Source organism: Pseudomonas sp. CCI1.1, from assembly GCF_034348165.1.
GTDB lineage: Bacteria > Pseudomonadota > Gammaproteobacteria > Pseudomonadales > Pseudomonadaceae > Aquipseudomonas > Aquipseudomonas paracarnis.
This window is the reverse complement of sequence record NZ_CP133780.1, coordinates 3,045,288-3,272,026: the sequence shown is the minus strand read 5'-3', so window position 1 is coordinate 3,272,026 and position 226,739 is coordinate 3,045,288. Positions and strand designations below refer to the sequence as shown.

The window sequence follows — 226,739 nt, the reverse complement described above, 5'->3', positions numbered from 1 at the left end:
CGATTTCGAAGAGCGTGAGCGCGTGCTGTTTGCGGTGGTGCTGGTGGGGTTCGTACTCAGCCTGGCGCTGGCGGCGTTCCTCGGCTGGGTGCTGGCCCGCAAGGTGATGGCGCCGGTGGTACGCCTGGCCCGCCAGGTCCGTCATCGTGACCAACTGTTGGGCCTGGCACCGCCCCTGGCGCCGGATTACGCCGCCGATGAAGTGGGCGAACTGGCGGTGGCGTTCGACGCCACCTTGGGGCGTTTACGCCAGGCGCTGTCACGTGAGCAATTGTTTACCAGCGATGTGAGCCATGAGTTGCGCACGCCCTTGATGGTCCTGGCCAGCTCCTGCGAACTGTTGCGCGAAAACCCGGCCATCGATCAACGTGGTCGCAACCAGGTAGAGCGCATAGCCCGTGCCTGTGAAGAAATGCGCGAGCTGGTGCAAACCTTCCTGATGCTGGCCCGCGCCAAACACGACGACGCTGCCAGTTCACCCCAAGGCAACCTCACCCAGGTGGCCGAAGACCTGCTCGGTATCTGGCGCGAGCCCATCGAGAAAAAAGGCCTGGCGTTGATCTACCTGCCGGGTAACCCCCTGGACACCCGCTACAACACCACCTTCTTGCATGCGGTGATGGGCAACCTGCTGCGCAACGCACTGCATTACACCGAGCACGGGTTTATCCGCCTGACCCTGGAGCCCAGTGGTTTCACGGTGGAGGACTCCGGTGTCGGCATCCCCGAAGAGAAGCGCGAAGCGATGTTCGAGCCGTTCGTGCGCGGTAGCGAGAAGCGTGGCGAGGGCCTTGGCCTCGGCTTGTCACTGGTGCAGCGGATCTGCGAAAGCCAGGGTTGGAGCGTGAGCCTGAGCACCATGGAGCCTAATGGCTGCCGTTTTCATGTGGAGCTCAGCCCAGTCAAAACCTGACCCTTCAGTCTGTCGTTTTGCTGATGCAGACTGCCCGCTTTTCGGCGAAGATGGCCCGGTGCTACTGAATGTTTCTGTAAAGTCTTGAAATGTATGCAATTGGACAGGACAAGATTTTCACAACGAGTTGACCTGTTGATCACAGTTCGCTGCTTAAGGTCGTAGGCATCAGTTACTGGAGACGTAAGATGCCTTCCCCGATCAAGCTGGAATTTTCTGATAAGTACGACGATCAACACGCCCAGAAATATTTGCTCAAGCATCAGGACAATCTGGCTCGCCGGTTGTCCCACAAGCGCGACGAGCAGTTGGCGCGCGGTGCGCTGGCCATGGCCGGCGAGCCGGGGCTGGTGTTGGACCTGCCTTGTGGCGCTGGACGCTTCTGGCCGTTACTGGCCGAAAAACCCAACCGTGTGATTATCGGAGCTGACAATTCGGCGTCGATGTTGAAGATCGCCACCGCTGCCCAACCGGCAGATGTGGTGAAACGGGTACGCCCTTTGCAGACGTCTGCCTTTGATATCGATTTGCCAGATAACTCCGTCGACAGTATTTTCTGCATGCGCTTGATGCACCACATCGGTGATCCAGAGCACAGATTGACAATATTGCGCGAGTTTCAACGTGTTACCCGCGACAGCGTGATTATTTCGCTGTGGGTAGACGGTAATTTCAAGGCCTGGAAGCGCAAGCGCAGCGAAGTGCGTCGTCGCAAAAAAGGTGAGCAGGAAGGTTACCAAAACCGGTTTGTGTTACCGGCTGCTACTGTCGAGGCAGAATTCGAGCAGGCCGGTTTCCGTGTTCAGGAATCCCTGGACTTCATACCGCTCTACGCCATGTGGCGAGTGTATGTATTGCGCAAGAGGTAACAGGATGGCAGTTGAGTGCGTAGTAGGCAGTCATGTAGCTCCCGAAGAACGATTTGATTTTTTCTGGCGTCAACAGGGTGAATGGGTGGAAGAACCCAACCGCCGACGTGGTGGTGAAAGTGGCGTGCAACGGGTCATAAGCCCTAATGGCCGTTTGCTCTATTGCAAGCGCCAGACCGGCCACATTTACCGCAGCTGGCTGCACCCCTTTGGGCGTCCGACCGTGCTGCGTGAGCGTGATGCCCTCAAAGGCCTGCGTTTGCTGGATGTGCGTGTGCCGGAACTGGTGTTTTGCGAAGCACGTCGCGACCCAGAGCACCAGTGGAAAGCCCTGTTGGTCACCGCGTCTCTGGACGGTTTCGACGAGATTGAAAACTGGTACGCCGCCGGTGGCCGCGAACAGTATGGCGAGGCGGTCCACGAGCGCCTGCTGCAAGAGTTGGCCGGCACCTTGGCCCGTATGCACAAAGGCCGCTGGCAACACGGTTGCCTGTATATCAAGCACATTTTCGTGCGGGTGACCGGTGAGCCTGATGCGGCGACGGTGGAAGTGGCGCTGCTGGACTTTGAGAAATGCCGCCAGCGTCTGACCGCTTATCGGGCCGCGTCCCACGACATGCTGCAATTGCGTCGCCATTCGTCGTGGAATGATACCGACTGGAAAAAACTCAGCTACTTTTACGAGACGGCGTTTGGCAGCGCTATCAAGGGTTTAACCAGATGAAGCTAGAAATCGCACGAGGTTTGTTTCTGGTCGGGGCATTGGGTGTTGCAGCCCTGGCCCTGGCGGTATGGGAACAACCTCGTACACAAGTGTTGAGTGCGGTAGACGGTGGCGGGCAATGCTTGCTGCCACGCATTGCCAAGACGAGTGTGGCGGCCAAGCCCGACCATGAATTGCTGTTATTCATGTTCGGCATGTCTCAAGCGATGAGGCCGCAAAGTTGAAACGATTGACCCCGAAAAGGGCCTTGCCATGCGAGGCCCTTTTTTTATGGTGCGCCAGGCATGATCATTCCCACGCTCTGCGTGGGAATGCCTCTTGAGACGCTCTGCGTCTCGTCCGTTAGCGCCAGTGACGCAGAGCGTCACGGGTTGCATTCCCACGCAGAGCGTGGGAACGATCAAGCCCGCTCCCACATTTTGATGTCGTCGGTCTTTAGACCAAGTGCAGGTGGTTATCCCAGAACCCCGCCGGTAACTCCAGTGGTGTTGCCAGTAACTTTTCCTGGCGGCAGTCATAGAAGCGGCAACGCCCCTGTCCTGATGTCACGACAAACCCATCCGCCACCGCACCCACCCCCGCACAGTCCGGCAAGGGCCCATCCAGGCGCAGTTCGGCGGTGTCCATGTCCCAGATAAAAAAGCGATTGCCACGAGGTGCTGTCAACGCCACCAGGCGCAGTTCGCTATGCACCGCCACGCTGGCGGTGTAATGCCCCATCGCCTGCAACTGTTCATCCGCCACTGGGAACGCCACGAACGGCTGCCCCGGGCGCTTGATCGCCAGCAACTCGGAACGCTCCTGGGACGGGCCCATGAACTGTTGCCCCGTGAGGATGGTGCCATCGCTGGCGATGCCCATGTGCCGCACGCTGTTCATCTGCTGGGCCAGGGTTTCCTTGCTGATCAGGCTGCCGTCGCGCCGCATCAGCACCAGGCTCGGCTCCATGGCATTGAGGTTCATCTCTACCCGGCTTTCGGCTTCGGTGCGAATGCCACCGTTGGCCACGATCAGCGTCTCGCCGTCGGGCATCCACGAGACCTGATGCGGGCCGATGCCGTGAGTGGATATCTCGCCGCTGTGCACCAGCCGCTCACCTTCGAACTTATATACACCCAACAGGCCGCGGCCAGGGTCGGAAGTGTCGTTCTCGGTGGCGTACAGCCAGTCGCCGCTCTTGTGGATCACCGCATGGCCATAGAAATGGCGGTTGGCGTTGGAGGTGAGGGTTTGCAGCAGCCTGCCATCGCGCAGGTCGATCAGGTAACTCTCGGTGCCCGGTCGACGGGCCACGAACAGCGCAATCGGCAACGTTGGGTGGTTGATGATGTCATGGCAGCGCTGGCCGACCTGGGTGGCAAATACCGGCTTGCCGTCCAGGCGATAGCCGACAGCGTAGTGCTTGCCATCGGCATCATCGCGCGCCGACAGCAGCAGCGGGCCTTTGTCTTTGTGCTTGAACAGCGTCCAGCCACCCAAGGTGATAGCGCTGAGCAGCACGCTGCCCACCGCCAAAGCCTGTCGCCTGAGCATCATCAGTCACCGTCGTTGGCGTTAAAGCCCAGTTGTACGCCCAGCGCCTTGGCCAGTTCACCTTCATGCAGGCGATGGACTACGTTGAGGCTGTCGTAGATGTCGTTGAGTTGCTGGCGCCCGGCGTCGTCGTTCAACAGTTCGTTGAGGGTGCGCTGGTTGCTGGCGAACAGTTTCAGCGACGCTGCGTAGGCGGCGTCGATTTTCTCGGCCAGGGGCTTCTGGTCCGCCGGCAGCAGGCCACGCAGGCCTTTGTTATCGACGCCCACCCACACGGTCTGCGCTGCGGCGAGGCTGGCTTCCAGGCTCTGCAGGGACGACTGGCTGCGCCAGGCATCGGCCTGGAACGGTTGCGGGATGCCCTTGGTCTGGCGGCCCATTGGGGTGCCGAGTTTTTTCTTCAGGGTGTCCAGGGCGGTCACTTGCACGCGCAGCAGGTCGGCGATGGCTTCGTGGGAATCAGCGTAGCGCTGGTTCGGAAACTTGGTCATCTGCGCGAGCATGCCGTCGGTGCTGTTCCAGCTGGCCAGGATCTCTTCGGCCAGGACTTTCTGGCGCTCGCCGATGGCCATCAGTAACGGGCAATAGCGGGCTTTCTGGGCTTCGTCGGCGATGTCGGGCTTGGCGTCGTAGAGGATGTATTCGTAGGCCGACAGGCCCTGCACTACCACGCTGGATTTCGCCAGGGCCGCGGCGTCGATCTGCGGCTGGGCACTGACCAGTTGCTCGACCTGGCGGCCGACCAGGTTCTTCTTGTCTGGCCAGAACTGCACCTGCCACGCCCGGTTGCCTTCGGCCAGCGGGCCGATCAGCAGCGGTTGCAGCTCGGCCCAGGCTTTTTGTGCGTGCAGGAAGTCAGCGCGGGCGGTGTCCAGGCTTTCCTTGCCTTGGCAGTAGGCCAGGGCGCTGACGGCCAACTGACGGTCGGCCTCAACCCAACGGCTGTAGGTCGGCAGGATCACTTGCTTGGCGATGGCTGCCGAGGTCACTGCTTGCGGGTCTTGGGGCGAGCAGGCGCCCAAGGCCAGGGCGGCGAGGCTGGTGAACAACAACTTGGGACGAAACATGTCGAGCTCCCTTCTGTAAGTGGGGCAAAGCTTATAAAGAATTCAGGAACGCCAGCAACGCGGCACGCTGCTCGGCATTGAACGACAACACATGTTGCTGCGCCGCTTGGGCTTCACCGCCATGCCACAGCACGGCTTCAAGCAGGTTGCGGGCGCGGCCGTCATGCAGGAACTGGGTGTGACCACTCACGGTTTGCGTCAGGCCGATACCCCACAGCGGCGGGGTGCGCCAGTCGCGGCCGGTGGCTTTGAATTCGCTACGGTTGTCGGCCAGGCCTTCGCCCATATCGTGCAGCAGCAGGTCGCTGTAGGGGCGAATCACCTGGTTGGCCAGTTCAGGTTCGGCTGCATTGGCGGCGGTGGTGAAGCTGGGCTTGTGACAGCCTTGGCAACCGGCCTGGTAGAACAGGTTCTTGCCGGCCAGCACTTGCGGCGTACCAACGTCCCGACGTGCGGGCACCGCGAGGTTGCGGGTGTAGAACAGCACCAGGCGCAGGATGTTATCGCTGACTTCCGGTTCACCCTGCGGGCCATTGCCGTTGGGCGCCTGTTTGCAGGCCACTTGGGCGTCGGTGCAGTCATCGAAGGGTCTCAGAGACGTGGTGAGGCCCATATCACCAGAAAACGCGTGAACGTTTTGTTGATTGAGGTTGGGCTGCCCGGCTTTCCAGCCAAAACGCCCGAGGACAGTTTTGGCCTGAGCGTCATCCCAGACCCAATTGGCGCGGCCGACAATAGCCTCTTTGTCGGCGGTCTTGGGGTCTGTGTTGCGCAGGATATCGGCATCGCTGATCGCTTCGAGCAGACCCAGGCCGATCATCGGCGGGGCGATACGCGCCGAGAAGCGTGTGCTGGGGTGCATCGGGCCGTAGCCGAGTTGGGTGATCTGCAGGTCGGGCTTGCGCAATTCAACCACCGTACCGTCCTTGAATCTGACGTTGACCGGTGTGTAGTCGAACCGCACCTTGCCTTCCGGCGCAACGCCAGGTACGGCCATGTCCTGGAGTTGCCCGCCGTAGACCGGCTCGGGTACCACGCCGATCTGTTCGATGAGCTTGGCGTAGGCTGGCTGCTCTGTAATAGAGGGATGGATGGACAGGCGCACCAGCATCGACACGGCATTGGGCGCGTCGGGCAGCGGCGGGTGGCCACGGCCATCCTTGATATGGCAGTTCTGGCAGGCGTTGGTATTGAACAGTGGGCCCAGGCCATCGCGCGCCGTGGTGGTGGACGGCGCAATCACCCACGGGTTGCGAAAGAAACTGTTGCCGACGCTGAAGTCCAGGCGCCGCGTCAGCGCGAGGTTGGCCGAGGGCAGGGAAAAGGCGTTCTGGTCGCGCTTGTTTACCGTCGCCGCGCCACCGGCCCGCGATTCACCCGGCTCTGCTTTCGTGAAGCGAGGGGCGTCATCGCAAGCAGTCAGGCTTAAAGCCATCAACGCTGCAGGCAGGTACAAAAGCGCACGGAACATCGAGATTCCTGGACGAGGGCAGAAAATTAAGGCGCAAAGTCTAACAGGGCAGGGCAGATTGAATAAGAGCAATTATCGTTTGGTGGCATCCCGATTCTTTCCCGCTAGAATGGCTGCACATTTTTTTATGGAGGTGGCCAATGCAGGCTCTCGACGCTTTGCTCAACCGTGTTTCCGTGCCCCGTTTGCTCGACCCGGCACCGACCCAGGAGCAGCGCGACCTGCTGTTCGCCGCCGCCATGCGCGCGCCCGACCATGGTCAACTGCGCCCGTGGCGTTTCCTCACCGTCGAAGGCGCAGCCCGTGAACAGATGGGCACGCTGTTGGCTGAAGCCGCCCGCCTGCAAGACGCCGACGCACCGCAAGCCGCCATCGATAAAGCCCAGAACGGCCCGCTGCGTGCGCCGCTGGTGGTGGTGGTGATTGCACGCTTGCAAGAGCATTTCAAAGTGCCCAAGTCCGAGCAATTGCTGGCCGCCGCCTGTGCGGCCCACGGCATTCTGCTGGCGGCGTATGCCCAGGGTATTGGCGCGGTGTGGCGTACTGGCGAATTGTCCTACTCGGCCCATGTCGCCAAAGGCCTGGGGTTGGCGGCGAATGAAGAAGTGATTGGCTTTCTCTACCTGGGCACACCGCAGAACCCACCGCGTACGGCGCCGAAGGAAGACCTGACGCCGTTCGTCCAGGCTTGGCCCGGTCGGTAATTCACCGCTGTTCTGCTCTATGTGGGAGCTGGCTTGCCTGCGATGGCATCGACTCGGTTTCACAGATACACCGAGTTGTCTGCATCGCGGGCGAGCCCGGCTCCCACCCAGATGTTTAGTGTTTTCAGAACCGAGTCAGACCCTGAACTGATCCATCAACTTCATCTGCTGGCTGGCCAGCGCATTGAGCTGGCTGCTGATCGCCGCCGACTCGGTGGCCTGGCCCGTGAGGGTTTCGGTCACGGTGCGAATCGCCGAGACGTTGCGGTTGACCTCTTCGGCCACCGCGCTCTGCTGTTCGGCCGCGCTGGCGATTTGCAGGTTCATGTCGCTGATCACGGTGACCGCGTCGCTGATCTTGCCCAGGGCTTGCACGGCTTGATGGATCTGCCCGGCATTGCTCTGCGCCTGATGCTGGCTGGAGTGCATGGTCGCCACTACGCCACGGGTGCCGCTCTGGATACGCTCGATCACCAGGCGGATTTCTTCCACCGAGTCCTGGGTGCGTTTGGCCAGGTTGCGCACTTCGTCGGCCACCACCGCAAAGCCACGTCCGCTTTCCCCAGCGCGCGCAGCTTCAATCGCTGCATTCAACGCCAGCAGGTTGGTCTGTTCGGCAATGCTGCGGATCACCTCCAGCACTGAACCGATTTGCTCGCTGTTGACCGCCAGGGCTTCGACTTCGCCCACGGCTTTGCTGACTTCGTCGGCCAGGGTGGTGATATCGCGGGTGCTCTGCTCGATGATCGACATGCCTTCGCGAGCCGACTGGTCGGCGCCGCGTGCCGCGCTGGCGGCATTGGAGGCGCTGTTGGCCACGTCGTGGGCGGTGGCGCTCATTTCGTTCGACGCGGTGGCGACCTGGTCGATTTCACGGAACTGCACCTGCATGCCTTCGCTGGTCTGGCGCGCAATGGCGGACGACTGATCGGCCGTCCCACGAGCTTCGGTGATGCTTTGCTTGATCTGCGCAATGGTCGGCTGCAGCTTGTCGAGGAAGCGGTTGAACCAGTTCACCAGCTCGCCCAGTTCGTCCTTCTTGGCGTAGGCCAGGCGCTGGGTGAGGTCGCCGTCACCGCTGGCGATGTCCTTGAGCATGGCGGCCACGCTATTGATAGGGCGGGTCACGCCAGTAGCGGTCAGCCAGATCAACAGCAAGCCCAGCAGGCCAGCGGCGGCGGCCACCAGCAGGGCTTTTAGCGTGCCTGTTGCCTGGGCCTCGTCGAGTACGGCTTGCAGTTTTTCGTTGTCGGCCAGCATCACCGCTTTGGGCAGCTTGATCACCACGCCCCAGGATTTGGCACCGGCAATCGGCTTGAGCGGGTACACGGCACGAATGGTGTCGTCCTGCTCACGGATCACCGGACGGTCATTGGCCAACAGTTGCACGATCTCCTTGCCTTCGGCGCCGATGCTGTCGATCAGGTTCTTGCCGACTTTGGCCGGTTCACCACTGTAGGCGGCGATTAGGCCGGTGCTGGACAGAATCTCCAGGTGGGCGGCACCGTTGAACAGGTCTTTCTGCGCAGCATCGGTGGTCGCTTGCAGGGAGGTGAGGGCGATGTCCACGCCGACGACGCCGATGACTTTGCCGTCGACGATCAGCGGCAGGGAAATGGTGGTCATCAGTACCGGTTTACCGGCCACCGTGTCTTCGTACGGGTCCAGCAGGCAAGTGCTGCGCGTGTCCCGTGGGCAGGTGTACCAGATGTTGTAAGGCGTGCCGCTGAGGTTGAGGGTGGTCTTGGTCAGGTCATCTTCGACCATGATGGTGTTCTGGCCTTCGCCGCCAGCACGACTCCAGTAGCTGGAAAACCGGCCTTTTTCATTGGAGACGCGTGCCTTGTCGTCGATGAATTCGCTGTCCTTGCCATCCAGCCCGTTGGGTTCGAACGACAACCAGATGCCCAGCACTTTGGTGTTGCGCTCGAACGCGGTTTTGACGCTGCGGTTGAGCTCTTCACGCAGGGCCCCGGCTTCAAGGGCGCGTTGGGTGCCCAACTGACGCAGGTCTTTGATCTGGTCGGCCAGGGCGGTGACCACCAGCAGGTTTTCGCCGAAGGTCTGCTGCAAGTGGCCGGCCTGTTCGGCCGCTTTGGATTGCAGCAACTGCTCAACGCTGGCGGTGAGCATTCGTGAGCTTGAATCACTGACCAACCGATCGTTCTGGTTGGTGTTGTAGATATTGATGCCGACCACCAGTGCAATCACACCCAGCAGGCACAGGCCGGACAGCAACACGATTTTCAAGCGGATGGAGAGGGTGTCGAACATAGGTTCACTCACGAATGGACTTGTTGGAATGCACGCAGAAGAGCCAAGTCCATTCGGCGCCGTACCTGAAACATCGGCGTCACAAATCAATTCATGAGAAATAGGCGATGAGCGGTAGGAAAATGCCTACACCGGCCGTTATACGGGGCGTGCGAGCTGCTCGGGGCGGGACCAGATCCACAGGTTGCCCAGGCTCATCCCGGCAATCGCCAGGTACACCGGCCAGCCGTGATCGAGCATCACCAGCATCAGCACGGCGCACAGCAACATGCTCACCGTGGCGCTGACCTTGGCGCGGCGGGCGATGATCTTGCCATTGCGCCAGTTGGACAGGATCGGCCCGAACAGGCGATGGTTTTCCAGCCAGGCGCTGAGGCGCGGCGAGCTTTTGGTGGCGGCCCAGGCGGCGAGCAAGATGAATTCGGTGGTGGGCAACCCCGGTATGACAATCGCCACCAAGCCGATCCCCAGGCTCACGTAGGCCAGCAGGCCAAAGAGGACTTGGGCGATTTTGGAGGAGGATTGGGGTTTGCCGGTCATGCTGCAGTTTTCTGGTGGGAAGGTTTACACATTATCAGCCATGAAATGCACCCAAGTGTGGGAGCTGGCTTGCCTGCGATGGCGGTGTATCAGGTTAAATATCTGGAGCTGACCCACCGCCATCGCAGGCAAGCCAGCTCCCACATTGAACCGCTGATTACCAGAACACTTACGCCAGTTCTGGGGCGCTAGCGTACGCCTGTTCCAGCAACACGGTGAAGCGCACAAACGCATCAATCGCGCCTTTTTCCACGGCAGCTTCTTCTTCGGCACTGAATGCCAGGCCGTCGAGGGTGCGGGTGAAGCTTTTCCAGCCTTCGGCGCGGCCACCGGCCGGCTCGCCCAGGTGGCGGGCACCGAAGGTTTCGCTCAGGCCCAGGCCCACGGCGCGCTTGATCAGGAACGCAGCGCCCAGCTTGGAGCCTTCGGAGACGAACAGCCAGCCCAAAGCTTCGGCTTTGCTGGGGTTGTTCACCGCGCCGGCAACCGGGGCCGGGATTTCGGTGTCCAGGTCTGCCAGGTCGAGCTTGGCCGCTTCGGCGCGGCAGCGGGCGGCCAGGTCAGGGATGATCTGGTTCAACTCGGCATCGTTGTACAAGGCCACCAGTTCCGATTGGAACAGGTACTGGGCCACCACGAAACGGGCGAAGTTGGCTTGGGTTTCGAACGGCGCGTGAGCTTTCACCAAGGCGTCGAGCTTGGTGTGCGGCGCGTTGGTGATCTGGTTCAGGCGTTGGGAGCGCAGGCTTGGGCGTTCTGCGGTGGAAGAAGCGGTCATGAAAAAAGTCCTTGAGAAGAGAAGCGCCTGGGTGCCCTGAAGAGAGCTGTTATCAACTAGACGAACAAGAAGACGCGGCACAGTAAAAAATCCTCACCTCGCCGCGGCTGCAAGGGCGGCGAGGTGAGGCGGATGGGTCAGATGTCCCAGATCACGTTGATCGCAAAGTTGCGACCGGGCTGGGTCAGGCGGTCGAGGTTAGCCGGGCCGGTCACACCGGCTTCGCCGACGCTGTCGTAGCTGCGCACGTCATCCCAGTTCCAGTACTTCTTGTCGGTGAGGTTGTAGAGACCGCCGTTGACGGTCACGTCTTTGCTCACTTTGTAGTAAGCGGTCAGGTCGAGGATGCCGAAGCCCGGGGTCTTGAACGGGCCGTCGGTGCCGCCGTCGGGCGCGTGGAAGGTGGTGCTGTCGACGCGGTTCTGTTTTTTCACCACGGTCCAGCTCACCAGGCCACCGTAGTTGTCCTGGTCGTAGCCCAGGCCAAACACGCCCTTGAGCGGGTTGACGCTGTTCAACGGCTCGCCATTGTCGTCGTTGCGACCGTAGGTGTAGGCAACCGAGCCTTGGGTATACAGACCCTTCGGCGCGCCGAAGGTATCCAGGTTCAGGCGGCCCTTGGCTTCCACGCCCTTGATGGTGGCGCGCTTGATGTTGACCGCCTGGAACTGCTCCACGGTGCCGCCGACCACGGCGTTGTCTTCGTCGATAAAGTCGCGGTACTTGTTGTAGTACACCGCAATATCGAAAGAGCCTTCGTCGAATTTGCCGCGAATCCCGGTTTCGATGCCTTTGCTGGTTTCCGGCTTGAGGTCGGGGTTGGGTTCGACGGTGTAGCCCAGGTTGAGGTTTTCGAAGCGACCGTACAGTGCTTTGGCAGACGGCGTGCGGAAGCCCTCGGCGTATTGGCCGAACCAGGTGTAGTTGTCGGTCAGGGCATAGGTGAGGCCGAACTTGGGTGTGACGCGGTTCCAGGTCTTGTCTTTGCCATCGACGGCATAGGCGCCGGTCGGGTTGACGGTGTTGAGGAATTCCTGGGTCAGCTTGGGCTTGAGCCGGGTGTAGTCATAACGCACGGCGGGCAGGAAGGTCCATTTGTCCCAGGTGATCTGGTCCTGGGCGAACAGCGAGTAGGTGTTGATGGTCGGGTCGGGGAAGTCGCTGGCCTTTTTCACGCTGTCGCTGGCTGATGGGCTGGGCGCGCCGATGGCGGTGCAGCCGGCGCCAATGGCCAGGCACGAGGCCGAGCCTTCGCGTGAGCCGGTGACTTTCTGCTGCTTGAGGGTGGTGCCGTAGGTCACTTGGTGGTCGGTTTCGCCGAGGCTGAATGCTTTGTCCAGTTGCGCGTCGAAGACCCACTGTTTTTCTTCGTAAAGGGTGTCGCGGGTACGCAAGACGCGACGGCCGGCCTGGTAGATTTCGGCGGTGGTCTGGTCGGTCTTGGCGATCTGGTAGTTGAGGCTGGTCTTGATGCGGTCGGCAATCGGCGACTCCAGGGCGAAGGTGTTTTCCAGGCCGAAGCGCTCGCGGGTAATGGTGTCGTTACCGCGACGGTCGCGGTACAGGTTCATGCCCCGACCACCGATGAACGGGCCGCCCACTGCGTTTTCCAGATTGACGTCGCGGTCATCCTTGAACTTCTCGTAGGTCAGGCCCAGGCGGTTGTCATCGCCATAGTTCCAGCCCAGCTTGGCCAGCACGTTGGTGGTGCGCGCATCTTCCGGGTTGGCGCCGGTACGGGCCAGGCCGGTGGCGTTGTTGCCATCGTAGGATTCGGTTTCGTGGCCATTGCGCTGGCTCAGGTGCAGCAAACCGTCGAAGTCTTGCACACGCCCGGCGAAGGTGCCGGAGGTCAGCCAGCTCTCGTCGGCTGAGCTGTAGCCGGTCTTCAGGCGGGCGCCGACGTCCTGGCCTGGCTTGATGATGTCATCCGGGTCGAGGGTGAAATAACTCACCGCGCCGCCGATGGCGCTGCTGCCGTACAGGGCCGAGGCCGGGCCGCGCAGGATCTCCACGCGCTTGACGATTTCCGGGTCGACGTAATTGCGGCGGGTCTTGGCGTAAGGGCCGTTGAAGAAATTGTCCGGCACTTCGACGCCATCCACCTGGGTGAGGACGCGGTCGCCGTCGATGCCACGAATGTTGTAGCCCGCGTTACCCGAGCGCGTACCGGCGCCGCCGACGGAGACGCCGGGTTCGTAGCGCACCAGTTCACGGATGTTGTTGACGTGCTGGCGGTCCAGTTCTGCGCGGTCGTGCACGCTGACGGTGCTCGGTACACTGTTCACATCCTGTTCATTGCGGGTGGCGCTGATGGTCACCTGTTGCAGGGCGAGGGCGCTGCCGGCGCTACGTTTTTCCAGCACGATGTTGTTGGTGCCCAGTTTGCGATAGCTCAGGTTGGTCCCCACCAACAGCCGCTCCAGGGCTTTTTCCGCTGGCAGCGGGCCGCGCACGCCAGGGGACGACACGCCCTGGCCCAGTTCGGCCGGCAGGCCCACTTGCCAGCCGGTCACTGCGGTGAAGGCGTTGAGTGCCGACACCAGTGGCTGCTGTTCGATGCTGAACGTGTAATTGGCGTGGCTGCGAGCGGCAGGTTCCGCGGCGGTGGCGCTCATGACGGGCGCACCAGCCAGCAGGATCGCGGCGGTCAGCAAGGACAAAACGGGCGAAGCAGACCGGCGGTTGAAACGAGAGGACATCGAGAGCGCTCCGGGATACGAATCTTATAGTTGCGAACCGAACCAAATAGGAATCAGTTGCATTGGCTATAACGAGACGTATCGCCGGTTAATATCGAGTAAAAATAATTCTCATTTAGTTCAGGATCACCAGCGCCGGGTACTCCGACAGCTTGGCCGAGGTGATGTGAGCCAGAGAGCGCACCACGTCCAGGGGCTGGTCGAGGCGGTAGTTGCCGGTGACGGCGACGCTGGCCAACTGCTCGTTGTTGTTGACGATCCAGCCGGGGTAATAGCGGCGCAGCTCAGCCAGCACTTCGCTCAGCGGGCAGTTTTCGAATACCAGCCGGCCCTGCACCCAGGCCAGATCCTTGCTGGGGTCGAGCTTGGCCGGTTGGCCGAAACCCTTGGGGCCGATACGGATGCTTTCACCGGCGCTCAGGCGCACGCGGGCATCGTCGAACGTGTTGCTCAGGTCGACATCGCCGCGCTGCACTTGAACCTGGGCTTCGCCATTGAGGTAGCGCACGGCAAAGGCGGTGTCGCGCACGCTGGCGCGCACCGGGCCCGCGTCGATCTCCAGCGGCAGGCCACGGGTGGGCGCTATTTCAAAGTACGCTTCGCCCTGGTAGAGGCGGGCAATGCGCTGATGGTCCTTGATGGTGCTGGAAAACGCCGAATTGGTGTTCAGCAGCACCTTGGAGCCATCGTCCAGTTGCAGGCGCTGGCGCTCGCCCACCACCGTCAGATGGTCGGCCTGCAAACGCACCGGCAGGTTGCTGAAACTGAACAGGCCGACCAGTAACACGGCGGCGGTGGCCAGGGGTTTCCAGTGCGGTCTGATCCGGCGCCAGCCGCTGGGCTTGCGCGGTGCGGCGAGGGCCACGGCGGCGCTGTGTACCGGCGCGTCACCCCAGGCGGCCTGGGCCTTGCTGAAGGCGTGGACATGCGCCGGGTCCTGGGCCAGCCAGGCGTCGAACGCGGCCTGCTGCCCAGGTTGCGGGCACTGCAAGGCGATCAGCCAATCGAGGGCTTGGTCCATGGCCGCGTCTTGCAACACCTCATGAGCCAACGCATGGGGGCGCAGTTTATTCGGGTCCGTCACGGTGTTCCTCGGGTCTTCGCCACGTTTTATTCATTTTTCCTACAGCTTGGATCGACACCTCTGTCGGGTGAAGCTTAAGGCTGATCCAGCCGTTCGGCCACACCCACACAGATAGCCATGATCAATTTGAGTTCCTTTTGCACTGTGCTCAAGGACACGCCCAATTGATCGGCAATCTCTTGGTAGCTGCAACCGTGCAGGCGGCTGAGGATGAAAATCCGCTGCTGGCGGGCGCTCAACTGGCCGAGGCTGACACTCAGGTGCTCCAGCAGCTGCTCTGCCTGGGTAGCTTCCTCCGGCGTGCTGGCCGGCGCGGCGACGCTTTGCAGGACATCCAGCGGGACATCCTCCTGCAGGGTACGCGCCTGAATCCTGCGCGAACGCAAGTGATCCAGCGCCAGGTTGCGGGCTGTCTGGTAGACAAAGGGTTCAAGGTGGTCGATTGGCCGCTCGCTCAGGGCCCGAGTCACGCGCAGGTAGGTTTCCTGCAACAGGTCCTCGGCAGTGCTGTGGTTATGCACCATGCGTTGCAGAGTTCGTAGCAGGATCACCCGTTGGGTGAGGAAGACGTGGTTGAAGCGAGATTGGCTCACAGTGATACCAGACCGATTTGCAGTGAATGATAATGCTTATCATCAACTGAAATGGCAAGTGGCTATTTCTGTGGATTGCCGCTCGTTCCCATGCTCTGCGTGGGAACACATCCTGTGACGCTCCGCGTCACAACTTTAAGAGCAGGACGCGGAGCGTCCAGGGTGGCATTCCCACGCAGAGCGTGGGAACGATCTGGTCGATCTTGTGGAGTTACTCGGCGTTACACAACGCCAGGCAGTTATCCAGCATACGGTTGGAGAAGCCCCACTCGTTGTCATACCACGCGAGCACTTTGAGCAATTTGCCGCTGACCTTGGTGTGATTAGCGTCGAAGATCGACGACAGCGGGTTATGGTTGAAGTCGCTGGAAACCAGCGGCAGGGTGTTGTAGCCGAGGATCTTCGAATGCTGGCTGGCGTGTTTGAGCAGGGCGTTGACTTCATCGGCCGTGGCTTCTTTCTTCAACTGCACGGTGAGGTCCACCAGCGACACGTTGATCACCGGAACACGCACCGCCATGCCGGTCAGCTTGCCTGCCAGTTCCGGCAGCACCAGGCCCACCGCTTCAGCGGCGCCGGTCTTGCTCGGGATCATGTTCTGGGTGGCCGAACGCGCGCGGTACGGGTCGGTGTGGTACACGTCGGTGAGGTTCTGGTCGTTGGTGTAGGCGTGAATAGTGGTCATCAGCCCGCTTTCGATGCCCATCTCGCGATGCAGCACCTGGGCGACCGGCGCCAGGCAGTTGGTGGTGCACGATGCGTTGGAAATGATCTGGTGGGATTGACGCAAAATGTCATGGTTTACCCCGTAGACCACAGTCGCGTCCGCGCCTTTGGCCGGGGCGGAGATGATCACCTTGCGCGCGCCAGCGCTAATATGCGCGGCAGCTTTGTCACGGTCGGTGAACAGGCCGGTGCATTCGAACACCACGTCAATCTTGTGCGCAGCCCACGGCAGGTCGGCGGGGTTGCGAATGGCACTCACGGCAATCCGGTCACCATTGACGGTCAGGCTTTCCTGATCGTGGGCAACCTCTGCGTCGAAAGTGCCGTGTACGGTGTCGTACTTGAGCAGATGGGCATTGATCGAACTGTCGCCCAAATCGTTGATGGCGACGATCTGCAGATCCTGGCGATAGCCTTGGGTATACAGTGCGCGCAGGACATTACGGCCGATACGGCCAAAACCATTGATTGCGATTCGAAGAGTCATCGGAAAGTGCCTGTCGTCGATTTGTTGTAAGAATTACAAGATTATTCGCATAAAAATAGAAAACAAGCCTTTTTAGTGGCAATATTTTGTTCAATCTACAACGAGTGACCTGAATCAACTGGTCCGATGATCCAAACGACCCCCTGCCATCCCATGAGCCGTGGGCGTTTGATCAGCATAGACTCTCAGGTCGCCACATCCGTTAGCCTGGAGTTCTATACATGCATCCCCGCGTTCTTGAGGTCACCGAACGGCTTATCGCCCGCAGCCGCGCCACCCGCGAGGCTTACCTTGCGCTCATTCGCGGCGCAGCCAGCGACGGTCCGATGCGCGGCAAGCTGCAATGCGCCAACTTCGCCCACGGCGTGGCCGGTTGCGGCACCGAAGACAAAAACAGCCTGCGCATGATGAATGCCGCCAACGTTGCAATTGTTTCTTCTTATAACGACATGCTCTCGGCGCATCAGCCCTACGAGCATTTCCCCGAACAAATCAAAAAGGCTCTGCGCGAAGTCGGCTCGGTCGGCCAGTTCGCCGGCGGCACCCCCGCCATGTGCGACGGCGTGACCCAGGGCGAGCCGGGCATGGAACTGAGCCTGCTCAGCCGTGAAGTCATTGCCATGTCCACGGCGGTAGCGCTGTCCCACAACATGTTCGACGCCGCGCTGATGCTGGGCATCTGCGACAAGATTGTTCCTGGCCTGATGATGGGCGCGCTGCGCTACGGCCACCTGCCGATGATTTTCGTGCCAGGCGGGCCGATGCCCTCGGGTATCTCCAACAAGCAGAAGGCCGACGTGCGCCAGCGCTATGCCGAAGGCAAGGCCAGCCGCGAAGAACTGCTGGAATCGGAGATGAAGTCCTACCACAGCCCCGGCACCTGCACTTTCTACGGCACCGCCAACACCAACCAGTTGCTGATGGAAGTCATGGGCCTGCACTTGCCTGGCGCTTCGTTCGTCAACCCGTACACGCCCCTGCGGGATGCGTTGACCCGTGAAGCTGCGCACCAGGTCACGCGTTTGACCAAGGCCAATGGCAACTTCACGCCGATTGGCGAGATTGTCGACGAGAAGTCCATCGTCAACTCCATCGTTGCGCTCAACGCCACTGGCGGCTCCACCAACCACACCCTGCACATGCCGGCCATTGCCATGTCGGCAGGCATCATCCTGACCTGGCAGGACATGGCCGACCTCTCCGAGGTGGTGCCGACCCTGTCCCACGTGTATCCAAATGGCAAGGCTGACATCAACCACTTCCAGGCGGCGGGCGGTATGTCGTTCCTGATCCGCGAACTGCTGGAAGCCGGCCTGCTCCACGAAGACGTCAACACCGTGGCCGGCAAGGGCCTGAGCCGCTATATCCAGGAACCTTTCCTGGTGGATGGCGAGCTGGTCTGGCGCGACGGCCCGATCGAAAGCCTCGACGAAACCATCCTGCGCCCGGTGGCCCGTGCGTTCTCGCCGGAAGGCGGCTTGCGCGTGATGGAAGGCAACCTTGGCCGTGGCGTGATGAAGGTTTCGGCGGTAGCGCCGGAGCATCAGGTTGTCGAAGCGCCCGCGGTGGTGTTCCAGGACCAGCAGGACCTGGCCGATGCCTTCAAGGCTGGCCTGTTGGAAAAAGACTTTGTCGCGGTGATGCGCTTCCAGGGGCCGCGCTCCAACGGCATGCCGGAACTGCACAAGATGACCCCGTTCCTGGGCGTGTTGCAGGACCGTGGTTTCAAGGTGGCGCTGGTGACAGATGGGCGAATGTCCGGCGCGTCGGGTAAGATCCCTGCCGCGATCCACGTCAACCCCGAAGCCCAGAGCGGCGGGCCGCTGGCGCGGGTCCAGGATGGCGATATCATCCGTGTGGATGGCGTTACCGGCACCCTGGAGCTTAAGGTGGACGCCGAAGTATTTGCAGCGCGCACGCCTGCCACGGGCCTGTTGGGCAATAACGTGGGAGCCGGTCGCGAGCTGTTTGCATTCATGCGCTTGGCCGCAAGCTCCGCAGAGCAGGGCGCCAGCGCCTTTACCTCTGCCTTGGAGACGCTTAAGTGAAGCTTGCGCTGGTCGGTGACATCGGGGGGACTAACGCCCGTTTTGCGTTATGGCGGGATCAGGAACTGCATTCGATCCGCGTGCATGCCACGGCGGATCACGGCAGCCCTGAAGAGGCGATCAAGGTCTATCTCAAAGAGGAAGGCCTGGAAATCGGCGACATCGGTGCGGTGTGCCTGTCGGTGGCCGGGCCGGTGAGCGGCGATGAATTCAAGTTCACCAACAACCACTGGCGCCTGAGCAAAACCGCGTTTTGCCAGGCCCTGCAGGTGGATGAACTGTTGCTGGTCAACGACTTCTCGGCCATGGCCCTGGGCATGACCCGGCTCAAGCCCGACGAATTCCGCGTGGTCTGCGAAGGCACGCCGGAGCCCTTGCGCCCGGCCGTGGTGATCGGCCCAGGTACGGGTCTTGGTGTCGGCACCTTGCTGGACCTCGGCGCAGGCCGTTGGGCAGCATTGCCGGGGGAGGGTGGGCATGTCGACCTGCCCCTGAGCAGCCCACGGGAAACCCAGCTGTGGCAACACATCTACAGCGAGATCGGGCATGTCAGCGCCGAAACCGCGTTAAGCGGTGGCGGCCTGCCACGGCTGTACCGGGCGATTTGTGCGGTGGATGGGCATGAGCCGGTGCTCGACACCCCCGAAGCCATCACGGCGGCGGGCCTGGCCGGCGATCCGGTGGCGATGGAAGTATTGGACCAGTTCAGCATCTGGCTGGGCCGGGTGGCGGGCAATAACGTCTTGACCACCGGTGGACGCGGTGGCGTGTACATCGTGGGTGGGGTGATACCGAGGTTTGCCGACTTCTTTATCGCCAGTGGTTTCGCCAAAAGCTTCGCGGATAAAGGCTGCATGAGCGACTACTTCAAAGGTATTCCAGTGTGGTTGGTGACGGCGCCGTATTCCGGGCTGACTGGGGCGGGTGTGGCGCTTGAGCAAGCTTTTGCATAGGTCATAATGGCGCCATCGCAGGCAAGCCAGCTCCCACAGTCCGGAATGCATTCCAAGTGTGGGAGCTGGCTTGCCTGCGATGACGGCCTAAAGCGCACCCGATGATTTAAGTCAGGCCATAACAACAAGGAGGCCCCCGTGAGCGTAATCAGTAAATCCATTCTCCTCGTCGACGACGACCAGGAAATCCGCGAATTGCTGCAAACCTACCTCAGTCGCGCCGGCTTCCAGGTCCGTGGCGTGTCCGACGGTGCGGGGTTCCGCCAGGCAATGAACGAGGCGCCGTGCGACCTGGTCATCCTCGATGTCATGTTGCCAGACGAAGACGGCTTCAGCCTGTGCCGCTGGATTCGCCAGCACCCGCGCCAGGCGCAGGTGCCGATCATCATGCTCACCGCCAGTTCCGACGAAGCCGACCGCGTGATCGGCCTGGAGCTGGGCGCCGATGACTATATCGGCAAACCATTCAGCCCCCGCGAGTTGCAGGCGCGTATCAAGGCACTGCTGCGCCGCTGCCAATTCGGCCAGGAGCGCAGCAGCGGCGGTGATGTGTGGGTGTTCGATGAATGGCGCCTGGATATGATCAGCCACCGCTTGTTTCATGTGGATGGTGAAGAGGTGATCCTCTCCGGTGCCGACTTCGCCTTGCTCAAGTTGTTTCTCGACCACCCGCAACAGATCCTCGACCGCGACACCATCGGCAACGCCACCCGTGGCCGCGACCTCATGCCCTTGGACCGTATCGTCGACATGGCCGTCAGCCGCTTGCGCCAGCGCCTGCGCGACACCGAGAAACCTCCGCGGCTGATCCGCACCGTGCGCGGCAGCGGCTATCAACTGGCAGCCAGCGTGGTTGCCGGCAATGCCCACTGAAGCGCTGAACGAACGCCGTCGCCGCTTCCCGGTACCCCGCTCGCTGCTGGGGCGCATGTTACTGCTGACCTTACTGGCGGTGCTGTTCGCCCAGGCGCTGTCCAGCGTGATCTGGGTGTCGCAATTGCGCGCCACCCAGCTTGAGGGCCTGGTGACCAGCGCCCGTAGTCTGGCGCATTCAATGACCGCCAGCGTGAGTTACTTCCGGTCGCTGCCGGTGGCCTATCGCCCGTTGGTGCTGGACCAATTGCGCAGTATGGGCGGCACGCGTTTTGTGGTGACCCTCAACGATCGCCCGCTGGACATGCAGCTATTGCCCGAAACCCCACGCAAGCAGGCGGTGCTGGTGGCAGTGGATGAAGTGCTGCGCCAGACCCTGGGTGCCGACGTGCATATCTCGGTGGAGTTCGTCAGCGCCGAAGACCTGCGCATCTTCAATGCCGGCCTGAAGCTCGACGAACTGCCACGCTCCTGGGCCCATTACGCGTTGACCCTGGAGCCGGTGAACCCGCCGGTGCTGGTCACCCAGATCCAACTGGCACCCGGTGAATGGCTGTACATCGCCTCGCTATTGCCCGAGCCCTACACCAGCCTGGAAGAGCAAGGCCTGCCGTCCCAGCAGGTGTGGTTCATCGTGCTCACCAGCGGTTTTCTGCTGCTGTTCATCGGCCTGCTGGTGCACTGGCAAAGCCGACCGCTCAAGCGCCTGGCGCGAGCGGCGCGGGACATGTCCCTGGGCGCCGATGTGGAGCCGGTGGCTGAAGGCGGCGGCAGTGAAGTGGTGGAAGTGGGCCGTGCGTTCAATGCCATGCGTGAACGCATCAGCCGTTACCTGACCGAGCGCAGCCAGTTGTTCAGCGCGATTTCCCATGACCTGCGCACACCCATTACCCGCCTGCGCCTGCGCGTGGAATTGTTGGAGGACGAGAACCTGCAAAACAAATTCGGCCGTGACCTGGATGAACTGGAATTGCTGGTCAAGGGCGCGTTGCAATGCGTGAAAGACACCGACATCCACGAAAACATCCAGCCGGTGGACCTCAACCACGTCCTCGAATGCCTGGTGGAGCCATACCTGGCACCCTATGGCAATGGCCGAGTGACCCTCGATGGCGCGGCGCTGTCAGCCTACCCAGGCAAGCCGCTGGCGCTCAAGCGTTGCATCGGCAACCTGATCGACAACGCGCTGAAGTACGGGCAGAACGCGCATTTGCATATCGAGGACGATGGCGCGCAGTTCATTCTGCATGTGGATGACGAGGGGCCTGGTGTGCCGCAGCAGCGGCTGGAACAGGTATTTGAACCGCACTTTCGACTGGCCGGCCAGCAGCAGGGTTACGGACTGGGGTTGGGCATTGCGCGCAATATTGCCCATAGCCATGGTGGCGAAGTGAGTTTGCAGAACCTGCGCGAAGGCGGCCTGCGCGTCACCCTGCAACTACCAAGAACCTTGGACTAACAAACACCTGAGATCAAATGTGGGAGCTGGCTTGCCGGCGATAGCGGTGGTTCAGTTGACTCATTAGTGACTGACACACCGCCATTGCAGGCAAGCCAGCTCCCACATGTTGCTCTGCGTACATCAGATGCTCTGGCGCAACCGGGCCAGGTCGCGCAGCGGCGGCGCACCGAACAACCGGCTGTACTCCCGGCTGAACTGGGACGGGCTTTCATACCCCACCCGATAGCCCGCCGCCGAGGCCTCCAGCCCTTCGGCAATCATCAGCCGCCGGGCTTCCTGCAAGCGCAGTTGCTTCTGGTATTGCAGCGGGCTCATGGCCGTGATCGCTTTGAAGCGATGGTGCAAGGTCGAGACGCTCAGGTTCACTTCCTTGGCCAGGTCGTCGATACGCAGCGGCTGTTCATAGTTGCCGTTCAGCCAGGTGATCGCCTGGCTCACCCGATGGCTCTGGCTGTTAGCCACAGCGATTTCATACAGGCGATAACCCTGCGGGCCACGCAGCAAGCGGTAGAGAATTTCACGGTTGATCAAGGGCGCGAGCATCGCGATGTCTTTAGGCGTGTCCAGCAAGCGGGTCAGGCGCAGCACCGCGTCGAGCAGTGCGTGATCGATGCGGTCGACGTACATGCCTCGTGAGGTCGGGCGCGAGGGCACGCCCATCGGCCCGGCCTCTGCGATCAGCGCGGTGAGCTGCGCCGGGTCGATATTGATACGCACCGAGAGGTTCGGGTCCTCGGCGGTGGCGTCAATAATGCGGCCGGCCACCGGCATCGCCACCGAGAACACCAGGTAGTTGAGCGGGTCGTAGGCAAAGATCTCGTCGGCCAGGCGCACTTCCTTACTGCCACTGGCTAGGATGCACAGCGCGGGTTCCACCAGCACCGGCATGAAATCCCGGGGCGCGTTGTGGCGGTTCAGGTACAGCGAGGTGATTGCCGTGCCGTAGGAGCCGTCCTCCCAGGTATGGCGGTGCACGATACTGGCCAGCTCGGCGCGTTGTTTCTCCATCTCGGCATCGAGGGGAACGGGCTTGGATTCGGGCGACGGCATGGGGCGTCCTCTACACGCGGCTTTGATGGGCTCAGCTTAGCGGCGGCTTTTCAAAAAGTGTTACGTCGATTCTGCAGCATCCTTGCCTGATCCTGCGAGATCGCGTGAATCAGGCAAGTACGCAGCCTGTCATCTGCCTGAAACATGGGGCCTGGGCCTGGAATAAATTCTGAGACCGAACGTCCTCCCTACGCTTCTCGCAGGATTGTGCAATAAGCCTGCAGGAATTGACTAACCGCGCTTACCGCCGCGCCGTTATCTTTGATCCTGTGGCAACACGCCCTCATTGTGCTTGCCGAGCATCACTTCTCAACGGGAGAGTCGAACATGTCCACCCCCATTCCCGCGAGCCATATGGCCTTTATCCGCGCCCGTAGCGGGTGCAGCACCGAACTCGGTGCACGCTTGAGCAGTTTGATCGAACCGGGTCGCCAGGCCCAGGGTTGCCTGCAATTCTCGTTGCAGCACTCCCAGGTCGACCCCGATGTATGGCTGGTATCCGGGTTCTGGAGCAGCGAACAGGCCATGAGCGCCTACTTCAACTCTCCGGCCCTGATGATCTTCACTGAGCTTCTGAACGACATGGTCGTGCGCAGCATGGACTTCCAGACCTTCACCGACGCATCGGCGGCACAGGCCTACGGCGAGTACCTGCAACTGGCCGGTTAACGGTTAGAATGGCCGACTTTCCATTGGCCAGGACTTGCAACATGGCACGTAAACAATTTGCCCACCACGAAGCCGTTTCCGCCGTAGTACCGGGCGAAGGTGGCTACAGCGCCGCCGTCGCCGTCAAGGCACTGGATGGCATGGGCGCACCCAGGTTTCACAAGATCCTTGATGGGCAGACGTTCAAGACAGCGTCCGATGCCGATGATGCGGCGACGTTGCAACTCGAGCATCTGGTCGATGTGGATGCAGAAGGTCAACTGACCTGGGCGACTGCTGAACGCTGAGGCAGCACACCTAACCAATGTGGGAGCTGGCTTGCCTGCGATAGCGGTGTATCAGTCACTCTTGGGTTAACTGACCCACCGCTATCGCAGGCAAGCCAGCTCCCACAGTTTTGATTGCATTGCAGTCAGGGTTTGGTGGCGCCTGGGCGGTACATCTTGAACAGCGCTTCTGGCCCCAGCTGGAAATAATCCGCCGGGCCACCCCCGCGTAAAATCGGCTCGGCGGCAGCGGTGTCGTAGATCCCGTCCTTGAGCAACCATTTGGCGATGTGCACCGCAACCACCTCGCCCAGCACCAGCCAGCTCGGCACCAACTGTTGGTCGGCACGTTGCAGCTGGATGATCTGCGTCACCTTGCACTCGAACGACACCGGGCTCTCGCCCACCCGTGGTACGCCAACGATTTTCGAAGCCACCGGCGTCAAGCCGGAGAGTTCGAATTCATTCACCTCGGGCGATACGGCCGCGCAACTCTGGTTCATCTGCTCGGCCAGCGGGCGGGTGGCCAGGTTCCAGACGAATTCGCCGGTCTGTTCGATATTGTTCAGGCTGTCTTTACGCCCGACACTGGAAAACCCAATGATCGGCGGAATGTAGTTGAATGCGTTGAAGAAACTGTAGGGCGCCAGGTTCAGGCGGCCTTCGCGGTCGTGCGAGGAGATCCAGCCAATCGGGCGTGGGCCGACGATCGCGTTGAACGGGTCATGGGGCAGGCCGTGGCCGTTGGCGGGTTCGTAAAAGTGGATGTCGTCAGGCATGGCCGGGGTTCCTGCTACGCGGTTTGGGAGGCGGTCATAGTGCAATTCATGGCGGTGAATTTCCATCGTGCCCATGGATTTTTCATACATCTGCCACCTATTTTTCACAGTTTCCCCTTCAGTCTGCGCCCAAGGTCAATACCCCCTATAAGACTGAGCCTTGGAGCTATCTACTGCATGAATAAACTTCCTCAGATCACCCTGGCGTTCTGGGTCATGAAAATCTGCGCAACTACCTTGGGCGAAACCGCCGGGGACTTGCTGTCGATGACCTTGAACGTTGGCTACGCCATCAGCTCCATGATCCTCATTAGCGTGTTCCTGGTGACCCTGGTGACGCAACTCTGGTCGAAAACCTACAACCCGGTGCTGTACTGGATCGTGATTTTGTCTACCAGTACTGCGGGTACCACGATGTCCGACTTCATGGACCGCACGCTGGGACTGGGCTACGCCACCGGGTCGATGATCCTGATCGTGATCCTGATGATCATCTTTGCATTGTGGCACCTCAGTGGTGACTCGCTGAACGTGAACAAGGTGCAGACCTTCCGAGGGGAGCTGTTTTACTGGATGGCGATCCTGTTCTCCAACACCTTGGGCACCGCATTGGGCGATTTCCTCGCGGACGATTCGGGGCTGGGCTTCGCCGGTGGCGCATTGTTGATCGGCTCAACCATCGCCGCGGTGGTGGTACTCAAGTACTTCACCCGCATCTCGTCGGTATTGTTGTTCTGGGTGGCGTTTGTACTGACACGGCCGTTTGGCGCGACCTTGGGGGATTTTCTGACCAAACCCCATGAAAAAGGCGGCTTGGATTTCGGCACCATCGGTTCATCCGCGGTATTGGCTGCGGTGCTGGTGGTGATGATTGCTGGCGCGTCGTATGCGCAGCGGCGCTATGGGCGCAATGAGGCCGCAGAGTTGTCCTAACGCTAAATGAGGGAGCGGGCTTGCTGTGGCGAGGGAGCTTGCTCCCGTTCGACAGCGTAGCTGGAGCCAGCTTTTTGGGGGCGCTTCGCACCCCAGCGCAAGCAAGCTTGCTCGCCACAGCAAGCCCGCTCCCACATTTTTTAGTCGGTGGTGATGCGTGAGTGTTTACGCGTGTCTTTCATGGTCACGTAGACCATCAACGACACGGCGATACACGCGGTCACGTACCAGTAGTAGCCCGTTTCCATACCGATGCTCTTGAACCACAGCGCGATGTATTCAGCGGTACCGCCGAAGATCGACACGGTCAGGGCATACGGCAGGCCCACGCCCAGTGCGCGGATTTCGGTCGGGAACAGCTCGGCCTTCACCACGGCGTTGATCGAGGTGTAGCCGCTGACGATGATCAGCGCCGCCATGATCAGGAAGAACGCGCCCCACCAGCTCTGGATGGTGTGCAGGGTGGTGAGGATCGGCACGGTGAACAGGGTGCCAAGCACGCCGAAGGCGATCAGGATCGGGCGGCGGCCGATTTTATCCGACAGCCCGCCGATGATCGGTTGCAGGCACATGAACAGAAACAGCGTCGCCGCCGAGATGGTGGTGGAGTCGGAGATGCTCATGCCGACCGTGTTCACCAGGTATTTCTGCATGTAGGTGGTGTAGGTGTAGAACGCCAGGGTGCCGCCCATGGTCAGGCCGACCACGGTCATCAGTTCCTTGGGGTGACGCATCAAGGTGCGCATTGCGCTTTCCTTGGCTTTTTCTTTCTTGGTGAACGACTCGGTTTCTTCCATGCCGCGACGCAGGTACAGCGCGACCACTGCGCACAGGGCGCCGATGGCGAACGGGATGCGCCAGCCCCAGGCGTACAGTTGTTCGGTAGTCAGCACCTGTTGCAGCACGATCAGCACCGCCAGCGCGATGAGCTGGCCGGAGATCAGGGTCACGTACTGGAAGCTTGAGTAGAACCCGCGACGTTCCTTGGTGGCCATCTCACTGAGATAGGTGGCAGAGGTGCCGTATTCGCCGCCGACCGACAGGCCCTGCAGCAGGCGGGCAAACACCAGCAGGATCGGCGCACCGATACCAATGATTTCATAGCCTGGGCTCAGGGCAATCAGCAGCGAGCCGAAGCACATCAGGTACACCGAGGCCATCAAGGCTTTTTTACGCCCGACTTTGTCGGCGTAGAGGCCCATCAGCCAGCCACCGATCGGGCGCATCAGGAAGCCCACGGCGAAGATCGCGGCGGTGTTGAGCAGTTGGGCAGTGGTGTCGCCTTTGGGGAAGAAGGCTTTGGCGAAGTACAGCGAGAAGGCGGCGTAGACGTACCAGTCGTACCATTCGACCATGTTGCCGACCGATCCGCTGAAGATCGACTTGATGCGGCTGGAGGTGGTGCGCTCCTGCGCTTTTGCGGCCGTCGATCCCAGAGGCACGGTGTTGGAGTTATCCATTGAAGGATCCTTCATCTAGTTGTTTTTATGGAGCGGCGCGTGCGCAGCCTGTTGGGGCTATAGCAGGAGCTGTGCCAGGTAGAGGAAGGCCCGCAATAGAAGGGTTGCGGGATTTTATTGAGCGGAAAGTCGCTGATGGTTTTGGGGTGGTGAGCGGAAATCCGCTTATGGCTGCCGACGCCATCGCAGGCAAGCCAGCTCCCACACCTGCTGTGTTCACAGACCAAAATGTGGGAGCGGGCTTGCCCGCGATGGTGATCCAAATATCGCTACACAAACATCTCCCTTACCAACCCATGCCGCTGCATCTTCTCATTGAAGGTACGGCGCGGCAGTTGCAACTCGGCCAGCACCGCCTTGATATCGCCCTTGTGACGCGTCAACGCGGCCTTCAGGCAGTGTGCCTCGAACGCTTCTTGCTGCGCTGCTAACGACTGCCCGGCCTCGATCCCTTGCGGTTCCGGCTCGTCCAGCCCCAACACCTGGCGCTCGGCGACGTTGGCCAGTTCGCGCACATTGCCCGGCCAGTCATGGCTGAGCAGGCGCCCCAACTGTGGCCCACTCAAGGGCTCGACCTGGCGGCCCAGACGCTCGGCGGCGCTTTGCGCAAAATGCTCGTACAGCAGCGGAATATCTTCGCGACGTTCACGCAATGGCGGCAGGCGCAGTTGCGCGACGTTGAGCCGATAGGCCAGGTCTTCGCGAAAGCGCCCGGCACGGGCTTCTTCCAGCAGGTCGGGCTTGGTGGCAGCGATGATGCGCAGGTCCACTTGGATACTCTGGTTGGAGCCCAGTCGCTCCAGCTTCTGTTCCTGCAACACGCGCAGCAATTTCACTTGCTGGGCCAGGGGCATGCTTTCGATTTCATCCAGGAACAAGGTGCCGCCGTGGGCATATTCCAGCTTGCCGATACGTTTGCCCTGGGCGCCGGTGAAAGCGCCGCTTTCATGTCCGAACAGTTCGGCTTCGAACAACTGCTCGGGGATTGCCGCGCAATTGAGGGCCACGAACGGCTTCTTTGCGCGTGGGCCGAAGTCGTGCAGGCAGCGGGCGACCAACTCCTTGCCGCTGCCGGTTTCACCGCGAATCAGCACATTGACCGGCAAACTCGCCAGGTCCAGCACTTGGCGGCGCAAGCTTTGAAGGCCCTTGGACACACCCAGCAGGCTGGACTCCAACTGCGCGCGATGATCGGCCTGTTGATGCAGGCGGCGGTTTTCCAGGATCAGGCCACGCTTGTCCAACGCCCGGCGCAGGCTGTTGAGCAAGGCGTCGGGGCTGAAGGGTTTTTCCAGGAAGTCGTAGGCGCCGTCGCGCATGGCTTCGACGGCCATTGGCACGTCGCCATGGCCGGTGAGCAAAATCACCGGCAAATCGGCATCGCGGCGCTGCACCTCGGCCAACAGTTCAAGGCCGCTGAGCCCTGGCATGCGCACGTCGCTCAGAATCACCCCGGCAAAGTCCTTGGGCAGTTGCGCCAGGCACTCTTCGGCGCGGCTGAACAGCTGCACGTCAAACCCCGACAGGCTCAGCCATTGCTCGACGGCCGTGCGAATACTGGCTTCGTCATCGACCACAATCACCGCGTTCAACATAGGTCTGGCGTCTCCAGGGCGATAGGCAGGGTCAAGGTGAAAGTCGCGCCATCGCCACGGTTGGCGGCACTCAGGCGTCCGCCCAGTTCATGCACGATAGCGTAGGACACCGCGAGTCCCAAACCGAGCCCGTCGCCCACCGGTTTGGTGGTGAAAAACGGGTCGAACACGCTGCTCAAATGTTCTTCGGCAATCCCGCCGCCGCTGTCGCAGACGCTCAACTGCCACAGCTGCTGATCGGCGTGCAGGCGGATTTCCAGGCGCTTGCGCGGTTTGTCGGCCATGGCGTCGAGGGCGTTGCGCAACAGGTTGATCAGCACCTGTTCCAGGCGGATCGCGTCGCCACGTACCCAGGCCGGGCGGGTGAGGTCCAGCACCACACCGATGGCTTCGTCACGCAGGCGCGCGTCGAGCAGTTGCAAGGATTGGTCGACCACCGTCGCCAGGTCCAGCTTTTCGCGCAGGCCACTGGGGCTCTTGCGCGCGAACGTCTTGAGGTGGCCGGTGAGCGCGGCCATGCGCGTGAGCATGTCATCCAATGGCGTGAGCGCCTTGTAGGCATCGTCCACGCGACCATGGTCGAGCAGCAGCCGCAGCGTCGCCAGTTGCATGCGCTGGGCGGTCAGCGGCTGGTTGATTTCATGGGCGAGGGCGGCCGACATCTGCCCCAATGCCGCCAGCTTGGCCGACTGCACCAGGCCATCCTGGGCGGTGCGCAGCGCCTGGGTGCGTTCTTCGACCAATTGCTCCAGTTCTTCACGGCTGCGCTGGCGCAAGCGGGCCAGGCGCCAGCGCTGGCTGAGGAACAGCACCAGGAACACCAATGCCAGCCACGAACCCGCAGCGGCAAGGCCCGCGTTACGTTGGTCTTCAAAGGCAAACTGGGGTTTGCGCAACAGGTGCAGGGTCCAACCTTCGCGCTTGAGCGGCAGCGACTCCCAGATGTAATTGGCGTTGCCGTCGGGGCCGCCGACGCGAATCAAGTGGCTGTTTTCGTCAAAGCGTTGCAGGGGCTGGGTGTCCAGCGGCTGCAGTTGCTTCTTGTCGTATTGGCGGGTGGCCTTGAGTTCAGCCAGGTCATTTTCGGACAACGGCCGCAGGTTGCGATAACGCCAGCCCGGCTGGTTGGCGATAAACACGATGCCCCGCGCATCGCTGACCAACAGCAGGTCATTGCCCTGGGCCCACTCGCGCTCCAGCTCGGGGAACTCCAGCTTGACCACCATGGCGCCGAGGAACTGCTCGTGCTCATCCACGACCGCACTGGAAAGAAAGTAGCCCGGAATACCCGTGGTCACGCCCACTGCATAAAAGCGCCCGGTGCCCTGGCTCAAGGTCTGGCTGAAATACGGCCTGAACGCGTAGTTGTGGCCGACATAACTGCTGGGCAGGTTCCAGTTGCTGGCGGCCACGGCCAGGCCGGTGCGGTCCATCAGTTCCAGGGTCGAAGACTGCGCAGCGCCGTTGATGCGCTCCAGCTTGCGGTTGAGCCGGTCTTGCGTGGTGGCGTCCAGCGGGCCCTTCAAGGCGCTGATCATCTCCGAATCCAGCGCCAGCACTGCGGGCAGGGCACGGTAGCGTTCGATCAGGGTGTGCAGCGAGTTGGCATACAGCGCGAGCTGCTGATTGGCACGGGCGGCGTCGTCCACCAAGGCCTGGTGTTCGGCATGGCGCGTGGCCAAGGCGGCAGCCAGCACCGCACCGGCGATGATCAACAGAGAATAGAAGGTCAGGCGCAGGGGGCGAGGGATCACGATCATACGATGATGAACAGGCACGGTAAGGGGCGAGCACCATAGCATGGGCAGCTCATATCTTGTGACCAAGGAGCTTGTGGGGGAGCTGGCTTGCCTGCGATGACGGCCTGACAGCCGACATCTATCTACCTGACACCCCACGATCCAACTGTGGGAGCTGGCTTGCCTGCGATGACGGCTTGCCAGCCGACGGCTATCTACCTGACACCCCACGATCGCAATGTGGGAGCGGGCTTGCTCGCGAAGGCGGCCTGACAGCCGACCGGGATGTGGGATCAGATTGAGTACATATCCGTTAGTTAGGTAACGGCCACTTAGGGTTCCGCCCTGACGGCGGCTCACTTTGCAAAAGCCGGGATGCCGGCCCAGGCCAAAGTAAGCAAAACGCTCTTGCCCCACCACTCGGCACCTCGCCTAGGCTCGGTGTGCCCGAACGCAGGCTTGAATCCGTGGGCCGCCGCCACGCGCCATCCATGGCGCGGGGCGGCTAACCCGGCGTCCTGCCGGGTTACCCACGAATTCAAGCCTGCGTTCGGCCAGCGTGGTTTAACGGGGCGCCTGAGATCAAGATCAAAAGCAGATCAAGAGCAAGATCAGGAGCAGTCCCTTGCTCCAGGCATAAAAAAGGCGACTGGGCCGTGGGGCCGCAGTCGCCTTTATTCTTTTGGATGAGGTGCTTACTGCACTTCTACCGCCAGGCTGTCACTGATCTTTTTCTGCCAGATGGCAGGACCGGTGATGTGGACGGATTCACCTTTGCTGTCTACTGCAACGGTGACCGGCATGTCTTTGACGTCGAACTCGTAGATGGCTTCCATACCCAGTTCGGCGAAGGCAACCACGCGCGACTTCTTGATGGCTTGGGCCACCAAATAAGCGGCGCCGCCCACGGCCATCAGGTACACGGCCTTGTGATCCTTGATCGCTTCGATGGCGGTAGGGCCGCGCTCGGATTTGCCGATCATGCCCAGCAGGCCGGTTTGCTCCAGGATCTGGCGGGTGAACTTGTCCATCCGCGTTGCAGTGGTCGGGCCCGCTGGGCCAACCACTTCTTCGCGCACCGGATCAACCGGGCCGACGTAGTAGATAAAGCGGCCCTTGAGGTCCACCGGCAAGGTTTCGCCCTTGTTCAGCATCTCGACCATGCGCTTGTGCGCCGCATCGCGACCGGTAAGCATCTTACCGTTGAGCAGGACGGTTTCGCCCGGCTTCCAGCTCTGCACTTCTTCCGGGGTCAGGGTGTCGAGGTTGACGCGGCGAGCCGATGGGCCGGCTTCCCAGACGATTTCCGGGTAGGCATCCAACGGTGGCGCTTCCAGTGACGCCGGGCCCGAGCCGTCGAGCACGAAGTGCGCGTGACGGGTGGCGGCGCAGTTGGGGATCATGCACACCGGCAGGGACGCGGCGTGGGTCGGGTAGTCCATGATCTTCACGTCGAGCACGGTGGTCAGGCCACCCAGGCCCTGGGCGCCGATGCCCAGTTGGTTGACCTTCTCGAACAGCTCCAGGCGCATTTCTTCGATACGGTTTTGCGGGCCGCGCTTTTTCAGCTCGTGGATGTCGATGGACTCCATCAACACTTCCTTGGCCATTACCGCGGCTTTCTCGGCGGTACCGCCGATGCCAATGCCGAGCATGCCCGGTGGGCACCAGCCGGCGCCCATGGTCGGAACAGTCTTGAGCACCCAGTCGACGATCGAGTCGGACGGGTTGAGCATGGCCATTTTCGACTTGTTCTCGGAGCCGCCACCCTTGGCCGCCACGTCCACTTCCACGGTGTTACCCGGGACGATGGAATAGTGGATGACCGCAGGGGTGTTGTCCTTGGTGTTCTTGCGGGCGCCGGCCGGGTCGGAGAGGATCGAGGCGCGCAGGACGTTTTCTGGCAGGTTGTAGGCGCGACGCACGCCTTCGTTGATCATGTCGTCCAGGCCCATGGTTGCGCCGTCCCAGCGCACGTCCATACCCACGCGCACGAACACGGTGACAATACCGGTGTCCTGGCAGATCGGGCGATGGCCGGTGGCACACATGCGCGAGTTGATCAGGATCTGGGCGATGGAGTCACGGGCTGCCGGCGATTCTTCGCGCAGGTAGGCTTCGTGCATGGCCTGGATGAAATCAACGGGGTGGTAGTAGGAAATGAATTGCAGGGCGTCGGCAACGCTCTGAATCAGGTCGTCTTGCTTGATCACGGTCATGAGTCGCGCTCCTCTATAAGGGAACATTCAATAAAGATGGCCTCAGTGTTGCATCGGTCGGCTGAAGCCATCTTTCCAAGGCACGCCAGAATGGTGCAGGCGCGACGCTAAAAAGGCGCGGCAGTATAACCCGGCACGGTGGCCGATACACCCGACTATGGTCAAACTGTCGCAGGCATGATTCCCTGTGCGCGCTCCTTATGATCGAGTCTTTATATGCCTGAACTGTATGTCGGCGAACGCCACTGGTCGGTCACCCCCGGCAGCAACCTGCTGGATGCCTTGAATCAGGCCGGTGTGGCCGTGCCCTTCAGTTGCCGGGCCGGCAGTTGCCATGCGTGCCTGGTGCGTTGCGAGGGTGAGGTTGACGACAAGCAGCCCGAAGCCCTGAGCCCGACGCAGCGCCAGCAAGGTTGGCGCCTGGCGTGCCAGTGCCGGGTCATTGCGGACCTGAAGGTCGACGCGTTTGATCCCCAGCGCGATGGCTTGCCCGCCCAGGTGGTGGGCGCCGATTGGCTGAGTTCGACGGTACTGCGCCTGCGCCTGCAACCAGAACGTGCCCTGCGGTACAGGGCCGGGCAGCATTTGGTGCTGTGGGCAGGGCAGGTGGCACGCCCTTATTCCCTGGCGAGTTTGCCCCAGGAGGAGCCGTATCTGGAGTTCCATATCGACTGCCGTCAACCCGGTGCCTTCAGCGATGCCGCGCGACAGTTGAAGGTCGGTGATCCTGTATGCCTGGGCGAACTGCGGGGTGGAGCGCTGCACTATGATCCTGACTGGCAATCACGACCCTTGTGGCTGCTGGCCTCCGGTACTGGCCTGGGCCCCTTGTGGGGCGTGTTGCGCGAGGCACTGCGCCAGGATCATCAAGGCGAGATTCGCGTGATTCACCTGGCCCATGAGGCCGAGGCTCATTATCTGGCTGAACCCCTGGCAGCGCTTGCCGCGCAACATGGGCACCTCACCGTGGAGCTATGGACCGCGGCGCAGTTGCAGCAGGCATTGGCGCAACTGCGGCTGGTTTCCCGGCACACCCTGGCCTTGCTTTGCGGGCACCCTGCCAGCGTCGAGGCCTTTTCCAAGCGCTTGTTCCTGGCGGGACTGCCGCGTAATCAATTGCTGGCGGATGTGTTCCTGGCTCGCCCTTTTACGTTATGAAAAGCCTGGTCAAGTCGGTATCGGAGCTTATCGTCCGGAGCCGATGACGCCATCGCAGGCAAGCCAGCTCCCACAGTAGACCGAGTTGTCTGACTATTGTGGGAGCTGGCTTGCCTGCGATGAGGCGCTGAAATTCAACACAGTGGCCTGCACTGAAATGCAAAAAGCCCCGCCATTCACAGGGCGGGGCTTTTGTTTTTCAGCTTGTCACTCAGACCTGCGGGTCGCCCACATGCAGGATCTTCATGCCATTGGTGCCACCGGTGGTGTGGTAGCTGTCGCCCTTGGTCAGGATGACCCAGTCGCCTTTCTCCACGACGCCGCGTTTGACCAACTCGTCGATCGCCTTCTGGCTGACTTCGTTCGGTGCCAGCGACGCCGGGTCGAACGGGATGGTGTACACGCCGCGGAACATGGCCGCGCGGGCCTGGGCTTCGCGGTGTGGGGTGAACGCGTAGATAGGCACCGAGGAACGGATGCGCGACATGATCAACGGGGTGTAGCCACTTTCGGTCAAAGCGATGATCGCTTTCACGCCCGGGAAGTGGTTGGCGGTGTACATGGCAGCCAGGGCGATGCTCTGGTCACAGCTTTCGAAAACCTTGCCGATGCGGTGGCTGGAGGTCTTGCTGGTCGGGTGCTTTTCGGCACCGACGCAGATACGCGCCATGGCCTGCACGGCTTCCAGCGGGTACGGGCCGGCGGCACTTTCAGCCGAGAGCATCACGGCGTCGGTGTAGTCGAGCACGGCGTTGGCCACGTCGGACACTTCGGCACGGGTCGGCATCGGGTTCTGGATCATCGACTCCATCATCTGGGTCGCAACGATCACCGCTTTGTTATGACGGCGTGCGTGCAGGATGATCTTCTTCTGGATACCGATCAGCTCGGCGTCACCGATTTCCACGCCCAGGTCGCCACGGGCAACCATCACGGCATCGGAGGCCTTGATCAGGCCGTCGAGGGTTTCATCATCGGCCACGGCTTCAGCACGCTCGATCTTCGCTACCAGCCAGGCGGTACCGCCGGCTTCGTCGCGCAGCTTACGGGCGTATTCCATGTCGGCGGCGTCGCGCGGGAAGGACACGGCGAGGTAGTCCACTTCCATTTCGGCGGCGAGCTTGATGTCAGCCTTGTCTTTTTCAGTCAGGGCCGGCGCCGTCAGGCCACCACCGCGACGGTTGATGCCTTTGTGGTCGGACAGCGGGCCGCCGATGATCACGGTGCAATTGAGTTCGGTCGGCGTGGCGGTGTCGACGCGCATGACCACACGGCCGTCGTCCAGCAGCAGCTCGTCACCGACGCCGCAGTCCTTGACCAGGTCCGGGTAGTCGATGCCCACCACGTCCTGGGTGCCTTCGGTCAGCGGGTGGCTGGTGGAGAAGGTGAATTTGTCACCGATCTTCAGCTCGATCCGCTTGTTGGTAAATTTGGCGATACGGATTTTCGGGCCTTGCAGGTCGCCCAAGAGTGCAACGAAGCGGCCATGCTTGGCGGCCAGGTCACGCACCAGCTTGGCACGAGCCTTGTGCTCGTCCGGGGTGCCGTGGGAGAAGTTCAGACGGGCGACGTCCAAACCAGCCAGAATCAGCTGTTCGAGGACTTCCGGCGAGTTACTGGCCGGGCCAAGGGTGGCGACGATTTTGGTACGACGGACGGACATGCACGGACTCCTGAGTTCAAGCGCTGGGGAAGGCTACTATGCTCTTTCGTTGTAGTCATTGTTCGTTTGCACTACTTATCGACGATTGGCTTGTTTTGGCTGCGGTTGAATGGGTAAACGCCTTGAAGATTTTCGACCAGGGGTCGATACACTGCACAAGACAGGAGAACCCCATGCGAATTTTGCTCGTTGCTGCCCTGGCCGTCAGTGTTGTCGGCTGTACCCGCTGGTCGATGGACCACCATTTGAACAACGCTTACCGCGCCTATGGGGTCGGTGATTGCCAGCGTGTCACCCTGGAGTTGTCCCAGGTCGATCGCGAGAGCCGTACCCGCCGCTACGTGCAACCGGAGGTTTCGATGTTGCGCGGGCAGTGCCTGGAACGCCAGAAACTGTTTGTCGATGCCGCGCAGACCTATCAGTTCATCATCGGCCACTACCCGTCTAGCGAGTACGCCTATCGAGCCCGCGCGCGGCTCGATACCTTGCAGCAACTGGGGCATCTGCCGGCTGCAGGCCTGGCAAAACCAAGGCCTGCGTCGTTGTAATGGTATTTGTCATTTTATAGCTGGCCTGTCGCCAGTCTTGGGCTAATCTTTGAATGTCTGTTTGTGCAGTTTCCCATTCGAACGGATGCAAGGCCCGGATTCGGCATTTGTTTGGTGACAAGCGGTAGGTTTTGTCACACCGAGATCCAGGGAGAGCGAGCGATTGCTTGTTCCGAATCACTGGCACGGCCAGATTTTTGGCTATTGGATGGCGACTTCACCATGTTTACCGAACGACGGATCGAGCGGCATCAACTGCCGTATTTTCTGCAGGTGTTCAATCGTATTACCGACAAGCCAATCGGCTATCTTGGAAATGTGTCTGAAAACGGTCTGATGCTGATCAGCTCGTTACCCATGATGACCGAGGTGGATTTCGAGCTGCGCTTGAAAGTGCCGGTGGCGCAAGGCGAGTTCAAGGCGATTGACCTCACGGCAACCTGCTTGTGGAGCCACGAGGATGTCACCCCGCAGCATTACGACTCGGGGTTCAGCGTGCTTGAGGCGCCCGAGGAATACCGGCACCTGATCAACGCGCTGTTGCAGTACTTCAGCTTTTATCCTTTGCAGGCCTCTGTCTGAATTATGCGTGGGGTCGTGGCCGTTTCCTGGCCATACCCCTGCGCAGTCATCCTCAGAATACCCCGGCCTTTTTCCACTCCAGATAGCGTGTGACCAGCCCGGCACCCAGCGCCGATGGCAAGGTATCGAGCACCGACAGCCCATGGGCACTCAAACGATCATGGCGTTGGTTGCGGGTGTTGAGGTAATCGATCGTGCCGCTGTAAGCCAGGGCTTCGGGCAATGTCTGCACAGGCGTCTGACGTAGCTGGTCGAGGACCTCTTCCCTCAGGCTGGCCACCAGTACCCGGTGATGCCTGCCGATACGCTGGACGGCAGCCATCAGCGCTTCATCCTCCTCATCCCGCAGGTTGGTGACGATGATCACCAGCGCCCGGCGTTTTTGACGTGCCAACAACTGGCTGGCGGCCGCCTGGTAGTCGGCGGTTTTTCGCGTGGTCTGTAGGTCATAGACCGCATTGAGCAACAGGTTCAATTGGCCACTGCCCTTGACCGGCTTCAGGTAGCGCGGCTGGTCGCTGGCGAACGTGCACAGCCCTACCGCATCGCCCTGTCGCAAGGCGACATAGCTCAGCAGCAGGCAGGCATTGAGCGCGTGATCAAAATGGGAAAGTTCGTCATCCTGGCTGCGCATGTGCTGGCCGCAATCGAGCATGAACACGATTTGCTGGTCGCGTTCGTCCTGGTATTCCCGGGCAATGGGCGTTCGTTGGCGGGCGGTGGCTTTCCAGTCGATCTGACGCAGGCTGTCACCTTCACGAAACTCGCGCAGTTGGTGAAATTCCAGGCCCAACCCTCGCCGCTGATGTTGGCGCACGCCCAGTTGGCTCAGCCAGTTATCCACACCCCGTAACTGCGCACCGTATAAGCGCGCGAAATCCGGGTAAACACGGGTGGAATCGCGGGTGTCGACCCATCGTCGTGCCGACCACAGCCCCAATGGGCTGGGCAGCAGCAGCTCGCAGCGACTGAAATGGAAGTGCCCGCGCCGCAAGGGGCGCACGCGATAGCCCAGCTCAGCACGTTCACCGGGGAGTAGTTGAATGAATTGAGGCAGGTTCTCCACAGCCAGGCCATCGGACACGTGATCGAACACCTGCACGGTCAGTGGTTGCGGGTAGTCGTGCTCCAGGCACAGGCGTATTTCTTCCCAGCGCCCCAGCGCCAGGCTGCCGGGCAGTGTCCTGTATACGCGGACCGAGGGGCGGCGGCGCAAGCGTGCGGCATCCAGCATCGCCAGCAGCAACAGGGCCAGCAGCAGGCCCCAGGCTACCGAATGCAAGGTGGCGGGCACTTTGAACTGCAACGCTGCCGAAGCGCCCAACAAGATGTTCAAGCCGAGCAGAACGCCCAGCCAGGTCAGCAGCAGACGAGTCGGTTTCATGGCCGCGTCATTGCCTTGGTGCCGCAATCTGGTCGAGTAACTGCTGGAGCACCTGGTCGACCTCCAAGCCGTCGATGTCCAGCTCTGGTGCGATGCGTACCCGGTGACGCAGTACCGCCAGGGCGCAGCCCTTGATGTCATCGGGGGTGACGAATTCGCCACCGCGCAACAGCGCACGGGCACGGGCACCGCGTACCAGAGCGATGGAGGCCCTGGGGCCGGCACCGATGGCCAGCCCCGGCCAACTGCGCGTGGCACGGGCCAGGCGCACGGCGTAGTCGAGCACCTGCTCATCCAACGGCAAGTCACTGGCAATTTGCTGCATCCGTACCACGTCCTCGGCTTGCAGCACGGTACGCAACGGCTGCACCTCCAACATGTCTGCCTTGGACGAGCGAGTCACTTCGCGGACCATATCCAGCTCTTGTAGAGCATCCGGGTAGTCCATTCGCACCTTGAGCATGAAGCGGTCCAGTTCGGCCTCGGGCAGTGGGTAGGTGCCTTCCTGTTCGATAGGGTTCTGGGTCGCCAGGACCATGAAGGGCTGGCCGATGGGCAACGCCTCGCCCTCCAGGGTCACTTGGCGTTCCTGCATGGCCTCCAGCAGCGCTGCCTGGGTCTTGGCGGGTGCACGGTTGATCTCGTCGGCCAGCAACAGGTGGGTGAACAACGGCCCCTTGCGCAGTTTGAACTGTTCGGTCTGCAGGTCGTAAACGGCGTGGCCGGTGACATCGCTGGGCATTAGGTCCGGGGTGAACTGGATGCGGGCGAAATCACCGCCAAAGCAGCGGGCCAGGGCCCGTACCAGCAAGGTCTTGCCCAGGCCAGGCACGCCTTCAAGCAGGACGTGGCCGCCTGCGATCAGGGCGGTGAGCACGTCGTCAATCACAAGGTCCTGGCCAATCACGGCCTTGCGCAATTCCACGCGCAGCGCCTGGGCCTGCTGGCTGGCCTGCTGAAGGTTTTCGGCGGTCAGGGCGGTGGCCAGTGGAGAGTCGCTCACGACTTCTGGAGCCTTGTTAACTGTTACATTTGTTTTATCGTCCATAAATCAGTTGGTTACCTAATCTAACTTTTTTCGTGTTTTTTATGCACGGAACGATAGAGTAACGTCCATCCCGCACGGTCGTAATTCTATGGTAACCGCTGAAGACGCAAGCCGCGCGAGCGCACATTTTTCTGTGCGTCGGCATTGGCAAACTGTCTGTTATGCTGTTTGAATTACTTGCCTAGTCCCACTGGTCGAATCCAACCGGCCTGCCTTTCCAAGCTGAAAATAGCGTTCGCTGCCCCCAATACCTTACTTCGCCTCGTTCTTCAGTCCGTGATGCACGGAACACTGTGTCTCGGTGTTCAGAGACTTCAGCTCCTTGATTCAAAACGGGCATGACCTGCCCCATTTGAATGTCTCCGGAGATCCGGACACTGGGTATGTGTGCTAGCAGAGCGGAGGTTCGCGACTCACGCAATACGACGCAAAAGCTCGGATAACGCCGATCGCCAACAACCAGACGAGGATCTATTCCTCGACTTTGGATTCCTTGAAGCAAGGGTAAAAGCTCTTGAGCGGCGAGAGCCCGATTACGGGCCATAGTCATTTCTTGCGCCGATTCATGGCACCACTGTGTCAGATTGCTGGTATCTGCCAAGATGAGCCTTGAGCCCGCCTGCTCGGCAAAACGACGCACTCCAGGTAGATAGCGCGATGATGTAATAAATAGGCCGCGACTAGCCTTATGACGGTCTACATGAGCTGAAAGAGCAGCAACCGCATCAAGCTTGATAGGATTACCGGCTGCGTAACGCTTCACCTGTACCAGTGTGAGCAGGTCTCCAATCGGATCTCGTTGCCAAATACGTAGGTCTACGCCCTCATCCCCAGAACCCGGACCGAGCTCTGTTTTCCATCCTCTAGCGGCGAAGATGCTGCTGATGAGCGTTTCAAACTCGCGAGGCGTAAGCCGATGAAAGTCTTGCGCGTTCGTCGCAAAATGAGCGTAGAGGTCACCACTGACATCCGCTGTGTCTGCCTCAACCAAACGGCATATCCATTTCCAACGTGCCACGCGGTAGGCTGCCTGAGCAAGATCACTCTCGTCATCGACTAAATAGTATCCCCATGTGCATGACTCATGACATTCTAGGTATACGCCGACTGACTCAAGTGTGCGACCTAGCTCCTGTGCCTCCTTGTGATCCCACTCAAGCACGGTGTTTATCGGACTCTCCGCACAAAGTAGAAGTAGTGCCCCTCCAGGCCAAGGTTCGTCATCATAGTGAGCTATGGGGTCTGCATGGCAGGCGTCGTACCAAATATCATGGTGCTTAGCCCACTCAATCGTAATACTCGTGATCTGAGCGACCAGCCGATGAACCGCAGCTTCCGAGGCCATGGGGTTGTCCATTGCTGTCATTCCGTCTATAAATCGAGGCTCAACTATGTGGTTAGTCGCATGTGGGGAATATGCCATCGCTTTTCAGCGAATAACCTCTTTGTGTGCATAAACCACGCAGCTGCCACCGATCCCCACTTAAGTAGCAAAGCGATGGGCTCAATGAACGCTCCCTTGCGGTCACTCTCCTAGCCAAGACAATTGGGTCTTTGTAGCAGAGTTTGTTTGCGCCGCTTTCTTAAAGTTTGCAGTCATAATCCGATATGCCCTCTCAGACCTCATTGAATCGACGGTATAAAGCAACGGGACAGCCTCCATCGATTTAGCCAGCCTAAACTGTTGCTCAGCCTTTTCGAGGTAAAAGTCGAACTGTTGTATAGAGAAGAAGGGTTGTCCTTGGTCCAGAACTGGAAAAACTGCTCCGAACTTGGCCCGCCAGAATGATGGCACGACTCTGACTATATAGCCCTGAAGAAAATCTCCACCCCGGAGAAAATTACGCATCTCCTCTATAACATGCGGTTCCAAGGGCATAACTTGGCAATGCTCCCAACCTTCAAATGTCGCCTTCCAGAACATGCCGATCACAAAATGATACAGCTGTTGCGATTTAATAGCCGGCAAGATATGGCTTCCGACACTCAGAATCAGGCCGGGCCCATAATTTCCTTGAGGCGCCGTCCAGGCAGGTATCAGACTCTTCTTTAGGATTTGGTAAACCGGCGAAGGCAGCTCTTCCTCTATATTGATCTTGAGCAGCGTTGATAAGTAGTAATCCTCGCCCTCGGCTGACATCAACCCCTCGCACGTGTCACACAATAAGGCCTGGACTACCTGCTTACCCATAGAGAATACTTTTTCGTCTTCCTGACTCCGGAGTAATAACTTCGTACCTTCGGCTTTGAACCGGTTGAGGTACCTGTAGATAGCCTTTGGCAGGAAATGACTTTGGCGCAGAACCCTAATTTCCCCATTGTCAGGGCCACACAGCGCACATAGCCCAATTACCTTATTGCTTTCATCTGCCATCTACTCATCTCCCCCCTCATCAATAAATAATAAAGTTATAACTGCGCGCGCGACCTCGGATAAGGGCGTCGTACCATCACAACTCTTATCAGTCTTCTTCGTCAAATAGGTCGTCGAGAATGTTTTGAGGTACGTTGAAAATCCCCACGAATCCTCCATCTATGAATTCATCATGCCTAGACAAAGCTCTCAACAGAGTAGGACGCCAGTGATTCGAATAAAGCTTTTGCTCCTCAATACGAGCCTGAGTTCGGAGGAATTTCCGAACACCGGCTTTACCACTTCGAGCATGCTCAAGATGGACCCCGGTAGCGTGCGACATTAGGTAGATGTTGATTTCTTTTTCATAGCGGTCATTCAGTTCAAGCGTCTTTATCTGGTGCGCCAGGCGATGACTGAGGCCTTCAGCCAAGTCAACATCGTCCAAGACCTGGAAAGTGGCAACCAATCCGCCCTCGGATATATCGATTTTCGCCTCAAGGAAGTGAATATTGGGTAATTCATCAAAATAGGCGTGAATTAAGGTTAGCTCACCTTCGGCCACCTCCCCGAAACCTGCGAGCTTTATGTGGTTGCAATCGTGGCAGCTTGGTACGAGGTTTCGCGAGTAGATCGCCAGCGGTTTAAACTCAGACCGAGGCAGAAAGTGGTCGAGCTCTGAAACCGTGTCGATGCCGCAAATCGGGCACAGATCTACCCCCTTGAATAAGCGCTCACGCAACGAGTACAGCAGACGGCCCTCTTGAGTTCGGTCGTACGCAGCGTATATCGCGTCGATCAGCGACTTAGGGAATCCAGAACCTTTCAATACTTCGCTGGCTGCACCGAGATCTGCGTCATAGCGGTCATAGATGGTGAGCAGTTGTGTAATTTCAGCTTCCTTGAGCTTATGCCCACGCGGAATTTTATAGTTGTACTCGCGCACGGAAGCGGCCAGATCCGCTCGCGACGACTCACGGTTAGGTAAGGGAAGGTTTCTCATTTTTGCAACCTACGCTTCGCTTGCTTGGTGAGCACATAGGCTCGCGCTTGGGCGCTCAGGCCGTACTCGAATGCAGTCTCAACTTCATCAATAGTGTCGTACTCTTCGGCCAATAGATCGAGAGGCGCATGATAGTCCGTGCTCGCCGCGGTGAGCCCAAAGCTGTCGTAGGTAAGGAGGCCGATGTTCTCCCCATAAGTCTCAATTTTTGGCCTTTTAATGGTGATTTCCGAACCGTTACGACTAACGTAGCGAACGTGGCAAGCGAGTGTCTCTTGCAGCAGTACCGGAGAGTGAGTGGCGACCACGCAGTAGGCGTTCAGCTCTGTCAGGATCATCCGCACGGATTGCATCAGCGCGGCCATTAGCGGAGGGTGCAAATGTGTTTCCGGTTCGTCGAAAAGGACAAGTGACTGTGGACGCGCATGGGCGATTAGGGAGGCAATCACGTGTAGGGCAATTTTATGTCCAGTGCTCCAGTCCATGAAATGCTGCCGAGAACGCCGAGGTCTTGGCATGAGGTCAGCCAACTGTGTTTTCAAATCTCGAAATGAAGGGTCAGCAATCAACGATTCAACAGCTAACTCGAACAACTCACCCCTCTTGTTTTTTCGAATAGTCCTCAGCAGGCTTACGAACTCGTCCGCCAGCGCATCAATCGATTTGAGTTTTGTCGAGTTGCGCCTTTCCATTGAAATCTCGGGCGGCTCGCTATCTGGATCAAACTCGGCTTCGGCGCGTATCTTTTCCAGATCATCGCGGACTTCCTCAACAACGTTTCGAAGCCCGCAGAAGACGAAGCGGCTATCACCGCTTTCGATGTCATTGACGATCTGGGATAGATCACGAGCAGCGAGACCTGGTACTACGAAGCTATCAAATGCGCTGTAGGAGATAGTAATAACCCGCATGAAACCGATGGCTCTGGGCGTTATCTCCCCCATTGCAGCAAATTTGTCCTGATCACGTTCATGCGGCGATGCATACGCGAGGTGGGACAACCGGGAGAGGATTGTGCTTTTGCCGGACCCGTTACGGCCGATCAGCACGATAATCCTCTCGGGTAACAGAACTCGATTCCGACCAGGTCCGACCTTCCGATAAGATCCGCGGTATCCCTTCGGCTTTGGTGCCTCGAAATTGAATTCGATGGGGCGGGTAGCTCCGGCGGGAAGAAAAGAAAATGCTTCCATTCCTATGAGTGCTTTGAAGTTGCCCTCGTAGAGGATTCGTGCATCACGAATAAATTCCTTCCAATCAGGAGTGTCTCTGAAAATCGAAGACTTCCATCCATCTTCATCTTTGAACACGTCAACGAGATCTGGGTTCGCCACTGCATCCTGTAACGCATGCATGATGCGTTTTCGACGACCACTGGGGAGTTCGTTAAGGCGTTGGTAATAATCAAGAGACGTTCCAACAGAGACCCATCCTTCCCCTAACTGGGTAAAAGGTTTTTTGATGAGACGAGCCCCTGCTGTCTGTCCTTGTTTTAGGATTTTCACGCCGCCGATGTAGGTGACCACATTAGGTTCGTCTGACTTGGGGCGATAGTAGAGGTGGTACAACGTTTGATAGCTGTAATCGTTCCAATCGTCCTGCTGCAGAGCGAACACGCTGTCGATTTCGCTCAATTCTTTACGCGATGGTGGATAAATCTGGATTGTCATTCGAATCACGAGTCCTTGTGTCTGCGTCTGCTGGGCCATTGCTTAAATGGATGGGCTTCTCGCTCCAAACGTCGGCTCGACTGGATGCGGTTGAGATAGCCGTAGATGTAGATCTTCAGCAGGATCGCGGGATGATAAGCTGGCCGGCCCGTATCTGCCGGTATGACACCGTCAAAACCCAGCTTGACCAGGTCGAGTTCATCGACGAAAACGTCAACTACACGTACCGGATTGGTATCGCTGACGTAGTCGTCAAGGCTCTCGGGAAGCAAGGTGCTTTGGCCGCGATGTTCGCCTTGGATGAAGCGCTTCATTGACGATCCCTGAGTTAACTCCCTCGGAAATCATAGCAAAGGTGCGTGGAGGTATAGGCTCCATAGCAGAAGCAGACTTCAGTTACCCCTCTCAACGGTGAACAATTTTTGAGGTGCTGACGATGACCCGCTTACAGGTTGTAAAGATTGACTTAAGTGGGGTGGCGAGTTCCGATGAACTCCATTCCACCTTGAGGGTTGCGCTCGGATTCCCCGGCTGGTACGGCTGCAATTGGGATGCTTTCTGGGACGCAATTACAGGACTTGTGCAAATGCCCGCGCAACTGAAAATTTCAGGGTGGGATACTTTATCCAGACGTTTGCCGGGGGATGCGAAGCTCATGCAAAAATGCCTTGCAGACATGAAGATTGAGTATCCAGAACTCGCATCAGATGTGGAGTTCGACTAAACGATTTTTCAAGCCTACATTCGGCCGGAGCCACGTAAAAACGTCAGCTTCACTCAGGGAAACTTTTAGCAGATCCAGCAACGAGATCCTTGGTTCAGTGCCGTTGGCTGATCTGTTTTTACACACTCTGGGCCAGAAGCAGTCATTGAAAATGTGTCTACGAAACTCCGGGTGATCGCTTCGGGATCGCTGTTGAGTGCTACGCTATGTGCTGCGCGGAAGCACAGCTGTCTCTCTAATCGCAGACTGAGGCGGCTCTCATGAAACTGCTGTCAGGAAGATCGCATGCACATTGAACGTCTTGGTTTGGCGAATTTTCGCTGTTTCGGTCCTCAGCAAACCCCCGTTGCTTTAGGACCAAGTCTTGTAGCATTTGTAGGCGATAACGGCACCGGTAAGACTGCGGTGATGCAAGCCTTGCAGCGGCTGTTTGGTGTCACGGCTGAGCAACGACGGTTGCGCAAGCAAGACTTTCATATTCCCTTTAATGAGACAGAACGGCCTGCTGCTCGTACCTTGGTGCTCGAGGCAATCCTTGCATTTCCAGAACTAGATGCCGACGCGGAAAATCCTGCTGTACCAGCGTTTTTCAAGAACATGGCGGCCGAGGAGAATGGCAATCTCAAGGTGCGTTTAAGGCTACACGCCACATGGACGGACGACGGCACCTTGGACGGTGCGATCGAAGAGTCCTACTGCGCAGTGCAGACCTTCGGGGATTTCGAAGAAAGTGACCTCCACCAGCTTCGTGGCTCCGATCGCTCGCGAGTCCAGCTCATCTACATACCGGCAACGCGAGACGGCGCGTCCCAGGTCACCGCTTTCATACGCGGTCGGCTTTGGCGCGCAATCAATTGGTCTGAGCAGGTTAAGGATTCATTGACCGACGCTGGCACAGCCGTGAATCAAGCGTTTTCTGCCGAGGCAGCTGTAGATAGTATCAGCTCTGCAGTTACCCGGCGGTGGCGGCAGCTCCATTCAGCAGGTACTCACACCACACCATCTTTCCGCCCCGTCGACACACGTTGGCAAGAATTCATCAGGCGCGTCGAAGTAGTGTTCCTCCCCGCCGAAGATGGACAAGACCGTGCGCTAGAGGATCTGAGCGACGGTCAGCGCTCTTTGTTCCATATGGCTATGGTCTCGGCAACGCTGGATATTGAGGCGAGACTTTCAGGTGATGACGCTCCAGCAGGCTTCGCAGGTGCTGGTATCGCTTTACCTGCGCTGACCATCGTCGCGCTTGAAGAGCCGGAAAACAATCTGGCTCCGTTCTACCTGTCTCGCATCATCAATCAGGTCGAAGAGGTCGCTGCAGGGTCAAACGCTCAAGCGATAGTCTCCAGCCACTCGCCCAGCATCCTTGCACGGGTAGAGCCATCTAGCGTGCGGCACTTCCGATTAAATCTGGAATTCCGCTCCACCGAAGTACGCCAAATAAGTCTGCCGATAGGAGACGAAGAGGCTTCTAAGTTCGTTCGGGAAGCTGTCCGGGCCTATCCTGAACTGTACTTCGCACGCTACGTGTGAATCGCCCCGGGTTTCGTAGACACCTCCATGCCTTAAACTGAGGCCAATCAGGAGGTGCCATGAGCAACCCACGTTATCCCGAAGAGTTCAAAATCCAAGCGGTCAATCAAGTGACCGAAAAGAAGCTGCCTGTCGCTGATGTGGCGGCGCGTCTTGGCGTGTCGACGCATAGCCTCTATGCCTGGATAAAGCGCTACAGCAAACCTCAGGCAGAACGGCAGCAAGACGACGATCAGCACGCTGAACTGCGTCGTCTGCGAGCCGAACTCAAGCGCGTCACCGAAGAGCGAGACATCTTAAAAAAGGCCGCCGCGTACTTTGCCAAGGAGTGCGGTTGAAGTACGCCTTTATCAAGCAGCGAGCGGGCGATTATTCCATTCGACGGCTTTGCCTGACGCTGAAAGTCCATCCCAGCGGTTATTACGCCTGGCTGTCTGAGCCGCAATCTGTACGCGCCAAAGACGACCAGCGACTGCTGGGTTTGATCAAGCATTCCTGGCTGGAGAGCGGCGGCGTTTATGGCTATCGCAAAGTCCATGACGATCTGCGCGAAGTCGGTGAGGATTGTGGTCGGCATCGTGTGGCGAGGCTGATGCGTCTTGAAGGTCTGCGCTCTCAGACAGGGTATCGACGCCGTCCTGGCAAATACGGCGGTAAGCCAGCGGTCGCCTCACCCAATTTACTGAAGCGCCAGTTCGATGTCGTAGAACCCAACAAAGTTTGGGTCACCGACATCACTTACATTCGTACGTATGAAGGCTGGCTGTATTTGGCAGTGGTGCTGGATCTGTTTTCTCGTCAGGTCGTTGGCTGGTCAATGAAGTCGCAGATGACCAGTGATTTGGCCATTGATGCGTTATTGATGGCGGTCTGGAGGCGTAAACCGAAGCAGGAGGTGATGGTTCACTCCGACCAGGGCAGCCAGTACAGCAGCGCCGATTGGCGCAGTTTTTTGAAGGCGAACAATTTGGTTGCCAGCATGAGCCGCCGAGGCAATTGTCATGACAACGCCGTGGCTGAGAGCTTTTTCCGTATGCGTCCGGGCATCACCCCTTGCGTAACTAAACCGGCTGCCACCTATGCGGCAGCAACTCCTCAATTTCACTCGCCCGCTGCGTCGGCAGACGCGTGAGGACGTCCTTCAAGTAGGCATACGGATCATGCCCATTCAGTCGCGCCGACTGGATGAGGCTCATGATGGCTGCCGCCCGTTTTCCACTTCGCAACGAGCCTGCAAAGAGCCAGTTCTTGCGCCCAAGAGCCCATGGCCGGATCTGGTTCTCACACCAATTGTTGTCTATGGGCACAGCCCCGTTATCAAGATAACGCGACAACGCCGTCCAGCGTTTGAGGCTGTAATCGAGCGCCTTGCTGATGGCCGAGCCGTTGGGCACAAGGTCGCGCTGGGCGATCATCCAGGTGTGTAACGTAGCCATCACCGGAGCTGCTTTTTCTTGCCGTATTCGGCGGCGTAAGTCCGGCTCCAGGTCACGGACTTCATTTTCGATTTCGTACAACAACTGGATATAGCGCAAGCCTTGTTCAGCGATATGGCTCTTGTTGGTCGCGTGCAGCTCGAAGAACTTTCTCCGGGCATGGGCCATGCAGCCGATCTCGGTTACACCGAGTTCGAAGCTGGCCTTGTAGCCACCGAAATCATCACAGACCAGTTGGCCTTTCCAGTCTTGCAGGAAGTTTCGGGCATGCTCTCCGGCGCGGCTGAGGCTGAAGTCGTAGACCACCGCCGCCGTTTCGCAGAACTGGCTGGTGGCATAGGCCCAGACATATGAGCGATGGGTTTTATTCAGACCCGGCATGAGCATTTGTACCGGCGTTTCATCGACATGAACGACCGGGTGTGCGAGTACAACATCGCGCAGTGCATCAACCAATGGCTGCAATTGCACACCGCAGGCCCCCACCCATTGAGCCAGCGTCGAGCGCGGGATCGCCAAGCCGGCACGGCCAAAAATCGATTCCTGGCGGTAAAGGGGCAAATGATCGGCAAACTTGGCGATCATGACATGAGCCAACAACCCAGCGGCCGGGATGCCTTTGTCGATGATCTGTGCCGGTACCGGTGCCTGGATCAGTGTTTCGCAGTCATCGCAGACCCACTTGCCACGCACATGGCGCTCGACGGTAAACACGCCAGGCGTGTAGTCCAGTTTTTCGCTGACGTCTTCGCCGATACGTTTAAGTGCGCAGCCGCATGGGCAGTGAGTGTTGTCCGGTTCGTGATGGATCAGCGTGCGCGGAAACTCCGCTGGTAATGCAGTGCGCTTGGGCTTCTGTTTGGTCTCGGTCGGTGCCGGGGCGAGTTGTAACGTTTGAAGCTCAGCCTCGATCGCCGCGATATCGGTGTCGATCAAGTCATCGAGCAAGCTGGCCTGCTCCGGGTGCATCTGCTCGCTGCGCTTGGCGTACTTGAACCGCTTGAGCTGCGCGATCTCGTGGGTCAGCTTCTCGATGAGGGTTTTGTCGTGATGGATTTTCTTGCCCATCGTCTCGACCGTTTTGCCGAGGGTATCGACTGTCTTGCCCAGCGTATCCACCTCTTGATCGAGGGTGCCGACACGCTGCATTAACTGCGCGGCCAGTGCGCGCAGTTGTTCGGGTGTCAGGTGGTCAAGATCGGGGAGCGAAGTCATGCCGCTGATTGTGCCAGAGCCGGCACTCAGCGGCGATCAGCCTATAGGTGAATGGCGGGTATCAGAGCATCGTGATTGCAGCGTTTGAACCGACCCGCTGCCACGGCAGACCCAGTACCAGAGCCTGAAGTTGTTCAGTATCGAGTTCGGCTTGCGGGCCATGGCGTATGCCCGGCCAATGAAACTTGCCTTGATGCAGCCGACGCGCTGCAAGCCAAACACCCACACCGTCATGGACCAGCACTTTCATGCGAGTGGCGCGGCGATTGGCGAACAGATAAGCGCAGTGCGGCTTCGCCGCACCGAACACGTCAATCACCCGGGCCAATGCAGTCTCGGTGCCGGCACGCATGTCCATAGGCTCGGTGGCGAGCCAGATAGCATCGATGCGAATCATCGCAGCAGGTCTCGCAGAAAGGTCGCACAGGCAGCGGCGTTCTCGGTCGGCCAGTTCACTTTGACGGTGCCACGCGGGTGTGGGATTTCCAGACAGATAGCCGATGCCGCGGCTTGCGAAGTTGCTCCGGCTGGTGGCACGGGCAGCGGAATGAAAGCAGGTTGCAGTGCGGTGGTTTTCTGCGCTTGCACTCGAATCCATTTATGGACGAGGTTCGCGTTGAGACGGTGGCTCAGTGCGACATTGGCAATCGAGGCTCCGGGCTGGGCACATTCGTGAATGACCTGGGCCTTGAAGGATTTGGAGTAGGAGCGGCGTTGTGGCTGCATGAAAAGACCCGCTTAAAAGGCTAGAAAGGGTGTCCACTTAAATTAGGTGGACACCATCGCCTTTGGCGCCGGGGACAGGAAGGGGGGTTGGCCGGACGCATACCTTTTTCCAGCTTCTAAAGCGGGAACGGATCAAGCGGAAAATCTATTCCACGCGCGAAGATGCTCGTAGTGATGTGTTTGATTACATCGAGATGTTCTACAACGCAAAACGCCGCCATGGTTTCAACAATCAGCTGTCACCGGTAGAGTTTGAAAAGCGTTATGCAATGAGCTTGCAAGGTGTCTAGAGAATCCGGGGCGATTCAGTACTACGACTGTCGACAGGCATTGGCGAAAAGCTGACTCTTCTGAATCGACTTAGTTTTCAGAGTGTAAGAAACGCTTAACCGTGCGTTCTTTTTGAGGCCAGCTCGACAATTTTACGGTCGTTCAGTTTAGATTTGAGCACACGACTCTCTTCCAATAGCACTTCATTGATAGACGCGAGGCTGGCAACCTTAGCCCGCAACTCCTCAATCTCCTGCCGGTAAGCTAAGGATTTCCTCCGTTCGACAATCAAGTCCTGATGCTTCGCATCACGTATAGCGCGACTAGAGCGGCCCTGAATCTCTCGGATGACCTCTGCAATCTGTGGATAGTGGTTGTGGATTAGCGCGGTCGATACCCCTGCCTCGCGGGCTACCGCGGCAATGGTGACCTTGGTTTCCCCTGTGTGCGCGCGTGCCTTCTGGATGCGGTAGAGGGCAAGTGTCAGATCCTTTGCGCGATCCTCGGCGGCCTTGTAATTGGGAGCCTTGTCCCTGGGCTTCATGTGATTAATGCCTCTGTATCTATTCCCAGTTGTCCCAGTACTTCACGGTAGCGAGTCCGATCGCGCTCGACGCGCTGTCGGCCTCCTTCGCCAATGTCCGAGCAGTGCAACAGCCCTTCTAGGTCATCGTAGAGTCGTTTGTAAATGGGCGTATGGCCTATACCAATCACGGCATTGTTGCAGTTACCGCAGCGAGTCCGTTCAAGGTTATTCCCGACGCAGGCGTCATCGTCGGCCGTGCACCAGGCATGGCCGTTGCTGCGAATCGCGGTGCTTTCGGATATAGATTTCAACATCGAGGCGCGATCCTTGAAAATCAGCAGGTTCTGCGGATCTCGCTGCCATCGTTTGATGGCGCGCCCATATCCCCCTGTCAAAGGGGCTTCGCTCACCCAGCTATCGACGACGCCGAGTTTTATATCTTCCAGCTCCGTTTGAATGTCATCGTACAGCTCAAGGTCCAGGTGCTTCCCCCAACTTTCGTCCATGGCGTAGCCCAAAGTCATGTCTAGTGTCCAGTGAGCGTAATGCTCCTTTAGGTAGCGGAGGTCGCCGAAGCGGCTGTGCGCGGCATAATTGGCGAATTTGCGACGGAACTGGTGGCTTGCAAAGTTCCAGGTCAGGCCGCAACCTTTTGCGAAGGCATTGAGGTTTATAGATAAAGATAAGGTAGTAAGCGTACGTACCTGATTTCCTGCTCTTGGATATACGCCAAGAAAAAGCGCATGTCGGTGCTTTTGCGCCTCGGCTATCTGCGGGTCCTTGGGGTTTGCGTGTCGTCGCCGCAGAATCTCGGTGGAAATCTTGGCCTGATAAGGTGCGCACCAACGCTCCATCACGCGTAGGGCACGTACAGCAGCTGCGGGGATCATCCAATCATGCATACCGACATCGGTCTTTACCGATCGTGATCGCATCCAGTGATAGATAGTGCCCTCATCGTCTTGAGTACGATGATGTGCACCCGACTGCACATAGGCTAGTTCATGGTGGCGGCAACCGGAGGTGCTCGCTAAGACGATATAGCAGGCCGTGCGTAGGTCGATCAATGCCCTATTATAGGTCTTCAGGCCACCCTCCCAACCGAGGGTGTCCAAATGTCGGCTCTTGGCCTTAATGATAGTGAAAGCGTTAAAAAGCTGTCTCTTTTTTTGATCCGCGAACGCATCAAGCTCATCCCGCAGGTCGAGCAGTTGTTGGGCGCTCTCAATCAGTCGGTATGCCTTCTCGAATAGGATGCAGAACACATCATCCGGGATCAATGGCGTCTTGCCTGGTAGCTTGTTGCGGTTACCACCGCCAGTGAGCCCTGCCATTCCCAGTGAGGAAGTATCAGGCCACGGGTGATTTGGCATTGGATCTTCAGTGTACTGGCTCAGTTCATAGAGAGCTTCGACTGCCTTGAATCGTTTACTCAAACCCTCCTGTGATAAAGGCTTACCTCTGGAGCGTGCTGTTTGGCGATACGCTTTGCAGGCTGCGACATAGGTCGCGCAGATCGCAGGTGTAACTGCTCTCAGGCGGTCGATTTTGAGCGCGTCCAAGTGGCGTAGGAAAGGCCTTGTGCAAGAAAAGCTATTTACTAATATGGCACCTTTAGGCCGACTTGCCCCGGGACGACCGCGCCGCAGGTACCTGTACATGATTGCCTTCATCACGCTCCGAAATGTCGGCGGCACGGTGCTGAAGTCTATCCGTTTCCTGTTTGCAGGGGTGTTGCTGGCAAAGCCATCGAGGTACCAGATGTCGTCGCCGTATCGGCTGAGGATGACCCACTGACCATCAACTTTAATAGCACAGATTATTAGAGCGTTGCGATCTGATTCGGTGAGTCCACGAACATCGCACGGCTGTGCAGCAAGGGGGGGCAAGGGTTGCGCTGCCAGAAGGTTGTCACTCATGCAAATACCTCTAGGCTGTCGATCAGATCAACGGACCAGAACGGGTGTGGAGTAGTGCGCGCGAGCTCACGGGCAGCGTCCACTGATGCAGCCTTGAAAGTACCGCGCCGAATCCCCTCAGCAATGATGTAGTGGTCTATCAGGCGGGGGATGTGTGCGTAATCGCGCGCCCAGCGACGCTTGTCCATGCGTGACTGCTCGGCTAGAACGCGGAAGTAAAAGCTGAACAGCTTGTACATATCTTCGGCAGTCACTGCGTAGTGTTTGCAGCGCAGGCAGTTCATGAAGTTCATGCAAGTCGCGCCCTCACGCTTCGGAGCGTATTGGCCATTCTTCGGGTCGGCGCAGCGGCCCATAGGGGTGTCTTCATATGTGGCACCGATAGTACGTGTAAGTAGTTCCTCCACCAGAACTTCGCCCATAAACTGCCAGTTACGACGTGCGTCCTCGCCAGGAGCTAGATAATGTTGGTCAGTCACCAGGGAGGTATTGCCGAGCGCTGCCGCAGTGGTCGCTAAATCGCCGGTGGTCAGCTCGAAGATGCGGTTTCCAAAAGTTTTGCGTAAGCGCGAGATGTTGATGCGAAGCGGCTCTCCGTTGCTGTCGGTCAGACCATACTTGGCGACAAGCCGAATTGTCATTTCACTTAATGTATTCGCAGTCAGCGCCGTCACCCGGCCGGTGTCGTGATTACGATAGATCCAAACGCGGCCCTTGAGATCTTCTGGGGCCTCCGCATCCAAAGGCTCTGTTAGTGCCATGACGCGACGGATCAGTCGTTCTATATTGGTTCTAACGCTGGGTGTTGATTCTAAAAGGTTCTCATCCTGTGGTGCCCTGCGCAGTGCGACTTTGCTCGTGTTGTAGCCACGCCGCTTCCACAACACTAAAAACGTTGTGTCGTCTTTAGGGTGCGGGCGCAAACAATCGCGAGCCATCTCCAGCAGAGGAGTGGTATTGCGTCCGGTGTGCAGTGCCACGATCAGTAGAGCAAAAACTAGCAGTTCGCTGCTAATAGGCACATTGCTGGTCCAGATTGGTTTTATTGCCTGCCGCAGCGCAACTGTGAGTGCTTGGCGCTCGCGCTTGGAGAGCGCAGTCTCGCCTTTGGTTTTGTGGTTGATCTTCGGGAAGGGATTGTTCGGGAAGGTGGCGCCATCGCCGAATGTGATCAAAGGAATTATTCCACGCCGTCCCAAGGCAAACAGCACGGGCTTAGTATGCGAATAGCGCGTTTTCTGGCTAATAGTCGCTGTGCCCAGCCCTTCTAAGTAACCGAGATAGCCGTCGATTAGATCCCGATTCACATCGGCTAATGCTAAGTCACGACCGAGAGCCGTCGCCCGTAGCATGCAGCAGTCGAGAAAATGGCGCAGCCCGTTCAAGCAGTAGCCAACCACTGTGGTAACTGTGAGTGCGTTGTCCTGTCCGGCTAGGAAGCGCTCGATCTGGCGTTGACAGGCGTAGGTGATGGGGTCGATGCCTGCGCCATACCAGCGGGCAAAGTTGAAGCTCCGACAGGTAGAAGTGTTCCGCGGGAACCTGACAGCGGAGTTCGCCGGAGGAATGGTATCGGGCAAAATGACCACATTTCCTGTCGGGTCGTAGCTATGTTCTACTTCTGGAACACTGAGGTCGGTCTTCGCAAATACTTTGCGCTTGCCCATCAGGTCGACTCCGCCAGGACGTGCAATTCATCGTCATAGGCGAGCACCGCCTCATCAGCCATTTCGTTGACCAAATGGAGATAAATCATGGTGGTCTGAATCGAGCTGTGGCCGAGTTGCCGCTGAATGAACACCAAGGGCTCGATCCCACTTTCAACGTTGCGTTGAAGGCTGGCCAAGGTATGGGTGGCGTAGGTATGGCGGAGCATGTGCGTATTGACTTTGATTTCAGCCTTCTTGCCAGTGTCGCCAATGATCCGGTTAAGGCTCTTGCCTTCTTCAGAATAGGGATGCCCGTCTTGGTTGAGGAGCAAGGTCTTCTGTGGGGTTTTGCTCAGCGACGCTCGCTCACCGCGGACCTTCGTTAGATAGCGATAGAGCTCGGCCATGAATTTGCGGCCGATATAAATATTTCTCGGTTTGCTGCCTTTGGTGGCCATGCCGCTACCGTCGAACGGATCCAGACAAATGCGGAGATTGCGCTCGGACCCCGCCTTTTTATCTGGGTCGAATACATACGCCAGCGGGAAAGTGGCGATCTCCTCCCGACGCATACCCGTATGTAGCGCCAAACGCATCATCATCCGGTGATGTGGGTTCTCTGCTGCTGCGATAAGCGACTTGATCTCACCAATGCTCAGGAACTTGGGCAGGGGTTTATGGCGACGAGGCATCACATCGTTTGCCATCGCATGGCCACCGCTGGCATCTACATGTCCTAGGAAGCTTACTTTGCGCTTAACATTGCGCTCTTCGTAGGCGAATGGCAGGCGCATCACCCAACCTTCTCTCTGTGCGAACTCGTAGAACTTGCAAATGTACGTCAGGCGCTGGCGGGTGGTATTCAACGCTAGGTTACAAGCGACCAAGCAATAGTCTCGATAGGCAGCCACAAGGGTTTTGGCCTCGCCACGATCCACGTCACGCCAGTCAAGCTCATGAGCTTGGAGAAAGCTGAAGTAGTCATAAACTGCGCGTCCAGTACTAGGCCAGGAACGCCTAGATCCAATGTCCCCGCGAAGAAGGTAGTGGCGAAAGAACCGATTGGCCGGGATGCAACTCTCCATTGAGTCCCAAAGCAGAATTGGGAACCCCGCATAGGGTTGCCCAGCAATCACAAAATCCTCAGTAGCCCACACAAGCTCCATCTGCCGTCTCCTGCACTGAACATACCCCCGTTGCTCAGTACCAATACCTATGAGCCTCTAAAGGTTTGATTTCAATATGGCAGATATTTAACGATTCGCCAGTGCCAGATCATAAGGCATTCCTGAGGGTTTGCAGGTGCGCCACCTGACGGCTGAAGTCGGCGCTGGAAAGCCGCTTCAGCGCAACGGGCTCAAGCGCCTGGCTGATGATGTGAGGGGGTTGTCGCGTAAGGTGTTCCAGCACTTGGCGTTGCTCTGACGCATCGAGGTGTTCGAACCCTGGATGGCGTCGCCGGGCTGCGCGCAGGATGTCGTGTCGCAAGGCTTGCAACAACGTGCCCGGGCCGCTGCGGCGCAATAGGAAGTCCGCGCTGGCCTGCAAGTGTTCCTGCAGCTGGCGACGTGCCTTGGGCGCCGGTGTCTGGATCGGGCCCTGGCGCATGCCTGCCTGCCACAGCCCCAAAGCAAGCAGCGCAACCAGGGCGACGAGGGCCTGGGGGAAATAACGGAGCAACAGAGTAAACAGATCGTCTGTGTCGCTGTTGAACAGCAGGGTGACGTCAGTGCCCTGGTTCAGGTACCACAGCAACCAGGCGTTATCATGGTTGCCGATATCTGTGGTTTTCCATAGGTCGCTGTCGGTGATCACCGTGACGCGACCTTGCCCCAGGTCGAGTTGCATCAGGTGGCTGGACTGGGCGCTGTTGGCGGAAAACTGCGCCAGGTGCTTGGGGTCGGTGAGGTTGAAGTAAGTGTCAAAACTAAAGTACGCCGGTGCGGTTTCGTTGTCGACATAGAGCTTGGTCAGATCCGGTTTGGTTTTTTTACGCGGTGGCACGGGTTCGTCGAAGGTGTCGCTCAAGGTTTGGCGGATAGTGAGGCGATCAAGCAGCAGGTCACCGCTTGTGCCGGCTTCTTCATCCCATAATGCCTCGGCGACCAAGAGCAGGTGGCCACCGGCTTTTGCCCAGCCCAGCAGTTGGTCGACCTGGCGTGGGGTCATGTTGCTGCGCTCTCCCAGCAACAACAGGCTATGGCCTTTGGCGGGCAGTTCGGCGAGTCGTTCAAGGCCCTTGGCGTGTGCCACGACCAAGCCGTGCTGGCGTAGAAAGTGCTCGGCGGCCAGATAGGGATTGGCGCGAGCCTCTGGCGACGGGCCCCGGTCAACCACTTCCTCGTAGGGAATTGCCTTGTGCCAGGCATATAAGCCGCCCGCACCCACCAGGCACGCCAACAACAGCGCTGTCCACAATAGCGCGCGATTCATTGGCCCGCTCCGTCACTGAAAAGAGCACGCCAGTCGCTGCACAGTTTTTGTTGGGCTGAAGAAGGCGGCAGACGGTGACCATAGGCCAGGTTTTGCCAGTGGCGTGTCAGTTCGTCGCTGAACGCCAGTAACTGCGGTTGTTGCAAATGATGAACACGCTCCAGTACCTGCCCCTCGGTATCGGCGCTTGTCAGTGGCAGGTCGAACTCGTGCAACAGCCGGCTGAGCAACCCGCGATACAGCAGGCCAAGGGCTTCCCGTGGGTGGGTGGGCCATAGTTGTTCGGCGGTACTGGCGATGTCTTCGGGCAATGTCTCGGTGCCCAGTTCCAGCCCGAACAACTGAGCGGGAACGGGCGAGGGAGCGGCCGTGCGAGTAGGCCCAAGGCGGCTGACGAACGTGCGCAACCATTCACGGTAACGCCAGCACACCAGGGCCAGGCCGCCAATCAGAAGGCTCCAGAGCAGTATTTCCAAAGTTTTGGCGACGTATTTGAAGGTGTCGCTGTTAAGGTTGTCGAGCAGTGCCTGGAGCCAGCCAGGTAATTTGCCGTCGCCCGTGGCCTTGTTTTTAACCGGCGCTTTTTCTTCGCCAAACCGATAGCGTGTGACGGTTTCCGGGTTCTTGAAAGGTGGCTTTTCCAGCAACGCCTGGATGGATTGGCTGGCGGCCTGGGTGCTAAGTGGCTTATGGGCTGTGGTTTCATCTGCCATGGTCGGTGGGCTGATGTGTAGCAACGCCAGGCCAACCACCAGCAACAGCAGCGGTGCAACATTGCTCAGGCGCTGGCGCAGCCGACGGAATACCAGTTCCAGGTCCCAGGCCTCCAGCACTGTGCGGCGGTGGAGGTACAGGCTGAAGCCACAGGCGACGTAGATGGGTTCCCAGAACACCAGGACCAGGGCATAGAAGGCATTGCTCAGGTGCTCAAGCCAAAGCACGTCCGAGGCTGACGCGAATATTAGCCGTTGCCAGTCCCAGTCCAGTTCAACCTGTTGCGGGATGAAGAGATAGAACAGGGTCATGCCGCCAAACCAGAGGCCGATTTCCATGTGCACACCGATGGTCGTCAGCCAGCGTGCGGCGCCAGCGTTACGTTGCAGCAACACTCCAAGGCGTCGTTGACGTGCGTCACCGTCCAGGCCTTCCAGTTGGCTGACGGGCAGGGTGAAGCTGCGGCTCATGCTCAGCCGCCGCCACGTCAGGCTTGCGAACAGTTGCCCCTTGAGCAATTGCGGCCACTGGCGAACGGCCTGTTTGAGGCTGGGGGGCTCACCAAACAGGGCCTTGGACAGAATGTACAGCGGCAAGCGGTCGAAGGCCGGCTTGAGCCACCAGAACAGGAACATGACCAAAGACGGGTAATTCCAGAGCAGCACCGTCAACAGGCTGAATACCGGCAAGCTTACCAGCGCCCAACCGCCCATCAGCAGGACACGGTGTTCCCTGGCCATCAGTACGCCCAGGTCCATGGCTTCCCAGGAAGTACGCGGGCGAATCACCACGCTGGCGTCAGTCAGGCGCATGGCGACTCCGCCCGGCCAGGGACAGGTAAACGGCCACCAGCAGCCAGAGCGCGGCGCCTACTGCGTATTTGATCCAGGGCTCAATGCGAGTGGTTGAGGACCAGTAGGCTTCGATAAAGGCTGCGATCAACAGGAACACCATGACACCGCAAAGCATCCGTACGCTTTTGCGGGCGGCCAGGCGCAGGGCCTCGCTGCGCGCCAAGCGCCCGGGGGCAACCAGTGACCAGCCCAGTTGCAAACCTGCGGCACCGGCCAGCGTGATGGCGCTCAACTCGAATGCGCCGTGACCAATGACAAACGACCAGAAGGTCTGGCCATAGCCAATGTCGGTAAGGTGCCCGGAGACTGCACCTATGACCAGGCCGTTGAAAATCAGGAAGAACACACTGCCCAGGCCGAACAACAGGCCGGCGGCAAAGGTCTGGAAGGCGATGCCGATGTTGTGCATCACGTAATAGCCAAACATCATCCAGTCTTCGCTGGCGGCCCGTTCGGCAGCACGGCCCAGACGGCTGGCGTCGGGGTTGTACATGCCCTGCATGTCGGCCACCTGCTGGGGGCTGATGATGCTGTAGATAAGATCGGGGAACAGGTACACCAGCAGGGCTATCCCCACCAGGCTGCCAAAGAATAGCAGGCCAGCGATCAGCACGAAGCGCCATTGTTCGCGTACCAGGCGCGGGAAGTCGGCGAGAAGAAACGCCAGTATGTTTGCCGTCAGTTGGCTGCGATGGCGATACAGTTGTTGATGGCCGCGCAGTGCCAGTTGTTGCAACGTGTCGACCAGGTAACTGCTATAGCCGCGTTGCTGAGCCAGGGCCAGATGTTGGCACAGGCGTCGATATTGATGCGGGAAGTCGGCAACATCGGCGGCCTTGGCTTTACCTTGCTCCAGTTGTGTCAACTGCTCGGCGAAGGTATGCCATTGGCGCTGGTGGCGGCTTTCAAAAAGGCTCTGCTTCATGTCGGCCCCAACAAACCACGGGCTATCCCGTTGAGTTGCTCCACGGCGCGCGGCGCAGACACCTGCAGGGGCTCTGCGAGGATGGCGGCCAATTCATGCACCCGTTCGGCCGAGAGTTCGGCCTGGCGTTCGGCGAAACCGAGGATGGCCCTCTGTTCGCTCAACTCCAGTGCGAAGGGTAGGCGCAGGGCGGGCGCTTGAGGGATGCTTGGGCGTACCAGCGGTAATTCCCGGTAGACCACCAGCGTACCGGCGGCCAGGTCGCCGAGCCGCTTGAAGTGCGGATGTTGCAGGCAACTGATCGCGCCCAGGAAATAACCGAAGGGCAGCATGTCGACAAAACGCAGCAGGTTGCGGATCAGCGATGCCGACCAGCCAATGGGCGTGCCGTCATCTTGTACCACGCGCAGCCCCATGACCTGCTTGCCTGGCGAGCAGCCCTGGTTGAGCACTTCGAACAACACCATGTACCACCAGCTCACCAGGAACAGCAGCAGCGAACCCAGCCCGATCCCCACATTGCCGAGCAGCGCCAGCGGCACCAGCAGGATACCCATGATGATCCCGCGCACGCCCAGGTCGAATGCAAACGCCAATGCCCGGGAGGGCAGGCCAGCAGGGCGCAGGGGCAGGTCGATGCCCTCGGGCGTTTCTATCTGATAGTGGGTATCCAGAGGGGTTGATGGCATTGCGATCCTTGGCACTGCGAGGCGACTTGAGAGACACGGATGCTAGCAGTGTCGAGGATGGAAGCAACCACCCGAGGTTTTTCTGGATATTTATACAGTAAGGTATCGCTGGCCCCGGACGCCTTGCAGCGCCTAGACTTTGTCGGTCTTCAGCACAGGAATAGCCCGTGACCTCGATTTTCTGGTACGACTATGAAACCACCGGCATCAACCCGCGCAACGATCGCCCGCTCCAGGTAGCCGGTATCCGCACCGACCTTGAGCTCAATGAGGTCGGTGCGCCGATCAACCTTTATTGCCAGCCCAGCGACGATATCCTGCCTCATCCGGCAGCGTGTGCGATCACGGGTATTACGCCGAGTATCCTCGCTGAGAAGGGCCTTGCCGAAGCCGATTTCATGACTCGGGTGCACGCCGAATTGGCCGCGCCAGGTACCTGCGGCGCCGGCTACAACACCCTGCGATTCGACGATGAAATGACGCGCTACAGTCTGTACCGCAATTTTTTCGACCCCTATGCGCGCGAGTGGCAGGGCGGCAACAGTCGCTGGGACTTGATCGATGTGATGCGCACCGCCTACGCCCTGCGGCCGGAGGGCATCAACTGGCCCGAGCAGGAAGGGCGCGTGACCCTCAAGCTCGAACGCTTGACAGAGGCCAACGGCATAGACCACGGCCAGGCCCATGACGCGTTGTCGGATGTGCGTGCAACCATCGCCCTGGCGCGGTTGGTCCGGGAGAAACAACCGAAGTTATATGAATGGTTGTTTCAACTGCGCAGTAAACAACGGGTCATGGATCAGGTGCGGTTGCTGCAACCGATGGTGCATATCTCCGGGCGTTTCTCCGCCGAACGCCATTACCTGGGCGTGGTCTTGCCCCTGGCCTGGCACCCACGCAATCGCAATGCCTTGATCGTCTGTGACCTGGGGCTCGATCCACAAGGGCTGTTGGACCTGGATGCGGCGACCCTGCGCCAGCGTCTTTACACGCGCCGCGATGAGCTGGCCGAAGGTGAGCTGCCGGTTCCGCTCAAGCTACTGCATATCAACCGCTGCCCGGTGGTTGCGCCGTTGAAGGTGCTGCGCCCGCAAGATCTTGAGCGCCTGCAACTGGATAAGGAGGCTTGCCTCGCGCGGGCGCTGCGACTAACTGACGCACAGGAAGTTTGGCGGGACAAGTTAGCGGCCATTTATGCCGAGGAAGACTTTGCGTCGAACGCGGACCCGGAGCAGCAGCTCTACGAGGGTTTTATTGGTGATCGTGACCGCCGTTTATGTGAGCAAGTTCGCATGGCAGAGCCCGCGCAATTAGCCCGTCAGCAGTGGCCGTTCGATGATCATCGTTTGCCGGAATTATTATTTCGCTACCGGGCGCGTAACTTTCCTGAAACCTTGAACAATGACGAGCAACAACGCTGGAAACTTTTCTGTCAGCAACGTTTGTCGGAGGCGCAGTGGGGGGCGCCGAATACCCTGTTGGCATTTAAGCAGGCGCGTGAGGAGTTGGCGGTTAGTGCTACATCGTTTCAGTGCCAGGTGCTGGCGCAATGGCAGGACTATGTGGATTCATTAGCGGCGCGCTTGAGTCTGTAAGCGCATAACTACAGAATATTCAGACAATAAAAAACGCCAGCAAGCTGGCGTTTTTCATGTGTGACGTATCGGGTGAACGTCCGACCGGGCTTAGCCCAGCAGGGTTGCCCAACCTTCAACTACGTCACCGCCCCACTTGGCTTTCCACTCTTTCAGAGTTTTGTGGTTGCCACCTTTGGTTTCAATCACTTCGCCGTTGTGTGGGTTTTTGTATTGCTTGACCTTGCGAGCACGCTTGGTGCCGGTAGTTTTCACAGCGCCGCGCGGTGCTTTAACTTTCGACTCTGGATCCAGCAGCGCGATGATGTCACGCAGGGATTTGGAGTATTCACCCATCAGGGTGCGCAATTTGCCTTCGAATTCCAGCTCGGTTTTCAGCTTGTCGTCTTCGGACAGGTTCTTCAAACGGGCTTGCAGCTCTTTGATAGCTTCTTCGGTGGCGCGGTATTCGTTGATCAGTGACATGTGGACTACCTTATGTAGAACGCTGATTGACAGGGTGAGTGGCCTAATAATAGTCAGGCAATTTCATCAAGTAAACATTTAAGACGTTATTCAGGTGAATGACATTGAATGTGGGTGAGAAAACCTGGCCGATGAGTTAATTAGTCAGCGTTAAGCGCAAAGATAATCGCGTTAATTTTTTGCTACTGACCTCAGCATGCCGTTGTACCGTCATATAGCGGTGGTAAAACCTTACACGATTAAGGGGTGTTACCACGGCCATGCCTCAAGATAAGGTGCAAGGGAATACTGCAGTTTTTCTGCGTAATCGCTAGAATAGCGGCCTTTGTGAAGTTCTGGAGTTTCCCCCTAATGCGCACTTTTCGGCTGGTGATTGCTTGCCCGGACCGGGTTGGCATCGTTGCCAAGGTCAGTAACTTTCTGGCTTCCCATAATGGCTGGATCACCGAGGCGAGCCATCACTCGGACGATCTCAGTGGTTGGTTTTTCATGCGTCACGAAATCCGTGCCGATACGCTGCCCTTTGGCCTGGAAGCATTCCGCGAGGCGTTTGCGCCGATTGCCGAAGAGTTTTCGATGACCTGGCACATCACCGATACAGAGCAGAAGAAACGCGTGGTGCTGATGGCCAGCCGCGAATCCCACTGCCTGGCAGACCTGCTGCACCGCTGGCACAGCGACGAACTCGATTGCGAGATTGCTTGCGTGATCTCCAACCACGACGACCTGCGCAGCATGGTCGAATGGCATGGCATCCCTTATTACCATGTGCCGGTCAACCCACAGGACAAGGAACCGGCATTTGCCGAGGTATCGCGACTGGTCAAGCAGCATGACGCGGATGTGGTGGTGCTGGCGCGCTACATGCAAATCCTGCCACCGGAACTGTGCCGCGAATACGCTGGCAAGGTGATCAACATTCACCACAGCTTCTTGCCGTCCTTTGTCGGTGCCAAGCCGTATCACCAGGCTTCCCTGCGTGGCGTGAAGCTGATTGGTGCAACCTGCCACTACGTGACCGAAGAGCTGGACGCCGGCCCGATCATCGAGCAGGACGTGGTGCGCGTCAGCCACAGCGACAGTATTGAAGACATGGTACGCTTCGGCCGTGACGTCGAGAAGATGGTGCTGGCCCGTGGCCTGCGCTATCACTTGGAAGATCGCGTGTTGGTGCACGGCAACAAGACCGTGGTCTTCTGACCCGGCGATTGTGATTGAAAGACACCGGGGCCTGGAGGTAAAACTCTCCAGGCCCTTTTTTATTTCTGCTTCTGGAGATTCCCATGAGCGACCCGCTCGATAAAGCCACCTCACGGGCACCTGCTACCTTGGGCGCGGGCTGTTTGAGCCGTTACGACCCGGACGCGCTGGATGCCGAGGATGGTACTGATTTTCCAGGCGCGGCGCGTTTATGGGAGCAGACACAGGCGCAGGACCAGCCGCCTGCCGCCCCTGAAAAAGACGCTTGAGCAGCGGTTTGCCGACCATCAATAGAAACACTGGCGCACCGGCCAGCAAATAGAAGTAGTAGGTCACCGCGCGCCAGATCAGAATTGCCGCAGCCGCTGTGGATGTGCCCACCATGGGCGCCAGCAGTGCCGCTGACGTCAATTCCGCAGCGCCGGCCCCGCCTGGCGCCAGGCTGAACTGCCCCGCAGTCAGGGATAACATCTGGATCAGAAAGCTCCAGGCCCACTGTACCTCGCCCCCCAACCCGCGCAGCGCCAGGTACAGCACGCTGTAACGCAGCAGCCAATGCAGGCTGGTCAGCGCAAAGACCCCAAGCAAGGTGCTCCGGGGTAGTTTCAGGGTGGCGCTGAACGCCGCAAGAAAACGCAGCAACCGGCGTGCCCAGCGTCGGCGGCTGGTAGCGCCGACCTTCATGGCCTTGAGTGCCAAACCCGCCAGGCGAATCAGCCGCCGGTGAACATGCACCACGGCCCAGCCACTGATTACCCCACCCACCATCGACACGGCGCTGAGCCCCAGCAACCACTCCAGACGCGGGCTGAGGCTATGGAACAGCGCATACAGCAAGATCCCTACCAGTGCGCAGAGAAAAAACACCAGGTCGCTCAACTGGTCCATGGCGAACACCGCGCTGCCATGGGCGGGGCGGATACCGTTGCGCGCCAGCAGGGCCATCAGGGTCAACGGCCCGCCGCTGCCGCCGGGAGTTGCACACATGGCGAATTCAGTGGATATCACCACGCCAAGGCTTTTGAGCGGCCCTAACTGGCCGCGATGCTCGCCAAGCAACAGGCGGATGCGCAGGCTGTTGATCAGCCAGCAGCCGATGATCATGGCGAACATCCCCAGTAACTGGGGCAACGGAAACTGGCGCAGGCGCGCAATGCTTTCGCCGCCGCCCAGCCACAATGGAATCACCAGCGCCACCAAGAGCGCCAACACTAACCAGATCAGTCGGCCCATGACTGCGTCGCCAGCCAGGCGGCCTTGGTTTGGGGGACGCGCCCCGCGTTGAGCAGGCGTTGCAGGGTGTCTAGCCAATAATCGCGGGAAAACCTGTGGCGCATGTCCACCGGATGCAAACCCAGTCGGATTAGCGGGGCGGCCTGCCATCGCTGTTCACGGCGATCAGTGAGGATTTTGGACAATCCCCGGCGCCATGCACTGCGGGCGCTCCACACCAGGCCAGGGGCGTTGATAGGCGTGAAGTCCGGTAGGCGATAAAAATGTTGTGGGTCGCTGGTGTAGCTCAGCGGCAACTGGCGCAATGCCTGCCGGGTGCCATCGCTCATCAACCAGGCTGGCGCAACAAAGCCATGCAGCGGCCAGCCATTGCGCTGGAATACCTCAATGCCGGCGGTCAACCGCCGCAACGCCTCGGCTTCGGACAGCTGGTAAAACTCGCCTTCGTGGGTATAGATGCGTCGCATAAACCATTCTTTTGGCGTACGCGGCCGAGGTTGGTCGTCGCAATGGTAATAACCATGCAAGGTGAGTTCATCGCCCTTGGCGACACGGCTATCGAGCAGGCGCCGAAAATCGCGGTGGGCGGCCAGGTCGTCATGGTGATGGAAGTCCGGCACCACCAGCCAAGTGATGGGCACGTCGCCCAGTGCATCGACGGCCTCGACGAAGGGCCGGTAGTCGGCCCAGGTGTGCGGTGCCACGTCGTGCAGTACCAGCATCAGCGCGCGCTCAGCCATGGGCGAGCATCGGTTCATGGCTGCCCAGCACGGCGCAGTAATGCCCCAGCAGGCTGTCGACTACTGTGTCCCACGCATAATGCTGCTCGACATGGCGCCGAGCCTGAGCACCCAGGCGTCGGCTGTCGGTACTGAACAACTCGCGCACCGCATCGGCCATGGCCTTGGGGTTGTTTGGCGCACACAGCACGCCACAACGCTCGTCGATAATCTCGGTAAAGGCCCCGGCCGCCACGGCGACTACTGGAATACCGCAGGCCATGGCTTCCAGGATCACCAGGCCGAAGGTCTCCTGGTCGCCACCATGCAGTAAGGCGTCGGCGCTGGCCATCAGCCGAGCGACATGTTGGGCGGGCCGGAATCCGTCAATCACGGTGACATTGTCTGGCACGCTGGCCGGCATGCCGGAGCCCACCAACAGCAAGTGGTAGCTTTCCCCCAGGCGTTTCATGCAGTTGAGCAGCACCGGCAGGTTTTTCTCCTTGGAGCCGCGCCCGGCGAAGATCAGTAGTCGAGTGTCTTCGCCAATCCCCAGTTCGGCGCGCAGGCCGGGGTCACGTACCTCAGGGGTGAAGGTTTGCAGGTCTACACCCAGGGGTTGCACGAAGACATTTCTGACGCCAAGCCCGGTGAGCTTGTCGGCCATTACCTGGCTGGGGGCGAGCACTCGGTCGAAATTCCCATAGAGTTTGCGCACATAGGCTTCAACATTGGGGGTAAACCAAGGCCCCATGCGATTGCTCACCAGCAGTGGCAGGTCGGAGTGGTAAAAGCCGATGACCGGCACATCCAATTGGCGTCGGGCATCCAGTGCGGCCCAGGCGGTCAGGTAAGGGTCGCCAACTTCGATCAGGTCAGGCTGTAAATCGTGCAGGACATTTCGCCAAGGCGCCAAACGAAGGGGGAAGCGATAGCCTTTGCCGAAGGGCAGGGCGGGCGCCGGTACTTTGAAGATGCCGTCCTGCTCGCTCAAGTGTGCACCGGGTATCAACAGGCTGTGGCGAATGCCCGGCTTGAGCGCCAGACGCCGGTGCTTGGCGTCAAGGTAAGTGCGTACGCCACCGCTGGCCGGGGCGTAGAACATGGTTATGTCAGCGATATGCACGATGAACATCCCTCCGATCCATTGCTCTCCCTAGATGGACCTGAGGTAAGGATAGATGTTCGATTGGGATTGGTGTGTTATGCCGGTCTGTTAAACGCAGGTCCCCTGTGGGAGCGGGCTTGCTCGCGAAAGCGGTGAATCAGTCAGTGCATCTTCAACTGATAGACTGCTTTCGCGAGCAAGCCCGCTCCCACATTGGATCGCATTGCGTTCGCTGTAATGGTCGGTATTGCCCCTCAGATCCGGAAGCTGCCCACCAATTGCTTCAAACGCGAGGCCTGTTGTTCCAGGTCCGAGCAGGCGCGCAGGGTCGATTGCAGGTTTTCCACCCCTTCCTGGTTGAGGGTGTTGATCTCGGTGATGTCCATATTGATCGACTCCACCACCGAGGTCTGTTCTTCAGTGGCGGTGGCGACCGACTGGTTCATACCGTCGATCTCGCCAATGCGCTGGGTCACGCTGTTCAGGCGCTCGCCGGCCAGGTTGGCGATTTCCACGCTGTCCAGGCTGTGGCGTTGGCTTTCGCTCATGGTAGTCACCGAGTCCCGGGCGCCCACCTGTAGCTCTTCGATCATCGTCTGCACCTGTTGCGCCGACTCCTGAGTGCGATGAGCGAGGTTGCGCACTTCATCGGCCACGACCGCAAAGCCACGCCCGGCTTCCCCGGCGCGCGCCGCTTCGATCGCCGCATTGAGCGCCAGCAGATTGGTTTGCTGGGAAATGCTGGTGATCACCTCAAGAATCTGGCCGATATTCACCGTTTTGCTGTTAAGTGCTTCGATATTGGTGCTTGAGGTGCTGATCATGCTGGATAACTGCGTCATCGCCTTGATATTGCGTTCAACCACCTGCTGGCCGTCTTCGGCCAAGTGCCTGGCATCGCTGGCCTGACTGGAGGCTTGGGCGGCGTTGCGTGCGATCTCCTGGGCCGCGGCCCCCAGTTGGTTGATGGCGGCGGCGACGCTGTTAGTGCGGTTGGCCTGTTCGTCGGAGTTGACCATCGACGAGTTGGAGGCGCTGACCACCCGCAGGGCCACTTCATTGACGTGCTCGGTGGCTGAAGACACTTCGCGAATCGAGGTATGAATGCGCTCGACGAAGCGGTTGAAGGCATTGCCCAGGGTGCCGAATTCATCATTGTTCTGGATGGTCAGGCGGCGGGTCAGGTCGCCTTCACCGTCGGCAATGTCCTGCATGGCTCGGGTCATCAGGTGCAAAGGTTGCAGCAAGACGCGGATGAGCATGCCGAGCAGGGCGATGATGATCACCACCGCGATGATCGTTGCGATCACCGCCGAGGTGCGAAACTCACTGAGCATGGCGAAAGACTTGTCTTTATCCACCGAAACGCCCAGGTACCAGTTTACCGAGGGCAGGCCCTTGATCGGTGTGAACGTCACGATATTGGTCTTGCCGTTGGCTTGCACTTCGCTGAAGTCGCCGCTGATCTTCGGCGTGTCTTTTGGATAAACGTCCGCCAGGGTCTTCATCACCAGGGCTTTATCCGGGTGCACCAGCACTTTGCCGTCGGCGCTGACCAGGAACGCATAACCCATGCCGCCAAAATCCAGCGCGCCGATGTTGTCCACCAGGGTCTGCAGGCTCAGGTCGCCGCCGACTACGCCGATGCTCTGGCCACCCTTGGCGCTGGGCGTGGCGACAGAAATGATCAGTTGCCCGGTCGCCGCGTCGATATAGGGTTCGGTCAGGGTTGAACCGTTGCTGGCCTGGGCGCCCTTGTACCAGGGGCGAACACGCGGATCGAAGCCGTCGGGCATCTTGGTGTCAGGACGAATGGTGAAGGTGCCCTGGCTGTCACCGACGTAGGTGGCCATGAATGACGAGGTCAGCGCTTTCTGTTCCAGCAGTCTGGCGACCACGCTTTGTTCAGGGTTGATGGCGATGTTCTGTGCGGCGTTTTCCACCAGGGCGATACGCCCGGTGAGCCAGGTCTGGATGTTGCTGGCGGTGACGTCGCCCATCTCATGCAGGTAGTTATTGAGGTCGTCACGAATCGCGTTGCGCTGCAGGTAGTCGTTGTAGAGGGTAAACAACGCGAAAGCGGCGATGACGATAAGGGAGGCTGCAAGCAGGATCTTGTGGCTGAAGCGCAGATTTTTGTTCATGGCTTGAAGGGTCCGCTAAGGTCTTAATATCCGAGGCGCATCCTATGCGGGAGGCGCAAAATGGCAGCGTCAAAAAAGGTGTGGTATTTCTGGTGATAGCTCCGTTGGTCCATATCGGAATTATCTGACCGTTTTTTAGTCTTTGTCGGGCTTACATCCGTCTATATCGACCTCGCGGCACTAAAGATTAACCATAGGTGACGAAATGCCTGACTCCACACAACTGCTTATCGGTGCTGGCCTTGACGGCCTGCCCATCGCCCAGTCCATGCGCCTGGCCAACCGTCATGGGTTGATCGCTGGCGCCACGGGCACCGGCAAGACCGTCACCTTGCAGCGCCTGGCGGAAGCCTTCAGTGATGCGGGTGTGGCGGTGTTCGCTGCCGACATCAAAGGCGACCTCTGCGGCCTGGGCGCCGCCGCCAACCCCCAGGGCAAAGTGGCCGAGCGCATCGCCGGTATGCCCTTCCTTAATTACACGGCCCAGGCGTACCCGGTCACCCTGTGGGATATCCACGGCCAATCCGGTCATCCGTTGCGCACCACCATCAGTGAAATGGGCCCGCTCTTGCTCGGCAGCCTGTTGGAGCTCACCGACAGCCAGCAATCGGCGCTCTATGCGGCGTTCAAAGTGGCCGACCGCGAAGGCCTGTTGCTGCTGGACCTCAAGGACCTCAAGGCACTGCTCAATCACCTGCGCTATCACCCGGAGCTACTGGGCGAAGACGCCGCCTTGATGACCACCGGTTCCAGCCAGGCCTTGTTGCGGCGTCTGGCAGTGCTGGAGCAGCAGGGCGCCGAAGCCCTGTTTGGCGAGCCGGCCCTGCAATTGGAGGATATTTTGCAGCCCGCCAGTGATGGGCGTGGGCGCATCCACCTGCTGGACGCCAGCCGCTTGGTGCATGAAGCGCCGAAGGTCTACGCGACCTTCCTGTTGTGGCTGCTGGCAGAGTTGTTCGAACAATTGCCGGAACGCGGCGATGCCGACAAACCGTTGCTGGCGTTGTTTTTCGACGAGGCGCACTTGTTGTTCGCCGATACGCCAAAAGCCTTGCAGGAGCGCCTGGAGCAGGTAGTGCGCCTGATCCGTTCCAAAGGCGTCGGCGTGTATTTCGTCACCCAATCGCCGGGCGACTTGCCGGATACGGTGCTGGCGCAACTGGGCCTGCGCATCCAGCACGGTTTGCGCGCGTTCACTGCCAAAGAACAGAAGTCCCTGCGAGCGGTGGCGGACGGTTTTCGTCCCAACCCGACATTCGATACCTTGTCGGTGCTTACAGAGTTGGGCACTGGTGAGGCCTTGGTGGGAACCTTGCAGGAAAAGGGCACGCCGGAAGTCGTCCAGCGCGTACTGGTTGCTCCTCCGCAATCGCGGATCGGGCCGCTCACCGAAGCCGAACGTAAAGCGTTGGTTGCCAGCTCGCCGCTGTTGGGGCGCTATGACAAGCCGGTGGATCGTGAGTCTGCCTATGAAGTGCTGATGGCCCGCAAGGAGCTTGGGCCTGCCGAGCAGGCTGCTCCGGCCGCCGAAGAGCCGAGCTTTACCGACAGGGCCGGTGCCTTCCTGGGGACCACGGCGGGCAAGGCGTTGAAGTCAGCCATGCAGCAGGCCGCCAATCAGATGGGGCGCCAGTTGGTGCGTGGTCTGCTGGGTTCGTTATTGGGCGGCAGCAAACGCAAATAACGTTTCAGGCTTTGGGCCGGGCATGGGCGGCCAGCCGTTCCAGGGCGGCGCGCAAGCCCGGGTCGTTGATCCCTTCGGCGGTGGCCTGAAGGGTTTCGGCGGCCGTTTCCGACAGGTCCATGGTATGCCCCACTGCGCCTTGCGGCACGGTGGGTGGCTGTACCTTGAACTGAATGCGCGTCAAGCCGGCGAATTCTTCAAACGCCATCAACTGGCGCTGCAAGCGTTTTTGCTGATAACGCAAGCGCGTGGCCCAATGACCATCGGTGACAATTAATAGCAGATTGCCTTCTCGCCAGGACGCCACATGACAGTGCTCACGTGCGGCAGGTTGCAGCTGGCTTTCCAGCAGGCGTTGCAAATGGCCCAGGCGTTTGGCATGGCCAAAGATGGCTTTCAACGGCTTGGCTTCGCGAAGCAACACGCCGGGCGCGCGGGCTGTAAGAGGGCGAAATGCCATGTTTAGACACCTTAGGTAACAGAGCGGTTATCTTAACAGAAAGCGCCGGTACACCCCGCGGCCGTGCCTCGGCTGGGCTTTGCCCATGAAATCAATAAGTAACTTCTGCGCTCCATGGGTTGAAGTTCGCGCAAAAGCCCTTATTTTAAACAGGCCCTCTCACAGCGCCGTGCCTGCCTCGGGGAACAACGCCACTTTCCTCACCCACGATTCCGGGTAGAATGCGCGTTCGCAATGCGGCCGTGAGGGCTGCTCGGGCCACTCACGGTGCGCCCTCCATCCCTATGTGTGGAAGAACCTGCCGATATGTTTGCGCCTTTGTTAAAGAAACTTTTTGGAAGCAAGAATGAGCGCGAAGTCAAACGCATGCTCAAGACGGTGCAGCTGGTCAATGCCTTCGAAGAGCAGATGGTTGCTCTGTCGGACGAGCAATTGCGCGCCAAGACCCAAGAGTTCAAGGCCCGCATAGCCAAAGGTGAAACCCTCGACAAGCTGCTGCCCGAAGCCTTTGCGGTCGCCCGTGAAGCCGGTAAGCGCGTCATGGGCATGCGCCACTTCGACGTCCAGTTGATCGGCGGCATGACCTTGCATGAAGGCATGATTGCCGAAATGCGCACCGGTGAAGGCAAGACCCTGGTGGCAACCCTGGGCGTTTACCTCAACGCACTGTCCGGCAAGGGCGTGCACGTTGTGACGGTGAACGACTACCTGGCTCGCCGGGACGCCAACTGGATGCGCCCGCTGTATGAATTCCTCGGCCTGACCGTCGGCGTGGTAACGCCGTTCCAGCCGCCGGAAGAGAAGCGCGCCGCGTACGCCTGCGACATCACCTACGGTACCAACAACGAATTCGGTTTCGACTACCTGCGCGACAACATGGCGTTCAGCATGGATGAAAAATTCCAGCGTGAACTCAACTTTGCCGTGATCGACGAAGTCGACTCCATCCTCATCGACGAAGCCCGTACCCCGCTGATCATCTCCGGCCAGGCCGAAGACAGCTCGCGCCTGTACACCGAGATCAACAAGTTGATCCCGCGTCTTGAGCAGCACATCGAGGAAGTGGAAGGCGTGGTGACCAAAGAAGGTCACTTCACCATCGACGAGAAGACCCGCCAGGTCGAACTCAACGAAGCCGGTCACCAGTTTGTCGAAGAGATGCTGACCCAGATCGGCGAATTGGCCGAAGGTGAAAGCCTGTACTCGGCGCACAACCTGGGCCTGTTGACCCACGTGTACGCTGGCCTGCGCGCCCACAAGCTGTTCCACCGCAACGTCGAGTACATCGTGCAGGACGGCCAGGTGGTACTGGTTGACGAGCACACCGGTCGTACCATGCCCGGTCGTCGTCTGTCCGAAGGCCTGCACCAGGCCATCGAAGCCAAGGAACACCTCAACATCCAGGCCGAAAGCCAGACGTTGGCGTCCACCACTTTCCAGAACTACTTCCGTCTGTACAACAAGCTGTCCGGCATGACCGGTACGGCCGACACCGAAGCGTTCGAATTCCACCAGATCTACAACCTGGCCGTGATGGTCATTCCGCCGAACAAACCGTTGGCGCGTAAAGACTACAACGACCTGGTGTTCCTGACCGCCGAAGAGAAATACGCGGCGATCATCAATGACATCAAGGATGGCATGGCCAAGGGCCGTCCGATCCTGGTGGGTACCGCCACCATCGAGACCTCCGAGCACGTGTCCAACCTGCTCAACAAGGAAGGCATCGAGCACAAGGTACTGAACGCCAAGTTCCACGAAAAAGAAGCCGAGATCATTGCCCAGGCCGGTCGCCCAGGCGCATTGACCATCGCCACCAACATGGCCGGTCGTGGTACCGACATCCTGCTGGGCGGCAACTGGGAAGTGGAAGTGGCCTCGCTCGACAACCCGACGCCTGAGCAGATCGCCCAGATCAAGGCCGACTGGCAGAAGCGTCACCAGGCTGTGCTGGAATCCGGTGGCTTGCAGGTGATCGCCTCCGAGCGTCACGAATCGCGCCGTATCGACAACCAGCTGCGTGGCCGTGCCGGTCGCCAGGGTGACGCCGGTTCCAGCCGTTTCTACCTGTCGCTGGAAGACAGCCTGATGCGTATCTTCGCGTCGGACCGGGTGAAGAACTTCATGAAAGCCCTGGGCATGCAGTCCGGTGAGGCGATCGAGCACCGCATGGTGACCAACGCCATCGAGAAGGCCCAGCGCAAAGTAGAAGGCCGTAACTTCGACATTCGTAAGCAACTGCTTGAGTTCGACGACGTCAACAACGAACAGCGTAAAGTGATTTATCACATGCGTAACACGTTGCTGGCCGCCGACAACATTGGCGAGACCATCGCTGATTTCCGTCAGGACGTGCTCAACGCCACTGTCAGCGCCCACATCCCGCCACAGTCCCTGCCTGAGCAGTGGGATGTTGCCGGCCTGGAAGCGGCATTGAAGAGCGACTTCGGTGTGGACTTGCCGGTTCAGCAATGGCTGGACGAAGACGATCACCTGTACGAAGAAACCCTGCGCGAAAAACTGATGGCCGAGCTGCTGGCGGCGTACAACGAGAAAGAAGAGCAAGCGAGTGCCGAAGCACTGCGCACCTTCGAAAAACAGATCGTATTGCGCGTGCTGGATGACCTGTGGAAAGACCACCTGTCGACCATGGACCACCTGCGTCACGGTATCCACCTGCGTGGCTACGCCCAGAAGAACCCGAAGCAGGAGTACAAGCGCGAGTCGTTCACGCTGTTCTCCGAATTGCTGGATTCGATCAAGCGCGATTCGATCCGCGTGCTGTCCCACGTTCAGGTGCGTCGCGAAGACCCGATCGAGGAAGAAGCACGCCTGCGTCAGGAAGCCGAAGCACTGGCGGCGCGCATGCAGTTCCAGCACGACGAAGCGCCGGGCCTGGATGAGCCTGAAGCATTGGGTGAAGAGGTCGATGTGGCCCTGGCCCAGACCCCGGTTCGCAATGACCAGAAGCTGGGCCGCAACGAGCTGTGCTACTGCGGTTCGGGCAAGAAATTCAAACACTGCCACGGCCAGATCGAATAAGATTTTCGCCTGACGCTGCAACACCCCGCGCCGCGACCGGCCTTTGCCGTCGCGGCGTTTTGCCATTAATTCCCACCGTCGATAGCGACGGCACAGACATCACCTATTTTTAAGGAGCGCATTCATGGCTGTTGGTCTTGGTCCTTTGCCCACGTTGCACCCGGTTGCCGGTTTTGAACTTGGTATCGCTTCGGCCGGCATCAAGCGCCCGGGGCGCAAGGATGTGGTGGTGATGCGCTGTGCTGAAGGCTCGACCGTAGCGGGCGTGTTCACCCTCAACGCCTTCTGCGCCGCGCCGGTGATTCTGGCCAAGCAGCGCGTGGCCGGGTCGATTCGCTACCTGCTGACCAATACCGGCAACGCCAACGCGGGCACCGGCGAGCCCGGCCTGGTGGCGGCGGCGCGCACCTGCGCCAAGCTGGCCCAGTTGACCGGCGTCGATGCCAGCCAGGTGTTGCCGTACTCCACCGGTGTGATCGGTGAGCCGCTGCCGGTGGAAAAAATCGAAGGCGCCCTGCAAGCCGCGCTCGATGATCTGTCTGTGGATAACTGGGCGGCTGCGGCCACTGGCATCATGACCACCGACACCTTGCCCAAAGGCGCGAGCCGCCAGTTCGTGTATGAGGGCGTGACCATCACCGTCACCGGTATCAGCAAAGGCGCAGGCATGATCCGCCCGAACATGGCCACCATGCTCGGCTATATCGCCACCGACGCCAAAGTTTCCCGTGATGTGCTGCAACGCCTGATGCTGGACGGCGCCAACAAGTCGTTCAATCGCATCACCATCGACGGTGACACCTCCACCAACGACTGCTGCATGCTGATCGCCACCGGCCAGGCCAACCTGCCGGAAATCACCTCCACCGAAGGCCCGTTGTTTGCGGCGTTGAAACAGGCGGTGTTCGAAGTGTGCATGGACGTGGCCCAGGCCATCGTGCGTGACGGCGAGGGCGCGACCAAGTTCGTCACGGTTGAAGTCAACGGCGGCGGCAACCATCAGGAATGCCTGGATGTGGGCTACACCGTGGCGCACTCGCCGCTGATCAAGACCGCGCTGTTTGCTTCGGACCCGAACTGGGGCCGTATCCTCGCGGCTGTCGGCCGTGCCGGCGTGCCGGACCTGGACGTGAGCAAAATCGACGTGTTCCTGGGTGACGTGTGCATCGCCAGCCGTGGCGCCCGCGCCGAAACCTACACCGAAGCCCAGGGCTCGGCGGTGATGCAGCAGGAAGAAATCACCATCCGTATCGAACTGGGTCGTGGTGACTGCAGCGAAACCATCTGGACCACCGACCTGTCCCACGAGTACGTGAAGATCAACGCGGAATACCGTACCTGATACCAAGAGGAAACTGGCGGTGAAACGAGTACATGTAGCAGCAGCGGTGATCCGCGGTGTCGATGGCAGGATCCTGCTGGCGCGCCGTGCCGATACTCAGCATCAAGGCGGCCTCTGGGAATTTCCCGGCGGCAAGGTGGAGGCTGATGAGTCGGTTGCCACGGCCTTGTCCCGTGAATTGCAGGAAGAGCTGGGCATCCAGGTCACCACGGCGCGGCCGCTGATCAAGGTGCAATATGACTATCCGGACAAGCAGGTATTGCTGGATGTCTGGGAAGTCTCGGCTTTTACCGGCGAGCCCCATGGCGCTGAAGGGCAGCCGTTGGCGTGGGTGGCACCGCGGGACCTGGTCAACTATGAATTTCCGGCGGCGAATGCGCCGATTGTCGCCGCGGCACGCTTGCCCGCCGAATATCTGATCACCCCTGGCGAGCTGGAAACCCCGACGCTGTTGCGCGGTATCCAAAAGGCTATTGCTGGTGGCATCAAGCTGGTTCAACTGCGTGCGCCCAACGGCTATGACCCCAAATACCGTGACCTGGCGGTGGATGCGGTGGGCCTGTGTGCTGGCAAGGCGCAACTGATGCTCAAGGGGCCGTTCGAGTGGCTGGGGGATTTCCCTGCTGCGGGGTGGCATATGACCTCGGCGCAGTTGCGCAAATACGCGAGCAAGGGCCGGCCGCTGCCCAAAGACCGCTGGTTGGCGGCGTCTTGCCACAACGCGGAAGAACTGGCGCTGGCAGAGTTGATGGACGTGGATTTTGTCACGCTGTCGCCGGTGCAGCCGACTCAGACCCATCCGGATGCGCAGCCGTTGGGTTGGGAACAGGCGGCTGAGTTGATCGCCGGGTTCAGCAAGCCGGTGTTTCTGTTGGGCGGGGTTGGGCCGGCGCAGCGGGAGCAAGCTTGGGAGGCTGGTGCGCAAGGTGTGGCAGGTATTCGGGCGTTCTGGCCGCAGGTGTGATGAGCGTTCCCACGCTCTGCTGATCGTGCTGATCGTTCCCACGCTCTGCGTGGGAATGCCTCCTGCGACGCTCTGCGTCACGCTTTGGGACGCGGAGCGTCCGTTGATGCATTCCCACGCAAAGCGTGGGAACGATCTGCTCAGTGTGGCTTGGCCGCCGCCTGCCACAACACTTCCGCAACACCTTGGCGTTTGGCAATCACCCTGGCCGCCACAAACAGCAAATCCGACAACCGATTGATGTACGCCAACCCCACACCCTCCAACGGTTCCACCGCATTCAGGTGCTGACAACGGCGTTCGGCGCTGCGCGCCAGGCTGCGGCACACATGGGCTTGAGCGATCAACGCTGAACCGCCAGGCAGGATGAAATTCTCCAGCGGCCCGACTTCCTCGTTCCAGCGATCAATCGCAGCCTCCAGCCGATCCACTTCCGCCGCATTCAACGCCTTGTACACCGGCATGGCCAGCTCACCGCCCAAGTCAAACAGACGGTGCTGGCAAGGCGTGAGCACTTCAATCACATCCTTCAACCCCGGATGCTTGCCGCTTTGTTCTTCAAGGTTAGCCAACAGCAGGCCGAGTTGGCTGTTCAGCGTATCCACCTCGCCAATCGCTTCCACGCGTGGATGGTCCTTGGGCACGCGGCGGCCGTCGCCGAGGCCGGTCTCGCCTTTGTCGCCGGTACGGGTGTAGATCTTCGACAGGCGAAAGCCCATGGTCAGTGCTCCAGTTGGGTAAGTTCAGTGGGGGGCAATTGGCTGCCGGCCAAAGGCAGGCGCAAGGTAAAGCAGGTGCCCTGGCCCAGGGTGGAATGCACTTCCATCTGGCCCTTGTGGTTGTTGGTGATGATGAAATACGACACTGACAGCCCAAGCCCGGTACCTTGGCCGATTTCCTTGGTGGTAAAGAACGGTTCGAACGTGCGTTTGCGCACGTTTTCGCTCATGCCGATGCCGTTGTCTTCCACCTGGATTTCCGCCCACGGCGGGTTGAGGCGGGTGCGCAGGATGATGCGCCCCGGCTCGCTGTCGTCCTCGCGCAGGTGAATGGCCTGGGCAGCGTTTTTCAGCAAATTGAGCAGCACTTGCTCCAGCTCGTTGGCGGTGCCGGGCACCGGGCCCAGTTGCGGATCGAACTGGCGGATGATCGCCTGGCCCTTGAAATCGAAACCGATGGTCAGGTCAAAGTCGTTACCGGCGATTTCCACGGCCTGGTCGATCAGCGCCGGCAAATCGCAGGGCGCCATCTGGCGATTGCTGCGGCGGCTGAAGCTGAGCATGTGGGTAACGATTTTCGCGGCACGCGCCCCGGCCTGCTGAATGCCGTCGAGCAGTTGCGGGACTTCGCGGCCTTGCAGGTATCGGTTGACCGTCTCCAGCGCGATGCCCACCTGTTCGGCAAGTTCAAGGTTCTTGGGCAGCTCGGGGGACAGGCGCCGCCGAATGTTCTGCACGTTATGCAGGATCGCGCCCAACGGGTTGTTGATCTCATGGGCCATACCTGCGGCCAGGCCGCCCACGGAGAGCATTTTTTCCGATTGCACCATCATTTCTTCCAGGGACAGGCGCTGGGTGATGTCGTCGATTCGGATCACCACACCGCGCCCGGCGCCGCCCATCAACGGGTAGAACGTCAGCGCATAATGCTTGGGCTCGTCGTCCTTGATCCAGGTGACCCGTTCTATCCGCTCCACTGTGTGCTGCTCCACGGTGGCCTTGATCTGTGGCAGGTACGGCTTGAGCGGCTGGAAGGCCAGGAACACCGGCTGGTTCAGGGCTTCGTCCAGACGCGTACCGGAGAGGGCGGTAGCTTCCTGGTTCCACTGGGTGACATAGAGTTGTTCGTCCAGGGCGATCAGCGCCGAGGGCATCGAGTCAATGATGCTGTTCAGGTAGTTCTGGAAGCCCGTGAGCTTTTTCTCGATCTTGCTGCGTACCTGGACTTCCAGTTCCAGCTTGCGGTTGGTATGCCGGGTTTCTTCGGCCAAACCCTGGGCCTGGTCATACGCGGCCTGAGAGTCGTCGCGCGCGCGTTTGAGCTGCTGCTCGCGAGCTTCGATGCGCGACAACATGGTGTTGAACGCTTCGGCCAGGCTGCCGATTTCATCACGGTTGCCACGCCCGGCGCGTAAAGCGTAGTTCTCCTCGCGGGTCACCTGGCGGGACAGTTCTTCAAGTTCATGAATCGGTCGTGTGATCAGGCGTTTTATTTGCCGGGCGATGACCAGCCACAGCAACACACTGAAAATCAGGATGCCCAGACTCGCGGTCAGCGTGCCGGTATAGAACGCCACCGGCAGCTCACTGCTGGCCACCAGCAACAAATGCCCCGAAGGCTGAGTGCCACGGGGCAGGGTGATGATCTGGTTGCTGCGAAATTCGGTGAGGCGCCACGCTTCGATATGCCGGTAGTGGTCCGGCAGGTGCAGGCGGTCGCCGTGCTGCATCTGCGCCAGGCGGTTGCCTTCGCCGTCGTACAGCGCGGCGGCGCGCAACGGTGAATAGCTGGTCAATTCATTGAGCAGCGCCTCGGCCTTGGTCGGGGACTCAAGCGCCTCGGCGGCGAGCGAGGGGTTGGACACCAGTCGACCAATAGCCTGCAAGGCCTGGGGGGCCATGCTTTCCTGGGAGATCCAGTAGGCGGCGCTGATAAACGTCAGGTTGGCCACCAGCAATACGGTGGTGAGAAGCACCAGCAGGGCCGCCAGCAGTTTTTGTCCTACTGGTAGATTTTCAAGACGCTGGCGCAGTGGCATCAGAGTTTTCCCAGGTGATAGACAGGTAGGCAGGGTAGCGCGTGCCTCAGTCGCTGGCCAATCCGCGTGCAAGCAGATGCGCCACCAACCGCGTGTGTACCTGTTGCAGGTGCGGCGCTGCCAACTGATGGCGGGCCGCGGCCTGGCAAGCGTAGCCCAGCAGGTAACTGATCTCGGTGCGTCGGGCGTTGGCGACGTCCTGGTACATGGAGGAATAGTTGGCGGCGGTGGCCTGGATCACCCGCTCGACTTCACTGTGCAAGTCCTGTGCAGCCGCAGGCTGGCCACAGCGCTCCAGCAGTTCGGCCAGTTCGGCGCAGAGCGTGGCGACCTCGCAGTGGTGGGCGCTCAAACCGCCGTTGCGGCAGTGGTACAACACGGTCAGTGGGTTGATGGCGCAATTGAGCGCGAGCTTGCGCCACAGGCGCGTCAGGATATCGGTGGCCCATTCATGGGGGATGCCTGCCGCTTGCAAATCATCCAGCCACAGCGGCGGGGTGGGATGGCTCGCGTCCCCCAGCCAGGTGTAGCCATGGCCGGCAAATACCACCCGCCAATCGCCATCGCGAAATGCGCCCTCGGTGCTGGAGGCAAAGATGCAGCGCGCCGACGGCCATTGCGCAGCCACGGCGTCCTGGCTGCCGAGGCCGTTTTGCAGCAGGATCAATTCGGCGTCCGGCGCCAGTCGATGCTGCAACTGTGCGATGGCGCTTTGAGCGTCGTAGGCTTTGCACGCTACCAGCAGACGCCGAATCGGCTCCGAGCTATCAGGCGTTTCGCCGATGACCGGATAAGTCTGTTCCACGCCGTGCTCCACCAGGGTCAGCCCTTTGCCTGCGCGATAGCTGGCCAGGCGCGCCTGGTTACGCAGGATCAGCCTGACGGGCACCCCCGCGCGTGCCAGCCGCGTGGCCCAGAGGGTGCCCAGGCTGCCAGCGCCAAGAATATGCCAGGGGGTCGACATCAGTGTGTACTCCATAAGGTCGCCAGCGGTGAACGGCGCGAAAGAACCGCTATAATGCCCCGGCATTTTAGCTCGGGCGCGCTCCATCTCTACTGAGCCCGCCCCTTATATTGGAGAAATCACATGCCTTCGTTCGACGTGGTATCTGAACTGGACAAACACGAAGTCACCAACGCCGTCGAGAACGCCGTCAAGGAACTGGACCGTCGCTATGACTTGAAAGGCAAGGGCAGCTTCGAATTCAAGGAAAAGGAACTGACCGTCAACCTGACCGCTGAAGCCGATTTCCAGCTGGAAGCGATGATCGAGATCCTCAAGCTGGCCCTGGTCAAGCGCAAGATCGACGTGCAATGTCTGGAAGTCAAAGATGCCTACGCCTCCGGCAAGCTGATGAAGCAGGAAGCCGTGCTCAAGGAAGGCATCGACAAAGAGCTGGCCAAGAAGATCGTGGCGCATATCAAGGACGCCAAGCTCAAAGTCCAGGCCGCCATCCAGGGCGAGCAGGTTCGCGTCACCGGCAAGAAGCGTGATGACCTGCAAGAGGCTATCGCAGCTCTGCGCGCCAAGACTTTCGACATGCCGCTGCAGTTCAATAACTTCCGCGACTGATGGCACTTTGGGGAACCTGTGGGCACTTTTGACGTCCCACGCCCCAGCATCAGTGCCTACAATTGAGCCCTTCGGGGCTCAATTGCGTTTTCAGGCAGTCAATACAGCCTTATCGCCGCACAACAGGAGAAAGTAGATGGATTTGAACGCTGAAATGGATCACCTGATCAAGACCTCCCAGTCTTGGCTCCCCATGATCATGGAATACGGCAGCCGCGTATTGCTGGCGTTGGTCACCCTGGCCATCGGCTGGTGGCTGATCAACGTCTTGACTCACCGCGTGGGCCGTCTGCTGGCCATGCGTAACGCAGACTTGGCACTGCAACACTTCATCACCAGCCTTGCGAACATCGCGCTCAAAGTCATGCTGGTGGTCAACGTGGCCTCGATGATCGGTGTGGCAACCACCTCGTTCGTTGCGGCGATCGGTGCCGCTACCCTGGCTATCGGCCTGGCCTTGCAAGGCAGCCTGGCGAACTTTGCCGGCGGCGTGTTGATTCTGTTGTTCCGCCCGTTCCGTATCGGTGACTGGATCGAAGCCCAGGGTACCTCGGGTACCGTCGACAGCATCCAGATCTTCCACACGGTGCTGCGTACCGGCGACAACAAGACGGTGATCATTCCCAACGGCAGCCTGTCCAACGGCCTTATCACCAACACCAACCGCCAGCCGACCCGCAAGGTCGTGTTTGACGTGGGTGTGGACTATGAGGCGGACCTGCAAAAGGCCCGTGAAGTATTGCTGGCTCTGGCCGAAGACCCGCGTGTACTGAAGGACCCTGCCGCTGTGGCGGTGGTGTCGACCTTGGGCGACAGTTCCATCACCGTCTCCCTGCGTTGCTGGACCAATACCCCGGATTATTGGGATGTGGTGTTTATGCTCAATGAACTGGCGCGTGACCGTTTGAAAGCGGCCGGGATTGATATTCCGTTTCCGCAACGGGTTATTCGGGTGATGCAGGAAAGTGCGCCGAAGTAACTTGGCGTGATGCTATCGAAGTTGGCCGAAAGGTCAGCTTTGAAAAAACTAGTTACTTAGCTTGCTAGTTGTTTTGTTGGTTGAAGTAAAACTGCAATAAAAAAGCCGCTCCCTGTTTAAACAGAGGAGCGGCTTTTTGTTTAAGGCCGAGGCCTCAAGTCATCGTTGTAATTGAACCGGCAATTACAAGATGTTCAGCGGGTAGTTGGCGATCAGACGCAGCTCGTCGATCGACGGCGAACCGTAGTACACGCCATCACCGGAACGGTAAGTCGCTTGACGCAGGCGCAGGCTCAGGTTTTTCGCCGGGCCGCTCTGGATCACGTACTTGGCTTCGATGTCGCGTTCCCACTCTTTGCCGTTCGAGGTGGTGCCGGTGTTGGCGCCGCTACCGGTGACGTAACGGGTCATGAAGCTCAGGCCCGGAATGCCAAAGGTCGCCATGTTGATGTCATAACGCGCCTGGTAGGACTTTTCGCCTTCGGCGTTGAAGTCGGAACGGGCGATGGAGTTGGCCAGGAACACAGTGCCGCCGCCGTCTACGCCGTAACCGTAGTCGCCGTCACCGGTGACTTTCTGGGCTGCCAGGGTGAAGGTGTGAGCACCGATGGTGTACGCACCCTGCAAGCTGAAGGCGCGGTTGTCGAGCTTGGTCACGCCATCTTTCTCTGCGCGTTGCAGGCCGGCGCCGTCGCTCTTGGTGTCGTAGATGTTGAAGTCCAGGGCGAACGACTGATCATCGCTCAGGGCGTGGGTCCAGTTCAGGTTGCTGTAGTACTTGCGGAAGTAATCTTCGGTTTTCGCGTAGTACAGGCTGCCGGTGACTTCTGGAGTGAAGGCATACACACCGCCGACAAAGTCGGTTTTGGTCAGGCCCAGGCTGTCGTGGTAGGTCTGGTTCTGCGCGACGCTGGAAGTGAAGTGACCGCCTTCAAGCTTCAGGCCCTTGATTTCGTTGCTGGTGATGGAGATACCTTGCGGCAGCTCTGGCAGCAGGCGGCTGTCGTCGGAGGCAAACACTGGGGCTGTGGTGTATTGGTCACCGATTTTCAGCACTGTGTTGGAGATGCGGAACTTCACCGCGCCGCCGCCTTTGGAGTAGTCGTCTTGCGAGCGACCATCGGAACCGGTTGGGAACAGGCCGGTGCCGGCGCGGCCCTTGCCGCTGTCGAGCTTGACGCCCATCAGGCCGATCACGTCGACACCGACACCAATGGTGCCCTGGGTGAAGCCAGACTCGTAGAGGGCATTGAAGCCCAGGCCGGTTTCTTCAGCACGGCTTTTACGCTTGCCGTTGACGGTGCTGTAACCGCCCCCTGGCTCATTTCGAAAGTCACGGCTGAAGTACAGCGCGCGAGTATTGATGCTGAACGTGCTGTCTTCAACAAAGCCCTTGGAATCGTCCTGGGCGGACGCCATTGCGAACTGCGAGGTGCCTGCTGAAACAGCCAGGGCGATCATGCTCCACTTCATCACGCGCATCGTGATTTGCTCCTTTGGTTTTAGGAAGAGTACTGCCGTCCCACCTGTATTTTTATCTGGGCGGCTCTTTCTTTTTGTGTCGGCGCAAAGTTAGCTCACGCAGACCCTATTGACGATACTTACTCAACTATCCTTTCAGCTTCTTTACGAGGCTGTCGTAAATCGCTAGATCCATGTCGCAAATTCACAGCCCAAAATGTATCCAGGCTGACAACTTCAATGCGGTTTTCAGACTTCTTTCAAAGTTTGAACACTTCCCTGATACACATTGAAACGCCACTATTTTTATCGCGAAACACCTGTGTCCAAACGGGTGCCGTTGCCGACGATATGGGGGTGAATGCAACAAGCGTGCTCAAACCGCTGACCGAATGTCATTTTTTCGTGAAAAGTGTGATGAACCTGTAAAAACCGCATAAGCACGGGGGTTTTACGCCATTTGGGTTGGGCTTGACGCCAGGGTGTTACCCCGGTTCGGTGGTATCTGAATCCTGTACCTGGGTAAAACGTTACCGGTTGACCCTTATCAGTGGGTAATCGGCGGATCCCTTTGAGGCACAGGTGGGTCATTTTGGTGCATCCCGTTGAGGCCCGGCCTAGCGTTGCTCTCTTGAGTTACTGCCTCTAAAGGGTGCATTTTTTTGCCCGGCTGCCTCAAGGCCGCCAGCATTGCCCGTGAAGCCTTGGGCATTCGAAGGTATGCTGGGCATCTGTTACCGACCTGCCGAACGGAGTGCCACGTGTTCGCCTTAGATCAACGCCTGCAACAAGATACCTTGGCCATTGGGGACTTCCCGCTCTGTCGCCTGCTGCTGTCCAATGACGCCAATTACCCCTGGTTCATTCTGGTGCCACGCATCGACGGTATCAGCGAAGTGTTTCAACTGGATGTCGCCGATCAACAAACCTTGTGGCAAGAAACGACAGCCTTGGCGCAGTTGCTCAACGAGGGCTTGGCGGCCGACAAAATGAACATCGGCGCGTTGGGTAACGTGGTCAGCCAGTTGCATGTGCATGTGATTGTGCGCAAGCGCGACGACGCCGCCTGGCCAGCCCCCGTGTGGGGCAAGCACCCGGCCCAGCCCTATACCGAAGAGCAGGTGGCCGCGATTCGCAGCCGATTGCGTGAGCTATTGCCTGCCGACTTCATCTTTACCCAGGACTGAACCATGGACCTGCAAGAACGCGTCACTGACCTGGAAAGCCGCCTGGCCTTCCAGGACGACACCATTGAAACCCTCAATGACATTCTGGTCACCCAGCAGCGGGCCGTCGAACGCCTGCAATTGCAGATGACTGCACTGCTCAAGCGCCAGGAAGAAATGGGCGGGCAATTCGAGTCATCCGAAGAAGAAGCGCCGCCGCCCCACTATTGATTGCGCACGCAATAAAAAACCGCGACCCAGCCAAGGCTGGATCGCGGTTTTTTTTGCTGCGAAAGCTGGGGAATCAGCGACGCGGCAGGGCAGCGATGACGTCTTCGGCTTGCAGGCCCTTGTCACGGTTCATCACCGAGAATTCCACGCGCTGGCCTTCGACCAGTACGCGATGGCCTTCGCCACGAATGGCTCGGAAGTGGACGAAGATATCGTCGCCCGAATCGCGGGAAATGAAGCCGAAGCCCTTGGAGGTGTTGAACCACTTGACGGTCCCGGTATCCCGGTTAGTCATGTCATAGTTTTGCGACGCGGCCGCTGGAGACGAGCGGTAGAAGCTGATGGCCAGGTGAAGAACGATGGCGACCACAGCAATCACCAGGCTGAGCAGGATGGCCGGATGGCCCCCGACTTCAGGCATGGGCGCCAGGAGGGTAAGGGTTTGTACGACAACAGTCAGCACCAGCAGCGCACTGACCAGGTTTTGCAGTTGATGACGCGTGCCTTTGTTCCAGTAAGGGATTACCGGTGCGAGCGTCAGGTTAAGAAGGCCGAACAAGGCCAGGTACAGGGCGTCGTGTTGTTCCAGGTAGGGCAGGCTTTCAGGCTGCAGGCTCGGAATAAAGGACAGCAGCAACGCTGCAACGCCCGTTAGCAGGTGGACGATTTTCAACATTTTGGTTAACTCACGTTAAGACGGATCACAAGGAAGAGCTGACTGGCACGGTTCGCTTCTGAACAATGGGAGGCGTTGAGCACGTGCGCGGGTATCAGCCTATGTGACGTGCCGCAGGAATAAACGGCAGCCACACCGCGTCTATTTAACAGCAAAGGCTGTGCCTACTCAAATCAAGCATTTCGGGGTGTTGCCACGGTCACGGCATTTCTGCGTCAAACGCTTGTCCTAGACAGGTGCGGGATTTTTTCAGTGGCAGCCAAGACCCTTCCTACAGGTAAACAGGCTTGCCAACTCAGATCTCGCAGGCGGTGCGGGGCGATTTGCCGCATGCCGTCCGAGTGTGTCGGGCTGCACGTGGCGCACTCTCTTGCTAGAGTGGAGCTGCACCTGATCAATGAATGCTCGTCAATTGAAGGGGAAACACATGGCAATCGATATTGGTATCAGTGAAGAAGACCGTAAATCCATCGTCGACGGACTTTCCCGCCTGCTCTCCGATACCTATGTTCTGTATCTGAAGACCCACAATTTCCATTGGAACGTCACAGGCCCCATGTTTCGTACACTGCACCTGATGTTCGAAGAGCAGTACAACGAGCTGGCGCTGGCAGTGGACTCCATTGCTGAGCGTATCCGTGCCCTGGGCTTCCCGGCGCCGGGTGCCTATTCGATTTACGCCCGCCTGTCTTCCATCAAGGAAGAAGAGGGTGTGCCGAGCGCCGAAGAGATGATCAAGCAGTTGGTCGCCGGCCAGGAAGCAGTCACGCGTACCGCGCGGGGCATCTTCCCATTGCTCGACAAAGTCAGTGATGAGCCGACGGCGGACCTCTTGACCCAGCGTATGCAGGTTCACGAGAAAACCGCGTGGATGCTGCGCTCCCTGCTTGAAAACCAGTAATCGTCGAACCCTGGCGGCGCCTTTTGGGCGCCGCCTGCTGGTTTCCCTGCGCTTCCTGGCGTTGTCCTACGACTAACAACTCCCCGTCTTCTGGCTGCTCTGTGCTGGCTGCTGTTTTATAGGCCCATCGTCCAATGGGAGAAACCTGTTGGCTGTTGTTTGGCAATGGAGTGTCAGCTGTATGTCACGTGGAGTGGGTAAGGGAGTGATGGAAACCTGTGGTTTTCACAAGATAAAGGTCGACCCTTTTGCCAAGGGTTTTGATATGGGGCTGGCCAAGCCGCTGTCCCGGTCGGTCAGGCTCAATGGGTTTTCTACCTGCCTGCGGCTTGAACAGATCTATTGGAACATCCTGACGGAAATCGCCAGGCTCAATACCTGTTCGGTCAGTGCATTGTTGTCCTACGTCGATCGGGAAGTGCATTTGCGTTACGGAGGCGTGAAGAACTTCAGTGGGCTGGTGAGGGTGGTGTGCGTGGTCCATGTGCTCAAAGGCCGGGACGCCCTCACGTCCGCGGACACGCTCGCGCAGTAGTCCGGTGATCGGTCCGTCATCCCGGCGGGCCGGGCCCTGGGCACAAAGCCGGCTGCGCTGTGTTGATTTACCAGATATAATCCCGCGCTTTGCTGCGCATGCCGGGCTTTTAGCACAGGGCAGGGCGTGGCGCTGTAACGATCTGATCGCCGAGACATCTCCATGCCCATGTACGACTATCAATGCGCTTCCTGTGGTCATCAGTTGGAAGCCATTCAGAAGATCAGCGCCGCGCCGCTGGTCGATTGCCCTGCCTGCCAGGCACCTGAGTTGAAGAAGATGTTGTCCATGCCGGGCTTCCGTCTGAGCGGCAGTGGCTGGTACGAGACCGATTTCAAGACCGGCGCCAAGAAGAACCTGGCGGGCGGCGACAAAGCAGACTGAGTTGAACTCTACGCGCAGGCTCCTGCATTATCCGTCCCCTGCTTTAATGTACGGTGACGAGGCGGGCCTGCCACCGAATTTCGAATTACGAGAAGTGAAACCACGACCATGATGCGCAGCCACTATTGCGGCCAACTGAACGAGACCCTGGAAGGTCAGGAAATCACCCTTTGCGGATGGGTTCACCGTCGCCGCGACCACGGCGGGGTGATCTTCCTCGATATCCGTGACCGTGATGGTCTGGCCCAGGTGGTGTTCGACCCGGACCGCGCCGAGAGTTTTGCAGCCGCCGACCGCGTGCGCAGCGAATACGTCGTCAAGATCACCGGCAAGGTACGCCTGCGTCCGGCCGGTGCCGTGAACAAGAACATGGCGTCCGGCGGCATCGAAGTACTGGGCTATGAGCTGGAAGTGCTGAACGAGTCGGAAACCCCACCGTTCCCACTCAACGAATACTCCGATGTGGGCGAAGAAACCCGCCTGCGCTACCGCTTCCTGGACTTGCGTCGTCCGGAAATGGCCGAGAAGCTGCGCCTGCGTTCGCGCATGACCACCAGCATCCGCCGCTTCTTGGATGAAAACGGCTTCCTGGACGTCGAAACGCCGATCCTCACCCGGGCCACCCCGGAAGGCGCGCGTGACTACCTGGTACCGAGCCGTACCCATGCCGGCAGCTTCTTCGCCTTGCCGCAATCGCCGCAGCTGTTCAAGCAACTGCTGATGGTGGCCGGTTTCGACCGCTACTACCAGATCGCCAAGTGCTTCCGTGACGAAGACCTGCGCGCTGACCGCCAGCCGGAATTCACCCAGATCGACATCGAGACCAGCTTCCTCGATGAAACAGAGATCATGGGCCTGACCGAGCAGATGATCCGCAACCTGTTCAAGGAAGTGCTGGGCCTGGAGTTCGGCGAATTCCCGCACATGACTTTCGAAGAAGCCATGCGCCGCTACGGTTCCGACAAGCCAGACCTGCGTAACCCGCTGGAACTGGTGGACGTGGCCGACCAGCTCAAGGACGTCGACTTCAAGGTGTTCAGCGGCCCAGCCAACGACCCTAAATGCCGCATCGCCGCCCTGCGCGTGCCTGGCGGCGCGAGCATGCCGCGCAAGCAGATCGACGATTACACCAAGTTCGTCGGCATCTACGGTGCCAAGGGCCTGGCTTACATCAAGGTCAACGAGCGCGCCAACGGCGTCGACGGCCTGCAATCGCCGATCGTGAAAAACATCCCTGAAGCCAACCTGAACACGATCCTTGATCGCGTCGGTGCGGTTGACGGCGACATCGTGTTCTTCGGCGCCGACAAGGCCAAGATCGTCAGCGAGGCCCTGGGCGCGCTGCGTATCAAACTCGGCCACGACCTAAACCTGCTGACCTGCGAATGGGCGCCGATGTGGGTTGTGGACTTCCCGATGTTCGAAGAGAACGACGACGGCAGCTTCAGCGCCTTGCACCACCCGTTCACCGCACCGAAGTGCTCCCCTCAAGAGCTGGAAGCCAACCCTGCAGGCGCGCTGTCCCGTGCCTACGACATGGTGTTGAACGGTACTGAACTGGGTGGCGGTTCGATCCGTATCCACCGCAAAGAGATGCAGCAAGCGGTCTTCCGCCTGCTGGGCATCAACGAAGCGGAACAGGAAGAGAAATTCGGCTTCCTGCTCGACGCCCTGAAATACGGCGCGCCGCCGCACGGTGGCCTGGCGTTCGGCCTGGACCGTCTGGTGATGCTGATGACCGGCGCCCAGTCGATCCGTGAAGTGATCGCCTTCCCGAAAACCCAGAGCGCTGCGGACGTCATGACCCAGGCGCCGGGTGTGGTGGATGCCAAGGCCTTGCGCGAGCTGCACATCCGCCTGCGCGAGACGCCGAAGGCTGAGTAAGGCTGCAGCGTGAAAGCGCGATAAGGTTGTACGCAGTCAAAAAGGCGCATCTTCGGATGCGCCTTTGCGTTTAAAAGAGGGAAATCTCGCCTGGGGCGGGATTGATAAGGTTTCTAGAGAATTCGGAGTTGTGTTATGGCTGGCCATTCCAAGTGGGCGAACATCAAGCACCGCAAAGAGCGTCAGGATGCCAAGAAGGGCAAGATCTTCACCAAGTGGATTCGCGAACTGACCGTCGCGGCCCGCCAGGGTGGCGGTGACCCGGGCTCTAACCCGCGTCTGCGCCTGGCGCTGGACAAGGCGCTGGGCGCCAACATGAGCCGCGACATCATCGACCGCGCCGTGGCTCGTGGTGCTGGTGCGGCCGACACCGACGATATGGTCGAGCTGACCTATGAAGGCTACGGCCCGGGCGGCGTGGCGGTGATGGTCGAATGCATGACCGACAACCGCAACCGTACCGCGGCAGCCGTACGTCATGCGTTCAGCAAGTGCGGCGGCAACCTCGGCACGGATGGTTCGGTGGCCTACCTGTTCGAGCGCAAGGGGCAGATCACCTTCGCACCGGGCACCGATGAAGACGCGCTGATGGAAGCCGCAATGGAAGCGGATGCCGATGACGTCGTGACCAACGAAGACGGCTCCATCGACGTGTTTACCTCGTTCGCCAGCTTCTACGCCGTGCGCAACGCCCTGGAAGCCGCTGGTTTCAACGGCACCGACGCAGAAATCGTGATGCTGCCGACCACCAGTGCCGAACTGGACCTGGACGGTGCGCAGAAGGTGCTGAAGCTGCTGGACATGCTTGAAGACCTGGATGACGTGCAGAACGTGTATTCGAATGCCGACATCCCTGAGTCTGTGGCCGAGCAGCTCACTTAAGAACGATGAATATCCACTGTGGGAGCTGGCTTGCCTGCGATAGCATCACCTCGACTTGACAGAAGCACCGAGGTGCCCGCATCGCAGGCAAGCCAGCTCCCACAGGGGTTCTATGCTGTTACACAAATGTGTGCCTGGCACATGCCGTTGTAAATCCAACCCGCAGGCGTTATGACTTTAATCCTAGGTATCGACCCCGGTTCGCGCATCACCGGATTTGGCGTGGTGCAGCAGACCCCACGTGGCTGTGTGTACGTCGCCTCGGGCTGCATCCGCACTGGCGCAGGGGAATTGGCCGAGCGGCTGCAGATCGTCTATCGCGGCGTTCGTGAAGTCATCCAGACCTACGGCCCGGTCACCATGGGCATCGAAAAAGTGTTCATGGCCAAGAATGCCGACTCGGCGTTGAAGCTCGGCCAGGCCCGTGGCGCTGCCATCGTAGCGGGTGCCGAGGAGGGCATGGAGATCGCTGAATACACCGCGACCCAGGTCAAGCAGGCCGTGGTCGGCACCGGTGGCGCCAACAAGGAGCAGGTGCAGATGATGGTCATGCACATGCTCAAGCTCACGTCAAAGCCACAGATCGACGCCTCGGATGCCCTGGCCATCGCCATTTGCCATGCCCATACCCGCTCCAGCCTGTTGCCTCACGGCTTGGGCGCAGCACGTAGTCGTGGCGGGCGCCTGCGTCTCTGATAGCATCAGCGCAATCGTTATTTTTGCGGTCAGGCTCCGATCTGACCCCCCAGCTTTAAGGATCTGAACCGTGATTGGACGCTTGCGCGGCACCCTGGCTGAGAAACAGCCGCCGCACCTGATTCTGGATGTGAATGGGTTGGGTTATGAGCTGGAAGTGCCCATGACCACCTTGTATCGCCTGCCGTCGGTCGGCGAGCCGATAACCTTGCACACGCATTTAGTGGTGCGCGAAGACGCGCAACTACTCTATGGTTTCATCGGCAAGCGCGACCGCGATTTCTTCCGCGAGCTGATTCGTCTCAATGGCGTGGGGCCCAAATTGGCCCTGGCCTTGATGTCGAGCCTGGAAGTGGATGAGTTGGTGCGTGCTGTATCGGCCCAGGATACCTCGGCCCTGACCAAGGTGCCGGGCGTCGGCAAGAAAACTGCCGAGCGCTTGCTGGTCGAGCTCAAGGACCGCTTCAAAGCCTGGGAGGTGGTACCGAGCATGTTCGCCTTGGTACCGAACCAGCCGGATATGCCGGCGGCCCAGGTCGCCAGCGCCGAAAGCGATGCGGTCAATGCGCTGATCTCCCTGGGCTACAAGCCTCAGGAAGCCAGCAAGGCCGTATCGGCCATCAAGGACAAGAACCTGAGCGCTGAAGACATGATTCGCCGTGCCCTGAAGGGAATGATTTAAGTGATTGAAGCCGATCGTCTGATCGCGGCCACCGGCCCGCGTGACCGTGAAGAAGTCCAGGACCGGGCCATCCGCCCGCTGAGCCTGGCCGATTACATCGGCCAGCCCACCGTGCGCGAACAGATGGAGTTGTTTATCCAGGCCGCGCGCGGGCGCAGTGAGTCCCTGGACCACACCTTGATCTTCGGCCCGCCCGGGTTGGGCAAGACCACCCTGGCCAATATCATCGCCCAGGAAATGGGCGTGTCGATCAAGTCCACCTCCGGCCCCGTGCTGGAGCGTCCTGGAGACCTGGCGGCGCTGCTGACCAATCTTGAACCCCATGACGTACTGTTTATCGACGAGATCCATCGGTTATCACCGATTGTCGAGGAAGTGCTGTACCCGGCGATGGAAGACTTCCAGCTTGACATCATGATCGGTGAAGGCCCTGCGGCCCGCTCGATCAAGCTCGACCTGCCGCCATTCACCCTGGTGGGCGCGACCACCCGTGCGGGCATGCTGACCAACCCGCTGCGAGACCGTTTCGGCATTGTTCAACGTCTAGAGTTCTATAGCACCGCCGATCTGGCGACCATTGTCAGCCGGTCGGCGAGTATCCTCGGCTTGCCCCTGGACCCGGAAGGCGCCTTTGAAATCGCTCGACGCGCTCGCGGTACGCCACGAATTGCCAACCGTTTGCTGCGCCGCGTGCGAGACTTTGCCGAGGTGCGTGCCAAGGGCCACATCACCAAGGCCGTGGCGGACCTTGCCTTGAACCTGCTGGATGTGGACGAACATGGTTTTGATCACCAGGATCGACGCCTACTTTTGACCATGATCGAGAAATTCGACGGTGGCCCGGTGGGCGTGGACAGCCTGGCCGCAGCCATCAGCGAAGAGCGCCATACCATTGAGGATGTGCTGGAACCGTACCTGATTCAGCAGGGCTACATCATGCGAACCCCGCGGGGCAGGGTGGTGACGCGTCATGCTTACCTGCACTTTGGGCTAAACATTCCGTCACGATTGGGAGAGATGCCCGTGGTAGACGAATTCCTCGATGCGGTAGACGATTAAAAAGCTTACGCCGGACGATTTATCTGAGCTTTGTGCTGTCCCAGTGTCTGGCGTCGTCATTTGAATCACTGCAAAAGCGTTCAGGAATGAAAAAACAGTTGCCCAGCCAATTGGCAACCTGAGGAGTAAGCACTAGAGTATGCGCGCGCAAAACGGGGATCAGTCGTTCGCACATCGCTGTCGCGTTTATTACGAGGACACCGATGCCGGCGGCATCGTTTATTACGTCAATTACCTGAAATTCATGGAACGGGCTCGAACCGAGCGGCTGCGGGAGTTGGGTTTTGCCCAATCCGAGCTTGTAGGCGAGGACCTGTTATTCGTCGTGCATTCCAGCGAGGCGCGGTATTACGCGCCGGCGCGACTGGACGATGAGTTGCTGGTCAGCGCTGAAGTCATCGAATTGAACCGTGCCAGCCTGCGTTTCAAACAGCAGGTCAGGCGGGCCACGGATGCAACGCTGCTCTGTGAGGGGCAGTTCCTGGTGGCGTGTGTGCGCACCAACAGCTTGAAACCTCGGGCCATTCCCGAAACTCTACGCGCGGCCTTTGCCGCCGTGAGCGGCGCGGGTCAACAATCAAAGCAGGAGATTTAGCGTGGAACCTACCGTCGTCGACCATTCCTCCATGTGGAGCCTGGTCAGCAATGCCAGTGTCGTGGTTCAACTGGTCATGCTGACCCTGGTAGCCGCATCGGTTACCTCTTGGGTCATGATTTTTCAGCGCAGCAACATGTTGCGCGCCGGTCGACGTGCCCTGGAGAGCTTTGAAGAGCGCTTCTGGTCGGGTATCGACCTGTCCAAACTGTACCGCCAGGCCGGCAGCAACCCGGACCCGGATTCGGGCGTCGAGCAGATCTTCCGTGCCGGCTTCAAGGAGTTCTCGCGCCTGCGCCAGCAGCCGGGTGTCGATCCTGAAGCGGTGATGGAAGGTGTGGCCCGTGCCATGCGCGTGGCCATCTCCCGCGAAGAAGAGAAACTTGAGCAGGGCCTGCCGTTCCTCGCCACCGTGGGTTCCGTCAGCCCGTATATCGGCCTGTTCGGTACCGTATGGGGGATCATGAACTCCTTCCGCGGCCTGGCCCAGGCGCAGCAAGCCACACTGGCCACCGTGGCCCCGGGTATTGCCGAAGCCCTGATCGCCACCGCGATCGGCCTGTTCGCCGCTATCCCCGCAGTAATCGCCTACAACCGTTTCGCCGCAACCAGCGAAACCTTGATCGGCCGTTACTACACCTTCGCCGATGAATTCCAGGCGATCCTGCACCGTAAAGTGCACACCAGCGAAGAATAAGCAGGTAATTCCCAATGGCTTTAATCGCTCGAGCTCGCAAAAAGCGCAAGCCGGTCGCCGAGATGAACGTAGTGCCTTACATCGACGTGATGCTGGTGCTGCTGGTGATCTTCATGGTGACCGCGCCGATGCTCAACCAGGGCGTGAAGGTTGATCTGCCCAAGGTTTCCAGTGAAGCCTTGCCGCAGGACAACAACACTCAGGTCCTGACCATTTCGATCAAGGCTGACAAGACCTATTACTGGAACCTTGGCAGCGAAGTCGACACGCAAAAGCAGCAGGACAAGGCCCTGACGTTGCCGGCCATGACCGATGCTGTGACCAAGATCATTCGCTCCGGCAACGAAGGCGGCAAGCACACCCAGGTGTTTATCCGGGGTGACAAATCGGTCGACTACGGCTCCGTCATGGGCGCCATGGGCGGGCTGCAGAAGGCCGGCGTCGGTAACGTTGGCTTGATTACCGAGGCGCCCTGATGCAGCAACAGCGAGAGCCGTCCGCCTCGGAAAGCTACTTCTGGCCTGGCGTGTGGGCAATAGCCCTGCACGTCCTGGTGTTCGGCATGCTGTTTGTCAGCTTTGCCATGACCCCGGACCTGCCGCCAGCCAAGCCGATCGTGCAGGCGACCCTGTATCAGCTGAAATCGAAAAGTCAGGCCACCACCCAGACCAATCAGAAGATTGCGGGTGAGGCCCAGAAGTCGGCTGCGCGCCAGACTGAAGTCGAGCAGATGGAACAGAAGAAGGTCGAGCAGGAAGCGGTGAAGGCTGCTGCGGAACAAAAGAAAGAAGAGGCGGCTCAAAAGGCCGAGGAATCGAAAAAGGCTGACGAAGCCAAGAAAGCCGACGAGGCGAAAAAGGCTGATGAAGCCAAGAAAGCCGAGAAAGCTGCCGAAGCCAAAAAGGCCGAAGAGAAACAATTGGCTGATATAGCCAAGAAGAAATCGGAAGAAGAAGCCAAAAAGGCTGCCGAAGAAGAGGCCAAGAAAAAGGCCGCTGAAGAAGCCAAGAAAAAGATAGTCGAAGACGCGAAGAAGAAAGCCGCCGAAGACGCCAAGAAAAAAGCTGAAGCAGACGAGGCGAAGAAGAAAGTCGCCGACGAAGCGAAGAAGAAAGCTGCCGCCGACGCCTCCAAGAAGAAGGCCCAGGAAGCAGCACGCAAATCCGCCGAAGAGAAAAAGGCCCAGGCCCTGGCAGATTTGCTTTCCGACACGCCGCAGCGTCAGCAAGCCTTGGCCGATGAGCGTGGCGATGAAGTCGCGGGCAGTTTCGACGACCTGATTCGGGCGCGGGCAGCGGAAGGCTGGACACGTCCACCTTCGGCACGTAAAGGCATGACAGTAGTGCTGCAGATCGGCATGTTGCCGGACGGTACGGTGACTTCGGTCAGCGTGGCCAAGTCCAGTGGTGACGGTTCGTTCGACAGTTCGGCGGTTGCCGCGGTCAAGAATATTGGCCGGTTGACCGAGATGCAGGGAATGAAACCAAGTGACTTCGCTCCCTATCGTTCATTCAAGATGACATTCACACCTGAGGATCTAGCCTTGTGAGAAACCTTCTTCGAGGAATGCTTGTCGTTATTTGCTGTATGGCAGGGATAGCGGCGGCGGATGAAAAGAACATCCTGGTTACCAGCGGCAGTGATCGGGCCACACCGATTGCGGTAGTTCCGTTCGGTTGGCAGGGCGGCAGCGTGCTGCCGGACGACATGGCCCAGATCGTCAGCGACGACCTGCGTAACTCCGGTTACTACGCGCCAATTCCAAAAGGCAACATGATCAGCCAGCCAACCCAGGCCAGCGAAGTCATCTTCCGTGACTGGAAGGCCGTCGGTGCCCAGTACCTGATGGTCGGCAGCATCACGCCGGCCGGCGGTCGCCTGCAGATCCAGTACACGTTGTTCAACGTGGCCACCGAGCAGCAGGTGTTGACCGGCAGCGTATCGGGTACCGCCGAGCAACTGCGCGACATGGCCCACTACATCTCGGACCAGTCGTTTGAGAAGCTCACCGGTATCAAAGGGGCGTTCTCGACGCGCCTGTTGTACGTCACCGCTGAGCGCTTCTCGGTAGACAACACCCGCTACACCCTGCAGCGCTCGGACTACGACGGTGCACGTGCAGTGACCTTGCTGCAGTCCCGTGAGCCAATCCTGTCGCCGCGCTTCGCGCCGGATGGCAAGCGTATTGCCTACGTATCGTTCGAACAGCGTCGTCCGCGCATCTTTGTGCAGCACATCGATACTGGCCGTCGTGAGCAGATCACCAACTTCGAAGGCCTCAACGGTGCGCCAGCCTGGTCGCCGGATGGTTCGCGCCTGGCTTTCGTGCTGTCCAAGGACGGTAACCCGGATATCTACGTGATGAACATGGCCTCGCGTCAACTCTCGCGTGTGACCAGCGGCCCGGGCATCAACACCGAACCGTTCTGGGGTAAGGATGGTTCGACCATCTACTTCACCTCCGACCGTGGCGGCAAGCCTCAGGTCTACAAGGCAAATGTGAACGGCGGCGGTGCGGAACGTGTGACCTTTATTGGTAACTACAACGCCAACCCCAAGCTTTCGGCCGATGAAAAGACGTTGGTGATGATTCACCGTCAGGATGGTTTCACTAATTTCCGGGTTGCGGCCCAGGATTTGCAGCGCGGAACCGTAAAAATCCTTACAGATACCAACCTTGATGAGTCAGCCACTGTTGCGCCCAACGGCACCATGGTAATCTACGCCACCCGCCAGCAGGGCCGGGGAGTCTTGATGCTCGTGTCCATCAATGGACGCGTAAGGCTCCCACTTCCTACCGCACAAGGCGAAGTCAGAGAACCATCCTGGTCCCCTTACCTGAACTGACGCGGCGCTACAAAAAGAAGTACTTAACACACTGGGGTTCATTAGGAGTTTCACGATGGAAATGCTGAAGTTTGGTAAGTTTGCTGCTCTGGCTCTGGCTCTGTCCGTAGCCGTTGGTTGCTCCTCTAAAGGCGGCGACAATGCCGGTGAAGGCGCAGCTGTTGATCCAAACGCTGGTTACGGCGCCAACACTGGTGCGGTCGACGGCTCCCTGAGCGAAGAAGCTGCTCTGCGCGCAATCACCACTTTCTACTTCGAATACGACAGTTCGGACCTGAAGCCAGAAGCCATGCGCGCTCTGGACGTTCACGCCAAGGACCTGAAAGCTAACGGCGCTCGCGTTGTTCTGGAAGGTAACACTGACGCCCGTGGTACTCGTGAGTACAACATGGCACTGGGCGAGCGTCGTGCGAAAGCCGTTCAGCGCTACCTGGTACTGCAAGGTGTTGCTCCAGGCCAACTGGAACTGGTTTCCTACGGTAAAGAGCGTCCAGTTGCAACTGGCAACGACGAACAGTCGTGGGCTCAGAACCGTCGCGTCGAACTGCGTAAGTAATTCGTCATGCGAACGTGCCGTCGTGCTCTGACTGTATTGGCTCTCAGCTTCGCACCGCTTGCGGTGTGGGCTGCGGTTCCTGTAACGGATAGCAACTCAGGCTATAACAATAGCGGGAGCAGTTATCCGCCAGCAGGTTATGGCACGAACGGCGCCTATGCGGGGGGAGCGGCTACGTCCGCTCCCTCGGCACAGGGCGAGCTGTTCAACCAGCTGCAACGCATGCAGGATCAATTGGCCCAGCAACAAGGCGCCATTGAAGTGCTGCAGAACCAGGTGAACCAGCTCAAGCAAGAAGGCCTGGAGCGTTACCAGGATCTTGATCGTCGTATTGGAGCCGGTGTTGCACCTGCCGCTACTCCTGATAATTCTGCTGCCGGTGGCGCGCCAAGCGCCGCTGCCGGTGGCGCAGCAGCAGGGGCCGCCGCGGCTGCCCCTGCCGCCAGCAGTGAACCGGGTGATCCGGCGAAGGAAAAACTGTATTACGATGCAGCCTTCGACCTGATCAAGGCCAAGGATTTCGATAAGGCCAGTCAGGCCTTCACCGCTTTCCTGCGCAAGTACCCCAACAGCCAGTACGCGGGCAATGCCCAGTACTGGTTGGGTGAGGTCAACCTGGCAAAGGGTGATTTGCAGGGCGCGGGCCAGGCTTTTGCCAAGGTCAGCCAGCTGTACCCCAAGCACGCCAAGGTGCCGGATTCGCTGTACAAACTCGCTGACGTAGAACGCCGCCTGGGTCATACCGACAAGGTCAAAGGCATTCTGCAGCAGGTGGTTGCCCAGTATCCGGGTACCTCCGCGGCGCAGTTGGCCCAGCGGGACCTGCAACGCTTGTAAGCAATGCAGCCCGTTCAGAAGAAACCCGCGCTTGTCGCGGGTTTTTTCGTTAGAATCCACGCCCTTTTATGAAACACGCTTCCTGGGGTTGACGCGTTGGCGCAATCCCTTGAAGTGCCTGACGGAGGCGGACAGCCTGTTTAGCTGTTACGCCCGTGGCGACTATGCAAGACACATTACGTATTACCGAAGTCTTTTACTCGTTGCAGGGTGAAACGCGCACTGCTGGCCTTCCCACCGTATTCGTACGGCTCACCGGCTGCCCATTGCGCTGCCAATACTGCGACAGCGCCTACGCCTTCAGCGGCGGTACCGTGCGCACCCTCGACGACATCCTGGAACAGGTTGCCGGCTACCGGCCGCGCTACGTCTGCGTGACGGGCGGTGAGCCATTGGCGCAACCCAATGCCATCCCATTGCTCAAGCGGCTGTGTGACGCCGGCTACGAGGTCTCGCTGGAAACCAGTGGCGCCCTGGACATCTCTGCGGTCGACCCGCGTGTCAGCCGAGTGGTCGACCTCAAGACCCCCGACTCCAAGGAAGCCCACCGCAACCGCTACGAGAACATCGACTTGCTGACGGCTAACGATCAGGTCAAGTTCGTCATCTGTTCCCGCGACGACTATGACTGGGCGACTTCCAAGCTGATCCAGTATGGCCTGGAGCGTCGTGCGGGCGAGGTGCTGTTCTCGCCCAGCCATCACGACCTGAACGCCCGGGAGCTGGCCGACTGGGTAGTGGCGGACAACCTGCCGGTGCGCCTGCAATTGCAGCTGCACAAGTACCTGTGGAACGACGAGCCAGGGCGCTGATCAGGCGGCTGCGAGAGGCGTTCTACCCACCGAATTACCGTTCAAATGCGTTTTTTCTGATTTATTTCAAATAAGGTGTTGAATAATCCTTAGAAATCAGTATTATACGCGCCACCACACAGCGGGTCGTTAGCTCAGTTGGTAGAGCAGTTGGCTTTTAACCAATTGGTCGTAGGTTCGAATCCCACACGACCCACCATTTTTGGCGGTTTAGAAAATCCGGAAGGCCCACGCAAGTGAGGATTTCCGGGTTTTTTTTTGCCTGTTATTTGGCATCACCGACTGGACGGTGAGCCGTCCCTTGCTCAGATTCCCGCTCTCGTCCAAAAAAAAGTCCTGTCAGTACTTTGAAAGAGCGAACTATAGAAAAGGGCTCAGCTAATCGGCTGATATGAATAAAGAAAAATAAAAAGGACCGACCTTGATTCACGGTGACCTGTCCCGTCCTGTGCGTAACCCACAGGTATCAAATCACGTGTGTTTAGAAATCCCGAGAGCCTCACACCAGTAAGGCTCTCGGTTTTTTTTTGCCGGCAGAAATGTTTTCCCTGGCTCCTTGCCGGTAACTCGTGCTTTTAAGTCTTCGATTGTTGACTTTCATGCCTTTGCGCAATTTTTTTTGGTTTTTTCAGTCTGCTTGGGTTTTTTTTGGTTTTTCTTATTCCACAAACTCAACAACGCAATTTGTATCAAACTATGTTCGTTTAGTATTGGATCCAATCAGTCGGCATCGCCGACGGTGTGTCTGACACAAACAAACTGCTGAAAAAGGAGAAACGCCATGATGCTCAAGGACCCTTCCCGCAAATATCGCCACTTCACCACGGTCAACCTGCCGGATCGCACATGGCCCAGTACTGTCCAGGTTGCCGCTCCTACCTGGTGCAGTGTGGATATGCGCGATGGCAACCAGGCGTTGATCGAGCCGATGAATGCCGAGCGCAAGCGGCGTTTCTTCGATTTGCTGGTGAAGGTCGGTTTCAAGCAGATCGAGGTGGGCTTTCCTGCCGCTTCGCAGACCGACTTTGACTATGTCCGTGAGCTGATTGAAAGCGGTGCGATTCCTGATGATGTGACGATTCAGGTCATGACCCAGGCGCGCAGCCACCTCATCGAGCGCACGTTTGAGGCGTTGAAGGGCGCGCCTCGCGCTATCGTGCATGTTTACAATGCGACGGCGCCGGTGTTCCGGGACGTTGTCTTCAATGTGGACAAGGCGGGCTGCATCGAGATTGCTACCCAGGCAACTCGGGAGATCAAGCAGCACATGGACGCAAACCCCGATACGCAGTGGACGTTCCAGTATTCCCCGGAAACCTTTTGCTTCACCGAGCTGGATTTTGCACTGCAGGTGTGTGAAGCGGTGACAGATACGTTCGGCCCGACCCCGAGTAACAAGATGATCCTGAATCTGCCTACCACTGTGGAGGTGTCTACCGCCAATGTCTTCGCCGACCAGATCGAATGGTTCTGCCGGCACTTCAGTCGCCGGGACAGTGTGGTCATCAGCGTGCATCCGCACAATGATCGGGGCACTGGGGTCTCCACCGCGGAGCAGGCGTGCCTGGCTGGTGCCGAGCGTGTCGAGGGCACGTTGTTCGGTAACGGTGAGCGCACTGGCAACGTAGATATCCTCACGTTGGCGATGAACCTCTACACCAGCGGCATCGATCCGCAGTTGGATTTCTCCGACATCCTGCACGTCCAGCGTGAGGTGGAATTCTGCAATCAGTTGCCGACCCATCCTCGTCACCCTTACGCCGGTGAGTTGGTGTTTACCGCATTCTCCGGCTCGCACCAGGACGCGATCAAGAAAGGCTTTGCGGCGCGCCAGGCCAATCCACAGGGCATGTGGGAAGTACCGTACCTGCCTATCGATCCTGCCGATATGGGCCGTAGCTATGAAGCGGTAATTCGCGTAAACAGCCAGTCGGGCAAGGGGGGCGTGGCCTATCTGTTGGAGCAGCACGGCATTGTGATGCCGCGTCGCTTGCAGATGGAGTTCAGCAGCCTGGTACAACAGGAAGCGGATGGCTCCGGCCAGGAAATCAGTGGCGAGATGATCCTTGCCTGCTTCACCCGGCATTACCTGGAGCAGGGCAAGCCTTACGCGTTACGAGCCCCCAAACTGGTGAGCGAGGGCGATGTGACTTACCTGGAGGCCACCCTTGAACAAGGCACACAGCGCATCGACTTGAGTGGCGAGGGCAACGGCCCGCTTGCGGCGCTGGTCGATGCGTTTGCCCAACGTGGCATTCATTTTGATATCGCCGATTACCACGAACATGCCACCCGTGACGGTGCCCAGGCTGAGGCGTTGGCCTATGTGGAAATTCGCGTGGGCAACCAGTTGCTGTTCGGCGCCGCTCGTGATGGCAGTAGCCTGCTCGCTTCCCTCAAAGCGGTCACCAGTGCGGTCAATCGTGCATCGCGCCTGGGCTTGCTCAGCCTGGTGAATGCTGCGGTGCCGTCCTGAGATGAACGCGCATACCGCATTGGCGGCACTTGCCGGTAATTATGGCCACGGTGACATCGTGGCCTCGCATCGACATGACGAAGGCCAACTGGTCTACGCCATCAACGGTGTGATGCTTGTGTCGGTGGAGGAGACCACCTGGGTGGTACCTTCCGGGCATGCGCTGTGGGTGCCTTCAGGTTTGGAGCATCAGATCCGCATGACCGGCGAAGTGCGCATGCGCACTTTGTTGATCTCGCCGGGAGCGCACCGTCGTTTGACGGAGGAATGCGAGGTCATCAGGGTTTCACCCTTGTTGCGCGAGCTGATTGTGGCTGCGGGCGATGAGCCTGACAGCCAGGCGGCGTCGTTGCGTCATGTGCAGATTGTGGAGCTGATTTTCTCGGAACTTGACCGTGCGCAAAGGGTGCTGGCTCACGTGCCGATACCGGACGAGCCGAGGCTCAAGTCACTGTGTGCGGACTTTATCGACAACCCTTCTCAGGAGTCGAAACTGGAGAGTTGGGCGGTGCAGCTCAATATGAGTTCACGCACCCTGGCTCGGCTGTTCCAGAAAGAGTTGGGCATGAGTTACGGCGAGTGGCGCAAGCGCACGCGGCTGCTGCTCAGCATGCAGCGGCTGGCCAGTGGTGCTTCCATCCTGGAAGTGGCATTGGAGCACGGTTACCAGAGTCCGAGTGCATTTACCGCGATGTTCAAACGCACCATGGGCTACACCCCGAGTAACTGTCGCTTGGTCTGAATCTACCTGGCGATAGCACCACCTCCTTTTCAACATGGCCCCGCCTCCAGGCAGGGCCATGTTTACCTGTGCCTGGTGTATGGAGCCTGCGGCGCAGAGGGCGCGCCGGCACATTGTCCCAATCGAAACGATGGTTGTCTGGAACTCGGGAGATGCGCAACCCGTTGCTCTCTTACCCTGCGTCTCTACTTGGCATTCTGGATTTCTTCGATGGGTTCGCCTTCTCTTTTCCCACGGCATTGCCGTCTTTCGCTGCTTGGCATGGCGGTGGCGTTATTGGCGGGTTGTTCGTCCTGGGTCGCCCATACACCGGCACAGCCACATCCGGAACGCATCAATGCCCTGAGTCACCTGCCCCAAGGTGTCTCGGCCCAAGCGTTACCTGAGCGCTGGTGGCAGTTGTACAACGATCCGCAACTCGACGCGCTGGTGCAAAAGGCCCTGCTGCACAACCGCGACCTGGCGGCGGCCCAGGCCCATGTGCAGGCGATGCTGGCCGGGATCCAGCAGGCCGATGCCGAGCGCTGGCCGTCCACCCAGGCGTCACTGGGTGCCGCTTACGGAAAGACGGCCGATGACCAGACGCTGGCCAAGGCCACCGATAGCCATGCGCCGTCAGAGTGGGCATTCAACCCAGGCTTCGAGCTGGCTTATCAAGTGGATGTCTGGGGCCAGGTTCAGCGCACCATTGAACGTGCCCACGTGCAAACCGCAGCGGCGCAGGATGCCGAAGACTTGCTGCGCATCACAGTCGTGGCGCAAACCACTCGCGCCTATGTGAATGCCTGCGCCCTGGGCGCGCGTGCCAAGGTCCAGCGCCATTCGTTGGACGTGGTCGCGCATAGCCTGGCGTTGACCGATCGCCAGCGCCAGGCCGGTGTGGTGACAGACCTTGAATACAGCCGCATGCAAGCCCTGCAAGGCGAAACCCAGGCGCTGCTGCCGATGTTGGAGGCGCGTCGACAAGCCGCGCTCTACGAATTGGCCATGCTGACGGGCGTCGCTGATCTTGAACAAGGCTCTGGCGCCGCAACGTGTGAAGTGGTGCCACAACTCAATGCCGAGTTACCGGTGGGCGATGGCTGGCAATTATTGGCACGCCGCCCTGACGTCCGGCAGGCCGAGCGCGCGTTGCAGGCGGCCACGCTGCAAGTGGATATTGTCCAGGCCGACCTGTACCCCAAGGTGACGTTCGGTGCTTCAGTGTCCTCCTCGGCCAACAAACCTCATGAGCTGGGGGACAGCCGTGCGGTGATGTTCGGCATCGGCCCGCTGATTACCTGGCAGTTCCCTAATTGGCAGGCCAACCGCGCGCGAGTCAAGCAGGCACGGGCACTCGAGCAGGTGGAGGTCGCACAGTTCGAGGCCAGCGTCCTCAAGGCCCTCAAGGAGGTGCGCCAGGCCCTGGCGTTGTACGACGGCGAGCGGCAGCGCCACGCGGCCTTGAGCCGGGCGCTGGACAGCAGCCGCCAAGCCTACAAGTTGGCCCAATTCAACTATGACGCAGGTTCTATCGACTTTCTCGACGTGCTGGACAGTGAGCGAGAACTGATCCGCTTGCAGGCCACGCGCGCCGACGCCGATGGCCAGTTACTGCAACGCCAGATCGGCCTGTTCCGTGCCCTTGGCGGCGGTTGGCAGTCCGGCGCCGTCGAAACCCCGGCCGCTGCGCCCACCCATGCGTCCATCCCTTCTTCCGGTACCCAGCCATGAATATCGCCGTTGATGAAAAAACTGCAGTCCAGGACGAGCAGGAGAATGTGCTCGAGCAACTCATGCATGCGCGTAAGCAACGGCGAAAAAGAAACCTGATCCTGCTGGGCGGCGCCGCGCTGTTGATCGCGGCGGTGGTGTTCGGCGTGTATTGGATGACCGTCGGCCGCTACCTGGAGCAGACCGATGATGCGTATGTGCGGGCCGACTGGATTCCCATCAGCCCGAAGGTCTCAGGCTACGTGGCCGAGGTGATGGTAGAGGACGATCAGCCGGTCAAGGCGGGGGATGTGCTGGTGCGCATCGAGGACCGTGACTACCAGGCCCGTTTGGCACAAGCCCGCGCAGAACTGGCCGAGACCCAGGCCTCGGTGGCGGCGCAAGAGGCCAACTTGAAAGTCACTGACAGCCTGATCGCCCAGCAAAAGGCCGGCGTTGCCCAGGCTGAGGCTCACGCCCGCAGTGTGGCCGCTGAATTGCGCCGCGCAAGCCTGGACCAGCGCCGCTATGAAGGCTTGGTGCGCGAACACGCCGCCAGCGCCCAGCGCTTGGAAACGGCCGCCGCCAGTTACACCCAGGCCAGTGCCGCAGTGGAAATGGCCAAGGCCATGCAACGCCAGCAGGAAACCCGCTTGACCGTGGCCGTCACCCGCCGTCAATGGGCCCAGGCCTCGCTCCAGCAACAGATAGCCCGGCGCAGCCAGGCTGAGGCGCAGTTGAACCTGGCGACGCATGCCCTGGAAGACACCTTGATCCGCTCACCCATTGACGGCGTGGTGGGGCAGCGCAAAGTGCGTACCCGCCAATACGTCGCGCCAGGGTTGCCGCTGCTGGCGGTGGTGCCCTTGCAGCAGGCTTACGTCGTGGCCAACTACAAAGAAACCCAATTGCGCGATATGCGTGCCGGCCAACCGGTGGATATCAGCGTCGACAGTTATTCGGGACGCAAGCTCAAAGGCCATGTGGTGAGCTTCTCGCCAGGCTCTGGGGCGGTGTTCGCACTGTTGCCGTCGGATAACGCCACCGGCAACTTCACCAAGATCGTGCAACGCTTTCCAGTGAAAATCGTCATTGATGAGCATGACGAAGGCGGACCTATCCTGCCGGGCATGTCGGTCATCACCACGGTGGACACCCGCCCAGATAAGCAGGGCGCTGCACATGACTGAATCGGCTGAAAAGAGCGTCTCCTTTCGCGCCTGGGTGGCCGTGATCGGTGGGCTGTTCGGTTGTTTCATGGCCGGCATGAACGTGCACGTGACCAGCGCCGCGCTGCCGGAGATCGAAGGCTCCCTGGGGGCGACGTTCGAAGAAGGCTCGTGGATTTCCACCGCCTACCTGGTCGCGGAAATCGTGATGATCCCGCTGACCGCCTGGTTGGTGCAGGTGTTCTCTCTGCGGCGTGTGATGCTCGTGGGCTCGTTTGTGTTTTTGGTGGCGTCCATTGCCTGCTCCTGGGCGCCCAACCTGCAAGTGATGATCATCATTCGGGTGATCCAGGGCGCCGCCGGCGCAGTGCTGATTCCCTTGTCATTCCAGCTGATCATCACTGAACTGCCGCCCAGCAAGATCGCGATGGGCATGGCCTTGTTCGCGCTGTCCAACAGCGTCGCCCAGGCCGCCGGGCCGTCCATTGGTGGCTGGCTGACCGATGCCTATTCCTGGCGCTGGATCTTTTACCTGCAACTGGCCCCCGGCATTCTCTTGCTGTTGGCGGTGGCATGGTCGATCGATGCCAAGCCCATGCAGTTGAGCCTGCTCAAACGCGGCGATTGGGGCGGGATCATCGCCATGATCGTCGGCCTGGGTGGCTTGCAGATCGTGCTGGAAGAAGGTGGCCGCAAGGACTGGTTTGGCTCCGATTTCATTGTGTGGATGTCACTGGTGGCCGGCGTGGCCCTGGTGTACTTCGTGCTGTCGCAGTTGTATGGCAGTCGCTCTTTCATCAACCTGCGCCTGCTCAAGAGCTACAACTTCGGCGTGGCCAGCGCAGCGATGTTCATCTTTGGCGGGGCCACTTTCGGCCTGGTGTTCCTGGTGCCCAATTACCTGTCCCAACTGCAGGGCTACAACGCCCGGGAGATTGGCATCAGCCTGATCGCCTACGGCATGGTGCAGCTGGTACTGGCGCCGTTCATGCCGCGCCTGATGAAGTGGCTCAACCCGAAACTGATGGTCGCCAGTGGCTTTTTCATTATGGCCCTGGGGTGCTACCTCGGCGCGCACCTGGACGTGGACAGCGCCGCCAACGTGATTATTCCGTCCACCGTGGTACGGGGCATCGGGCAGCCGCTGATCATGGTGGCGCTTTCCGTGCTCGCGGTGTCTGGCCTGGCCAAAGATGAAGCCGGCTCCGCCTCGGCCTTGTTCTCCATGCTGCGCAACCTGGGTGGTGCCGTGGGTACCGCGGGCCTGACGCAGATCGTGGCCATGCGCGAGCGCTTTCACTCTGAGCGGGTAGGGGAGTCGATCACGCTGTTTTCCCCGTCCTTTCAGGAGCGCCTGCGCGCCAGCATGGCTGACAGCGAGGCTTTTATCTTCAACCAGCTATTACCCGCTCAACAGCAGGTCCTTGAGGGCTTGATCCACACCGTGCGTCGTGAGGCGTACCTGATGGCCTACAGCGATGCGTTTTATGTGTCCTGTATTGCGTTGATCGTGTGCGGGGTAGCAGCCTTGGCATTACGGCAGTCAGCCAAGAGCGGATAACCACGCCAAGCAGGTGTTGAACTTGTACAGCCCACTGCATTTGGTAGGCGCCCACTATCCGCCCTTCGGAAAAAAGGAGCTCTCTCATGCAACAACCCGATACCCTGGTCCGTAACCCGGTGGGCAACCCTGTCGTCGCCAGCGTCAGCGTGAATGCCGAAGCTCGCAGTGTGTGGAGTGTGGTCGGAGATTTCGCCGGTTTCGCGAAGTTTATTCCGGCCTTGTCTCATATCGATATGACGGGCGAGGGCGTGCGTTCGGTACGCAAAAAGCTGTTCAAGGACGGCAATGTGGTGATCGAGCAACTCAACAGCCATGACGACCAAGCCATGACCATGACCTGGTCACTGATCTACACCTCGCTGAACATCGGCAACCTGTGGGCGCTGATGGAGGTGGTGCCACAAGGCCCGAACCAGAGCCTGGCGACCTGGACCATCATTGGTCAGCCCTACACGGGCGGCAAGGAAGACGTACCGGCGTTCGAAGCCTTCCTGCAAGGCTTTGCCGATGACGCGATGAAGAACGTACAGGCACTCTTCAACTGACATGACGCGCAGGGTGGCACGCTGTGAATGTCCTAGGTAGGAGCGAGCTTGCTCGCGAAAAACCTGAGGGCGCCGCGTACTCTCAACATGCCAGCGTCATCGTTAACGTCTTTCGCGAGCAAGCTCGCTCCTACAGTGGGGTGGGCCTTCCCCGACAGTGCCCACCGTTTATGGTTTTGGAAAGGTCTCGGGTTTATAAGTAAAAGCCCACCATTTAAACGGATTCCAATGGGGGTTTTTCTTTGCCGGTTTGAAGTTTCTGTTTTTTGCCATTTCTCGGGAGACGTATTTTTCCGCTTCGGATCTGGCCAATGCCTTATCAGCGTCAGTCAGTGGAGTGTTCTGATTTTTTTTCAGGGTGTCCAGATAGATATTTTCTACTTTTACAATCGCAGCATTTATATCTTCCGGTACTAGGTTGGCGGTGAGGGTGCCGCTATAGCCCTTGACAGGGCGCCCTATGAGCTTCTGAAACTCCGCCGCGAAGGACGCATCTCCACCACTTGCAGAGTCACATGACAGTAGTCTTACGTTGTCAAACGTTTCCGGGTAAATGCCCGAGTCATGAAGTGTCTGAAGTAACTCTTGTGGCGTATTGAGTTTTCCGTTGTATGAAACTTTCGAGATGCCAGTAGCCGGGTCGACGCTTCCGTGCACCAGGATGTTGAGTCGTTCTTGACGGCCGTTTTTGTTGAAGTCGGTAAATGTATAAAGTTTTTCGTCAAGGGAATTTAGCTCGTTAAGCTCTCCACTTAGTACTACGTTTTTATCCACAGTGGAAAAAAGCGCTTCGCCGGTCGGTAAGTTCTCTACGGATGTCAGAAGTGAGCGCTTACTGTTTGGTATTTCGATTGTCGGAGGGACACCTTCACTGACGTGTGGTGTATCCGGTTCGCTTGGTGCGGTATTGGCGACGGAGGACACGTCGCTGTCATTCGCGGCGTTTACTTTCCTCACGAAATCAAAACGGTTGCTTTGCTCATTGTATTTCCAGCCGTAATGTTCGCTGCCAGCGATAGTCGATGCGGAGGGTGCTTCGCCCAACCCAGCCTCAGCTCCAAATGGTGTGAGTTCGTGCGCCAGCTGCAAGCCCGATATCACTGCAGCCGCTGTGCCGCCAACACGATCGTCGGCGGTCATACCATAAATGGAATCATGGGTACCGAAGACAATATTGCCCGCGTTTCCAAGGATGGGCACATAGCCGAAGGTGCGCCCCCATAATTCTTTGGCTTCCTTCCACGTTTGCTTCGAGGAACCAAATACCTCTGTTTGATCGGCCCACACGGCATTGTTGGCGTTGATCTTTTGATAATTGCTGGCAATACCAGAGTTCAGATCTCCAAATTTTAAATGGTAGGTTTTCTTTCGCGATTGAGTGTAATTAAATAACTCTCTAACCGGAATCTGTTTGTCGCTGAGTAGATTTTTGCGTCCCGGATAGTGCGCATGATTACCCTCAATCAAATTTTCGAGCACACTGCTCGCTGATGGCCAATGAGCATCCTTTCCGCCTTGTCTGTCTTCGGCGTTAAAGCTGGCTTTTAAGGCATCACGGTTGTCTTTGGCCCAACGAGCAAAATCATCGTCTCCGCGTATTTCGCTGACTGTGCCGTTCTTCAAGTCGAGCATCAGGCCTTGATTGGGGCGGGTGTCATAATTGCCGTGATAGTTGACATAAGGAATAAACGCATACCCGGCCAGTGGATAACCGTATATGTTGGGTATGACGACATTTCCCTTATTGTCTAGCGTGCGTTCAACGGCTGATCGGCCTTCAGGCGATAGCATTTTATACGCATCTTTGTCGTTACGCAGGCCTTGCAAAGTTCCCAGCACAACATAAGCATCGGCTTTTCCCGAGTGCTTCGCCAATTCGCCCGTCTCGTCGCTCATGGTGGAGGCGACATCATCTTGCCAATGATTTTGTAGCTTCGCACCCAGCGCTTCCAGATCGTTGATCTTGCTCCGGTCTTGCGGCTTGATTTCCATGGTCTGGAAGTTGAGCAGGCCACCTCCCGGTGGTTTATCGTGCTTAAGAGCACCGGCTGCAATTTCCCATGCAAAATAGGTGCGTGTATCGGTGTTGGTCTCGACTTCCGGCTTCCATTTTCCAACGTAACTTTTGAAGGTTACAGTGATTTTTTCATGCGGGTCGAACCCGGCAGCCAATAACCCGCCGCTGAAATAACCGGCAGGCTCCAGGAACGGGCGAGTTTTCTGGAACCTGATATTACTTTCGTTTTCTTCACCGCTTTCTTCTATTTTCTTGATTTGCGTGACAACACGGTCGGCGTAAGCGTCAATCCTCTGTAGCTGTTCCTGGTGCGTATAACTTGCTGTGGGAGGGGAAACGCTGACAGAGCCATAAATGACTCCCTTGGCGAAATCTAACTCATGGTCGGGGGCGGGCGCAGGGATCGTTTTTTGTCCCAGCCCCAGCTTTTTATCTTCCGAGGCGCTCGGCGCGTCCGGAAGTGTATTTTTGACTGGCGGTGCATCGTCAATTGCCCGAGTGGAGCGACGGTGTTCAGCATTTGTTGTATGGGGATAGTTGCTGAGTGGCTGTGGCACGGGCGAGAATATATTCATTGCTGGGTCACTTTATTTATATGAGATCAACGATATAGCTTTAAACGCAGTCGTTCGGCGGGCGTGTGTGCACTGCACTAACATGCCATACCCTTTTAACGGGCTCACTGTTTAACCTCTGTTTATGGTTATAGACGCTAAAGGGAAGCGCTGAATTTTCTGGTGCGTCCATCTGTCGAGCTTATTTTCTCTTGTTTGAAAATATCCGCATGAGGTTAGTTTTTTGTTGGGTGGTTGAGGTCTGTGAAAGGTTCCACTTTCTGGGTGTGCTTTGTTTGTAAGAACGCGATCATAAGGACCAACCTACAGCGACCCGAGAAAAAGCGTACAACTGAGCGCGCCGGCTGGCACGCTGAGAATGTGCCTGTGGAGCGAGCTTGCTCGCGAAAAACCTGAGGGCGCCGTGTACTCCAAGCATGCCAGCGTCATCGTTAACGTTCTTCGCGAGCAAGCTCGCTCCTACAGTGGGGTGGCTTTACCCTTTAGTTGATGGCCTGATCAATCCCCGCCTGCAAGGCCTGGCTCTCACTGTGCCCACCCGCTCGCAGCGGGCCCAGATTTAAGGCTTGGTCCTTGCGCGTGGCGTCGTCGTGTTTCTGGGTCAGTTCGTCCTTGGCGCCCAGGGCCAGGTTGACCGGTGACTTCGAAACGTTCAGCCCGACATCGGCACGGTAGTCGCTGCCGGCCAGTGTGGTTGCGGTCACCTTGGAGCCACCCAGCTCAACCTTGCCATTGGGCGCACTGATCCGCGCGCCCGTGAGCTGCGTATCACCCTTCACCTGCAGGTTGACGCCCTGGCTTGCGCGAATGCCTGACGCCTGGGCGACGCTGTCCTTGACCACATGGCTGACGTCCAGATACAGGGTCGGGGTGTAGTTGGTGTTGCCGCTCTTGTCGCCGAACAACACGCTTTCGGCGGTGTTGGCCACCTTGCTGCCGGTGGTGTCTTTGCCACTGACGGTGTAGCTGTCGCTGGTTTTTGGCCAGACCTTATCCTTGAAGCCAGACAGGCGTGTGCCCAGGGCGTCGGTCTTGTCTGCCAGGTAAGCCTTGGCCTTGTCCACGCGAGTACCGAAGGCGCCACGGGGTTGCGGGTTCACGTCGTAGCTGCCACTGCGGGTAAGTTTTTCGCCCAGGCGTTCCTTGGCATTGACCACGCTGTTGACCACGCTGTCCTTGGCCGAAGCCAGGTGCCCGGTGCCTTTGTCGACGACGTTCTCCAGCTTGTCGCGATGCTTGTCGAACGCACCTTCAGCCTTGGCTTGTACCTTGTCCTTCAGGGGGCCGCTGGTTTTGGCCAGCTTATCCACCACCCCCGGCTGGTTCTTCTCGACATCCAGCCTGGCGTCAACATTCACCTGGGTGCTGTTGACGTGGTCCTTGCGGCTTTCGACGACGAGGTCGCCGCCCACCGTGCCGTGCACGTCGTTGGCGTCGATACGCGCTCCGGCCAGATGGGTATCGCCGCCACTGTTTAGGGTGACGTCACCCGCCGTGATCACGCTGTTGTGCTGCGTGGTGCCTTGCAAGTGATCCACATCGACCTTGGCCCGCGCATTGATGCCGCGCTGGGTCTTGGGTGTCTCATGTTCACCGGCGTCGGCCAAGGTGGTTTTGCCGATGCTGGCGCCTGCGCCCAGGGTCACGCCCCAGCTGTTATGGGCCTGGGTCGATTGTGAGGACTCTTGCAGGATGCCGCCGTTTTGCGCATCCAGGCTAACGCTGGCTGCGCTGACCTGAGTGCCCTGCAAGTGGATGGCATCGGTTGCCTCAGCGCCACTGGCGAGGCTGACCTTGCCGCTGCTGTGCAATTGCCCGACGACCGCGCTCTTGTTGTTCTCCGCCACTTTACCAATATTGAAATTGGCGCTGAGGCTGCCGGTCTTGCTGCTGCTTTCGGCGCTGCTGGTCTTGCCGGCACCGAGGGTCAGACCGCCGCCCAGGTTGCTGCCGTTGCTGACGTGGCTGTCGGTGGCGGCTTGCAGGTCCAGCTTGCCGCCGGCATTGAGGCTGATATCGCCAGCCTTTGCGCCCGTGCTGCCGATCTGCGTGCCTTGCAGGGTCATGTCTGCGCCGCTGCTGAACTGAACGGGGCCGCTGCCTTGAATGGTCGCGACCTGTGCCTGGCTGTTCTGGGTGTCCAGGCGCTTGTTATCCAACTGCACGCCGGCACCGAGGTTGATGTTGCTGCCATTCGCACCGGGCGCGGTGCCCACCGTCAGTGAGCCGTTGCCGCGCAGCGTGCTGCTGTTTTTGCTCTGGGTGTTGGTGGCCTGGTTGAGCGCCAGCTCACCGCCGGTCTTGAGGTTGACCCCTGCCTGGCCGCCGTCGAACTGGCTGCCTTCATAACGGGCATCGCCCTTGGCTTCGATGCTCACGCCTTGGCTGGCCACATAGCTGCCGACCACCGCCGTGCTGCTGGACTCGCGCACATCGCTGCTGCCGCCCAGGCCACTGCCGCGCACATTCAGGTCTTCACCGGTGGTGGTATAGACCCGCACGCCAGCCTTGGCGTCCACGCTTTGCTCGCTGCTGCTGTGGGTGTTGGCCGCTGCCGTGGCCAGGTGCTCGCCGGCCTTGATGTTCAGCCCGCCCTCGGTGGCGCGGTACTGGGTGCCCTCGTCCTGCAACGTGCCGGCTGCATTGACCTGCACCGCGGCGCCACTGAACTGGCTGACCACGGCGGTGCTGTCTTGCGTTGTGCCGGTTTTGTTCGTGTGCCCGACTTCCACATCCAGGCCGACATTGGGTTGCTCGAACGCGTCCAGCAAACCGGGCTGATGGAACTTGGCCTGGGCCACGCCCTCGACGGCTTTTTCGATCGGGCGGGTAATGCCTTTGTATTCCACATTGGCGCCAACATCGGCGGTCCAGCCGTTTTCCTTGTGGGTGCTGGTCTCGGTGGAATGGGCAGCCTGGTTGTCGATCTGACCCGCGTTGACCTGCAGTTCGGCGCCGGCCTTGGCCTGTGCACCCTCGCTGGTGAAGGTGTTGCCAGCGTTGATGGTCAGCTTGCCGGTCGCGGCCACGGTGCTGGTTTGCGCGGTGGTTTTTTCAGTGGTGTCTTGGCTGCTTTGGTGGCTGAACTGAGCGCCACTGCCTGCCCGATCAACGCCGCCGGTGTAGTAGAAACTGCCGCCGGTGGTGGTGGTGTCGACGGCTTCGGTGCGCTTGTCGTGGGCGGCCAACAGCTCGACGTTGTTGCCGCTCAGGGTGGCATCGCCTGCGGTTGCCTTGAGGTCCGAACCCTGGATGCTCACATCGCCACCGGCCTTTACTACGACACTGCCGCCCTTGAGGCTGGAACCCTGCTGCTGGGTGGTGTCGGTCTTGCGGGTTTGCTGCTGGTCTTCATAGCTCAACCCCGCACGGTACTGGCGGCTGACGCCCTCGGTTTCCTTGGCGTAGCCATCGAAGCCGCGGCTATGGGTGCGAGTGGTGTCGTGGGTGGTGTTCTCGGCGGCAACGACCTTGATATCGCCCTTGGCATCCGCTTGCAGTTCACCCGCGGCGGCTACCTGGGAGCCACTGACGGTGATGTCCTTGGCACTTTGCAGCTTGAGGTTGCTGTCCGAGCGCAGGTCGCTGGCAACCACGGTGCTGTCCTTGAGGTTCTTGCGGCTTTCATCCTTGGAGAGGCCGAAGAATTTGCTGTCATTGTTGTAGCGGTTGTCGTGGGAGCTGTCCTGCACGCCGTCGATCACCAGCGAACCTTTGTCGCTGATGACATTGGCCTGCTTGCCGCCACGGGCCTGGCTACCGCTGATGCGCACGTCGTCGGCCTTGACGATCAGCTTGCCGTCGGCGTTGACCTTGCTGCCGGTGTTCGACGTCTTGCCCTGGTCACCGTCGCCTTGCTTGCCGAAGAAGCTGCCACCGGTGAGGTCGCCGGAGTAGGCGTTGTCGCGGCTGCTCTGGGTACGGCTGGCGCTGGTGATTTCCACGTGCCGGGCGGCCAGTTGAATATCGCCGGGGGTTTTCAGCTCGGCGCCTTGCACTTGCAGCTTCTGTTGGCTGGTCAGCTCCAGTGTCTTTCCGGCCTTGAGGCTGCTGGTGATACTGCGTTGTTCGCTGCTGGATTTATCCCAGTTGGCTTTCCACAGGTGTTTGCGATGGTTGCCCTGGTCGCGGCTTTCATGGGTTTCGGTGGCGGCGTTAACGTGCAGGTCGGCACCGCTGTCGACGCGCAGAGTGTTGCCCGCTTCCACATGGCTGGCTTTGATCTCGGTGTTGGCGCCGGAAGACAGCGCCGCGTCCTGTTGCGCCACGACCTTGTTGCCGTGCTGGCGCGAGTCTTTGTCGGTGGTGGTGCGGTCGTAGGTTTCGTAGGTGAACAAGAAGTTGCTGTTGTTCCACTGCTCACGCTTTTCCTGGAGCTTGCGGCTTTCCAGGCTGCTGAGGGTCAGGTTGCGGCTGGCGTCGAGTTTGACGTTGCGCCCGCTGACGTCGGTGGCGGCCAGGTTCAAGTCCTTGGCACTGTGCAAATCGACATCGCCCTGACGGCTGTGCACGCCAGCGCGGGTGGCGTCGAGGCTGTCGGCATGCACTTGGCCGCTGATGTCGAGGTCGCCGGCCGAACTGATCTTCACCCCGTCAGTGCCTTGCACCTGCACACCGCCCACACGCACACCGGCGCCCTCGGCGGTGCTGATGATGTTGATGCGCCCGGCCTGCATGGCGCCGAACAGGCGTGCGTCGATGCGTTGGTCCTGGGTCTTGCTGGCCGGGTCGACCTGGCGCACTTGCCCGCTAGCGAAATCGACCTGATTACGGCCCACCGTGAGGTTCAATTGATCGCGGGCGCTGAGGCGACCTTCGCTGTCGATGCGCGGCGCGATCAGGTTGATAGAGCCCTCGCGATTGTGCAGGCCCTGGCCTTGCACTGTCAGTTGGCCGTTGGCATCGCGGGTGCTCAAGGCTTGCAGCTTGCCGTCGTTGAGTTCAGGGCGGCCGACCACCAGGTTGGCATTGGGCGTGTTGATGAAACTGCCGCCATTCACCGAAATGCCGTTAGGGTTGGCCAGCACGTAATCGGCTGCCTGGCCAAAAATCTCCTGGGCGCCATTGAGGGTCGAGGCGTTGCGGCTGATCACTTCATTGAGGATCACGCTCGCCGCCTGGCCCTGGAACTGCGGGTTGGCTGCCAACTGCCCGGCGAGTTGGGACTGGCCAGCCTGCAAGGCGTTGTTCAACACCAGGCCCTGGCGGTCGACGTTGTAGTCCAAAAACTGGTTATGGGACAGGCCACCGGCGTTCGGCGCGACGATGTTGACGATGGGTACACCGCCCTGGTTTTGCAGTTGCGGCGTGCCGCCAGGGCCTTCGACGACGGTCAAGCCTGCGGCGAGCGCGAGTTGCGGCAGCAGGAACAGGCTGGCGATGGCCCAGCGCAGTTTGCCCTGGGGTGAAAGGTGGAAGCTGTGTGGAGTAGTCGGCATAAATAATCTCGCTCTGTGTTGGCTGATCCACGACGCGCGTTGTTCGTTGCAACGCTGCTGGAGTGGCCAGGTACGGCGGTGACTCAGGCAAAAAACGGGTGTGAGCTCATATCTGCACGCTAAGGCGCGTCAGCCAGACCTCCGGCTCCTGGCGAAAACCTGTAGGGGTGTTGAGGTTGCGTTGGTAGTCGACGTCGAGCTGCACGTTCTTCCAGCTCAGGTTGAGCCCCGCGCTGGCGCCGCTCAGGCGTTGGCTCCGGGCACCGTGTTCGTGCTTGACCCAGCCGTTGTCCAGGCCCAGGCGCGGGGTGAGCTTCACCGGCAAGTCAGTGTTGAGCGGCAGGCGCAAAGTGTTGCGCCATACCGTGCCAATGGCACCGGAAGTACTGTTTTCGCGGTAGCCGCGCACGGCCGAGTCGTCGGTGATCAGCAGTTGTTCGATGGCGGGCAATGCATCCGGGCTGTACTGCACCGATAACTGGCTTTGCCACTGCCACGGCTGCGCTGCCCATTGGCCGTTGCGCCATTGGGTGAGGTTGGCGCGGTACTTTTGAAACTGCGCCTTGGGCTGGTTTTTCTGCACTTGGCTGGCATCGCGATCGGCGCCGAACCAGGTCAGGCCCTGGGCGTAGTTGACGTCCAGGTTCCACACCGCACTGTTGAGCCAGAACAGGTTCAGGCCCGCTTCGGCCACGGTCAGCGTCGGGCTCTGGATGTCCAGGTGTACCTTCTGTAGGTAACTATCGACGTCTTTGTAGGCCAGTTGCAGGTTGGCGCTCAGTTGGTGGCCCTGGTCGCGCCACAGCACACGGTCGCTGCGCAAGCTGACTTGATCGGTGCGGCCACTGTTGTAGAACGTGGCGCGGCTGAGCTTGAACGGCGAGCGGTATTCGGCATGGCTGGCGAACAGGCTGTAGGTCCAGTAACCGTAGGGGATCGAGTAGAACAGGCTGTGGCTGCGGCTGTAGCGCGGCCCATGGTTGAGCGTGTCGCTGAAGCTCAGGTTGAGCGAGTCGTTGATTTGCAGCGGGCTGTCCAGGCTCAAGTTGATTGCATTGCGATCCCGCCCGGTGCCGGCGCTGCCGAGGTTATCCACCCCCAGGCCCAGGGCCCAGCGCGAGGCGCTGCTGCGCGTGCGCAGGATGATGCGCGAGGCGCCCGCTGTGCTGCCTGGGGCGATGTCGGCGGTGAGGTCGACCGAGCGCAGGCGATTGAGCTGGTCCAGGCCCTGTTCCAGGTCTCGCAGGTTCAGTGGTTTGCCGAGCATGCCGGGGAATGCCCCGCCCAATGACACCGGCAGGCTCTGGTCGGCCAGCTCGATGGTCTCCAGGTAGCCTTCTTCGACGTGAATATCCAGCGGCTGCCCGGCGGTGGGTGCACTGATCAGGTAGGGGCGGCTGGCGATATAACCGGCCTCGACATACAGCCGGGTGATCTCGGCCAGCAGGCGGTTGATCTGGGTGACGCCCATGCAAGGCGCCACGTAGGGCTCGATGTGTTTGTCCAACTCGGCACGGCTGAACAGCGTGACCCCGGCCAGGCGCGTACCGCTCAAGGGCCAGCAATGTTCATCCTTGGCGATGTCCGTGGGCAAGGCGGGTATGGCCGCTGGTGTACCGAAGCTGCCGCGTTGCATCTGGCGTTGGCGCTGCTCCAGGTGTAATTGCTGCAGGTCGCGTTGCTGTTGTTGCTGCAAGCGCAGGGCTTCCTGGCCTGGCTGCGGCACCTCGGCGCCAGCCACGGGCAGCGCCCACAGGCAGAGCAGGGCGATGCCCAGATTACGGATACAACACAAGTGTCCGGTTGAGAGCTGATTTGGCACTCGACATCCTTAACGTAGAAATACACACGATCCATACCGTCTGAGCCAGCGTTGAACTCAGCGGTAGTTGCCCTACTTGAGTGAGTGGTCGACGGTTTGTTACATCGCTGTAGGATTTATTACACAAGACGTAAGAAAAATCGCGTAATTCAGTGCTTAAATGCACAAAATTAGGGCGCGACAGGGTGTGGGGGCCTGATATTCCTGATTTTTCAGGCGTGTGGGAGGGAAAGGGTCGGTTTTGATTGTTGTGCAGGCATCGCCTAATCGGCGTGTCGCGGCCAGGGATCGGGCACTTGGCCGGGTCACTAGATTAGGCTTTTGAATCCATTGGATATTCTGTAGCCTTGCGCAGCTTTAAGCTTTACCCGTGCTTGATGAACAAAAACACTTCGTCCGGCGGCGCCCGAAGGGCTCCGGAGCCGGTGGTACACTCGACTTTCGCGCTACTGCGCCTGCAGGTCTTGCGAACATGACGCACATTTCCGAACGCCTACTGGTTCAAGCCCACCTCGACGCCAAGCAGCCCAAGGTGCTCAGCGCTGCTGAAGAGGCGAGCCTGCGAACCGCCATTGCCGCCGAGCTCAAGGCTCAGGACGCGGTGTTGGTTGCCCACTTTTATTGCGACCCGGTGATTCAGGCCCTGGCCGAAGAAACCGGTGGCTGTGTTTCCGACTCCCTGGAGATGGCGCGCTTCGGTGCCGCCCACCCTGCCAAGACCGTACTGGTGGCTGGCGTGCGTTTCATGGGGGAGACCGCCAAGATCCTCACGCCTGAAAAACGCATCCTGATGCCGACCCTGGAAGCCACCTGCTCCCTGGACCTGGGTTGCCCGGTGGATGAGTTTTCCGCGTTCTGCGATCAACACCCCGAGCGCACCGTGGTGGTGTACGCCAACACCTCGGCGGCGGTCAAAGCCCGGGCGGATTGGGTGGTGACCTCCAGCTGCGCGCTGGAAATCGTCGAAAGCCTGATGGACAACGGCGAGACCATTATCTGGGGCCCGGACAAACACCTGGGCACCTACATCCAGCGCCAGACCGGTGCCGACATGCTGCTGTGGGACGGTGCCTGCATCGTCCACGAAGAGTTCAAGTCCAAGCAGCTCGAAGACATGAAGGCGCTCTACCCGGATGCAGCGATCCTGGTGCACCCGGAGTCACCGACTTCGGTGATCGAACTGGCGGACGCGGTGGGTTCCACCAGCCAGCTGATCGCCGCAGCGCAACGCTTGCCGAACAAAACCTTTATCGTCGCCACCGACCGCGGCATCTTCTACAAGATGCAGCAGCTGTGCCCGGACAAAGTCTTCGTCGAAGCGCCTACCGCCGGTAACGGTGCAGCCTGCCGCAGTTGCGCGCACTGCCCGTGGATGGCGATGAATACGCTGGAGCGCACGTTGCAATGCTTGCGTGAGGGCAGTAATGAGATCTTCGTGGAACCGGCGGTGATTCCGCAGGCGGTACGGCCGCTCAAGCGCATGCTCGACTTTACCCAGGCAGCACGGTTGAAACTGGCCGGCAACGCCTGATCCTCAGGCTGAGACAAATCAAAATGTGGGAGCTGGCTTGCCTGCGATAGCGGTGTAACAGTCACAGGTGTTTTGACTGCAAGACCGCTATCGCAGGCAAGCCAGCTCCCACAGTTGATCTGTGATGCGCTTGAGTTACTTCTTTGGCTTCGGGATCCGCACCAACTGCGTATCCGAATAGATGTCATGCCAGCTGCGTTTGTGTTTATCGAACAACGACCAGATAAACCCCAACCCCACGCACAGCCATGACGCAATCGACACCACAAAACGCAACAGTGCCTGCCACAGGCTGATCCGCGACCCGTCAGCGTTCTGCACGCGCACGCCCCACACCTGCATGCCCAGGGTTTGCCCCGAATGGGTCCAGAACTTGGCGAAGAACCCGAACAGCACGAACAGCAGCAGAGTCGACAGCAACGGGTCACCGTCCAGCGCGCCGGACTCGGTGAGCGTGCGCATCTTCGCTTCGCCCACGAAGGCGATCCACACCAGCTTGTAGATAAACGCGGTGACGATCAGCAGGGCAGTGCACAGCAGGAAATCGTAGAACATCGCTGCCAGGCGACGGCCCAGGCCAACGGCGGGGAATTCGCCCTGGGGGCTCAACAGGGGTTTGGACATGGCAGGGCTCTCTGGAGAAAGCACGCAGTTTACGCAATGGCGCCCATAAAAAAGCCCCTGATGTCATATCAGGGGCTTTTTGTCGCAGCAAGGATCAGCCTTCTGCTTGTACTTCGTCAGCCTGCAGGCCTTTTTGGCCTTGTACTGAAACGAAGGTGACCTTCTGGCCTTCCTTCAGGCTCTTGAAACCGTTGCCCTGAATAGCGCGGAAATGCACGAACAGATCCGGGCCGCTTTCAGGAGTGATAAAACCAAACCCTTTCTCGTCGTTGAACCACTTGACGGTACCGCTCTGACGTCCACCTTTATCCGACATTTTCTTCTTTCCTTTGACGCTAAAAATTAATGACAGCCCCTTTCACACGAAAGAGTACTGGGCTGGGTTGCAGGAAAGTAAGAGACGTCGAACGGGTTGTAGCAAACTACTTGAGCTACTGCCCAGGTCCAGGTTCCAAGCGACCCATGCAAACACAGTGGGCAAACTCTACGCCAACTAATATGAAAAAAACAAGCCCTTGTGCAGGCCCTTGTTTTATTGGGTCTCATGACACTTTGTTGAATGTTCTGATACCGGCTTATTCGATAGAGTTATTCACTTGTTATAGGGCGTCAGCTATAAAAAGCCTATCGTGAATGCACTGTTTTATGGCGGTTGCGTTACAGTTCAGTGCACATTAACGCAACCGCGTTACTTATAGAAACAGTCAATCAGCCACGGTAGTAACGTTGCGGAACGAATGGCATTTTACTTACACGCAGTGGCACCTTTTTCCCACGTACCATTGCGCTAACTTCGGTATCCAATGCGACAAATGCGCTGTCCAGGTAACCCATCGCCAGCGGGCCGCCCAAGGTTGGGCCAAAGCCTCCGCTGCACACGCTGCCGATTACCGTACCCTGTGCATCGACAATTTCAGCGCCTTCACGCACCGGGGTACGCTCCTGCGGCAGCAGGCCTACGCGTTTGCGCGCCACCCCGGTTTGCTGTTGGGTGAAGATGCGGTCGGCGCCAGGGAAGCCGCCGGCCCGTGCGCCATCGGCACGCCGAGCCTTGGAAATCGCCCACAACAGGCTGGCTTCGATTGGCGTGGTGTCGGTGTTCATGTCGTGGCCGTACAGGCACAGGCCGGCTTCCAGGCGTAGCGAATCGCGGGCGCCCAGGCCGATGGCCTGCACTTCGGTTTCGGCCAGCAGGCTGCGGGCCAGGCTCTCGGCATTGGCCGCCGGCACGGAGATTTCAAAGCCGTCTTCACCGGTGTAGCCGGAGCGGCTGACATAGCACTCCACGCCCAGCAAACGCAGGGTGGCAAATTGCATGAAGGTCATCTGGGTGACTTCAGGGGCCAGGCGCGCCAATACTTTCACTGCCGCCGGGCCTTGCAGGGCGAGCAGGGCCCGTTCTTCGAACAGCGGTTCGATGGTGCATTGGTCGCCGATATGTGTACGCAGGTGCGCCAGGTCCTGGTCCTTGCAGGCGGCGTTGACCACCAGGAACAATTCGTCGTTGCCCAGGTTGGCGACCATCAGGTCGTCGAGGATGCCGCCTTGCTCGTTGGTGAACATCGCATAGCGCTGCATACCCACTGGCAGGTCGATGATATCGACGGGCACCAGGGTCTCCAGGGCCTTGGCGGCATTCGCGCCGGTGAGGCGGATCTGGCCCATGTGGGAAACATCGAACAACCCGGCCTGTTCACGGGTATGCAGGTGTTCCTTCATCACGCCCAATGGATACTGCACCGGCATGTCGTAGCCGGCGAAGGGCACCATGCGCGCGCCGAGTTCGAGGTGCAAGGCGTGCAGAGGAGTTTTCAACAGGGTTTCGGTGGACATATTCAGCTCCTGAAAAACGTGCCGACGCGCTTGTGGGCGTCAGCACTCGATAATGTTGACCGCCAAACCGCCACGGGCGGTTTCCTTGTATTTGCTTTTCATGTCTGCGCCGGTCTGGCGCATGGTGCGGATGACCTTGTCGAGGGACACAAAGTGCTGGCCGTCGCCACGCAGGGCCATGCGCACCGCATTGATCGCCTTCACCGAGCCCATGGCATTGCGCTCGATGCACGGCACCTGCACCAGCCCGCCAATGGGGTCGCAGGTCAGGCCTAGGTTGTGTTCCATGCCGATCTCGGCGGCGTTTTCCACTTGGGACACGCTGCCGCCCAGCACTTCACAGAGTGCGCCTGCGGCCATGGAACAGGCCACGCCGACTTCGCCCTGGCAACCGACTTCGGCGCCTGAGATCGAAGCATTTTCCTTGTACAAAATGCCGATGGCGGCCGCGGTGAGCAAAAAGCGCACCACACCGTCTTCGTTCGCGCCGGGGATGAAGCGCATGTAGTAGTGCAGCACGGCCGGAATGATCCCAGCCGCGCCATTGGTGGGCGCAGTGACCACGCGCCCGCCATTGGCGTTTTCTTCGTTGACTGCCAGCGCATACAGGTTGACCCAATCGAGCACCGACAGCGGGTCGCGCAGCGCCGACTCCGGGTTCTTGCACAACTGCCGATGCAAGGCCGCCGCCCGGCGCTTGACCTTCAAGCCTCCGGGCAAGATACCTTCGTTGCGACAGCCGGCATCGACGCAATCCTGCATGACCTGCCAGATCTTCAACAAACCGCTGCGGGTTTCGGCTTCCGGGCGCCAGGCACTTTCATTGGTCAGCATCACCTGGCTGATAGACAGGCCATAGGTGGCGCAATGGCCGAGCAAGTCCTTGGCGTGTTTGAACGGGAAGGTCAGGGGTGTAGCGTCTTCGACGATACGGTCGGCGCCCGCCGCGTCTTCATCCACCACGAAACCGCCACCGACCGAGTAGTACTCGCGGCTGCGGGTCTGGATGCCGGCGGCGTCAAAGGCACGAAAGATCATGCCGTTGGGGTGATAGGCAAGGGGCTTGCGAATCATCGCCAGGTGTTCTTTCTCGTTGAACGCAATGCTGTGTTCGCCGAGCAGGTTGAGGCGCCCGTCACTGCGCATCTGCGCCAGGCGTGCAGCCACGGTTTCGGTATTCACGGTGTCCGGATGTTCGCCTTCCAGGCCCAGCAACACAGCCTTGTCGCTGCCGTGGCCTTTGCCGGTGGCGCCCAGCGATCCATAAAGTTCCACCTTGATGCCGCAGGTGGCGTTGAGCAGGTTGTCACGCTTGAGCCCCTCGACAAATCGAGCGGCGGCACGCATCGGGCCTACGGTGTGGGAACTGGAGGGGCCAATGCCAATTTTGAACAGGTCGAACACGCTAAGGGACATGGTTGTTCTCCGGTTTCTTATTATTTTCTGGGCTGGACTCGATCAATGTGGGAGCCGGGCTTGCCCGCGATAGCGGTGGGTCAGACAACATCACTGTCGGCTGATACACCGCTATCGCAGGCAAGCCAGCTCCCACACTGGCCGCGTATCTCCCGTCAGATCAGGCGTAGCTCTCGATAGAAGGGCACGCACACACCAGGTTGCGATCGCCAAACACGTTGTCAACCCGGCCAACCGGCGGCCAGTACTTGCCTTCGATCAATGAAGCCACCGGGTACACCGCTTGTTCACGGCTGTATGGGTGGCTCCATTCGCCCACCAGTTCAGCGGCGGTGTGCGGCGCGTTTTTGAGTGGGTTGTCGTCTTTGTCCAATGTGCCGTTTTCCACCGCGCGAATTTCTTCGCGGATGGCGATCATGGCGTCGCAGAAGCGGTCCAGCTCTTCCTTGGATTCACTTTCGGTCGGCTCGATCATCAAGGTGCCGGCCACCGGGAACGACATGGTCGGTGCATGGAAACCAAAGTCGATCAGGCGCTTGGCCACGTCGTCCACGCTGATGCCGCTGCTGTCTTTCAACGGGCGCAGGTCCAGGATGCATTCGTGGGCCACCAGGCCATTGCTGCCGGTGTACAGCACGGGGTAGTGCTCTTCCAGGCGGCGGGAAATGTAGTTGGCATTCAGGATCGCCAACTGCGACGCGCGCTTGAGGCCGGCGCCGCCCATCATGCTGATGTACATCCAGGTGATCGGCAAAATGCTCGCGCTGCCGAACGGCGCGGCGCACACCGCGCCCTCTTTGCGCTCCATGGCCGCGTGGCCGGGCAGGAATGGCGTGAGGTGCGACTTGACGCCAATCGGGCCAACGCCCGGGCCGCCACCGCCGTGGGGAATGCAGAAGGTTTTGTGCAGGTTCAGGTGGGACACGTCGCCGCCGAACTTGCCCGGTGCGCACAGGCCGACCATCGCGTTCATGTTGGCGCCGTCGATGTACACCTGGCCGCCGTTGTCATGAATGATCCCGCAGATTTCGCGGATACCTTCCTCGAACACGCCGTGGGTGGACGGGTAGGTGATCATCAGCGCAGCGAGGTGCTCGCGGTGCTCGATGGCCTTGGCGCGCAGGTCTTCGATGTCGACGTTGCCGCGCGCGTCGCAAGCGGTGACCACCACGCGCATGCCGGCCATGTTGGCGGTGGCAGGGTTGGTGCCGTGGGCTGACGACGGGATCAGGCAGATGTCGCGACGTGCTTCGCCACGGCTCTGGTGATAGGCACGGATGGCCAAGAGGCCGGCGTACTCACCCTGGGAACCGGCGTTGGGTTGCAGGGAGATCGCGTCGTAACCGGTGGCCGCGCAGAGCATGGCTTCCAGTTCGCTGGTCAGTTGCTGGTAGCCGGCGCTTTGCGCGGCGGGGGCGAACGGGTGCAGGGCACCGAATTCGGCCCAGGTCACCGGGATCATTTCGCTGGCGGCGTTGAGCTTCATGGTGCACGAACCCAGCGGGATCATGGTGCGGTCCAGGGCCAGGTCTTTGTCGGCCAGCTTGCGCAGGTAGCGCATCAGCTCGGTTTCCGAGTGGTAACGGTTGAAGACCGGGTGGCTGAGGATCGGCGACTGGCGCAGCAACGCGCTCGGCAGGGTGCTGTCGGTGGCAGCAAAGGCCGGCAGGGTTTTGCCGTCCGCTAAGAGGGCCCACAAGGCCTCGATATCGGCCTGGGTGGTGGTTTCGTCGACCGACAGGCCAACGCGCTCGCCATCCACCACGCGCAGGTTGATGCGCTGGGCGCGGGCCTTGTCGTGCAGGGCGGCGGTGTGGGCGCCGGTATTGAGGGTCAGGGTGTCGAAGAAGTGTGCCTGCTCGACGTTCTGGCCCAGGGCCGTCAAGCCCTTGGCCAGGATCGCGGTCAGCTGGTGAATGCGCTGGGCGATCTGGGTCAGGCCTTTGGGGCCGTGGTACACGGCGTACATGCTGGCGATGTTGGCCAGCAGCACTTGGGCAGTGCAGATGTTGCTGGTGGCTTTCTCGCGGCGGATATGTTGCTCGCGGGTCTGCATGGCCAGGCGCAGGGCCGGCTTGCCGAAGCGGTCGACGGAAACACCGACCAGACGGCCTGGCATGTCGCGCTTGAACGCATCCTTGGTGGAGAAGTACGCCGCGTGCGGGCCACCGAAGCCCAGTGGCACGCCAAAGCGCTGTGCGCTGCCAATGGCGACGTCGGCGCCGAATTCACCCGGCGGCGTCAGCAGGGTCAGGGCCATCAGGTCGGCGGCTACGGCGACCAGGGCGTTGGCGGCGTGGAAGCGCTCGGTCAGCTCGCGGTAATCGAATACATCGCCGTTACTGGCCGGGTATTGCAGCAGGGCACCGAAGAACGCGCTGACGTCGGTCAGTTCACGCTCATCGCCGACCACCACATCGATGCCCAAAGGTTCAGCACGGGTGCGCAATACGTCGAGGGTTTGCGGGTGGCTGTGCACCGACGCGAAGAACGCGTGGCTGCCTTTGTTCTTGCTCAGGCGCTTGCAGAAGGTCATGGCTTCAGCAGCGGCGGTGGCTTCGTCAAGCAGGGAGGCGTTGGCAATCGGCAGGCCGGTGAGGTCGCTGATCAGGGTCTGGAAATTCAGCAGGGCTTCCAGGCGGCCTTGGGAAATCTCGGGTTGATACGGCGTGTAGGCGGTGTACCAGGCCGGGTTTTCCAGCAGGTTGCGCAGGATCGGCGACGGCGTGTGGCAGTTGTAATAGCCCTGGCCGATGTAGGTCTTGAACAGTTGGTTCTGGCTGGCGATGGCCTTGATCTTGGCCAGGGCCTGGGCTTCGCTCAGGCCGTCTTCCAGGCCGAGCACGCTGGTGCCCTTGATGCTTTCCGGGATCACGCTGGCGCTCAGGGCTTCGAGGGAATCAAACCCCAGGCTGGCGAGCATTTGCTGCTCATCTTCCTGGCGCGGGCCGATGTGGCGGGCGATGAATTCGTTGGCGGTGGTCAGATTAACGGTCATGGCGCGCTCCTCAAGCTTCAGCGTTGGCTTTGATCAGACGGTCGTACGCATCCTGATCCAACAGCTTAGCCACTGCATCGGCATCGGCGGGTTTAAAGCGGAAGAACCAGCCTTCGCCCATCGGGTCTTCGTTGACCAGTTCCGGGCTGCCATCGAGCTTGTCGTTGACTTCGAGGACTTCACCGTCCAACGGCATGTACACACCACTGGCGGCCTTGACCGACTCCACGGTGGAGGCTTCGGCGCCCTTGGTATAAGCCTGCAACTCTGGCAGTTGCACGAAAACCACATCACCCAGCGCGTTCTGCGCAAAAGCGGTGATACCCACGGTGACGCTGCCATCGGCTTCGGCGCGCAGCCATTCGTGATCTTCAGTGAAACGCAACTCGCTCATGGAAACTCCTCAGGGCCAGAATCGTCTGGTGGACGGGATTGGAATAATGGGGAGTTGCTTAGCAATATTGCGGCCAAGGTTAATAAGTCTTTATAAATCAGTAAGTTAATAAAATTGGTTATGAGGTTATGTCGCGCGACTGTAGCGTTTTCGCTACAGCCGGGTGCGTGAAAAAAAGCCTATGTGGATCAAAGCCTTGCATGGCGCGCAAAAAGCAGGGTTGTAGCGATATCGTTACGCTGTAGCGCTTTCAGTACACCGAATGTCGTTCCCAGACCAAATCTGGATTGCCCCTTTGTGGGAGCTGGCTTGCCTGCGATGGCGGTCTACCCGTCACTAAGGAGCTGGATGACCCACCGCTATCGCAGGCAAGCCAGCTCCCACAGTTGAACCGCGTTTATTCCGTCAGGGCTTGTTGGGAATGCCGTATTTGCGCAGGCGATGGGCGATAGCCGTGTGGGAGGTTTGCAGCCGGCTGGCCAGTTGGCGGGTCGAGGGGTAGCGGCTGTAGAGGCTTTCCAGCAGGCTGCGCTCGAAATCTTCCACGGCCTGTTCCAGGCTGTCGACTTCACCATCGCTCTGGCGAGCCACGGAGGTGCCGGCGATGTCCAGGTCGCCGATGTCCACCAGGCTGCTTTCGCAGATGGCGGCAGCGCGGAAGATCACGTTTTGCAACTGCCGCACGTTGCCCGGCCAGTGGTTGCCCAGCAGGGCTGGATAGGTACCCGGCGCCAGGCGGCAGACCGGGCGCTGGATCTGCGCGCAGGCTTGCTGCATGAAGTAGCGCGCCAGCAGCAGGATGTCCTGGCCGCGTTCACGCAAAGGCGGCACGGCGACGTTGAGCACGTTGAGGCGGTAAAACAGATCTTCGCGAAAGGTGCCTTCGCTGACCATCTTTTCCAGGTCGCGGTGGGTGGCGCTGAGGATGCGCACATTGACCTTTACTTCGCGGTCGCCGCCTACGCGGCGAAAGCTGCCGTCGTTGAGAAAGCGCAGCAGTTTGGCTTGCAGGTACGGCGACATTTCACCGATCTCATCGAGAAACACCGTGCCTTGGTTGGCCAACTCCATCAGCCCCGGTTTACCACCGCGTTGCGCGCCGGTAAAGGCGCCCGGCGCATAGCCGAACAATTCACTTTCGGCGAGGTTTTCCGGCAACGCCGCGCAGTTCAGTGCCAGAAACGGCGCACTGTGACGCGCACTGATGGCGTGGCAGGCGCGGGCCACCAGCTCTTTGCCGGTGCCGGTTTCGCCCTGGATCAGCAGCGGTGCATCCAGCGCCGCCACCCGTTGCGCCCGAGCCTTGAGCGTGCGGATCGCCGGGGACTCGCCCAGCAGCGCATCAAACCCTTCGGCATGGTCATGATGCAGCGCCGACAGTTGTTCGCCGATGCGGTTGGGCTGGTAGAGGGTAAGCAGGGCGCCAGCGTCGGTGATCGGCGTGGCGCCCAGCAGCAGGGTCTGGCCGTTGACGCTGATCTCGCGCAACGGTAAGCGAAAGCCCTGGTCCAGCAAGGTTTCCAGCAAGGCCGGATCATCGAACAGCTCGGCGATGCTCTCACCGGCCGGTTCACGCCCGTACAAGGCGATCAGCGCCGGATTGGCCAGCAGGATCTTGCCTGCACTGTCCAGGGCCAGCACCGGGTCGGTCATGGCCGCCAGCAGGGCGTCGAGTTGCAAGTGGCGACGCTGGCCCGGAAGGATGTCGACGACCTTTACCGCCTGCACGCCGTGCACGCTGAACAACGCATCGCGCAGCTCTTCAAGCACCTCGGCGCTGAGGGTCGGCGCATCGATATAGACATTGGGCGGCACCATTTCCACCGCATCCAGATTGAGATTGCGCCCACCGAGCAAGGCCAGGACTTCCTGGGTGATGCCGACGCGGTCGATGAAGCTGACGTGGATACGCATGGGGCGGATCTTGATTCTGGAGTGCTGAGGGTGGCCAGTATGCCTTGGAGCCGGTGGAGATCAAAATGTGGGAGCTGGCTTGCCTGCGATGGCGGTGGGTCAGTTACCGAAAATATCGTCTGACACGTCGCTATCGCAGGCAAGCCAGCGCCCACATTCGATTGGGGGGGCAGGTTATTCCAGGTGTTCGGGTTTGACCGGGTCGCCGGATTTCATATCCAACTGGTGGCGCACATCCTCAAACATCAGATCGTAATGCTTGTGCTGTGAACCGACGCTGCTATGGGTCTTGGGAATGCCGTATTTTTCGACAATCTTGGTCACATTGCTGGCGAAGTTATAGGCCTGGTCCTTGGGCAGGAAAAAGGTTTCCTTCATGCCCTTGCCCTGGATGCTGCCATGCAGGGTGAACTGCATGCCTTTGCCTTCGCGGTCATCCGTGACGACTTCGTAGTCCAGGCACAGGTCGTAGCTGACATCGTCCTTGTTAAGCGCGTGTCGCTCGATATGCAGGTGGCCGGGTTCAAAGATAGCCATAGGCGTTTCTCCTCAACTTCACAGGTAGGTGATGCCAGGTTTGGCCGTGCTGATGCGCGTGCCGGCGCTGCCCTGGACGATGGCTTCGATGTCCGAGAGTGAACCGATCACCGCAGTTTTGCCAGTCTGGCGGGCGAACTCGCAGGCGGCCTGGACCTTGGGTCCCATGGAGCCGGCGGCGAAGCCGAGTTTTTCCATGTCGTCGGGGTGGGCCTGGCCGATGGCCTTCTGGGTGGGCTTGCCGAAGTCGATAAAGGCGGCGTTGACGTCGGTGGCGATCACCAGCAAATCGGCCTCCAGTTGCGTGGCCAGCAAGGAGGAACACAGGTCTTTGTCGATCACGGCTTCAATGCCGCGCAGCTTGCCGTCTTCGCCATACATCGTCGGGATGCCGCCGCCACCGGCGCAGATCACGATGGCTTTTTTCTCCAGCAGCCATTTGATCGGGCGAATTTCAAAGATGCGTTTGGGGCGCGGGCTGGCGACCACGCGGCGGTATTTGTCGCCATCGGGCGCGATGGCCCAACCTTTCTCGGCGGCGAGTTTCTCGGCTTCGGCTTTGGCATACACCGGGCCGATGGGCTTGGTAGGGTTCTGGAAGGCCGGGTCCTTGGCGTCCACTTCGACCTGGGTGAGCAGGGTGGCGAACGGCACTTCAAAGTCCAGCAGGTTGCCCAGTTCCTGTTCGATGATGTAGCCGATCATGCCCTCAGTCTCGGCACCCAGCACGTCCAGCGGGTAAGGCGAGACGCTGGTGTAGGCCGCCGCCTGCAATGACAGCAGGCCCACTTGCGGGCCATTGCCGTGGGCGATCACCAGTTCGTTGCCGGCGTGGATTTTGGCGATCTGTTCGGTGGCGATACGGATGTTGGCCCGTTGATTGTCTGCGGTCATGGGTTCACCACGACGCAGGAGGGCGTTGCCGCCCAGGGCTACGACGATGCGCATACAGAATGTCCTTCTAGAATGATCGTTCCCACGCTCTGCGTGGGAATGCCTCACCGGACGCTCTGCGTCCGCTCTTGTGGCGCAGAGCGCCACTGGCTGCATTCCCACGCGGAGCGTGGGAACGATCAGAGTGGGGTTAGATATCCGCCAACGCCGACACCAGAATCGCCTTGATGGTATGCATGCGGTTTTCCGCCTGCTCGAAGGCGATATTGGCCGGCGACTCGAACACCTCTTCGGTCACTTCCACGCCATTGGCCAGGTGCGGATAGCGCGCCGCGATGTCCTTGCCGACCTTGGTTTCACTGTTGTGGAACGCCGGCAGGCAATGCATGAATTTCACCCGAGGGTTGCCCGAGGCTTTCATCATCTTGGCGTTGACCTGGTACGGCAGCAGTTGCTCGATGCGCTCGTCCCACGCTTCCACCGGTTCGCCCATGGACACCCAGATATCGGTGTGGATGAAATCCACACCTTTCACGGCTTCTTTCGGGTCTTCGGTGATGGTGATGCGTGCGCCGCTTTCCTCGGCAAAGGCCTGGCATTGCTTGATGAAATCTTCATGGGGCCACAGCGCTTTGGGCGCGCCGATGCGCACGTCCATGCCCAGCTTGGCGCCGATCATCAGCAGCGAGTTGCCCATGTTGTAGCGGGCGTCCCCGAGGTAAGCGTAGCTGATGTCATGCAGCGGCTTGTCGCTGTGTTCACGCATGGTCAGGGTGTCGGCGATCATCTGGGTCGGGTGGAATTCGGCGGTGAGGCCGTTGAACACCGGCACACCGGCGAACTTGGCCAGCTCTTCGACGATTTCCTGTTCAAAGCCACGGTACTCAATGGCATCGAACATCCGGCCCAGTACGCGGGCGGTGTCTTTCATGCTTTCTTTGTGGCCGATCTGCGACGACACCGGGTCGATGTAGGTGACGTGGGCGCCCTGGTCATGGGCCGCGACTTCGAAGGCACAGCGAGTGCGGGTGGAGGTTTTTTCGAAGATCAGTGCGATGTTCTTGCCCTGCAGGTGCGGACGCTCGGTGCCGGTGTATTTGGCGCGTTTGAGGTCGCGGGACAGGTCCAGCAGATAATGCAGCTCGCGAGTGGTGTGGTGCATCAGCGACAGCAGGCTGCGGTTGCGCATATTGAAAGCCATGATGAAATCTCCTTAATAGTCGATAGGGTCGCGGATGATCGGGCAGGTCATGCAGTGGCCGCCGCCACGGCCTCGGCCGAGTTCACCGGCGCTGATGGTGATCACTTCCACACCGGCCTTGCGCAGCAGGGTGTTGGTGTAGGTGTTGCGGTCGTAGCCAATCACCACGCCCGGTTCCACGGCCACCACGTTGTTGCCGTCATCCCATTGCTCGCGTTCGGCGGCGAAGCTGTTGCCGCCGGTCTCGACCACGCGCAGGGCCTTGAGGTTGAGCGCTGCGGCCACGGTTTCGAGGAAGTTGGTTTTCTCGCGCTGAATGTCGATGCCGTGGGGCTTGCTCTCGTCAGGGCGCAGGGTGAAAGGCACGATCTGGTTGACCACTTCGGGGAAGACGGTGACCAGGTCGCGGTCGCAGAAGCTGAACACGGTGTCCAGGTGCATCGCGGCGCGGGATTTAGGCAGGCCGGCCACGATGACGCGCTCCACGGCTTTGTTCTGGAACAGGTTGCGCGCCAGTTGGCCAATGGCCTGGTGGGACGAACGCTCACCCATGCCGATCAACACCACGCCGTTGCCAATCGGCATCACGTCGCCGCCTTCCAGCGTCGCGGCGCCATGTTCCTGGTCGGGGTCGCCGTACCAGATCTGGAAGTCCGCGTTGGTGAACTCAGGGTGGAATTTATAGATGGCGCTGGTCAGCAGGGTTTCCTGGCGGCGCGCCGGCCAGTACATCGGGTTGAGCGTCACGCCGCCGTAGATCCAGCAGGTGGTGTCGCGGGTGAACTGGGTGTTGGGCAGTGGCGGCAAGATGAAACTGGCATGGCCGAGAAAATCGCGGAACATCTCGATGGTCTTGCCACCGAAGCTGCTCGGCAGGTCGTCGGCCGATACGCCGCCAATCAGGTACTCGCTGATTTTGCGCGGCTCCAGGCTGCGCAGCCACGAACCGACTTCATCGACCAGGCCCAGGCCTACGGTGTTGGCGGTGATCTTGCGTTCCAGGATCCAGTCCAGCGCTTCGGGGTTGGCGACGATGTCGGTGAGCAGGTTGTGCATTTCCAGCACATCAATGTCCCGCTCGCGCATCTTGGTCACGAAGTCGAAGTGGTCGCGCTTGGCCTGGGCCACCCACAGCACGTCATCGAACAGCAGCTCGTCGCAGTTGTTTGGGGTCAGCCGCTGGTGGGCCAAACCTGGGGAGCACACCATGACTTTGCGCAGTTTGCCGGCTTCGGAATGTACGCCGTACTTCACTTTTTCCGTGGTCATTACAGATCCTCCAGTGAACAACAATTACAGGGTCAGGAAGCCGTCGTAGAGCCCATAGGCCGCCACCAGGGCGCCAATGACCACTGCGGCGAAAATCAGCTTCTCGACGGGGGTGAAAATCGGTTTGCCCAGTTCACGCTTGGCTTTGGCGAACAGGATCGCGCCAGGGGCATAGAGCAGGGCGGAGAGCAGCAGGTATTTGGTGCCGCCGGCGTAGAGCAGCCAGATCGCATAGATCAGGGCGATAGCGCCGATGAACAGGTCCTTTCTGCGCTCTTTGAGGGCGTTCTCGTAGGTCTCGCCGCGCACCGCCAGCAGCAGGGCGTAGGCCGCCGACCACAGGTAAGGCACCAGGATCATCGAGGTGGCGAGGTAGATCAGTGACAGGTAGGTGCTGGCGGAAAACAGCGTGATCACCAGGAATATCTGCACCATTGCGTTGGTCAGCCACAGGGCGTTGACCGGCACATGGTTGGCGTTTTCCTTGCGCAGGAACTCCGGCATGGTGTGGTCCTTGGCGGCGGCGAACATGATCTCCGCACACAGCAGCACCCAGGACAGCAGCGCGCCGAGCAGGGAGATGATCAAGCCCACGCTGATCAGCACCGCGCCCCAGTGGCCCACCACATGCTCCAGCACGGCGGCCATCGACGGGTTTTGCAGTTTGGCCAGTTCCGGCTGGGTCATGATCCCCAGGGACAGCACGTTCACCAGCATCAGGAACAGCAGCACAGTGATAAAGCCGATCACGGTGGCCTTGCCCACGTCACTGCGTTTCTCGGCACGGGACGAGAAGATGCTCGCGCCTTCGATGCCGATAAACACCCACACGGTGACCAGCATCATGTTGCGCACCTGGTTCATCACACTGCCCAGGTCCGGGTTTTTCACGCCCCAGATGTCAGCGGTGAAGATGTCCAGCTTGAACGCGAACAGGGCGATGAGCACGAACAGCAGCAGCGGCACCACCTTGGCGACGGTGGTCACCAGGTTGATGAACGCCGCTTCCTTGATCCCGCGCAGCACCAGGAAATGCACGGCCCATAACAGCACTGACGCAGCGATCACCGCCGTCGGGGTATTGCCCTCGCCAAAGACCGGGAAGAAATAGCCCAAGGTGCTGAACAGCAACACGAAGTAGCCGACGTTGCCCAGCCAGGCGCTGATCCAGTAGCCCCAGGCGGATGAAAAGCCCATGTAGTCGCCGAAACCGGCCTTGGCGTAGGCGTAGACCCCGCCGTCGAGGTCAGGCTTGCGGTTGGCGAGGGTCTGGAACACGAAGGCGAGGGTCAACATGCCGATGGCGGTAATCACCCAGCCGATCAACACCGCACCGACATCGGCGCTGGCGGCCATGTTTTGTGGCAATGAAAAGATACCGCCGCCAATCATCGAGCCTACGACAAGTGCGACCAGGGCGCCTAGTCGAAGTTTTCCGGGAGTTTCAGACATTGCATGACTCCAATGCAGGAGAAGAGAGACCACAGAATAATTCCGTGCGCTAATCAAACAGCTGACTCAGATCACTTCATTGGCACATTCCATTGTGAATTAACGACTTAGGGTGAGGTTTTTGCGGACGAACAAGTCCCGCAAAGGCGCTTGATAGAGCGCTCTTTGCTTTGTGGTTAATCATTTGGTCGAGGGCATGGGTGTTGACGCTAGTTCGTATTTGCGAATGTGCAAATTTTTTGTACGTTGTTTGACTATCGCTTCATAATTGACGTATTTAAATTCTAAATAAGCCTAAACTTCCTACCTTTACATATCCTTATGTTATGACAACGTCATTAATCTGAATTACTTGTGTGCGCAGTTGTCGCCCAACCGTTTATTTCGAGGAAGCTGCATGACCCAACCCGCCCAGAAACTCCGGCTCAGTGCCCTGATCGCCCTGGTGGTGGGCTCGATGATTGGCGGCGGCATCTTTTCATTGCCGCAGAACATGGCCGCCCGTGCCGAAGTGGGCGCCATATTGATCGGCTGGGCGATCACCGCCATCGGCATGCTGACCCTGGCCTTTGTGTTCCAGACGTTGGCGAACCGTAAGCCCGAGCTGGACTCCGGGGTGTATGCCTACGCCAAGGCGGGTTTTGGCGACTACATGGGCTTTTCATCCGCCTGGGGTTACTGGATCAGTGCGTGGATGGGCAATGTCGGTTATTTCGTCTTGCTATTCAGCACCCTCGGCTACTTTTTTCCGGCGTTCGGCCAGGGCAATACGCCGCTTGCCATCGGCTGCGCGTCGCTGTTGCTGTGGGCCGTACATTTTCTGGTGATGCGCGGGATCAAAGAGGCAGCGTTCATCAATCAGGTGACGACGGTGGCGAAGATCGTGCCGCTGCTGATGTTTATCGTGATCGCCGCCGTTGCATTCAAGGCGGATATTTTCACCCGCGATATCTGGGGAATGGGTAACCCGCAGATGGGCAGCGTGGTCGAGCAGGTGCGCCACATGATGCTGGTCACGGTGTTTGTATTTATCGGGATCGAAGGCGCCAGTGTGTATTCGGCGCGGGCGCAGAAACGCTCGGACGTGGGGCGCGCCACGGTGATTGGTTTCGTGGGCGTGCTGGCCTTGCTGGTGCTGGTGAATGTGTTGTCCCTGGGCATCATGAGCCAGCCGGAGCTGGCGCAATTGCAGAACCCGTCCCTGGCCGGTGTGTTGGAGCATATCGTCGGGCCTTGGGGCGCGGTATTGATCAGTATCGGCCTGGCGGTTTCGCTGCTCGGCGCGTTGCTCTCCTGGGCGCTGCTGTGCGCGGAAATCCTCTATGCCACCGCCCAGGACAAGACCATGCCGGCGTTCCTGAAGAAGGAAAACGCCAATCAGGTGCCGGTCAATGCCTTATGGCTGACCAACGTGATGATCCAGGCATTCCTGGTGATCACGCTGTTTTCCGCCAGCACCTACACCACCCTGATCTACCTGGCGTCCTCGATGATCCTGGTGCCTTATTTGTGGTCGGCGGCCTATGCGGTGCTGTTGAGCGCGCGCGGCGAAACCTATGCAGGCTGGCAGCGCCGGCGCATGAAAGATCTGCTGGTGGGGCTGGTTGCCCTCGGCTACGCGATTTGGCTGCTGTATGCGGGGGGCTTGAAGTATTTGCTGCTGTCGGCGTTGCTGTACGCCCCGGGTGTGATCCTGTTTGCCCTGGCCAAGCGCGAGCAGGGCCTACCCTTGTTTACCGCCGTGGAAAAAGGCATTTTCAGCGGCGTGATCGCGGGCGCTGGGTTAGCCGCGTATGGGCTGTATAGCGGGGTATTGTCACTGTGAGATTGGCGTATCAACCGCCCTACGACTGGGCGGCGATGCTGGGGTTCCTATCGGCGCGGGCGATTACCGGGTTGGAAACCGTGGTCGCCGGCGTATATCGGCGCAGTATCAGTGTGGCGGGCCGACATGGCTGGGTCAGCGTCGAACCGGGCGTGGGGGATTGGCTGGAGGTGACGGTCGACTTTCCCGAGCCTGCAGCGATGCCTGAGATCGAGCGGCGCTTGCGCAGGATGTTTGATCTGGATGCGGTGCCTGAGGTGATCAACGCGCAATTGTCGCAAGATCCCCTGATGGCGCAACTGGCTGCGGCCCGCCCTGGCCTGCGGTTGCCAGGCACCTGGGACGGGTTGGAACTGGCGATTCGTGCAGTGCTGGGCCAGCAGATAACCGTGGTGGCGGCGATTCGCCTGGCGAGCAAGCTGGTGGCTCAGTATGGCCTGGCGCTGGCATCCCCGCACGCCGGTATCACCCACCTGTTCCCGACACCAGAAGTGCTGGCGGCGGCAGACCTGGCCACCCTGGGCATGCCCAAGGCGCGGGGTCGTACGTTGTCCGGTGTGGCCCAGGCGCTGTTGGATGATCCTCAGCTTTTCGAACCCAAGGCCAGCCTCCAGGACGGCGTTGCACGGCTGGTTGCGTTGCCGGGGATTGGAGAGTGGACCGCGCAGTACATCGCCATGCGCCAGTTGCGCGAGGTGGATGCATTTGCGTCGGGGGATATCGGGCTGATCAATGCTTTGGCAGCCTTGGAAGGTGGGCCGGTGTCGGCGCGGCAGTTATTGGCGCGGGCCGAGGCGTGGCGGCCGTTGAGGGCGTATGCGGCGCAGCATTTGTGGACGTCGTTGAACCGCAAAGATTAGCGGCGCCTGTCAGGCCCTCTTCGCGAGCAAGCCCGCTCCCACATGTTTATCGCATTTCAAAGAATGTACTCGGTCAAGTGTGGGAGCGGGCTTGCTCGCGAAAGCGGACGAGAAGTCACCACTGTGGCCGATGCGAGCCCAGTTCCACCGCCGGCAAATCCCACTGCAACGGCGTGCCACTGATGCTCAGCGGCGCCAGTAGCCGGTGGGCCTGGCCCCAGGCTGTCTGCTCCACGACCAGGCCCTGGTCATTGATGTCTTCCTCGCGCAATGCCGCTTGCCGTGGCACTTGCCCGGCTTCCACCAGCAACTTCGCCGTGCGCGCCAACGACAAGCGCGCCGAACCGCCGCGTCCGGAGTCCAGGCGCTCGGCCAAAGCCCGGATCGCGCTGGCGGCCATCAAATAGCCGGTGGCGTGATCCAGCGCCTGCACCGGTAGCGGCAGCGGTTTATCCGTCTGTTTCCAGGCCATGCCGGCCTCGGCAATCCCGCTGCTCATCTGCACCAGGCTGTCAAAGCCACGCCGATTACGCCATGGGCCGCTCCAGCCGTAGGCGTTGAGGCTGACGTCGATCAGGCCGGGGGCGATGTGCTGACGTTCGCCAAGGGTATAACCCAGTTGCTCCAGGGCATCGGCGCGGTAACCGTGGAACAGAATGTCGGCGTCCTTGAGCAACGCTTCAAACACCTGCCGGTCGTCGTGGCGCTTTAGATCAAGGCGGGCGCAGCGTTTACCCAGGGTCATTTCCGGGACGACGCCAGGTTCGTTCCAGGTGGGCGAGTCGATGCGCAGTACGTCGGCGCCTAAGCCTGCGAGGAAACGACTGGCCACCGGGCCGGCCAGCACCCGGGTCAAATCCAGCACCTTGATGCCGGCCAGTGGGCGAGCGGCTGAGCCTAGCCAGGGTTTGTCGATGCCGGGTTCGAAGACCTGGCGCTGGATCAACGCTTCGGCGTTTACCGCCAAGCCTTGGGGATGCTGCTGCCAGGCTTGCCAGCTACGCATTTGCGCGGCACAACCGCCCGCATCGACAACCGCCTGTTCCAGTTCGGCGGCTTTCCAGGTCGCGACTCTACTCGCCATGGCGGCGCAATCAGCGGCAGGCCCCAATACCCGCTCGGCCGCCGCACGATGATGGGGCGCGTTGGTGTGCAGGCGGATCCAGCCATCGACGCTGGCGTAATCACCCGCTACCGGGTCCCACAAAGGCGGCACTTGCCACCCCACGGGGCGAATCGACGAAGAGAACCACAACGAGGCCAGGCGCCGATCCACGCTGACGCTGGGCAGACGCCCGGTTTGTTGCTCAATCAACTGGGCGATAGCCTGGCCCGCGGCGCCGATGCTGGCGGCCGCCAGGTCAGTCACGGCAAAGGTCGAGGGCAAGGCACCGGCCTGGGTCTGGGGCAGTGGGGCGTGCGGTAACGCGAGTGCGGCTTGGATGGGAGTCAGCAGGTCAGTCATCAAAGGCCCTCCGTAAGAGAAGGGCCACTATAGAAGATCATCCCACTGGTGTGGCAACCCCAGGGATCAAGGGCAGTTCGATGCTGGCGATAAAGCCGCCATCGGGATGGTTGGCCAGGATCAGGTTGCCGCCATGGCGCTCGGCGGCGCGACGGGCGATGGCCAGGCCCAGGCCATGACCTTGGGCGGTCTGGCCCGGCGCCCGATAGAACGGCTCGCCCAATTGGCTCAGGTGCTCGGCTTCAACGCCGGGGCCGTGGTCGCGTACGCTGATCAGAATGCGCCCGCCTTGATGCTGGGCCTGCAATTCAATCGGTTCGCCCACCGGGTTGAAGCGCTGGGCATTGCGCAGCAGGTTGTCCACGGCGCGTTCGATCATGGTCGGCCAGCCTTTAAGCTGCAAATCATTGGCAGTCGTCAGTTGCACCACTTGTTCGGGGGCACTGAGTTGGGCGTCCTTTTGCAGGGTTTTAAGCAACGGGGTGAGGTCGATGTCTTCGGCGCTGGCGTTGTCGGCGTCAACCCGTGCCAACACCAGGATCTCGCTGATCAAGGCTTCCAGGCGATCGCATTCGCGGGTCAGGCGCGGCCAGAGTTTTTCCCGCTCTTCGGGGCTGGCGCGTTCGGCCAGGGCCAGGGCGATACGCAAGCGCGCCAACGGCGAGCGCAGTTCGTGGGAGACGTCGCGCAGCAACTGGCGCTGGCTGCCGATCAGGCTTTGCAGGCGCGCGCCCATGCGGTTGAAGTCGTTAGCCAAGACACCGAATTCGTCGCGCCGGTTGGCCAGTTGCGCCAGGCTGTTTTGTTGATAGGTGGTTTGCCCCAGATCATGCACCGCGCCGCGCAAACGACTGAGCGGGCGAGTAATGGACAACGTCACCAGAAGGCTGAACAGGGTCAGCACCACCAGGGTAATCGCCAGGGCACTGAGCGGCCACAGCAGGCTGCTGCGGTGCCAGGCCTCCAGCTCCGGGTGGGGAATGCGGTAGATCAGCAGGTAGGTGTCGCCGGTTTTGTCGCTGGTGTACTCGGCGGTCAGGCGTCGCCACGGCAGGTGGCCGTCCTGGCTGTCGTTCTGCCGGGCTTCGAAGGCGGCGGCGCGGCGCGGGAAGGTGCCCCGCACCACCGGCTCGCCACTCTCGTTCAGCACTTGCACATCAATGTGGTACTGGCGTTTGCGCTGTTGCAGCAAGTCCTGGGCGGCGTCTTCGCCCTGGGCTTCATAGAGTTGCGTCCACTCTTGGGCCAGGTTGTTGAGGCCAGGGTGGCGGCTCAGAATCCAGGCGTCCTGGTTGAGCATATGCCCAAGCAAAATCGACAACCCGCCTACCAGGGCGATGGCCAGCCAGAAACTCGCCAGGATACGCCAGAACAATGAACGCACAGGAAACCCTCAAACAGGAAAAGCCCAGCGGCGCGAACCACTGGGCTGGGGTGAAGCTAGGCCATTATTGCGCTTTTTGCGCTTGCTGGGCTTTCCAGGCCTGGAACTCTTTCCATTCGGCGCGGCGCTCGGCTTGCTTCTTGACGATCTCGTCGTACTTCTTCTGTTGGTCGGGCTTGAGCACGGCGCGGATATCGGCCTGGGTTTTCTGCTTGCCGGCGGCGATTTCGTCCTGCATCGCCTTCTGGTCAGCGGCCGGCAGTTTGTCCAGGTACTTTTGGGTCAGGTCTTTGCGAGCGTGCCATTGCTCACCCATCAGCTTGCGGATCTGCTCACGCTGTTCCTTGCTCAAGTCCAACTGGCTGAACGGGCCACCTTTACCACGCGGACCGTGTTCACCGTGGCCTGGGCCACCCATCATGTGGCCTTCGTGGCCGCCCATCGGGCCCGGGCCTTCAGGCATGGCCATGGCGACGGTAGGCAGTGCAGCGGCGAGCATCAAAGCGATAAGGGTCTTGCGCATGGTGATTCTCCTGTCTCTATTCCGGTGAGTCCGGATGTGAGTAGGTTACGCAGCGCAAGGTCAGCGGCGGTCAGGGGAGGGTAAAGCTTCGGTAAAGACAGGTTTGACAGGAGCTGACAAAACCCTTGAAGGTGATGAAATCAATGGTGGGAGCTGGCTTGCCTGCGATAGCGGTGGGCCAGTTAGCATAACGGTGGACTGACACACCGCTATCGCAGGCAAGCCAGCTCCCACAGGGTTAAGCGGGATGTTTAGAGGCTGTAGTAGTAGCCACGACTACGCAGCGCCACGATGCGTGGCCGGCCATCGGGGTGTGGGCCGATCTTCTTGCGCAGGTTGCTGACGTGCATGTCCAGGCTGCGATCGTAGAGGGTCAACTTGCGGCCCAGGGCGATCTGAGCCAGTTCCTGTTTGTCCAGGGGCTCGCCGGGCTGACGCAGCAAGGCTTCAAGCAGGCGGCTTTCGGAGACGGTCAGGGTGAATTCCTGCTCATCAATGCTGACCACCCCGCGCACCGGGCTGAAGCACAAGTCGCCCAGTTCCAGCTGGGTCGATACCGCGGCCGGGTGGCTGCGTCGTAACACGGCGCGCAGGCGCGCCGTCAGTTCGCGCGGATCGCAAGGTTTGGCCAGGTAGTCGTCGGCGCCCAGTTCCAGGCCGAGGATGCGGTCCAGAGGCTCGCCCCGCGCCGAGAGCATCAGCACCGGCAACTCCGGGTGGTCGTTGCGCAGTTGCTTGAGCAACTCCAGGCCGCTGCCGTCGGGCAGCATCACATCGAGCACCACCGCCGCCGGGGCGGCTTCGGCCAAGGCTTTGCGGGCGCTCAGGCCGTCGTGGCAGGCGCGCACCTGGAAGCCTTCCTGGCTCAACCAACTGGTCAGCAGCTCACAGAGCTCCTGGTCATCATCTATCAGTAACAGCTCGCTCATGACTCACTCGATTTAGCCATTGTCGACGGCGACGACCCCACCGGTGACGCCGTGAGCCATTAGGAGTGCGCCGAAACGATTAGGTTCGACGCAGCCGGGTTCAAGGCAGGACTTGCTTGAACGGCTTGATCACCACATCGGCATAAACGCCAGCTGCAACGTAAGGGTCTGCCTTGGCCCAGGCCTCGGCGTCGGCCAGGGAGGCAAACTCGGCCACGATCAGGCTGCCGGTGAAGCCGGCGTCGCCCGGGTCATTGCTGTCGACCGCCGGGTGCGGGCCGGCCAGTACGATGCGGCCTTCGGCTTGCAGCTGTTTAAGGCGCTCGACGTGGGCCGGGCGTACGCTCAAGCGTTTTTCCAGCGAGTTGGCAATATCGGTGGCAATGATGGCGTAGAGCATGTCAGTCCTCGGTTTTCGGCGTGGTAGACGCGGTGTCATGCAGGTGGCGCGACAGGTAGATGCCCTGGCCGATCAGGAACAATACGGTCATGCCCAGGCTGCCGAACACTTTGAAGTCGACCCAGTAGTCCTGGAACGTGAAGGCCACGAACAGGTTGGCGGCACCGCAGAACAGGAAAAACACGATCCAGGCCACGTTCAGGCGCACCCACACCGGCTCCGGCAAGGTCAGCGCATGGCCCATGATTCGCTTGATCAGCAGGCGGTCACCAATGAAGTGGCTGCCGATGAACACCAGGGCGAACAGCCAGTTCACCACCGGGGCTTTCCATTTAAGGAAGGTTTCGCTGTGGAAGGCCAGGGTCAGGCCACCGAATACCAGGCAGGCGATAAGGGTCAGCCATTGGCTTTTTTCCAACTTGCGCTGGGAGATGAAGATGGCGCCGTACACTACGATGGAGCTGATGATCAGTACGGCAGTGGCACTGTAGATGCCTCCGAACGATAGCTCGTGGCCGGCGATTTCGATGACCCTGGGGTCGAGTTTGGTAACGATGAAAAACAGCAACAGCGGGATGAAGTCGATGAATTGTTTCACAGTAAGAGCCAGAAGCTGGATGTGACGGCATAATAACAAACATCCTTGGTTGCGATAGCGCCAGCTGACTTGAGGTTACACACTCCCGTGAATGTTGATTTGCACTGCCACAGCACGGCCTCCGACGGCGCCCTGGCGCCCGCGGTATTGGTTGCGCGTGCGTTTGAAAAAGGCGTGCGAGTTTTGGCATTGACCGACCACGACACCCTCGAAGGCCTCGATGAAGCCCGCCAGGCCGCGCATTCCCTGGGCATGCAGCTGGTCAACGGCGTGGAATTGTCCTGCACCTGGGGCGGCGCCACCATCCATGTGCTGGGCTACGGTTTTGATCAAAAGGCCCCGCCCTTGGTGGCGGCGATTGCCCAATTGCACGATGGCCGCTGGCTGCGGTCCGAAGAAATAAGCCGCAAACTGAGCCTTAAAGGTATGCCTGGCGCCCTCGACGGCGCCCGCGCCATCCAGCAAGAGCTGGGCGACAGCGGCAACGCACCGGCCCGTCCGCATTTTGCCGACTGGATGGTGCGCGAAGGCTATGTCAAGGATCGCGCCGAGGCCTTTCGCAAATGGCTGGGCGCCGGCAAGTTGGGCGATGTGAAGCTGCATTGGCCGACCCTGGAAGACACCGTCCAGACCCTGCGGGCCTCCGGGGCCTGGGTCAGCCTGGCGCATCCCTGGCATTACGATTTCACCCGCAGCAAGCGCCGCAAGCTGATCAGCGACTATATTGGTGCGGGTGGCCACGCCATCGAGGTGGTCAACGGGCATCAACCGGCAGAACAGGTCGGCAGCCTGGCGATCCTTGCCCGCGAATTTGGTCTGCTGGTCAGTGCCGGCAGTGATTTTCATGGCCCAGGCGGCTGGTCCGAGATTGGCGAGTATCGTCAGGTCCCGGAAGATCTGCCGCTGTTGTGGGGGCGATTCAAGCATGACCCCATTATTGCCACCGTCTGAACAGGTAGAGCACGTGAGTCAATTCTTCCAGATTCATCCGGAAAACCCTCAGGCGCGCCTGATCAAGCAGGCCGTAGAGATCATCCGCGCCGGTGGCGTGGTGATCTACCCGACTGATTCGTCCTACGCCATTGGCTGCCAGATCGGCGACAAGGGCGCGGTCGAGCGGGTAAGACGCTTGCGCCAGCTGGACGACAAGCACAACTTTGCGCTGATCTGCAGCGACTTGTCCCAGCTCGGCCTGTTCGCCAAGGTCGACACCGGTACCTTCCGCCTGCTCAAGGCCCACACGCCGGGGCCTTACACGTTCATTCTCAACGCCACTCGCGAAGTGCCGCGCCTGTTATTGCACCCGAAAAAACGCACCATCGGCCTGCGCGTGCCGGAACACCCGATTGCCCTGGCGCTGCTGGCCGAGTTGGGCGAACCGCTGATGAGCGTGTCGTTGATCCTGCCCGGCGAAACCGAGCCGTTGTACGACCCTTACGAAATGCGCCGTTTGCTGGAAAAGCACGTCGACCTGATCATCGACGGCGGCTACGGCGGCAACAAGGCCTCCACGGTGATCAACCTGGCCGATGGCGAACCAGAAGTGGTGCGTGTGGGTTGTGGCGACCCGGCTCCGTTCATGGTCGAGGCCTGAATGTCAGCCGTGGAAGCCGCTGATCCCCAGGCTGGCGCCCAGCAAGAACTGCCGTTTGCCATGGTGTATGGCCAGGCGGTCATGGAAATGCCCCTGGACCTGTACATCCCCCCGGACGCCCTGGAGGTGTTCCTTGAAGCCTTCGAAGGCCCCCTGGACTTGCTGCTGTACCTGATCCGCAAGCAGAACATCAACATCCTCGATATTCCGGTGGCAGAAATCACCCGCCAGTACATGGGCTATGTCGAACTGATGCAGTCGGTGCGCCTGGAATTGGCCGCCGAGTACCTGGTGATGGCCGCCATGCTCGCCGAGATCAAGTCGCGCATGCTGTTGCCGCGCTCGGAGACGGTAGAAGCCGAAGAGGATGACCCGCGCGCCGAGCTGATCCGCCGCCTGCAGGAGTACGAACGCTTCAAGGCCGCCGCCGAAGGCATCGACGGCCTGAGCCGTGTGGGCCGTGATGTGGTGGTGCCCAAGCTCGACGCTCCCGAGGCGCGCGCGCGCAAGTTGCTGCCGGACGTGAGTCTGGAAGAATTGCTGATGTCCATGGCCGAAGTACTGCGCCGTGGCGATATGTTCGAGAGCCACCAGGTCAGCCGTGAAGCGCTGTCCACCCGCGAGCGCATGAGCGATGTGCTGGAACGTCTCAAGGGCGGTGGGTTTGTGCCCTTTGTCGAGTTGTTCACCGCCGAAGAGGGCCGACTGGGCGTGGTGGTGACCTTTATGGCGATCCTTGAGCTGGTCAAGGAATCCTTGGTCGAGCTGGTGCAGAATGAGCCTTTTGCGGCTATCCACGTGCGGGCGCGAGCCGAATAACGAGCTGAATCGATGAATCTGACTGAACCCCGCGAACTGGCCCCTTTGCTGGAGGCCTTTCTCCTGGCCTCGGGCAAACCGCAATCTTTGGAGCGCCTGTTCGAACTCTTTGAAGAAGCCGAACGCCCGGAGCCGCCGGTGTTCAAGAAAGCCTTGGAGATCCTGCGCAAGTCCTGTGAGGGCCGTGCCTTTGAGTTGCGCGAAGTGGCGTCGGGTTATCGCCTGCAGATCCGTGAGAAGTTTTCACCGTGGGTCGGGCGTTTGTGGGAAGAGCGCCCGCAGCGCTACTCGAGGGCGATGCTGGAGACCATGGCGCTGATCGCCTATCGCCAGCCCATCACTCGGGGCGAGATCGAAGACGTGCGTGGTGTGGCGGTCAACAGCCATATCGTCAAGACCCTGCTGGAGCGCGAGTGGATTCGCATCGTTGGCTACCGTGACGTGCCCGGCAAACCGGCGATGTTCGCCACCACCAAGGTGTTCCTCGATCATTTCAACCTGAAGAACCTCGACGACCTGCCGCCGCTGGCCGAACTGCGCGAAATGGAGGCCGAGCCAGTGCTCGATTTCGACGACGCGCCGGTGCCGCAAAGCCTGCAGGAACTGGCCGATGCCAGCGCCGAGCCGGAGGAGCCCAAGGACGAAACCAGTTTCCATACGTTGTTGCTGGAGCTGGACGACATGGAGCAGGGGATCAAGACCGACTTCGACGATTTGCTGCGTGATGGTGCGGCGGAGCCAGAAACCCAGGTGAACGTTGAATCCGAGCCTGAGGTCGAAGCCCAAGACGATGTGCTTGGCGTGGCCCAGGCCCGGGAAAAGCTCCTGGCCGCCGTCGCCGCCCTCGAACAGCCGCCCCTGAGTGACGAAGAAGACGAAGCCCGGGCGCTGGCCGAGGCCATCGAAAACGAGCGCCGCCAGCTCGAAGACTGACCGGCTCTGAGGTTCACCGCGCAACCCATGTGGGAGCTGGCTTGCCTGCGATGCAGACGCCTCGGTCTCTCAGATGCAAGGAGGTGATGCCATCGCAGGCAAGCCAGCTCCCACAGAGGATCGACCATGAGTGCCCTGAAAGACCCGTGCATCAGCATCTGCAAATTCAGCGACGACATCTGCGTCGGCTGTGGCCGCAGCAAGCGTGAAATCCGTGCCTGGAAGAAACTCGATAAAGCCGACAAGCGCACGGTATTGGCCGAAGCCCAGCTGCGTTTGCTGGCTCTGGGCGCCACCGGTCGGCGGAAAAGCAAATGACTTGGGCGTTATCGGCTAGTCTGTGATGCGCAACACGCGCCATGCGCGTATGATTCGCGACCCCTTGCCGACCTATTCGGCCTAGGCCCCGCTTTCAATACCCCTCAGGCCACGCCTGAATCGACCCACCGGGAGGTGCTTACGATGAATGACCAAGACCAGAAAGACCAGGAAATCGGCCCAGCAGGCGAAAAGCTGCAAAAAGTGCTGGCGCGTATCGGCGTGGGCTCTCGCCGCGACGTCGAAGCCTGGATCACCCAGAAGCGCATCAAGGTCAACGGCGTCGAGGCTACCCTCGGCCAGCGCGTCGACCTGCACGATGCAATCACCATTGATGGCAAGGTCATCAAGCGTGAAGAGGCCGCCGAATCGGTGCGCCGCGTGATCATGTACAACAAGCCCGACGGCGAGATCTGCACCCGTGACGACCCGGAAGGCCGTCCGACCGTGTTCGACAAGATGCCCAAGCCTAAAGAAGGCCGCTGGATCAACATCGGCCGCCTGGACATCAACACCACCGGCTTGCTGATGTTCACCACTGACGGTGAGTTGGCCAACCGCCTGATGCACCCGTCCTACGAGATGGACCGTGAATACGCCGTGCGTGTACGTGGTGAAGTCGATGACGAGATGATCGAACGCCTCAAGGCGGGCGTGGTGCTTGAAGACGGCCCGGCCAAGTTCACCGACATCAAGCAGGCGCCGGGTGGCGAAGGTTTCAACCACTGGTACCACTGCGTGGTGATGGAAGGCCGTAACCGTGAAGTGCGTCGCCTGTGGGAGTCCCAGGGCCTGGTGGTCAGCCGCCTCAAGCGTGTGCGTTTCGGTCCGGTGTTCCTGAACTCCGACCTGCCGATGGGCCGCTGGCGCGAAATGAGCCAGTACGAGGTCGATATCCTCAGCGCCGAAGTGGGCCTGACGCCGGTTGCCATGCCGCAGATGAACGCCAAGAGCAAAGACAAGCTTGAGCGTATGCAGCGCAAATCGTCGCGCCCAGTGCCACGTACCGAACGTGTTGCCCGCACCCTGCGCCCTGCGCTGGATGCACCGGCCACCGGCGGTCGTATCTCGCGTCAGCCGCACATTGAAGGTGAACGCCGCCCCACCACGCCATCGCGTCAGGAAGGCGAGCGTGCGCCACGTACGCCGCGTCCTGCTCCGGCGGGTGGTCGTAGCAACCGTGGTGAAGCGGATCGCCCGGCCGACAACGCCAGCACCAAGCGTCCAGCCAAGCCAGCGGCGAACAAGCGCCCTGGCCCGAAACTGGTCGCGGACGAGCCTTCGGGCAAGCGCCGTGGCGCACCGGCCGGTTCCGGCCAGCGTCCTGGTTTTGGTCGCAAGAAGCCGCAGTGATACGTTAAGCGCCGCATAAAAACGCCAACCCTAGGGTTGGCGTTTTTTTTTGGTGCGCCAGGCATGGCGCGTTGCGCGCAAGCGCAACCAGCTTGGCTGTGGTGGCCACGCTGGTGACTGGGAGGTGAAAGTCCTCTACACACCCGGCAAGGGGAAGTGTTAGCCAGAGGCAAGGGTGTCGCGGGTGACTGCGAATCTGAAGGAAGCCCGAGGCAAAATGCTGGCCTGACGAACAGGAAGCGGATAGAGGCGGCGCAGCGGGGTAAGAAGGCCAAAATCTTCAAAGCCCAATACTTGCACGGAACGCTGTGACGTAGATCCGACAGGCATAAGCAGGAAGGTCGCGCGAATTACCCTGGGAGATCTGCACGTTTGCCAGTGTGCTACCGAGCGTCGAGAGGCGATGGGATGAGCGTGCAGAAGTCAGCCGAAGCCGTAGTAAGTGGCGAATAACCGCGCCACCAAGGGCCGAACAGGTTATGCCGCCAGTAGGCGTCAGAGTCTCGTTGAATACCGAAATGCAGAAATTTCTCCAAGAGAAGACTGTGACTCCGAGTCCCGGACAGAATCCGAGGATGACGGCTGACAGCGCAAAGGTATCGACGGCATCTGTGACGTGGACGAACGCGGAGCCGGACACGCTGATGGCGCGGGTGCTTGCACCGGCCAACCTCAGACGTGCGTATCAGCGCGTGGTCAGCAACAAGGGCGCGCCGGGTGCCGATGGCATGACGGTCGACGACTTGGCGGACTACGTGAATCAGTATTGGCCGATCCTCCAGAGGAGGTTGCTGGCCGGCGAATACCACCCGCAAGGTGTACGCGCCGTCGACATCCCCAAACCCAAAGGCGGCACCCGACAACTGGGCATTCCCTGCGTCGTGGATCGCCTGATCCAACAGGCACTGCTGCAACAGCTCACGCCGATCTTCGACCCGCTGTTTTCGGATTACAGCTACGGCTTCCGTCCGGGCAGAAGCGCCCACCAAGCCATCGAGACAGCCCGCGCCCATGTGGCGGCAGGGCATCGCTGGTGCGTGGAACTCGATCTTGAGAAATTCTTTGACCGGGTCAACCACGATCTCCTGATGGCGTACGTGGCGCGCCAAATCGTAGATAAACGCGTGCTCAGACTGATCCGGCGGTACCTCCAAGCCGGTGAGATGTCGGGTGGGATCGCCAGCCGACGGCAGGAAGGGACGCCGCAAGGCGGCCCGCTCTCGCCGTTGCTGTCGAACATCCTGCTCAACGAACTCGACCGCGAGCTGGAACGGCGGGGTCATCGCTTCGTGCGTTATGCCGACGATGCGAACATCTATGTGCGCAGCCCTCGTGCTGGCGAACGAGTGATGGCCAGTGTTGAGCGCTTCCTGAATCAGCGCCTGAAACTAACGCTGAATCGGGATAAGAGCCGAGTAGCCGGGTCTTGGATGTGTGATTACTTGGGTTACGGGATGAGCTGGCATCAGCAACCGAGACTGAGAGTGGCGACGATGAGCCTGGGTCGCTTGCGCGACCGGCTCAGAGAGCTGCTACGTAAAGCGCGGGGCCACAAGGTGGCGACTGTCATCGAGCGGATAAACCCCGTGCTGCGCGGATGGGCGGGCTACTTCAAGCTGAGCCAGAGCAGACGGCCACTTGAGGAATTGGACGGCTGGGTGCGTCACAAGCTTCGCTGTATCGTCTGGCGTCAATGGAAGCGGCCCTCTACGAGGGCGCGCAACTTGATACGCTTGGGACTTAATGCGGCGCGGGCGTGGAAATCGGCAGTCAATGGCCGAGGCCCATGGTGGAACTCGGGAGCGCCCCATATGAATCAGGCGTTGCCGAAGAAGCTGTGGGACCGCCTCGGGCTGGTCTCGATACTGGATACGATAAACCGACTTAACCGTATAACCTGAACCGCCGTATACGGAACCGTACGTACGGTGGTGTGAGAGGACGGCGGATGTGAATCCGCCTCCTACTCGATCGATCTACATTTGAAATGCAATCAACTGTGGGAGCCGGGCTTGCCCGCGATAGCGGTGGGTCAGTGAGTAAAAAGGTGACTGACACACCGCTATCGCAGGCAAGCCAGCTCCCACCGGGATCTCTACACGTCTATGATCTTTTAAAAGGCAAAGGCGCCATCAAACACCGGCTTGTCATCCAGCGCCAGCACCCCACTGGCAAAGATCAGGTCCAGGTGATGACTGCCTTTCTGCCCGCCACCCAAGCCCAAGTGCAACCCGCAGTGACGCTCTTCAAACCCGGCATTGCGCGCATACAGGTCCTTGACCCCTTCATTGGTGCCAATCCCCAACTCCTCCACACGACGGTTGGACGGGTTGGCATTCAGGTACTTGTTGAAGTCATCTGCCAGCCCTGGCACTTCGCTGGCCACGCTGCAAACGGTGGAGTTCTCGATCCATAGCTCCAGCGGCAATTGCAGCACGCCGTATTTGCGTGCAAAGGGGATGGTACTGAGGAAGGTGCCGACAAACCGCACCTGGCCGTTGATGGCTTCGCTGTGGGTGGCGATTTCGCCGGGCGCCAGGTCGTGGTTGCCGACGCCGTTGATATTGGTCCACTTCTTGATGCTGCTCATCGGCGCTTCCAGGCGCGAACCGTGTTTGTCGGTAAAGCTCAGCACGTTGGCCTGGGCCATGCGCCGGATCAGTGTGGCGTTGAGGTCGGCGATGCGTTGGGGCTCGACGCTGAAGGTGTCGTAGAAATAGTCGCCGTAATCCTTGAACAGCAGGGATTTTTTCCAGTGCTCGGCCATCACGCCTTGCAGGGCACGGATAAAGTCCGGGCCTTCGGCGCGTGGGTTGGGCAGCGTGGAGGAATCATAGAGAAACAGGTACAGGTCGCAGCTTTGAATGGCCTGGGACAGGGTGTCGCTGGGCGCCAGGTCCAGGCGTTGCAGTTGAAAGTTGAAGCGGGCGGCGCTGCCGTGGGTAATCGCCTGGGCGATGGCGTCATAGCGCTCGGTGTGGCCCAGCAACACGGTGGGGCGGTTCAGGCCGTTGAGGGCGGGGTGGTGTGCCAGGTAGTAGAGAAAATGTTCGACGGCGCGGGCCTTGTCCATGACGGGTGTCCTTCTGTGCCTTGGGTAAGGGGGCAGGCGCCGTGCACAGCGCCTGCCGGATGCCTGCCGGGTATTAGAAAGGCCACATCGCGGTGCCAAAAGGCACAACGGCATCGGCTTGCATCATTTCAACGGCGGCCTCATGGGTCGGCGCTTCAAACCAATCGTCGAGTTGCAGTTCGGTTTCCAGGTCGTTTTCCAGTGCTTGCATGGTGTATCTCCTAGAGGACGTTGTTTGAGAACGGCTTGCCCACGGGCTTCGCGGGCAAGTGCAAAGAACCTAGAAGAGAGTGTTTCGAAATGCAAAAAATTTATTGACACGGTTTCATTTGGATTTTTTCTTCTGTTTTTCAGCAGATTTTTTTATTCAGGCAAAACAGTGAATTGGCTGAAGCGATTCTTCAGGCATTGCTTACCGACAGAATTCCGTTGAGGGTTGCCAAAGTCTGGCTGTAACGCGGATTTTCCGGGGTGTAACGATAGATTTACGCAACTGCCCTGGCTTTGTTGGGGGGCGCGCCGATGTAAGCATTAGCTGACAGAATCGCCCGTGCACTTTCCCGGTGCGTGCCGAAGCTGTCGAGCGGTGTACAATGCGCCGCGTTTTACTGTGACCCCCCTTGCGTACCCACGCAAAAGGCCAAGACCTCAGGGTTTGATCCCCCTGATCACTCCGCCTGGCCACGAGCCGGACGGGTTCGATTTCGTCACAGATAAAAACAAACAGGTGACGCATGACCATTAGAAAGACGCTGTACTCCTGGTGCCTGCGCTGGGGTTTGAGCGGCGCTGCTTGAGTCGGTAATTCAAGGCAGCAACCTGCATTCAACTCTTCAAACCTTGCGTGAGACCCTTTTCATGAGTGGACCCCATTCTTCTTCAGGCGAGCTGAAACGCGGCCTGAAAAACCGGCATATCCAGTTGATCGCCCTCGGTGGCGCCATCGGCACCGGCCTGTTCCTGGGCTCGGCCGGGGTGCTCAAATCCGCCGGCCCTTCGATGATCCTGGGCTATGCCATCTGCGGCTTTATCGCCTTCATGATCATGCGCCAGCTTGGCGAAATGATTGTCGAGGAGCCGGTCGCCGGCTCCTTCAGCCACTTTGCCCACAAGTACTGGGGCGGTTTCGCCGGCTTCCTCTCGGGCTGGAACTGCTGGATTCTGTACATTCTGGTGGGTATGTCGGAGTTGACGGCCGTCGGCAAGTACGTGCACTACTGGTGGCCGGAGATCCCGACCTGGGTCTCTGCTGCGGCGTTTTTCGTGCTGATCAACGCGATTAACCTGGCCAACGTCAAAGTCTTCGGTGAAGCCGAGTTCTGGTTCGCCATCATCAAGGTGGTGGCGATCGTCGGCATGATTGCCCTGGGCAGCTACCTGCTGGTCAGCGGCAGCGGCGGCCCGCAAGCCTCGGTCAGCAACCTGTGGGAGCATGGTGGTTTCTTCCCCCATGGCGTCGGCGGTTTGGTGATGGCCATGGCGATCATCATGTTCTCCTTCGGCGGCTTGGAAATGCTCGGTTTTACCGCCGCTGAAGCCGATCAACCACGCACCGTGATCCCCAAGGCGATCAATCAGGTGATCTACCGCATCCTGATTTTCTACATCGGTGCCCTGGTGGTGCTGCTGTCGCTCACCCCGTGGGACAGCCTGCTGGCGACCCTCAACGCCTCCGGCGATGCCTACAGCGGCAGCCCGTTCGTGCAGGTGTTCTCGATGCTGGGCAGTAACACCGCCGCGCATATCCTCAACTTTGTGGTGCTGACGGCCGCGCTGTCGGTGTACAACAGCGGCACCTACTGCAACAGCCGCATGCTCTTGGGCATGGCCGAGCAGGGCGACGCGCCCAAGGCCCTGGCGAAAATCGACAAGCGCGGCGTGCCGGTGCGTTCGATCCTGGCCTCGGCGGCGATCACTCTGGTGGCGGTGCTGATGAACTACCTGATGCCCCATGACGCGCTGGAACTGCTGATGTCGCTGGTGGTGGCCACGTTGGTGATCAACTGGGCGATGATCAGCTTCTCCCACTTCAAGTTCCGCCAGCACATGAACCGCATTGGCCAGGTGCCGCTGTTCAAGGCGTTGTGGTACCCGTATGGCAACATCATCTGCGTGGCCTTTGTGGTGTTTATTCTGGGCACCATGCTGATGATTCCGGGCATTGACCGCTCGGTGTACGCGATCCCGGTGTGGGTGGCGTTCATGGGCGTTTGTTACTGGGTCAAGAACAAGCGGGCGCAGCAGTCCATGGATATGGCGGTCCCCGCGGTGAAGTAAGCGTCAATGTTGTTAAGCAGACCCGGCCTTGTGCCGGGTTTGTTGTTTGAGGGGATGGCCAAGGTGCATTCGCGTATCCTAGGGCTTCTTCCGGAGGACCGTGTTACATGCTGGTGATTTCCAACAACGTACAGCTGCCCGATGCCGAGATTGAGCTGACCGCCATTCGCGCCCAGGGTGCCGGTGGGCAGAACGTCAATAAAGTGTCGAGTGCGGTGCACCTGCGGTTTGATATTCCGGCGTCTTCGTTGCCGGAGTTCTACAAGGAACGCTTGCTGGCACTGCGTGACAGCCGGATCACCAGCGAAGGCGTGCTGGTGCTCAAGGCCCAGCAATATCGCACCCAGGAGCAGAACCGCGCCGATGCGCTGGAGCGCCTGGTGGAGTTGATCCAGAGCGCCACCAAGGTCGAGAAAAAACGCCGTCCGACCAAGCCTACCCTGGGCTCGAAGAAACGCCGCCTGGAGTCCAAGACCAAGCGCGGCAGCATCAAGGCCGGGCGCGGCAAGGTCGACTTCTAGGCGTCGCGTGTTTCGCGGGCCTTGGGCGCCTGGCGGTACAGGTAGACGCTCAGCAGCAAACCGGCGAAAGCGGCGAGGGCGGCGAACAGGAAGATCGAGGCAAAGCCAAACCCGGCCGCCACGGCGCCCGCCAGCGGCCCGGTGATGCCCAGGGACAAGTCGATAAACAGCGAATAGGCGCCCACCGCCGAGCCACGGCTGGAGGCCGGCACCAGGTTGACGGCCTCCACTCCCAACGCCGGGAACACCAGGGAAAAACCGAAACCGCTCAACGCCGCACCCGCCAACGCCAGTTGGGCATCCGGCGCCAGCCACAGCAACAGCAGGCCCAGTACTTCCACCGACAGGCAGGCGATTGCGACGCGAAAACCACCAATGCGGTTGATCAAATTGCCAAACAGCAAGCGCGCGCCGATAAAACTGGCACCGAACAGGCTCAAGGCCCACACCGCGTTATCCCAGTGCTGGGTGCTGTAATACAACGTGATAAAGGTGGCGATGGTGCCAAAGCCGATAGAGCCCAATGCCAGCGCGCAACCATGGGGGAGCACGCGGCCCAGTACATTCATGAACGGCAAACGGATGCCGGGCACAATCGGCGCGGCTTGTTTTTTCCAGGCCAACACCACACCCAGTACGGCCAACAGAATGATGCTGACGCCCATGCTCCACAGCCCCAACTGGCTGACCAGCAGCACCCCCAACGGCGCGCCGACCGCCAGCGCGCCGTAGCTGGCGATGCCGTTCCAGGAAATAACCTTGGCCGTGTTCGCGGCGCCGACACGGCCAATGCCCCAGCCAATCGCCCCCGAACCCACCAGGCTTTCAGCGCTGCCCAGCACTAGCCGACCGACCAGCAGGCAGCCGAGGCTCAGAGCCGGCAGGCTGGAAAACCACGCCGCAAACAACATGAACACGCCACTCAAGCCGCAGCCCACCAGGCCGATCACCACGGCGCGCTTGCTGCCCAGGTTGTCGATGATCTTGCCGGCATAGGGGCGGCTCAGCAGGGTTGCCAGGTATTGCACGCTGATCACCAGCCCGGCAATGACGGCGCCATAGCCCAGCTGGCTATGGACATAGCCCGGCAATACGGCCAGGGGGATGCCGATATTCAAATAGCCGATGAAGGTAAACAGCACGATGGAAACAACTTGCAGCGTGACCGCCATGGGGCGCTGGGTATCTGGCATGGGAGAGATCCACTGTCGCAGCAGGTAAAGATAGGCTGCTAATGATACCGGCGCGCAGGCCGGGCAGGGCGGCAAAAATGTAAAACGTCAGCTCTAAAGCCGATCAAGCTTGGGTGGGGGCCAGCAATTGAGTGGTCACCAGGGCAGCCAAAGCGTTTTCCTGGGTGCCAAAGCGCTTGAGCAGTGCTGCTTGCTTGTCGGCACTGAGGCGGTTCCAGACTTCGACCATCTGCAAGGCAGCGTCGAGTACAGCGGCGTCCGGCGTGTCGGAAGGGGAGGTGGTCATAGTGAAGGTCTCGGATGATTCAGGCAGTGTGGAAAGCGCTCAAAGGCGCGCTTTCCACACGGTCTGGTACGGCGTCAGTCCCGGCTTTCGCGCTCGACTGGTTTTGCTTCTTTGGCCTCAGGCTGCTTGTCGCTGGCCTGCTGCGGTGTTGGCTGCTCAGTTGGGTGCAGGCTTGGGAAGGGGAGATTAGGTATCTCGTGCATCGTGGTCGCTCCTCGCAAGGTCTGTTTTTTCAATCGCAGGTGATTCCGCGCTCTCAAAAAGCCTTGGCAGGATACAGCACCGTAAATGACAAAAAGACTTTTATCTCGACGTATGCACAATTTTTAATGGTTCAGACGCAAGTGACATGAGGTCACACCCCTAGAACGGCACCTTGCCCAGAATCATGTCGCGGTACATCACAAAATCTCCCAGCAAGCTGTAGAACGGGTGTTGAAAGGTGGCGGGACGGTTCTTTTCGAAGAAGAAGTGACCAATCCAGGCAAAGCTGTAGCCCGCGAGCGGCAAGGCCAGCAGCAGGACCCATGAACCTCTGCCGATGGCGTACGCAAGAATGCCGATCACCAGGGTGGTGCCGATAAAGTGCAGGCGTCGGCAGGTACTGTTGCCATGCTCGGCCAAGTAGTACGGGTAGAACTCGGCAAAACTGTTGTATTTCTTGATGTTTTCCACGGTCACCGGCCCTCTGGTTGTTGTGCCGCCAACGGGTGTGCGGCGGGGAGCTTATTTGAGTCTAGAGTGATCAGTGGTAACAGCCAGTGACAATAGATGCCACTTTAGTATCCTTGGCTTCCTGGCTGCCGTTTGAGCCTGCTTTCAACAAGAAGACGCCATGAGCGAACGAACAACTTCTGCAAGCTGGGCGATGGGCATCGTCAAGGCGCTGGAAATGGATGGCCTGGATTGCCGTGCCTTGTTCAAGCAACTGGGCCTGGATTATGCGGCCCTCAGTGATCCCGATGCGCGCTTCCCGCAAGACGCCATGACCCGCCTGTGGCAACGCGCGGTAGAGGTGTCGGGTAACCCGGCGATTGGCCTGAACATGGGCAAGTTGGTGCGCCCGGCCTCGTTTCACGTTGCCGGTTATGCGTTGATGTCCAGCAACACCCTGGCCGAAGGCTTTATGCGATTGGTGCGCTACCAGCGCATCATCGCCGAAAGCGCTGATTTGAGTTTTCGACTGTTAACCGAAGGCTATGCGTTGATTCTGACGGTGCATGGCGATCACCTGCCGCCCACCCGTCAAAGCGCCGAAGCCTCGCTGGCCAGCGCCCTGGCCCTGTGTGGCTGGCTCACCGGGCGCACCCTGCAGCCCCGCAAAGTGCTGCTGCAAGGCGAGCAGCCAGCGGACCTGGCGCCCTACCAACAGGCCTTTCATGCGCCTTTGCAATTCAATGCACCCTATGACGCGCTGATTTTCGAGCAGGCTGACATGGAGGCGCCGCTGCCCACGGCCAACGAAGCCATGGCGCTGTTGCATGATCGCTTTGCCGGTGAATACCTGGCACGTTTTTCCGAAAGCCGGGTGACCCATAAGGCGCGTCAGGTGCTGTGCCGCCTGTTGCCTCAGGGCGAGCCCAAGCGCGAAGCGGTGGCCCAGACGCTGCACCTGTCCCAGCGCACCTTGCAGCGGCGTTTGCAGGAGGAGGGCACCAGTTTCCAGGCCTTGCTTGATGACACCCGGCGCGAACTGGCCGAGCAGTACCTGGCACAACCCAATATGACCTTGCTGGAAATCGCCTACCTGCTGGGGTTTGCCGACCCGAGCAACTTTTTCCGCGCGTTTCGCCGCTGGTTCGATGCCACGCCCGGCGAATACCGGGCGCGCTTGCAGCAAATGTCGTCGGTCAGTGACGCCAGAACGCCGGAATGCACAACACAAACACGGTGATGATCTCCAGGCGCCCCAGCAACATGCCCAGGGACAGGATCCACTTGGCGGCATCCGGCAGGGTGGCGAAGTTGCCGGCCGGGCCGATGGTTTCGCCCAGGCCGGGGCCGACGCCGGAAACGGTACTGGCGGCGCCGGTCAACGCGGTCATCCAGTCCACGCCCAGCAGTGACAGCGCCAGGGCGATCATGCAGATGGTGATGGCGAAGAAAAACGAAAAAGTCAGAATCGAGCGCACGATCTCCTCATCGAGGCGATGGCCGTTGTACTTCTGCTTGATCACCGCGCGGGGATGGATCAACTGGTTCAAGTTGGCCTTGAGCAGGATGTAGGCCACCTGGAAACGGAAGATCTTGATACCGCCTGCGGTGGAGCCTGAGCAGCCGCCGATAAAGCCCAGGTAGAAGAACAGCATCAGTGAGAAGTTGCCCCACAAGCTGTAGTCCCCCAGTGCAAAGCCGGTGGTGGTCACCACAGACGTCACGTTCAGCGCCACATGGCGCAAGGCATCGAGCCAATGCAGGTTGGTGGTCCACCAGTACCAGGTGCCGAGTACCAGCCAGGTCACCAGCAACAGGCCGAGCAAGCCTTGCACCTGCTGGTCCTTGATCAGCGCTCGACGGTTACCGCGCAAAGTGGCCACGTACAGGGCGAACGGCAAGCTGCCAAGGATCATTACCACCACCGCGACCCAGTGCACCGCCGGTTGTTTCCAATGGGCCAGGGACTCGTCCGAGGTGGAAAACCCACCCGTGGAAATCGCCGACATCGCATGGTTGATCGCATCGAACACGCCCATTCCGGCCCACCAGAAGGCCAGGCTGCCGAAGATGGTGATGCCCACATACGCCGCCACGATCAGGCGCGCCACCATGTGTGAACGAGGCATGACCTTTTCCGAGCGATCCGAGGATTCGGTCTGGAACAGGCGCATGCCACCAATGCGCAGCAGCGGGAGGATCGCCACCGCCATGCCGATAAAGCCGATACCGCCAAGCCAGTGCAGCAACGAACGCCACATCAAAATGCCCGGCGACATGCTGTCCAGGCCGCTCAACACGGTGGAGCCGGTGGCGGTGATGCCGGACATGCTTTCAAAGAACGAGTCGGTGTAGCTGATGTGCTGGGTCAGCAAAAAGGGCAGGGCGGCGAAGATGCACACCACCACCCAACTGCTGACCGTCAGCAGGTACATGTCCCTGGGGCGCAGGTGCACGTGCTCGGGGCGGCCAGGAATGACCAACGCCAACCCGGCGATAAAGGTGATCAGGCTGGCCCACAGGAACGAGGGCAGGTCGCTGGTGCGTTCGAAGATCACCAGGGTCGCCATCGGGATTACCATGGCGACCGCAAGGGTGATCAGGAAGATGCCGATGATGAAACCGATGATGCGCAGGGTCGGCAACGCCATGAAGTTCGCTCGGGTGATTGGGCAGAGGCGCCATTCTACCTGCGGTGCAGGTCTTGTAAACCGAGGGCCGCGGGTTGATGGAGAACCCCTGTGGGAGCTGGCCTGCCAGCCGGCGTATATTCACCTGACGCCTCGCAATCCAATGTGGGAGCTGGCTTGCCTGCGATGGCGGTGTGTCAGTTACAGATTAGTTGACTGAACCACCGCCATCGCAGGCAAGCCAGCGCCTACAGGGATAGACGCGGCAGTTATTGCGCGCATGAAAAAGGCGACCCGCAGGTCGCCTCTTTTAACTGTGCTTGATCAGAACTCGTGATCAGCGCTGTCCGGGTTCAGGTCACTGATACCCAGCTTGCCAGCAGCGGCTTCGATCGAACCGGTCTGCTTGACCAGGGCGGCAATCGAGTCACGCACGATCTGGTTGCCCTTTTCATTGTCAGCGGCGATCAACTGGTCGTAGTGCTCGCCGTTGTTGGCGTGGTCAACCATCACCTGGATCTTCGCTTCGGTGGCTGCCAGGTCAGCCTTGAGGGCTGCGTCGGCTGCCGGGTCGACCTTGGCCACCAGAGACGACAGGCTGGCGCCGGTCAGCTTGGTGCCGTCAACACGGGTGTATTCGCCCAGGTAGACGTTACGGATGCCCTTGGCGTCGTAGAAATGCGAGTAATGGGTGTTGTCGCTGAAGCAGTCCTGCTCGTCTTCCGGCGAGTTGGCTTCCAGGGACACTTTCATGCGCTCCCCGGCGAGTTCGCCCAGGGACAGGCTGCCCATGCCGAACAGCATTTTACGCAAACCGTCGGTGCCCGGTTCCGACTCCAGGGTGGCGCGGTAGTTGTCTTCGACGTTGGGCTTCCAGTTGTCGACCATTTCCTGCAGGTCGCTGACCAGCAGTTGGGTGACAGCACGCAGGTAAGTGCGGCGACGCTCGTTGTGACCGCCGGTTGCACCGTCACCGGTCATGTAGTCCGACGCCGGGCGGTTGCCCGCGCCTGGGCCGGTGCCGTTAAGGTCCTGGCCCCACAGCAGGAATTCGATGGCGTGGTAGCCGGTGGCGACGTTCGCTTCGGAACCGCCCAGCTCATTGAGGCTGGCGAGTTTTTCCGGGGTGATCTCCTTGACGTCGACCTTGTCTTCGCCCACCTGAATCTCGTTGTTGGCGATGATATTGGCGTTGGCACCTGGGTTGCCCAGCGCGTGCTCGTAGGACTTGTCGACGTAGTCGATCAGGCCTTCGTCCAGGGGCCAGGCGTTCACTTGGCCTTCCCAGTCGTCGATGATGGTGTTGCCGAAGCGGAATACTTCGCTCTGCAGGTAGGGTACGCGTGCGGCGATCCAGGCGGTACGGGCCGCTTTCAGGGTTTCGTCGTTCGGGTTGGCGAGGAAAGTATCGATTGCGGTCTGCAGGGTTTTTGCGGTGGATTCGGCATCGCTGTACACCGCAAACACCATGTCTGCGTAGTGCGCGACCACGGCCTTGGCGGCTGCTTCGTCGACCTGGCCTGCCGGGGCAGCCGCCGGTGCGGTAGTGCTGGCGGCAGCGGGTGCCTGGGGCGCGGCGGCCTTGTCTTTACCTTCGCCGCAACCGGCGAGAGAAATGGCAATGGCCAGCAGACTGGCGGTGGCCAGGGGCATACGAATCATGGCGAACATCCTGCTTCGGTTGTTGAAAGGGCGCGCGGGGAGCGCAAACGCTGCGACATAATGCGAAAGATTTGCATTTTGTGTAAAGGCTTATACGCGGGAAATATTGAGTATCGAAGTGTAAATTCAAAGACTCACGGCGTTATTACGTTCGGACTGCTTCAGATAAGCCGTCAACTCCCGGGCCTGCAGCGGTTTGCTGTAGTGATAACCCTGCCCTTCATGGCACCCCTCGGAGATGATGTAGGCCTCCTGTTCGGCGGTCTCCACCCCTTCGGCAATCACCTGCATGCTCAGGCTTTTACCCAATTGGATAATGGCGCGCACGATGGTTGCGTCATCGTCGTCGTCCTGCAGGTCCTGCACGAAGCTCTTGTCGATCTTGATCTTGTCCAGTGGCAGGCTTTTGAGGTAACTCAGGGAGGAATAGCCGGTGCCGAAGTCATCAATGGCGATCAGCGCCCCGGACCGACGCAGGCTCAGCAGATGCTGGGCGGCGGTGCTAATGTCTTCCATCAGGCCGGTCTCGGTGACTTCCAGCTCCAGGCTGCGTGGCGGCAGGCGATAGATCTGCATCAGGTTGTTGACCACCCTCGGCAACTCGGTGTGGTGCAGTTGCACCGTGGACAGGTTGACGGCCATGCGCAGCGCCGTGAAACCCTGGTCATGCCATTCGCGCAATTGCCGGCACGCTTGGTCCAGCACCCATTCGCCAATGGGAATGATGGTGCCGTTCTGTTCCGCCAGCGGGATAAACAAGTCCGGCGGTACCAGCCCATGTTCCGGGTGTTGCCAGCGCAGCAGGGCCTCCACGCCGACCACCTGATGGTCGCGATAGCTGATTTGCGGTTGGTACACCAGGTGGAACTGCTCGCGGCTCAGGGCATCGCGCAGGTCTTTCTCCAGTTCACGGCGCCGGCGCATTTCGCTGTCGACGCTGGCGATATAAAACTGATAGCGGTTGCGCGAGCGGCTCTTGGCCAGGGTCATGGTCTGCTCGGCTTTTTGCAGCAACTTCTCGGTGCTGTCGCCATCTTCCGGAAACAGCGTGATGCCGATGGTGGCGCGCAGGCGGATCAGGTCGTGGTCGAGGGCGAATTCAGCCTCCAGGTCATCGAGGATGCTTTGTGCCAGTTCGGCGGCCTCGTAGGGCTGGTCGATATCGGCTTGCACCAAGGCGAACTGGTCGCCGCCCAGGCGGGCGAGCGTGCCCAGGCGGCCACTATGGGCGCGCAGGCGGTCGGCCAGGGCCAGCAAGAGTTTGTCGCCGGCCTGGTAGGTGAATTGCTCGTTGACGCTCTTGAAGTCATCCAGCCCCACGCATAACACCGCGACACGGCGTTGCCGGCGGCCAGCGTCCGTTAGGATCTTGTCCAGTTGCGCCTGCAACTTCTGGCGGTTCGGCAGGCCGGTCAGGAAGTCGTACTGGGCCATGCGCAACAGGCTGGACTCGGCCTCGTGCCGCAGGTGGGTATTGCGCTCAATGGATTCGAGCAATTGGTTGGCGGTGTTTATCCACTGCCCCAGTTCGTTGCGTTCATGACCCTTGAGCTGAGGGATCTTGTGCTCGCTGGGGCGGTCCGGGTTGATCGAGGTCAGGTGTTGGAGCATCCGCGACAGCGGTTTGGTCAGCATCCAGTGATACACCAGGTACAGCACCAGCCCCATGACCAGGGCGCGCAATACGCCCGAGATAAAGATGATGACCGAGCTGACCAGGAAACTTCGGCCATAGGTGGCGGTGTCGAGGGTGATGCTCAGGTCGCCGTAATATTCGCTGTAGGGGCCCTTGCCGACTAATGCGGTAGTAAAGGATCGTTCCTGGCCAAGAATCAGGTCGGTCAGCCAGCGGCTGGGGGACCGCTGTAAAGGGCGGCTTTTTTCCGCCAACATGGTCTCGTTGGGATGGCCGATAGAGGCCATGCGCACAGCATCGTCCTGGAACAGACCTTCGATCACCTGCATGCCCATCTCGCGATCCAGGCTGTACACGGCCTGGGTCGAGGGGTCGCGAAACATGTCGAGGATGCGCTGGGCATCGCCCGCCACGGCCTGGCGTGTCTTGTAGGCATCAAAAACGATCTGCGCCACGCTCAGCGCCACACCCACGATCAAGGCCGACAGCAGCACAACCCGTAGCAACTTCACCGACAAGCTGTTCTTGAGTTCCAGCTTCAAAGGGGCATTCCTTGTCTCATGCGGGTGGCCGTCAATATGCCATGAGTATTGGCAATCTGGGGAGGGCAGTCAAAGGGACATTACTGTGGGAAGGGGGGTGGCGCTTTGCAGCGACGGTGGGCAGGAAAACGGCGGATGGAATCCGCCGTGAATGTTGCCTTGCGGGGGCAAGTGGTTGTTTGATTAAAAATTAATCTGTGGTGGGGCAGATGACTGTGGATCCGCGCCCAGTTGGCCGCCTTGGGCTCCGTCCGTGACACGGTCCATCACGTCCTTGAGTAGATCCATTCCCATCTCGGCCGCTTTTCCTGCAATGGGCAGTGCCACCGAGGCGGCGGCGCCGGCGGCGGCCATCATCGAAACTGGTTCCATAGTTGACTCTCCTGCGTTGGACGAGAGGTGTATTCCTCTCTTCGACTACGTGGCCGGTTCGTCTCAATGAGTTCCATTTTTTCGGCCGATCCACACTCGTCGCCCAAAAAAAAGCCCGGCAATCGCCGGGCTTTTCCTACTGCAAGCATCGCTTAGGCAGTGAAGGCCTTGCCTTCGAACTGCTCAGCCACGAACTTCCAGTTGACCAGGTTCCAGAACGCTTCCACATACTTTGGACGCACGTTGCGGTAGTCGATGTAGTAGGCGTGTTCCCACACGTCGCAGGTCAGCAGCGGGGTGTCGCCGTTGGTCAGCGGGTTGCCGGCGCCGATGGTGCTGGCCAGGGCCAGGGAACCGTCAGCCTTTTTCACCAGCCAGCCCCAACCGGAACCGAAGGTGCCAACCGAAGTCTTGGTGAACTCTTCTTTGAACTTGTCGAACGAACCGAACGCAGCGTTGATGGCTTCAGCCAGCGCGCCGGTTGGTTGACCGCCGGCGTTTGGCGCCAGGCAGTTCCAGTAGAAGGTGTGGTTCCAGACCTGAGCGGCGTTGTTGAAGATACCGCCCGAGGAAGACTTGACGATCTCTTCCAGGGTCTTGCCTTCGAACTCGGTGCCAGGCACCAGGTTGTTCAGGTTCACGACATAGGTGTTGTGGTGCTTGTCGTGGTGGTACTCCAAGGTTTCCTTGGAGATGTGCGGCTGCAGGGCATCGTGTGCGTAGGGCAGCGGCGGCAATTCGAAAGCCATGATGATTCTCCTAATCAGGTCAGTTGCGGTGAGCGCAAGGCCGATCACGGGCGGCCAAACATGCGCCGGGGAGTTTGTACTCTTTGCGGCGCAGGGGTCCGATCATAGCACCGGGGGTGCGGCATAACCACGCAACAACTGTGTGGGATAGAGGTTCCAGAGCGTTTTGGAATATTGCTCAGGCGCTGATCAGTTGATAGGCCACCCAGAACATCATTACCGCGACCAGCAGGTCCAGCAGGCGCCAGGTGGCCGGGCGTGCCAACCAGGGTGCCAGCCATGCCGCGCCCAGCGCCAGGGTGGAGAACCACAGGAACGAGGCACTGGCTGCTCCGGCTACATAAGCACCCGGTTCGGTTTGTTGCGCGCCCAGGGAGCCGATCAGCAGGACGGTGTCCAGGTAGACATGGGGGTTGAGCAAGGTGACCGCCAAGGCGCTCAGCAGCACGGCGCGCATTGAGCGTGTCTTGAGGCTGTCGCTTTGGTCCAGGCTCTGTTTCGAGCAGGCCCTGCGTAGCGCGCATGCGCCGTACCAAAGCAAGAACGCTGCGCCGCCCCAGCGTGCCACCGCCAGCAGTATCGGGCTTTGCGCCAGCACGGTGGCCAGCCCGAATACCCCGGCGGCTACTAAAATCGCATCGCACACGATGCACAGCGCCGCCACCGGTAAATGATGTTCGCGGCGCAGGCTTTGTGCCAATACAAAGGCATTTTGGGTGCCGATCGCCATGATCAGGCCGAGAGCGACCAGCAATCCGTTCACATAGCTTTGCCACATAGGGTTTACTCCGCGTTCGCTGCCAATTGCCGCAATACGTCCATGGCCCGCTGGGCATCGGCGCGGCCGACGAACAGGTGGTCGTGGTAGTAGCCGGCAATCACGTTGCAACTGATACCGGCTTGGCCCAGCGCGCTGGCGAAGGCGGCGGTCAGGCCCACGGCTTCAAGGGCGGAATGCACATTCAGGGTGATCCAGGCGGCAAGATAGTCGAAGCTCAACCCAGCCTGTTCGGCCTGTTGTCGTTCGACAATCACCGTCAGCCCTTCCTGTTCACGAAAACTGCCGATGACCTCGCAGCCCGCAGGGATACGGTTGTCGGGAAGGGTGCAGAACACATAGTCGCCGTCATTCAACTGCGGGCTCATGCTGCGCAATAAAGTGGTCAGGGCGGTTTCGCCAGCCATGTGAGGTTTCCTTAAGTGGGGAAGCAATGCTGGTCATTTTCACGGGAGAGCCTGTATAAGAAAAACCAATATTGCTGATCGCTCATTAGAGAAACTGATGTTCGACTATAAATTGCTTTCTGCCCTGGCGGCGGTGGTGGAACAAGCCGGCTTTGAGCGCGGTGCCCAGGTGCTGGGGCTGTCGCAGTCAGCCATCTCTCAACGCATCAAGCTATTGGAAGCGCGCATTGGCCAGCCGGTGTTGATACGCGCCTCGCCGCCGACGCCCACCGATATCGGCCGGCGCTTGCTCAACCATGTGCAACAGGTGCGCTTGCTGGAGCGTGACCTGCAAAGCCAGGTGCCGGCCCTGGACGAGGAGGGCATGCCCGAGCGTCTGCGCATTGCCCTGAATGCCGACAGCCTCGCCACTTGGTGGGCCGAGGCGGTCAGCGACTTCTGCGCCGAACAGCATTTGCTGCTGGACCTGGTGGTCGAAGACCAGACCGTGGGCCTCAAGCGCATGCGCGCCGGTGAAGTGGCGGCCTGCATTTGCGCCAGCGAGCGTCCCGTGGCCGGTGCCCGCAGCCTGTTGCTGGGCGCCATGCGTTATCGGGCCCTGGCCAGCCCGGCCTTTCTGGCGCGGCATTTTCCTGGGGGCGTGCGGGCTGACCAATTGGCGCGCACGCCTGCGCTGGTGTTCGGCCCGGATGATTTCCTGCAGCACCGCTACCTGGCGTCCCTGGGCGTGGACGGTGGTTTCGAACACCATCTATGCCCGTCATCCGAAGGCTTTATCCGCCTGACAGAAGCCGGCCTGGGCTGGGGCTTGGTGCCTGAATTACAGGTGCGTGACCAGTTGGAAACCGGCGTGCTGGTCGAGTTATTGCCAGATAAGCCCATCGATGTGCCGCTGTACTGGCATCATTGGCGCAGTGGCGGGCAACTGTTGGGCTTGCTGACCGACCATCTGGCCGATGTGTGTGGTCATTGGTTGGTGCCGTTGGAGTGATGGCGCGCGTCAAGGCAAGAGCGATGAAAAACGAAAGAACACGGAGTACGACATGAAAATTCTGGTCACCGGCGCAAGCGGCTTCATTGGCGGGCGCTTTGCGCGCTTCGCCCTTGAACAAGGCCTGGACGTGCGGGTCAACGGGCGGCGCGCCGAGGGTGTGGAGCACCTGGTACGGCGCGGTGCCGAGTTTATCCAGGGTGACTTGAATGATGCCGACCTAGTGCGCGACCTGTGCCGCGATGTCGAAGCCGTGGTGCATTGCGCCGGCGCCGTCGGGCTGTGGGGCAAGTACCAGGACTTCCACCAGAACAATGTGCTGGTCACCGAAAACGTCGTCGAGGCCTGCCTGAAACAGCGCGTCGGGCGCCTGGTGCACCTGTCGTCGCCGTCGATCTACTTTGACGGTCGCGACCATCTGGGGCTCACCGAAGAACAAGTGCCCAAGCGTTTCAAGCATCCCTATGCCGCCACCAAATACCTGGCTGAGCAGAAGGTCTTTGGCGCCCAAGAGTTCGGCCTGGAAGTGATAGCCCTGCGCCCACGATTTGTTACCGGGGCCGGCGATATGAGCATCTTCCCGCGCCTGCTGAAAATGCAGCGCAAGAACCGCCTGGCGATCGTCGGCGACGGCTTGAACAAAGTCGACTTCACCAGCGTGCATAACCTTAACGAGGCGCTGCTCAGCAGTTTGCTCGCCACTGGCTCGGCCCTGGGAAAAGCCTACAACATCAGCAACGGCGCACCGGTGCCGATCTGGGATGTGGTGAACTACGTGATGCGGCAAATGGAGCTGCCCCAGGTGACCCGTTACCGCTCCTACGGTGTGGCCTACAGCGTGGCGGCCCTGAATGAAGCCTTCTGCGCGATGTGGCCGGGGCGGCCGGAACCGGCGTTGTCGCGCCTGGGCATGCAGGTGATGAACAAAGATTTCACCCTCGACATCAGCCGCGCCAGGCATTATCTCGACTACGAGCCCAAAATCAGCCTGTGGGCCGCGCTCGACGAGTTCTGCAGCTGGTGGAAAGCCCAGGACCCGGGCCGCCAATAAGCTCATAAGCAGCAACACTTCGGGAACCCAATTCCAGGTTCCGAGTCGATCCATGCGCCGGGAGTGCGGTTTATACTCCTGCCGCTCGGCTTTGCAGCCAGCCATCTCATTGATTCAGGGTAGATTCATGCGTAACGATGCTAAAGACGACTTCGACAACGTTCCCAGCCTGCGGGCCGATACTGGGGATGACGATGATTTCGTGCCGACCGCCGCGACGTCGGTGCGTTCGCGAACGACGCCCGTGGTCAAGGTCAAGAGCGCCAGCACTGGCCCGTTGTGGGCACTGGTCGGCGCGCTGTTGATTGCCTTTGCAGGCCTGGCCTGGTGGAGCTTCCAGCAGATCTCCCTGATGGGCCAGCAGTTGGTTGCCACCCAGGAAAGCTTTGCCCGCATCAGCGAGGAAGCGGCGGGGCGCCTGCAGGCGATTTCCGGCAAGGTCGTGGCCAGCGAAGCCAATGTGAACAACGGCAGCGAAGCGTTGAAGCTGCAGATCAAGCAACTCGAAGCCCAGTTGCAGGAACAGGGCAAGCAACAGTTGGGCGTCGCGGGTCAAGCCACCGAACTGGACAGCCGCCTGGCCCAGATGAGTGCCAGCACCGCCGAACTGACAGCGGCCAATACCAAGCTGCAAGGCCAGGTGCAGGCCCTTACTGACGCTGTCGCCAGCCTCACGGCAGCACAGGCCGAGACCAAGGGTCTGGCCACCGATGTGGCGGCCTTGAAGAAACAAGGCAACCCTAGCGCGGCCATCGCCCGTCTCGAGCAGGACTTGCTGGTGCTCAAGAGCGCTCAGGAAAACCAGCCGGCCAATATCGACGCGCCGACCAACAAGGAATTCGACGTGTTCCGCATCCAGACCACGCGCAATATCACCACCTTGCAGAGCCAGGTGCAGAACTTGAATCAGCGTCTCAATGCGCCTGCTGCGGCCACACCACTGGGTCAATGAACGCGAAATCGTCCTCTGTAGGAGCGAACAAGCTCGCTCCTACATGGATTGTCACCGCTCGGTGACATTTCTTCTCCCCTTCGTTACTTGCCCATCCCGCGCCCTTGTTTAGACTCCGGTCATCCCAAAAAAACAATAAGGGCCACCCATGACCACCCATCCACTGCCTGCCAGCAGTTGGCTGAATGCACCTGCCCATCACGCTTGGCTCGCCGCAGAAGGCCAGCGCCTGTTGGCGTTCGCCAAGGCATCGCGCCTGCCGGACGGTTTCGGCAACCTCGACGATAAAGGCCAGTTGCCGGCCACTGCCCGCGCCGAAACCATGAACACCGCGCGCATGACCCACAGCTTTGCCATGGCCCATGCCATGGGGTTGCCGGGTTATGCCGAGCTGGTGGCGCACGGTGTGGCAGCGCTCAGCGGCCCGCTGCGTGACAGTGAGCACGGTGGCTGGTTCGCCGCGCCCCAGGCGGCTGATGGCAACACCGGCAAGGCCGCCTACCTGCACGCCTTCGTGGCCCTTGCCGCCAGCTCTGCCGTAGTGGCCGGCGCGCCGGGTGCGCGCACATTAATGAACGACGCCGTCCATATCATCGACCAGTTCTTCTGGAGCGAAGAGGAGGGCGTCATGCTCGAATCCTTTGCCCGAGACTGGAGCGGCGTCGAAGCCTACCGTGGCGCCAACAGCAACATGCACGCCACCGAAGCTTTCCTGGCATTGGCCGATGTCAGTGGTGATACACGTTGGCTGGACCGTGCGCTGCGCATCGTTGAACGGGTGATCCATACTCATGCCGCTGGCAACCAGTTCATGGTCATCGAACATTTCGATACGCACTGGAAGCCGTTGCTCGGTTACAACCAAGACAACCCTTCCGATGGCTTTCGCCCTTACGGCATCACCCCAGGCCATGGTTTTGAATGGGCGCGGTTGCTGCTGCACCTGGAAGCTGCGCGCCTTGAGGCCAAGCTGGCCACGCCGGACTGGCTGGTGAGCGACGCCAAAGGCCTGTTCGCCAGTGCCTGCGAGTACGCCTGGGCGGTGGATGGTGCGCCGGGCCTTGTCTACACTTTGGATTGGAACCAACGCCCAGTAGTACGCGAGCGCCTGCACTGGACCCATGCCGAAGCCAGCGCCGCTGCTCAGGCGCTGCTCAAACGTACCGGTGAGCTGCATTACGAAACCTGGTACCGACGTTTCTGGGAGTTTTGCGAAACCCACTTCATCGACCGGCTCCAGGGCAGTTGGCACCACGAACTCAGCCCGCACAACCAACCCAGCAGTAATATCTGGGGCGGTAAACCTGACCTGTACCATGCCTGGCAAGCGGTAGTGCTGCCTGCACTGCCCTTGGCACCCAGCTTGGCCAGTGCATTGGGCGGCGGATGCTATGTCACCAAGTGGTGACATTTGTGCGTCCCTTTGTTACCTGCGCCCTGAAAATCCATGTTTAAACTCCGTGCAGCGCAAGCTCTAGACTTGCATGCATAACAACAAGAAAAGGTACTCAGATGAACGCGATTAATCGCCTCGCCGTCGCTATTTCCATTGCCTCGTTGTTCCCCCTCAGTGCATTTGCCGCCGACTCCAAAGGTACGGTGGAAGTGGTGCATTGGTGGACCTCGGGCGGTGAAAAAGCGGCTGTGGATGTCCTGAAGGCCCAAGTTGAGAAAGACGGCTTTACCTGGAAAGACGGTGCTGTAGCAGGCGGCGGTGGCGCCACTGCCATGACCGTGCTCAAAAGCCGCGCGGTTGCTGGTAACCCGCCAGGCGTTGCCCAGATCAAAGGCCCCGACATCCAGGAATGGGCGTCGACTGGCCTGCTCGACACCGACGTGCTCAAAGACGTCGCCAAAGAAGAAAAATGGGATTCGCTGCTCGACAAGAAAGTCTCCGACACCGTGAAATACGACGGTGACTACGTGGCCGTGCCGGTGAATATCCACCGCGTGAACTGGCTGTGGATCAACCCGGAAGTCTTCAAGAAAGCCGGCATCACCAAGAACCCAACCACCCTCGAAGAATTCTATGCAGCGGGCGACAAGCTCAAGGCTGCAGGCTTCATTGCGCTCGCCCACGGCGGCCAGCCTTGGCAGGACAGCACCGTGTTCGAAGCGGTGGTGCTCTCGGTGATGGGCGCCGATGGCTACAAGAAAGCCCTGGTCGACCTGGATAACGGCGCATTGACCGGCCCGGAAATGGTCAAGGCCCTCACTGAACTGAAGAAAGTCGCGACCTACATGGACGTCGACGGCAAGGGCCAGGACTGGAACCTGGAGGCTGGCAAGGTCATCAACGGCAAGGCCGGCATGCAGATCATGGGTGACTGGGCCAAGTCCGAATGGACTGCGGCCAAGAAAGTCGCCGGCAAGGATTATGAGTGCGTAGCGTTCCCGGGCACTGATAAAGCCTTCACCTACAACATCGACTCCCTGGCGGTGTTCAAGCAGAAAGACAAAGGCACTGCCGCGGGCCAGCAGGACATCGCCAAAGTGGTGCTGGGTGAAAACTTCCAGAAGGTGTTCAGCATCAACAAGGGCTCGATCCCTGTGCGTAACGACATGCTGACCAAGATGGAATCCTACGGCTTTGATTCCTGCGCCCAGACCGCCGCCAAGGACTTCCTGGCCGACGCCAAGACTGGCGGCCTGCAGCCAAGCATGGCGCACAACATGGCCACGACCCTGGCGGTACAGGGTGCGTTCTTTGATGTCGTGACCAACTTCATCAACGACCCGAAAGCCGACCCGGCCGATACCGCCAAGAAGCTGGGTGCTGCGATCAAGTCAGCCAAGTAAGACTTGGTAGCGGATTTTTGTGGGAGCCGGGCTTGCCCGCGATGCAGGCAACTCGGTGTGCCGGTTACACCGAGGTGATGCCATCGCAGCGGTGCGACGATTCGACAAGCCAGCTCCCACACAAACCGCGTTCGACAAGAGACTCACCTTGTAGTCCTTTTTCCCTGTACTGGATTTTCCCATGAGTTCTGTTGCTGTGTTCAGCAAGGCCTCGCCATTCGATGTGCTGCAGCGCTGGCTCCCTAAACTGGTGCTGGCGCCGAGCATGTTCATCGTGCTGGTGGGCTTTTATGGCTACATCCTGTGGACGTTCGTGCTGTCGTTCACCACCTCGACCTTCCTGCCCAGCTACAAATGGGCGGGCCTGGCGCAGTATCAGCGGCTGTTCGACAACGACCGCTGGTGGGTGGCGAGCAAGAACCTGGCCGTGTTCGGCGGCATGTTCATCGGTATCACCCTGGTGATCGGCGTGCTGCTGGCGATTTTCCTCGACCAGAAAATCCGCCGCGAAGGCTTTATCCGCACCATTTACCTGTACCCGATGGCGCTCTCCATGATCGTCACCGGTACCGCCTGGAAATGGTTGCTCAACCCGGGCATGGGCCTGGACAAACTCCTGCGGGACTGGGGCTGGGAAGGCTTCCGTCTCGATTGGCTGATCGACCCGGACCGCGTGGTCTACTGCCTGGTGATTGCCGCTGTGTGGCAAGCCTCCGGCTTTATCATGGCGATGTTCCTCGCTGGCCTGCGCGGTGTTGATCAGTCGATCATCCGCGCTGCGCAGATCGACGGCGCGAGCCTGCCGCGTATCTACTGGAGCGTGGTGCTGCCCAGCCTGCGTCCGGTGTTCTTCAGTGCGGTGATGATCCTGGCGCACATTGCGATCAAGAGCTTCGACCTGGTGGCGGCAATGACCGCAGGCGGCCCGGGCTACTCGTCCGACCTGCCGGCGATGTTCATGTACTCGTTCACCTTCAGTCGCGGCCAGATGGGCATGGGCTCGGCCAGTGCAATCCTGATGCTCGGTGCGATCCTCGCGATCATCGTGCCGTACCTGTATTCCGAGCTGAGGACCAAGCGTAATGACTAGTCTCGCCGCCAAACCTGCCATCAGCCTGAGCCGCATCGCGATCTACGCGGTGCTGATCCTGGCGGTGCTGCTGTACCTGGTGCCGCTGGTGGTGATGCTGCTCACCAGCTTCAAGACCCCGGAAGACATCAGCACCGGTAACCTGCTGAGCTGGCCCACCGTGGTCAGCGGCATCGGCTGGGTGAAAGCCTGGGCCACCGTGGATGGCTACTTCTGGAACTCGATCAAGATCACCGTTCCTGCTGTGCTGATCTCTACCGCTATCGGCGCCTTGAACGGCTACGTGCTGTCGTTCTGGCGCTTCCGCGGTTCGCAGCTGTTCTTTGGCCTGTTGCTGTTCGGCTGCTTCCTGCCGTTCCAGACCGTGTTGCTGCCCGCGTCGTTCACCCTCGGCAAGATGGGCCTGGCCAGCACCACCACCGGCCTGGTGTTTATCCACGTGGTCTACGGCCTGGCGTTCACCACGCTGTTCTTCCGTAACTACTACGTGAGCATCCCGGATGCGCTGATCAAGGCCGCACGCCTGGACGGAGCGGGGTTCTTCACCATCTTCCGCCGGATCATCCTGCCGATGTCGACGCCGATCATCATGGTCTGCCTGATCTGGCAGTTCACCCAGATCTGGAACGACTTCCTGTTCGGCGTGGTGTTCTCCAGTGGCGACTCCCAGCCCATCACGGTGGCGCTGAACAACCTGGTCAACACCAGTACCGGGGCCAAGGAATATAACGTGGATATGGCGGCGGCGATGATCGCCGGGCTGCCGACCCTGCTGGTCTATGTGATCGCAGGCAAGTATTTCGTGCGCGGCCTTACGGCTGGCGCGGTCAAGGGGTAATCATGGCTACGCTTGAACTTCGCAATGTAAACAAGACTTATGGCGCCGGCCTGCCCGACACCTTGAAGAACATCGAACTGTCGATCAAGGAAGGCGAGTTCCTCATCCTGGTCGGCCCGTCGGGCTGTGGTAAATCCACGCTGATGAACTGCATCGCTGGCCTTGAGACCATCACCGGCGGCGCGATCATGATCGGTGATCAAGACGTGAGCGGCATGAGCCCCAAGGACCGTGACATCGCCATGGTGTTCCAGTCCTACGCGCTGTACCCGACCATGAGCGTGCGCGAGAACATCGAGTTCGGCCTCAAGATCCGCAAGATGCCGCAAGCCGACATCGACGCCGAAGTGGCGCGCGTGGCCAAGTTGCTGCAGATCGAACACCTGCTCAACCGCAAGCCGGGCCAGTTGTCCGGTGGCCAGCAACAGCGCGTGGCCATGGGCCGTGCCCTGGCGCGCCGGCCGAAGATCTACCTGTTCGACGAACCGCTGTCCAACCTCGACGCCAAGCTGCGCGTCGAGATGCGTACCGAAATGAAGCTGATGCACCAGCGTCTGAAAACCACCACCGTCTACGTGACCCACGACCAGATCGAAGCGATGACCCTGGGCGACAAAGTGGCGGTGATGAAGGACGGGATCATCCAGCAATTCGGCACGCCAAAAGAAATTTACAACGACCCTGCCAACCTGTTTGTGGCAAGCTTTATCGGTTCACCACCGATGAACTTCGTTCCCATGCGCCTAAAACGCCAGAACGGTGATCTGGTGGCGGTGCTCGACAGCGGCCAGGCCCGTTGCGAGTTGGCGTTGGGCATGAATGACGCCGGGCTGGAAGACCGCGATGTGATCCTGGGCCTGCGCCCGGAGCAGATCGTGCTGGCAGCGGGCGAGGGTAATGGCTCGTCGAGCATTCGTGCCGAAGTCCAGGTCACCGAGCCGACCGGCCCGGACACCCTGGTGTTTGTGCAGCTCAACGACACCAAGGTCTGCTGCCGTTTGGCGCCGGACGTGGCACCGCAAGTGGGCGAGACCCTGACCTTGCAGTTCGACCCGGCCAAGGTATTGCTGTTTGACGCCAAGACCGGTGAGCGGTTGGGCACAGTGGCTTCATTGCCGGCACAGGGGCATGCCGACAATGTGACCCAGTTCAAGGGCCGTTAAGCAAGATAAGTGATTGTTTTAATTAAAAAATGTAACCCGCGTTAGATAAAAACAGTTTAATAACAATAAAGACGAGGATGTAGGGATGAAAAAGCAACACAACAACACCCGGCTGATCTGCCAACTGTCAGCGGCAGCAGCCCTTGTATTGTCCGCCAATGCGATGGCGGCCGATGCATTCAGCGCTGATTCCAAGTGGATGACCGGCGATTGGGGCGGCGAGCGTACCAAGCTGATCGAGCAAGGTATCGACATCAAGGCCGACTACGTGGGCGAGATGGGCTACAACGCCCACGGCGGCTACAACGACGACAAGACCGGTCGTTACTCCGACCAGTTCGGTCTGGGCGTGGCACTGGACCTGCAAAAACTGTGGGGCTGGGATAACACCCAGGCTAAGATCCAGTTGACCAACCGTAATGGCCAGAACATCTCCAATGACCGCATTGGCGACCCGCGTGCCGGCACCTTGAGTTCCTCGCAAGAAGTGTATGGCCGTGGCCACATGGTGCGTTTGACCCAGTTCTGGATTCAGCACCAGATGTTCGACAACAAGCTGGACGTGAAGCTCGGTTACTTCGGTGAAGGCGAAGACTTCAACACCTTCCCTTGCGACTTCCAGAACCTGTCGTTCTGCGGCTCCCAGGTCGGTAACTACGTCAATACCTGGTACAACTGGCCGGTCGCCCAGGCCGCTATCCGCGTGAAATACAACATCACGCCTGAGCTGTATGCGCAAATCGGTGCCTACAACCAGAACCCGTCGCAGCTGGAGCACGGCAACGGCTTCAAACTCAGCGGCAGTGGTACCAAGGGCACCGTGATTCCGGTGGAATTGGTCTGGTCGCCGAAGGTTAATAACCTGCCGGGCGAATACCGTGTGGGTTTCTATAAAAGTGCGGCCGATGCTCCGGATGTACGTGAAGACGTCAACGGTAACGATGCGGTCCTCAGCGGCGCCGACTTCCGTACCCGCAGCAGCAAGAAAGGCTACTGGTTCGTTGCGCAACAGCAACTCACCACCCATAACGGCGACGCTTCCCGTGGTTTGAACATTGCCGCCAACGCGACCTTCCATGACAAGGAAACCAACCTGGTCGACAACTACCAGTCGTTGATGCTCGTGTACAAAGGCCCATTCGACGCGCGTCCAAAAGATGACGTCGGCATTGGCGTCGCTCGCCTGCATGTCAACAATGATGTGAAGAAAAACTCGGAGCTGCTCAACGACGCCAGGGGCGTGAGCGACTACGACAATCCGCTGTACACGCCGATTCGTGAGACTGAGTACAACGTCGAACTCAACTACGGTTTCCACGTCACCAACTGGCTGACTGTGCGTCCGAACCTGCAGTACGTTGTCCAGCCTGGCGGCGTGGATAAAGTCGACAACGCGCTGGTAGCGGGCCTGAAAATTCAGTCTACGTTCTAACGCTGTTGCGATAAGCTCCTCTCTCTGTGCGCATTTGCGGGTAGCCATGGCTATCCGCTTTTTTTTGCGTGGCACTGTGATATTCGGGACCTGGCACATGCACGAGCAACCGCTGCAACGCTTTTTCAAATCCCTGCGCGAGCGTCCGGTGTTCGCCTGGGAGCGCTTTCAGATGCGCGATGTGTTGGTGATCGACCATCCGCTGTGCCAGGCGGTGTTCAGTCGCCAGGGTGCGCAATTGCTGCACTTTCAACCCACCGGCCAAAAGCCGTGGCTGTGGTGTGCCGCCAAATGGCCGCAAGTCGGGGCTATCCGTGGTGGCGTACCGGTGTGCTGGCCGTGGTATGGCCGTCACCCCAGCGAAAATGCCTGGCCTTCCCACGGTTGGGCCCGCTTGATCGACTGGAAACTGCTCGACAGCAGCACTGACGATGACGGCGTGCGCCTGCACTGGCAATTGCAACTGTGCGACTGGCAGGTGGACTTGCACGCACACTTGGGCGAAACCCTGGAACTGCGCCTGAGCACCGAGCATCACGACGAGCTGCCGTGCCAGTTGAGCCATGCATTGCACGCTTACTGGCGTATTGGTCACGTTGACGAGGTAGCGCTGTCTGGGCTCGAAGGGGCGCAGGGTTATGACCAGCTCAATCGCCAGGTTTGCCAGCAGGAAGGCGAATTGCGGGTCGATGGCGGATGCCAGCGGGTGTTCCAGCATGAGGGCGAACTGCAGCTCAAGGACCACGCCTGGCAGCGTGAACTGTGCATCGACACCGGCGACAGCGCCGACACGGTGGTGTGGCACCCGGGCAGCCGGCCGCTGTTGGGCGTGAGCTTTAACGAAGCGTCGGGGTTTGTGTGTGTGGAGGCGGCGATGGCGGCGGCGAGCCTGGCGCCGGGGGAGAGGGCGCATTTGAGTTTGCAGGCCAGGGCAGGGGTTTAGCGGTGTGGCTGATGGCGCTATCGCAGGCAAGCCAGCTCCCACCTTTGGAATGCATTCCCCTGTGGGAGCTGGCTTGCCTGCGATAGCGCCGGTACTGCTGGAAGAGCTGCCTGCTAGTTGAATTCATGATCGTTCCCACGCTCCGCGTGGAAATGCAGCCTATGACGCTCCGCGTCACGACGCTAAAGGCAGACGCAGAGCGTCCAGTGAGGCATTCCCACGCGGAGCGTGGGAACGATCAGTTGACACGGATTTAGTTGAATTCATCCCCCACCGGATATCGGCTGTCATTCAAGCTCTCTTTGATTTTCCGCAAATGCGGCTGAAAATCTACGCCACGGCGCAACGTCATGCCGGTCGCCAGCACATCCAGCACCGTCAATTGGATAATCCGAGAAGTCATCGGCATGTAGATATCCGTGTCTTCCGGCAGCGGGATGTTCAGGCTCACCGTACTGGCTTTGGCCAGCGGCGAGTTTTCGGCGGTGACGCCCAGCACTGACGCACCGTTTTCCCGAGCGATACGCGCCACTTCCACCAGTTCGCGGGTACGACCGGTGTAGGAAATGATCACGAACAACTCACCGGTGTGCGCCACCGAGGCGATCATGCGTTGCATCAGCACGTCGGCGTGGGCGGTCACTGCCAGGTTGAAGCGGAAGAACTTGTGCAACGCATCCATGGCCACCGGGGCTGAAGCGCCGAGGCCAAAGAAGTGGATCTGCCGTGCCTGGATCAACAAGTCCACGGCCTTGCTGATCAGCGCCGGGTCCAGGGCCTGGCAGGCACTGTCCAAGGAGGCAATGGCGCTGCCAAAGATCTTCTGGGTGTAGGCCTCGGGGTTATCATCGGCCTCCACGGCGCGGCTGACATACGCGGCGCCACTGGCCAGGCTTTGCGCCAACTGCAATTTGAGTTCAGGGTAACCGCTGACACCGAACGAACGGCAGAAGCGGTTGACCGTCGGTTCACTGACCGAGGCGGCCTGGGCGAGGGCGGCGATCGAGAAGCGTGTGGCCTGCTGCGGGTTGAGCAGGATCACTTCAGCGACTTTGCGCTCGGCCTTGTTCAATTCTTCGAGGCGGTTCCGGATCTGTTCCAGAAGATTTCGCACGCGGTCCATTCAGTCTTTCCTTCGGGCGACGATGCAAATAAAAAGGCGGCAACCAATCGATGAGTGGCTTTTCGCGGTGGCCTATCCTACTGAGGGTAGCTGAACACCACCACTCGCAATGCGTATTTCGGGAAAATGTTGTGGTTATTACTACATTTTTCCTTGAGTGATGCCTTGAAAAAAGGTATTTGTAGCTTAACTTGATAAAAGAACAAACATCATGCCTTCGATAACCGTGGAACCCTGCACCTTTGCCCTGTTTGGCGCCTTGGGTGATCTGGCGCTGCGCAAGTTATTTCCTGCCCTTTATCAACTCGATGGCGCCGGGTTGCTGCACGACGACACACGCATCCTGGCCCTGGCCCGTGAAGCCGGCTCCGAGCAGCAACACCTGGCCCATATCGAAAAAGAATTGCGTAAATACGTCGGCAAGGAACTCGACGAGGCCGTGGCCCAGCGTTTCCTCGCGCGCCTTTCGTATGTGCATGTCGACTTCATGAAGGCTGACGACTACGTTGCCCTGGCCGAAAAAGCCGGCAGCGATCAACGCCTGATTGCCTACTTCGCCACCCCGGCGGCGGTGTACGGCGCGATCTGCGAAAACCTGTCCAAGGTTGGCCTGGCGGAAAATACCCGCGTAGTGCTGGAAAAACCCATCGGTTCGGACCTGGAGTCATCGCGCAAGGTCAACGACGCCGTGGCGCAGTTTTTCCCGGAAAACCGCACCTACCGCATCGACCACTACCTGGGCAAAGAGACGGTGCAGAACCTGATTGCCCTGCGTTTCGCCAACAGCCTGTTCGAAACCCAGTGGAACCAGAACTATATTTCCCACGTGGAAATCACCGTGGCCGAGCAGGTTGGCATCGAAGGCCGTTGGGGTTACTTCGACAAGGCCGGCCAGCTGCGCGACATGATCCAGAACCACCTGTTGCAGCTGCTGTGCCTGATTGCCATGGACCCGCCGGCCGACCTGTCCGCCGACAGCATCCGTGACGAGAAGGTCAAGGTGCTCAAGGCCCTGGCGCCGATCAGCCCCGAAGGCCTGACCACCCAAGTAGTCCGTGGCCAGTACATCGCCGGCTACAGCGCTGGTAAAGCCGTGCCGGGTTACCTGGAAGAAGACAATTCCAACACCCAGAGCGACACCGAAACCTTCGTCGCCCTGCGTGCCGATATCCGCAACTGGCGTTGGGCCGGGGTGCCGTTCTACCTGCGTACCGGCAAGCGCATGCCGCAAAAGCTGTCGCAGATCGTCATCCATTTCAAGGAACCATCCCACTATATCTTCGCCCCCGAGCAGCGCTTGCAGATCAGCAACAAGCTGATCATCCGCCTGCAGCCGGACGAAGGTATTTCCTTGCGTGTGATGACCAAGGAACAGGGCCTGGACAAAGGCATGCAACTGCGCAGCGGGCCACTGCAATTGAATTTTTCCGACACCTATCGCAGCGCACGCATCCCCGATGCCTACGAGCGATTGTTGCTGGAAGTGATGCGCGGCAATCAGAACCTGTTTGTTCGCAAAGATGAAATCGAAGCCGCGTGGAAGTGGTGTGACCAGTTGATCGCCGGGTGGAAAAAATCCGGTGATGCGCCCAAGCCGTATGCGGCGGGGTCCTGGGGGCCGATGAGCTCCATTGCACTGATTACGCGGGATGGGAGGTCGTGGTATGGCGATATCTGAATTGAAACTGCCTCAGGGCGTCACTGCCCATGAGTACCGTACGCCTGCGCTGCTGGCCGATGGCCTGGCCAATGACGTGGCCGAACAACTGCGCGCGGCCATCAGTGCCCGTGGCGAGGCGACGTTGGTGGTGTCCGGTGGCCGCAGCCCCGTGGCGTTTTTCCAGAACCTGGCCAAGCAGGGCCTGGACTGGTCCAAGGTCACCATCACCCTGGCCGATGAGCGCTGGGTGCCGGTCGAACACGCGGACAGCAATGCCGGCCTGTTGAAGCAACACTTGCTGCAAGGCCCGGCGGCCAAGGCGAAGTTCTTGAGCCTGTACAGCCCTGCCGCCAACCTTGAAGACGCTGCCGAGCAGGCCGATCGCCTGCTGGCCGAGCTGCCTGCCATTGATGTGCTGGTGCTGGGCATGGGCGATGACGGTCACACCGCCTCGCTGTTCCCCAACAGTCCCAACCTGGCTGAAGCCCTGAAGCCCGACGGTACCCGCCGTTGCTGGCCGATGCTGGCACCGACCGTGCCGCACCAGCGCCTGACCATGAGTCGCGCGCTGTTGGCGACGGCCAACTACACCGTGCTGTCGATTTCCGGCAGTTCGAAATTGACTACCTTGAGCGCCGCCCTGGCCAGCAACGATGTTGCTGCCATGCCGATTCGCGCGTTTTTGCAACCTACTCTAGAGATTTACTGGTGCCCATGAGCCAAGGATCAGCCGCTATGAAAAGCCCCCAATCGACCGTGTCCATGGCGGATAAAGTTGCCTTGATCGACAGCCTCTGCGCCAAGGCGCGGATCCTGCCGGTGATCACCATCGCCCGCGAACAGGACATCCTGCCGTTGGCCGACGCCCTGGCCGCTGGCGGTTTGACCGCGCTGGAAGTGACCCTGCGTTCCGAGTTCGGCCTCAAGGCCATTCAGGTCTTGCGCGAGCAACGTCCTGAGCTGTGCACCGGTGCCGGTACCGTGCTCGATCGTCACATGCTCGAAGCGGCCGAAGTGGCGGGCTCGCAATTTATCGTCACCCCTGGCATCACCCGCGACCTGCTGGAAGCCTCGGTGCACAGCCCGATCCCGCTGCTGCCGGGCATCAGCAACGCCTCCGGCATCATGGAAGGCTACGGCCTGGGTTATCGCCGCTTCAAACTGTTCCCGGCTGAAGTCAGCGGTGGTGTTGCTGCCATCAAGGCGCTCGGCGGCCCGTTCGGCGAAGTCAAATTCTGCCCGACTGGCGGTGTTGGCCCAGCCAACATCAAGAGCTACATGGCGTTGAAAAACGTGATGTGCGTGGGGGGCAGCTGGATGCTGGATCCGGAGTGGGTCAAGAACGGCGACTGGGCGCGTATCCAGGAAGTCACTGCCCAGGCGCTGGCGCTGCTGGACTGAACGGATTTATCGAATCGTTGTTGCTGTGCTTAACGGCATTTTTGCGGCGCACTTGGTCGGTGTGCCGCTTTTTTTTGCCTGTAGAAAAACCTCAAGCACATCGCCGCTCTGAAGGTGGGAGCTGGCTTGCCTGCGATAGCCATTTATCAGTTAGCCCATCTTTGGCTGATACACCGTTATCGCAGGCAAGCCCGCTCCCACAGTTTTAAACGGTGTTTAGTTTGGTGATCGCGTGGACTAGCGCATTGATGTCCGCCGCCGACGTCACCAGCCCCGGCGTCACCCGAATACAGGTGCCAAACGCCGCCCCCGTGCGCGTAGTGGTGAACAGGCCGTGCTCCTTGAGCAACCTGTCCACCATCGCCTGCTGATCACGCCCGATAAACTTGAAGGCGGTGATCCCGCAATACAGTCGCGGGTCATCCGAAGTCAGCACTTCGATCCCCGCCAACGGCCGCACCTGGTTCACCCACAGGTTGCGCAGGTAATTGACGCGTGCGCCCTTGGCTGCAGCGCCCCCCAATTGTCGATGCTCTTCAAACACCAGAGGCAAGGTCATCAGCGCCGGAAAGTTCGGTGTGCTGTAGGACGTACGCGCTCGCACATCGGTGGCTGGGTAATGGAACTCGCCCATATCCGGGTCGATATCGGCCAGGCGCTCCGGTGCGATGTACAAAAAGCCCAGGGTCAACGGCGCGCCGATCCACTTGTGCAGGTTGAAGCCTGCGAACTGAATGCCCAGTTCGGCCAGGTTGAATTCGATCTGGCCCAAGGCGTGGGCGCCGTCGAGGATCACGTCGATTCCTCGTTCGCGCGCTGCCTTGGCAATGGCCGCAACCGGCATGACCAGGCCCGTACGGTGGGTCACATGGGTCAAGGCCATTAATTTCAGGCGCGGGTACTGCACAAACGCATCGTGATAAGTCTGCACCAAGCTGTCGAAACGGGCCGGGTGGGTGTGGGCCACCTCTATGACTTCCACGCCGCGAGTCGCTGCCAGCCAGCGCATGGCGCCTTTGACTGTGTCGTATTCCAGATCAGTGATCAGCACCTGGTCGCCCGGTTGCAGGCGGTTGTAGTTGCGGATCAGCGACTGCAAGGCTTCGGTGGCGTTACGGGTGAAAGCGACCGACTCGAGGTCGACAGCAATCAACCCGGCCAACTGGCGGCGTATCTCGTTGTTTTCACCCTGTTCAAAACGCTGGCGCACATGCACAGAGTTGCTGCGGTTGATAAAGCTGATGTGCTCAAGGTATTGGGCCTGCACCGCCCGGCTCATGCGCCCGAAGTAGCCGTTTTCCAGGTTGATCGGGCCGGGCTCGCACTCGTAACGCTGAGCGATGGCCTGCCAGTGCGCTTCGTTATCGGCATTCCTTGGCATGGTGGGTCTCCTAGTGGCGGGGGGCGGGTCTGCCGTGTTTGGCGCGCAGTGGCTCAAGCAATTCGGACAGACCGTTGTGGTCGATTTCCTGCATCAAGGCCAGCAAACCGCCCAGCTCCCCGTGGGGGAAACCTTCGCGGGCGAACCAATTCAGGTAGGGCCCAGGCAAGTCGGCAATGATCCGGCCTTTGTATTTGCCGAAGGGCATTTGGCGGGTGATGAGCAGTTCGAGTTTTTCGGGATTCATGAGCGTCGCAGGGTTGAGGCCAGGCTTTCGAAAATACAGGCATTCTGCATGAAGGCCAAATGACAGATCATGCAAATAACCAAGATACAGATGGTTCAATAATTCGTAACTTATTGAAATAAAACGTAAAAATAATTTTTGAAAACCTGGCACGGGCGCTGCAATAACCAAGGCAACCTTCTAACCCGTACAAGGAATTGAAAAATGACTGATATCAACAAAGAATCGATCTCCGTACTGAACGACCTGATCGAGACCAGCATCGACGGCCAAAAGGGTTTCAAGGAATGCGCTGAAGACATCAAGCATCCAGAACTCAAGGCACTGTTTGCCAAGCGTGCCGTTGATTGCGGTACCGCTGCCGAAGAACTGAAAACGGCTGTGCGTGCCTTGGGTGGCGATCCTGAGGATTCCGGCAGCATGGCCGGCGCCCTGCACCGTGGCTGGGTCGACGTGAAGTCGATGGTCACTGGCAAGGATGAAGAGGCCGTACTGAACGAAGCCGAGCGCGGTGAAGACCACGCACTGAAGGCTTACAAGGAAGCGATCGAGAAGATCAACAAGCACAACCTGGTGGGCATTCGTGACTTGGTTGAGCGTCAGTACCACGGTGTACAGCGCAATCACGACCAGGTAAAAGCCCTGCGTAACCAGGCCCGCGCTCAGTCGTAAGACCTACGCTGGGCTTAGTGTGGGAGCGGGCTTGCCCGCGAAAGCGGTGGATCAGTCACGGTTGTATTGACTGACACACCGCATTCGCGGGCAAGCCCGCTCCCACATTTGTTTTACGCAAAGGCTGGAATGTAGATCAGCCAATACTGATCGGCGGTAGCTCGGTCAAGGTCACCACTTGCTGCTTACGTGGCGCCAGAATTTCCGCCTCGCCATCGACGACCAACTCATCACGCTGGTTGAACACCCGAGTGGCAATGCGCACGCGAAACTTCGGCAGTTTCTCGAGGATTTCCAAGCGCACGGTCAATGTGTCGCCGATCTTTACCGGCTTCTGGAAGGTCATCTGCTGGCCGATGTAAATCGTGCCCGGCCCAGGCAACTCACAAGCCACCGCCGCGCTGATCAGCGCACCGCTGAACATGCCGTGGGCAATCCGCTCCTTGAACATGGTTGCCTTGGCGTATTCAGCATCCAGGTGCACCGGGTTGTGGTCGCCGGACATGGCGGCGAACAACTGGATATCACGCTCTTCGACGGTTTTGCTGAAGCTGGCGGTCTGGCCTACTTCGAGCGCTTCGTACGGGGTGTTGGTTACCTGGGTCATCTAAAGGTGCATCCTGTGGCTTATCGATAATTAATCGGCTGATTTTAAAGCAAAAACTATTCGCAGCGGGTGGGCCTGCGCAACGCCAGCGCCTGTTCCAGCCAGCTCAGCAGGTCGGCGGTGACTTCATCACGGTTGGTTTCGTTGAACACTTCATGCCGCGCCTGCGGGTAGAGGTTCAATTGCACGTTCTGGCAGCCGGCCTCACGCAGTGCGTGGGCCAGGTCCTTGAGACGCTTGCCTTCACTCACCGGATCACAATCGCCGCCCATCACCAGGATCGGCAGGCCAGGATCGATCTGCGCCAGGTTGGAGACTTTGCTGATCTGCTGCAAGCCGCCCAGCAGGTCGATCCACAGTTGATTGGTGCAACGAAAGCCACAGAGTGGGTCGTTGATGTAGTTATCCACTTCAACCGGGTCGCGGCTGAGCCAGTCGAATTTGGTGCGGTTGGGCTTGAAGGCTTTGTTGAATGAGCCGAACGACAGGAAGTCGATCAACGCACTGCGCCCTCGCAGGCCTTGGCGCGCTCGCTCGATGCGCGCGATGATTTGCGCTGCACGGTAGAGGGCCACCGGCTGGAAATTCGAGCCGCTGAGTATTGCGCCATGCAAGCTGGCACTGTGATGCAGCAAGTACGCCTGGGAGATATAGCTGCCCATGCTGTGGCCCAGCAGGATGATCGGCAGCCCGGGATGCTGTTGGCCGATGTGCTGATTGAGGCTGGCCAGATCGCCCACTACTTTGTTCCAGCCATCCGTTTCAGCATATAGCCCAATAGTGCCGGCCTCTGCAGTGCGGCCATGCCCGCGCTGGTCCAGCGCATACACACCCAGGCCTGCTGCACACAATGCCTGCGCCAGGCGCGCATAGCGGCCGCCATGCTCGGCCATGCCATGGGAGATCATCACCACGGCCCTGGGTGGCCCGTCGGGCAGCCATTGGTTGACGTACAGACGGGTGTGGTCGTTCGCGGTCAGCCAGAAGGTGCTGTGGTTCATGGCGGCTTCCTTTGCTCAGGGTGGTTGCATTGTATAGCTCATCCGGCGTGGGGCGGGGTATCTGCCTACGCCTTAGGTACAAGATTCATACAATCAATGACACAGTTCAGCGTCTTGCCTGTTTGGCCATAGCTGCTAACTTCCCCAAAGCTCCGCTTCTTATTGCTGCACATCTGCATGGCAGCGGCCGGACACACTCAGGTAAAGAGGACAAGAATAATGCAACCTGATTTCTGGAATGACAAACGCGCGGCGGGAGTCCCCAATGCCATCGACCTCAGCACCTACAAGTCGGTGATCGAGGTGTTCGAGCGTTCCTGCAAGACCTTTGCCGACCGTCCGGCATTCAGCAGCATGGGCATTACCCTCACCTACGCAGAACTTGAACGCCAGAGTGCGGCGTTTGCCGGTTACCTGCAGCAGCACACCGACCTCAAGCCCGGCGAGCGCATCGCGGTGCAGCTGCCCAACGTGCTGCATTACCCGGTGGCGGTGTTCGGCGCACTGCGCGCCGGGCTGATCGTGGTCAACACCAACCCGCTGTATACCCCGCGCGAGATGCGCCACCAGTTCAAGGACGCCGGTGTGCGCGCGCTGGTCTACCTCAACCTGTTCGGTTCGCGGGTGCAGGAGGTATGCACCGACACCGAGATCGACTACCTGATCGAAGCCAGGATGGGCGATTTCATGCCCGCCGCCAAAGGCTGGCTGGTCAACACCGTGGTCGACAAGGTGAAGAAGATGGTTCCGGCCTACCACCTGCCGCGAGCAGTGTCGTTCAAGCGCGCCCTGCGCATGGGCGCGGGCCTTGGGGTGACGCGCCATCCGGTGACCCTGGACGACGTCGCCGTGCTGCAATACACCGGCGGCACCACCGGCCTGGCCAAGGGCGCGATGCTCACCCACGGCAACCTGGTGGCGAATATGCAGCAGGTGCGGGCGTGCATGTCGCAACTGGGCGACGACGGCCATCCGCTGATCAAGGAAGGGCAGGAGGTGATGATTGCACCGCTGCCGCTGTACCACATCTATGCATTCACGGCCAATTGCATGTGCATGATGGTCTCCGGCAACCACAACGTGCTGATCACCAACCCACGGGACATCGGCGGGTTTATCAAGGAGCTCAAGCAGTGGCAGTTCTCCGGCCTGTTGGGGCTGAACACGCTGTTTGTGGCGCTGATGGACCACCCGGATTTCAAGACCCTGGATTTCTCCCACCTGAAGATCACCAACTCCGGCGGCACCGCCCTGGTCAAGGCCACGGCGGAACGCTGGAAGGCGCTGACCGGTTGCGCCATCGGCGAAGGCTACGGCCTCACCGAAACCTCGCCAGTGGCCAGTACCAACCCCTACGGCGGCCTGTCGCGCCTGGGTACCGTGGGCATCCCGGTGCCGGGTACGGCGATGAAGGTCGTGGATGACCTGGGGCAAGAACTGCCGTTGGGCGAGCGCGGCGAGCTGTGCATCCAGGGCCCGCAAGTGATGAAGGGCTACTGGCAGCAACCGGCCGCCACCGCCGAAACCCTGGACGCCGATGGCTGGTTGAAGACCGGTGACATTGCGGTGATCGACACCGATGGCTACATCAGTATTGTGGATCGCAAGAAGGATTTGATCATCGTCTCGGGTTTCAACGTGTACCCCAACGAAATCGAAGACGTGATCATGGCCCACCCGGCCGTGGCCAACTGCGCCGTGATCGGCGTACCGGACGAGCGCACGGGGGAGGCGGTGAAGCTGTTCGTGGTGGCACGGGCCCAGGGGGTGAGCCTCGAGGAACTGAAGACGTACTGCAAGGCCAACTTCACCGGCTACAAGGTGCCCAAGCATATTGTGTTGAGGGAGTCGTTGCCGATGACGCCTGTGGGCAAAATTTTGCGCCGCGAGCTGCGCGACATCGCTTGAGTTGAAACCGGGTACAAAAAATGTGGGAGCTGGCTTGCCGGCGATAGCGGTGTTTCAGTCACCTGTTGAATTGACTGATCCACCGCTATCGCAGGCAAGCCAGCTCCCACATTGTCATATAGCACCCTTGAGAGCTTGTTCTAGAGCCATTTTTGGCGTTATAGAATTTTTGCTCTAAAAGTGACCATTGGATATTCTTGAGTCATGTTTATGACTGTAGGGCCCTCTTTTGGCTCTAGGCGGCCCTTGGCAAAGCTGCTACTCTCGGCGCGCTTTGTGACTTCTAGGCCTGCTTGAAAGCGCCAGACTCACCTAAAAACATACACCAATAATAATCGCATCAAATGCGATGATGAATTCGCGTCGCTGAGGAGTGGGCTTCCATGAATGAAGACTTTTGGAAGGATAAGTACCCCGCCGGGATTGCTGCACAGATCAATCCAGACGAGTATCCGAATATTCAGGCGGTACTGAAGCAGTCCTGCCAGCGCTTCGCCAACAAACCGGCTTTCAGCAACCTGGGCAAGACAATCACCTACGGTGAACTGTACGAATTGTCCGGCGCATTCGCCGCGTATCTGCAACAGCATACCGACTTGAAGCCTGGCGATCGAATCGCTGTGCAACTGCCCAACGTTCTGCAATACCCCGTCGCTGTATTCGGTGCCATCCGCGCCGGCCTGATCGTGGTCAACACCAACCCGCTGTACACCGCGCGGGAGATGGAACACCAATTCAATGATTCGGGGGCCAAGGCCCTGGTTTGCCTGGCCAACATGGCGCACCTGGCTGAAAAAGTCGTGCCCAAGACCGCCGTCAAGCACGTGATCGTCACCGAAGTTGCCGACCTGCTCTCGCCGTTCAAGCGCGTGCTGATCAACAGCGTGATCAAGTACGTGAAGAAAATGGTCCCGGCCTATCATCTGCCCCAGGCCATCAAGTTCAACGACGTACTCGCCAAGGGCCATGGCCAGCCGGTCAACGATGCCAGCCCGGCCAGCGGCGATGTGGCCGTGTTGCAATACACCGGCGGTACCACCGGCGTGGCCAAGGGCGCGATGCTGACCCACCGCAACCTCGTCGCCAACATGTTGCAATGCAAGGCGCTGATGGGCTCCAACCTCAATGAAGGCTGCGAGATCCTGATCACGCCGCTGCCGCTCTACCACATCTATGCCTTCACCTTTCATTGCATGGCGATGATGCTGATCGGCAACCACAACATCCTGATCAGCAACCCGCGCGACCTGCCGGCGATGGTCAAGGAACTGTCGAAGTGGAAGTTCAGCGGCTTCGTCGGCCTCAACACCCTGTTCGTGGCACTGTGCAACAACGAAGGTTTCCGCAAGCTGGACTTCTCTGCGCTGAAGGTCACCCTATCGGGCGGCATGGCGTTGCAACTGGCTGCGGCGGAGCGTTGGAAGGCCGTGACCGGCTGCGCGATCTGCGAAGGCTACGGCATGACTGAAACCAGCCCGGTGGCCACGGTCAACCCGATCCAGAACATCCAGATCGGCACCATTGGCATTCCGGTGCCTTCCACCGCGTGTAAAGTCATCGCCGACGACGGTACCGAGCTGGCGCTGGGCGAAACCGGCGAGCTGTGTGTAAAAGGTCCGCAAGTGATGAAGGGCTACTGGCAGCGCCAGGATGCCACCGACGAGATGCTCGACAGCGAGGGCTGGCTGAAGACCGGCGACATCGCGATCATCCAGCCAGACGGCTACATGCGTATCGTCGACCGCAAGAAGGACATGATTCTGGTCTCCGGCTTCAACGTCTACCCCAACGAGCTCGAAGACGTGCTGGCGGGCCTGCCGGGCGTGCTGCAGTGTGCGGCCATCGGCGTACCGGATGAAAAATCCGGCGAGCACATCAAGTTGTTCATCGTGGTCAAGCCAGGGGCCACCCTGACCAAGGACCAGGTGATGGAACACATGCGCGCCAACGTCACCGGCTACAAGGTGCCCAAGGCCGTGGAGTTCCGTGATGCGTTGCCGACCACCAACGTGGGCAAGATCCTGCGGCGTGAATTGCGTGATGAAGAACTGAAGAAACTCGGTCTTAAAAAGTAACCCATAAAAAACCCCGCTGATGCGGGGTTTTTTATGAGGGCGCTGGCCAAACACTTACCTCCTGTGGGAGCGGGCTTGCCTGCGACAGCGCTACACCAGCCACTGCTGTATCGCCTGACTCACTGCCATCGCGGGCAAGCCCGCTCCCACAGGGTTACCGGGCTTACAGCGCGAACTGCGCAAAGCTCACACCCGCACCGGCGGGGCGCACGTCCTTCAAGAACGAATCCTTGTCGGCGCTCAACTCCAGGGTAATCTCCGGCTTGCGCTTGCCCGCATTGCGCACCACCAGCCCCTCGAGTTTTTCACGCAGGAACACGGTCGGCACCTTCAGGTGCAACAACTGGTCGGTGTCGGCGTTGTGCATCAACAGATGGATCCACTCGTACTGGCCCACGGCAATACGCCCCACCGGCAGGTCGAACCACCAGATGTTGCGTTTGCGGTCCAGGTCGGTGAAGTGGCAGTTGTTGACGCCGAGTACGGCACCGCCCAGTTCCTGGTTTCTGCGGGCAATGGCCTGTGCTTTATTGAGTTTCATAACCTTCCTACGGGATCTGTTATTCAGCGTTGCAGCCTGAATGTGCCGGGCATTCTCGTGGGTTGGACATGAAACATAAAGCCAAACCTGCCGCTTTCGATGAAATGCTCGTACAAAAATAATTGAAACTCTGCCGTTGCGCTTCAGGTCAACCGCTACGTAGTGACCAAAAACCATTTGATTGTTATCAGGAGTAATACCATGAGCAGCACTTCCGATAAGGTAAAGGGCTTGGCGAACGAAGCTGTCGGTAACATCAAGCAAGGCGTCGGTAAAGTCACAGACAATGACAAACTGCGTGCTGAAGGCGTGATCCAAGAGAAAAAAGGCGAAGCTCAGCAAGCAGTGGGCAAGACCAAGGACGCAGTGAAAAAAGCCACTGAGTAACACGTCCTGGCGGGCAGCCCCCAGCAGCCCGACGGCCATCCACGGATGGCCGTTTTTGTATCCGGTGTTGCAACTAAACTTTCGAAATTGTTTCAAAGTCGCCAAATGGGCTACTTTGATGTAGAAAACGGCCCCTGAGTCGCCCATGAACTCAATCTCTTTGCGGCGAAAGGAGACGCTATGATTTTTCCGGTACTCGATGGTCTCAAGCTGCACAAGGTGCTGATGCGCACCGTCACTGAATTTCTCGATGACGAGATGCCGACTTACGCCTCGGCACTGGCCTACCAGATGCTGTTCTCGTTGTTCCCCTTTCTGCTGTTCCTGATCGCCCTGATCGGTTTCCTGCACCTGCCTGACTTCTTCACCTGGCTGCGCCTGCAGTCGGAACTGGTGTTGCCGCCCCAGGCGCTAGAGCAAGTCAACCCGGTGATCGACCAACTGCAGCAGTCCAAGGGGGGGCTGCTCTCGGTCGGTATCGTGATTGCCTTGTGGACGGCCTCCGCGGGCGTGCGCCTTATGATGAGCGCCATGAACGCCGCCTACGACGTGGTTGAGGGCCGGCCGATCTGGAAGCGTTTTCCACTGTCGATTTTCTACACCGTCGGCATCGCCGGCATGCTGCTGGCTGCTGCCGCGCTGATGGTGCTCGGCCCGCAGGTCATGGAGTGGCTGGCCGGGCAGATCGGCATGCAGGAATTCGTCGTCACCCTGTGGACTATCCTGCGCTGGCCATTGATCGTGATCCTGCTGATGTTCGCCGTGGCACTCATGTATTACGTGATGCCGGATGTCGAGCAGGAGTTTCGCTTTATCACCCCAGGTTCGGTATTGGCGGTGGTGGTGTGGATCGTCGCCTCCCTCGGCTTTGGCTACTACGTCAAAACCTTCGCCGACTACAACGCCATGTATGGCAGTATCGGTGCGATTATTGTCCTGCTCCTGTATTTCTATATCTCCGCTGCCGTGCTGTTGCTCGGCGCGGAGATGAACGCCGTGATCGAACACATGTCTGCCGAAGGCAAGGACCCCGGGCAGAAGGAAATCGGCGAACCGGCCCCGACTGAAAAACAGCACGTCTCTGGCTTAGGCCGGGACCACTCCAAGCCCATGACCGAGCCTGAACAATGATCCGTGAAATCCTGAAAATGGGCGACGAGCGCCTGCTGCGTATCGCCCCGCCGGTACCGCCGGAGATGTTCGACAGCCCCGAGTTGTGGCAACTGATCGACGATATGTTCCAGACCATGGAACACGTAGGCGGTGTTGGCCTGGCTGCACCGCAGATTGGTGTCGACCTGCAACTGGTGATCTTTGGTTTCGAGGCCAGCGAACGCTACCCGGAGGCGCCGCCGGTACCCCAGACCATTCTGATCAACCCGCTGATCACACCGCTTAGCCCGGTACTGGAAGAGGGCTATGAAGGTTGCCTGTCAGTGCCCGGCCTGCGCGGCGCCGTGAACCGTTACCAGCAGATCCGCTACGAAGGTTTCGACCCCAAGGGCGAGCCGATTGTGCGTTTTGCCGACGGCTTCCATGCGCGGGTGGTGCAGCATGAGTGCGACCATTTGATCGGCCGGTTGTACCCATCGCGGATTACCGATTTCAGCAAATTCGGGTTTATTGAAGTGATGTTCCCGGAGCTGGACCCAACGGCTGACGAATAGCCCACAGTTCAACTGTGGGATCAGTGTTTATTCAGGACTGGGGCATTGAGCCCCATCGCAATCATCGGCTTATTGCGCTTGTAACGCACCAGCCGTTCACTCAGCGATTGCGGCAAAACCGTGTCCTGGCTGAACCCCATGCCCCGATACAACCCTTCCAGGTCCGGATGGCACAGCAACCAGACCGTCCCCTCACAACCCGCCACGGCCTCTTCAACCAGTCGCGCCGCGAGCCCCTGGCCACGATAAGTCGGCGCCACAAACACCCCCGTCAGCCACTGCCCACCCACCACCGGGCTCAAGCACAAGCCCGCCACGATGTCGCTATCGCGCGCCACCCACAAGCGGCCGCCCTTGAGTGCCTTCATCGACGAATTGTGGTTGCGGTAAAACTTGTTCAGCAGTGGCCACAGAGGCTCTGCCAGCGGTTCGATGTGCAATGGGGGCATGGGGTTCAGACAAGCATTATCCAGGGCCGGGGATTATAAGCGCCTTCTGCCGGGCAATAGGTGGTATACCCAGTGCTACATCCCCTGTTAGTGGAGCATGCATCATGGCCAAAGGTATGGATTCAAAGAAAGCCGCCAAGAAAAAACCGGCAAAGACCGCCGATGAAAAACGCGCGGACAAGAAGACCAAAAAATCCGAAGCAGGCCTGTTCGGTCACTGAGTTACACGCTTAGAACTAAACGATCTGCAAGATTTTCCCGCCTCATTGCACAGAGCAGGAAACACCTGCTCTGAGCTGCCGATGGCCAATTACCTTGATCCGACCCAACGCCGGGAAATCGAAGCCCTGGCGACGACCTTCGTGGCAAGAACCGAATGGCCGACCTGGCTACTGTTGATCGGCGTATATGCCGGCTGGTTCGCGGTGATCCTTGGCAGCCGGTGGCTGGGCCTGTGGCTGAGCATGTTGCTGCTGATTCCGCTGGTGACCCTGTGGCTATCGGTGCAGCACGAATTGCTCCACGGCCACCCGACCCGTTCGTTGTTGCTCAATAAACTCCTCGGCTATGCGCCTTTCGCGGTGTGGTATCCCTATACGCTGTACCGCGACAGCCACCTGTTGCACCACAACGACGACAACCTGACCCTACCGGGCATCGACCCGGAAAGCCGCTACCTCAATCAGCAGCAATGGGACGACAGCTCGCTGTTCGAACGTGGCGTGCATTGGCTGACCAAGACCGTGCTTGGCCGCTTCCTGCTGGCTGCGCCGTTGGCCATTGGCCGGTTGGCCCGTCACGAGTTTCAACGCCTGCCCCAGGTATGGCCGATGTGGCTGGCTCACGGCGCCGTTACTGTGCTGATGCTGAGTTTCATTGCCTCCTACAGCGCGCTTGCGGTGTGGCATTACCTGCTGCTGGTCAGCGTGCCAGCGTTGTCCCTGGCTTCGATCCGCTCCTACTATGAGCACCGCCCCCATCTGCGGCCGGAACACCGCACAGTGCTCAACGAAGCGTCCTGGCCCTGGGCCTGGCTGTTTCTCAACAACAATCTGCACCTGGTGCACCACGATCTGCCAACGTTGCCGTGGTACCTGCTGCCCAGGGTGTACCGTGCCCGGCGCGAGCAGTGGCTGGTGCGCAGCGGTGGCTTCCTGGTGCAAGGCTACGGCCAGTTGATCAGCCGTCACGGCCTCAAGGCCATCGACAGTCCCCGGCACCCGTTTGCCTGAGAGGCGACCATGAGTGAGTACTACGCCGACCTGCGCATGTACGTTGCGCCCGAACCTATCCAGCAGGCCAATCAACACTGGCTGGCGCGCATCCTTGAGCGCTTGAAGCTGCATCGTCTTAACGCCGACCACCTCGACTTGCGCGGCCTGTGGCTGGCGCCACAATTGCTCGTCAGCCAAACCTGCGGCTACCCGCTGATGACCCAACTGCGCGGCCAGGTGCGCATCATTGGGCGCCCCCGTTACGAGTTGGCCCACAGCAGCCACGGCGAACATTGCAGCCTGCTGTTGACCCGCGCGGACAACCCGCGTACCCGCCTGACGCAGTTCTACCAGAGCCGCGGCGTGATCAACGGCCACGACTCCAACAGCGGCATGAACCTGCTGCGTCACTGTCTGGCGCCGTTGCAGCGCGACGGGCGGTTCTTCGCCAGCGTCGGCATCAGCGGCGCCCACCGCGAGAGCTTGCGCTGGCTGCGTGAAGGCCGCGCCGACCTCGCCGCCATCGATAGCGTCACCTACGACTACCTCGCCCGATTCGCCCCCGAAGAGGTCGCGGGCCTGCGCGTCATCACCCGCAGCGCGCCGAGCCCGACTTTGCCTTACATAGGCGCGCTGGGCTTGAGCGATGGGCAGGTGGCGCAGATTCGTGAGGCGATGAACCTGGCGTTGCAGGACCTGCCGCAGGTGGCGCAAACCCTCGGTGTGCGAGCTGTGCTTCCTGCCAGCGAAGATGACTATCAGGTGGTGTTGGATTACCAGCGCAAAGCCGCCAGCATCGGCTATTCGGTACTTCAATAAGGTTATATAAGAATGCGTTTTAAGTATTATTAAAGCATAAGTAGCCTTGCTAGGATTGCTTCACCGGAACACCGGACATACCGCGCAACCTACTCAGAAGGAGCCCCTATGTCCGGCGCCGATCGTGCTCACAGCGACTATGTGGGCTCCCTGTTTCGCATTCATTACCCTTGGCTGTGCAGCCGTTTGCACCGCTACCTCAACTCCCGTGCCCACGCCGAAGACATCGCCGTCGACGCGTTTGTCCAGCTCTTGAGTGCACCTCAGGTAGCGCCGATACGACAGCCCCGCGCATTGCTTACCACCATTGCCCAGCGCCTGGTGTACCAGGTGTGGCGTCGACGTGACCTGGAGCGTGCCTACCTCGCTGCGCTGGATAACGATGCGGCCTGCGCGGAGGGCAGGGCCCGAGTGCTCGAAGCGCTGCAGGCCGTCGAGCAGACGCTCGACCGCTTGCCGGCCAAGGTCAAGGCGACGTTCCTGCTGTCCCGCGTCAACGGCCTGACGTACCCCCAGATCGCCGCCGAATTGGGGATTTCCCAGCGCTCGGTCAGTGACTACATGGCCCGCGCTGTTACCGGACTTGAATCCCACCCCGATCAAATGTGGGAGCTGGCTTGCCTGCGATAGCGGTGAGCCAGCCAACACCTCTGGCCATGACAGGCCGCCATCGCAGGCAAGCCAGCTCCCACACTTCCTGTGCTCACTTTGAATCTGATCGAACCACCAAGAGGCAACTTATGAAAGCAATCAAACACCTGCTGGGCAGTTCGCTGCTGGCATTGGCGGTACTGGCGCAACCCACCTCGGCGGCCGAACCTTCCACGCTGCGCATCGGCTACCAGAAAAGCTCGGTCAGCATGGTGCTCGCCCGTGAGCACAAGCTCTTCGAAGCCGCACTGCCCGGTACACAGGTGCAGTGGACCGAATTCCTCGGTGGCCCGCCGCTGATCGAAGCGCTCAACGCCGGGAGCCTGGACATCGGCAATATTGGCGATATCCCGCCGATCTTCGCCCAGGCGGCCGGGATCGACTTGCAGTATTTTGCCGTCGAGCCCAACGAGGGCAAGGCCGAAGCAGTGCTGGTGCCCAAGGCCAGCACCGTGCAGAACGTGGCCGAACTCAAGGGCAAGCGCGTGGCATTGCTCAAGGGCTCCAGTGCACACAACCTGTTCCTCAAAAGCCTGCTGCACGCCGGGTTGCAGTGGAAGGATGTGAATGTGGTGTACCTGTCGCCTTCCGACGGCCGCGCCGCGTTCGAACAAGGCAAGGTGGACGCATGGGTGGTGTGGGACCCGTACTACTCGGCCGCCGTGATCGACGGCTCGGCACGTGTGCTGCGGGACGGGCAAGGGTTGAACCCTGCGGGCAGTTTCTTCGTGGTCAACCACCCGTTTGCCAAGCAGCACCCAGAGGCCATCGCCACGATTATCCAGACGCTTGGCAAGGCGCAGCGCCTGTCGCTTGATGAGCCTGCCGCGAGCATCACGCTGATGGCCGGCACCCTGGGCCTGCAACCGGCGGTGGTCAAAAGCTACTTCGAACATCGCTCGCCTGAGCCGATCCGCCCCTTGGCGGCCATCGACATTGCCAACCAGCAACGCACCGCCGACCTGTTTTTTGCCAACGGCCTGATCCCGAAAAAAGTCGACGTGCAGCAGGCTGTCTTCAAGCCCCTTGATCATCCCTGAGTAGTGATGCTGGCGGATTAGTGGCCTTGCAGAGTGCCAAGGCCTGTCTATGCTCACCCAGAACCGTTAACGACGCTTGGCCGATAAAGCGTTTCCAATGGTTATTTCCCCATGCAGGTGTACCAGAAATATCCAACGTATGAATGGAATGCGCCCTCCAGGCGCCGGGAATCCAGGGTGATCTGACCATGTTCAACCGCCAGCACAAATCCGACCTGCAAGAGATCCAGCGTTTTTCCTGTGCCCTTACCGAAGCCAACGCCAAGCTTGCCGCCATCAGCCGCTCCATGGCGATGATCGAGTTCGACCGCACGGGAGTGATCCTGAATGCCAACGAGCGTTTTTGCCAAACCATGGGCTACAGCATCGAGCAGATCCGTGGCAAACATCACCGCCTGTTTTGCGAGGAGGCGTATACCCACACCGATGCCTACCACCAGTTGTGGCGCGATCTGGCGCGAGGCGAGGCGCTCAGTGGCACCTTTATGCGCTTGAACAAGCATGGCGAGGAGGTGTGGCTCGAAGCCAGTTACATGCCGGTGCTGGACAGCGACAACCAGGTACGCAGTGTGATCAAAGTAGCGTCGGATATTTCTGCACGGGTGCACCATGAACACGAAAACCAGAGCCTCATCGACGCCATTGGCCGTTCCATGGCGGTAATCGAGTTCACGCCCCAGGGCCAAATCCTGAATGCCAACGACAATTTCCTGCGTACCGTGCAGTACACGCGGGAGGAAATCATCGGCCAGCACCACAGCATGTTCTGTCATCGCAGTGAAGTGGAGTCGCCGGCCTACAAGGCATTCTGGGCCTCACTCAATCGCGGCGAATATCACTCCCATCGCTTCGAGCGTAAAAACAAATACGGTAAGACCTTGTTTCTGGAGGCGTCCTACAACCCGATCTTCGACACGAATGGGCGCCTGTACAAAGTGGTGAAGTTCGCCAGCGACATTACCAGCCAGGTCACTACCCTGCGTACTGCCGCCGATTCGGCCCACGCCACCTCGGTGCAAAATGACGCCTGCGCACGCAAGGGCTCGCAGGTGGTGCAGCAAACGGTAGAGATCATCGAGGCGATCTCCAGTGACCTCAACCAGGCTGCCGAGAGTATCGATGCGGTGAACAAGCAATCGGACATCATCGGCGCCATTGTGCAGACCATCCGCAGCATCGCCGAGCAAACCAATATGCTGGCACTCAATGCGGCGATTGAGGCGGCGCGGGCCGGTGAGCATGGACGTGGGTTCGCGGTGGTGGCCGATGAAGTGCGCAGTCTCGCGGCACGCACCAGCCAGGCCACGGTGGAGATCGTGGATGTGGTGCGCAAGAATCACGACCTGTCGCTGTGCGCGGTGTCGAGCATGCAGTCGAGCCTGAGCCGCACGGGGCTCGGGGTGGAACTGGCGAATGAAGCGGGGCAGGTGATCCTGGAGATCCAGGAAGGCTCGCGGCATGTGGTGGATGCGATCAGTCAGTTCAATTCCACGCTGCAACTGCAGTAATTGAAACCTGCGCTGATACCCTGCGAAAGAATATTCAAATGTGGGAGGGGGCTTGCCCCCTCCCACATTTGGATTCCCTGCGCGACTAGATCGCAGCCAGGGTTTCTTTCACGGCCTGCGCCTGTGGGTCAGCCGTCTTCGCCGCTACCTGCTGTTGTTGCTGCTGCTGGAGGCGTTCGGATACTTCCTTGGCAAAGGCCTCGTCAATGTAGCGGCGGGTAGGCGGGCGCTTCAGGTGGCAAGCGATGACCGTATAGAGACCAATCGTTGCCGCTGGCTAGCTGTTTTTTACGGTGCGAATATCAAACGAGCCTTTGAACGAACGGTCCGTGCCTTCGACCTCAGCAGTGATTTCGAAAGTGCCGGCTGCAGAGCCTGTATTCCCGTCATAGGTGCGCAAGTCAAGCGTGCCGCTTTTTGCACGGTAGGAGGTGCGATGGCCGAAGACTGTTTGTCGGAAATAGCTGACGTTAACGTCTTTTGGCCAAGGTTGAGGCACGGTGATCGGACCTGGGGGCTGATCCTTGGGAAAGTCGATTTGAATCCCGATAAAGTCGCCACCCTGGCTGGGCTGGCGTCCATCCAGAGTGATCCAGCGTCCGGGACTGGATTCGCGATATACGACGTTGCTGGTATCTATTTCACCTTCGAAGCCTGTGGATTTAAGCCATCCTGCCGAGGCGTGTTCGCTCTGTTCCATGTTCAATCCGGGTTACCTTCCAATGGCGGCCCACCACGGGAACGCCTGATTATCAGTAGAACCGCCTGAGGCGTTGCGATCTACTGTCAAAGTTGACAGTAGAGTCACTCCGCTGACGGACGGTATCGAGCGCCGACGGTGGTCAATGGGCGATATTTTCCAATGCCAGATTACGCGTACGCGGCCCGAACCAACTGATGGTAATCATCACGATCAACATGCTGCTGGCGATAAACGCCAACACCCCCGGCGTGCCAAGGTGCTCTAGGATAAAGCCGATCAACAGGCTACTGAACACCGTGGACAAACGGCTGAACGAATAACAGAACCCGACCGCTCGCGCACGGATATTGGTGGGGAACAATTCGCTCTGATAGGAGTGATAACTGAAGCTCAGCCAGGCATTGCAGAAGGTGATCATCACCCCGCAGAAAATCAGCCCTAACGCTGTGGTTTGCAGGGCAAACAGGCTGCCGAAGATCACTGCACCCATGGCCGAGCCGACAATTTGCCATTTGTTCTCAAAGCGGTTGGCCACCTTGACGAACAGCAGCGGGCCCAGCGGGTAGGCGAGGGTGATGATAAAGGCGTAGAGCAGGCTGTGGGTCACGCTGACACCCTGGCCCGAGAGCAAGGCCGGCAGCCAGTTGCCAAAGCCGAAGAAGCCGATGGCTTGGAATACATGGAACACGATCAGCATCAAGGCGCGTCGCCGGTAGGGCGGCTGCCAGATATCGGCGAAACGGCCATTGCCCTGCACGCTGATGGCTTCGGGGTCCGGTTCGTCCAGCGGCTTGCCATGATCCTTTTGGCAGCGTGCCTCCAGGTTGTTCAGGATCGTGTCGGCCTCTTCGAAGCGTCCCTTTTGTGCAAGCCAGCGCGGTGACTCTGGCAGGCGCTTGCGCAGTTGCCAGATAAACAGCGCAAACACTGCACTTGAGAGCACCACCCAGCGCCAGCCCGCGATACCGAACGGCGCCTGTGGCACCAGCCACCACGACATCAAGGCCACAGCCGGTACCGACAGAAACTGGATAAAAAATGCAAAGGCAAACGCCGAACTGCGCATGCGCTTAGGTACCAGTTCCGAGAGATAGGCATCGATGGTCACCAGTTCGATGCCAAGGCCAATGCCCACCAGAAAGCGCATGCAGATAATGCCCACGGCCGAGGTCTGAATGCCCATCAGCACCGTTGCCACCGTGTACCAGACCAGCGCAAAGGTGAAGATCGCGCGTCGCCCGAAGCGGTCGGCGATGGGGCTGAGCAGGCTGGCGCCGAGGAACAGGCCCAGGAATGTGGCCGAGGCGAAAGCGGCCTGGTCCGAGAAGCCGAAAACACCTTCGCTGCCGGTATGAAAAATTCCGTCGCTGATCAGGCCAGGGCTGATATAGGCGGTCTGGAACAGGTCATACAGCTCGAAAAAGCCGCCGATGGAGAGCAACGCCACCAGGCGCCAAATAGTGGCGACGGCGGGCAGGCGGTCGATGCGGGCGCTGATGTGGGCGGCTCGGTGGGGGGCGAGGGTGTCCGTAGCTGAGACGGGGAGTGTGGACATGAATAAATTCCATAGTCGGTCACCTGGAATCTTAACTGGCTAACGGAAAGCGGTGTTTGTTAAGTTGCGGACGGTAGCCCGTACATTCGCCGATTAATTGCGCGCGGCGCCTCTGTTTCAGAGGTTTATCGCGCGAGGGCGCGAAGGCTGTCCTGCCGAAGGTTGCTATCGGCAGGCAGCTTCTGGTGCGTGGATGTTCTAGACGTGCTTGAAGTCCTCAACCTTATAAGCGCCTTGGGTGAAGCTCATCTTCTTTTGAGGGGCTTGCGCGGTTTGCGCCTCAAAGTGGAGGGACGCTGACAGCATATTGCCTTGCAGTTTCAATACGGTGAATTTGCCACTGGTTGCCATATAGTTGCCGGACTCGCCTTGTCGCGTGTCGTCAAACTCAAGCCTTACTTTTTTATCACTCCCCGTTGCATCGATGTCGTAGGTCTCACCTGCCTTGATATTTTGGTCGATGCTTATTTTTATCAAGCCAGATTCGGACATGATTCCAACGGTCGAATTGAAATTTGACTCTCCGTTCAAATGGGCGACGTAAGACGTTTCAAATGGGAAGTTCCACCCATCGATTACGCCGAAAATTTTGTCGTTCTCACCGATCTTCTTGCTCATGGCCGCTTCTCCATATCCAGGAATGAGCGAGGCGTTGCCTTGCTCTGGCTTATGAATAGGTGAAGATGAAAAACAGGTCTACTGTCAAATATGACAGGTGGTAGTGGTTTTCAGACCAATGGTGATGACCATCGGCCTGAGGCCTAATAGCTCGCTTAGTCATGGCCGTCGAGGGCGAAGGTCTTGAAGCCGGCATGCTGGCTGAGGCGTTGGTAATACGCCGCGATGGCGGGGTAGGGTGGCCGCTCAATGGGTGTCATCTGCCACCGATGCACCGAAAGGCCTATCAAGATGTCAGCGAGGGTGAACTCTTCGCCCGCGACGTAGGCGCCGGTCTTGGTCAACTGTTGTTCCAGCAAGGCCATCTTGTCATTCCAGGCCTGCACGCCCGCCTGGATGCGTTGCGGGTCCTGATAGTCCGGGTTCTTACGCACCAGTGCGTTGAACACATAGCCCCATGAAGGATTGAGTTCGGTGGCCTGCCAGTCCATCCACTGTTCAACCCGTGCACGCAAGGCAGGCTCAACGGGTAGCAAGTCATGGCGCTGATAAAGGCCGACAAGGTAGCGACAGATGGTATTGGACTCCCACAGCACGCCATGGTCGTCGATCAGCACCGGCACCTGCGCGTTGGGGTTCAAGGCGAGGAACTCGGGGGACTGGGTGGGCTTGAAGCCGATGCCCCAGTCCTCACGCACGTAGTCGATGCCCAGTTCTTGGCAGGTCCAGAGTACTTTGCGCACGTTGATGGAGGAGGTGCGACCCAAAATTTTCAGTGAATGGCCCATGGTGCTTCCCTGGCATTTGGAGAATGACCAATCTAGCAGGCGCCGGGCACAGCGGCGAGGGTGTGAAGCGGGCCCGGTCGAAAATGTGGGAGCTGGCTTGCCTGCGATAGCGCTGTGTCAGTCAATGAAGGTACTGCCTGATACGCCGCTATCGCAGGCAAGCCAGCTCCCACAGGGATCGTGGATTGCCTCAGCAGCGTGGTGTGTGCTGGTCCATGGCCTTGCCCACCAGCAATACGCTCAGCTCGCTCAATTGATGAATGGCCAGGGCCACATCACGGTGTTTGCCGGTGAGGTCATCGGACAGGTCGAGCAGTAAGGTGCTGACGGAGCAGACGGTTTCGTAGCTGTTGGCCAGCAGGGTTTCAGTGGAAACATCGGGGATGAGCGTGAAGAGGGTGGTTAGCGGCGGATCGATTTTTTTGATCATCAGAGCATCCTGGAATGGGCTGCCGCCGTATCGCTACTAAACGAGGGTGGCAGCTGTACGCAGGTTAGTAGACCGGTGGACACTCAAAGCCGGCGCACCCGAAAGTGCCCTACGCACAGCCGCCATTAACGCGGGCAGGCTTATGCACTTAGAGTGACCAAACTCGGGCTACTAAACCCGATCACCGAGAAATTCAGCGACCGGCAAACCTTAGAGACCGTCACCGAGGCGCACAAGCCGGCGGATTCTGACGTAAGCGTAGGCAGCGGAGCAAGGCGCTTACTGCAATGTAAGCCGCTTCCTACGGCTGTCCTACCTATCAAGTGGGCACGGTAGAAAAAGGTGGGAGCTAGCTTGCCTGCTCCCACATTGTGTGCGTTCAGCTCGACGTTCAGGTGCTCTCGCGCACCTGCAACTCAAACCCCATATCCACCACTGGCTTGGCCACCTTGTTGCCCGCCATGATCGTCAGCAAATGCTCCGCCGCCCGACGCCCGATGGCTTCCCGTGGCGTGCTGATGCTACTCAGGCGCGGCACCATGAATGAGGAAGCGGGCAGGTCGTTGAAGCCCAGCACCGCCACACGTTCAGGCACCTTGATGCCATGGCGCAGGGCTTCGAGCAGGGCGCCCTGGGCCAGGTCGTCGTTGCCGAAGAAGATCGCATCCACATCCGGATGCGCTGCCAGCAATTGCAGGAACAGTTCGCCGCCCAGGCCCACGGAGGAGGGGCGTGGTGTCAAAAGCTCCAGCGCCGGGTCGTACATGCCCGCCTGCTGCAAGGCGCGGCGGAAACCTTCGCCGCGCAACAACGTGCGCTGATCCAACTGCGCGCCGATATAGGCCAGGCGCTTGCGCCCCCGGGACAGCAAGTGCGCCGCCGCGGTCTCGCCAGCGGCCAGTTGCGAGAAGCCCACGCAGTTCACCCCGGCATTAGGGTCCAGATCCATCATGTACACACAGGGCACATTGCTGGCCTCGACCATTCGTCGCGCGCTTTCGGTGCGGTCAAACCCGGTCAGCAGCAATCCCCGCGGCTGATAGGCCATGTAGTTGCGCAGCAGGTCTTCTTCTTCATCGCGCGAATAATGGGAGTTGCCGATCAGTACTTCAAAGCCCTTGGGCCGCAGTACCTGATGAATAGCTTCCAGGGTTTCGATAAACAGCAGGTTGGACAGTGACGGCACCAGCACCACCACCGAATGGCTCTGCGCCGAGGCCAGAGCGCGGGCGGCGGGGTTGACCACGTAGCTCAGTTCGGCGGCGGCCTGTTGCACCTTTTCTACCAGCTCCGTGGCGACCGTGCTGATACCGCGCAAAGCACGGGAGGCGGTAATCGGACTGACGCCAGCCAGGCGGGCGACTTCGTTCAAGGTGGGGCGACCCGTCGTGCGGGTATTTTTATCGTTCTTAGAGGTCATCAGGCAGCTTGCCAAACAAAAATCGAGGCACTAAGGTAGCGCTGTCTCCAAAGGGCTGCAAATTCTTGGATAAAGGGTTGCCTGATCCTGTCCAGCTCTTGAAGTCAATCTGTTGGAACGGATGCACGCGTCACTCCATAAAAATGACAAGTCGGCGCGGGAAAAGCCTGTTTTTGCACTAGCCTTACGCTATGCAAAGGTAGCGCTATCTGCGTCCTGAGGTGTTTCATGAGTCAACCTGTTACCGCCCTGGTCATCATGGGTGTTTCCGGCTGTGGCAAGTCCAGCGTCAGCCAAGCCCTGTGCGCCCTTAACGGCGCCACTGCCATTGAAGGCGACAGCTTTCACCCCGCCGCGAACATCGAAAAGATGAGCGCCGGCCACCCCCTCAACGACGACGACCGCGCCGGCTGGCTCGACATCCTGTGCGATGAACTGCGCCGCGCGTTGAAAGCGGGCGAGCATCCTGTACTGACCTGTTCGGCCCTGAAGAAAAAATACCGTGACCACTTGCGCGAAGCCGCGCCGGGCCTGGGTTTTGTCTTCCTGGAACTGACCCGCGAAGTCGCCGCCGACCGCGTGTCTCACCGCCCCGGCCATTTCATGCCGGCAAGCCTGATCGATAGCCAGTTCGCCACCCTTGAATCGCCCAAGGGCGAGCCGCTGACCCTGGCCTTGAACGCCAGTGAAGACAGCGTCGAGGAGTTGGCCGAGCAGACCAATACCTGGTGGCGCAAGCACGGCTTTGAACCTACTCATTAATTTTTTGCCGGAAAAGATAGCGCTATCCCCGGCAGGAAGTTCAACACCCGCTTTAATAACAACAACAAACAGGAGAGACCCCCCATGTTTGGCATGTCCCACGAGTCTTACCTGCTGCTAGATGCAGTAGTCACTATCATCGGGTTGATCGTACTGATCACCAAGTTCAAGGTGCACCCGTTCATTGCACTGATCATCGCGGCCGGTTTCCTCGGCCTCACCTCGGGTATGCCCGTGGACAAGATCATCAAGGCGTTCCAGGACGGCTTCGGCGGGGTGCTCGGCTTTGTCGGCATCATCCTCGCGCTGGGCACGATGCTCGGCAAGATGATGGCCGAGTCCGGCGGTGCCGATCAGATCGCCCAGACCCTGATCCGCGCCTTCGGCAAAGAGAAGGTCCAGTGGGCCATGATGTTCGCCGCGTTCCTGGTGGGCATCCCGCTGTTCTTCGAGATCGGCTTTGTATTGCTGATCCCGCTGGTGTTTATTGTCGCCCGGCGTACCGGCGTGTCGTTGATCAAGATCGGTATCCCGCTGCTGGCCGGTTTGTCGGCGGTGCACGGTCTGGTGCCACCGCACCCGGGCCCGCTGCTGGCCATCGGCGTGTTCGGTGCCGATATCGGCAAGACCATCCTGTACGGTCTGATCGTTGCGCTGCCGACCGCCATCATCGCCGGCCCGATTTTCGGTACGTTCATCGCCAAGTACATCCCGGGCAACCCGTCCCAGGAACTGGTGGACCAACTGGCCCGCGAGACCGATAACAAGTCGCTGCCAAGCTTCAGCATCACCCTGGTCACCGTGCTGCTGCCGGTGTTCCTGATGCTACTCAAAACCTTTGCCGACATCGCGTTCGCTGAAGGCAACGTGGTGCGTAACTGGATGGACATGATCGGCCACCCGATCACCGCACTGTTGCTGGCGTTGCTGTTGTCGCTGTACACCTTTGGCCATCGTCAGGGCATCCACTCCAAGCAGATCCTCAAGCTGCTCGACGCCAGCCTTGCGCCGACCGCCGCGATCATCCTGATCATCGGTGCCGGTGGTGGCTTCAAGCAGATGTTGGTGACCAGCGGCGTGGGCGACGTGATCGGCCATATGGCGGTGAACGCGCAGATCAACCCGATCCTGCTGGCGTGGCTGGTGGCGGCGGTGATTCGGATTGCCACCGGTTCGGCGACGGTTGCGACCATTACCGGCGCGGGCATTGTGGTGCCGGTGGTGGGCATGATCCCAGGGGTTAACCGCGAGTTGCTGGTACTGGCGACGGGCGCGGGTTCGTTGATCCTGTCTCACGTCAACGATGCGGGGTTCTGGCTGGTCAAGCAGTACTTCAACATGACCGTGGCCGAGACGTTCAAGACCTGGACGGCGATGGAGACCATTCTGTCGATCGTGGCGCTGATCTTCATCATGTTGCTGTCGTTGGTGGTGTAAGCCACACCACAAAAGCAGTGGCGGCAACTCGATCAAAATGTGGGAGCTGGCTTGCCTGCGATAGCATCACCTCGGTACATCTGAAACACCGAGGTGTCTGCATCGCAGGCAAGCCAGCTCCCACATTAATTGGGTTTCTTCAGGTAGATCAGGTCAGGCCTTGCTGACCAACGCATCCGCCCTGAACATCCCGCGAATCCCACGTACGGCCTGGCGAATCCGATCCTGGTTTTCGATCAGCGCAAAGCGCACATGATCATCGCCATACTCACCAAAACCGATCCCCGGCGACACACACACCTTCGCTTCCAATAACAGTTTCTTGGCAAACTCCAGCGAGCCCATGGCGGCATACTGCTCGGGAATCTTGGCCCAGACGTACATCGACGCCTTCGGGTTCTCCACCATCCAGCCCAGCTCATGCAGGCCTTTGACCAGCACATTGCGACGCTGGCGGTACTGTTCAGCGATGTCCTTCACGCACTGTTGGTCGCCTTCCAGCGCTGCAATCGCCGCCACTTGCAGCGGGGTGAAGGTGCCGTAGTCGTGGTAGCTCTTGATGCGTGCCAGGGCGTTGACCAGTTCCGGGTTGCCTACCATGAAGCCGATGCGCCAGCCGGCCATGTTGTAGCTCTTGGACAGGGTGAAAAACTCCACCGCAATGTCCTTGGCGCCGGGCACTTGCATGATCGAGGGGGCTTTCCAGCCGTCGTAGACGATGTCGGCGTAGGCCAGGTCGTGCACCACCAGCACGTCGTACTGCTTGGCCAGGGCGATCACCCGTTCGAAGAAGTCCAGTTCCACACACTGCGCGGTGGGGTTGGACGGGAAGCCGAGGATCATCATCTTCGGCTTGGGGATCGAGCCGCGAATCGCGCGCTCCAGCTCAGCGAAGAAATCCACGCCCGGTATCAGCGGCACCGAACGTACCTGGGCACCTGCAATCACTGCGCCGTAGATATGAATCGGGTAGCTGGGGTTGGGCACCAGCACGGTATCGCCCTGGTCCAGGGTGGCCAGCATCAAGTGCGCCAGGCCTTCCTTGGAACCGATGGTCACGATGGCTTCGGACTCAGGGTCGATATCCACCGCGTAACGGTCCTTGTACCAGCGCGAAATCGCCCGGCGCAGGCGCGGAATGCCTTTGGAGGTGGAGTAGCCGTGGGTGTCTTCACGCTGGGCGACGGTGACCATTTTCTCCACGATATGAGGAGGCGTGGCGCCGTCAGGGTTACCCATGCTCAAGTCGATGATGTCTTCGCCGCGCCGACGCGCAGCCATCTTCAGCTCGGCAGTGATATTGAAAACGTAAGGGGGGAGTCGATCTATGCGCGCAAAGCGGCGCGGCGAACCTTGGTCTGCCATTGTTGCCTCGAGGTACGTAAGCGCCCGGAACCGTCCGAGCGACGTCGGCCACTGCGGTGGCCTGCGGGGCAGACAATAAGGGCGATGATGGCCAGTTGTCCAGATGCGTAGGAAATTTTTCTACATGGAGTACAACGCGGATATGCCCCTATACTCGATGCGGGTTTGTTCCCTCATAAGAAGGAGACTGTTCGTATGGATCAGCAGACAAAACAACCGTTGGAGTCACGCCTGGAAGCCGGTAAGGCCCTGGTGATCGCCGGGGTACAAGGGCGATATTCGAAGGCCACCGTGGGCGATATCCCACGGCTGTGGGAGTTGTTCGATACCTGCATCAAGGACATCAAGAAGCGCGTCGGCGGTGTGACCTACGGGGTGTGCCATAACCCGCATCACGGCGAATTCGATTACCTGGCAGGTGTTGAAGTCCCGGCCAGGAAAGACGTGCCAAGCAATTTCGAGGTGATCGAAATTCCGCCACTCAACTATGCCGTGTTCCCCCACTACGGGCCGGTGCAGGCGCTGGAGCAAACCTACGAGCGCATCATGTTCGAATGGCTGCCGCACTCGGGCTACAAAGTCATGGGCGCGGATTTCGAGCGCTATAGCGCGGACTTCGATGCCAGGAAGGGCACGGGGACGGTGGAAATCTGGCTGCCGATCGGGGAGCGGGGCTGACACTGCACCCGATGTCACGTAAACACGACATGCACGCTTAAAAGTCATGTTTACGTGACATTGCCGCTATGGATTAAACCTGAAGCTCAACCGGCGCTCATACCCTACGCGACCCTTGTACGCCTCACCGCGATCCACCCATCCTGCCCCCAGATACAACCCCATTGCCGCCAGGTTGTGGGCATCCACCGACAACTCCAACCCCTTGATCTGCGGCCAGGCCTCGCGCGCCACGGCGGGCAACGCCTGCAAACACATCTTGCCGTATCCACGCCCCTGTTGATGCCGGTCTACCTGTAGCGCGTGGAGTGTGGCGCTGTGTTCATCGGCCCAATGAGGCAGGCACGGTGGTCGCTTGAGCAGCAAGAACGCCACAGGAAGGTCGTCGACCAACAGCGCAAAGCCCTTGACCCCAGGGCTCGGGTTGGCGAGCAGGGTATTGAGGGCGCAATACATATCACCGCAAAACGGCAGTTGTTCAGGGTGAACTTCGATGGCGCCGACTTGCTGTTGTTGCACAGCATTCAGCGCCTCGTAGGCAACGAGGCGGGTTGGCATGGGGCTGTCCGAACGGCTGCAAGAGAAGTGGCAGTTTATCGGGTTTGGGCTACGGGAAATTATTTTTCAGGGGGATGTCGATTTCCCTTCGGGCCATTCGACTAAGGGTGTCTTCCGTGATTTTCCACCCCAAGGAGTCATCGCCATGAGCACTGCAATCAAGCGCCTGATCGAGCAATGGAAAGACGCCGTCGTCAGTCGCGATATCGACAAAATTGTCAGCTTTTACGCCGACGATATCGTCTCGTTCGACGCCGTAACCGCTCTGCAATTCAAGGGCAAGGCGGCCTACCGCGCGCATTGGGAGGCGTGCATGGAGCACTGCCCCGGCCCCGGCATCTTCGAGTTTCATGAATTGCATGTCGTCGATGCGCCAGACAGCGCATTCGCCCACTGGCTGGCCCACTGCGGCGGCGCCGGGCCGGACGGCGAGGTAAAGGCCTGCTGGATGCGCGTGACTGCCGGCTACCAGCGTATCGATGGCCAATGGAAGGTGGTGCACGAGCACTGGTCGGCACCGTTTGATATGCAAAGCGGCACGGCGTTGTTCGACCTGAAACCTTGAGCACTGCGAACTATAGTCAGTAGTCCGAAAACGGAGAACGCCATGAAATACCTGTGCTTGATCTACAGCGACGAACAGGCGTTGCACACCTCGCCCGACAGCCCCCACGACTCGGAATGTCTGGCCTACGCCGAGTCCATCCAGGCCAGCGGGCGCATGCTGGCCGCCGAGCCGCTGGAGTCAGTGACCACCGCCACCACCGTGCGCATGCGCAACGGCAAGCTGTCGATCACCGACGGGCCTTTTGCCGAAACCAAGGAGCAGCTCGCCGGGTTCTACCTGATCGACGCCAAGGACCTCAATGAAGCGCTCCAGGTGGCTGGCGGCATTCCGGCAGCCCGGGTCGGCAGTGTGGAAGTGCGCCCCGTGCGCCAATTGAATCTCTCAACACAATAATCAAAAGACTTGAGGAGGTTGCCCCGTGAACATTCAACCCGCCGAATTTGAACTGTCCATCAGCCGCTTGATCGATGCGCCGCGCCGCCGGGTGTTTCGCGCCTGGACCGAGCCAACCCTGCTGCAACAATGGTGGGGCCCCCACGGCATGACCACCCCTGAATGCGAGATGAACCTGTGGGTCGGCGGCTTGTTCCGCACCTTGATGCGTGCGCCCGATGGCAGCGAGTACCCGACCCAGGGCGTTTTCCTGGAAATCGATGCGCCCAACCGCCTGGTGTTTACCGACGCGTTCATGCCGGGTTGGGTGCCCTCGGGCAAGCCGTTCATGAGCGCCGAAGTCACCTTTGAAGATGTCGGCGGCAAGACGCTCTACACCGCCCGCGCCATGCACTGGAGTGCCGAGGACAAGCAGGCCCACGAAGCCATGGGCTTTCATGACGGCTGGGGCCAGAGCCTGGACCGCCTAGTGAAGTTGGTGACCGAGGACATGGTCGATTGACCCAGCAGATCGACGCTATTTACCGCCGCGAATCACGCCGCGTGCTCGCGACGTTGATTCGTGTGCTAGGGGATTTCGACCTGGCCGAGGAGGCGCTGCACGAAGCATTTTTCGTCGCCCTGCAGCGCTGGCCCGAGGATGGCGTGCCGGATAATCCACGGGCGTGGCTGGTGTCCACCGGTCGCTTCAAAGCCATCGACCGCCTGCGTCGGCAGTCGCGTTTTACCCCGTTATTGGAAGAGCAGGCCGAGGCGTTGGAGGCCGCGCCTTGGAGTGATGAAGACGTGGAAGACGACCGCCTGCGCCTGATGTTCACTTGCTGCCACCCAGCGTTGGCAGCCGATGCCCAGGTTGCGCTGACCTTGCGCGAGATCTGCGACCTGAGCACCGAGGCCATCGCTCACGCTTTTCTAGCCACGCCCACCACCATTGCCCAACGCATCGTGCGCGCCAAGGGCAAGATCCGTGAGGCGAGAATTCCCTATCAAGTGCCGTCCCGCGCCGAATTGCCCGAACGATTGGACAGTGTGCTGCGGGTGATTTACCTGGTGTTCAACGAGGGCTATTCGGCCTCAGCGGGTCCCGACCTCACCCGCGAGGACCTGACCTTGGAGGCCATTCGCCTGGGGCGTTTGCTGCTGGAGTTGCTGCCCGAGCCGGAAGTCATGGGCTTGCTGGCGTTAATGTTGCTGCACGAGTCGCGTCGGCCTGCCCGCACTTCTGCCAGCGGCGAACTGGTGCTGTTGGACGCTCAGGATCGTACGCTTTGGGACAGGGCCTTGATCGCTGAAGGCTGCGCATTGGTGGAGCAGGCGCTGATGACGCCACGCTTCGGGCCGTATTGCTTGCAGGCTGCGATTGCCGCCGTGCACGCCGAGGCGCCCAGCGCAGGGGAAACCGATTGGCGGCAGATTGTCGGGCTCTATGATGTATTGCTCAGGTCTGTGCCGTCGCCGGTGATCGAGTTGAACCGTGCGGTAGCGGTGGCGATGGAGCAGGGGCCTTTGGCGGGGCTGGCGCTGGTAGACAACCTTTTGCAGCGCGGTGAGTTGCAGGACTATCACTTGGCGCATTCGGCGCGTGGGGAATTTTGCCGGCAGTTGGGGCGGTTTGACGAAGCTCGCAGCGCGTACGAAAAAGCGCTGTCGCTGACGCAACAGGCGCCAGAAAAACGCTTCATCACGCGACGCCTCGCCGAACTCAAATAGCCAACACGATGTTATGACGCCCCGCGATCCAATGTGGGCGCTGGCTTGCCTGCGATGACGGCCTGACAGCCAACGTCTCTCTAACGGCCCCCTCTACATTGCACTGCGTTCACTCCAGCATCTTGCCCAGCAACCAGCTCCCCGCAGGCCCCGGCGGCTGGTGCCGGGACCACAGCGCATCCACCGCCACCGAACGCGGCCAACTGCGCACCTTGAGTTCAACCAACTGGTTGCCGCCAAAACGCTCCACCAGCCAGCGCGGTATCGGTGCCCAACCAAAACCCAGCTGTGCCATTTCCATCAGCATCAGGTAACTCGGCGCCGACCACACACGTTGCGTGCCGCGGTTTTCATTGGGGCTGATGATGCTCGCCAAGCGCAACTCCCGGTGTTGTTGCAAGGTGTGCGAGTGAACCTTGTCCAGGGTTGCCAATGGGTGTCTGGGCGAGACGAACAGCGCGATCTCCGTGCGCTCTTCCACGGGGGAGAACGTCAGGTCCGGCGGGTAGGCTTCTTGTTTCTCGATAAACGCGATCTGCGCCCGGCCACTTTGCACCAGTGCGATCAAGTCTTCGCATTCCGCGATCAGGCATTCCAGCTCAAGGTCTGGGTAGCGTTGTTCGAAGGCGCTGAGAGCGACCTCGAATCGATCAGACTGATAAGTATCGGACATGGCGAGACTCAACTTCGGCTCCAGGCCTTGCGATAACTGACTGGCTGCCAGCTCCAGGCGGCTACTGGCTTCCAGCACTTGCTCAGCCCGTTGCAGCAACACTTGCCCCGCCGGTGTGAGGGTCGGCTTGCGGCTGCTGCGGTCAAACAGCACCACGTTCAGGTCAATCTCAAGGCTGGCCACTGCCGCGCTCACGGTGGACTGGCTTTTGCCCAGCTTGCGTGCCGCCGCGGAAAACGAGCCTTGGGTGGCAGCCTGGACAAACGCCTGAAGCACTTCATGGGAGGCCATGACTATCGCCTTGATCGATGGTTATTGGTTATGAAGTATCGAGACAAAGCCTGATCATGGCAACCATCGTCACTCACGGAGCCGGGCTATGACCCCTACCAAATCCCTTACTGAACGCGTTTTTCAAGCCCTTGGTTTCGAGGGGTTGGCCTTATTGATTTGCACGCCGCTGTTGGTGTGGATCACCGGCCGGCCAGCGCTGGAGATGGGCGCAGTGACCCTGGGCATCAGCCTGTTGGCACTGAGCTGGAACGTGATGTTCAACAGCCTGTTCGACCGCCTTAAAAATCGCCTGCAACTGGCCAACGGTGGTTGGACCCGTGTGCTGCATGCGCTGCTGTTTGAAGGTGGCCTGATCCTCTTGGCAGTGCCGTTGATTGCCGCCTTGATGAAGATCAGCCTGTTGGAAGCCTTCATCCTCGACATTGGCGTGTTGTTGTTCTTCCTGCCGTACACCTACGTGTACCACTGGGGTTATGACGTGCTGCGCGAGAAATTCGCCGGTAAAACCCCAGTTACCCCGTAGGCGTGCGTCGCTTATAGGAACATCCCGCCCGACGCCTCGATCCGCTGGCCGGTGATCCAATGACTGCCATCGGCCAGCAAGGTCGAAATCGCCCCGCCAATGTCGTCCGGCAAGCCTACGCGGCCCAGGGCGGTGTTATTGGCAACCATCGCATTCACATCGGTGTTATCGCGCACCGCGCCGCCGCCGAAGTCGGTGGCAATCGCGCCCGGTGCCAGGGTGTTCACGGTAATACCCCGTGGGCCCAGTTCTTTAGCCTGGTAGCGCGACAAGACTTCCACCGCGCCTTTCATAGATGCGTAGGCGGCATACCCCGGCAGGCTGAAGCGCGCCAGGCCGCTGGAGATATTGATGATGCGCCCGCCATCGCTGATCAGCGGCAGCAGTTTCTGCGTGAGGAAAAACGGTGCCTTCACATGGATCGCCACCAACTGGTCGAACTGGGCTTCGGTGGTTTCGGCAAAGCTTGCGTAGGTGCCAACCCCGGCGTTGTTGATCAGGAAGTTGAAATGCTCCTGGGCGAACACATCCTTGAGCAGTGTGCCGATCTGGCCAACGAATGCATCGAAGGTTGCGCTCTGGCTGACGTCCAGTTGCAGCATGGCGGCGCGACCGCCCAAGGCCTCTACCTGGGCAACCACGGCTTGGGCTTCGGCCGCTGCGCTGTGGTAAGTGCCGATGATGTCGATGCCTTGCGCAGCCAGGTGCAGGGCGGCGCTTTTGCCCAGGCCACGGCTAGCGCCAGTGATGAGTGCGATTTTACGGGTCATGGTGCAGTCCTCGAATGGGGTGAGTGGGACTGAGTGTATTTGTCCGGCCGTAACGTGATAAACAGGCTGATATCGAAATCACTAGCCGGATAAGGCGAACAATCTAATGAACAAGCTTGAGCTGCTGCGCACCTTCGTACGCGTTACTGAGTTGTCGAGCTTTACCCAGGCCGGCCAAAGCCTGGGCTTGCCGCGCTCTACGGTCTCCGAGCATGTGCAGGCGTTGGAGGAGTTGCTCGGCGCTCGGCTGTTGCAACGCACCACGCGCAAGGTGCAGGCGACCCAGGATGGTCGTGTGTTGTATGAGCGCAGCAAGGATCTGCTGGCGCACATGGAAGAGTTGGAAGGTTTGTTCCGTCAGGACGAAACCCAATTGGCCGGACGCATACGGGTGGACATGCCCAATGTCATGGCGCGGGGCGTGATCTTGCCGAACTTGCCCACGTTCATGGCGCGCCATCCGCTGATCGACATGGAAATCAGCTGTTCGGACCGCCAGGTGGACCTGATCGCCGAAGGTTTTGATTGCGTGGTGCGCGTCGGCGCCCAGCCCGATCAAACTGTGGTAGCGCGGCGGGTGTGCAGCATGCCGATGGTCAACTGCGCGAGCGCGGCGTACCTGCAACGGTATGGCGTGCCCGACACCCTGGCAGACCTGGCGCATCATCAGTTGGTGCATTACGTGCGGCCGCTGGGCGCACGCTCGGCCGGGTTCGAATACCTGGTGGGCAACAAGGTGCAGCGGCTGCCGATGGCAGGCCGGGTGACGGTCAACAGCACCGACGCCTATCAATCGGCGTGCCTGGGCGGGTTTGGCATTACCCAGGTGCCGCAACTCGGGATACACGACTTGTTGGCCAGCGGCGAGTTGGTGGCGGTGCTGCCCGACTACCAGGCGCCGCCCTTGGATGTGTCGTTGCTGTACGCCGGCCAGCGGCATCTGCCGTTGCGGGTGCGGGTGTTCATGGACTGGTTGACCGCCACCCTGCAAGCTCATCTTTAACGGCGTGCCGACAACTGCTGGGGCGCCAGGAACGCGTCGTGGAAGTAATCCCGGAACGCTTGCATCGCGGGGGTAAACGCGCGCTCGCGGTGCCAGGCCAGGCCGACGCTCATGGGTGTGACCGGGTCGGTCACGGTCAGGGTTTCGATGCGTTTGCCTTCCAGGGACCAGGGCCGGTGTACCAGGTCTGACAGGATCGCCACGCCGCTGCCGTTGGCAACCATGCTGCGCACCGCCTCCACCGAGCTGGTGCGCAGCCGCACCTTGGGCGTTTGCCCGGCCTGTTCCCAGTAGCGCATGGCGCTGTGTTCGGCTTCATCGACGGTGAGCAAGATGTAGGGTTCTTGGGCCACGTCGGCCAGGCTCACGGCACCGCGTTCGCACAATGGGTGATGGCTGGGCAGCCACAGGCGGCGTTCGGAGTTGAATAGAATTTCCGAGACGATATCCGCGTGGGTGAGGTTGGCAGTGAGCACCACAGCCATGTCGAACTGGCCGTCGAGCAGGCCCTGTTCGATGGCCTGGCGCTCCTGTTCGAACACCTCGATGGTCACGTCCGGATGCCAATGCTCCATGCGCTGTAAATGGTGCGGCAGGAAATAACCCAGCACGGTGTAGCTGGCCGCCACCCGCAGCACGCCGCTGGCGCGGTAGTCCGGCAACGGGCTGTTGAGGGCATCCTCCACGCTGCGCACAATCACATAGGCACGGTTGAGAAAATGCCGCCCGGCATCGGTGAGGTTCATGCCCTGGGCCGAGCGCACGAACAACTGCACGCCGAGCATGGCTTCCAGCTCCTTGATCGCTGTGGTCACCGCCGATTGGGAAATATTCAGGTGAATTGCTGCCTGGGAAATCTGGCCGATTTCCGCAGTGGCGACGAAATAGCGAACCTGGCGCAAGGTTAAAGACATATCGCACTCTGCTTATTGATCGTTCCCACGCTCTGCGTCGGAATGCCTCTTGTGACGCTCGGCGTCACGGTCTCAAGTGCGGACTCAGAGCGTCCATGTCTGCATTCCCACGCAGAGCGTGGGAACGATCGGGGGTCGAGGATAAAAAGCTATCTGATTTTCAGAAGATGGGCCATCTGATAATAGATCTTCCCAAGGGGTCAAGCCACGGCCTACTTTGCGGGCATCACCTTTGGCGGAGCGACCTTGATGCAGGCAGTGGATTTCAATTCAGACATGGGCGAAGGCTTTGGCCCCTGGACCATCGGCGACGGCGTCGACGCAGAGCTGATGGCCTATATCAGCTCGGCCAATATCGCCACCGGCTTTCACGCCGGCGACCCAGGCACCATGCGCCGCACCGTCGAGCGCGCCAAGCAACGGGGTGTGGCCATCGGCGCACACCCAGGCTTTCGTGACCTGGTGGGTTTCGGTCGTCGGCATATCAACGCACCGGCCCAGGAACTGGTGGACGACATGCTCTACCAGCTCGGTGCCCTGCGCGAAATAGCCCGTGCCCAAGGCATGAGCCTGCAACACATCAAGCCTCACGGCGCGCTCTACATGCACCTGGCCCGCGATGAAGAGGCCGCCCGGCTGTTGGTGCAAAACCTGCAAATCATCGAGCCCACGCTGATGCTGTACTGCATGCCCAACTCGGTGATCTGGCGCATTGCCAAGGAACTGGGGCAGCCGGTGGTGCGCGAGTTTTATGCCGACCGTGAATACGACCTCAGCGGTTCCATCGTGTTTACCCGCAATGTGCGGGCGCTGGACCCCGCCACAGTGGCCGCGCGCGTCTTGCGTGCGTGTCAGACCGGCCTGGTACGTACCGTCGAAGGCGAAGACCTGGCGATCGAATTCGATTCCATCTGCCTGCACAGCGACACCCCTGGCGCCCTGGAGCTGGTGGGGGCCACCCGTGAAGCCCTGGACCAGGCGGGTATCGACGTCAGACCTCCCCAATAAGAGCCAACCCTTACTTTTTTGCCTGCCTTTCTACAATGATTCCAAGAGGAACAGACATGGCTGAAACGTCCCCCATCCGCTACAGCTTCGGCGGTGATGAACACCTGTTTGCCGAGGTCAGCAACAGCATGTCCCTGGAGGCTTTTTTCAAGGGCATGGCGGTGACCCGCGCCGTGGAGCGCCTGGCACTGGAAGGCGTATTGGATGTCTGCCTGGCCAACGCATCGTTCCAGATTCGCTTCGACCCTGACCGCATCGCCCCTCAGGCGCTGCTCGACGCCGTGCAAAGCGCCGAAGCCCAGGCCGTGGCCGAACGCACCTTGCGCACGCGCATCATCGAAATCCCGGTGCTCTATAACGACCCCTGGACCCACGAAACCCTGATGCGTTTTCGTGACCGCCACCAAGACCCCAGCGGCACAGACCTGGAATACGCGGCACGCATCAATGGCCTGGCCGACGTGGACGCGTTCATCGCCGCCCACAGTGGCGCGCCGTGGTTTGTGTCGATGGTCGGCTTTGTCGCGGGCTTGCCGTTCATGTTCCAGATGGTCGAACGCGAGCGGCAATTGCAGGTGCCCAAATACCTGCGCCCACGCACCGACACGCCGAAACTGACCCTGGGCCATGGCGGCTGCTTTGGCTGTATCTACTCGGTGCGTGGCGCGGGCGGTTACCAGATGTTCGGCGTTACCCCGGCACCGATCTACGACCCGGCGCAGCAGTTGGCGTACCTCAAGGAGCACATGGTGTTCTTCCGCCCTGGCGATATCGTGCAGTTCAAGCCGATGGACCGCGAGGCTTATGACCTGGCGGTCGCCGAGGTGGACGCCGGTCGTTTCGACCTGCGCATCCGCCCGGTGGAGTTTTCCCTGGATGCCTTTCTCGCCGACCCCATCGGCTACCCGAAAACCCTGCAGGAGGCGCTGGCATGATCAAGGTCCTCAAACCTGGCCTCGCCACCTCCGTGCAGGACCTGGGCCGCGAAGGTTATTACCACTTGGGCATCCCGCCGTCGGGGGCGCTGGACCAATACGCGTTGAGTGCGGCCAACCACCTGGTGGGCAATCCTGTGGGCGCGGCGGGCCTGGAATGCACGCTGATCGGGCCGGAGCTGGAGTTCCAGCAGGACGCGCTGGTGGCCTTGAGCGGCGCCTTGATGTCGCCGCGCCTGGACGGTGAAGTGGTGCACCAGGACACCGCCTTTGCCGTGCGCGCCGGGCAGGTGCTGCGGTTCGAGTTTCCCAAGGCCGGCGCACGCACCTACCTCGCCGTCGCCGGCGGTATCGACGTGCCGTTGGTGCTCGGCAGCCGCTCCACCTACACACTCGGCGCCCTCGGCGGGTTTAACGGCCGACGCTTGCAGGAGGGCGATCAATTGCCGATCGGTACCGCCAGCGGTATGGGGCGTGCGGGCAACAGCTTGCCGATGGCGTTGCGGCGTTCGGTCGGCGGCGATGTGACGTTGCGGGTAGTGCCGGGGCTGTATTACGAGCGCTTGACTGACGAGGCCAAAAGCAGCTTTTTTGCCGAGCCGTGGACGGTGGGCTCCGAGGCCGATCGCATCGGCTACCGCTTCAAGGGCGGCAGCGCGTTGAGCTTCCAGCCACGGGAACAGCCGTTTGGCGCGGGCTCCGATCCTTCCAACATCGTGGACAGTTGCTACCCGATTGGCTCGATTCAAGTACCGGCGGGGCTGGAGCCGATTGTGTTGCACCGCGATGCGGTGTCGGGCGGTGGCTACGCGATGATTGGCACGGTGATCAGCGCCGACCTGGACTTGATCGGGCAGATGCAGCCCAACCAGCGAGCGGGGTTTGTGGCGGTGAGCCTCGAGGAGGCTTTGGAGGCGCGGCGGGTGTACAAGAAGCGCCTCAAAGCGATGACGGGACTCTTCAATCACTGAATAAACGCAAACTGCTGTGGGAGCTGGCTTGCCTGCGATAGCGGTGGGCCAGCTTGCATTGTGTTGGCTGATACACCGCAATCGCAGGCAAGCCAGCTCCCACAGTTGGGCTCATTTCAATTTGAGAATGTGCGCAATGCCCGGCGATCAGTGGCTGGACGCTTCAAACACTGAATAAACGCAAAACCCTGTGGGAGCTGGCTTGCCTGCGATAGCGGTGGGTCAGCTTGCATTGTCTTGGCTGATACACCGCAATCGCAGGCAAGCCAGTTCCCACCTTTGGGCTTATTTCAATTTGAGAATTTGCGGAATGCCCACCGTCCAGCGATCAGGGTGAAGGTTGCGACCAAGGCCACCAGTATCCAGAAGCCTTCCGGATCCTGGGAAAGCGGCACCCCACCCACATTCATGCCAAAAAAGCCGGCAATGATATTGATCGGCAGCGCCAGCACCGTCACCACCGTGAGGGTAAACAGCGTGCGGTTGCTCTGTTCATTGAGGTTGGCGGCGATCTCTTCCTGCAACAGCTTGATGCGTTCGCCCAAGGCGGTCAGGTCGTTGATGATCAGCGCAAACTCCTCGGTGGATTTGCGTAACTCCTTCACGTCTTCCTTTTGCAGCCATTGCGGCGGGCGATTGAGCAGGCGCAGCAGCGAGCCCGGTTCCAGCGCCAGCAGGCGTTGCAGGCGCACCAGCACGCGGCGGGCGGCACCCAGTTCGGCGCGGTTGGTGGACAGGCGCGAAGACAACAGCTGATCTTCGATATGGTCGACGCTGATACTGGTCTTGCGCACGATCTGCGTCAGCACTTCGCCCTGGTCGCGCAGCAGGTGCACCAACAGCTCCAAGGGGGAGCGAAAGTGTTCGCCGGCCTTCACCGACGAGCGCAATTTATCCACCGAGTGCAAAGGCTGCAGGCGCGCGCTCACCAACAAGCGGCTGCGAGCGCACACCCATAGCGTGGAAATATCCGACGACACCATGCTGCTGAAGTTGAACACCACATCGTTGACCACTGCCAACAAGGCCGAGTCCACATGCTCGATGCGCGTGGAGCGTGAGCCCTCATGCAAGGCTTCAAAAAACTCTTCCGGCAGCGACAAATGCGCCTGCATCCAGCGCTCGCAGGCGGCGTGCGCCAGGTTCAGGTGCAGCCACAGGAATTCGTCCGGGTCTGGCGGGTGCTGTAAGGCGGCGAGGGCGGTGGCGGAATCAATTTGTTGGCCTTTCTCGCCGGGGCGAAAACGAAAACCGTAAAGCAGGCCAAACAGATCGGAATCTTGATGGCCGTGGTCGATGCTGTGGTTCATGGCGACTCGCAGAGAAAGGGCCTGTAGGACGTTTCACAGGTTCCTGAGCGAATCATTGCAAGGCGGTATGACGGTTATGTGACCGTTTGAGGCGCGCATAAAAAAACGCGCCACCCGAAGGTGGCGCGTTTTTTCAAGGTTCAACTCAGGTGTCTTGCTTGTTTTCCAGCACGGCACCGGTCTTGGCGTCGAGCTTCACATCCCATTTCTTGCCGGTGGTGTCGGTCAGGTCCACTTCGTAGACCAGCTTGCCAGCTTCGTGATCCAACTCGGTATCGTTGATGGTCGCGCCGGCATGTTGGGCGACGGCGGCGGCGTTAAGCTTTTCGAACGCCATCACTTCACCGGACTTGAGCAGGCTAGGAATCTGGTCCGGACGGACATCAGCCTGGGCCAGGCCGGCAGTCAAGGTCAGGGCAGTAGCAGCGAACAGGGCAGTCAAGGTTTTCATGGTGTGTGTCCTTCTTAGGTTGAGCTGTTTAAGTGGCGCCAGATTAACCGGCGCAACTTAACTCATCCTTAATGGCTCACTGACACTAACGCTTTTAGTACTTGTGGTCGTTGAGCAGGTCTTGCACGCTGGACGACGGCCAGCGCTTGTAGAACTTCAACAGCTCGGCGGCGCGGTTGGTGAAAATGCCATCGACGCCGGCCTTCATCACTTTCTCGAAGTCCACCGGCTCATCCACCGTATACACATGCACCAGCAGGCCCTTGTCGTGGGTCAGCTTGTTCATTTCAGGCTTCACCAGGTCGGTGTAGCTCTGGTCGCCGTGGTCGGTCAGCTCGGCCGACGGGCCGGTGCCGATGGCGCCGAGGCTTTTGGCTTCATCAACCCATTTTTCGAATTCGGCAGCGTCTTTAGGCTCTTGCTTGGCGTAGTAGGCGGCCTTGGTGGATTCGCCAGACTCGGCGAAGGTCACTTTGGATTTGGGCTCGATGCTGCCTTCACCCACCCACAACAGCAGGATTTTCGGAGTGTTGGGCATTTCCTTCTGCAGCTCTTTGAGGCTGGCGGTTTCGAAGGTTTGCAGCACCACGCGGCCCTTGCCTTGGCCGACACCGGTGTTGCTCTTGCCCAGTTTGGAGCCGGCGGAGCTCAGCCAGCCTTTGTCGAGCAGCTTGTTTTTCAGGTCGGCTTCGATACCGGGGAACTGCTTGGGCTCCTTGGTCTCGATGTACAGGCCGGGTTTGTGCGAGGGGTTGCCTTCGGCGATCTTGATGATGTCGTCCAGGCTCAGGATTTTCAGGCCAACGAAACCAGGGCGCGCGCGGTCCGGGTAGGCGGCGTTGAACCAGCTGCCGGCGTCGAGGGTTTGCAGTTCTTTCCAGGTGAACTCGTTGGCAGGCGCGTCTTTGCGCTCGGGGAACTTGGTGGCGACGTCGGTGGTGCGCTGCAGGTTGTTGTCGTGCAGGGCGAACAGCACGCCGTCCTTGCTACGTTGCAGGTCCAGTTCCAGGTAGTCGGCGCCCAGGTCGCGTGCAACCTTGTAGGCAGCGGCGGTGGATTCAGGCGCATCGTAGGAAGCACCACGGTGAGCGATCACGGCAGGGTAGGGAATGCCTTCGTTTGTCGCCAATTCGGCCGGGCTGACCGGCTCGGCAGCCTGTGCCTGGCCAAGGCCGAGCATCAACGCCAGCAGCAAGGCGCTTTTGGAAAACGTGACAGGCATATGCGAAGTCCTTTCGTGGAGGTAACTTTGAGAAGGTGTCCTTTTTAACAATTGATTGCGAACGGCGCTATCACCAAACCGACATTAACGTGCGCACCGGCCAATTTTGTCGACTTTTTTGCAGGGTGTTGCAGTATTCTTACGGGTAGCTGCCCCGCCAGAGGGCGGTATTTTCTGCCACGCGTGTAAACCATCTTTCCAGTCCCTGTGGGACTTTTCAGTGAGGTTTACCATGCGCATCACTTCCGAGCTTATCTGCCAGGCCGCCGACCAACTCCAGGGTTTTGTCGGCCTCAACCGCAAGACCGGCCAGTACATCGTACGATTCAGCGAAGACTCATTCGGCATGGACGTGGCCGATGACGGCATCATCCCCACGGCCGAGTTCGTCTGGCTGCCGGCCGCCGACCACACCATGACCCTGTGCCGAGCGCGCCTGCAGTTGTTGCTCGACCAGAATATCGACGAGCGCATCAACATCACCGAGCCGCTGCGTGTGTATATGCGCCGGGTAGAGATCCCGCAGATCAGCGCGTTGCGCAGTTTGGTGAGCTGAGCGTCCGCGATTGCTAACGATGACGAGCAAATGTGGGAGCTGGCTTGCCTGCGATAGTCTCACTGCGGTTTCACTGCATCACCGAGGTGTCTGCATCGCAGGCAAGCCAGCTCCCACCGGGTTCGGTGATTCAAGTGGAGAAGGTGTAGGCCCGCTCTACCTTGCACACCCGCGTGTGAAACGCCGCATACCAAGTGGCCCGCCCTTGCTCGCGCACCTGCCGATGCTCAGCCTGTTGTTTCCAGGCCAGGATCGCCGCCTCGCTGGCCCAGTAGGACACGGTGATCCCCAGCCCATCCTCCCGCGCCGATTCCACCCCAAGAAACCCCGGTTGTTGCCTGGCCAGTTCCAGCATGCGCGTGGCGGCCTCGCCATAACCCCGGTCGGCGTCGGTGCGCAGCGAGCTGAAAATTACCGCGTAATAAGGTGGGGCGGGTGTTTTGGCAATCATGCCGATACCTCCTGGCAGGCCTTGAGCAGCGCAATCACCAGCGGCGGCGTGATGCCCTTGAGTGCGGCGCGTTCGGGCTGGAACAGGGTGGCGACGAAGAACGGGTGGTCGAGCAGTTCCACCGCGCGCAGATCGCCCGCCGAATCGTGGCCGGTGGGAATCAGGTTGGCGTCCAGCAGGGCGTCGGCAAAGGTGGGGTTGATGCCGTAGCGGCAACGGTAACCCTCGTGGATGTCCAGGCTGCCGTAGGCCTGGGCAATGCGCGTGTACGCGGCCAGGCGCACGGTGTCGTTCACTTCCACCAGGGAGCAGTCCAGCGGCGTGATGACGGCGCGCTCAGCATCGGGCATTAATTCGCCGTGCTGGGCATCGGCCCAGCCGAGCACATGGCGGGCATATTCCAGCACGGCATGTTGAAAACCGCCGCAGGTACCGAGGAAAGGGCGACCTTGTTCGCGGGCAAAACGTATCGCGCGCAGGGCGCCGTCGACGTCGCGATAGGGGCTGCCGGGCACGCACCAGAAGCCGTCGAAGTCGCTCAGGGCAGAAGTGGAGGTAAGGGTGTCGGTGGCCAGCCATTGCACGTGGACGCTCAGGCCCAGAGCGTCGGCGGCCTGTTGCAGGGCCATGGGAATGGCTTGGTGGGCGGTCACATCAGGGTTGTAGTCACCGATCAGGGCAAGGTGCAGCGCGGGGGTTGGCATCGTGTACGTCCCATGGCTTGTGGTGGGTTGATACCCACTATAGATTGGCGCTCACGCAATCAGTATTGGCGTTTGCCCATATGTTCAATGCAGCTACGCACTATCAAATCGACTACGCCGACCTGTCATTGGTCCTGGCCCTGGTGCGCGGCGGTACCCTGGCACGGGCGGCGGCGCTGCTGCGGGTCGATGTGTCCACGGTGTTCCGTGCGGTGCGGCGGCTGGAGGCGGCGCTGGGTCAAACCCTGTTTGAAAAAAGCCGTGCCGGTTATTTGCCCACCAGCCTGGCGAGCAACCTGGCCCAACAGGCCGAGCGTGCCGAGCAGGCGCTGGAGGCGGCGCGCATTGGCGTGGAACAGGGCGGTGAAGTGATCAGCGGCACCGTGCGCCTGACCTGCACCGACTCAGTGTTGCAAGGCTTGCTGTTGCCGGCCCTCGCGCAGTTCATGCCGGCCTACCCGGCGTTGACCCTGGAACTGAGCACCTCCAATGACTTCGCCAACCTCAGCCGCCGCGATGCGGATATCGCCCTGCGCCTGACCACGGCGCCGCCGGAGCATCTTGTCGGACGTTGCCTGGGGGCGGTGGCGTATCAGGTGTGTGCCAGTGCCGACTATGCGCGCCTGCACCCAGACCATGAGTGGGCCGATCTGGCCTGGATCGCGCCGGACGATTTTTTACCCGATCACCCCACCGTCGCCTGGCGCCGTGAGTATTTGCCGGGCGTGCGTCTCCGTTATCGGTGCAACAGCATGCAGTCGGTGGCCGAATTAGTGCGCGCAGGGTTGGGCGTAGCGGCGCTGCCGGATTTTCTAGTCGGGAATGGCGTGCAACCGCTGGGCCCTGCGCTGGCAGGGCACGATACGGCGTTGTGGTTGTTGACGCGGCCTGATTGTCGGGCGTTGCGCTCGGTGGTGACGCTGTTTGATGAGTTGGGGCGGCATGTGCGCTGGCTGCGAAGTTAACCCTCAGACAGCCAGCGCCAAGGGTTCAGCGATTGCCCCGCTCATTGGCAAACGCGCTTACCGCTTGTACCGCCTCGCCGGTACCTTCGCGAATCTGCAGGATCACCGTGCCGGCCTGGTTGGCCAGTTCCACACCCTGGGCAGCGCGGTCGCGGGTGGCGTCCATGCTGTCGATGGCTTGGCGGGTTTCGTCCTGGATCATGGCGATCATGCCGGAGATTTCCGCGGTGGAGCCGCTGGTGCGCGCGGCCAGTTGCCGCACTTCATCGGCCACCACGGCAAAGCCACGTCCCTGCTCGCCGGCGCGGGCGGCTTCGATGGCGGCGTTGAGGGCCAGCAGGTTGGTCTGGTCGGCAATGCCGCGAATGGTGTTGACGATGGCGGTGATCTGTTGCGAGCGTTCGCCCAGCTTGGCGATCAGTTGCGAAGAGGTGTCGATATCCACGGCAATTTCACGCATGCCGCTGGCGGTCTTCTGAATCACCTCAGCGCCTTTTTCCGCCATCTCCTGGGTGTTCAACGACAGGTGATAAGCCTGGGCGGCGCTCTGTGCGTCAGCGGCATGCTGTAGCACGCGGGCGGTGACGTCCGAGGCGAACTTCACCACTTTGCACAAGCGCCCGCTGGCGTCGTAGACCGGGTTGTAGTTGGCTTCCAGCCACACGACTTGGCCGTGTTTATCCACCCGCTCGAACTGGCCATTGAACAGCTCGCCCTGGTTCAAGCGCTTCCAGAACTCGCTGTAGGCCGCACTGTTGGCCAGTTCGGCCGTGCAAAACAGGCGGTGATGCTTGCCCTGGATCTGCGCCAGGCTGTAGCCCATGCGCTGCAGGAAATTGCCGTTGGCGGTGATGATGGTGCCGTCGAGGTTGAACTCGATCATCGCCATGGCGCGGTCGATGGCTGCAAGCTTGGCGTTGGCTTCGCTCTCGGCTTGCAGGCGCGGGGTGACGTCCATGGCGTATTTCACCACTTTGATTACATTCCCCGCTTCATCCCGTACCGGGTTATAGCTGGCTTCCAGCCACACCGAGGCGCCGTTGCCGCCTACTCGTTCAAAGGTGCCCGACTGGAATTGGCCGTTGCGCAGGTGCGTCCATAACTGGTTGTAGTCCGCGCTGCGGGCGAACGCCGGGGTACAGAACATCCGATGGGGCTGCCCCAGGATCTGTTCGGCGCGGTAGCCCATGGTCTTGAAGAAGTTGTCATTGGCGCGCAGCACGGTACCTTGCAGGTCGAATTCGATCACGGCCATGGAGCGCTCGATGGCGTCCAGCAGGCTGGTCTGTTGGGCAAGGCTGTGTTGCAGGGTACTGATGGTTTTCTTGTGAGCGTGAAATAGCATGGTGGAGGGCTCGGGCATGCAAGCGTATGCGGGGTCCATGTATTTGCGCCTGACCCCGTAGGGCCCCTGGCCTTACGGTTGACTTGCTCATTGCCAGCTTCCTGGTGCTGACAGAGGGGGGTAGAACAACGGTCTCAGAGTGATCAATCGGCCTGGAAGTTCGCTCGTCAGGCAGGACTATTTTGGCCAGGCGACCAATGGCGGCATTATGCTATTGCAGCAGGTGGGCGGAGCAAGATTCGGACGAGGTGTCATCAGACAACTCAGGCTGAATGAACGACCGTGCATTCGCTGATCTTGACGCGGTTGCGGCCGCTGTTTTTGGCGGTGTACAACGCGCGATCCGCAGCATCGAGCCACATGACCGCGTCCTTGAAGGACGGGTGGAAATCCGCCAGGCCAATGCTCAGGCTGACGCGCAGGTCTGGGATTTGCGGATGCCGATAGTGACTGAAGGTTTCGCGTAGATGCTCCATTACCTGCGCAGCGGCTTGCAGGGGTATTTTCGGAAGCATCACACAGAACTCATCGCCGCCATAGCGGCCGGCCAGGTCTTCTTCGCGCAAGTGTTCGCGCAGCGCTTGGCTCAACTGGCGCAGCACCGCGTCACCCACGGTGTGGCCATGAACGTCATTGATGTGCTTGAAGTGGTCGATATCGATCAAAGCAATGGTCGCTTGGCCGTGTTGCTGTTGGCACTTGTGAAACTTGAGGTTCAGCAGGTCTTTCCAGGAACCATGGTTGAGCAGGCCGGTGAGGCTGTCGATGCGGCTCAGGGCGCTGAGGGCGCGTTTGTGTTGCGACAGTTTGATCGCCAACTGGTAACAGACCATGCCGATGGCCATCGGGTAGAGCGTCAGCATCGGCAGGCAGGTGTAGACCTCGGTGAGGCTGACGCTGGGGTCGAACTTGATGCCGAACAGGCCCCAGGCCACCGCGATACCGGCCGCCTGTGCCAGCAACCCGCGCAGGAACAGGCGTTTGCCACCGGCTGCGACGTTGTTCATGGCCATCATCGACAGAATAGTCACCGCTGTCAGTGGCGAAAACTGAGTGGCCGCGGCCCAGAATCCGCCCAGCACTGAGTCATACAGCAGGTTGCGTTGTTCGGCCTGGTAGGGAAATGGCGAGTGAGTGGAAATCAGGTACGCCACATGCGGCCAGGCAATGCCGTTGAACAGCAGCAACGCCCAGACCCAACCGGGCATCGACAAGGGATACAAAGCCCCGATTACGCTGATGCTACCGATACCCAGGCCGATAATCCTTGGCGTGTAGATACGCCTGGCAAATGAAAGCCCTTTGCCTCGTCTGTTTTCCATAGTGTCCTGGGTCAACTTTTTTGCGGGTGCAACAGCACGCGTCAGCGGGCAGAGCCGGTGGTCGGATAAGAAAGGTGGATTGTCGATTATTCCTGTGGGATTAATCAGTGTCCTTCCAGGCCATTTGCGCAAAACAGCGGGCAAAAACGCCATAAACGACCTTAAATGTCGCTCCTGCAACAGGGCTTACTGGGGCGTGCGCTGCGTGCTGGCTTCGTAGCCGGCGAGGAACAGGTCGATGGCCGATTCGATGACGTGGGCCTGGGTGGCAGGGTCGAGGGTGGGCTGGCCGAGGGTGATTTGCGGCCAGAATGCAAAGGCCTTGAGCAGGCTTTGGATCTGGTGGGCGGCGAACGCCGGGTCGGTGCCGGTGAGGCGGCCGTCTTCCTGGGCGGCGCGCACCCATTGGGTAAAGCCTTCTTCCCGCGCACTGAGGCGGTTGACCATGTCTTGCGCGCGCTCCGGCGAATGGATAGTGGCAGCAATGGCCACGCGTGCCAGGTCGAGGAAGTTGGCGTCTGACATCATCTGCATTTTCGCTTCCAGCAACGTGCGTAGTTGGTCGCGCAGTGGGCGGTCACTGGTGTAGATCACGTCCAGTTGGGCAACGCTGCTGGCCCACAGTTGGTGGAGGATCTCGGCGAACAGTTCTTCCTTGCTGGGGAAGTGGTTGTACACGGTGCGCTTGGAAACGCCAGCGCTGGCGGCGATCTTGTCCATGCTGGTGACCTCGAAGCCGTGCTCGCGAAATTCGGCAATCGCCGCCGCCACGATGGCTTCGCGTTTACGCTCGGTGAGGCGTTTGGGGGCAGTCATGGAAGGCATTCGACTCAACAATGAAATTACACCGGGCAGTTTACTTGCTCGGGATTTTGTTGCAATCTAGAAACTACACTGTGCAGTGTAATACTTGAGCGGACCGCAGGAGTCACTTTGTCATGGCTACGATTTCAACCCGTCTCGACCCTGCGCCCTCGGCGCCCAAGCCTGCCGAGCAGGGCCTGGGGCACTTCAGCAACGACACGCCGGTGCAGCACGGTGGCTTGGGCAAGACCCTGCGCATTTTCTGGAACATGCTATTCAACAAGCCGCGAACGACACGGCCGGTGGGGCAGATTCCGGTACAGCCACTGACCCGCGAGCAGTTATTGGCCGCCCCTGATCACAGCGTGTATCGCCTCGGCCATTCAACCGTGCTGCTGAAAATGCGCGGTAAATTCTGGGTCACCGACCCGGTGTTTGCCGAACGCGCCTCGCCATTGCGTTGGGCCGGCCCCAAGCGTTTTCATCAGCCGCCTATCAGTCTTGAAGAGCTGCCTGCGCTGGAAGCGGTGATCCTTTCCCACAATCATTACGACCATCTCGACCGCAAAGCGGTGGTCCAATTGGCCGAAAAGACCCGCTACTTCCTGGCGCCCCTGGGCGTGGGCGACACACTGGTCAAATGGGGCGTGGATGCCAGCAAAGTCCGCCAGTTGCAATGGTGGCAGGGCACCGAGGTCGATGGCGTTCGTTTTGTCTGCACGCCGGCCCAGCACTTTTCCGGGCGCGGCCTGTTTGATGGCAACCAGACCCTGTGGTGCTCCTGGGTGATGATCGACGACACGCGGCGTATCTTTTTTAGTGGCGATACGGGCTATTTCGACGGTTTCAAACGCATCGGCGAGCAATACGGGCCGTTTGACCTGACCCTGATGGAAACCGGCGCTTACAATGTCGATTGGCCCCATGTGCACATGCAGCCGGAGCAGACACTACAGGCGCATATCGACCTTAAAGGGCGCTGGCTGCTGCCGATTCACAATGGCACCTTCGACCTGGCCTTCCACGCCTGGCATGAGCCCTTCGACCGCATCATGGCCCTGGCCTGGGAGCGCAATGTTTCGATCACCACTCCGGCGATGGGCCAGGCTTTTCGCTTGAACCAGCCTGAGCGTGGGCATGCCTGGTGGCTGGAAGTGGAACCTCAATCGGTCAACGAACACGCAGCAGGCTGAGCCAAAGGCCCGTTGGAAAAGAGCTTTTCAGCGAATTTCAGCCCTGCGACAAAGGCCAAGAGAGAGTGCGATGATCCCCCGGGAATTTTATCTCCGGGAGGATGTTTCGATGGACAGCCATTGTAAGAAACTTTGGAAGATGGGTTTGCCGTGTGCGTCAGCTCAACCGCTGGCATCGCTAATGAACGCCGTCGACGTTCCCGCTTTACCCCCCGGTGCCGCTCCCCCTTCTATTGTCTTTGGCACCGAGCAACGTGCCGGCGCTACGCCCATACCTGGGTATAACGCCTTGGCTCCCCATATACGGCCGGTGCGCGATCCCGCGCTATCGCTGATCGCCATCAGCGGCGTTGACCCTACCGAACCGGTGATGGTGGAGGTACCGCTGGTATTGAATAACACCACCTTCACCGCCTCGCTGCCGCTGACGGGATATCGTATCGGCTATGCCGAGCATTATGTGCAGGGCAAGCAGGTTGAACGGGTCGCACGCAGTGCGGCCTTGAACCGAGTCTTCGACACCCTGCGCCAGGCTGGTGCGCAATGCGTGGCAGTGGATATGCAGCGCAGCGGTGATTGTGAGCAGGCTTGTCATGAAATCGACGAGCTGGTGGTAGGTCTTCGCCTTGATGCCTTGGTGTCAGAGGATCCCGAAGCCGCCTTTCATCACGCCTGTAAAAGCGGCTACCCCAGTATGTGTGAAACCCTGGAAGACGGCTCCAAGGTCTGGTTTTACGGTGCGCGCTGGGCGGGTGATCGCTTGGCGGCACTGGTACGAGCTTACCGCGTGCTGCGGCCGTAGGTATTGATGCCTACATCGGGCTGCGAAGGGTAGGACGCAGTGGCAGGATTCGCCTGAAATAGTGGTGGGTGGTCGGCTCTTAGACTGGTGCGGCGCTATCGACCGATAGCTCTCACACTCAGTCAAACAGAGGGGCACTTCATGATCGGACCAGTTTCGGCAGGTGGATGGGCCACGGGCCTGCTTCAGGAGCTTTCAAACCCGGTGCAAGGTTTCAAGAGTGCCTGCCAGATGTCAGCGGAGATGGCCCAAGGAGGCGGCGTCACCTCAGAGTCACTGTTGAAGGACTCGCTCAAACAAATTGCCAATATTGATCGTGGGCTACAGGGCGGCAATGCGTTTTTGGAAACCAACCCGGATGCCATGAGGGAGGCGAAGGCCCGCGATCAGGAACGTGCCAATGGCCGCGTACGCGGGTACTTGCATGGCGTGCCGATAGCGCTCAAGGATGTCTTTGAAACCAATGACCGCATGCAGACCAGTGCAGGCTCCAAGGCGTTGGTGGGTGCGCCTGCCGCCCGGAATGCCAAGGTCGTCGACAATTTGCTGAAAGCTGGCGTGGTGATTGTAGGCAAAACCAATATGAGTGAGCTGTCCAACTTTCGCTCACTCAAATCGGCGGATGGCTGGAGCTCCCGAGGTGGCCAGACGTTGAACCCACATCGACTCGGAGGGACGGTGGCCGGCTCGAGTTCAGGTTCGGCCGTGGCGGTCGCCCAGGGGCATGTGCCCGTGGCACTGGGGTTGGAAACCAACGGATCAATCATCAGCCCCGCAGCCTACAACGGTGTGTTTGGCCTGAAAACAACGACGGGCCTGGTCAGTACCGAAGGCGTCATGACCAGCACCCGCATGGACGCGGTGGGGACCTTCACCCGCAATATCTGTGATGCGGCAGAAGCACTCAATGCAATGACCGAGACCAACGTCTACACCGAGGGCCTGCACGCTGATGCCTTGAAGGGTAAGCGTATTGGCTATACCCCTTTGCCTGAATTGTCCGCAGAGGAGTCCAAAGACCCGGCCAAGCGCGCAGACCGCAAGCACTATGAGGCGGCGCTCGAAGTGATGAAGGCCCAGGGTGCAATTCTAGTGCCCTTGGAGCGGTTGGACGCCGGTGTCCCCGATGAAGCCTATGAGGGTTATAACGAGGCGATATTCTCGGAGGTCAAGCAACAACTGGAAGACTATTTGGCTGGGCGGGAAGGCTTGCCCGTCAAGTCACTTGCTGAGCTGATTGCTTTTATCAAACGCACGCAGAAACCTGATGAGCCTGACCAGAAATTGCTGGAAATGATCAATGAGCTGGAGACCACGCCGCAAAAGCGCGAGGTATTGTGGGAAGCCATCCTTCCTGTATTTCAGAAGACCATTGATGGCCCCCTGAAGGAGCACAAGCTCGACGCCATGGTGTCGAATTTTCTGACCCACAACTATTTCTATAGTGCAGCCGCCGGGTACCCCGGTATATCTGTTCCATCAGGCATGGATGATGAAGGCATGCCCACGGCAATATACGTGTATGGCTCCGGCAAGAGTGAAGCCACCTTGCTGTCAGTAGCCCATGGTTATGAGCAAGCCTCGCAGGCCATTCAAGAACCGGCTTTTCTCCCAGGTGCTCCTTCTACGCAAACACCAGACAGTCCAGATAAAACGGTTGAGGCCACCAACGGCTGAGTTGAGTCAGCCTCGGCTGGTTGCCACGGTTGAACCCATCAATTGAGAGATAAGGCTTTGTGCAGAAGGTTGCGCCGCCGGGGTATCGAACCGGCGCGCACTCATCCCCCACCCCGGTGCGAACCCCGGGAAAAACACCAGCCCTTCGGCCTCCAGGCGAAACGCCAGGATCAAACGGGTTTCATCGTCCACGTCGCCGTGGTCTTCCAATTGTTCAATGGCTTGCACCGCCACGCCAGCCTGGCGAGCCAGCGCTTCGCGGCTCCAGCCCAGCATGACGCGCGCCTGCGCGCAGTGTTTGGCGGTGAATTGATGCAGGACGATCTGTTGTTCTACGAAAGAACTCATTGCCAGAGAGGACATGGGGTTTCTCCAGGTTCGACAGGGGAGGTGCAACTATACTGTGTTTTTGTACAGTTGTTTCTACCGCTCATCCACTGGCGTTGCAACCCCTTATGATTCCAGCCCCGGTGCCTCACGAATAATCAGGTGATCCAGATTCTCGATCCTGGCGCTGAATACCCCGAACGTCTGCTCGGGGTTTTTCTGGCTGGGCACCTGCACAAGCTGCGGCGTGACCCCATAGAAAAAGCAATACAGCGACCGTTCACTGCTGGCCGCCGCCTTGATCTGCTCCAGGAATGCCGTGCGCTTGCGGTAGTTTTCGATG

At 59.8% G+C, this 226,739-nt stretch carries 211 protein-coding genes, 1 tRNA gene and 6 pseudogenes (2 of these 218 cut by a window edge); 108 read left to right on the top strand and 110 right to left on the bottom strand.

Annotated elements, in window-relative coordinates; genetic code table 11:
- The 4 genes from RHM69_RS14695 to RHM69_RS14680 all read left to right on the top strand — a co-directional run.
- On the top strand, positions 1-913 hold the 3' portion of the coding sequence (locus tag RHM69_RS14695; protein WP_019817331.1) for a sensor histidine kinase. It extends 368 nt beyond the left edge of the window; the window shows 913 of its 1,281 coding nt (coding positions 369-1,281); the start codon falls outside the window, past its left edge; its stop codon occupies positions 911-913.
- A gap of 188 nt (positions 914-1,101) precedes the next feature.
- Complete coding sequence (locus RHM69_RS14690; RefSeq protein ID WP_054897665.1) at positions 1,102-1,782, top strand: class I SAM-dependent methyltransferase; 681 nt, start codon at positions 1,102-1,104, stop codon at positions 1,780-1,782.
- Between the two features lie 4 nt (positions 1,783-1,786).
- Positions 1,787-2,506 carry a lipopolysaccharide kinase InaA family protein gene (locus tag RHM69_RS14685; protein WP_019817333.1) on the top strand — a complete coding sequence of 240 codons (720 nt, stop codon included), beginning with the start codon at positions 1,787-1,789 and terminating at the stop codon, positions 2,504-2,506.
- Positions 2,503-2,730, top strand: a complete 228-nt coding sequence (locus tag RHM69_RS14680; protein WP_003193932.1) for a hypothetical protein — start codon at positions 2,503-2,505, stop codon at positions 2,728-2,730. The genes RHM69_RS14685 and RHM69_RS14680 overlap by 4 nt, the downstream gene beginning before the upstream one ends.
- A gap of 211 nt (positions 2,731-2,941) precedes the next feature.
- Here RHM69_RS14680 and RHM69_RS14675 read toward each other — a convergent pair whose 3' ends face one another.
- Genes RHM69_RS14675 through RHM69_RS14665 form a run of 3 tightly spaced genes read right to left on the bottom strand, consistent with a single transcriptional unit; the run spans position 2,942 to position 6,577 of the window.
- Positions 2,942-4,039: a DUF1513 domain-containing protein gene (locus RHM69_RS14675; RefSeq protein ID WP_014719762.1), complete on the bottom strand. Its 1,098-nt coding sequence runs from the start codon at positions 4,037-4,039 to the stop codon at positions 2,942-2,944.
- A gap of 2 nt (positions 4,040-4,041) precedes the next feature.
- Positions 4,042-5,106 carry an imelysin family protein gene (locus tag RHM69_RS14670; RefSeq protein ID WP_032902722.1) on the bottom strand — a complete coding sequence of 355 codons (1,065 nt, stop codon included), beginning with the start codon at positions 5,104-5,106 and terminating at the stop codon, positions 4,042-4,044.
- A 31-nt stretch (positions 5,107-5,137) separates the two neighbouring features.
- Positions 5,138-6,577, bottom strand: a complete 1,440-nt coding sequence (locus RHM69_RS14665) for a di-heme oxidoredictase family protein (protein ID WP_200600595.1) — start codon at positions 6,575-6,577, stop codon at positions 5,138-5,140.
- A gap of 140 nt (positions 6,578-6,717) precedes the next feature.
- Here RHM69_RS14665 and RHM69_RS14660 point away from each other — a divergent pair, with 140 nt between their 5' ends.
- A complete protein-coding gene (locus RHM69_RS14660; protein ID WP_003193928.1) occupies positions 6,718-7,281 on the top strand; it encodes an NAD(P)H nitroreductase in 564 nt (187 codons plus the stop codon).
- Between the two features lie 135 nt (positions 7,282-7,416).
- On the opposite strand, the gene RHM69_RS31105 is transcribed toward RHM69_RS14660, so the two are convergent.
- From RHM69_RS31105 to gap, 8 genes and pseudogenes are all read right to left on the bottom strand, one after another.
- Positions 7,417-8,172: a methyl-accepting chemotaxis protein gene (locus RHM69_RS31105; RefSeq protein WP_370706227.1), complete on the bottom strand. Its 756-nt coding sequence runs from the start codon at positions 8,170-8,172 to the stop codon at positions 7,417-7,419.
- A 102-nt stretch (positions 8,173-8,274) separates the two neighbouring features.
- Positions 8,275-9,414 (bottom strand): annotated as a pseudogene (locus RHM69_RS31100) (HAMP domain-containing protein); the annotation flags it as partial.
- Between the two features lie 279 nt (positions 9,415-9,693).
- On the bottom strand, positions 9,694-10,095 hold the full coding sequence (locus RHM69_RS14650) for a YbaN family protein (RefSeq protein ID WP_014719757.1): 402 nt from the start codon (positions 10,093-10,095) through the stop codon (positions 9,694-9,696).
- 169 nt (positions 10,096-10,264) lie between these two features.
- On the bottom strand, positions 10,265-10,873 hold the full coding sequence (locus tag RHM69_RS14645) for a biliverdin-producing heme oxygenase (protein ID WP_014719756.1): 609 nt from the start codon (positions 10,871-10,873) through the stop codon (positions 10,265-10,267).
- A gap of 137 nt (positions 10,874-11,010) precedes the next feature.
- Complete coding sequence (locus RHM69_RS14640; protein WP_200600722.1) at positions 11,011-13,575, bottom strand: TonB-dependent receptor; 2,565 nt, start codon at positions 13,573-13,575, stop codon at positions 11,011-11,013.
- Positions 13,576-13,690: 115 nt separating this feature from the next.
- Entirely contained in the window at positions 13,691-14,659 is a 969-nt protein-coding gene (locus RHM69_RS14635; RefSeq protein ID WP_019817338.1) for a FecR family protein, read from the bottom strand.
- 74 nt (positions 14,660-14,733) lie between these two features.
- Complete coding sequence (locus RHM69_RS14630) at positions 14,734-15,252, bottom strand: RNA polymerase sigma factor (protein WP_003193922.1); 519 nt, start codon at positions 15,250-15,252, stop codon at positions 14,734-14,736.
- A gap of 211 nt (positions 15,253-15,463) precedes the next feature.
- The gene (gap, locus tag RHM69_RS14625) at positions 15,464-16,465 is read right to left on the bottom strand and encodes a type I glyceraldehyde-3-phosphate dehydrogenase (protein ID WP_014719753.1); all 1,002 of its coding nucleotides are present in this window, start codon (positions 16,463-16,465) and stop codon (positions 15,464-15,466) included.
- 221 nt (positions 16,466-16,686) lie between these two features.
- Here gap and edd point away from each other — a divergent pair, with 221 nt between their 5' ends.
- From edd to RHM69_RS14605, 4 genes are all read left to right on the top strand, one after another.
- The gene (gene edd / locus RHM69_RS14620) at positions 16,687-18,513 is read left to right on the top strand and encodes a phosphogluconate dehydratase (protein WP_014719752.1); all 1,827 of its coding nucleotides are present in this window, start codon (positions 16,687-16,689) and stop codon (positions 18,511-18,513) included.
- Positions 18,510-19,466 (top strand): glucokinase, encoded by a 957-nt coding sequence (locus RHM69_RS14615; protein ID WP_014719751.1) that lies wholly within the window; start codon positions 18,510-18,512, stop codon positions 19,464-19,466. The genes edd and RHM69_RS14615 overlap by 4 nt, the downstream gene beginning before the upstream one ends.
- 138 nt (positions 19,467-19,604) lie before the next feature.
- The gene (locus tag RHM69_RS14610) at positions 19,605-20,339 is read left to right on the top strand and encodes a response regulator (protein WP_003193918.1); all 735 of its coding nucleotides are present in this window, start codon (positions 19,605-19,607) and stop codon (positions 20,337-20,339) included.
- Complete coding sequence (locus tag RHM69_RS14605) at positions 20,329-21,798, top strand: ATP-binding protein (RefSeq protein ID WP_166405905.1); 1,470 nt, start codon at positions 20,329-20,331, stop codon at positions 21,796-21,798. Before RHM69_RS14610 ends, RHM69_RS14605 begins: the two co-directional genes overlap by 11 nt.
- 123 nt (positions 21,799-21,921) lie before the next feature.
- Here RHM69_RS14605 and RHM69_RS14600 read toward each other — a convergent pair whose 3' ends face one another.
- Complete coding sequence (locus RHM69_RS14600; RefSeq protein WP_003193916.1) at positions 21,922-22,851, bottom strand: AraC family transcriptional regulator; 930 nt, start codon at positions 22,849-22,851, stop codon at positions 21,922-21,924.
- Between the two features lie 327 nt (positions 22,852-23,178).
- On the opposite strand from RHM69_RS14600, the gene RHM69_RS14595 reads away from it, so the two are divergent.
- Positions 23,179-23,520 carry an antibiotic biosynthesis monooxygenase family protein gene (locus RHM69_RS14595; protein WP_003193915.1) on the top strand — a complete coding sequence of 114 codons (342 nt, stop codon included), beginning with the start codon at positions 23,179-23,181 and terminating at the stop codon, positions 23,518-23,520.
- 41 nt (positions 23,521-23,561) lie between these two features.
- Positions 23,562-23,807, top strand: a complete 246-nt coding sequence (locus RHM69_RS14590; protein WP_019817340.1) for a hypothetical protein — start codon at positions 23,562-23,564, stop codon at positions 23,805-23,807.
- A 125-nt stretch (positions 23,808-23,932) separates the two neighbouring features.
- On the opposite strand, the gene RHM69_RS14585 is transcribed toward RHM69_RS14590, so the two are convergent.
- A complete protein-coding gene (locus RHM69_RS14585) occupies positions 23,933-24,565 on the bottom strand; it encodes a flavin reductase family protein (protein WP_014719748.1) in 633 nt (210 codons plus the stop codon).
- Positions 24,566-24,742: 177 nt separating this feature from the next.
- Between RHM69_RS14585 and RHM69_RS14580 the strand changes: the two genes are divergently transcribed.
- Positions 24,743-25,498: a hypothetical protein gene (locus tag RHM69_RS14580; RefSeq protein WP_019817341.1), complete on the top strand. Its 756-nt coding sequence runs from the start codon at positions 24,743-24,745 to the stop codon at positions 25,496-25,498.
- A 140-nt stretch (positions 25,499-25,638) separates the two neighbouring features.
- On the opposite strand, the gene RHM69_RS14575 is transcribed toward RHM69_RS14580, so the two are convergent.
- The 4 genes from RHM69_RS14575 to RHM69_RS14560 all read right to left on the bottom strand — a co-directional run bounded on the left by RHM69_RS14575 (position 25,639) and on the right by RHM69_RS14560 (position 32,511).
- Positions 25,639-26,958: an MFS transporter gene (locus tag RHM69_RS14575; RefSeq protein ID WP_014719746.1), complete on the bottom strand. Its 1,320-nt coding sequence runs from the start codon at positions 26,956-26,958 to the stop codon at positions 25,639-25,641.
- A gap of 269 nt (positions 26,959-27,227) precedes the next feature.
- Complete coding sequence (locus RHM69_RS14570; RefSeq protein ID WP_003193910.1) at positions 27,228-28,553, bottom strand: sigma-54-dependent transcriptional regulator; 1,326 nt, start codon at positions 28,551-28,553, stop codon at positions 27,228-27,230.
- Positions 28,547-30,313, bottom strand: a complete 1,767-nt coding sequence (locus RHM69_RS14565; protein ID WP_106110971.1) for an ATP-binding protein — start codon at positions 30,311-30,313, stop codon at positions 28,547-28,549. The genes RHM69_RS14570 and RHM69_RS14565 overlap by 7 nt, the downstream gene beginning before the upstream one ends.
- Before the next feature lie 674 nt (positions 30,314-30,987).
- Positions 30,988-32,511, bottom strand: a complete 1,524-nt coding sequence (locus tag RHM69_RS14560; RefSeq protein WP_106110972.1) for a fumarate hydratase — start codon at positions 32,509-32,511, stop codon at positions 30,988-30,990.
- A 216-nt stretch (positions 32,512-32,727) separates the two neighbouring features.
- On the opposite strand from RHM69_RS14560, the gene RHM69_RS14555 reads away from it, so the two are divergent.
- Complete coding sequence (locus tag RHM69_RS14555) at positions 32,728-33,669, top strand: iron-sulfur-binding ferredoxin reductase (protein ID WP_106110973.1); 942 nt, start codon at positions 32,728-32,730, stop codon at positions 33,667-33,669.
- A 211-nt stretch (positions 33,670-33,880) separates the two neighbouring features.
- Here the strand turns inward: RHM69_RS14555 and pyk are convergent, their stop codons facing one another.
- Entirely contained in the window at positions 33,881-35,332 is a 1,452-nt protein-coding gene (gene pyk, locus RHM69_RS14550) for a pyruvate kinase (RefSeq protein ID WP_003193904.1), read from the bottom strand.
- A gap of 173 nt (positions 35,333-35,505) precedes the next feature.
- On the opposite strand from pyk, the gene RHM69_RS14545 reads away from it, so the two are divergent.
- Entirely contained in the window at positions 35,506-35,880 is a 375-nt protein-coding gene (locus RHM69_RS14545) for a tetratricopeptide repeat protein (protein WP_003193903.1), read from the top strand.
- A 222-nt stretch (positions 35,881-36,102) separates the two neighbouring features.
- Positions 36,103-36,462 (top strand): PilZ domain-containing protein, encoded by a 360-nt coding sequence (locus RHM69_RS14540; protein WP_019821226.1) that lies wholly within the window; start codon positions 36,103-36,105, stop codon positions 36,460-36,462.
- A 52-nt stretch (positions 36,463-36,514) separates the two neighbouring features.
- Here RHM69_RS14540 and RHM69_RS14535 read toward each other — a convergent pair whose 3' ends face one another.
- The 7 genes and pseudogenes from RHM69_RS14535 to RHM69_RS14505 all read right to left on the bottom strand — a co-directional run.
- A complete protein-coding gene (locus RHM69_RS14535; protein ID WP_200600724.1) occupies positions 36,515-37,846 on the bottom strand; it encodes a DUF58 domain-containing protein in 1,332 nt (443 codons plus the stop codon).
- Between the two features lie 7 nt (positions 37,847-37,853).
- Positions 37,854-38,849 (bottom strand): AAA family ATPase, encoded by a 996-nt coding sequence (locus RHM69_RS14530; RefSeq protein WP_020302717.1) that lies wholly within the window; start codon positions 38,847-38,849, stop codon positions 37,854-37,856.
- 226 nt (positions 38,850-39,075) lie between these two features.
- Positions 39,076-40,251 carry a restriction endonuclease gene (locus tag RHM69_RS14525; protein ID WP_162954712.1) on the bottom strand — a complete coding sequence of 392 codons (1,176 nt, stop codon included), beginning with the start codon at positions 40,249-40,251 and terminating at the stop codon, positions 39,076-39,078.
- 168 nt (positions 40,252-40,419) lie between these two features.
- Positions 40,420-41,268 (bottom strand): hypothetical protein, encoded by an 849-nt coding sequence (locus RHM69_RS14520; protein ID WP_121373026.1) that lies wholly within the window; start codon positions 41,266-41,268, stop codon positions 40,420-40,422.
- An 88-nt stretch (positions 41,269-41,356) separates the two neighbouring features.
- Positions 41,357-42,250, bottom strand: coding sequence for an HNH endonuclease (locus RHM69_RS14515; protein ID WP_162954728.1), 894 nt, complete (start codon positions 42,248-42,250; stop codon positions 41,357-41,359).
- Entirely contained in the window at positions 42,247-43,920 is a 1,674-nt protein-coding gene (locus RHM69_RS14510; RefSeq protein WP_121373051.1) for an ATP-binding protein, read from the bottom strand. The genes RHM69_RS14515 and RHM69_RS14510 overlap by 4 nt, the downstream gene beginning before the upstream one ends.
- Positions 43,921-43,973: 53 nt before the next feature.
- Positions 43,974-44,234: pseudogene (locus tag RHM69_RS14505) on the bottom strand (transposase); the annotation flags it as partial.
- 122 nt (positions 44,235-44,356) lie between these two features.
- On the opposite strand from RHM69_RS14505, the gene RHM69_RS14500 reads away from it, so the two are divergent.
- The 3 genes from RHM69_RS14500 (at position 44,357) to RHM69_RS14490 (ending at position 47,306) form a co-directional block, all read left to right on the top strand.
- Complete coding sequence (locus RHM69_RS14500; RefSeq protein WP_105642014.1) at positions 44,357-44,644, top strand: barstar family protein; 288 nt, start codon at positions 44,357-44,359, stop codon at positions 44,642-44,644.
- A gap of 285 nt (positions 44,645-44,929) precedes the next feature.
- A complete protein-coding gene (locus RHM69_RS14495; protein ID WP_121373050.1) occupies positions 44,930-46,174 on the top strand; it encodes an ATP-dependent nuclease in 1,245 nt (414 codons plus the stop codon).
- Positions 46,175-46,233: 59 nt separating this feature from the next.
- Positions 46,234-47,306 (top strand): IS3 family transposase gene (locus RHM69_RS14490; RefSeq protein WP_416151975.1). Its coding sequence is split into 2 segments (ribosomal slippage): positions 46,234-46,468 and positions 46,468-47,306, totalling 1,074 coding nucleotides; the frame shifts between segments, so codons are not numbered across the junction.
- Here the strand turns inward: RHM69_RS14490 and tnpC are convergent.
- The 3 genes from tnpC to tnpA all read right to left on the bottom strand — a co-directional run bounded on the left by tnpC (position 47,236) and on the right by tnpA (position 49,551).
- Entirely contained in the window at positions 47,236-48,825 is a 1,590-nt protein-coding gene (gene tnpC, locus RHM69_RS14485; protein ID WP_033901900.1) for an IS66 family transposase, read from the bottom strand. The genes RHM69_RS14490 and tnpC overlap by 71 nt on opposite strands.
- 61 nt (positions 48,826-48,886) lie before the next feature.
- Complete coding sequence (gene tnpB / locus RHM69_RS14480; protein WP_033901901.1) at positions 48,887-49,222, bottom strand: IS66 family insertion sequence element accessory protein TnpB; 336 nt, start codon at positions 49,220-49,222, stop codon at positions 48,887-48,889.
- The gene (gene tnpA, locus RHM69_RS14475; protein ID WP_033901902.1) at positions 49,219-49,551 is read right to left on the bottom strand and encodes an IS66-like element accessory protein TnpA; all 333 of its coding nucleotides are present in this window, start codon (positions 49,549-49,551) and stop codon (positions 49,219-49,221) included. Before tnpA ends, tnpB begins: the two co-directional genes overlap by 4 nt.
- 101 nt (positions 49,552-49,652) lie before the next feature.
- On the opposite strand from tnpA, the pseudogene RHM69_RS14470 reads away from it, so the two are divergent.
- A pseudogene (locus tag RHM69_RS14470) lies at positions 49,653-49,841 on the top strand (IS3 family transposase); the annotation flags it as partial.
- Between the two features lie 95 nt (positions 49,842-49,936).
- Here RHM69_RS14470 and RHM69_RS14465 read toward each other — a convergent pair.
- The 8 genes from RHM69_RS14465 to RHM69_RS14430 all read right to left on the bottom strand — a co-directional run bounded on the left by RHM69_RS14465 (position 49,937) and on the right by RHM69_RS14430 (position 59,530).
- Complete coding sequence (locus RHM69_RS14465; RefSeq protein WP_121372883.1) at positions 49,937-50,365, bottom strand: TetR family transcriptional regulator; 429 nt, start codon at positions 50,363-50,365, stop codon at positions 49,937-49,939.
- Positions 50,362-52,266: an integrase gene (locus RHM69_RS14460; protein ID WP_121372884.1), complete on the bottom strand. Its 1,905-nt coding sequence runs from the start codon at positions 52,264-52,266 to the stop codon at positions 50,362-50,364. Before RHM69_RS14460 ends, RHM69_RS14465 begins: the two co-directional genes overlap by 4 nt.
- A complete protein-coding gene (locus RHM69_RS14455; RefSeq protein ID WP_121372885.1) occupies positions 52,263-53,933 on the bottom strand; it encodes a hypothetical protein in 1,671 nt (556 codons plus the stop codon). The genes RHM69_RS14460 and RHM69_RS14455 overlap by 4 nt, the downstream gene beginning before the upstream one ends.
- On the bottom strand, positions 53,933-55,081 hold the full coding sequence (locus tag RHM69_RS14450) for a tyrosine-type recombinase/integrase (RefSeq protein WP_121372886.1): 1,149 nt from the start codon (positions 55,079-55,081) through the stop codon (positions 53,933-53,935). Before RHM69_RS14450 ends, RHM69_RS14455 begins: the two co-directional genes overlap by 1 nt.
- A gap of 109 nt (positions 55,082-55,190) precedes the next feature.
- Positions 55,191-56,348 carry a DUF4350 domain-containing protein gene (locus RHM69_RS14445; RefSeq protein WP_200600726.1) on the bottom strand — a complete coding sequence of 386 codons (1,158 nt, stop codon included), beginning with the start codon at positions 56,346-56,348 and terminating at the stop codon, positions 55,191-55,193.
- The gene (locus RHM69_RS14440) at positions 56,345-57,874 is read right to left on the bottom strand and encodes a DUF4129 domain-containing protein (RefSeq protein WP_200600728.1); all 1,530 of its coding nucleotides are present in this window, start codon (positions 57,872-57,874) and stop codon (positions 56,345-56,347) included. The genes RHM69_RS14445 and RHM69_RS14440 overlap by 4 nt, the downstream gene beginning before the upstream one ends.
- A complete protein-coding gene (locus tag RHM69_RS14435) occupies positions 57,861-58,841 on the bottom strand; it encodes a stage II sporulation protein M (protein ID WP_038451360.1) in 981 nt (326 codons plus the stop codon). The genes RHM69_RS14440 and RHM69_RS14435 overlap by 14 nt, the downstream gene beginning before the upstream one ends.
- Entirely contained in the window at positions 58,838-59,530 is a 693-nt protein-coding gene (locus RHM69_RS14430) for an RDD family protein (RefSeq protein WP_038451358.1), read from the bottom strand. The genes RHM69_RS14435 and RHM69_RS14430 overlap by 4 nt, the downstream gene beginning before the upstream one ends.
- A gap of 167 nt (positions 59,531-59,697) precedes the next feature.
- On the opposite strand from RHM69_RS14430, the gene sbcB reads away from it, so the two are divergent.
- Positions 59,698-61,125, top strand: coding sequence for an exodeoxyribonuclease I (sbcB, locus tag RHM69_RS14425; RefSeq protein ID WP_019821233.1), 1,428 nt, complete (start codon positions 59,698-59,700; stop codon positions 61,123-61,125).
- 90 nt (positions 61,126-61,215) lie between these two features.
- Here the strand turns inward: sbcB and mvaT are convergent, their stop codons facing one another.
- The gene (gene mvaT, locus RHM69_RS14420) at positions 61,216-61,590 is read right to left on the bottom strand and encodes a histone-like nucleoid-structuring protein MvaT (RefSeq protein WP_019821235.1); all 375 of its coding nucleotides are present in this window, start codon (positions 61,588-61,590) and stop codon (positions 61,216-61,218) included.
- Positions 61,591-61,941: 351 nt separating this feature from the next.
- On the opposite strand from mvaT, the gene purU reads away from it, so the two are divergent.
- Positions 61,942-62,790 (top strand): formyltetrahydrofolate deformylase, encoded by an 849-nt coding sequence (purU, locus tag RHM69_RS14415; RefSeq protein WP_019821236.1) that lies wholly within the window; start codon positions 61,942-61,944, stop codon positions 62,788-62,790.
- 123 nt (positions 62,791-62,913) lie between these two features.
- On the opposite strand, the gene RHM69_RS14410 is transcribed toward purU, so the two are convergent.
- From RHM69_RS14410 to RHM69_RS31090, 5 genes and pseudogenes are all read right to left on the bottom strand, one after another.
- Positions 62,914-64,023 (bottom strand): lysylphosphatidylglycerol synthase transmembrane domain-containing protein, encoded by a 1,110-nt coding sequence (locus tag RHM69_RS14410; RefSeq protein WP_014719732.1) that lies wholly within the window; start codon positions 64,021-64,023, stop codon positions 62,914-62,916.
- A complete protein-coding gene (locus RHM69_RS14405; protein ID WP_200600730.1) occupies positions 64,011-64,763 on the bottom strand; it encodes a DUF2334 domain-containing protein in 753 nt (250 codons plus the stop codon). Before RHM69_RS14405 ends, RHM69_RS14410 begins: the two co-directional genes overlap by 13 nt.
- Positions 64,756-65,877 carry a glycosyltransferase family 4 protein gene (locus tag RHM69_RS14400; protein ID WP_038451354.1) on the bottom strand — a complete coding sequence of 374 codons (1,122 nt, stop codon included), beginning with the start codon at positions 65,875-65,877 and terminating at the stop codon, positions 64,756-64,758. The genes RHM69_RS14405 and RHM69_RS14400 overlap by 8 nt, the downstream gene beginning before the upstream one ends.
- Before the next feature lie 227 nt (positions 65,878-66,104).
- Positions 66,105-66,869, bottom strand: a complete 765-nt coding sequence (locus RHM69_RS31095; RefSeq protein ID WP_370694806.1) for a methyl-accepting chemotaxis protein — start codon at positions 66,867-66,869, stop codon at positions 66,105-66,107.
- A 93-nt stretch (positions 66,870-66,962) separates the two neighbouring features.
- Positions 66,963-67,994: pseudogene (locus RHM69_RS31090) on the bottom strand (cache domain-containing protein); the annotation flags it as partial.
- A 205-nt stretch (positions 67,995-68,199) separates the two neighbouring features.
- Between RHM69_RS31090 and RHM69_RS14390 the strand changes: the two are divergent.
- Positions 68,200-69,678, top strand: coding sequence for a helicase HerA-like domain-containing protein (locus RHM69_RS14390; RefSeq protein ID WP_014719728.1), 1,479 nt, complete (start codon positions 68,200-68,202; stop codon positions 69,676-69,678).
- Between the two features lie 4 nt (positions 69,679-69,682).
- On the opposite strand, the gene RHM69_RS14385 is transcribed toward RHM69_RS14390, so the two are convergent.
- Positions 69,683-70,138 carry a DUF721 domain-containing protein gene (locus RHM69_RS14385; RefSeq protein WP_014719727.1) on the bottom strand — a complete coding sequence of 152 codons (456 nt, stop codon included), beginning with the start codon at positions 70,136-70,138 and terminating at the stop codon, positions 69,683-69,685.
- Between the two features lie 306 nt (positions 70,139-70,444).
- Here RHM69_RS14385 and secA point away from each other — a divergent pair, with 306 nt between their 5' ends.
- The 3 genes from secA (at position 70,445) to RHM69_RS14370 (ending at position 75,486) form a co-directional block, all read left to right on the top strand.
- Positions 70,445-73,180: a preprotein translocase subunit SecA gene (gene secA, locus RHM69_RS14380; protein WP_014719726.1), complete on the top strand. Its 2,736-nt coding sequence runs from the start codon at positions 70,445-70,447 to the stop codon at positions 73,178-73,180.
- Positions 73,181-73,304: 124 nt separating this feature from the next.
- On the top strand, positions 73,305-74,522 hold the full coding sequence (gene argJ, locus RHM69_RS14375) for a bifunctional glutamate N-acetyltransferase/amino-acid acetyltransferase ArgJ (protein ID WP_014719725.1): 1,218 nt from the start codon (positions 73,305-73,307) through the stop codon (positions 74,520-74,522).
- Between the two features lie 19 nt (positions 74,523-74,541).
- Positions 74,542-75,486, top strand: a complete 945-nt coding sequence (locus tag RHM69_RS14370; RefSeq protein ID WP_191948877.1) for a Nudix family hydrolase — start codon at positions 74,542-74,544, stop codon at positions 75,484-75,486.
- A gap of 140 nt (positions 75,487-75,626) precedes the next feature.
- Here RHM69_RS14370 and RHM69_RS14365 read toward each other — a convergent pair whose 3' ends face one another.
- Genes RHM69_RS14365 through RHM69_RS14355 form a run of 3 tightly spaced genes read right to left on the bottom strand, consistent with a single transcriptional unit; the run spans position 75,627 to position 79,208 of the window.
- Positions 75,627-76,205, bottom strand: a complete 579-nt coding sequence (locus RHM69_RS14365; RefSeq protein ID WP_014719723.1) for a cob(I)yrinic acid a,c-diamide adenosyltransferase — start codon at positions 76,203-76,205, stop codon at positions 75,627-75,629.
- Positions 76,206-76,207: 2 nt separating this feature from the next.
- Positions 76,208-78,244, bottom strand: a complete 2,037-nt coding sequence (locus RHM69_RS14360; protein ID WP_073452645.1) for a sensor histidine kinase — start codon at positions 78,242-78,244, stop codon at positions 76,208-76,210.
- A gap of 46 nt (positions 78,245-78,290) precedes the next feature.
- A complete protein-coding gene (locus tag RHM69_RS14355) occupies positions 78,291-79,208 on the bottom strand; it encodes a putative 2-dehydropantoate 2-reductase (RefSeq protein ID WP_014719721.1) in 918 nt (305 codons plus the stop codon).
- 123 nt (positions 79,209-79,331) lie between these two features.
- On the opposite strand from RHM69_RS14355, the gene RHM69_RS14350 reads away from it, so the two are divergent.
- Complete coding sequence (locus RHM69_RS14350) at positions 79,332-79,817, top strand: YajQ family cyclic di-GMP-binding protein (protein ID WP_003193880.1); 486 nt, start codon at positions 79,332-79,334, stop codon at positions 79,815-79,817.
- Between the two features lie 136 nt (positions 79,818-79,953).
- The gene (locus RHM69_RS14345; protein ID WP_058409974.1) at positions 79,954-80,796 is read left to right on the top strand and encodes a mechanosensitive ion channel family protein; all 843 of its coding nucleotides are present in this window, start codon (positions 79,954-79,956) and stop codon (positions 80,794-80,796) included.
- A 183-nt stretch (positions 80,797-80,979) separates the two neighbouring features.
- On the opposite strand, the gene RHM69_RS14340 is transcribed toward RHM69_RS14345, so the two are convergent.
- On the bottom strand, positions 80,980-82,278 hold the full coding sequence (locus RHM69_RS14340) for an OprD family porin (RefSeq protein WP_014719719.1): 1,299 nt from the start codon (positions 82,276-82,278) through the stop codon (positions 80,980-80,982).
- A gap of 740 nt (positions 82,279-83,018) precedes the next feature.
- On the opposite strand from RHM69_RS14340, the gene RHM69_RS14335 reads away from it, so the two are divergent.
- A complete protein-coding gene (locus RHM69_RS14335; RefSeq protein WP_020302709.1) occupies positions 83,019-83,444 on the top strand; it encodes an HIT domain-containing protein in 426 nt (141 codons plus the stop codon).
- 3 nt (positions 83,445-83,447) lie between these two features.
- Positions 83,448-83,654, top strand: a complete 207-nt coding sequence (locus RHM69_RS14330; RefSeq protein ID WP_005790924.1) for a SlyX family protein — start codon at positions 83,448-83,450, stop codon at positions 83,652-83,654.
- Between the two features lie 73 nt (positions 83,655-83,727).
- Here the strand turns inward: RHM69_RS14330 and RHM69_RS14325 are convergent, their stop codons facing one another.
- The gene (locus tag RHM69_RS14325) at positions 83,728-84,330 is read right to left on the bottom strand and encodes a cold-shock protein (protein WP_003193875.1); all 603 of its coding nucleotides are present in this window, start codon (positions 84,328-84,330) and stop codon (positions 83,728-83,730) included.
- A gap of 427 nt (positions 84,331-84,757) precedes the next feature.
- Here RHM69_RS14325 and RHM69_RS14320 point away from each other — a divergent pair, with 427 nt between their 5' ends.
- The 23 genes from RHM69_RS14320 (at position 84,758) to RHM69_RS14210 (ending at position 105,885) form a co-directional block, all read left to right on the top strand.
- Positions 84,758-85,231, top strand: a complete 474-nt coding sequence (locus RHM69_RS14320) for a Dps family protein (protein WP_003193874.1) — start codon at positions 84,758-84,760, stop codon at positions 85,229-85,231.
- Positions 85,232-85,412: 181 nt separating this feature from the next.
- The gene (locus tag RHM69_RS14315) at positions 85,413-85,766 is read left to right on the top strand and encodes a ribbon-helix-helix domain-containing protein (protein ID WP_019821251.1); all 354 of its coding nucleotides are present in this window, start codon (positions 85,413-85,415) and stop codon (positions 85,764-85,766) included.
- Between the two features lie 162 nt (positions 85,767-85,928).
- On the top strand, positions 85,929-86,150 hold the full coding sequence (locus RHM69_RS14310; RefSeq protein WP_003193872.1) for an FmdB family zinc ribbon protein: 222 nt from the start codon (positions 85,929-85,931) through the stop codon (positions 86,148-86,150).
- 108 nt (positions 86,151-86,258) lie between these two features.
- Positions 86,259-88,034, top strand: coding sequence for an aspartate--tRNA ligase (aspS, locus tag RHM69_RS14305; RefSeq protein ID WP_032895509.1), 1,776 nt, complete (start codon positions 86,259-86,261; stop codon positions 88,032-88,034).
- A 135-nt stretch (positions 88,035-88,169) separates the two neighbouring features.
- On the top strand, positions 88,170-88,916 hold the full coding sequence (locus RHM69_RS14300) for a YebC/PmpR family DNA-binding transcriptional regulator (protein ID WP_003193870.1): 747 nt from the start codon (positions 88,170-88,172) through the stop codon (positions 88,914-88,916).
- Positions 88,917-89,087: 171 nt separating this feature from the next.
- Positions 89,088-89,612: a crossover junction endodeoxyribonuclease RuvC gene (ruvC, locus tag RHM69_RS14295; protein ID WP_019821257.1), complete on the top strand. Its 525-nt coding sequence runs from the start codon at positions 89,088-89,090 to the stop codon at positions 89,610-89,612.
- A 70-nt stretch (positions 89,613-89,682) separates the two neighbouring features.
- Positions 89,683-90,294: a Holliday junction branch migration protein RuvA gene (gene ruvA, locus RHM69_RS14290; RefSeq protein WP_003193868.1), complete on the top strand. Its 612-nt coding sequence runs from the start codon at positions 89,683-89,685 to the stop codon at positions 90,292-90,294.
- Entirely contained in the window at positions 90,295-91,353 is a 1,059-nt protein-coding gene (gene ruvB, locus RHM69_RS14285; protein WP_003175801.1) for a Holliday junction branch migration DNA helicase RuvB, read from the top strand.
- Positions 91,354-91,492: 139 nt separating this feature from the next.
- On the top strand, positions 91,493-91,948 hold the full coding sequence (gene ybgC, locus RHM69_RS14280; RefSeq protein ID WP_014719714.1) for a tol-pal system-associated acyl-CoA thioesterase: 456 nt from the start codon (positions 91,493-91,495) through the stop codon (positions 91,946-91,948).
- Position 91,949: 1 nt separating this feature from the next.
- The gene (gene tolQ / locus RHM69_RS14275) at positions 91,950-92,645 is read left to right on the top strand and encodes a protein TolQ (protein ID WP_003193865.1); all 696 of its coding nucleotides are present in this window, start codon (positions 91,950-91,952) and stop codon (positions 92,643-92,645) included.
- A gap of 23 nt (positions 92,646-92,668) precedes the next feature.
- Positions 92,669-93,121, top strand: coding sequence for a protein TolR (gene tolR, locus RHM69_RS14270; protein ID WP_161793227.1), 453 nt, complete (start codon positions 92,669-92,671; stop codon positions 93,119-93,121).
- Positions 93,121-94,194, top strand: a complete 1,074-nt coding sequence (gene tolA, locus RHM69_RS14265) for a cell envelope integrity protein TolA (RefSeq protein WP_003193863.1) — start codon at positions 93,121-93,123, stop codon at positions 94,192-94,194. The genes tolR and tolA overlap by 1 nt, the downstream gene beginning before the upstream one ends.
- A 17-nt stretch (positions 94,195-94,211) precedes the next feature.
- Positions 94,212-95,492: a Tol-Pal system beta propeller repeat protein TolB gene (gene tolB, locus RHM69_RS14260; RefSeq protein ID WP_032874245.1), complete on the top strand. Its 1,281-nt coding sequence runs from the start codon at positions 94,212-94,214 to the stop codon at positions 95,490-95,492.
- A 55-nt stretch (positions 95,493-95,547) separates the two neighbouring features.
- The gene (pal, locus tag RHM69_RS14255) at positions 95,548-96,048 is read left to right on the top strand and encodes a peptidoglycan-associated lipoprotein Pal (protein ID WP_003193861.1); all 501 of its coding nucleotides are present in this window, start codon (positions 95,548-95,550) and stop codon (positions 96,046-96,048) included.
- A gap of 6 nt (positions 96,049-96,054) precedes the next feature.
- Positions 96,055-96,885: a tol-pal system protein YbgF gene (ybgF, locus tag RHM69_RS14250; protein ID WP_014719713.1), complete on the top strand. Its 831-nt coding sequence runs from the start codon at positions 96,055-96,057 to the stop codon at positions 96,883-96,885.
- 164 nt (positions 96,886-97,049) lie between these two features.
- Complete coding sequence (gene queE / locus RHM69_RS14245) at positions 97,050-97,697, top strand: 7-carboxy-7-deazaguanine synthase QueE (protein ID WP_020302705.1); 648 nt, start codon at positions 97,050-97,052, stop codon at positions 97,695-97,697.
- Between the two features lie 123 nt (positions 97,698-97,820).
- Positions 97,821-97,896: transfer RNA gene (locus tag RHM69_RS14240), tRNA-Lys, on the top strand.
- A 582-nt stretch (positions 97,897-98,478) separates the two neighbouring features.
- Positions 98,479-100,173 carry a 2-isopropylmalate synthase gene (gene leuA, locus RHM69_RS14235; RefSeq protein ID WP_038451337.1) on the top strand — a complete coding sequence of 565 codons (1,695 nt, stop codon included), beginning with the start codon at positions 98,479-98,481 and terminating at the stop codon, positions 100,171-100,173.
- A gap of 1 nt (position 100,174) precedes the next feature.
- Positions 100,175-100,915, top strand: coding sequence for an AraC family transcriptional regulator (locus RHM69_RS14230; protein ID WP_014719710.1), 741 nt, complete (start codon positions 100,175-100,177; stop codon positions 100,913-100,915).
- Positions 100,916-101,125: 210 nt separating this feature from the next.
- Entirely contained in the window at positions 101,126-102,628 is a 1,503-nt protein-coding gene (locus RHM69_RS14225; protein ID WP_102666485.1) for a TolC family protein, read from the top strand.
- Complete coding sequence (locus tag RHM69_RS14220) at positions 102,625-103,797, top strand: HlyD family secretion protein (protein ID WP_032902745.1); 1,173 nt, start codon at positions 102,625-102,627, stop codon at positions 103,795-103,797. The genes RHM69_RS14225 and RHM69_RS14220 overlap by 4 nt, the downstream gene beginning before the upstream one ends.
- The gene (locus tag RHM69_RS14215; RefSeq protein ID WP_200599566.1) at positions 103,790-105,337 is read left to right on the top strand and encodes an MDR family MFS transporter; all 1,548 of its coding nucleotides are present in this window, start codon (positions 103,790-103,792) and stop codon (positions 105,335-105,337) included. Before RHM69_RS14220 ends, RHM69_RS14215 begins: the two co-directional genes overlap by 8 nt.
- 86 nt (positions 105,338-105,423) lie before the next feature.
- Positions 105,424-105,885 carry an SRPBCC family protein gene (locus RHM69_RS14210; protein ID WP_014719706.1) on the top strand — a complete coding sequence of 154 codons (462 nt, stop codon included), beginning with the start codon at positions 105,424-105,426 and terminating at the stop codon, positions 105,883-105,885.
- A gap of 35 nt (positions 105,886-105,920) precedes the next feature.
- On the opposite strand, the pseudogene RHM69_RS14205 reads toward RHM69_RS14210, so the two are convergent.
- The 4 genes and pseudogenes from RHM69_RS14205 to RHM69_RS14185 all read right to left on the bottom strand — a co-directional run.
- Positions 105,921-106,007 (bottom strand): annotated as a pseudogene (locus RHM69_RS14205) (outer membrane lipoprotein carrier protein LolA); the annotation flags it as partial.
- Between the two features lie 46 nt (positions 106,008-106,053).
- Positions 106,054-108,477, bottom strand: coding sequence for a hypothetical protein (locus RHM69_RS14200; protein WP_014719705.1), 2,424 nt, complete (start codon positions 108,475-108,477; stop codon positions 106,054-106,056).
- Between the two features lie 482 nt (positions 108,478-108,959).
- Complete coding sequence (locus RHM69_RS14190; protein WP_200599568.1) at positions 108,960-113,915, bottom strand: hemagglutinin repeat-containing protein; 4,956 nt, start codon at positions 113,913-113,915, stop codon at positions 108,960-108,962.
- A 106-nt stretch (positions 113,916-114,021) separates the two neighbouring features.
- Positions 114,022-115,692, bottom strand: coding sequence for a ShlB/FhaC/HecB family hemolysin secretion/activation protein (locus tag RHM69_RS14185; protein ID WP_230957536.1), 1,671 nt, complete (start codon positions 115,690-115,692; stop codon positions 114,022-114,024).
- 517 nt (positions 115,693-116,209) lie between these two features.
- Between RHM69_RS14185 and nadA the strand changes: the two genes are divergently transcribed.
- Positions 116,210-117,268, top strand: a complete 1,059-nt coding sequence (gene nadA, locus RHM69_RS14180; RefSeq protein ID WP_003193840.1) for a quinolinate synthase NadA — start codon at positions 116,210-116,212, stop codon at positions 117,266-117,268.
- Between the two features lie 135 nt (positions 117,269-117,403).
- On the opposite strand, the gene RHM69_RS14175 is transcribed toward nadA, so the two are convergent.
- The 12 genes from RHM69_RS14175 to arcD (RHM69_RS14120) form a co-directional block, all read right to left on the bottom strand.
- Positions 117,404-117,892 (bottom strand): RDD family protein, encoded by a 489-nt coding sequence (locus tag RHM69_RS14175; protein WP_014719703.1) that lies wholly within the window; start codon positions 117,890-117,892, stop codon positions 117,404-117,406.
- Between the two features lie 94 nt (positions 117,893-117,986).
- Positions 117,987-118,208, bottom strand: a complete 222-nt coding sequence (locus RHM69_RS14170) for a cold-shock protein (protein ID WP_014719702.1) — start codon at positions 118,206-118,208, stop codon at positions 117,987-117,989.
- A 392-nt stretch (positions 118,209-118,600) separates the two neighbouring features.
- Positions 118,601-119,725: a glycine cleavage system aminomethyltransferase GcvT gene (gene gcvT / locus RHM69_RS14165; protein WP_038451322.1), complete on the bottom strand. Its 1,125-nt coding sequence runs from the start codon at positions 119,723-119,725 to the stop codon at positions 118,601-118,603.
- A 39-nt stretch (positions 119,726-119,764) separates the two neighbouring features.
- Positions 119,765-121,141: an L-serine ammonia-lyase gene (locus RHM69_RS14160; RefSeq protein ID WP_020303147.1), complete on the bottom strand. Its 1,377-nt coding sequence runs from the start codon at positions 121,139-121,141 to the stop codon at positions 119,765-119,767.
- Between the two features lie 160 nt (positions 121,142-121,301).
- The gene (gcvP, locus tag RHM69_RS14155) at positions 121,302-124,139 is read right to left on the bottom strand and encodes an aminomethyl-transferring glycine dehydrogenase (protein WP_200599570.1); all 2,838 of its coding nucleotides are present in this window, start codon (positions 124,137-124,139) and stop codon (positions 121,302-121,304) included.
- A gap of 10 nt (positions 124,140-124,149) precedes the next feature.
- Positions 124,150-124,533: a glycine cleavage system protein GcvH gene (gene gcvH, locus RHM69_RS14150; RefSeq protein WP_014719698.1), complete on the bottom strand. Its 384-nt coding sequence runs from the start codon at positions 124,531-124,533 to the stop codon at positions 124,150-124,152.
- 405 nt (positions 124,534-124,938) lie between these two features.
- Positions 124,939-126,447, bottom strand: coding sequence for a sigma-54-dependent transcriptional regulator (locus tag RHM69_RS14145; RefSeq protein WP_003193823.1), 1,509 nt, complete (start codon positions 126,445-126,447; stop codon positions 124,939-124,941).
- 174 nt (positions 126,448-126,621) lie between these two features.
- Entirely contained in the window at positions 126,622-126,984 is a 363-nt protein-coding gene (locus RHM69_RS14140) for a DUF5064 family protein (RefSeq protein WP_014719697.1), read from the bottom strand.
- Between the two features lie 18 nt (positions 126,985-127,002).
- Positions 127,003-127,932, bottom strand: a complete 930-nt coding sequence (gene arcC / locus RHM69_RS14135) for a carbamate kinase (protein WP_019819394.1) — start codon at positions 127,930-127,932, stop codon at positions 127,003-127,005.
- Positions 127,933-128,068: 136 nt separating this feature from the next.
- Positions 128,069-129,079, bottom strand: coding sequence for an ornithine carbamoyltransferase (locus RHM69_RS14130; protein ID WP_014719695.1), 1,011 nt, complete (start codon positions 129,077-129,079; stop codon positions 128,069-128,071).
- 12 nt (positions 129,080-129,091) lie between these two features.
- Entirely contained in the window at positions 129,092-130,348 is a 1,257-nt protein-coding gene (arcA, locus tag RHM69_RS14125) for an arginine deiminase (RefSeq protein ID WP_014719694.1), read from the bottom strand.
- A gap of 24 nt (positions 130,349-130,372) precedes the next feature.
- Complete coding sequence (gene arcD / locus RHM69_RS14120) at positions 130,373-131,800, bottom strand: arginine-ornithine antiporter (RefSeq protein WP_014719693.1); 1,428 nt, start codon at positions 131,798-131,800, stop codon at positions 130,373-130,375.
- Positions 131,801-132,197: 397 nt separating this feature from the next.
- On the opposite strand from arcD (RHM69_RS14120), the gene arcD (RHM69_RS14115) reads away from it, so the two are divergent.
- Together arcD (RHM69_RS14115) and RHM69_RS14110 are read left to right on the top strand one after the other, a co-directional pair.
- Complete coding sequence (arcD, locus tag RHM69_RS14115; protein WP_019819391.1) at positions 132,198-133,625, top strand: arginine-ornithine antiporter; 1,428 nt, start codon at positions 132,198-132,200, stop codon at positions 133,623-133,625.
- Positions 133,622-134,485, top strand: coding sequence for a DNA-3-methyladenine glycosylase family protein (locus RHM69_RS14110; protein WP_014719691.1), 864 nt, complete (start codon positions 133,622-133,624; stop codon positions 134,483-134,485). Before arcD (RHM69_RS14115) ends, RHM69_RS14110 begins: the two co-directional genes overlap by 4 nt.
- A gap of 115 nt (positions 134,486-134,600) precedes the next feature.
- Here RHM69_RS14110 and RHM69_RS14105 read toward each other — a convergent pair whose 3' ends face one another.
- The 6 genes from RHM69_RS14105 to RHM69_RS14080 form a co-directional block, all read right to left on the bottom strand.
- A complete protein-coding gene (locus RHM69_RS14105; protein WP_106110978.1) occupies positions 134,601-135,950 on the bottom strand; it encodes a CoA transferase in 1,350 nt (449 codons plus the stop codon).
- 37 nt (positions 135,951-135,987) lie between these two features.
- Positions 135,988-137,334: a sensor histidine kinase gene (locus RHM69_RS14100; RefSeq protein WP_014719689.1), complete on the bottom strand. Its 1,347-nt coding sequence runs from the start codon at positions 137,332-137,334 to the stop codon at positions 135,988-135,990.
- Positions 137,335-137,398: 64 nt separating this feature from the next.
- A complete protein-coding gene (locus tag RHM69_RS14095; protein ID WP_014719688.1) occupies positions 137,399-137,857 on the bottom strand; it encodes an LTXXQ domain protein in 459 nt (152 codons plus the stop codon).
- 251 nt (positions 137,858-138,108) lie between these two features.
- Positions 138,109-138,786: a response regulator transcription factor gene (locus RHM69_RS14090; RefSeq protein ID WP_057013691.1), complete on the bottom strand. Its 678-nt coding sequence runs from the start codon at positions 138,784-138,786 to the stop codon at positions 138,109-138,111.
- Positions 138,787-138,886: 100 nt separating this feature from the next.
- The gene (locus RHM69_RS14085) at positions 138,887-139,186 is read right to left on the bottom strand and encodes a YciI family protein (protein ID WP_014719686.1); all 300 of its coding nucleotides are present in this window, start codon (positions 139,184-139,186) and stop codon (positions 138,887-138,889) included.
- Position 139,187: 1 nt separating this feature from the next.
- On the bottom strand, positions 139,188-139,784 hold the full coding sequence (locus RHM69_RS14080; RefSeq protein WP_014719685.1) for a septation protein A: 597 nt from the start codon (positions 139,782-139,784) through the stop codon (positions 139,188-139,190).
- A gap of 87 nt (positions 139,785-139,871) precedes the next feature.
- On the opposite strand from RHM69_RS14080, the gene RHM69_RS14075 reads away from it, so the two are divergent.
- The 7 genes from RHM69_RS14075 (at position 139,872) to ltrA (ending at position 146,702) form a co-directional block, all read left to right on the top strand.
- The gene (locus RHM69_RS14075) at positions 139,872-140,735 is read left to right on the top strand and encodes a PHP domain-containing protein (RefSeq protein ID WP_003193798.1); all 864 of its coding nucleotides are present in this window, start codon (positions 139,872-139,874) and stop codon (positions 140,733-140,735) included.
- A gap of 13 nt (positions 140,736-140,748) precedes the next feature.
- Positions 140,749-141,378 (top strand): L-threonylcarbamoyladenylate synthase, encoded by a 630-nt coding sequence (locus RHM69_RS14070; RefSeq protein ID WP_003193796.1) that lies wholly within the window; start codon positions 140,749-140,751, stop codon positions 141,376-141,378.
- Positions 141,379-141,498: 120 nt separating this feature from the next.
- Complete coding sequence (locus RHM69_RS14065) at positions 141,499-142,197, top strand: segregation and condensation protein A (protein ID WP_164365898.1); 699 nt, start codon at positions 141,499-141,501, stop codon at positions 142,195-142,197.
- A gap of 12 nt (positions 142,198-142,209) precedes the next feature.
- Complete coding sequence (gene scpB, locus RHM69_RS14060) at positions 142,210-143,130, top strand: SMC-Scp complex subunit ScpB (RefSeq protein ID WP_014719683.1); 921 nt, start codon at positions 142,210-142,212, stop codon at positions 143,128-143,130.
- A 126-nt stretch (positions 143,131-143,256) separates the two neighbouring features.
- Positions 143,257-143,448, top strand: a complete 192-nt coding sequence (locus RHM69_RS14055; RefSeq protein WP_014719682.1) for a DUF1289 domain-containing protein — start codon at positions 143,257-143,259, stop codon at positions 143,446-143,448.
- Between the two features lie 144 nt (positions 143,449-143,592).
- On the top strand, positions 143,593-144,801 hold the full coding sequence (rluB, locus tag RHM69_RS14050) for a 23S rRNA pseudouridine(2605) synthase RluB (RefSeq protein WP_014719681.1): 1,209 nt from the start codon (positions 143,593-143,595) through the stop codon (positions 144,799-144,801).
- A gap of 479 nt (positions 144,802-145,280) precedes the next feature.
- Positions 145,281-146,702 (top strand): group II intron reverse transcriptase/maturase, encoded by a 1,422-nt coding sequence (gene ltrA / locus RHM69_RS14045; RefSeq protein ID WP_011805433.1) that lies wholly within the window; start codon positions 145,281-145,283, stop codon positions 146,700-146,702.
- 212 nt (positions 146,703-146,914) lie between these two features.
- Here ltrA and RHM69_RS14040 read toward each other — a convergent pair whose 3' ends face one another.
- Positions 146,915-147,874 carry a hypothetical protein gene (locus RHM69_RS14040; RefSeq protein WP_014719680.1) on the bottom strand — a complete coding sequence of 320 codons (960 nt, stop codon included), beginning with the start codon at positions 147,872-147,874 and terminating at the stop codon, positions 146,915-146,917.
- A 73-nt stretch (positions 147,875-147,947) separates the two neighbouring features.
- Positions 147,948-148,085 carry a hypothetical protein gene (locus RHM69_RS14035; RefSeq protein ID WP_003175756.1) on the bottom strand — a complete coding sequence of 46 codons (138 nt, stop codon included), beginning with the start codon at positions 148,083-148,085 and terminating at the stop codon, positions 147,948-147,950.
- Between the two features lie 647 nt (positions 148,086-148,732).
- On the opposite strand from RHM69_RS14035, the gene RHM69_RS14030 reads away from it, so the two are divergent.
- Positions 148,733-150,151 (top strand): amino acid permease, encoded by a 1,419-nt coding sequence (locus RHM69_RS14030; RefSeq protein ID WP_014719679.1) that lies wholly within the window; start codon positions 148,733-148,735, stop codon positions 150,149-150,151.
- A gap of 107 nt (positions 150,152-150,258) precedes the next feature.
- A complete protein-coding gene (gene arfB, locus RHM69_RS14025; RefSeq protein WP_003193787.1) occupies positions 150,259-150,672 on the top strand; it encodes an alternative ribosome rescue aminoacyl-tRNA hydrolase ArfB in 414 nt (137 codons plus the stop codon).
- Here arfB and RHM69_RS14020 read toward each other — a convergent pair.
- Positions 150,669-151,865 (bottom strand): MFS transporter, encoded by a 1,197-nt coding sequence (locus RHM69_RS14020; protein ID WP_014719678.1) that lies wholly within the window; start codon positions 151,863-151,865, stop codon positions 150,669-150,671. The two genes, arfB and RHM69_RS14020, sit on opposite strands and share 4 nt — an antisense overlap.
- Before the next feature lie 103 nt (positions 151,866-151,968).
- The gene (locus RHM69_RS14015) at positions 151,969-152,151 is read right to left on the bottom strand and encodes a hypothetical protein (protein WP_014719677.1); all 183 of its coding nucleotides are present in this window, start codon (positions 152,149-152,151) and stop codon (positions 151,969-151,971) included.
- 14 nt (positions 152,152-152,165) lie between these two features.
- Here RHM69_RS14015 and RHM69_RS14010 point away from each other — a divergent pair, with 14 nt between their 5' ends.
- Positions 152,166-152,504 (top strand): hypothetical protein, encoded by a 339-nt coding sequence (locus tag RHM69_RS14010; protein ID WP_019819373.1) that lies wholly within the window; start codon positions 152,166-152,168, stop codon positions 152,502-152,504.
- A 10-nt stretch (positions 152,505-152,514) separates the two neighbouring features.
- Here RHM69_RS14010 and RHM69_RS14005 read toward each other — a convergent pair whose 3' ends face one another.
- The gene (locus RHM69_RS14005; RefSeq protein WP_014719676.1) at positions 152,515-152,826 is read right to left on the bottom strand and encodes a DUF962 domain-containing protein; all 312 of its coding nucleotides are present in this window, start codon (positions 152,824-152,826) and stop codon (positions 152,515-152,517) included.
- A gap of 160 nt (positions 152,827-152,986) precedes the next feature.
- Between RHM69_RS14005 and RHM69_RS14000 the strand changes: the two genes are divergently transcribed.
- Entirely contained in the window at positions 152,987-154,045 is a 1,059-nt protein-coding gene (locus RHM69_RS14000; protein ID WP_200599574.1) for an AraC family transcriptional regulator, read from the top strand.
- Here the strand turns inward: RHM69_RS14000 and RHM69_RS13995 are convergent.
- From RHM69_RS13995 to RHM69_RS13965, 7 genes are all read right to left on the bottom strand, one after another.
- Positions 154,002-155,456 carry a TrkH family potassium uptake protein gene (locus RHM69_RS13995; protein WP_003193780.1) on the bottom strand — a complete coding sequence of 485 codons (1,455 nt, stop codon included), beginning with the start codon at positions 155,454-155,456 and terminating at the stop codon, positions 154,002-154,004. The genes RHM69_RS14000 and RHM69_RS13995 overlap by 44 nt on opposite strands.
- Before the next feature lie 303 nt (positions 155,457-155,759).
- Positions 155,760-157,097 (bottom strand): imelysin family protein, encoded by a 1,338-nt coding sequence (locus RHM69_RS13990; protein ID WP_014719674.1) that lies wholly within the window; start codon positions 157,095-157,097, stop codon positions 155,760-155,762.
- A gap of 126 nt (positions 157,098-157,223) precedes the next feature.
- A complete protein-coding gene (locus RHM69_RS13985; protein WP_200599576.1) occupies positions 157,224-159,275 on the bottom strand; it encodes a putative bifunctional diguanylate cyclase/phosphodiesterase in 2,052 nt (683 codons plus the stop codon).
- A gap of 183 nt (positions 159,276-159,458) precedes the next feature.
- Positions 159,459-159,647 (bottom strand): hypothetical protein, encoded by a 189-nt coding sequence (locus RHM69_RS13980; protein ID WP_019819367.1) that lies wholly within the window; start codon positions 159,645-159,647, stop codon positions 159,459-159,461.
- A 152-nt stretch (positions 159,648-159,799) separates the two neighbouring features.
- The gene (locus RHM69_RS13975) at positions 159,800-160,396 is read right to left on the bottom strand and encodes a superoxide dismutase (RefSeq protein WP_014719672.1); all 597 of its coding nucleotides are present in this window, start codon (positions 160,394-160,396) and stop codon (positions 159,800-159,802) included.
- 178 nt (positions 160,397-160,574) lie between these two features.
- The gene (locus RHM69_RS13970; protein WP_014719671.1) at positions 160,575-161,174 is read right to left on the bottom strand and encodes a LysE/ArgO family amino acid transporter; all 600 of its coding nucleotides are present in this window, start codon (positions 161,172-161,174) and stop codon (positions 160,575-160,577) included.
- A 5-nt stretch (positions 161,175-161,179) separates the two neighbouring features.
- Positions 161,180-161,581 (bottom strand): ACT domain-containing protein, encoded by a 402-nt coding sequence (locus RHM69_RS13965; protein ID WP_014719670.1) that lies wholly within the window; start codon positions 161,579-161,581, stop codon positions 161,180-161,182.
- 97 nt (positions 161,582-161,678) lie between these two features.
- On the opposite strand from RHM69_RS13965, the gene RHM69_RS13960 reads away from it, so the two are divergent.
- The 10 genes from RHM69_RS13960 to RHM69_RS13915 all read left to right on the top strand — a co-directional run bounded on the left by RHM69_RS13960 (position 161,679) and on the right by RHM69_RS13915 (position 172,840).
- Positions 161,679-162,572, top strand: coding sequence for a LysR family transcriptional regulator ArgP (locus RHM69_RS13960; RefSeq protein WP_003193773.1), 894 nt, complete (start codon positions 161,679-161,681; stop codon positions 162,570-162,572).
- Positions 162,573-162,624: 52 nt separating this feature from the next.
- Positions 162,625-163,623, top strand: coding sequence for an NAD-dependent epimerase/dehydratase family protein (locus RHM69_RS13955; protein ID WP_014719669.1), 999 nt, complete (start codon positions 162,625-162,627; stop codon positions 163,621-163,623).
- 127 nt (positions 163,624-163,750) lie between these two features.
- Entirely contained in the window at positions 163,751-164,575 is an 825-nt protein-coding gene (locus RHM69_RS13950) for an ATPase (RefSeq protein ID WP_200599578.1), read from the top strand.
- 148 nt (positions 164,576-164,723) lie between these two features.
- Entirely contained in the window at positions 164,724-165,983 is a 1,260-nt protein-coding gene (locus RHM69_RS13945) for an AGE family epimerase/isomerase (RefSeq protein ID WP_014719667.1), read from the top strand.
- A gap of 104 nt (positions 165,984-166,087) precedes the next feature.
- Positions 166,088-167,374 (top strand): ABC transporter substrate-binding protein, encoded by a 1,287-nt coding sequence (locus tag RHM69_RS13940; RefSeq protein WP_003193767.1) that lies wholly within the window; start codon positions 166,088-166,090, stop codon positions 167,372-167,374.
- A 181-nt stretch (positions 167,375-167,555) separates the two neighbouring features.
- Positions 167,556-168,464 carry a carbohydrate ABC transporter permease gene (locus RHM69_RS13935; RefSeq protein WP_003193765.1) on the top strand — a complete coding sequence of 303 codons (909 nt, stop codon included), beginning with the start codon at positions 167,556-167,558 and terminating at the stop codon, positions 168,462-168,464.
- A complete protein-coding gene (locus RHM69_RS13930) occupies positions 168,457-169,302 on the top strand; it encodes a carbohydrate ABC transporter permease (protein WP_003193763.1) in 846 nt (281 codons plus the stop codon). Before RHM69_RS13935 ends, RHM69_RS13930 begins: the two co-directional genes overlap by 8 nt.
- Positions 169,303-169,304: 2 nt before the next feature.
- The gene (locus RHM69_RS13925; protein WP_072435172.1) at positions 169,305-170,465 is read left to right on the top strand and encodes an ABC transporter ATP-binding protein; all 1,161 of its coding nucleotides are present in this window, start codon (positions 169,305-169,307) and stop codon (positions 170,463-170,465) included.
- Positions 170,466-170,550: 85 nt separating this feature from the next.
- On the top strand, positions 170,551-171,897 hold the full coding sequence (locus RHM69_RS13920; RefSeq protein WP_003193760.1) for a carbohydrate porin: 1,347 nt from the start codon (positions 170,551-170,553) through the stop codon (positions 171,895-171,897).
- 97 nt (positions 171,898-171,994) lie between these two features.
- On the top strand, positions 171,995-172,840 hold the full coding sequence (locus tag RHM69_RS13915) for a D-hexose-6-phosphate mutarotase (RefSeq protein ID WP_014719664.1): 846 nt from the start codon (positions 171,995-171,997) through the stop codon (positions 172,838-172,840).
- A 253-nt stretch (positions 172,841-173,093) separates the two neighbouring features.
- On the opposite strand, the gene RHM69_RS13910 is transcribed toward RHM69_RS13915, so the two are convergent.
- Positions 173,094-173,954, bottom strand: a complete 861-nt coding sequence (locus RHM69_RS13910) for a MurR/RpiR family transcriptional regulator (protein ID WP_169856377.1) — start codon at positions 173,952-173,954, stop codon at positions 173,094-173,096.
- Between the two features lie 220 nt (positions 173,955-174,174).
- Between RHM69_RS13910 and zwf the strand changes: the two genes are divergently transcribed.
- Genes zwf through RHM69_RS13895 form a run of 3 tightly spaced genes read left to right on the top strand, consistent with a single transcriptional unit; the run spans position 174,175 to position 177,024 of the window.
- Positions 174,175-175,641 (top strand): glucose-6-phosphate dehydrogenase, encoded by a 1,467-nt coding sequence (gene zwf / locus RHM69_RS13905; RefSeq protein WP_014719663.1) that lies wholly within the window; start codon positions 174,175-174,177, stop codon positions 175,639-175,641.
- Entirely contained in the window at positions 175,628-176,341 is a 714-nt protein-coding gene (gene pgl, locus RHM69_RS13900) for a 6-phosphogluconolactonase (protein ID WP_019819352.1), read from the top strand. The genes zwf and pgl overlap by 14 nt, the downstream gene beginning before the upstream one ends.
- A gap of 17 nt (positions 176,342-176,358) precedes the next feature.
- On the top strand, positions 176,359-177,024 hold the full coding sequence (locus RHM69_RS13895) for a bifunctional 4-hydroxy-2-oxoglutarate aldolase/2-dehydro-3-deoxy-phosphogluconate aldolase (RefSeq protein ID WP_019819350.1): 666 nt from the start codon (positions 176,359-176,361) through the stop codon (positions 177,022-177,024).
- Positions 177,025-177,229: 205 nt separating this feature from the next.
- Here RHM69_RS13895 and RHM69_RS13890 read toward each other — a convergent pair whose 3' ends face one another.
- Both RHM69_RS13890 and RHM69_RS13885 read right to left on the bottom strand, forming a co-directional pair.
- On the bottom strand, positions 177,230-178,405 hold the full coding sequence (locus tag RHM69_RS13890) for an aminotransferase class V-fold PLP-dependent enzyme (RefSeq protein ID WP_200599580.1): 1,176 nt from the start codon (positions 178,403-178,405) through the stop codon (positions 177,230-177,232).
- Between the two features lie 10 nt (positions 178,406-178,415).
- The gene (locus tag RHM69_RS13885) at positions 178,416-178,652 is read right to left on the bottom strand and encodes a DUF3820 family protein (protein WP_003193750.1); all 237 of its coding nucleotides are present in this window, start codon (positions 178,650-178,652) and stop codon (positions 178,416-178,418) included.
- A 204-nt stretch (positions 178,653-178,856) separates the two neighbouring features.
- On the opposite strand from RHM69_RS13885, the gene RHM69_RS13880 reads away from it, so the two are divergent.
- Positions 178,857-179,324, top strand: coding sequence for a ferritin-like domain-containing protein (locus tag RHM69_RS13880; protein WP_020303130.1), 468 nt, complete (start codon positions 178,857-178,859; stop codon positions 179,322-179,324).
- Between the two features lie 136 nt (positions 179,325-179,460).
- Here the strand turns inward: RHM69_RS13880 and RHM69_RS13875 are convergent, their stop codons facing one another.
- Entirely contained in the window at positions 179,461-179,931 is a 471-nt protein-coding gene (locus tag RHM69_RS13875; protein WP_003193747.1) for a MaoC family dehydratase, read from the bottom strand.
- A gap of 56 nt (positions 179,932-179,987) precedes the next feature.
- Positions 179,988-180,932 carry an alpha/beta hydrolase gene (locus RHM69_RS13870; RefSeq protein WP_020303129.1) on the bottom strand — a complete coding sequence of 315 codons (945 nt, stop codon included), beginning with the start codon at positions 180,930-180,932 and terminating at the stop codon, positions 179,988-179,990.
- 219 nt (positions 180,933-181,151) lie between these two features.
- On the opposite strand from RHM69_RS13870, the gene fadD2 reads away from it, so the two are divergent.
- Entirely contained in the window at positions 181,152-182,840 is a 1,689-nt protein-coding gene (gene fadD2 / locus RHM69_RS13865; protein ID WP_060766489.1) for a long-chain-fatty-acid--CoA ligase FadD2, read from the top strand.
- Between the two features lie 383 nt (positions 182,841-183,223).
- Entirely contained in the window at positions 183,224-184,915 is a 1,692-nt protein-coding gene (gene fadD1, locus RHM69_RS13860) for a long-chain-fatty-acid--CoA ligase FadD1 (protein ID WP_014719656.1), read from the top strand.
- 163 nt (positions 184,916-185,078) lie between these two features.
- On the opposite strand, the gene RHM69_RS13855 is transcribed toward fadD1, so the two are convergent.
- Positions 185,079-185,456: a hypothetical protein gene (locus RHM69_RS13855; RefSeq protein WP_003193739.1), complete on the bottom strand. Its 378-nt coding sequence runs from the start codon at positions 185,454-185,456 to the stop codon at positions 185,079-185,081.
- A gap of 201 nt (positions 185,457-185,657) precedes the next feature.
- Between RHM69_RS13855 and RHM69_RS13850 the strand changes: the two genes are divergently transcribed.
- From RHM69_RS13850 to def, 3 genes are all read left to right on the top strand, one after another.
- The gene (locus RHM69_RS13850) at positions 185,658-185,843 is read left to right on the top strand and encodes a CsbD family protein (protein ID WP_003193737.1); all 186 of its coding nucleotides are present in this window, start codon (positions 185,658-185,660) and stop codon (positions 185,841-185,843) included.
- 180 nt (positions 185,844-186,023) lie between these two features.
- Positions 186,024-186,974, top strand: a complete 951-nt coding sequence (locus RHM69_RS13845; protein WP_060766490.1) for a YihY/virulence factor BrkB family protein — start codon at positions 186,024-186,026, stop codon at positions 186,972-186,974.
- Positions 186,971-187,510 carry a peptide deformylase gene (gene def, locus RHM69_RS13840; RefSeq protein WP_014719654.1) on the top strand — a complete coding sequence of 180 codons (540 nt, stop codon included), beginning with the start codon at positions 186,971-186,973 and terminating at the stop codon, positions 187,508-187,510. The genes RHM69_RS13845 and def overlap by 4 nt, the downstream gene beginning before the upstream one ends.
- A 20-nt stretch (positions 187,511-187,530) precedes the next feature.
- Here def and RHM69_RS13835 read toward each other — a convergent pair whose 3' ends face one another.
- Positions 187,531-187,959: a GNAT family N-acetyltransferase gene (locus tag RHM69_RS13835; protein ID WP_019819336.1), complete on the bottom strand. Its 429-nt coding sequence runs from the start codon at positions 187,957-187,959 to the stop codon at positions 187,531-187,533.
- A gap of 302 nt (positions 187,960-188,261) precedes the next feature.
- Here RHM69_RS13835 and RHM69_RS13830 point away from each other — a divergent pair, with 302 nt between their 5' ends.
- The 6 genes and pseudogenes from RHM69_RS13830 (at position 188,262) to RHM69_RS31080 (ending at position 193,191) form a co-directional block, all read left to right on the top strand.
- On the top strand, positions 188,262-189,191 hold the full coding sequence (locus RHM69_RS13830; protein ID WP_200599582.1) for a fatty acid desaturase: 930 nt from the start codon (positions 188,262-188,264) through the stop codon (positions 189,189-189,191).
- Between the two features lie 9 nt (positions 189,192-189,200).
- Positions 189,201-189,992, top strand: coding sequence for a phosphate/phosphite/phosphonate ABC transporter substrate-binding protein (locus RHM69_RS13825; RefSeq protein ID WP_014719651.1), 792 nt, complete (start codon positions 189,201-189,203; stop codon positions 189,990-189,992).
- A gap of 108 nt (positions 189,993-190,100) precedes the next feature.
- Positions 190,101-190,622, top strand: coding sequence for a sigma-70 family RNA polymerase sigma factor (locus RHM69_RS13820; RefSeq protein ID WP_019819328.1), 522 nt, complete (start codon positions 190,101-190,103; stop codon positions 190,620-190,622).
- Positions 190,623-190,732: 110 nt separating this feature from the next.
- Positions 190,733-191,683, top strand: a complete 951-nt coding sequence (locus RHM69_RS13815) for an aliphatic sulfonate ABC transporter substrate-binding protein (RefSeq protein WP_019819326.1) — start codon at positions 190,733-190,735, stop codon at positions 191,681-191,683.
- Positions 191,684-191,826: 143 nt separating this feature from the next.
- Positions 191,827-192,648: pseudogene (locus RHM69_RS31085) on the top strand (PAS domain-containing protein); the annotation flags it as partial.
- Entirely contained in the window at positions 192,622-193,191 is a 570-nt protein-coding gene (locus RHM69_RS31080) for a methyl-accepting chemotaxis protein (protein ID WP_371103969.1), read from the top strand. The pseudogene RHM69_RS31085 and the gene RHM69_RS31080, both read left to right, overlap by 27 nt.
- A 277-nt stretch (positions 193,192-193,468) precedes the next feature.
- Here the strand turns inward: RHM69_RS31080 and RHM69_RS13805 are convergent, their stop codons facing one another.
- The 6 genes from RHM69_RS13805 to RHM69_RS13780 form a co-directional block, all read right to left on the bottom strand.
- Entirely contained in the window at positions 193,469-193,891 is a 423-nt protein-coding gene (locus tag RHM69_RS13805; RefSeq protein ID WP_019819324.1) for a hypothetical protein, read from the bottom strand.
- 142 nt (positions 193,892-194,033) lie between these two features.
- Positions 194,034-195,449, bottom strand: coding sequence for an MFS transporter (locus tag RHM69_RS13800; RefSeq protein WP_032902779.1), 1,416 nt, complete (start codon positions 195,447-195,449; stop codon positions 194,034-194,036).
- Positions 195,450-195,647: 198 nt separating this feature from the next.
- Positions 195,648-196,067: a hypothetical protein gene (locus tag RHM69_RS13795; protein WP_102666861.1), complete on the bottom strand. Its 420-nt coding sequence runs from the start codon at positions 196,065-196,067 to the stop codon at positions 195,648-195,650.
- Between the two features lie 155 nt (positions 196,068-196,222).
- Positions 196,223-196,855, bottom strand: a complete 633-nt coding sequence (locus RHM69_RS13790; protein ID WP_200599592.1) for a glutathione S-transferase family protein — start codon at positions 196,853-196,855, stop codon at positions 196,223-196,225.
- Between the two features lie 190 nt (positions 196,856-197,045).
- The gene (locus RHM69_RS13785) at positions 197,046-197,285 is read right to left on the bottom strand and encodes a DUF6124 family protein (RefSeq protein WP_014719643.1); all 240 of its coding nucleotides are present in this window, start codon (positions 197,283-197,285) and stop codon (positions 197,046-197,048) included.
- Between the two features lie 391 nt (positions 197,286-197,676).
- The gene (locus tag RHM69_RS13780; protein ID WP_161793224.1) at positions 197,677-198,708 is read right to left on the bottom strand and encodes a LacI family DNA-binding transcriptional regulator; all 1,032 of its coding nucleotides are present in this window, start codon (positions 198,706-198,708) and stop codon (positions 197,677-197,679) included.
- A gap of 225 nt (positions 198,709-198,933) precedes the next feature.
- On the opposite strand from RHM69_RS13780, the gene RHM69_RS13775 reads away from it, so the two are divergent.
- A complete protein-coding gene (locus tag RHM69_RS13775; protein ID WP_014719641.1) occupies positions 198,934-199,467 on the top strand; it encodes a gluconokinase in 534 nt (177 codons plus the stop codon).
- 84 nt (positions 199,468-199,551) lie between these two features.
- Positions 199,552-200,904, top strand: coding sequence for a GntP family permease (locus RHM69_RS13770; RefSeq protein ID WP_014719640.1), 1,353 nt, complete (start codon positions 199,552-199,554; stop codon positions 200,902-200,904).
- 153 nt (positions 200,905-201,057) lie between these two features.
- On the opposite strand, the gene alaC is transcribed toward RHM69_RS13770, so the two are convergent.
- The gene (alaC, locus tag RHM69_RS13765) at positions 201,058-202,269 is read right to left on the bottom strand and encodes an alanine transaminase (RefSeq protein WP_020303120.1); all 1,212 of its coding nucleotides are present in this window, start codon (positions 202,267-202,269) and stop codon (positions 201,058-201,060) included.
- Positions 202,270-202,464: 195 nt separating this feature from the next.
- Between alaC and RHM69_RS13760 the strand changes: the two genes are divergently transcribed.
- Entirely contained in the window at positions 202,465-202,947 is a 483-nt protein-coding gene (locus RHM69_RS13760) for a GyrI-like domain-containing protein (protein WP_032902784.1), read from the top strand.
- Positions 202,948-203,013: 66 nt separating this feature from the next.
- Here RHM69_RS13760 and RHM69_RS13755 read toward each other — a convergent pair whose 3' ends face one another.
- Positions 203,014-203,505, bottom strand: a complete 492-nt coding sequence (locus RHM69_RS13755) for a GNAT family N-acetyltransferase (RefSeq protein ID WP_014719637.1) — start codon at positions 203,503-203,505, stop codon at positions 203,014-203,016.
- A gap of 145 nt (positions 203,506-203,650) precedes the next feature.
- Between RHM69_RS13755 and RHM69_RS13750 the strand changes: the two genes are divergently transcribed.
- From RHM69_RS13750 to RHM69_RS13735, 4 genes are read left to right on the top strand one after another with little or no spacing between them, the layout of a single operon-like run.
- On the top strand, positions 203,651-204,070 hold the full coding sequence (locus RHM69_RS13750; RefSeq protein ID WP_019819316.1) for a YybH family protein: 420 nt from the start codon (positions 203,651-203,653) through the stop codon (positions 204,068-204,070).
- Between the two features lie 42 nt (positions 204,071-204,112).
- Positions 204,113-204,466: a YciI family protein gene (locus RHM69_RS13745; RefSeq protein ID WP_014719635.1), complete on the top strand. Its 354-nt coding sequence runs from the start codon at positions 204,113-204,115 to the stop codon at positions 204,464-204,466.
- Positions 204,467-204,491: 25 nt separating this feature from the next.
- Entirely contained in the window at positions 204,492-204,968 is a 477-nt protein-coding gene (locus tag RHM69_RS13740; RefSeq protein WP_020303118.1) for an SRPBCC family protein, read from the top strand.
- Positions 204,965-206,176 carry an RNA polymerase sigma factor gene (locus tag RHM69_RS13735; protein ID WP_191948890.1) on the top strand — a complete coding sequence of 404 codons (1,212 nt, stop codon included), beginning with the start codon at positions 204,965-204,967 and terminating at the stop codon, positions 206,174-206,176. Before RHM69_RS13740 ends, RHM69_RS13735 begins: the two co-directional genes overlap by 4 nt.
- A gap of 109 nt (positions 206,177-206,285) precedes the next feature.
- On the opposite strand, the gene RHM69_RS13730 is transcribed toward RHM69_RS13735, so the two are convergent.
- Positions 206,286-207,140 (bottom strand): LysR family transcriptional regulator, encoded by an 855-nt coding sequence (locus RHM69_RS13730; protein ID WP_019819309.1) that lies wholly within the window; start codon positions 207,138-207,140, stop codon positions 206,286-206,288.
- Between the two features lie 88 nt (positions 207,141-207,228).
- Between RHM69_RS13730 and RHM69_RS13725 the strand changes: the two genes are divergently transcribed.
- Positions 207,229-207,666 (top strand): multidrug/biocide efflux PACE transporter, encoded by a 438-nt coding sequence (locus RHM69_RS13725; protein WP_200599594.1) that lies wholly within the window; start codon positions 207,229-207,231, stop codon positions 207,664-207,666.
- An 11-nt stretch (positions 207,667-207,677) separates the two neighbouring features.
- Here RHM69_RS13725 and RHM69_RS13720 read toward each other — a convergent pair whose 3' ends face one another.
- A complete protein-coding gene (locus RHM69_RS13720) occupies positions 207,678-208,436 on the bottom strand; it encodes an SDR family NAD(P)-dependent oxidoreductase (protein ID WP_014719630.1) in 759 nt (252 codons plus the stop codon).
- 106 nt (positions 208,437-208,542) lie between these two features.
- On the opposite strand from RHM69_RS13720, the gene RHM69_RS13715 reads away from it, so the two are divergent.
- Complete coding sequence (locus RHM69_RS13715; RefSeq protein WP_020303117.1) at positions 208,543-209,439, top strand: LysR family transcriptional regulator; 897 nt, start codon at positions 208,543-208,545, stop codon at positions 209,437-209,439.
- On the opposite strand, the gene RHM69_RS13710 is transcribed toward RHM69_RS13715, so the two are convergent.
- A complete protein-coding gene (locus RHM69_RS13710; RefSeq protein WP_014719628.1) occupies positions 209,436-210,353 on the bottom strand; it encodes a LysR family transcriptional regulator in 918 nt (305 codons plus the stop codon). The two genes, RHM69_RS13715 and RHM69_RS13710, sit on opposite strands and share 4 nt — an antisense overlap.
- Before the next feature lie 249 nt (positions 210,354-210,602).
- Here RHM69_RS13710 and RHM69_RS13705 point away from each other — a divergent pair, with 249 nt between their 5' ends.
- The 3 genes from RHM69_RS13705 to RHM69_RS13695 are packed head-to-tail and all read left to right on the top strand — an operon-like array spanning position 210,603 to position 213,267.
- Entirely contained in the window at positions 210,603-211,361 is a 759-nt protein-coding gene (locus tag RHM69_RS13705) for a 5-oxoprolinase subunit PxpA (RefSeq protein ID WP_200599596.1), read from the top strand.
- 56 nt (positions 211,362-211,417) lie between these two features.
- Positions 211,418-212,296: a 5-oxoprolinase subunit B family protein gene (locus RHM69_RS13700; protein ID WP_014719626.1), complete on the top strand. Its 879-nt coding sequence runs from the start codon at positions 211,418-211,420 to the stop codon at positions 212,294-212,296.
- The gene (locus RHM69_RS13695) at positions 212,293-213,267 is read left to right on the top strand and encodes a biotin-dependent carboxyltransferase family protein (RefSeq protein ID WP_014719625.1); all 975 of its coding nucleotides are present in this window, start codon (positions 212,293-212,295) and stop codon (positions 213,265-213,267) included. Before RHM69_RS13700 ends, RHM69_RS13695 begins: the two co-directional genes overlap by 4 nt.
- Positions 213,268-213,557: 290 nt before the next feature.
- On the opposite strand, the gene RHM69_RS13690 is transcribed toward RHM69_RS13695, so the two are convergent.
- The 3 genes from RHM69_RS13690 to RHM69_RS13680 form a co-directional block, all read right to left on the bottom strand.
- Positions 213,558-214,577 carry a transporter gene (locus RHM69_RS13690; RefSeq protein WP_014719624.1) on the bottom strand — a complete coding sequence of 340 codons (1,020 nt, stop codon included), beginning with the start codon at positions 214,575-214,577 and terminating at the stop codon, positions 213,558-213,560.
- Positions 214,578-214,722: 145 nt separating this feature from the next.
- On the bottom strand, positions 214,723-215,028 hold the full coding sequence (locus tag RHM69_RS13685) for a PepSY domain-containing protein (protein WP_014719623.1): 306 nt from the start codon (positions 215,026-215,028) through the stop codon (positions 214,723-214,725).
- A gap of 94 nt (positions 215,029-215,122) precedes the next feature.
- On the bottom strand, positions 215,123-216,250 hold the full coding sequence (locus tag RHM69_RS13680; protein ID WP_014719622.1) for a glycerophosphodiester phosphodiesterase: 1,128 nt from the start codon (positions 216,248-216,250) through the stop codon (positions 215,123-215,125).
- A 232-nt stretch (positions 216,251-216,482) separates the two neighbouring features.
- On the opposite strand from RHM69_RS13680, the gene RHM69_RS13675 reads away from it, so the two are divergent.
- Positions 216,483-216,806, top strand: coding sequence for a DUF2025 family protein (locus RHM69_RS13675; RefSeq protein ID WP_014719621.1), 324 nt, complete (start codon positions 216,483-216,485; stop codon positions 216,804-216,806).
- Between the two features lie 130 nt (positions 216,807-216,936).
- On the opposite strand, the gene RHM69_RS13670 is transcribed toward RHM69_RS13675, so the two are convergent.
- Both RHM69_RS13670 and RHM69_RS13665 read right to left on the bottom strand, forming a co-directional pair.
- The gene (locus tag RHM69_RS13670; protein ID WP_019819298.1) at positions 216,937-217,257 is read right to left on the bottom strand and encodes an antibiotic biosynthesis monooxygenase family protein; all 321 of its coding nucleotides are present in this window, start codon (positions 217,255-217,257) and stop codon (positions 216,937-216,939) included.
- Positions 217,254-217,961, bottom strand: coding sequence for a CTP synthase (locus RHM69_RS13665; protein WP_014719619.1), 708 nt, complete (start codon positions 217,959-217,961; stop codon positions 217,254-217,256). Before RHM69_RS13665 ends, RHM69_RS13670 begins: the two co-directional genes overlap by 4 nt.
- 80 nt (positions 217,962-218,041) lie before the next feature.
- Between RHM69_RS13665 and RHM69_RS13660 the strand changes: the two genes are divergently transcribed.
- Positions 218,042-218,926: a LysR family transcriptional regulator gene (locus RHM69_RS13660; protein WP_014719618.1), complete on the top strand. Its 885-nt coding sequence runs from the start codon at positions 218,042-218,044 to the stop codon at positions 218,924-218,926.
- Between the two features lie 25 nt (positions 218,927-218,951).
- Here RHM69_RS13660 and RHM69_RS13655 read toward each other — a convergent pair whose 3' ends face one another.
- From RHM69_RS13655 to RHM69_RS13645, 3 genes are all read right to left on the bottom strand, one after another.
- Positions 218,952-220,271 carry a methyl-accepting chemotaxis protein gene (locus RHM69_RS13655; protein WP_020303112.1) on the bottom strand — a complete coding sequence of 440 codons (1,320 nt, stop codon included), beginning with the start codon at positions 220,269-220,271 and terminating at the stop codon, positions 218,952-218,954.
- 263 nt (positions 220,272-220,534) lie between these two features.
- Positions 220,535-221,593 carry a diguanylate cyclase gene (locus tag RHM69_RS13650; RefSeq protein ID WP_200599604.1) on the bottom strand — a complete coding sequence of 353 codons (1,059 nt, stop codon included), beginning with the start codon at positions 221,591-221,593 and terminating at the stop codon, positions 220,535-220,537.
- A gap of 186 nt (positions 221,594-221,779) precedes the next feature.
- Positions 221,780-222,409: a TetR/AcrR family transcriptional regulator gene (locus tag RHM69_RS13645; protein ID WP_014719615.1), complete on the bottom strand. Its 630-nt coding sequence runs from the start codon at positions 222,407-222,409 to the stop codon at positions 221,780-221,782.
- 122 nt (positions 222,410-222,531) lie between these two features.
- On the opposite strand from RHM69_RS13645, the gene RHM69_RS13640 reads away from it, so the two are divergent.
- The 3 genes from RHM69_RS13640 to RHM69_RS13630 all read left to right on the top strand — a co-directional run bounded on the left by RHM69_RS13640 (position 222,532) and on the right by RHM69_RS13630 (position 226,069).
- Positions 222,532-223,590, top strand: a complete 1,059-nt coding sequence (locus tag RHM69_RS13640; RefSeq protein ID WP_014719614.1) for an MBL fold metallo-hydrolase — start codon at positions 222,532-222,534, stop codon at positions 223,588-223,590.
- Positions 223,591-223,771: 181 nt separating this feature from the next.
- Entirely contained in the window at positions 223,772-224,392 is a 621-nt protein-coding gene (locus RHM69_RS13635) for a hypothetical protein (protein WP_224797016.1), read from the top strand.
- Positions 224,393-224,623: 231 nt separating this feature from the next.
- Positions 224,624-226,069, top strand: a complete 1,446-nt coding sequence (locus RHM69_RS13630) for an amidase family protein (protein WP_032902795.1) — start codon at positions 224,624-224,626, stop codon at positions 226,067-226,069.
- A gap of 6 nt (positions 226,070-226,075) precedes the next feature.
- Here the strand turns inward: RHM69_RS13630 and RHM69_RS13625 are convergent, their stop codons facing one another.
- Together RHM69_RS13625 and RHM69_RS13620 are read right to left on the bottom strand one after the other, a co-directional pair.
- A complete protein-coding gene (locus tag RHM69_RS13625; protein WP_014719611.1) occupies positions 226,076-226,432 on the bottom strand; it encodes a transcriptional regulator in 357 nt (118 codons plus the stop codon).
- Between the two features lie 90 nt (positions 226,433-226,522).
- Positions 226,523-226,739, bottom strand: the final stretch of a protein-coding gene (locus tag RHM69_RS13620; RefSeq protein WP_122300988.1) for a hypothetical protein. It continues 734 nt past the right edge of the window; the window shows 217 of its 951 coding nt (coding positions 735-951); its start codon lies beyond the right edge, outside the window; the stop codon is at positions 226,523-226,525.

What these genes read in the sequence shown, in the direction of transcription:
- RHM69_RS14690 (WP_054897665.1), top strand. Translation starts at nt 1,102, where the DNA reads ATGCCTTCCCCGATCAAGCTGGAATTTTCTGATAAGTACGACGATCAA.
- RHM69_RS14685 (WP_019817333.1), top strand. Translation starts at nt 1,787, where the DNA reads ATGGCAGTTGAGTGCGTAGTAGGCAGTCATGTAGCTCCCGAAGAACGA.
- RHM69_RS14680 (WP_003193932.1), top strand. Translation starts at nt 2,503, where the DNA reads ATGAAGCTAGAAATCGCACGAGGTTTGTTTCTGGTCGGGGCATTGGGT.
- RHM69_RS14675 (WP_014719762.1), bottom strand. Translation starts at nt 4,039, where the DNA reads ATGCTCAGGCGACAGGCTTTGGCGGTGGGCAGCGTGCTGCTCAGCGCT.
- RHM69_RS14670 (WP_032902722.1), bottom strand. Translation starts at nt 5,106, where the DNA reads ATGTTTCGTCCCAAGTTGTTGTTCACCAGCCTCGCCGCCCTGGCCTTG.
- RHM69_RS14665 (WP_200600595.1), bottom strand. Translation starts at nt 6,577, where the DNA reads ATGTTCCGTGCGCTTTTGTACCTGCCTGCAGCGTTGATGGCTTTAAGC.
- RHM69_RS14660 (WP_003193928.1), top strand. Translation starts at nt 6,718, where the DNA reads ATGCAGGCTCTCGACGCTTTGCTCAACCGTGTTTCCGTGCCCCGTTTG.
- RHM69_RS31105 (WP_370706227.1), bottom strand. Translation starts at nt 8,172, where the DNA reads ATGCAGGTGCAGTTCCGTGAAATCGACCAGGTCGCCACCGCGTCGAAC.
- RHM69_RS14650 (WP_014719757.1), bottom strand. Translation starts at nt 10,095, where the DNA reads ATGACCGGCAAACCCCAATCCTCCTCCAAAATCGCCCAAGTCCTCTTT.
- RHM69_RS14645 (WP_014719756.1), bottom strand. Translation starts at nt 10,873, where the DNA reads ATGACCGCTTCTTCCACCGCAGAACGCCCAAGCCTGCGCTCCCAACGC.
- RHM69_RS14640 (WP_200600722.1), bottom strand. Translation starts at nt 13,575, where the DNA reads ATGTCCTCTCGTTTCAACCGCCGGTCTGCTTCGCCCGTTTTGTCCTTG.
- gap (WP_014719753.1), bottom strand. Translation starts at nt 16,465, where the DNA reads ATGACTCTTCGAATCGCAATCAATGGTTTTGGCCGTATCGGCCGTAAT.
- edd (WP_014719752.1), top strand. Translation starts at nt 16,687, where the DNA reads ATGCATCCCCGCGTTCTTGAGGTCACCGAACGGCTTATCGCCCGCAGC.
- RHM69_RS14605 (WP_166405905.1), top strand. Translation starts at nt 20,329, where the DNA reads ATGCCCACTGAAGCGCTGAACGAACGCCGTCGCCGCTTCCCGGTACCC.
- RHM69_RS14600 (WP_003193916.1), bottom strand. Translation starts at nt 22,851, where the DNA reads ATGCCGTCGCCCGAATCCAAGCCCGTTCCCCTCGATGCCGAGATGGAG.
- RHM69_RS14595 (WP_003193915.1), top strand. Translation starts at nt 23,179, where the DNA reads ATGTCCACCCCCATTCCCGCGAGCCATATGGCCTTTATCCGCGCCCGT.
- RHM69_RS14590 (WP_019817340.1), top strand. Translation starts at nt 23,562, where the DNA reads ATGGCACGTAAACAATTTGCCCACCACGAAGCCGTTTCCGCCGTAGTA.
- RHM69_RS14585 (WP_014719748.1), bottom strand. Translation starts at nt 24,565, where the DNA reads ATGCCTGACGACATCCACTTTTACGAACCCGCCAACGGCCACGGCCTG.
- RHM69_RS14580 (WP_019817341.1), top strand. Translation starts at nt 24,743, where the DNA reads ATGAATAAACTTCCTCAGATCACCCTGGCGTTCTGGGTCATGAAAATC.
- RHM69_RS14575 (WP_014719746.1), bottom strand. Translation starts at nt 26,958, where the DNA reads ATGGATAACTCCAACACCGTGCCTCTGGGATCGACGGCCGCAAAAGCG.
- RHM69_RS14570 (WP_003193910.1), bottom strand. Translation starts at nt 28,553, where the DNA reads ATGTTGAACGCGGTGATTGTGGTCGATGACGAAGCCAGTATTCGCACG.
- RHM69_RS14565 (WP_106110971.1), bottom strand. Translation starts at nt 30,313, where the DNA reads ATGATCGTGATCCCTCGCCCCCTGCGCCTGACCTTCTATTCTCTGTTG.
- RHM69_RS14560 (WP_106110972.1), bottom strand. Translation starts at nt 32,511, where the DNA reads ATGACCGTGATCAAGCAAGACGACCTGATTCAGAGCGTTGCCGACGCC.
- RHM69_RS14555 (WP_106110973.1), top strand. Translation starts at nt 32,728, where the DNA reads ATGCCTGAACTGTATGTCGGCGAACGCCACTGGTCGGTCACCCCCGGC.
- pyk (WP_003193904.1), bottom strand. Translation starts at nt 35,332, where the DNA reads ATGTCCGTCCGTCGTACCAAAATCGTCGCCACCCTTGGCCCGGCCAGT.
- RHM69_RS14545 (WP_003193903.1), top strand. Translation starts at nt 35,506, where the DNA reads ATGCGAATTTTGCTCGTTGCTGCCCTGGCCGTCAGTGTTGTCGGCTGT.
- RHM69_RS14540 (WP_019821226.1), top strand. Translation starts at nt 36,103, where the DNA reads ATGTTTACCGAACGACGGATCGAGCGGCATCAACTGCCGTATTTTCTG.
- RHM69_RS14535 (WP_200600724.1), bottom strand. Translation starts at nt 37,846, where the DNA reads ATGAAACCGACTCGTCTGCTGCTGACCTGGCTGGGCGTTCTGCTCGGC.
- RHM69_RS14525 (WP_162954712.1), bottom strand. Translation starts at nt 40,251, where the DNA reads ATGGACAACCCCATGGCCTCGGAAGCTGCGGTTCATCGGCTGGTCGCT.
- RHM69_RS14520 (WP_121373026.1), bottom strand. Translation starts at nt 41,268, where the DNA reads ATGGCAGATGAAAGCAATAAGGTAATTGGGCTATGTGCGCTGTGTGGC.
- RHM69_RS14515 (WP_162954728.1), bottom strand. Translation starts at nt 42,250, where the DNA reads ATGAGAAACCTTCCCTTACCTAACCGTGAGTCGTCGCGAGCGGATCTG.
- RHM69_RS14510 (WP_121373051.1), bottom strand. Translation starts at nt 43,920, where the DNA reads ATGACAATCCAGATTTATCCACCATCGCGTAAAGAATTGAGCGAAATC.
- RHM69_RS14500 (WP_105642014.1), top strand. Translation starts at nt 44,357, where the DNA reads ATGACCCGCTTACAGGTTGTAAAGATTGACTTAAGTGGGGTGGCGAGT.
- RHM69_RS14495 (WP_121373050.1), top strand. Translation starts at nt 44,930, where the DNA reads ATGCACATTGAACGTCTTGGTTTGGCGAATTTTCGCTGTTTCGGTCCT.
- tnpC (WP_033901900.1), bottom strand. Translation starts at nt 48,825, where the DNA reads ATGACTTCGCTCCCCGATCTTGACCACCTGACACCCGAACAACTGCGC.
- tnpB (WP_033901901.1), bottom strand. Translation starts at nt 49,222, where the DNA reads ATGATTCGCATCGATGCTATCTGGCTCGCCACCGAGCCTATGGACATG.
- tnpA (WP_033901902.1), bottom strand. Translation starts at nt 49,551, where the DNA reads ATGCAGCCACAACGCCGCTCCTACTCCAAATCCTTCAAGGCCCAGGTC.
- RHM69_RS14465 (WP_121372883.1), bottom strand. Translation starts at nt 50,365, where the DNA reads ATGAAGCCCAGGGACAAGGCTCCCAATTACAAGGCCGCCGAGGATCGC.
- RHM69_RS14460 (WP_121372884.1), bottom strand. Translation starts at nt 52,266, where the DNA reads ATGAGTGACAACCTTCTGGCAGCGCAACCCTTGCCCCCCCTTGCTGCA.
- RHM69_RS14455 (WP_121372885.1), bottom strand. Translation starts at nt 53,933, where the DNA reads ATGGGCAAGCGCAAAGTATTTGCGAAGACCGACCTCAGTGTTCCAGAA.
- RHM69_RS14450 (WP_121372886.1), bottom strand. Translation starts at nt 55,081, where the DNA reads ATGGAGCTTGTGTGGGCTACTGAGGATTTTGTGATTGCTGGGCAACCC.
- RHM69_RS14445 (WP_200600726.1), bottom strand. Translation starts at nt 56,348, where the DNA reads ATGAATCGCGCGCTATTGTGGACAGCGCTGTTGTTGGCGTGCCTGGTG.
- RHM69_RS14440 (WP_200600728.1), bottom strand. Translation starts at nt 57,874, where the DNA reads ATGCGCCTGACTGACGCCAGCGTGGTGATTCGCCCGCGTACTTCCTGG.
- RHM69_RS14435 (WP_038451360.1), bottom strand. Translation starts at nt 58,841, where the DNA reads ATGAAGCAGAGCCTTTTTGAAAGCCGCCACCAGCGCCAATGGCATACC.
- RHM69_RS14430 (WP_038451358.1), bottom strand. Translation starts at nt 59,530, where the DNA reads ATGCCATCAACCCCTCTGGATACCCACTATCAGATAGAAACGCCCGAG.
- mvaT (WP_019821235.1), bottom strand. Translation starts at nt 61,590, where the DNA reads ATGTCACTGATCAACGAATACCGCGCCACCGAAGAAGCTATCAAAGAG.
- purU (WP_019821236.1), top strand. Translation starts at nt 61,942, where the DNA reads ATGCGCACTTTTCGGCTGGTGATTGCTTGCCCGGACCGGGTTGGCATC.
- RHM69_RS14410 (WP_014719732.1), bottom strand. Translation starts at nt 64,023, where the DNA reads ATGGGCCGACTGATCTGGTTAGTGTTGGCGCTCTTGGTGGCGCTGGTG.
- RHM69_RS14405 (WP_200600730.1), bottom strand. Translation starts at nt 64,763, where the DNA reads ATGGCTGAGCGCGCGCTGATGCTGGTACTGCACGACGTGGCACCGCAC.
- RHM69_RS14400 (WP_038451354.1), bottom strand. Translation starts at nt 65,877, where the DNA reads ATGTTCATCGTGCATATCGCTGACATAACCATGTTCTACGCCCCGGCC.
- RHM69_RS31095 (WP_370694806.1), bottom strand. Translation starts at nt 66,869, where the DNA reads ATGGTCAACTCCGACGAACAGGCCAACCGCACTAACAGCGTCGCCGCC.
- RHM69_RS14390 (WP_014719728.1), top strand. Translation starts at nt 68,200, where the DNA reads ATGCCTGACTCCACACAACTGCTTATCGGTGCTGGCCTTGACGGCCTG.
- RHM69_RS14385 (WP_014719727.1), bottom strand. Translation starts at nt 70,138, where the DNA reads ATGGCATTTCGCCCTCTTACAGCCCGCGCGCCCGGCGTGTTGCTTCGC.
- secA (WP_014719726.1), top strand. Translation starts at nt 70,445, where the DNA reads ATGTTTGCGCCTTTGTTAAAGAAACTTTTTGGAAGCAAGAATGAGCGC.
- argJ (WP_014719725.1), top strand. Translation starts at nt 73,305, where the DNA reads ATGGCTGTTGGTCTTGGTCCTTTGCCCACGTTGCACCCGGTTGCCGGT.
- RHM69_RS14365 (WP_014719723.1), bottom strand. Translation starts at nt 76,205, where the DNA reads ATGGGCTTTCGCCTGTCGAAGATCTACACCCGTACCGGCGACAAAGGC.
- RHM69_RS14360 (WP_073452645.1), bottom strand. Translation starts at nt 78,244, where the DNA reads ATGCCACTGCGCCAGCGTCTTGAAAATCTACCAGTAGGACAAAAACTG.
- RHM69_RS14355 (WP_014719721.1), bottom strand. Translation starts at nt 79,208, where the DNA reads ATGTCGACCCCCTGGCATATTCTTGGCGCTGGCAGCCTGGGCACCCTC.
- RHM69_RS14350 (WP_003193880.1), top strand. Translation starts at nt 79,332, where the DNA reads ATGCCTTCGTTCGACGTGGTATCTGAACTGGACAAACACGAAGTCACC.
- RHM69_RS14345 (WP_058409974.1), top strand. Translation starts at nt 79,954, where the DNA reads ATGGATTTGAACGCTGAAATGGATCACCTGATCAAGACCTCCCAGTCT.
- RHM69_RS14340 (WP_014719719.1), bottom strand. Translation starts at nt 82,278, where the DNA reads ATGCGCGTGATGAAGTGGAGCATGATCGCCCTGGCTGTTTCAGCAGGC.
- RHM69_RS14330 (WP_005790924.1), top strand. Translation starts at nt 83,448, where the DNA reads ATGGACCTGCAAGAACGCGTCACTGACCTGGAAAGCCGCCTGGCCTTC.
- RHM69_RS14325 (WP_003193875.1), bottom strand. Translation starts at nt 84,330, where the DNA reads ATGTTGAAAATCGTCCACCTGCTAACGGGCGTTGCAGCGTTGCTGCTG.
- RHM69_RS14320 (WP_003193874.1), top strand. Translation starts at nt 84,758, where the DNA reads ATGGCAATCGATATTGGTATCAGTGAAGAAGACCGTAAATCCATCGTC.
- RHM69_RS14315 (WP_019821251.1), top strand. Translation starts at nt 85,413, where the DNA reads ATGTCACGTGGAGTGGGTAAGGGAGTGATGGAAACCTGTGGTTTTCAC.
- RHM69_RS14310 (WP_003193872.1), top strand. Translation starts at nt 85,929, where the DNA reads ATGCCCATGTACGACTATCAATGCGCTTCCTGTGGTCATCAGTTGGAA.
- aspS (WP_032895509.1), top strand. Translation starts at nt 86,259, where the DNA reads ATGATGCGCAGCCACTATTGCGGCCAACTGAACGAGACCCTGGAAGGT.
- RHM69_RS14300 (WP_003193870.1), top strand. Translation starts at nt 88,170, where the DNA reads ATGGCTGGCCATTCCAAGTGGGCGAACATCAAGCACCGCAAAGAGCGT.
- ruvC (WP_019821257.1), top strand. Translation starts at nt 89,088, where the DNA reads ATGACTTTAATCCTAGGTATCGACCCCGGTTCGCGCATCACCGGATTT.
- ybgC (WP_014719714.1), top strand. Translation starts at nt 91,493, where the DNA reads ATGCGCGCGCAAAACGGGGATCAGTCGTTCGCACATCGCTGTCGCGTT.
- tolA (WP_003193863.1), top strand. Translation starts at nt 93,121, where the DNA reads ATGCAGCAACAGCGAGAGCCGTCCGCCTCGGAAAGCTACTTCTGGCCT.
- tolB (WP_032874245.1), top strand. Translation starts at nt 94,212, where the DNA reads ATGCTTGTCGTTATTTGCTGTATGGCAGGGATAGCGGCGGCGGATGAA.
- pal (WP_003193861.1), top strand. Translation starts at nt 95,548, where the DNA reads ATGGAAATGCTGAAGTTTGGTAAGTTTGCTGCTCTGGCTCTGGCTCTG.
- ybgF (WP_014719713.1), top strand. Translation starts at nt 96,055, where the DNA reads ATGCGAACGTGCCGTCGTGCTCTGACTGTATTGGCTCTCAGCTTCGCA.
- queE (WP_020302705.1), top strand. Translation starts at nt 97,050, where the DNA reads ATGCAAGACACATTACGTATTACCGAAGTCTTTTACTCGTTGCAGGGT.
- leuA (WP_038451337.1), top strand. Translation starts at nt 98,479, where the DNA reads ATGATGCTCAAGGACCCTTCCCGCAAATATCGCCACTTCACCACGGTC.
- RHM69_RS14230 (WP_014719710.1), top strand. Translation starts at nt 100,175, where the DNA reads ATGAACGCGCATACCGCATTGGCGGCACTTGCCGGTAATTATGGCCAC.
- RHM69_RS14225 (WP_102666485.1), top strand. Translation starts at nt 101,126, where the DNA reads ATGGGTTCGCCTTCTCTTTTCCCACGGCATTGCCGTCTTTCGCTGCTT.
- RHM69_RS14220 (WP_032902745.1), top strand. Translation starts at nt 102,625, where the DNA reads ATGAATATCGCCGTTGATGAAAAAACTGCAGTCCAGGACGAGCAGGAG.
- RHM69_RS14215 (WP_200599566.1), top strand. Translation starts at nt 103,790, where the DNA reads ATGACTGAATCGGCTGAAAAGAGCGTCTCCTTTCGCGCCTGGGTGGCC.
- RHM69_RS14210 (WP_014719706.1), top strand. Translation starts at nt 105,424, where the DNA reads ATGCAACAACCCGATACCCTGGTCCGTAACCCGGTGGGCAACCCTGTC.
- RHM69_RS14200 (WP_014719705.1), bottom strand. Translation starts at nt 108,477, where the DNA reads ATGAATATATTCTCGCCCGTGCCACAGCCACTCAGCAACTATCCCCAT.
- RHM69_RS14190 (WP_200599568.1), bottom strand. Translation starts at nt 113,915, where the DNA reads ATGCCGACTACTCCACACAGCTTCCACCTTTCACCCCAGGGCAAACTG.
- nadA (WP_003193840.1), top strand. Translation starts at nt 116,210, where the DNA reads ATGACGCACATTTCCGAACGCCTACTGGTTCAAGCCCACCTCGACGCC.
- RHM69_RS14175 (WP_014719703.1), bottom strand. Translation starts at nt 117,892, where the DNA reads ATGTCCAAACCCCTGTTGAGCCCCCAGGGCGAATTCCCCGCCGTTGGC.
- RHM69_RS14170 (WP_014719702.1), bottom strand. Translation starts at nt 118,208, where the DNA reads ATGTCGGATAAAGGTGGACGTCAGAGCGGTACCGTCAAGTGGTTCAAC.
- gcvT (WP_038451322.1), bottom strand. Translation starts at nt 119,725, where the DNA reads ATGTCCACCGAAACCCTGTTGAAAACTCCTCTGCACGCCTTGCACCTC.
- RHM69_RS14160 (WP_020303147.1), bottom strand. Translation starts at nt 121,141, where the DNA reads ATGTCCCTTAGCGTGTTCGACCTGTTCAAAATTGGCATTGGCCCCTCC.
- gcvP (WP_200599570.1), bottom strand. Translation starts at nt 124,139, where the DNA reads ATGACCGTTAATCTGACCACCGCCAACGAATTCATCGCCCGCCACATC.
- gcvH (WP_014719698.1), bottom strand. Translation starts at nt 124,533, where the DNA reads ATGAGCGAGTTGCGTTTCACTGAAGATCACGAATGGCTGCGCGCCGAA.
- RHM69_RS14145 (WP_003193823.1), bottom strand. Translation starts at nt 126,447, where the DNA reads ATGCGTATCCACGTCAGCTTCATCGACCGCGTCGGCATCACCCAGGAA.
- RHM69_RS14140 (WP_014719697.1), bottom strand. Translation starts at nt 126,984, where the DNA reads ATGGCTATCTTTGAACCCGGCCACCTGCATATCGAGCGACACGCGCTT.
- arcC (WP_019819394.1), bottom strand. Translation starts at nt 127,932, where the DNA reads ATGCGCATCGTCGTAGCCCTGGGCGGCAACGCCCTCCTGCGTCGTGGT.
- RHM69_RS14130 (WP_014719695.1), bottom strand. Translation starts at nt 129,079, where the DNA reads ATGGCTTTCAATATGCGCAACCGCAGCCTGCTGTCGCTGATGCACCAC.
- arcA (WP_014719694.1), bottom strand. Translation starts at nt 130,348, where the DNA reads ATGACCACGGAAAAAGTGAAGTACGGCGTACATTCCGAAGCCGGCAAA.
- arcD (WP_014719693.1), bottom strand. Translation starts at nt 131,800, where the DNA reads ATGTCTGAAACTCCCGGAAAACTTCGACTAGGCGCCCTGGTCGCACTT.
- arcD (WP_019819391.1), top strand. Translation starts at nt 132,198, where the DNA reads ATGACCCAACCCGCCCAGAAACTCCGGCTCAGTGCCCTGATCGCCCTG.
- RHM69_RS14105 (WP_106110978.1), bottom strand. Translation starts at nt 135,950, where the DNA reads ATGACTGACCTGCTGACTCCCATCCAAGCCGCACTCGCGTTACCGCAC.
- RHM69_RS14095 (WP_014719688.1), bottom strand. Translation starts at nt 137,857, where the DNA reads ATGCGCAAGACCCTTATCGCTTTGATGCTCGCCGCTGCACTGCCTACC.
- RHM69_RS14090 (WP_057013691.1), bottom strand. Translation starts at nt 138,786, where the DNA reads ATGAGCGAGCTGTTACTGATAGATGATGACCAGGAGCTCTGTGAGCTG.
- RHM69_RS14085 (WP_014719686.1), bottom strand. Translation starts at nt 139,186, where the DNA reads ATGCTCTACGCCATCATTGCCACCGATATTGCCAACTCGCTGGAAAAA.
- scpB (WP_014719683.1), top strand. Translation starts at nt 142,210, where the DNA reads ATGAATCTGACTGAACCCCGCGAACTGGCCCCTTTGCTGGAGGCCTTT.
- RHM69_RS14055 (WP_014719682.1), top strand. Translation starts at nt 143,257, where the DNA reads ATGAGTGCCCTGAAAGACCCGTGCATCAGCATCTGCAAATTCAGCGAC.
- rluB (WP_014719681.1), top strand. Translation starts at nt 143,593, where the DNA reads ATGAATGACCAAGACCAGAAAGACCAGGAAATCGGCCCAGCAGGCGAA.
- ltrA (WP_011805433.1), top strand. Translation starts at nt 145,281, where the DNA reads ATGCCGCCAGTAGGCGTCAGAGTCTCGTTGAATACCGAAATGCAGAAA.
- RHM69_RS14040 (WP_014719680.1), bottom strand. Translation starts at nt 147,874, where the DNA reads ATGGACAAGGCCCGCGCCGTCGAACATTTTCTCTACTACCTGGCACAC.
- RHM69_RS14035 (WP_003175756.1), bottom strand. Translation starts at nt 148,085, where the DNA reads ATGCAAGCACTGGAAAACGACCTGGAAACCGAACTGCAACTCGACGAT.
- RHM69_RS14030 (WP_014719679.1), top strand. Translation starts at nt 148,733, where the DNA reads ATGAGTGGACCCCATTCTTCTTCAGGCGAGCTGAAACGCGGCCTGAAA.
- arfB (WP_003193787.1), top strand. Translation starts at nt 150,259, where the DNA reads ATGCTGGTGATTTCCAACAACGTACAGCTGCCCGATGCCGAGATTGAG.
- RHM69_RS14020 (WP_014719678.1), bottom strand. Translation starts at nt 151,865, where the DNA reads ATGCCAGATACCCAGCGCCCCATGGCGGTCACGCTGCAAGTTGTTTCC.
- RHM69_RS14015 (WP_014719677.1), bottom strand. Translation starts at nt 152,151, where the DNA reads ATGACCACCTCCCCTTCCGACACGCCGGACGCCGCTGTACTCGACGCT.
- RHM69_RS14010 (WP_019819373.1), top strand. Translation starts at nt 152,166, where the DNA reads ATGATTCAGGCAGTGTGGAAAGCGCTCAAAGGCGCGCTTTCCACACGG.
- RHM69_RS14000 (WP_200599574.1), top strand. Translation starts at nt 152,987, where the DNA reads ATGAGCGAACGAACAACTTCTGCAAGCTGGGCGATGGGCATCGTCAAG.
- RHM69_RS13995 (WP_003193780.1), bottom strand. Translation starts at nt 155,456, where the DNA reads ATGGCGTTGCCGACCCTGCGCATCATCGGTTTCATCATCGGCATCTTC.
- RHM69_RS13990 (WP_014719674.1), bottom strand. Translation starts at nt 157,097, where the DNA reads ATGATTCGTATGCCCCTGGCCACCGCCAGTCTGCTGGCCATTGCCATT.
- RHM69_RS13980 (WP_019819367.1), bottom strand. Translation starts at nt 159,647, where the DNA reads ATGGAACCAGTTTCGATGATGGCCGCCGCCGGCGCCGCCGCCTCGGTG.
- RHM69_RS13975 (WP_014719672.1), bottom strand. Translation starts at nt 160,396, where the DNA reads ATGGCTTTCGAATTGCCGCCGCTGCCCTACGCACACGATGCCCTGCAG.
- RHM69_RS13970 (WP_014719671.1), bottom strand. Translation starts at nt 161,174, where the DNA reads ATGTGGCAAAGCTATGTGAACGGATTGCTGGTCGCTCTCGGCCTGATC.
- RHM69_RS13965 (WP_014719670.1), bottom strand. Translation starts at nt 161,581, where the DNA reads ATGGCTGGCGAAACCGCCCTGACCACTTTATTGCGCAGCATGAGCCCG.
- RHM69_RS13960 (WP_003193773.1), top strand. Translation starts at nt 161,679, where the DNA reads ATGTTCGACTATAAATTGCTTTCTGCCCTGGCGGCGGTGGTGGAACAA.
- RHM69_RS13955 (WP_014719669.1), top strand. Translation starts at nt 162,625, where the DNA reads ATGAAAATTCTGGTCACCGGCGCAAGCGGCTTCATTGGCGGGCGCTTT.
- RHM69_RS13950 (WP_200599578.1), top strand. Translation starts at nt 163,751, where the DNA reads ATGCGTAACGATGCTAAAGACGACTTCGACAACGTTCCCAGCCTGCGG.
- RHM69_RS13945 (WP_014719667.1), top strand. Translation starts at nt 164,724, where the DNA reads ATGACCACCCATCCACTGCCTGCCAGCAGTTGGCTGAATGCACCTGCC.
- RHM69_RS13940 (WP_003193767.1), top strand. Translation starts at nt 166,088, where the DNA reads ATGAACGCGATTAATCGCCTCGCCGTCGCTATTTCCATTGCCTCGTTG.
- RHM69_RS13935 (WP_003193765.1), top strand. Translation starts at nt 167,556, where the DNA reads ATGAGTTCTGTTGCTGTGTTCAGCAAGGCCTCGCCATTCGATGTGCTG.
- RHM69_RS13930 (WP_003193763.1), top strand. Translation starts at nt 168,457, where the DNA reads ATGACTAGTCTCGCCGCCAAACCTGCCATCAGCCTGAGCCGCATCGCG.
- RHM69_RS13925 (WP_072435172.1), top strand. Translation starts at nt 169,305, where the DNA reads ATGGCTACGCTTGAACTTCGCAATGTAAACAAGACTTATGGCGCCGGC.
- RHM69_RS13920 (WP_003193760.1), top strand. Translation starts at nt 170,551, where the DNA reads ATGAAAAAGCAACACAACAACACCCGGCTGATCTGCCAACTGTCAGCG.
- RHM69_RS13915 (WP_014719664.1), top strand. Translation starts at nt 171,995, where the DNA reads ATGCACGAGCAACCGCTGCAACGCTTTTTCAAATCCCTGCGCGAGCGT.
- zwf (WP_014719663.1), top strand. Translation starts at nt 174,175, where the DNA reads ATGCCTTCGATAACCGTGGAACCCTGCACCTTTGCCCTGTTTGGCGCC.
- pgl (WP_019819352.1), top strand. Translation starts at nt 175,628, where the DNA reads ATGGCGATATCTGAATTGAAACTGCCTCAGGGCGTCACTGCCCATGAG.
- RHM69_RS13895 (WP_019819350.1), top strand. Translation starts at nt 176,359, where the DNA reads ATGAAAAGCCCCCAATCGACCGTGTCCATGGCGGATAAAGTTGCCTTG.
- RHM69_RS13890 (WP_200599580.1), bottom strand. Translation starts at nt 178,405, where the DNA reads ATGCCAAGGAATGCCGATAACGAAGCGCACTGGCAGGCCATCGCTCAG.
- RHM69_RS13885 (WP_003193750.1), bottom strand. Translation starts at nt 178,652, where the DNA reads ATGAATCCCGAAAAACTCGAACTGCTCATCACCCGCCAAATGCCCTTC.
- RHM69_RS13880 (WP_020303130.1), top strand. Translation starts at nt 178,857, where the DNA reads ATGACTGATATCAACAAAGAATCGATCTCCGTACTGAACGACCTGATC.
- RHM69_RS13875 (WP_003193747.1), bottom strand. Translation starts at nt 179,931, where the DNA reads ATGACCCAGGTAACCAACACCCCGTACGAAGCGCTCGAAGTAGGCCAG.
- RHM69_RS13870 (WP_020303129.1), bottom strand. Translation starts at nt 180,932, where the DNA reads ATGAACCACAGCACCTTCTGGCTGACCGCGAACGACCACACCCGTCTG.
- fadD2 (WP_060766489.1), top strand. Translation starts at nt 181,152, where the DNA reads ATGCAACCTGATTTCTGGAATGACAAACGCGCGGCGGGAGTCCCCAAT.
- fadD1 (WP_014719656.1), top strand. Translation starts at nt 183,224, where the DNA reads ATGAATGAAGACTTTTGGAAGGATAAGTACCCCGCCGGGATTGCTGCA.
- RHM69_RS13855 (WP_003193739.1), bottom strand. Translation starts at nt 185,456, where the DNA reads ATGAAACTCAATAAAGCACAGGCCATTGCCCGCAGAAACCAGGAACTG.
- RHM69_RS13850 (WP_003193737.1), top strand. Translation starts at nt 185,658, where the DNA reads ATGAGCAGCACTTCCGATAAGGTAAAGGGCTTGGCGAACGAAGCTGTC.
- RHM69_RS13845 (WP_060766490.1), top strand. Translation starts at nt 186,024, where the DNA reads ATGATTTTTCCGGTACTCGATGGTCTCAAGCTGCACAAGGTGCTGATG.
- def (WP_014719654.1), top strand. Translation starts at nt 186,971, where the DNA reads ATGATCCGTGAAATCCTGAAAATGGGCGACGAGCGCCTGCTGCGTATC.
- RHM69_RS13835 (WP_019819336.1), bottom strand. Translation starts at nt 187,959, where the DNA reads ATGCCCCCATTGCACATCGAACCGCTGGCAGAGCCTCTGTGGCCACTG.
- RHM69_RS13830 (WP_200599582.1), top strand. Translation starts at nt 188,262, where the DNA reads ATGGCCAATTACCTTGATCCGACCCAACGCCGGGAAATCGAAGCCCTG.
- RHM69_RS13825 (WP_014719651.1), top strand. Translation starts at nt 189,201, where the DNA reads ATGAGTGAGTACTACGCCGACCTGCGCATGTACGTTGCGCCCGAACCT.
- RHM69_RS13820 (WP_019819328.1), top strand. Translation starts at nt 190,101, where the DNA reads ATGTCCGGCGCCGATCGTGCTCACAGCGACTATGTGGGCTCCCTGTTT.
- RHM69_RS13815 (WP_019819326.1), top strand. Translation starts at nt 190,733, where the DNA reads ATGAAAGCAATCAAACACCTGCTGGGCAGTTCGCTGCTGGCATTGGCG.
- RHM69_RS13805 (WP_019819324.1), bottom strand. Translation starts at nt 193,891, where the DNA reads ATGGAACAGAGCGAACACGCCTCGGCAGGATGGCTTAAATCCACAGGC.
- RHM69_RS13800 (WP_032902779.1), bottom strand. Translation starts at nt 195,449, where the DNA reads ATGTCCACACTCCCCGTCTCAGCTACGGACACCCTCGCCCCCCACCGA.
- RHM69_RS13795 (WP_102666861.1), bottom strand. Translation starts at nt 196,067, where the DNA reads ATGAGCAAGAAGATCGGTGAGAACGACAAAATTTTCGGCGTAATCGAT.
- RHM69_RS13790 (WP_200599592.1), bottom strand. Translation starts at nt 196,855, where the DNA reads ATGGGCCATTCACTGAAAATTTTGGGTCGCACCTCCTCCATCAACGTG.
- RHM69_RS13785 (WP_014719643.1), bottom strand. Translation starts at nt 197,285, where the DNA reads ATGATCAAAAAAATCGATCCGCCGCTAACCACCCTCTTCACGCTCATC.
- RHM69_RS13775 (WP_014719641.1), top strand. Translation starts at nt 198,934, where the DNA reads ATGAGTCAACCTGTTACCGCCCTGGTCATCATGGGTGTTTCCGGCTGT.
- RHM69_RS13770 (WP_014719640.1), top strand. Translation starts at nt 199,552, where the DNA reads ATGTTTGGCATGTCCCACGAGTCTTACCTGCTGCTAGATGCAGTAGTC.
- alaC (WP_020303120.1), bottom strand. Translation starts at nt 202,269, where the DNA reads ATGGCAGACCAAGGTTCGCCGCGCCGCTTTGCGCGCATAGATCGACTC.
- RHM69_RS13760 (WP_032902784.1), top strand. Translation starts at nt 202,465, where the DNA reads ATGGATCAGCAGACAAAACAACCGTTGGAGTCACGCCTGGAAGCCGGT.
- RHM69_RS13755 (WP_014719637.1), bottom strand. Translation starts at nt 203,505, where the DNA reads ATGCCAACCCGCCTCGTTGCCTACGAGGCGCTGAATGCTGTGCAACAA.
- RHM69_RS13750 (WP_019819316.1), top strand. Translation starts at nt 203,651, where the DNA reads ATGAGCACTGCAATCAAGCGCCTGATCGAGCAATGGAAAGACGCCGTC.
- RHM69_RS13745 (WP_014719635.1), top strand. Translation starts at nt 204,113, where the DNA reads ATGAAATACCTGTGCTTGATCTACAGCGACGAACAGGCGTTGCACACC.
- RHM69_RS13730 (WP_019819309.1), bottom strand. Translation starts at nt 207,140, where the DNA reads ATGGCCTCCCATGAAGTGCTTCAGGCGTTTGTCCAGGCTGCCACCCAA.
- RHM69_RS13725 (WP_200599594.1), top strand. Translation starts at nt 207,229, where the DNA reads ATGACCCCTACCAAATCCCTTACTGAACGCGTTTTTCAAGCCCTTGGT.
- RHM69_RS13720 (WP_014719630.1), bottom strand. Translation starts at nt 208,436, where the DNA reads ATGACCCGTAAAATCGCACTCATCACTGGCGCTAGCCGTGGCCTGGGC.
- RHM69_RS13715 (WP_020303117.1), top strand. Translation starts at nt 208,543, where the DNA reads ATGAACAAGCTTGAGCTGCTGCGCACCTTCGTACGCGTTACTGAGTTG.
- RHM69_RS13710 (WP_014719628.1), bottom strand. Translation starts at nt 210,353, where the DNA reads ATGTCTTTAACCTTGCGCCAGGTTCGCTATTTCGTCGCCACTGCGGAA.
- RHM69_RS13705 (WP_200599596.1), top strand. Translation starts at nt 210,603, where the DNA reads ATGCAGGCAGTGGATTTCAATTCAGACATGGGCGAAGGCTTTGGCCCC.
- RHM69_RS13700 (WP_014719626.1), top strand. Translation starts at nt 211,418, where the DNA reads ATGGCTGAAACGTCCCCCATCCGCTACAGCTTCGGCGGTGATGAACAC.
- RHM69_RS13695 (WP_014719625.1), top strand. Translation starts at nt 212,293, where the DNA reads ATGATCAAGGTCCTCAAACCTGGCCTCGCCACCTCCGTGCAGGACCTG.
- RHM69_RS13690 (WP_014719624.1), bottom strand. Translation starts at nt 214,577, where the DNA reads ATGAACCACAGCATCGACCACGGCCATCAAGATTCCGATCTGTTTGGC.
- RHM69_RS13685 (WP_014719623.1), bottom strand. Translation starts at nt 215,028, where the DNA reads ATGAAAACCTTGACTGCCCTGTTCGCTGCTACTGCCCTGACCTTGACT.
- RHM69_RS13680 (WP_014719622.1), bottom strand. Translation starts at nt 216,250, where the DNA reads ATGCCTGTCACGTTTTCCAAAAGCGCCTTGCTGCTGGCGTTGATGCTC.
- RHM69_RS13675 (WP_014719621.1), top strand. Translation starts at nt 216,483, where the DNA reads ATGCGCATCACTTCCGAGCTTATCTGCCAGGCCGCCGACCAACTCCAG.
- RHM69_RS13670 (WP_019819298.1), bottom strand. Translation starts at nt 217,257, where the DNA reads ATGATTGCCAAAACACCCGCCCCACCTTATTACGCGGTAATTTTCAGC.
- RHM69_RS13665 (WP_014719619.1), bottom strand. Translation starts at nt 217,961, where the DNA reads ATGCCAACCCCCGCGCTGCACCTTGCCCTGATCGGTGACTACAACCCT.
- RHM69_RS13660 (WP_014719618.1), top strand. Translation starts at nt 218,042, where the DNA reads ATGTTCAATGCAGCTACGCACTATCAAATCGACTACGCCGACCTGTCA.
- RHM69_RS13655 (WP_020303112.1), bottom strand. Translation starts at nt 220,271, where the DNA reads ATGCTATTTCACGCTCACAAGAAAACCATCAGTACCCTGCAACACAGC.
- RHM69_RS13650 (WP_200599604.1), bottom strand. Translation starts at nt 221,593, where the DNA reads ATGGAAAACAGACGAGGCAAAGGGCTTTCATTTGCCAGGCGTATCTAC.
- RHM69_RS13645 (WP_014719615.1), bottom strand. Translation starts at nt 222,409, where the DNA reads ATGACTGCCCCCAAACGCCTCACCGAGCGTAAACGCGAAGCCATCGTG.
- RHM69_RS13640 (WP_014719614.1), top strand. Translation starts at nt 222,532, where the DNA reads ATGGCTACGATTTCAACCCGTCTCGACCCTGCGCCCTCGGCGCCCAAG.
- RHM69_RS13635 (WP_224797016.1), top strand. Translation starts at nt 223,772, where the DNA reads ATGAACGCCGTCGACGTTCCCGCTTTACCCCCCGGTGCCGCTCCCCCT.
- RHM69_RS13630 (WP_032902795.1), top strand. Translation starts at nt 224,624, where the DNA reads ATGTCAGCGGAGATGGCCCAAGGAGGCGGCGTCACCTCAGAGTCACTG.
- RHM69_RS13625 (WP_014719611.1), bottom strand. Translation starts at nt 226,432, where the DNA reads ATGTCCTCTCTGGCAATGAGTTCTTTCGTAGAACAACAGATCGTCCTG.